Annotated in this window: 206 protein-coding genes, 2 tRNA genes and 2 riboswitches (1 of these 210 cut by a window edge); of the genes, 109 read left to right on the forward strand and 99 right to left on the reverse strand. The window is 67.9% G+C overall.

Going from position 1 to position 227,890, the window contains the following annotated elements:
* Positions 1-82 precede the first annotated feature (82 nt).
* The gene (locus P5G52_RS14660; RefSeq protein WP_301228857.1) at positions 83-970 is read right to left on the reverse strand and encodes a class I SAM-dependent methyltransferase; all 888 of its coding nucleotides are present in this window, start codon (positions 968-970) and stop codon (positions 83-85) included.
* A 67-nt stretch (positions 971-1,037) separates the two neighbouring features.
* Here P5G52_RS14660 and P5G52_RS14665 point away from each other — a divergent pair, with 67 nt between their 5' ends.
* From P5G52_RS14665 to P5G52_RS14675, 3 genes are all read left to right on the forward strand, one after another.
* The gene (locus tag P5G52_RS14665) at positions 1,038-1,508 is read left to right on the forward strand and encodes an SRPBCC family protein (protein WP_301228859.1); all 471 of its coding nucleotides are present in this window, start codon (positions 1,038-1,040) and stop codon (positions 1,506-1,508) included.
* Entirely contained in the window at positions 1,505-2,875 is a 1,371-nt protein-coding gene (locus P5G52_RS14670) for an FAD-binding oxidoreductase (RefSeq protein ID WP_301228861.1), read from the forward strand. Before P5G52_RS14665 ends, P5G52_RS14670 begins: the two co-directional genes overlap by 4 nt.
* 100 nt (positions 2,876-2,975) lie before the next feature.
* Entirely contained in the window at positions 2,976-3,506 is a 531-nt protein-coding gene (locus P5G52_RS14675) for a DUF4190 domain-containing protein (protein WP_301228863.1), read from the forward strand.
* A gap of 59 nt (positions 3,507-3,565) precedes the next feature.
* On the opposite strand, the gene P5G52_RS14680 is transcribed toward P5G52_RS14675, so the two are convergent.
* The 4 genes from P5G52_RS14680 to P5G52_RS14695 all read right to left on the reverse strand — a co-directional run bounded on the left by P5G52_RS14680 (position 3,566) and on the right by P5G52_RS14695 (position 8,556).
* Positions 3,566-4,927 (reverse strand): DUF4032 domain-containing protein, encoded by a 1,362-nt coding sequence (locus P5G52_RS14680; protein WP_301228865.1) that lies wholly within the window; start codon positions 4,925-4,927, stop codon positions 3,566-3,568.
* A gap of 139 nt (positions 4,928-5,066) precedes the next feature.
* Positions 5,067-6,155 (reverse strand): ABC transporter ATP-binding protein, encoded by a 1,089-nt coding sequence (locus P5G52_RS14685; RefSeq protein ID WP_301228867.1) that lies wholly within the window; start codon positions 6,153-6,155, stop codon positions 5,067-5,069.
* A gap of 132 nt (positions 6,156-6,287) precedes the next feature.
* Positions 6,288-7,067, reverse strand: a complete 780-nt coding sequence (otsB, locus tag P5G52_RS14690) for a trehalose-phosphatase (RefSeq protein WP_301228869.1) — start codon at positions 7,065-7,067, stop codon at positions 6,288-6,290.
* Positions 7,057-8,556, reverse strand: coding sequence for an alpha,alpha-trehalose-phosphate synthase (UDP-forming) (locus P5G52_RS14695; RefSeq protein WP_301228871.1), 1,500 nt, complete (start codon positions 8,554-8,556; stop codon positions 7,057-7,059). Before P5G52_RS14695 ends, otsB begins: the two co-directional genes overlap by 11 nt.
* 307 nt (positions 8,557-8,863) lie before the next feature.
* On the opposite strand from P5G52_RS14695, the gene P5G52_RS14700 reads away from it, so the two are divergent.
* Both P5G52_RS14700 and P5G52_RS14705 read left to right on the forward strand, forming a co-directional pair.
* Positions 8,864-8,940: transfer RNA gene (locus tag P5G52_RS14700), tRNA-Thr, on the forward strand.
* Positions 8,941-9,288: 348 nt separating this feature from the next.
* Positions 9,289-9,894 carry a hypothetical protein gene (locus P5G52_RS14705; protein WP_301228873.1) on the forward strand — a complete coding sequence of 202 codons (606 nt, stop codon included), beginning with the start codon at positions 9,289-9,291 and terminating at the stop codon, positions 9,892-9,894.
* Positions 9,895-10,158: 264 nt separating this feature from the next.
* Here the strand turns inward: P5G52_RS14705 and rsgA are convergent, their stop codons facing one another.
* From rsgA to P5G52_RS14725, 4 genes are all read right to left on the reverse strand, one after another.
* Positions 10,159-11,268, reverse strand: coding sequence for a ribosome small subunit-dependent GTPase A (rsgA, locus tag P5G52_RS14710; RefSeq protein ID WP_301228875.1), 1,110 nt, complete (start codon positions 11,266-11,268; stop codon positions 10,159-10,161).
* A 223-nt stretch (positions 11,269-11,491) separates the two neighbouring features.
* Positions 11,492-12,232, reverse strand: coding sequence for a hypothetical protein (locus P5G52_RS14715; protein ID WP_301228877.1), 741 nt, complete (start codon positions 12,230-12,232; stop codon positions 11,492-11,494).
* Between the two features lie 126 nt (positions 12,233-12,358).
* The gene (locus tag P5G52_RS14720) at positions 12,359-13,681 is read right to left on the reverse strand and encodes a multidrug effflux MFS transporter (RefSeq protein WP_301228879.1); all 1,323 of its coding nucleotides are present in this window, start codon (positions 13,679-13,681) and stop codon (positions 12,359-12,361) included.
* Positions 13,682-13,775: 94 nt separating this feature from the next.
* Positions 13,776-14,279, reverse strand: coding sequence for a metallophosphoesterase family protein (locus P5G52_RS14725; protein ID WP_301228881.1), 504 nt, complete (start codon positions 14,277-14,279; stop codon positions 13,776-13,778).
* A 104-nt stretch (positions 14,280-14,383) separates the two neighbouring features.
* Here P5G52_RS14725 and P5G52_RS14730 point away from each other — a divergent pair, with 104 nt between their 5' ends.
* The 7 genes from P5G52_RS14730 (at position 14,384) to P5G52_RS14760 (ending at position 18,491) form a co-directional block, all read left to right on the forward strand.
* The gene (locus P5G52_RS14730) at positions 14,384-14,575 is read left to right on the forward strand and encodes a hypothetical protein (RefSeq protein ID WP_087071546.1); all 192 of its coding nucleotides are present in this window, start codon (positions 14,384-14,386) and stop codon (positions 14,573-14,575) included.
* A gap of 42 nt (positions 14,576-14,617) precedes the next feature.
* The gene (locus P5G52_RS14735) at positions 14,618-14,998 is read left to right on the forward strand and encodes a hypothetical protein (protein WP_301228885.1); all 381 of its coding nucleotides are present in this window, start codon (positions 14,618-14,620) and stop codon (positions 14,996-14,998) included.
* A 109-nt stretch (positions 14,999-15,107) separates the two neighbouring features.
* Complete coding sequence (locus tag P5G52_RS14740; protein WP_301228887.1) at positions 15,108-16,013, forward strand: SDR family NAD(P)-dependent oxidoreductase; 906 nt, start codon at positions 15,108-15,110, stop codon at positions 16,011-16,013.
* 124 nt (positions 16,014-16,137) lie between these two features.
* Positions 16,138-16,410 carry a hypothetical protein gene (locus P5G52_RS14745; protein ID WP_301228889.1) on the forward strand — a complete coding sequence of 91 codons (273 nt, stop codon included), beginning with the start codon at positions 16,138-16,140 and terminating at the stop codon, positions 16,408-16,410.
* A 68-nt stretch (positions 16,411-16,478) separates the two neighbouring features.
* On the forward strand, positions 16,479-16,940 hold the full coding sequence (locus tag P5G52_RS14750; protein WP_301228891.1) for a MerR family transcriptional regulator: 462 nt from the start codon (positions 16,479-16,481) through the stop codon (positions 16,938-16,940).
* 67 nt (positions 16,941-17,007) lie between these two features.
* Positions 17,008-17,421 carry a (R)-mandelonitrile lyase gene (locus tag P5G52_RS14755; protein WP_301228893.1) on the forward strand — a complete coding sequence of 138 codons (414 nt, stop codon included), beginning with the start codon at positions 17,008-17,010 and terminating at the stop codon, positions 17,419-17,421.
* 23 nt (positions 17,422-17,444) lie between these two features.
* Positions 17,445-18,491, forward strand: a complete 1,047-nt coding sequence (locus tag P5G52_RS14760; protein WP_301228895.1) for an NAD(P)-dependent alcohol dehydrogenase — start codon at positions 17,445-17,447, stop codon at positions 18,489-18,491.
* Between the two features lie 81 nt (positions 18,492-18,572).
* On the opposite strand, the gene P5G52_RS14765 is transcribed toward P5G52_RS14760, so the two are convergent.
* The 3 genes from P5G52_RS14765 to P5G52_RS14775 all read right to left on the reverse strand — a co-directional run bounded on the left by P5G52_RS14765 (position 18,573) and on the right by P5G52_RS14775 (position 23,334).
* The gene (locus P5G52_RS14765; protein WP_301228897.1) at positions 18,573-20,234 is read right to left on the reverse strand and encodes a catalase; all 1,662 of its coding nucleotides are present in this window, start codon (positions 20,232-20,234) and stop codon (positions 18,573-18,575) included.
* A gap of 152 nt (positions 20,235-20,386) precedes the next feature.
* Positions 20,387-22,180: a thiamine pyrophosphate-requiring protein gene (locus tag P5G52_RS14770; protein ID WP_301228899.1), complete on the reverse strand. Its 1,794-nt coding sequence runs from the start codon at positions 22,178-22,180 to the stop codon at positions 20,387-20,389.
* Complete coding sequence (locus P5G52_RS14775; RefSeq protein ID WP_301228901.1) at positions 22,180-23,334, reverse strand: baeRF2 domain-containing protein; 1,155 nt, start codon at positions 23,332-23,334, stop codon at positions 22,180-22,182. The genes P5G52_RS14770 and P5G52_RS14775 overlap by 1 nt, the downstream gene beginning before the upstream one ends.
* 174 nt (positions 23,335-23,508) lie before the next feature.
* Here P5G52_RS14775 and P5G52_RS14780 point away from each other — a divergent pair, with 174 nt between their 5' ends.
* Positions 23,509-23,718, forward strand: a complete 210-nt coding sequence (locus tag P5G52_RS14780; RefSeq protein ID WP_087071516.1) for a hypothetical protein — start codon at positions 23,509-23,511, stop codon at positions 23,716-23,718.
* 110 nt (positions 23,719-23,828) lie between these two features.
* Here P5G52_RS14780 and P5G52_RS14785 read toward each other — a convergent pair whose 3' ends face one another.
* Entirely contained in the window at positions 23,829-23,978 is a 150-nt protein-coding gene (locus P5G52_RS14785; protein WP_301228904.1) for a hypothetical protein, read from the reverse strand.
* Positions 23,979-24,103: 125 nt separating this feature from the next.
* On the opposite strand from P5G52_RS14785, the gene P5G52_RS14790 reads away from it, so the two are divergent.
* The gene (locus P5G52_RS14790) at positions 24,104-24,613 is read left to right on the forward strand and encodes a hypothetical protein (RefSeq protein ID WP_301228906.1); all 510 of its coding nucleotides are present in this window, start codon (positions 24,104-24,106) and stop codon (positions 24,611-24,613) included.
* A 59-nt stretch (positions 24,614-24,672) separates the two neighbouring features.
* Here the strand turns inward: P5G52_RS14790 and P5G52_RS14795 are convergent, their stop codons facing one another.
* Positions 24,673-25,764 carry an alkene reductase gene (locus tag P5G52_RS14795; RefSeq protein ID WP_301228908.1) on the reverse strand — a complete coding sequence of 364 codons (1,092 nt, stop codon included), beginning with the start codon at positions 25,762-25,764 and terminating at the stop codon, positions 24,673-24,675.
* Between the two features lie 181 nt (positions 25,765-25,945).
* Here P5G52_RS14795 and P5G52_RS14800 point away from each other — a divergent pair, with 181 nt between their 5' ends.
* Positions 25,946-27,439: an MFS transporter gene (locus tag P5G52_RS14800; protein WP_301228910.1), complete on the forward strand. Its 1,494-nt coding sequence runs from the start codon at positions 25,946-25,948 to the stop codon at positions 27,437-27,439.
* Positions 27,440-27,488: 49 nt separating this feature from the next.
* Here P5G52_RS14800 and P5G52_RS14805 read toward each other — a convergent pair whose 3' ends face one another.
* The 3 genes from P5G52_RS14805 to P5G52_RS14815 all read right to left on the reverse strand — a co-directional run bounded on the left by P5G52_RS14805 (position 27,489) and on the right by P5G52_RS14815 (position 29,929).
* Positions 27,489-27,956, reverse strand: coding sequence for a hypothetical protein (locus P5G52_RS14805; RefSeq protein ID WP_301228912.1), 468 nt, complete (start codon positions 27,954-27,956; stop codon positions 27,489-27,491).
* A 105-nt stretch (positions 27,957-28,061) separates the two neighbouring features.
* Positions 28,062-28,925: an NAD-dependent epimerase/dehydratase family protein gene (locus tag P5G52_RS14810; RefSeq protein ID WP_301228914.1), complete on the reverse strand. Its 864-nt coding sequence runs from the start codon at positions 28,923-28,925 to the stop codon at positions 28,062-28,064.
* Entirely contained in the window at positions 28,925-29,929 is a 1,005-nt protein-coding gene (locus P5G52_RS14815) for an aldo/keto reductase family protein (protein WP_301228916.1), read from the reverse strand. The genes P5G52_RS14810 and P5G52_RS14815 overlap by 1 nt, the downstream gene beginning before the upstream one ends.
* 146 nt (positions 29,930-30,075) lie before the next feature.
* Between P5G52_RS14815 and P5G52_RS14820 the strand changes: the two genes are divergently transcribed.
* Complete coding sequence (locus P5G52_RS14820; protein WP_301228918.1) at positions 30,076-31,149, forward strand: lipid II:glycine glycyltransferase FemX; 1,074 nt, start codon at positions 30,076-30,078, stop codon at positions 31,147-31,149.
* Between the two features lie 103 nt (positions 31,150-31,252).
* On the forward strand, positions 31,253-32,887 hold the full coding sequence (locus tag P5G52_RS14825) for a threonine/serine exporter family protein (protein ID WP_301228920.1): 1,635 nt from the start codon (positions 31,253-31,255) through the stop codon (positions 32,885-32,887).
* Positions 32,888-33,046: 159 nt separating this feature from the next.
* Here the strand turns inward: P5G52_RS14825 and P5G52_RS14830 are convergent, their stop codons facing one another.
* On the reverse strand, positions 33,047-33,865 hold the full coding sequence (locus tag P5G52_RS14830) for a uracil-DNA glycosylase (protein ID WP_301228922.1): 819 nt from the start codon (positions 33,863-33,865) through the stop codon (positions 33,047-33,049).
* 110 nt (positions 33,866-33,975) lie between these two features.
* Between P5G52_RS14830 and P5G52_RS14835 the strand changes: the two genes are divergently transcribed.
* The 3 genes from P5G52_RS14835 to groL all read left to right on the forward strand — a co-directional run bounded on the left by P5G52_RS14835 (position 33,976) and on the right by groL (position 36,893).
* On the forward strand, positions 33,976-34,281 hold the full coding sequence (locus P5G52_RS14835) for a DUF3263 domain-containing protein (RefSeq protein WP_087075625.1): 306 nt from the start codon (positions 33,976-33,978) through the stop codon (positions 34,279-34,281).
* A gap of 41 nt (positions 34,282-34,322) precedes the next feature.
* Complete coding sequence (locus P5G52_RS14840) at positions 34,323-34,955, forward strand: LytR C-terminal domain-containing protein (RefSeq protein ID WP_301228924.1); 633 nt, start codon at positions 34,323-34,325, stop codon at positions 34,953-34,955.
* A gap of 303 nt (positions 34,956-35,258) precedes the next feature.
* A complete protein-coding gene (gene groL, locus P5G52_RS14845; RefSeq protein ID WP_301228926.1) occupies positions 35,259-36,893 on the forward strand; it encodes a chaperonin GroEL in 1,635 nt (544 codons plus the stop codon).
* A gap of 112 nt (positions 36,894-37,005) precedes the next feature.
* Here the strand turns inward: groL and P5G52_RS14850 are convergent, their stop codons facing one another.
* The 6 genes from P5G52_RS14850 to P5G52_RS14875 all read right to left on the reverse strand — a co-directional run bounded on the left by P5G52_RS14850 (position 37,006) and on the right by P5G52_RS14875 (position 44,231).
* Positions 37,006-37,296 (reverse strand): WXG100 family type VII secretion target, encoded by a 291-nt coding sequence (locus P5G52_RS14850; protein WP_087075488.1) that lies wholly within the window; start codon positions 37,294-37,296, stop codon positions 37,006-37,008.
* A gap of 63 nt (positions 37,297-37,359) precedes the next feature.
* A complete protein-coding gene (locus P5G52_RS14855) occupies positions 37,360-38,919 on the reverse strand; it encodes a sensor histidine kinase (RefSeq protein ID WP_301228930.1) in 1,560 nt (519 codons plus the stop codon).
* Between the two features lie 10 nt (positions 38,920-38,929).
* Entirely contained in the window at positions 38,930-39,640 is a 711-nt protein-coding gene (locus P5G52_RS14860; protein WP_301228932.1) for a response regulator transcription factor, read from the reverse strand.
* A gap of 56 nt (positions 39,641-39,696) precedes the next feature.
* Positions 39,697-41,355 (reverse strand): DNA repair helicase XPB, encoded by a 1,659-nt coding sequence (locus P5G52_RS14865; RefSeq protein WP_301228933.1) that lies wholly within the window; start codon positions 41,353-41,355, stop codon positions 39,697-39,699.
* Entirely contained in the window at positions 41,348-43,756 is a 2,409-nt protein-coding gene (locus tag P5G52_RS14870) for a helicase-associated domain-containing protein (protein WP_301228935.1), read from the reverse strand. The genes P5G52_RS14865 and P5G52_RS14870 overlap by 8 nt, the downstream gene beginning before the upstream one ends.
* 190 nt (positions 43,757-43,946) lie before the next feature.
* Positions 43,947-44,231: a hypothetical protein gene (locus tag P5G52_RS14875; RefSeq protein WP_301228937.1), complete on the reverse strand. Its 285-nt coding sequence runs from the start codon at positions 44,229-44,231 to the stop codon at positions 43,947-43,949.
* Positions 44,232-44,404: 173 nt separating this feature from the next.
* Here P5G52_RS14875 and P5G52_RS14880 point away from each other — a divergent pair, with 173 nt between their 5' ends.
* From P5G52_RS14880 to P5G52_RS14890, 3 genes are read left to right on the forward strand one after another with little or no spacing between them, the layout of a single operon-like run.
* A complete protein-coding gene (locus P5G52_RS14880) occupies positions 44,405-44,788 on the forward strand; it encodes a cold-shock protein (RefSeq protein ID WP_087075479.1) in 384 nt (127 codons plus the stop codon).
* Between the two features lie 10 nt (positions 44,789-44,798).
* The gene (locus tag P5G52_RS14885) at positions 44,799-45,536 is read left to right on the forward strand and encodes a DUF3027 domain-containing protein (protein ID WP_301228939.1); all 738 of its coding nucleotides are present in this window, start codon (positions 44,799-44,801) and stop codon (positions 45,534-45,536) included.
* Positions 45,537-45,570: 34 nt separating this feature from the next.
* Complete coding sequence (locus P5G52_RS14890; protein ID WP_301228941.1) at positions 45,571-46,848, forward strand: MFS transporter; 1,278 nt, start codon at positions 45,571-45,573, stop codon at positions 46,846-46,848.
* Here the strand turns inward: P5G52_RS14890 and serC are convergent.
* The gene (gene serC / locus P5G52_RS14895; protein WP_301228943.1) at positions 46,845-47,969 is read right to left on the reverse strand and encodes a phosphoserine transaminase; all 1,125 of its coding nucleotides are present in this window, start codon (positions 47,967-47,969) and stop codon (positions 46,845-46,847) included. The genes P5G52_RS14890 and serC overlap by 4 nt on opposite strands.
* A 256-nt stretch (positions 47,970-48,225) precedes the next feature.
* Between serC and P5G52_RS14900 the strand changes: the two genes are divergently transcribed.
* The 7 genes from P5G52_RS14900 to fdhD all read left to right on the forward strand — a co-directional run bounded on the left by P5G52_RS14900 (position 48,226) and on the right by fdhD (position 54,012).
* Positions 48,226-48,924: an iron-dependent transcriptional repressor DtxR gene (locus P5G52_RS14900; protein ID WP_087075470.1), complete on the forward strand. Its 699-nt coding sequence runs from the start codon at positions 48,226-48,228 to the stop codon at positions 48,922-48,924.
* Positions 48,925-49,044: 120 nt separating this feature from the next.
* A riboswitch (cyclic di-AMP (ydaO/yuaA leader) is annotated at positions 49,045-49,213 on the forward strand.
* A 5-nt stretch (positions 49,214-49,218) separates the two neighbouring features.
* Positions 49,219-50,157, forward strand: a complete 939-nt coding sequence (locus P5G52_RS14905; RefSeq protein ID WP_301228945.1) for an NlpC/P60 family protein — start codon at positions 49,219-49,221, stop codon at positions 50,155-50,157.
* A 206-nt stretch (positions 50,158-50,363) separates the two neighbouring features.
* Entirely contained in the window at positions 50,364-50,861 is a 498-nt protein-coding gene (locus P5G52_RS14910; RefSeq protein WP_301228947.1) for an HNH endonuclease, read from the forward strand.
* Positions 50,858-51,463, forward strand: coding sequence for a molybdenum cofactor guanylyltransferase (gene mobA / locus P5G52_RS14915; protein ID WP_301228949.1), 606 nt, complete (start codon positions 50,858-50,860; stop codon positions 51,461-51,463). The genes P5G52_RS14910 and mobA overlap by 4 nt, the downstream gene beginning before the upstream one ends.
* A 17-nt stretch (positions 51,464-51,480) precedes the next feature.
* Positions 51,481-51,765, forward strand: coding sequence for a DUF6457 domain-containing protein (locus P5G52_RS14920; RefSeq protein ID WP_301228951.1), 285 nt, complete (start codon positions 51,481-51,483; stop codon positions 51,763-51,765).
* Positions 51,762-53,015 carry a molybdopterin molybdotransferase MoeA gene (locus P5G52_RS14925; RefSeq protein ID WP_301228953.1) on the forward strand — a complete coding sequence of 418 codons (1,254 nt, stop codon included), beginning with the start codon at positions 51,762-51,764 and terminating at the stop codon, positions 53,013-53,015. Before P5G52_RS14920 ends, P5G52_RS14925 begins: the two co-directional genes overlap by 4 nt.
* Positions 53,016-53,184: 169 nt before the next feature.
* Entirely contained in the window at positions 53,185-54,012 is an 828-nt protein-coding gene (fdhD, locus tag P5G52_RS14930) for a formate dehydrogenase accessory sulfurtransferase FdhD (protein WP_301228954.1), read from the forward strand.
* Between the two features lie 7 nt (positions 54,013-54,019).
* Here the strand turns inward: fdhD and P5G52_RS14935 are convergent, their stop codons facing one another.
* From P5G52_RS14935 to P5G52_RS14945, 3 genes are all read right to left on the reverse strand, one after another.
* Complete coding sequence (locus tag P5G52_RS14935; protein ID WP_301228956.1) at positions 54,020-54,811, reverse strand: amino acid ABC transporter ATP-binding protein; 792 nt, start codon at positions 54,809-54,811, stop codon at positions 54,020-54,022.
* A complete protein-coding gene (locus P5G52_RS14940) occupies positions 54,798-55,457 on the reverse strand; it encodes an amino acid ABC transporter permease (RefSeq protein ID WP_301228959.1) in 660 nt (219 codons plus the stop codon). Before P5G52_RS14940 ends, P5G52_RS14935 begins: the two co-directional genes overlap by 14 nt.
* A 67-nt stretch (positions 55,458-55,524) precedes the next feature.
* The gene (locus P5G52_RS14945) at positions 55,525-56,352 is read right to left on the reverse strand and encodes an amino acid ABC transporter substrate-binding protein (protein WP_301228961.1); all 828 of its coding nucleotides are present in this window, start codon (positions 56,350-56,352) and stop codon (positions 55,525-55,527) included.
* Between the two features lie 219 nt (positions 56,353-56,571).
* Here P5G52_RS14945 and P5G52_RS14950 point away from each other — a divergent pair, with 219 nt between their 5' ends.
* Positions 56,572-58,479: an ABC transporter ATP-binding protein gene (locus P5G52_RS14950; RefSeq protein ID WP_301228963.1), complete on the forward strand. Its 1,908-nt coding sequence runs from the start codon at positions 56,572-56,574 to the stop codon at positions 58,477-58,479.
* A gap of 21 nt (positions 58,480-58,500) precedes the next feature.
* Here the strand turns inward: P5G52_RS14950 and P5G52_RS14955 are convergent, their stop codons facing one another.
* The 3 genes from P5G52_RS14955 to P5G52_RS14965 all read right to left on the reverse strand — a co-directional run bounded on the left by P5G52_RS14955 (position 58,501) and on the right by P5G52_RS14965 (position 59,797).
* Positions 58,501-58,914, reverse strand: a complete 414-nt coding sequence (locus P5G52_RS14955; RefSeq protein WP_301228965.1) for an NUDIX hydrolase — start codon at positions 58,912-58,914, stop codon at positions 58,501-58,503.
* 137 nt (positions 58,915-59,051) lie between these two features.
* A tRNA-Arg gene (locus P5G52_RS14960) sits at positions 59,052-59,125 on the reverse strand.
* A 36-nt stretch (positions 59,126-59,161) separates the two neighbouring features.
* On the reverse strand, positions 59,162-59,797 hold the full coding sequence (locus tag P5G52_RS14965; protein ID WP_301228967.1) for a hypothetical protein: 636 nt from the start codon (positions 59,795-59,797) through the stop codon (positions 59,162-59,164).
* An 82-nt stretch (positions 59,798-59,879) separates the two neighbouring features.
* Between P5G52_RS14965 and pcrA the strand changes: the two genes are divergently transcribed.
* From pcrA to P5G52_RS14990, 5 genes are all read left to right on the forward strand, one after another.
* Positions 59,880-62,345 carry a DNA helicase PcrA gene (gene pcrA, locus P5G52_RS14970; protein ID WP_301228968.1) on the forward strand — a complete coding sequence of 822 codons (2,466 nt, stop codon included), beginning with the start codon at positions 59,880-59,882 and terminating at the stop codon, positions 62,343-62,345.
* A gap of 187 nt (positions 62,346-62,532) precedes the next feature.
* Entirely contained in the window at positions 62,533-63,699 is a 1,167-nt protein-coding gene (sucC, locus tag P5G52_RS14975; protein WP_301228970.1) for an ADP-forming succinate--CoA ligase subunit beta, read from the forward strand.
* A gap of 12 nt (positions 63,700-63,711) precedes the next feature.
* The gene (gene sucD / locus P5G52_RS14980; RefSeq protein WP_301228972.1) at positions 63,712-64,614 is read left to right on the forward strand and encodes a succinate--CoA ligase subunit alpha; all 903 of its coding nucleotides are present in this window, start codon (positions 63,712-63,714) and stop codon (positions 64,612-64,614) included.
* A 221-nt stretch (positions 64,615-64,835) separates the two neighbouring features.
* Positions 64,836-65,891, forward strand: coding sequence for a zinc-dependent alcohol dehydrogenase family protein (locus P5G52_RS14985; protein WP_301228974.1), 1,056 nt, complete (start codon positions 64,836-64,838; stop codon positions 65,889-65,891).
* Positions 65,888-66,361 carry an SRPBCC family protein gene (locus tag P5G52_RS14990; protein WP_301228976.1) on the forward strand — a complete coding sequence of 158 codons (474 nt, stop codon included), beginning with the start codon at positions 65,888-65,890 and terminating at the stop codon, positions 66,359-66,361. The genes P5G52_RS14985 and P5G52_RS14990 overlap by 4 nt, the downstream gene beginning before the upstream one ends.
* Positions 66,362-66,434: 73 nt before the next feature.
* On the opposite strand, the gene P5G52_RS14995 is transcribed toward P5G52_RS14990, so the two are convergent.
* Entirely contained in the window at positions 66,435-67,358 is a 924-nt protein-coding gene (locus P5G52_RS14995; protein ID WP_435868703.1) for a S1C family serine protease, read from the reverse strand.
* 77 nt (positions 67,359-67,435) lie between these two features.
* On the reverse strand, positions 67,436-68,536 hold the full coding sequence (locus P5G52_RS15000) for a VIT1/CCC1 transporter family protein (protein WP_435868704.1): 1,101 nt from the start codon (positions 68,534-68,536) through the stop codon (positions 67,436-67,438).
* 308 nt (positions 68,537-68,844) lie between these two features.
* Between P5G52_RS15000 and P5G52_RS15005 the strand changes: the two genes are divergently transcribed.
* Both P5G52_RS15005 and P5G52_RS15010 read left to right on the forward strand, forming a co-directional pair.
* Positions 68,845-70,575 (forward strand): long-chain-fatty-acid--CoA ligase, encoded by a 1,731-nt coding sequence (locus P5G52_RS15005; RefSeq protein ID WP_301228982.1) that lies wholly within the window; start codon positions 68,845-68,847, stop codon positions 70,573-70,575.
* Positions 70,572-71,936: an AI-2E family transporter gene (locus P5G52_RS15010; RefSeq protein ID WP_363321911.1), complete on the forward strand. Its 1,365-nt coding sequence runs from the start codon at positions 70,572-70,574 to the stop codon at positions 71,934-71,936. The genes P5G52_RS15005 and P5G52_RS15010 overlap by 4 nt, the downstream gene beginning before the upstream one ends.
* 133 nt (positions 71,937-72,069) lie before the next feature.
* Here the strand turns inward: P5G52_RS15010 and P5G52_RS15015 are convergent, their stop codons facing one another.
* Positions 72,070-73,566 carry a sodium:solute symporter family protein gene (locus P5G52_RS15015; RefSeq protein ID WP_301228984.1) on the reverse strand — a complete coding sequence of 499 codons (1,497 nt, stop codon included), beginning with the start codon at positions 73,564-73,566 and terminating at the stop codon, positions 72,070-72,072.
* Between the two features lie 166 nt (positions 73,567-73,732).
* Here P5G52_RS15015 and P5G52_RS15020 point away from each other — a divergent pair, with 166 nt between their 5' ends.
* On the forward strand, positions 73,733-74,311 hold the full coding sequence (locus P5G52_RS15020) for a helix-turn-helix domain-containing protein (protein WP_301228986.1): 579 nt from the start codon (positions 73,733-73,735) through the stop codon (positions 74,309-74,311).
* A gap of 6 nt (positions 74,312-74,317) precedes the next feature.
* Here the strand turns inward: P5G52_RS15020 and P5G52_RS15025 are convergent, their stop codons facing one another.
* Complete coding sequence (locus P5G52_RS15025; RefSeq protein WP_301230143.1) at positions 74,318-76,126, reverse strand: APC family permease; 1,809 nt, start codon at positions 76,124-76,126, stop codon at positions 74,318-74,320.
* A 307-nt stretch (positions 76,127-76,433) separates the two neighbouring features.
* Here P5G52_RS15025 and speB point away from each other — a divergent pair, with 307 nt between their 5' ends.
* The 3 genes from speB to P5G52_RS15040 all read left to right on the forward strand — a co-directional run bounded on the left by speB (position 76,434) and on the right by P5G52_RS15040 (position 79,379).
* A complete protein-coding gene (speB, locus tag P5G52_RS15030; RefSeq protein WP_301230145.1) occupies positions 76,434-77,420 on the forward strand; it encodes an agmatinase in 987 nt (328 codons plus the stop codon).
* The gene (locus P5G52_RS15035) at positions 77,421-79,112 is read left to right on the forward strand and encodes a thiamine pyrophosphate-binding protein (RefSeq protein WP_301228988.1); all 1,692 of its coding nucleotides are present in this window, start codon (positions 77,421-77,423) and stop codon (positions 79,110-79,112) included. It begins immediately after the preceding gene.
* Between the two features lie 63 nt (positions 79,113-79,175).
* Positions 79,176-79,379, forward strand: coding sequence for a hypervirulence associated TUDOR domain-containing protein (locus tag P5G52_RS15040; RefSeq protein ID WP_301228990.1), 204 nt, complete (start codon positions 79,176-79,178; stop codon positions 79,377-79,379).
* A gap of 86 nt (positions 79,380-79,465) precedes the next feature.
* Here the strand turns inward: P5G52_RS15040 and P5G52_RS15045 are convergent, their stop codons facing one another.
* Entirely contained in the window at positions 79,466-79,810 is a 345-nt protein-coding gene (locus tag P5G52_RS15045; protein WP_301228992.1) for a DUF3140 domain-containing protein, read from the reverse strand.
* Between the two features lie 137 nt (positions 79,811-79,947).
* On the opposite strand from P5G52_RS15045, the gene P5G52_RS15050 reads away from it, so the two are divergent.
* Entirely contained in the window at positions 79,948-80,487 is a 540-nt protein-coding gene (locus tag P5G52_RS15050) for a hypothetical protein (RefSeq protein WP_301228994.1), read from the forward strand.
* Between the two features lie 145 nt (positions 80,488-80,632).
* On the opposite strand, the gene P5G52_RS15055 is transcribed toward P5G52_RS15050, so the two are convergent.
* From P5G52_RS15055 to P5G52_RS15065, 3 genes are read right to left on the reverse strand one after another with little or no spacing between them, the layout of a single operon-like run.
* Positions 80,633-81,769, reverse strand: a complete 1,137-nt coding sequence (locus P5G52_RS15055; protein ID WP_301228996.1) for an FAD-dependent oxidoreductase — start codon at positions 81,767-81,769, stop codon at positions 80,633-80,635.
* Complete coding sequence (locus P5G52_RS15060; protein WP_301228997.1) at positions 81,762-82,487, reverse strand: class I SAM-dependent methyltransferase; 726 nt, start codon at positions 82,485-82,487, stop codon at positions 81,762-81,764. Before P5G52_RS15060 ends, P5G52_RS15055 begins: the two co-directional genes overlap by 8 nt.
* Positions 82,484-83,722: a type III polyketide synthase gene (locus P5G52_RS15065; protein WP_301228999.1), complete on the reverse strand. Its 1,239-nt coding sequence runs from the start codon at positions 83,720-83,722 to the stop codon at positions 82,484-82,486. Before P5G52_RS15065 ends, P5G52_RS15060 begins: the two co-directional genes overlap by 4 nt.
* Before the next feature lie 81 nt (positions 83,723-83,803).
* Between P5G52_RS15065 and P5G52_RS15070 the strand changes: the two genes are divergently transcribed.
* Positions 83,804-84,703, forward strand: a complete 900-nt coding sequence (locus P5G52_RS15070; RefSeq protein ID WP_301229001.1) for an SDR family oxidoreductase — start codon at positions 83,804-83,806, stop codon at positions 84,701-84,703.
* A 123-nt stretch (positions 84,704-84,826) separates the two neighbouring features.
* On the forward strand, positions 84,827-85,504 hold the full coding sequence (locus tag P5G52_RS15075; RefSeq protein WP_301229003.1) for a hypothetical protein: 678 nt from the start codon (positions 84,827-84,829) through the stop codon (positions 85,502-85,504).
* A gap of 140 nt (positions 85,505-85,644) precedes the next feature.
* On the opposite strand, the gene P5G52_RS15080 is transcribed toward P5G52_RS15075, so the two are convergent.
* Entirely contained in the window at positions 85,645-86,382 is a 738-nt protein-coding gene (locus tag P5G52_RS15080) for a transglycosylase family protein (RefSeq protein ID WP_301229005.1), read from the reverse strand.
* A 487-nt stretch (positions 86,383-86,869) separates the two neighbouring features.
* Positions 86,870-88,087 carry a formaldehyde dehydrogenase, glutathione-independent gene (fdhA, locus tag P5G52_RS15085; protein WP_301229007.1) on the reverse strand — a complete coding sequence of 406 codons (1,218 nt, stop codon included), beginning with the start codon at positions 88,085-88,087 and terminating at the stop codon, positions 86,870-86,872.
* Positions 88,088-88,270: 183 nt separating this feature from the next.
* On the opposite strand from fdhA, the gene P5G52_RS15090 reads away from it, so the two are divergent.
* Positions 88,271-89,077: an SDR family NAD(P)-dependent oxidoreductase gene (locus tag P5G52_RS15090; protein WP_301229009.1), complete on the forward strand. Its 807-nt coding sequence runs from the start codon at positions 88,271-88,273 to the stop codon at positions 89,075-89,077.
* Between the two features lie 9 nt (positions 89,078-89,086).
* Here the strand turns inward: P5G52_RS15090 and P5G52_RS15095 are convergent, their stop codons facing one another.
* The gene (locus P5G52_RS15095; protein WP_301229011.1) at positions 89,087-89,503 is read right to left on the reverse strand and encodes a hypothetical protein; all 417 of its coding nucleotides are present in this window, start codon (positions 89,501-89,503) and stop codon (positions 89,087-89,089) included.
* 200 nt (positions 89,504-89,703) lie between these two features.
* Here P5G52_RS15095 and P5G52_RS15100 point away from each other — a divergent pair, with 200 nt between their 5' ends.
* The 8 genes from P5G52_RS15100 (at position 89,704) to P5G52_RS15135 (ending at position 99,172) form a co-directional block, all read left to right on the forward strand.
* Positions 89,704-89,967, forward strand: a complete 264-nt coding sequence (locus tag P5G52_RS15100) for a YegP family protein (protein WP_301229013.1) — start codon at positions 89,704-89,706, stop codon at positions 89,965-89,967.
* A 123-nt stretch (positions 89,968-90,090) separates the two neighbouring features.
* Positions 90,091-92,934 (forward strand): aconitate hydratase, encoded by a 2,844-nt coding sequence (gene acnA / locus P5G52_RS15105; RefSeq protein WP_301229015.1) that lies wholly within the window; start codon positions 90,091-90,093, stop codon positions 92,932-92,934.
* A 98-nt stretch (positions 92,935-93,032) separates the two neighbouring features.
* The gene (locus P5G52_RS15110) at positions 93,033-93,698 is read left to right on the forward strand and encodes a GntR family transcriptional regulator (RefSeq protein WP_301229016.1); all 666 of its coding nucleotides are present in this window, start codon (positions 93,033-93,035) and stop codon (positions 93,696-93,698) included.
* A 2-nt stretch (positions 93,699-93,700) separates the two neighbouring features.
* Positions 93,701-94,735: a nucleoside hydrolase gene (locus P5G52_RS15115; RefSeq protein ID WP_301229018.1), complete on the forward strand. Its 1,035-nt coding sequence runs from the start codon at positions 93,701-93,703 to the stop codon at positions 94,733-94,735.
* A gap of 238 nt (positions 94,736-94,973) precedes the next feature.
* Positions 94,974-95,813: an ECF transporter S component gene (locus tag P5G52_RS15120; protein WP_363321912.1), complete on the forward strand. Its 840-nt coding sequence runs from the start codon at positions 94,974-94,976 to the stop codon at positions 95,811-95,813.
* A gap of 17 nt (positions 95,814-95,830) precedes the next feature.
* Positions 95,831-96,586, forward strand: coding sequence for an energy-coupling factor transporter transmembrane component T (locus P5G52_RS15125; RefSeq protein WP_301229020.1), 756 nt, complete (start codon positions 95,831-95,833; stop codon positions 96,584-96,586).
* Positions 96,583-98,190 (forward strand): ABC transporter ATP-binding protein, encoded by a 1,608-nt coding sequence (locus P5G52_RS15130; protein ID WP_301229022.1) that lies wholly within the window; start codon positions 96,583-96,585, stop codon positions 98,188-98,190. Before P5G52_RS15125 ends, P5G52_RS15130 begins: the two co-directional genes overlap by 4 nt.
* A gap of 124 nt (positions 98,191-98,314) precedes the next feature.
* Complete coding sequence (locus tag P5G52_RS15135) at positions 98,315-99,172, forward strand: alpha/beta fold hydrolase (protein WP_301229024.1); 858 nt, start codon at positions 98,315-98,317, stop codon at positions 99,170-99,172.
* A gap of 18 nt (positions 99,173-99,190) precedes the next feature.
* Here the strand turns inward: P5G52_RS15135 and P5G52_RS15140 are convergent, their stop codons facing one another.
* Positions 99,191-102,487, reverse strand: a complete 3,297-nt coding sequence (locus tag P5G52_RS15140) for a DEAD/DEAH box helicase (RefSeq protein WP_301229026.1) — start codon at positions 102,485-102,487, stop codon at positions 99,191-99,193.
* 258 nt (positions 102,488-102,745) lie between these two features.
* Between P5G52_RS15140 and P5G52_RS15145 the strand changes: the two genes are divergently transcribed.
* Positions 102,746-104,047, forward strand: a complete 1,302-nt coding sequence (locus tag P5G52_RS15145) for a cation:proton antiporter (protein WP_301229028.1) — start codon at positions 102,746-102,748, stop codon at positions 104,045-104,047.
* A gap of 10 nt (positions 104,048-104,057) precedes the next feature.
* Here the strand turns inward: P5G52_RS15145 and P5G52_RS15150 are convergent, their stop codons facing one another.
* Positions 104,058-105,248, reverse strand: a complete 1,191-nt coding sequence (locus P5G52_RS15150) for a benzoate/H(+) symporter BenE family transporter (protein ID WP_301229030.1) — start codon at positions 105,246-105,248, stop codon at positions 104,058-104,060.
* Positions 105,249-105,328: 80 nt separating this feature from the next.
* On the opposite strand from P5G52_RS15150, the gene P5G52_RS15155 reads away from it, so the two are divergent.
* Positions 105,329-105,880 (forward strand): helix-turn-helix domain-containing protein, encoded by a 552-nt coding sequence (locus P5G52_RS15155; RefSeq protein ID WP_301229032.1) that lies wholly within the window; start codon positions 105,329-105,331, stop codon positions 105,878-105,880.
* Between the two features lie 39 nt (positions 105,881-105,919).
* Here P5G52_RS15155 and P5G52_RS15160 read toward each other — a convergent pair whose 3' ends face one another.
* Entirely contained in the window at positions 105,920-106,081 is a 162-nt protein-coding gene (locus P5G52_RS15160; protein WP_301229035.1) for a hypothetical protein, read from the reverse strand.
* Positions 106,082-106,234: 153 nt separating this feature from the next.
* On the opposite strand from P5G52_RS15160, the gene P5G52_RS15165 reads away from it, so the two are divergent.
* Both P5G52_RS15165 and P5G52_RS15170 read left to right on the forward strand, forming a co-directional pair.
* Entirely contained in the window at positions 106,235-107,224 is a 990-nt protein-coding gene (locus tag P5G52_RS15165; RefSeq protein WP_301229037.1) for an LLM class flavin-dependent oxidoreductase, read from the forward strand.
* 210 nt (positions 107,225-107,434) lie between these two features.
* Positions 107,435-107,638 (forward strand): cold-shock protein, encoded by a 204-nt coding sequence (locus P5G52_RS15170; RefSeq protein WP_026533290.1) that lies wholly within the window; start codon positions 107,435-107,437, stop codon positions 107,636-107,638.
* A 101-nt stretch (positions 107,639-107,739) separates the two neighbouring features.
* Here P5G52_RS15170 and P5G52_RS15175 read toward each other — a convergent pair whose 3' ends face one another.
* On the reverse strand, positions 107,740-111,282 hold the full coding sequence (locus tag P5G52_RS15175; protein WP_301229039.1) for a TM0106 family RecB-like putative nuclease: 3,543 nt from the start codon (positions 111,280-111,282) through the stop codon (positions 107,740-107,742).
* 159 nt (positions 111,283-111,441) lie between these two features.
* Between P5G52_RS15175 and P5G52_RS15180 the strand changes: the two genes are divergently transcribed.
* Together P5G52_RS15180 and P5G52_RS15185 are read left to right on the forward strand one after the other, a co-directional pair.
* Positions 111,442-111,900 carry a DUF3817 domain-containing protein gene (locus P5G52_RS15180; protein WP_301229041.1) on the forward strand — a complete coding sequence of 153 codons (459 nt, stop codon included), beginning with the start codon at positions 111,442-111,444 and terminating at the stop codon, positions 111,898-111,900.
* Between the two features lie 10 nt (positions 111,901-111,910).
* Positions 111,911-112,483, forward strand: a complete 573-nt coding sequence (locus tag P5G52_RS15185; protein WP_301229043.1) for a DUF3253 domain-containing protein — start codon at positions 111,911-111,913, stop codon at positions 112,481-112,483.
* 50 nt (positions 112,484-112,533) lie between these two features.
* Here the strand turns inward: P5G52_RS15185 and P5G52_RS15190 are convergent, their stop codons facing one another.
* Genes P5G52_RS15190 through P5G52_RS15200 form a run of 3 tightly spaced genes read right to left on the reverse strand, consistent with a single transcriptional unit; the run spans position 112,534 to position 114,732 of the window.
* Complete coding sequence (locus P5G52_RS15190) at positions 112,534-113,562, reverse strand: isopenicillin N synthase family dioxygenase (protein WP_301229045.1); 1,029 nt, start codon at positions 113,560-113,562, stop codon at positions 112,534-112,536.
* A 44-nt stretch (positions 113,563-113,606) separates the two neighbouring features.
* Positions 113,607-114,050 (reverse strand): YkvA family protein, encoded by a 444-nt coding sequence (locus P5G52_RS15195; protein WP_301229047.1) that lies wholly within the window; start codon positions 114,048-114,050, stop codon positions 113,607-113,609.
* Between the two features lie 40 nt (positions 114,051-114,090).
* Entirely contained in the window at positions 114,091-114,732 is a 642-nt protein-coding gene (locus P5G52_RS15200; protein ID WP_301229049.1) for a TetR/AcrR family transcriptional regulator, read from the reverse strand.
* 66 nt (positions 114,733-114,798) lie between these two features.
* Here P5G52_RS15200 and P5G52_RS15205 point away from each other — a divergent pair, with 66 nt between their 5' ends.
* The 3 genes from P5G52_RS15205 to P5G52_RS15215 all read left to right on the forward strand — a co-directional run bounded on the left by P5G52_RS15205 (position 114,799) and on the right by P5G52_RS15215 (position 118,401).
* A complete protein-coding gene (locus P5G52_RS15205; protein WP_301229051.1) occupies positions 114,799-115,641 on the forward strand; it encodes an ATP-binding cassette domain-containing protein in 843 nt (280 codons plus the stop codon).
* A 3-nt stretch (positions 115,642-115,644) separates the two neighbouring features.
* Positions 115,645-117,987, forward strand: a complete 2,343-nt coding sequence (locus P5G52_RS15210; protein ID WP_301229053.1) for a YhgE/Pip domain-containing protein — start codon at positions 115,645-115,647, stop codon at positions 117,985-117,987.
* Positions 117,988-118,080: 93 nt separating this feature from the next.
* A complete protein-coding gene (locus tag P5G52_RS15215) occupies positions 118,081-118,401 on the forward strand; it encodes a putative quinol monooxygenase (RefSeq protein WP_301229054.1) in 321 nt (106 codons plus the stop codon).
* Positions 118,402-118,504: 103 nt separating this feature from the next.
* Here P5G52_RS15215 and P5G52_RS15220 read toward each other — a convergent pair whose 3' ends face one another.
* The 9 genes from P5G52_RS15220 to P5G52_RS15260 form a co-directional block, all read right to left on the reverse strand.
* Positions 118,505-119,611, reverse strand: a complete 1,107-nt coding sequence (locus P5G52_RS15220; RefSeq protein WP_301229056.1) for an aminopeptidase — start codon at positions 119,609-119,611, stop codon at positions 118,505-118,507.
* Positions 119,601-121,118: an FGGY-family carbohydrate kinase gene (locus P5G52_RS15225; RefSeq protein ID WP_301229058.1), complete on the reverse strand. Its 1,518-nt coding sequence runs from the start codon at positions 121,116-121,118 to the stop codon at positions 119,601-119,603. Before P5G52_RS15225 ends, P5G52_RS15220 begins: the two co-directional genes overlap by 11 nt.
* A 5-nt stretch (positions 121,119-121,123) precedes the next feature.
* Complete coding sequence (locus P5G52_RS15230; RefSeq protein WP_301229060.1) at positions 121,124-121,936, reverse strand: BtpA/SgcQ family protein; 813 nt, start codon at positions 121,934-121,936, stop codon at positions 121,124-121,126.
* Between the two features lie 57 nt (positions 121,937-121,993).
* Complete coding sequence (locus P5G52_RS15235) at positions 121,994-122,614, reverse strand: DAK2 domain-containing protein (protein ID WP_301229062.1); 621 nt, start codon at positions 122,612-122,614, stop codon at positions 121,994-121,996.
* A complete protein-coding gene (locus P5G52_RS15240; RefSeq protein ID WP_301229064.1) occupies positions 122,611-123,612 on the reverse strand; it encodes a dihydroxyacetone kinase subunit DhaK in 1,002 nt (333 codons plus the stop codon). Before P5G52_RS15240 ends, P5G52_RS15235 begins: the two co-directional genes overlap by 4 nt.
* Before the next feature lie 14 nt (positions 123,613-123,626).
* Positions 123,627-124,712, reverse strand: a complete 1,086-nt coding sequence (locus tag P5G52_RS15245; protein WP_301229066.1) for an ABC transporter permease — start codon at positions 124,710-124,712, stop codon at positions 123,627-123,629.
* Between the two features lie 2 nt (positions 124,713-124,714).
* The gene (locus tag P5G52_RS15250; protein WP_301229068.1) at positions 124,715-125,758 is read right to left on the reverse strand and encodes an ABC transporter permease; all 1,044 of its coding nucleotides are present in this window, start codon (positions 125,756-125,758) and stop codon (positions 124,715-124,717) included.
* Positions 125,755-127,272, reverse strand: a complete 1,518-nt coding sequence (locus P5G52_RS15255; protein ID WP_301229069.1) for a sugar ABC transporter ATP-binding protein — start codon at positions 127,270-127,272, stop codon at positions 125,755-125,757. Before P5G52_RS15255 ends, P5G52_RS15250 begins: the two co-directional genes overlap by 4 nt.
* 77 nt (positions 127,273-127,349) lie before the next feature.
* Positions 127,350-128,396: an autoinducer 2 ABC transporter substrate-binding protein gene (locus P5G52_RS15260; RefSeq protein ID WP_301229071.1), complete on the reverse strand. Its 1,047-nt coding sequence runs from the start codon at positions 128,394-128,396 to the stop codon at positions 127,350-127,352.
* Between the two features lie 219 nt (positions 128,397-128,615).
* On the opposite strand from P5G52_RS15260, the gene P5G52_RS15265 reads away from it, so the two are divergent.
* Positions 128,616-129,371: a DeoR/GlpR family DNA-binding transcription regulator gene (locus P5G52_RS15265; RefSeq protein ID WP_301229073.1), complete on the forward strand. Its 756-nt coding sequence runs from the start codon at positions 128,616-128,618 to the stop codon at positions 129,369-129,371.
* 32 nt (positions 129,372-129,403) lie between these two features.
* Here the strand turns inward: P5G52_RS15265 and P5G52_RS15270 are convergent, their stop codons facing one another.
* Together P5G52_RS15270 and P5G52_RS15275 are read right to left on the reverse strand one after the other, a co-directional pair.
* Positions 129,404-129,958, reverse strand: coding sequence for a GNAT family N-acetyltransferase (locus P5G52_RS15270; protein ID WP_301229075.1), 555 nt, complete (start codon positions 129,956-129,958; stop codon positions 129,404-129,406).
* Between the two features lie 26 nt (positions 129,959-129,984).
* Positions 129,985-131,787: a bifunctional metallophosphatase/5'-nucleotidase gene (locus tag P5G52_RS15275; RefSeq protein WP_301229077.1), complete on the reverse strand. Its 1,803-nt coding sequence runs from the start codon at positions 131,785-131,787 to the stop codon at positions 129,985-129,987.
* A 158-nt stretch (positions 131,788-131,945) separates the two neighbouring features.
* Here P5G52_RS15275 and P5G52_RS15280 point away from each other — a divergent pair, with 158 nt between their 5' ends.
* Complete coding sequence (locus P5G52_RS15280; protein ID WP_301229079.1) at positions 131,946-132,935, forward strand: alpha/beta hydrolase; 990 nt, start codon at positions 131,946-131,948, stop codon at positions 132,933-132,935.
* Here P5G52_RS15280 and P5G52_RS15285 read toward each other — a convergent pair.
* The 4 genes from P5G52_RS15285 to P5G52_RS15300 form a co-directional block, all read right to left on the reverse strand.
* Entirely contained in the window at positions 132,905-133,471 is a 567-nt protein-coding gene (locus tag P5G52_RS15285) for a dihydrofolate reductase family protein (protein ID WP_301229081.1), read from the reverse strand. The two genes, P5G52_RS15280 and P5G52_RS15285, sit on opposite strands and share 31 nt — an antisense overlap.
* A 221-nt stretch (positions 133,472-133,692) precedes the next feature.
* Complete coding sequence (locus tag P5G52_RS15290; RefSeq protein WP_301229082.1) at positions 133,693-134,367, reverse strand: SDR family NAD(P)-dependent oxidoreductase; 675 nt, start codon at positions 134,365-134,367, stop codon at positions 133,693-133,695.
* 308 nt (positions 134,368-134,675) lie between these two features.
* Complete coding sequence (locus P5G52_RS15295; RefSeq protein ID WP_301229083.1) at positions 134,676-135,653, reverse strand: aldo/keto reductase; 978 nt, start codon at positions 135,651-135,653, stop codon at positions 134,676-134,678.
* Between the two features lie 297 nt (positions 135,654-135,950).
* Positions 135,951-136,655: a FadR/GntR family transcriptional regulator gene (locus tag P5G52_RS15300; protein WP_301229085.1), complete on the reverse strand. Its 705-nt coding sequence runs from the start codon at positions 136,653-136,655 to the stop codon at positions 135,951-135,953.
* A gap of 554 nt (positions 136,656-137,209) precedes the next feature.
* On the opposite strand from P5G52_RS15300, the gene P5G52_RS15305 reads away from it, so the two are divergent.
* The 7 genes from P5G52_RS15305 to P5G52_RS15335 all read left to right on the forward strand — a co-directional run bounded on the left by P5G52_RS15305 (position 137,210) and on the right by P5G52_RS15335 (position 145,625).
* Positions 137,210-137,887: an aspartate/glutamate racemase family protein gene (locus tag P5G52_RS15305; protein ID WP_301229087.1), complete on the forward strand. Its 678-nt coding sequence runs from the start codon at positions 137,210-137,212 to the stop codon at positions 137,885-137,887.
* Positions 137,888-138,180: 293 nt separating this feature from the next.
* Positions 138,181-139,167 (forward strand): sugar-binding protein, encoded by a 987-nt coding sequence (locus P5G52_RS15310; RefSeq protein WP_301229089.1) that lies wholly within the window; start codon positions 138,181-138,183, stop codon positions 139,165-139,167.
* Between the two features lie 96 nt (positions 139,168-139,263).
* The gene (locus P5G52_RS15315; protein ID WP_301229091.1) at positions 139,264-140,781 is read left to right on the forward strand and encodes a sugar ABC transporter ATP-binding protein; all 1,518 of its coding nucleotides are present in this window, start codon (positions 139,264-139,266) and stop codon (positions 140,779-140,781) included.
* Positions 140,778-141,812 (forward strand): ABC transporter permease, encoded by a 1,035-nt coding sequence (locus tag P5G52_RS15320; protein WP_301229093.1) that lies wholly within the window; start codon positions 140,778-140,780, stop codon positions 141,810-141,812. Before P5G52_RS15315 ends, P5G52_RS15320 begins: the two co-directional genes overlap by 4 nt.
* Positions 141,813-141,892: 80 nt before the next feature.
* Positions 141,893-142,777: an NAD-dependent epimerase/dehydratase family protein gene (locus P5G52_RS15325; RefSeq protein WP_301229095.1), complete on the forward strand. Its 885-nt coding sequence runs from the start codon at positions 141,893-141,895 to the stop codon at positions 142,775-142,777.
* A gap of 458 nt (positions 142,778-143,235) precedes the next feature.
* Positions 143,236-144,720: a four-carbon acid sugar kinase family protein gene (locus P5G52_RS15330; RefSeq protein ID WP_435868705.1), complete on the forward strand. Its 1,485-nt coding sequence runs from the start codon at positions 143,236-143,238 to the stop codon at positions 144,718-144,720.
* Positions 144,717-145,625, forward strand: coding sequence for an NAD(P)-dependent oxidoreductase (locus P5G52_RS15335; RefSeq protein ID WP_301229100.1), 909 nt, complete (start codon positions 144,717-144,719; stop codon positions 145,623-145,625). Before P5G52_RS15330 ends, P5G52_RS15335 begins: the two co-directional genes overlap by 4 nt.
* A gap of 337 nt (positions 145,626-145,962) precedes the next feature.
* On the opposite strand, the gene P5G52_RS15340 is transcribed toward P5G52_RS15335, so the two are convergent.
* From P5G52_RS15340 to P5G52_RS15350, 3 genes are read right to left on the reverse strand one after another with little or no spacing between them, the layout of a single operon-like run.
* The gene (locus P5G52_RS15340) at positions 145,963-146,898 is read right to left on the reverse strand and encodes an alpha/beta fold hydrolase (protein WP_301229102.1); all 936 of its coding nucleotides are present in this window, start codon (positions 146,896-146,898) and stop codon (positions 145,963-145,965) included.
* Positions 146,895-147,746, reverse strand: coding sequence for an SDR family NAD(P)-dependent oxidoreductase (locus P5G52_RS15345; protein WP_301229104.1), 852 nt, complete (start codon positions 147,744-147,746; stop codon positions 146,895-146,897). Before P5G52_RS15345 ends, P5G52_RS15340 begins: the two co-directional genes overlap by 4 nt.
* Positions 147,743-149,254, reverse strand: coding sequence for a flavin-containing monooxygenase (locus P5G52_RS15350; protein WP_301229106.1), 1,512 nt, complete (start codon positions 149,252-149,254; stop codon positions 147,743-147,745). The genes P5G52_RS15345 and P5G52_RS15350 overlap by 4 nt, the downstream gene beginning before the upstream one ends.
* Before the next feature lie 70 nt (positions 149,255-149,324).
* Here P5G52_RS15350 and P5G52_RS15355 point away from each other — a divergent pair, with 70 nt between their 5' ends.
* Positions 149,325-150,437, forward strand: coding sequence for an AraC family transcriptional regulator (locus tag P5G52_RS15355; RefSeq protein WP_301229108.1), 1,113 nt, complete (start codon positions 149,325-149,327; stop codon positions 150,435-150,437).
* Positions 150,418-151,398 (forward strand): LacI family DNA-binding transcriptional regulator, encoded by a 981-nt coding sequence (locus tag P5G52_RS15360; RefSeq protein WP_301229110.1) that lies wholly within the window; start codon positions 150,418-150,420, stop codon positions 151,396-151,398. The genes P5G52_RS15355 and P5G52_RS15360 overlap by 20 nt, the downstream gene beginning before the upstream one ends.
* Before the next feature lie 224 nt (positions 151,399-151,622).
* Here P5G52_RS15360 and P5G52_RS15365 read toward each other — a convergent pair whose 3' ends face one another.
* Positions 151,623-153,518 (reverse strand): adenylyl cyclase, encoded by a 1,896-nt coding sequence (locus P5G52_RS15365; RefSeq protein WP_301229112.1) that lies wholly within the window; start codon positions 153,516-153,518, stop codon positions 151,623-151,625.
* 217 nt (positions 153,519-153,735) lie between these two features.
* Here P5G52_RS15365 and P5G52_RS15370 point away from each other — a divergent pair, with 217 nt between their 5' ends.
* Positions 153,736-154,050: a DUF6457 domain-containing protein gene (locus tag P5G52_RS15370; protein WP_301229114.1), complete on the forward strand. Its 315-nt coding sequence runs from the start codon at positions 153,736-153,738 to the stop codon at positions 154,048-154,050.
* Between the two features lie 6 nt (positions 154,051-154,056).
* Here the strand turns inward: P5G52_RS15370 and P5G52_RS15375 are convergent, their stop codons facing one another.
* Positions 154,057-155,361: an MFS transporter gene (locus P5G52_RS15375; RefSeq protein WP_301229116.1), complete on the reverse strand. Its 1,305-nt coding sequence runs from the start codon at positions 155,359-155,361 to the stop codon at positions 154,057-154,059.
* Positions 155,362-155,479: 118 nt separating this feature from the next.
* On the reverse strand, positions 155,480-157,897 hold the full coding sequence (locus tag P5G52_RS15380; RefSeq protein WP_301229118.1) for an FdhF/YdeP family oxidoreductase: 2,418 nt from the start codon (positions 157,895-157,897) through the stop codon (positions 155,480-155,482).
* Positions 157,898-158,232: 335 nt separating this feature from the next.
* Here P5G52_RS15380 and P5G52_RS15385 point away from each other — a divergent pair, with 335 nt between their 5' ends.
* The 9 genes from P5G52_RS15385 (at position 158,233) to P5G52_RS15425 (ending at position 167,265) form a co-directional block, all read left to right on the forward strand.
* The gene (locus P5G52_RS15385; protein WP_301229120.1) at positions 158,233-158,796 is read left to right on the forward strand and encodes a MarR family winged helix-turn-helix transcriptional regulator; all 564 of its coding nucleotides are present in this window, start codon (positions 158,233-158,235) and stop codon (positions 158,794-158,796) included.
* An 80-nt stretch (positions 158,797-158,876) separates the two neighbouring features.
* Entirely contained in the window at positions 158,877-160,682 is a 1,806-nt protein-coding gene (locus P5G52_RS15390; protein ID WP_363321921.1) for an MFS transporter, read from the forward strand.
* A gap of 259 nt (positions 160,683-160,941) precedes the next feature.
* Entirely contained in the window at positions 160,942-162,153 is a 1,212-nt protein-coding gene (locus tag P5G52_RS15395) for an alcohol dehydrogenase catalytic domain-containing protein (protein ID WP_301229124.1), read from the forward strand.
* Positions 162,154-162,218: 65 nt separating this feature from the next.
* Positions 162,219-162,953 carry a glutamine amidotransferase gene (locus P5G52_RS15400; RefSeq protein WP_301229126.1) on the forward strand — a complete coding sequence of 245 codons (735 nt, stop codon included), beginning with the start codon at positions 162,219-162,221 and terminating at the stop codon, positions 162,951-162,953.
* Positions 162,954-163,213: 260 nt separating this feature from the next.
* Positions 163,214-164,395: an NAD(P)/FAD-dependent oxidoreductase gene (locus P5G52_RS15405; protein WP_301229128.1), complete on the forward strand. Its 1,182-nt coding sequence runs from the start codon at positions 163,214-163,216 to the stop codon at positions 164,393-164,395.
* A 121-nt stretch (positions 164,396-164,516) separates the two neighbouring features.
* Entirely contained in the window at positions 164,517-164,858 is a 342-nt protein-coding gene (locus P5G52_RS15410; protein WP_301229130.1) for an ArsR/SmtB family transcription factor, read from the forward strand.
* Positions 164,855-165,343 (forward strand): SRPBCC family protein, encoded by a 489-nt coding sequence (locus P5G52_RS15415; protein WP_301229132.1) that lies wholly within the window; start codon positions 164,855-164,857, stop codon positions 165,341-165,343. The genes P5G52_RS15410 and P5G52_RS15415 overlap by 4 nt, the downstream gene beginning before the upstream one ends.
* A gap of 65 nt (positions 165,344-165,408) precedes the next feature.
* Positions 165,409-166,410, forward strand: a complete 1,002-nt coding sequence (locus tag P5G52_RS15420; RefSeq protein WP_301229134.1) for an acetamidase/formamidase family protein — start codon at positions 165,409-165,411, stop codon at positions 166,408-166,410.
* 93 nt (positions 166,411-166,503) lie between these two features.
* Positions 166,504-167,265 carry an SDR family NAD(P)-dependent oxidoreductase gene (locus tag P5G52_RS15425; RefSeq protein ID WP_301229136.1) on the forward strand — a complete coding sequence of 254 codons (762 nt, stop codon included), beginning with the start codon at positions 166,504-166,506 and terminating at the stop codon, positions 167,263-167,265.
* Positions 167,266-167,443: 178 nt separating this feature from the next.
* On the opposite strand, the gene P5G52_RS15430 is transcribed toward P5G52_RS15425, so the two are convergent.
* A complete protein-coding gene (locus P5G52_RS15430; RefSeq protein WP_301229138.1) occupies positions 167,444-167,737 on the reverse strand; it encodes a GNAT family N-acetyltransferase in 294 nt (97 codons plus the stop codon).
* 59 nt (positions 167,738-167,796) lie between these two features.
* Positions 167,797-168,174, reverse strand: coding sequence for a SpoIIAA family protein (locus tag P5G52_RS15435; RefSeq protein ID WP_301229140.1), 378 nt, complete (start codon positions 168,172-168,174; stop codon positions 167,797-167,799).
* 140 nt (positions 168,175-168,314) lie between these two features.
* On the opposite strand from P5G52_RS15435, the gene P5G52_RS15440 reads away from it, so the two are divergent.
* The 6 genes from P5G52_RS15440 to P5G52_RS15465 all read left to right on the forward strand — a co-directional run bounded on the left by P5G52_RS15440 (position 168,315) and on the right by P5G52_RS15465 (position 174,378).
* Positions 168,315-169,073, forward strand: coding sequence for an SDR family NAD(P)-dependent oxidoreductase (locus P5G52_RS15440; protein WP_301229142.1), 759 nt, complete (start codon positions 168,315-168,317; stop codon positions 169,071-169,073).
* A 93-nt stretch (positions 169,074-169,166) separates the two neighbouring features.
* Positions 169,167-169,280: riboswitch (SAM riboswitch) on the forward strand.
* A gap of 37 nt (positions 169,281-169,317) precedes the next feature.
* On the forward strand, positions 169,318-170,706 hold the full coding sequence (locus tag P5G52_RS15445) for an LLM class flavin-dependent oxidoreductase (protein ID WP_301229144.1): 1,389 nt from the start codon (positions 169,318-169,320) through the stop codon (positions 170,704-170,706).
* A 122-nt stretch (positions 170,707-170,828) separates the two neighbouring features.
* Positions 170,829-171,869: a methionine ABC transporter ATP-binding protein gene (locus P5G52_RS15450; protein ID WP_301229146.1), complete on the forward strand. Its 1,041-nt coding sequence runs from the start codon at positions 170,829-170,831 to the stop codon at positions 171,867-171,869.
* A complete protein-coding gene (locus P5G52_RS15455) occupies positions 171,866-172,570 on the forward strand; it encodes a methionine ABC transporter permease (protein WP_301229148.1) in 705 nt (234 codons plus the stop codon). Before P5G52_RS15450 ends, P5G52_RS15455 begins: the two co-directional genes overlap by 4 nt.
* A gap of 90 nt (positions 172,571-172,660) precedes the next feature.
* Positions 172,661-173,593 carry a MetQ/NlpA family ABC transporter substrate-binding protein gene (locus P5G52_RS15460; protein ID WP_301229150.1) on the forward strand — a complete coding sequence of 311 codons (933 nt, stop codon included), beginning with the start codon at positions 172,661-172,663 and terminating at the stop codon, positions 173,591-173,593.
* Between the two features lie 125 nt (positions 173,594-173,718).
* Positions 173,719-174,378, forward strand: a complete 660-nt coding sequence (locus P5G52_RS15465) for an SDR family oxidoreductase (RefSeq protein ID WP_301229152.1) — start codon at positions 173,719-173,721, stop codon at positions 174,376-174,378.
* A gap of 169 nt (positions 174,379-174,547) precedes the next feature.
* Here the strand turns inward: P5G52_RS15465 and P5G52_RS15470 are convergent, their stop codons facing one another.
* Entirely contained in the window at positions 174,548-174,898 is a 351-nt protein-coding gene (locus P5G52_RS15470; protein WP_301229154.1) for a glycoside hydrolase family 3 C-terminal domain-containing protein, read from the reverse strand.
* Between the two features lie 278 nt (positions 174,899-175,176).
* Between P5G52_RS15470 and P5G52_RS15475 the strand changes: the two genes are divergently transcribed.
* From P5G52_RS15475 to P5G52_RS15495, 5 genes are all read left to right on the forward strand, one after another.
* Positions 175,177-176,190 (forward strand): LacI family DNA-binding transcriptional regulator, encoded by a 1,014-nt coding sequence (locus P5G52_RS15475; protein ID WP_301229156.1) that lies wholly within the window; start codon positions 175,177-175,179, stop codon positions 176,188-176,190.
* Positions 176,191-176,271: 81 nt separating this feature from the next.
* On the forward strand, positions 176,272-177,672 hold the full coding sequence (uxaC, locus tag P5G52_RS15480; RefSeq protein ID WP_301229158.1) for a glucuronate isomerase: 1,401 nt from the start codon (positions 176,272-176,274) through the stop codon (positions 177,670-177,672).
* Entirely contained in the window at positions 177,669-179,102 is a 1,434-nt protein-coding gene (locus P5G52_RS15485; RefSeq protein ID WP_435868706.1) for a mannitol dehydrogenase family protein, read from the forward strand. The genes uxaC and P5G52_RS15485 overlap by 4 nt, the downstream gene beginning before the upstream one ends.
* Before the next feature lie 56 nt (positions 179,103-179,158).
* Positions 179,159-180,388: a D-mannonate dehydratase ManD gene (gene manD / locus P5G52_RS15490; RefSeq protein ID WP_301229160.1), complete on the forward strand. Its 1,230-nt coding sequence runs from the start codon at positions 179,159-179,161 to the stop codon at positions 180,386-180,388.
* 5 nt (positions 180,389-180,393) lie between these two features.
* Positions 180,394-180,897 (forward strand): gluconokinase, encoded by a 504-nt coding sequence (locus P5G52_RS15495; protein WP_301229162.1) that lies wholly within the window; start codon positions 180,394-180,396, stop codon positions 180,895-180,897.
* 82 nt (positions 180,898-180,979) lie between these two features.
* Here P5G52_RS15495 and P5G52_RS15500 read toward each other — a convergent pair whose 3' ends face one another.
* Positions 180,980-181,723: a FadR/GntR family transcriptional regulator gene (locus tag P5G52_RS15500; protein WP_301229164.1), complete on the reverse strand. Its 744-nt coding sequence runs from the start codon at positions 181,721-181,723 to the stop codon at positions 180,980-180,982.
* A gap of 87 nt (positions 181,724-181,810) precedes the next feature.
* Between P5G52_RS15500 and P5G52_RS15505 the strand changes: the two genes are divergently transcribed.
* Genes P5G52_RS15505 through P5G52_RS15515 form a run of 3 tightly spaced genes read left to right on the forward strand, consistent with a single transcriptional unit; the run spans position 181,811 to position 184,829 of the window.
* Positions 181,811-182,695: a carbon-nitrogen hydrolase family protein gene (locus tag P5G52_RS15505; protein ID WP_301229166.1), complete on the forward strand. Its 885-nt coding sequence runs from the start codon at positions 181,811-181,813 to the stop codon at positions 182,693-182,695.
* Positions 182,696-182,697: 2 nt separating this feature from the next.
* Positions 182,698-184,044: an APC family permease gene (locus P5G52_RS15510; RefSeq protein WP_301229168.1), complete on the forward strand. Its 1,347-nt coding sequence runs from the start codon at positions 182,698-182,700 to the stop codon at positions 184,042-184,044.
* Between the two features lie 5 nt (positions 184,045-184,049).
* On the forward strand, positions 184,050-184,829 hold the full coding sequence (locus P5G52_RS15515) for a carbon-nitrogen hydrolase family protein (protein WP_301229170.1): 780 nt from the start codon (positions 184,050-184,052) through the stop codon (positions 184,827-184,829).
* A 42-nt stretch (positions 184,830-184,871) separates the two neighbouring features.
* On the opposite strand, the gene P5G52_RS15520 is transcribed toward P5G52_RS15515, so the two are convergent.
* The 9 genes from P5G52_RS15520 to P5G52_RS15560 form a co-directional block, all read right to left on the reverse strand.
* The gene (locus P5G52_RS15520) at positions 184,872-185,417 is read right to left on the reverse strand and encodes a heme-degrading domain-containing protein (RefSeq protein WP_301229172.1); all 546 of its coding nucleotides are present in this window, start codon (positions 185,415-185,417) and stop codon (positions 184,872-184,874) included.
* A gap of 103 nt (positions 185,418-185,520) precedes the next feature.
* On the reverse strand, positions 185,521-186,240 hold the full coding sequence (locus tag P5G52_RS15525; RefSeq protein ID WP_301229173.1) for a mycothiol-dependent nitroreductase Rv2466c family protein: 720 nt from the start codon (positions 186,238-186,240) through the stop codon (positions 185,521-185,523).
* Between the two features lie 40 nt (positions 186,241-186,280).
* Positions 186,281-187,243 carry a matrixin family metalloprotease gene (locus P5G52_RS15530; protein WP_301229174.1) on the reverse strand — a complete coding sequence of 321 codons (963 nt, stop codon included), beginning with the start codon at positions 187,241-187,243 and terminating at the stop codon, positions 186,281-186,283.
* 556 nt (positions 187,244-187,799) lie between these two features.
* Entirely contained in the window at positions 187,800-188,147 is a 348-nt protein-coding gene (locus P5G52_RS15535) for a hypothetical protein (RefSeq protein ID WP_301229176.1), read from the reverse strand.
* Between the two features lie 19 nt (positions 188,148-188,166).
* Positions 188,167-188,892 carry an SDR family NAD(P)-dependent oxidoreductase gene (locus P5G52_RS15540; RefSeq protein ID WP_301229178.1) on the reverse strand — a complete coding sequence of 242 codons (726 nt, stop codon included), beginning with the start codon at positions 188,890-188,892 and terminating at the stop codon, positions 188,167-188,169.
* Positions 188,889-189,653, reverse strand: coding sequence for an SDR family NAD(P)-dependent oxidoreductase (locus P5G52_RS15545; RefSeq protein ID WP_301229180.1), 765 nt, complete (start codon positions 189,651-189,653; stop codon positions 188,889-188,891). The genes P5G52_RS15540 and P5G52_RS15545 overlap by 4 nt, the downstream gene beginning before the upstream one ends.
* Entirely contained in the window at positions 189,640-191,025 is a 1,386-nt protein-coding gene (locus P5G52_RS15550) for an MFS transporter (RefSeq protein WP_301229182.1), read from the reverse strand. Before P5G52_RS15550 ends, P5G52_RS15545 begins: the two co-directional genes overlap by 14 nt.
* Positions 191,025-191,912, reverse strand: a complete 888-nt coding sequence (locus P5G52_RS15555) for a polysaccharide deacetylase family protein (protein ID WP_301229184.1) — start codon at positions 191,910-191,912, stop codon at positions 191,025-191,027. The genes P5G52_RS15550 and P5G52_RS15555 overlap by 1 nt, the downstream gene beginning before the upstream one ends.
* A gap of 51 nt (positions 191,913-191,963) precedes the next feature.
* The gene (locus P5G52_RS15560) at positions 191,964-192,965 is read right to left on the reverse strand and encodes an asparaginase (protein WP_301229186.1); all 1,002 of its coding nucleotides are present in this window, start codon (positions 192,963-192,965) and stop codon (positions 191,964-191,966) included.
* Between the two features lie 223 nt (positions 192,966-193,188).
* On the opposite strand from P5G52_RS15560, the gene P5G52_RS15565 reads away from it, so the two are divergent.
* The gene (locus tag P5G52_RS15565) at positions 193,189-194,289 is read left to right on the forward strand and encodes a LacI family DNA-binding transcriptional regulator (RefSeq protein WP_301229188.1); all 1,101 of its coding nucleotides are present in this window, start codon (positions 193,189-193,191) and stop codon (positions 194,287-194,289) included.
* Between the two features lie 68 nt (positions 194,290-194,357).
* On the opposite strand, the gene P5G52_RS15570 is transcribed toward P5G52_RS15565, so the two are convergent.
* The 8 genes from P5G52_RS15570 to P5G52_RS15605 all read right to left on the reverse strand — a co-directional run bounded on the left by P5G52_RS15570 (position 194,358) and on the right by P5G52_RS15605 (position 202,311).
* Positions 194,358-195,365, reverse strand: a complete 1,008-nt coding sequence (locus P5G52_RS15570; protein WP_301229190.1) for an alpha/beta fold hydrolase — start codon at positions 195,363-195,365, stop codon at positions 194,358-194,360.
* Between the two features lie 120 nt (positions 195,366-195,485).
* Positions 195,486-196,451: a 5-oxoprolinase subunit C family protein gene (locus P5G52_RS15575; RefSeq protein ID WP_301229192.1), complete on the reverse strand. Its 966-nt coding sequence runs from the start codon at positions 196,449-196,451 to the stop codon at positions 195,486-195,488.
* Positions 196,441-197,343 (reverse strand): 5-oxoprolinase subunit B family protein, encoded by a 903-nt coding sequence (locus tag P5G52_RS15580; protein ID WP_301229194.1) that lies wholly within the window; start codon positions 197,341-197,343, stop codon positions 196,441-196,443. Before P5G52_RS15580 ends, P5G52_RS15575 begins: the two co-directional genes overlap by 11 nt.
* Positions 197,340-198,695 carry an acetyl-CoA carboxylase biotin carboxylase subunit gene (locus P5G52_RS15585; RefSeq protein WP_301229196.1) on the reverse strand — a complete coding sequence of 452 codons (1,356 nt, stop codon included), beginning with the start codon at positions 198,693-198,695 and terminating at the stop codon, positions 197,340-197,342. Before P5G52_RS15585 ends, P5G52_RS15580 begins: the two co-directional genes overlap by 4 nt.
* Before the next feature lie 2 nt (positions 198,696-198,697).
* Positions 198,698-198,937, reverse strand: a complete 240-nt coding sequence (locus tag P5G52_RS15590) for an acetyl-CoA carboxylase (RefSeq protein ID WP_301229198.1) — start codon at positions 198,935-198,937, stop codon at positions 198,698-198,700.
* A 42-nt stretch (positions 198,938-198,979) separates the two neighbouring features.
* Entirely contained in the window at positions 198,980-199,723 is a 744-nt protein-coding gene (pxpA, locus tag P5G52_RS15595; protein WP_301229200.1) for a 5-oxoprolinase subunit PxpA, read from the reverse strand.
* A gap of 149 nt (positions 199,724-199,872) precedes the next feature.
* Positions 199,873-200,802, reverse strand: coding sequence for a pullulanase X25 domain-containing protein (locus P5G52_RS15600; protein WP_301229202.1), 930 nt, complete (start codon positions 200,800-200,802; stop codon positions 199,873-199,875).
* Between the two features lie 402 nt (positions 200,803-201,204).
* Complete coding sequence (locus P5G52_RS15605) at positions 201,205-202,311, reverse strand: SDR family oxidoreductase (RefSeq protein ID WP_301229204.1); 1,107 nt, start codon at positions 202,309-202,311, stop codon at positions 201,205-201,207.
* A 241-nt stretch (positions 202,312-202,552) separates the two neighbouring features.
* Here P5G52_RS15605 and P5G52_RS15610 point away from each other — a divergent pair, with 241 nt between their 5' ends.
* Entirely contained in the window at positions 202,553-202,963 is a 411-nt protein-coding gene (locus P5G52_RS15610) for a DoxX family protein (protein ID WP_301229206.1), read from the forward strand.
* Positions 202,964-202,997: 34 nt separating this feature from the next.
* Here the strand turns inward: P5G52_RS15610 and P5G52_RS15615 are convergent, their stop codons facing one another.
* Positions 202,998-203,321 carry an NIPSNAP family protein gene (locus P5G52_RS15615; RefSeq protein WP_301229208.1) on the reverse strand — a complete coding sequence of 108 codons (324 nt, stop codon included), beginning with the start codon at positions 203,319-203,321 and terminating at the stop codon, positions 202,998-203,000.
* A gap of 244 nt (positions 203,322-203,565) precedes the next feature.
* On the opposite strand from P5G52_RS15615, the gene P5G52_RS15620 reads away from it, so the two are divergent.
* The 3 genes from P5G52_RS15620 to P5G52_RS15630 all read left to right on the forward strand — a co-directional run bounded on the left by P5G52_RS15620 (position 203,566) and on the right by P5G52_RS15630 (position 207,951).
* Positions 203,566-204,978 carry a sensor histidine kinase gene (locus P5G52_RS15620; RefSeq protein ID WP_301229210.1) on the forward strand — a complete coding sequence of 471 codons (1,413 nt, stop codon included), beginning with the start codon at positions 203,566-203,568 and terminating at the stop codon, positions 204,976-204,978.
* A 23-nt stretch (positions 204,979-205,001) separates the two neighbouring features.
* The gene (locus P5G52_RS15625) at positions 205,002-205,616 is read left to right on the forward strand and encodes a response regulator (protein ID WP_301229212.1); all 615 of its coding nucleotides are present in this window, start codon (positions 205,002-205,004) and stop codon (positions 205,614-205,616) included.
* 313 nt (positions 205,617-205,929) lie between these two features.
* The gene (locus P5G52_RS15630) at positions 205,930-207,951 is read left to right on the forward strand and encodes a coiled-coil domain-containing protein (protein WP_301229214.1); all 2,022 of its coding nucleotides are present in this window, start codon (positions 205,930-205,932) and stop codon (positions 207,949-207,951) included.
* Positions 207,952-208,802: 851 nt separating this feature from the next.
* Here the strand turns inward: P5G52_RS15630 and P5G52_RS15635 are convergent.
* Positions 208,803-210,305 carry an amidase gene (locus tag P5G52_RS15635; protein ID WP_301229216.1) on the reverse strand — a complete coding sequence of 501 codons (1,503 nt, stop codon included), beginning with the start codon at positions 210,303-210,305 and terminating at the stop codon, positions 208,803-208,805.
* Between the two features lie 248 nt (positions 210,306-210,553).
* On the opposite strand from P5G52_RS15635, the gene P5G52_RS15640 reads away from it, so the two are divergent.
* On the forward strand, positions 210,554-211,477 hold the full coding sequence (locus P5G52_RS15640) for a trypsin-like serine protease (RefSeq protein WP_301229218.1): 924 nt from the start codon (positions 210,554-210,556) through the stop codon (positions 211,475-211,477).
* A gap of 59 nt (positions 211,478-211,536) precedes the next feature.
* A complete protein-coding gene (locus tag P5G52_RS15645) occupies positions 211,537-212,208 on the forward strand; it encodes a zinc-binding dehydrogenase (protein WP_301229220.1) in 672 nt (223 codons plus the stop codon).
* A 202-nt stretch (positions 212,209-212,410) separates the two neighbouring features.
* Here P5G52_RS15645 and P5G52_RS15650 read toward each other — a convergent pair whose 3' ends face one another.
* Positions 212,411-213,202, reverse strand: coding sequence for an AfsR/SARP family transcriptional regulator (locus P5G52_RS15650; RefSeq protein ID WP_301229222.1), 792 nt, complete (start codon positions 213,200-213,202; stop codon positions 212,411-212,413).
* A 485-nt stretch (positions 213,203-213,687) separates the two neighbouring features.
* Between P5G52_RS15650 and P5G52_RS15655 the strand changes: the two genes are divergently transcribed.
* Entirely contained in the window at positions 213,688-215,799 is a 2,112-nt protein-coding gene (locus P5G52_RS15655; protein ID WP_301229224.1) for a M1 family metallopeptidase, read from the forward strand.
* Positions 215,800-216,018: 219 nt separating this feature from the next.
* On the opposite strand, the gene P5G52_RS15660 is transcribed toward P5G52_RS15655, so the two are convergent.
* The 5 genes from P5G52_RS15660 to P5G52_RS15680 form a co-directional block, all read right to left on the reverse strand.
* The gene (locus P5G52_RS15660; RefSeq protein ID WP_301229226.1) at positions 216,019-216,906 is read right to left on the reverse strand and encodes a GntR family transcriptional regulator; all 888 of its coding nucleotides are present in this window, start codon (positions 216,904-216,906) and stop codon (positions 216,019-216,021) included.
* A 180-nt stretch (positions 216,907-217,086) separates the two neighbouring features.
* Entirely contained in the window at positions 217,087-217,221 is a 135-nt protein-coding gene (locus P5G52_RS15665; protein ID WP_301229228.1) for a hypothetical protein, read from the reverse strand.
* A 77-nt stretch (positions 217,222-217,298) separates the two neighbouring features.
* Entirely contained in the window at positions 217,299-218,324 is a 1,026-nt protein-coding gene (gene pdxA / locus P5G52_RS15670; protein ID WP_301229230.1) for a 4-hydroxythreonine-4-phosphate dehydrogenase PdxA, read from the reverse strand.
* Positions 218,321-219,619: a four-carbon acid sugar kinase family protein gene (locus P5G52_RS15675; RefSeq protein ID WP_301229232.1), complete on the reverse strand. Its 1,299-nt coding sequence runs from the start codon at positions 219,617-219,619 to the stop codon at positions 218,321-218,323. Before P5G52_RS15675 ends, pdxA begins: the two co-directional genes overlap by 4 nt.
* Positions 219,616-220,701, reverse strand: a complete 1,086-nt coding sequence (locus P5G52_RS15680) for a 2-keto-3-deoxygluconate permease (protein WP_301229234.1) — start codon at positions 220,699-220,701, stop codon at positions 219,616-219,618. Before P5G52_RS15680 ends, P5G52_RS15675 begins: the two co-directional genes overlap by 4 nt.
* Positions 220,702-221,114: 413 nt before the next feature.
* On the opposite strand from P5G52_RS15680, the gene P5G52_RS15685 reads away from it, so the two are divergent.
* The 3 genes from P5G52_RS15685 to pglW all read left to right on the forward strand — a co-directional run.
* Positions 221,115-222,926, forward strand: coding sequence for an alpha/beta hydrolase family protein (locus P5G52_RS15685; RefSeq protein ID WP_301229236.1), 1,812 nt, complete (start codon positions 221,115-221,117; stop codon positions 222,924-222,926).
* 635 nt (positions 222,927-223,561) lie between these two features.
* Positions 223,562-223,858, forward strand: a complete 297-nt coding sequence (locus tag P5G52_RS15690; RefSeq protein WP_301229238.1) for a hypothetical protein — start codon at positions 223,562-223,564, stop codon at positions 223,856-223,858.
* Positions 223,859-224,423: 565 nt separating this feature from the next.
* A protein-coding gene (gene pglW, locus P5G52_RS15695) for a BREX system serine/threonine kinase PglW (protein ID WP_301230151.1) crosses the window boundary here: on the forward strand, positions 224,424-227,890 show its 5' portion. The gene runs 781 nt beyond the window's last position; the window shows 3,467 of its 4,248 coding nt (coding positions 1-3,467); the start codon lies at positions 224,424-224,426; its stop codon lies beyond the right edge, outside the window.

Genomic DNA, 227,890 nt, shown 5'->3' on the forward strand with positions numbered 1-227,890 from the left:
ACACCCACCCACCGGGCCCGCGCTGGCAACGCCCGCACCCGCGTTCTGGCCTTCGAGGGTTCGACTATTGGATCGCTGAGGATCAGGCGCGCTCCGGCTGCGTCGAGTCGCCGGGTTCGCGACGCGCCCCGTCCTCCCTCGCCTTCGACAGCGTGAATATCCCGTAACGCATCGCACCGGTGCGGTACGCCAGGATCAGGCGAGGGAAGATCAGGACGGAGATGCGATTGCGTGAGCCGAAGGCGAGGCGACGGATTTCGCGATCGACGAGCAGGGCCTTCACAAGTCGACGGCCACAGATTGTCCAGGTGCGCGCGACGCGGTGGCTGACATCCTCGTAGTCAGCGATCGCAAAGCCCGCAGCCAGCGCCATCGCCTCGTACTCCTCGCGGGTGCCCATCGAGGGCAGGCGCCCTTCGCGGCAGATCGGCTCGAGCAGGTGGCGAATCTTCCAACGGCCGGCATCGGTCTCGGCAAGCCACGCGCAGACGACCAAGCGTCCGCCGGGCGACAACACGCGATGCGCTTCGGTGAAGAACGTCGGCTTATCGACCATGTGCTCGCTCGATTCGATCGCCCATGCGGCATCGACCGAGGCATCGGGCAGCCCATTGGAGAGCCAGTCGCGGAGATGGATGTCCACGTCGGGTACGGGATGGGCGGCGGCATACTGGGCCTGCTCCGTGGAGAGCGTCATGCCGGTAACGCCGACCGCGCGTGTCGCCGCGAGCTGTCTTGCGGTGGAGCCATAGCCGCAGCCGATGTCGGCGCACGCCTCACCGGGCTTGAGGTGTAGCCGATCGCCGACCGTGTCGACCAGCGCTTCGACGGCGTCGGCAGGAGTCTCGCGGCCCGTCGCCCAAAGCCCGTGATGGACGTGCTCGCCCCACACTCGACGATAGACCGGATCCAGGTCGTCGTAGTGATCCGCGACCGCCACGGCGTTCTGGGAGACATCCGGGACGATCACGCCATCACACTACAACGCTGGTCCAGGCGATCGGAAGGTGTCGGCTCGGCAGCGGTAGTGTCGGATCATGACTGGATTGTTCTCGCATCCTTCCGCCGCACCTGACCTCCCCGGCGAGAGGCCTGACCTACGGGCGGCGGTGTCCGTGCCCACCCCGGCTGATCATGCCTGGGCGGGCCTGACGGAACACCTCCACCTATGGTGGCCCGCCGGGGAGTTGAGCCGTTGGGGAGACGACAGTTTCTTCGACCTGGAGGACAACGCCCTGGTCGAGACCTCCGCGCAGGACGACGAGAACGTATGGGGCGAGGTGATCGGCGGCGACCCGGGGGAGTGGCTCGAACTGAGGTGGAAGCATGCAGGGTCGACTTCGACAACGGTGGTGCGGCTGGAGGTAATGGGCGGGCAGAACGGCACCACGCTGAGACTGACCCATACCGGGTGGACCACGGCCGACCCGCAGGCCACCTACGACTTCTACCAGGAGTTCTGGCCCGAGGCCCTTGCCCGTTATCAGCGCTTCATGGGGGGATCATGATCAGTAACGCAGCTATCGATGAACTGGCAGCAAGCCTGCCGGGACGGGTGTCGACGTCACCGGTCGACCTGACCGACTACTCGCGCGATCAGGGCCCCGTTGTGCAGACGATCCTTCCGAGCGCGGTGATCCGGGCGCAGTCCGTCGAGGACGTACAGGCACTCCTCGGATGGGCAACACGTCATGGCGTGCCCGTCGTCAGCCGAGGTGCTGGGTCCGGTCTTTCGGGCGGCGCTCATGCGACCACGGGCAGCGTGATCCTGTCGTTGGAACTCATGAACAGGATCGTGGAGATCAACCCCGTCGACGAGACCGCCGTCGTCGAACCCGGTGTCATCAACGCCGACCTCAACGCTGCTGTCGCGGAGCACGGACTGATGTACGCCCCGGACCCCGCGAGCTACCGCTGGTCCACGATCGGCGGAAACGTCGCGACGAACGCCGGTGGCCTTCGCTGCGCGAAGTACGGCGTGACGCGTGACTCGGTCCTCGCACTCGACGTCGTGCTCGCGGACGGGACCCTCGTGTCCACCGGGCACCGGACGTTCAAAGGCGTGGCCGGCTACGACCTGACCGCACTGATGACCGGGTCCGAGGGGACGCTCGGCGTCATCGTCGGCATCACGGTGCGCCTTCGCTACCTGCCGCGCGCCGTGCGAACCCTGGCGGCGTTCTTCGACAGTTTCCCGGCGGCCGCCGCGGGTGTGCTCGCCATCGGTCGTGCCCGGGTGCAACCCGCCATCCTCGAGCTGCTCGACGGCAGGACGCTCGAGGCGCTGGACGGAGCCCACGGGTCCGACCTCCGCCAGCGCGGCGGCTCGCTCCTCCTCATCCGGACCGACGGATTCGGAGCTGCGGCCGAAGCGGAAGCGATCCGCGCCGCACTCGTCGGGTTGGGGGCGAGCGTCAGCGACGAGGGATCCGAGGAAGCCGACCGGCTCGTCGATTTGAGGCGGCACAGCCGCGGCGATGAGGTCGACGATCTTTACAGGGTGGGGGAGGACGTCGCCGTACCGAAATCGCAGCTGGTGCGTTATGTCGCGGAGTTGGAGGCCATGGCTTCCCGGCACGACGTCCGCCTGAAAGTCGTCGCGCATGCCGGGGACGGCAATCTCCATCCCACGTTCTGGGTCGACCGCAGTGAAGGCGAGCGGGCACAGGAGCGGCTGGAGGAAGCGCTGGATGAATCGGTCCGGTGTGCACTCGACCTCGGCGGGACGATCACGGGAGAGCATGGCGTGGGCCAGTACAAGCGCCGGTGGCTCCCATGGGAGCAGTCGCCTGAGATCCTGGAGCTGCAGGCGCGCGTCAAGCAGGCCTTCGACCCCCTCGGCATCCTCAATCCCGGCAAGGCGATCGTCTCCTGATTGTTGCCCTCCAGCTCCGGGTAGGTGCACCAGCCCAGTGATAATGTTCAGGAAATTGCCGGAATTCCGTCACTTTTCCACTTCTTCCCTTGGGGGCGCCATGTCTGACAACAATCCGGGATCGCAGGGCAACTCGCCCTACGGTCAGAATCCGCCTCAGTACGGCCAGAATCCGCCTCAGTACGGGCAGAACCAGCCTCAGTACGGTCAGAATCCGCCCCAGTACGGGCAGAACCAGCCCCAGTACGGGCAGAGCCCCTCGCCGTACGGCCAGCAGCCGTACGGCTCAGGCGCGGGGAACTACCCCGGCCAGCAGGGCTATCCGGGCCGGCCCGCGGAGAATCCAGGCAGGACGCTGGGTATCATCGGATTCATCCTGGCCATCCTGATCGCCCCGGTGGGCCTGGTCATCAGCATCGTCGCACTCGTCAAATCCCGGCGGGCCAGGATGGGCAACGGGTTCGCGCTGGCGGGTATCATCATCGGCGCGCTGTTCACGATCGGCCTCATCCTGCTCTTCGCACTCTTCGCTGCAGCCGCCCCGCTCATCCAGGAAGTCGCCACTGCCTGCCAGGGTGTCGAGCCCGGCACGACGGTCACAGTACAGGGCCAGACAGTAACCTGCCCCTAGTCAGGAACACCTGGAAAAGGACCGGCAGCCTCACGGCTGCCGGTCCTTTCCTTTCTGCCCTAGTTGTCGCCGTACTCCGAGTCCTCGTCGATCCCGATGGTCCTGGCGTCGGCCGTCAGCATGATTGCAGCCTCGTCGCGGCGGTGCCGCAGTTCGTCGTCGAGATAGGACTGCACCGCTTCCGCCATGGGCACGTTCCGGTCCTCGCGCTCCGACATGTACCAGCGGTGCTCCAGCACCTCGTGCACGACCTCCGCAGGCTCGAGTTTTCCGCCGAGTTCGCGCGGGACGGCGCGGACGATGGGTTCGAAGACCTCGTTCACCCAGAGGTGGGCACTGAACTCCTCATCGAGGGTGGGGTTGTTGTCCGCGCGGTAGGCGTCCATGTCGTTCAGGAGGCGCCGCGCCTGGTTCTCCTGTGCGTCCAGTCCGGTCAGGCGGAGGAGCCGGCGACTGTGGTGTCCGGCGTCGACGACCTTGGGCTGCAGCTGGATCTGAGTGCCGTTCGCCGCCGTCTTGATCGCGTACTCCTCGACGTCGAATCCGAGCTCGTTGAGCCGGCGGATGCGTGCGCCGACACGCCACCGTTCGCCGAGTTCGAACGACTCCTTCTCGGTGAGTTCAGTCCAGAGCCGGCGGTAGCTGTCCATGATCAGCTCGCTCGTCGCGAGCGGATCGACCTTCTCCTCGATGAGTCCGCCCTCGGCGAGGTCCATCAGCTCGCCGGCGATGTTCACGCGGGCGATCTCGAGGTCGTATTCCCGCTGCCCGGTCGACAGCTCCGGGTACAGCTCGCCGGTCTCGGCATCGACGAGATAGGCGGCGAAGGACCCTGCGTCACGGCGGAACAGGGTGTTCGACAGGGAGACATCGCCCCAGTAGAAGCCGATGAGGTGGAGGCGGACAAGGAGCAGTGCCTGGGCGTCGATGAGCCGGGTCAGGGTGTCGCGCCGGAGCGTCTGCGAGAACAGGGCCCGGTAGGGAAGCGAGAACTTGAGGTGCCGCGTGACCAGGACAGGATCGAGCTCCTCGCCTTCGGGAGTAGTGCGGCCGGAGATCACGGCGACGGGCTCGACGCAGGGCACGTCCAGCCGCTGGAGTTTCCGGAGCATGTGGTACTCGTGGCGGGCGATATGCTCGCTGGTCTCCTTGACCGCGATGACGGATCCGCCGAGGTGGGCGAAGCGCACGATGTGCCGGGAGATGCCGCGGGGAAGTGCCGCGAGGGCGCTGGCGGGCCACTGCTCGAGCGCGATGTGCCAGGGGAGATCGAGCAGCTCGGGGTCGGTCGCCGCCGCGGTGATGTTCAGGGACCCGAGACTCGGGGCCTCCGAGGAAGCGGGCCGCAGTCTCGGCAGCTTGCCCGTCTGGTCGTAGTCGGTGGGCTCGTCATGCCACTGGGCGTTCGAGGTCTCTGTCATGGTGCTGCCTTCGTATCAGGGCGAAAAATGGATCCTGGATCAAGCGTAGTTGCCGTTAAACGAAGCGGTGGCGTCCGCCGGACACCCAAGGGATGTCCGGCGGAGCCACCGCCGTCGTCGTACGTGGTCTGCGGAAAAGCTAGACCGTCTCCGCCAAACGGAGGCCGCTCGTGGTGTCGAACAGGTGCACGTGGCCCTGCTCGGGACGGACGTAGACGCTGTCGCCCTTCATCGGCGGGCGGCGGCCGTCGACACGGACCACCATGTCGTGGTTCTTGCCGTCGAGCGTGGTGTGTCCGTAGATGTAGGCGTCGGCACCGAGTTCCTCGACGACATCGACCTCGACCTGCAGGCCTTCGCCGCTGCTGCTGAGGACGAGGTCCTCGGGCCGGACGCCCAGGGTGACCGTGTTGCCGGCGGCCGCATCCAGCACGTTGCGCGGAACCGGGTAGATGATGCCGCCGAAGAGGACGCCGCCGTCGGTGACGGGCAGTTCCAGGAGGTTCATCGCGGGGGAGCCGATGAAGCCTGCGACGAAGACGTTCTTCGGGCGCTCGTAGAGGTTGCGCGGAGTGTCGACCTGCTGCAGGATGCCGTCCTTCAGGACTGCGACGCGATCACCCATGGTCATGGCCTCGACCTGGTCGTGCGTCACGTAGACCGTGGTGACGCCGAGGCGCCGGGTCAGCGAGGCGATCTGGGTGCGGGTCTGCACACGGAGCTTGGCATCCAGGTTCGAGAGAGGCTCATCCATGAGGAAGACCTGCGGGTTACGCACGATCGCGCGGCCCATTGCGACGCGCTGGCGCTGGCCACCGGAGAGGGCCTTCGGCTTGCGGTCCAGGTAGTCCTCGAGGTCGAGGAGCTTCGCAGCCTCGCGGACGCGCTCGGCACGCTCTTCCTTGGAGACGCCGGCGATCTTGAGCGCGAAGCCCATGTTGTCGGCGACCGACATGTGCGGGTAGAGCGCGTAGTTCTGGAAGACCATCGCGATGTCGCGATCCTTCGGGGGGACATCCGTGACGTCACGGTCGCCGATGAGGATGCGTCCTGAGTTGACGTCTTCGAGGCCTGCGAGCATCCGCAGGGAGGTGGACTTTCCGCAACCGGAGGGTCCAACGAGGACGAGGAATTCGCCGTCGGCGATGTCGATGTTCAGCTTGTCGACAGCGGGCTTCTCGGTGCCCGGGTACAGGCGCGTGGCCTGGTCAAACGTTACCGTTGCCATGGTTTTGGTTCCTTTTCACGGGCAGGTACGTGCCCGACGATCCGTAGTGAATGGAAGAGTATTCAGTTGTGTAGCGTGCCCAGCCAGCAGTACCGGTGGCCTTGGTCACGCCCCCGTAGTATGACACGTTCCCTAGCTGCGCGCACCTGATGACCGTAACGCCACGAGTTCCTGGAGGACCTCCGTTAAGTCTTCCGGTGTCGCGACGGTGAAGGAGGCAGCAGTGTCACCGGGGCCGATCCGGATGCCGACGTCGTCCGGACCGAGTGTCCGCTGGGCGTGTTCGTCCGTGACGTCGTCGCCTGCGAAGAGGACCGCCGTCGCCCCCGCTGCCTCCCTGAGCAGCGCGAGCCCCTGTCCCTTGTCCGCCGTGATCACCGAGATCTCCAGGACGCGTTTGCCGTCGGTCACGCTGAGACCCTCAAACCGCGCGAGTTCCGCCCGGGCTGCGGAGACGGCGGAGTCTGCGACGTCGTCGGCCGCTGTCCTCGTGTGGAGGACGACGCCCGCCGGCTTGAACTCGATGCGTGTCCCCTCGTGAGCGGCGACAACCTGTTCGATGACGTCGACCGCCCGAGCCAGGAGGTCCTCCTGCTCCGGTGTCAGCGCGAGGGGCGCGCCGTCGGGCCCGGTCCAGGTCTCGGCACCATGGCTCCCGATCAGCATGGTGTCCGCCGGCGGCTCCGCGACGGTCCGCAGGCTGGCGAGGGCGCGTCCGGAGATCAGCGCCGTCGTCGTATCGGGAAGACCGGCCAGGGCACGGACGGCCTCTGCGGACGCCGGAAGTGCCCGCGCATCCTCGGCCCGCGGTACCAGCGGGGCGAGCGTTCCGTCGAAATCGAGCGCGACCAGCAGGCGCGGTGTCGCGGCAAGGGTGCGCAGGGCCTCGTGGAGGTCCGCCTCAAGCACCATGGCCGGGGCCTCCGGAGTGGAGGGCGTCGAGGAATGCCTGCGACCAGCGCTCGACGTCGTTGTGGACGACCTGGCGGCGCATGAGCCGCATCCGCCGCATGGCCTCCGTCTTCGGCATGGTGATCGCCGAGACGATCGCGCTCTTCAGGCCGTCGATGTCGTGCGGGTTGACGAGGATCGCCTGGCGAAGGGTGTCCGCCGCGCCCGCGAACTCGCTGAGGACGAGCATGCCCGTATTGCCGATACGGGCCGCCACGTATTCCTTGGCGACGAGGTTCATGCCGTCGCGCAGCGCCGTGACGAGCATGACGTCGGCGGCCAGGTACAGCGCCACCATCTCCTCGACCGGGTAGCTGTGGTGCAGGTAGCGGATGGCCGTGTTCTTCATGGTGTCGTGCGTGCCGTTGATGCGGCCGACCGCACCCTCGATGTCCTCGCGCAGGATCCGGTACTGCTCCACGCGCTCGCGGCTCGGGCTGGCGACTTGGATGAGGGCGGCGTCCTCCACGGTGATGGCGCCGTCCTCGAGCAGTTCACCGTAGGCCTTGAGCCGATGGCCGATGCCCTTCGTGTAGTCGAGGCGGTCCACGCCGAGCAGGATGTGCTGGGGGTCGCCCAGCTCGCGCCGGATCTCCTTCGATCGCTCGATGACGTCCGGTCGCTGCGCCAGCTCCGTGATCGATGCCGTGTCGATGGAGATGGGGAACGCCTCGGCGCGTGAGACGTAGGCGGGAGTGCCGTCGTCGTCCTCGGGGATCTGCACCTGCTGGGCCTTGATGGTGTAGCCCTTGAAGCGGCGCACGCAGCGGAGGAAGTTGCTGGCGTCACTCGGGCGCTGGAACCCGATGAGGTCGGCGCCGAGGAGTCCCTCGATGACCTGCCGGCGCCACGGGAGTTGTGCGTAGATCTCCAACGGCGGGAACGGGATGTGGTTGAAGAACCCGATCTTCAGGTCGGGGCGGGCCTGCCGCAGCATCCGGGGCACGAGTTGCAGCTGGTAGTCCTGCACCCAGACCGTGGCGCCCTCTGCAGCCACGGACGCCGTAGCCTCCGCGAAGCGCTCGTTGACCTTCCGATAGGAGTCCCACCAGGTGCGGTGGAACTCCGGTGATGCGATCACGTCGTGGTAGAGCGGCCACAGCGTGGCGTTGGAGAAGCCCTCGTAGTACAGCTCCACCTCCTCCTCGCTGAGCGGCACGGGGACCAGGCGCATGTTCGCCTCGTCGAAGGGCTCGAGCGTCTCGTCGGGGGCGCCATGCCAGCCGACCCAGGCGCCGTCGGCCTTCGCCATGACCGGCGCGAGTGCGGTGACGAGGCCGCCGGGCGATCGCCGCCAGGAGCTTGCGCCGTGTTCGTCGACGACACGGTCCACAGCGAGCCGGTTGGAGACGACGATGAAGTCGAAATCCCCGAACTGGCCGTCCGCCGGGAAGGTGGGTTTGACGCCGGTTGTGGTCGAAGGTTGTGCTGCGCTCAAAACGGGCTCCATGGCAGTAGGTGGTCTCTGACCTGACTCTATCGGTTCGCGCCTCCGCGGGTCCGGCGTTCCTGCACTCGGAGGCAGGGCTCCATCCCCATCGCGTCCGGGCGGACACGGTGGCCCGGAGCCTGCACGTGGGTGGAGGACGGGGGCGCCCGACGCGGGATCGGACTCCCGGTTGCCGGCCGTACGGGAGACGGCGTGCCTGATTTCCCGCGCTGCCGGGGCTGGGCTACCCTTATTGAGCGTTCAGCGTCGATTCCTGCTGCCTTCTGGGGCGGCGGGGGACGACGGCGCCCGCTGGCCCGGCCAGCACGCCTCCTTAGCTCAGTTGGCCAGAGCACCGCTCTTGTAAAGCGGGGGTCGTCGGTTCGAATCCGACAGGGGGCTCCACGAACCCCTCCCGACCGGTGAATACCTGTCAGGAGGGGTTTTTCATGTCCCCCAGTCCTCGCTTTCTGCAGCGCGCTGACGGCGGGAGTCTGCGGGGATTCGGAGACTGAGGTTGCTCCTGGTCCCGTCCGGAACCGGAACCCACAGATACCCTTTATCCGATCGGGTAGTGCACGTGCGGTCAGAATCATTGACAGCCCGAAACCTGCGGACGTAGGTTGCGCGTTGTACGCCCGGACTGAACGGTTATCCCGTTCCCTCATCAGGCCCGTCGCCGCCACGGCATCCACCGCATACTCGAGCAGGACGTGCGCCATCCGCCCTCCTGCCACGCTCAGGAGCCCCGTCATGAGTATTACGAAAGCACTGTCCCTCCCGATGCTGGTCGCCTTCTCCCTCGCTGCGGGAGCCGTACCAGCCAGCGCGGCGCCGGAGGACTCGGAACCCTCCCGCGGTGGCACCCACGGGTTCGTTCCGGTCCCCGAGGAGTTTTACGAGCCCGAGTCCTACGATGTGGAGGCCTGCGGAAGTACCGTCACCATCGCCTCCGGAGATGTCCGGGAGGTCCAGTACAGGGTACGGGTGAACAAGGACGGCTCGACGGTGGTGCGCTTCCGCGGCGAGTCGACGGTCGATCTGACCCGCAAATCGGACGGCGCCTTCATCGACGAGCTCGATGTCTCCGGCCCCTTCACCCAGCGCTCTTCGGCCGACGGGCAGAATGCTGAGCTCACTTTCAGGGGCGCCTCGATCATCGATCCGACGGACCCGACAAGTGCCGCGGGCTTTGCCGCAGCAGGTCTGCCGTACCTCTTCTTCTTCGAACACGGCAAGCTGACCGTTCAGGTGGAATTCTCCGATGATCCGACCGTCATGGAACCGGACTCGGTCGAGGTGGTGCACTCGCCCCGACACGTGGTCGACGTGTGCGACATGCTCGATGAGGCCCGGTAGTTGAAGCGTCCGGACTCGGGCACTCCCAGCAGAAGCTCGAGCTGGATCGGTGAGGCGTCGGTCAGGAGCTCTGCATCGTCTTCGTCTCGCCTGACCGCCACGACGACGACGGTTTAATCGGTGTTCCGGAAGGCTTTCTTCACCTTCTGCGCCCCCATGCGGCACCCGCGACCTCTCGGTCCTTAAGGAGCGCCTGGGGGCGAAGTACACCGAGGTGAACCAGCCCCGATCGCTCGGCGCGACGAGCAGGCGGAAGCCCGGTTCTCAGTCGTCTTCTCCGTACAGGCGCCGGTAGCCCTTTGCCGGAGCCGAATCCCGGATCGGCCGGACGGATCTGGTGGAGTGTCGTCGGTTCGCCGCTTCCTGCCGGCGGTGGAGGCCCGCGAGTTCGCGCTCCATCGTGCGGTAACTCTGCCAGCGCCGCTCCGTCAGGGCTCCGGTCTCGATGGCCGACCGGACCGCGCAGCCGGGCTCGCGGTCATGGGCGCAGTTCCTGAAACGGCAGCCGGGGAAGAGCTCCTCGATGTCCGTGAAGACGTCCGTCAGTCCGTCCTCGGCGTCCCACAGCGCGAAGCCACGCAACCCTGGTGTGTCCATGACGACGGCGCCGTCTCCCAGCGGGACCAGTTCGCGGGCCGTCGTCGTATGCCGGCCCTTTCCGTCACCCGCCCGGACCGCGCCCGTTCCCTGGCGGGAACTGCCGGTGAGGGCGTTGATCAGGCTCGACTTGCCCGCGCCCGAGGGCCCGAGCAGCGCCATCGTCTGCCCGGGGCCGATTCGCCCCCGGAGTTCGTCGAGCCCGTCGGACGCTTCGGCGGAGGTGGTGACCACCTCGACGCCTCGAGCCCGGTCGATCGTCTCGGCGACGACGTCATCGAAGCGCGTACTCAGGTCGGCCTTCGTCAGGATCACGACCGGAAGGGCGCCCGAGTCATGGGCCGCCACGAGGGTGCGTTCGAGTCGATTGGTGGACAGGGGCCGGTCCAGGGGCACGACGACGCCCACGAGGTCCAGGTTGGCGCCGAGCAGCTGCGCCTCGGACAGCGGGTCGTGCGCCCGCTTGCGCCTGAGCAGGGAGAAGCGGGGCAGGAGACCGAGGACGGTGTCACCGCCGGTGGCCGGGTTTCCGCCCGTGATGGCGACCCAGTCGCCCGTCACGAGCGCGCTGCCACTGTCGAGGCGGTCACTGTCGAGGCGGTCACTGTCGAGGCGGTCACTGTCGAGGTGGAACAGGCCGTCCTGCGATGCGAGCAGGACGCGTCCGCGGTCCGTGCGGATCACCCGCGCAGGCCGCGCACCCGACGGGGGCGGGAAGTGGGCGGTGAAGAGAGCGTCGATGGTGTCGGTGAAGCCGTACTGCGTGAGGGTGTTCACTGGGGATCCTCTGCGGAAGCCTCCCGCAGGGCACGGCTAACGCGTGGATGCAGGGGAGGCGGGATTCATGGGGGCGTGTGCGGCGCAGAGCGCGGCGACGATGACCTTCTTCATGACTCCACCTCCTCGTGAACCTTCCGTCCGGCCCGACCGGCCGGTGGACTCCCATGGTACCCACGGCGCAGGCGGTGCGAACAGCCTCCTGCGCAAAGATGCCTGGCCCCTAGTGCCTCCCCTGGGGGAGGACGATGGCCTTCCTCGGGAGCCCGATGACCTGCACGAGTCCGGCGATGCAGCCGATGATGACGACGGAGAGCAGGGCGAGCAGCGGGAAGTTCGGTCCCCTGCGCGTCTCGGTGCGTTCGAGGGCCACGGCCTCCGGGCTGGCTGATGCTGACGCTGCCGCTGACGCGGGGGCGTGCGTTGTCGCCGCAGCCGACGGCGTCGGCGATGGGGTCGGAGTCCTCGCAGTCTTCGGGGCCTCGGTAGGTTCTTCGATCGGCGCCTCCACGATCTCCGGCAGGACCTCCGGAACCGGCGGCAGGAGGACTTCCGGTACGGCCTGCTCCACGGGCTGTACCGGCACGGGCTGTACCGGCACGGGAACAGGGGCCGGGAGGATCTGCACCGGTGCGGGGGAGGGCTCCGGGGCGGGGGGTGGAACCGGAACGGGGGCCAGGGTGGGCTCCTCCGTCGGTGCAGGTGCAGGTGCAGGTGTCGTGGCGGGCGGGGAAGCGGGGGCCGTCGTCGGGGCCACCGCGGATGGCACGGGTGCCGGGGTGACACCCGGAGTCGTGGGCTTCGGACTCTGCGTGGTCGTCGTCGTGGCGACCTCGTTCTGGCACTTCTTCGCACCGTCGCCGATGGTGCAGTCCTCGGCCTGGGCGGGCAGCGCGCCGAAGGTGAGGCCGCCGAGCAGAACGATGGCGGCAGCGGACACGGTCCGGTTCAGATGCTTGCTCAAGGGACTCCCGGGGTCTTCGGCAGGCCCTCTGCCTGCGTCGGCCAGTGTACCGCCCGGAACCGCGCAGGCCAGTGGACGAGCGGCAGGCGGGACGATCATGTGCCAGACCTGCGCTGTCCCTGCGCGTCAGCTGCGCTGGTCGGGGCCCTGCGCCTCCACCTGTTCGGCCTGGCGCTGCTCGGTGTCCGCGTCCGACGTCGTCGCCCCGGGTTCCATGCTGTCGAGTTCGCGCCACCCGCCCTTGCGGTACGTCGGTGTTCCCACTGCCAGGACCAGCAGGGTGAGGAACACCGCTGCGAGCATCACGCATACCATGGCCACCGAATCGCCCCCGAGGAGGCCGACGAACGGGCTGACGAGTCCGGCTACGCCCGACTGCAGGGACCCGATGACCGCCGCTGCGGTACCGGCCATGTGCCCGTAGTTGTGCAACGCGAGTACCGAGGCGTTCGCGGCGGTCAGCCCCTGCATCCCGAGGACGAGCCAGAGCCCCACCATGAGCCCCGCGATGCCTCCGAGCCCGGTGAGCACGATCGCGAGGAGGGCGAGCGCGCAGCCCATCTGCACCAGGACCGCGACCCGCAGCACCCGGATGGGTGCCGCGCGACGCACCAGGGCCGCGTTCAGTTGCGCCGAGCCGACGAGGGCGACGCCGTTGAGCGCGAACACCACGGCGAACTGGCCCTGGCTCAGGCCGTACTCGTTCTGGAAGACGAAGGGTGAACCGACGACGTAGCTCATGATGACGGCGAGCCCGAGACCCGGTACCACCGCGAGCGCCATGAAGCGCCGGTCGCGGAGCAGGGACAGGTAGCCGCGCGCGACCTCCCGGGGATTACCGGGGCGGCGCTGTGCCGGTGGAAGCGATTCCGGCATGAAGCGCCAGACGATCAGGACGAGGGCCAGGCCGATGAGCGCGAGAGCGTAGAACACCGCTCTCCACTGCCAGGCCCCGGCGATGGCCTGCCCGACCGTCGGTGCGAAGAGCGGAGCCACCCCGATGACGAGCATCAACCGGGACAGCAGTCTCGCGGCGTCCGACCCCACGAAGCGGTCCCGGATGACGGCGATCGCCACGACCGACGCGGCCGCGTTGAAGAAGCCCTGGCAGACCCGGAGCCAGATCAGCGTGCCGATGTCCGGGGTGAGGGAGCAGAGGATCGAGGTCACGACGTGGAGCGAGATACCGATGAGGAGCGGCAGTCGTCGCCCGAACCGGTCGGAGAACGGACCGATGACCAACTGGCCGACGCCCGCGCCGAGCAGCATTCCGGACATGGTGAACTGCACGGCCGCCTGCGTCGCGTCGAGATCTGCGGCGACAGTCGGCAACGATGGCAGGTACATGTCGGTGGTGACGGCCGGCAGCGCAGCGAGCGCACCGAGCATCAGGATGTACTCGATGCTCGATCGCCGGGCGGTCCTGCCGGCTGTCTTCGCGGTACTCACCCTGAAACCCTAGGCGAATAGTTGACCTAACGAACATATGTGAAGCGCAATGATGCCGTTCCGCGGTAGTGCTGGACAGGGAGACGATCCGCAGTTACCGGGGAGGTAGCCGGTGCAGTTCGGCCTGGAGCGCGCTTCCGTCAATGACCGCCGTCATGTAGGTGCAGAAAGGCTGGCGGCGCCGGTCCGTGGGGGACCCCGGGTTCAGCAGGCGCAGTCCTGTGCCCGTGTCGGTATCCCACGGTATGTGGCTGTGCCCGAACACCAGGACGTCGACGTCGGGATAAAGCGCGGCCATGCGGGCTTCCCTGCCCTGCTTCTGCCCCGTCTCGTGCACCACGGCGAGGCGCACGCCGTCGAACTCGGCCCGGGCGACGAGGGGAAGGCGCGCTCGCAGATCGGCGCCGTCGTTGTTCCCGTAACACGCAAGAAGGTTGTCGGCGCGGGCTTCCAGCTCGTCCAGCAGGGAGACGTCGGTCCAGTCCCCTGCGTGTACGACGACGTCGGACGACTCGACAGCGGCCCACACCTCGGCGGGGAGTTCCTTCGCGCGCTTGGGCAGATGCGTGTCGGCCAGGAGCGTCAGGGTGAGGGGCATGGGGCCATTGTCCGGTGTCCCGGGGTACCCGTGACAAGTCGGGGGGCCTATGCCATGCTGCCATAAGCACGCTTACTAATGGCGTGGTTCCAGGAGGAGGCAGCATGCAGATTGACAAGTCGCAGATCATCGACCTGCTGAAGAGCCAGGGCAAGGACGGCGACGCCGACCAGGCGCAGTCCGAGCTCCCCGACCAGGTGGATCCGGAGCAGCACTCGGACCTCCTTGCCAAGTTCGGCATCAACCCGAAGGACCTGCTGGGCAAGATCCCCGGCCTGGGTGGCTTCGGCGGCTAGGCGGATCCGGCGCGGAAGCGCCGATGAGTGAAGGAGTCAGCAATGGATACGAGTCAAGTGGTGTGGATCGTCGTCGGGATCATCGTCCTCCTGGCGATCATCGCGGTGGTGGCATTCCTGGCCCGGAAGCGGGGCGACGCGCAGCGCAGCCGACAGCAGGAACAGGACCGGCAACGTGCGGCGGAGATGCGCGAGAAGGCCAAGAGCACGGAACTCGAGGCGCGCGAGCGCGAAGCGAAGGCCGCGATGGCCGACGCCGAGGCGCAGCGGGCCGAGGTCGAGGCCGAGCGGCTCCGCCAGCAGGCCCAGGAGCGGCAGACCGACGCGCAGGGACTGCGTGAGAAGGTGACGCACCACGTCCAGGCCGCGGACGAGCTGGACCCCGATGTCACTCCGGACAGGGATCAGCGCGGAGGCCAGTGACCGGGTGTCGTCCGGAACGTGCGAAGGGAGCTCTCCTCGTGGGGGCTCCCTTCGTGCGCGGAGACCGAGGATGAGGCCGGGGCGGCCAGGTCGAGGAGAGGCGGGCAGGATGCATGCAGCAGAGACCGTGGTCATCACGGGTGCGTCGAGTGGAATCGGGCGGGCGACGGCGCGCCTGTTCGCGCAGGACGGTGCGAGGCTCGTCCTCGCCGGCCGGGACGCCGACACGCTCGAGGCCGTTGCGGCGGAATGCCGGGACAGGGGCGCGGCGGTACTGGCCGTGCCCACGGACGTCGGGTCCGAGGACGACGTCGACCGGCTCGCGGACGCGGCCGTCCAGCATTTCGGCAGCATCGATGTCTGGGTCGGCAATGCCTCCCTGTACAGCTTCGGTACCTTCGAGCAGACGCCGTCGGAGGTGTTCGACCGCATCATCGAGGTCAACCTGCTGGGCCAGGTGTACGGAGCGCGTGCTGCCCTGCGGGTCTTCCGGCGGCAGGGCAGGGGAGTGCTGGTGTCCGTGGCCTCGGTGTACTCCCGCATCACCTCGCCCCTGGTGAGTCCCTATGTCACCAGCAAGTTCGGGCTCCTCGGGTTCCTCGAAGTACTCCGCATGGAGACGCGGAATGCGCCGGACATCCATGTCTGCGCGGTCCTTCCGGCGACGATCGACACCCCCATCCACCAGCACGCCGCGAACTACACAGGGCGTCCCGTCCGTCCTCTGCCGCCGGTCGTGGATCCGGTCAGGGTGGCCCGGGCGATCGTCCGGGTCTCTCGGCGGCCCCGCCGACTCGTCCAGGTGGGCCGGGTCCAGTCGATGTTCGTGTACGCGCGGGCATTGGCGCCTGCCGCGTACGAACCGGCGGTGGCCGTCGCCTACCGCGCACTGGCACTGAAGAAGGGATCGTTGCCGCCCGCGCCCGGCAACCTGTTCGAGGCGGACCGGAAAGCCACCGGTGTCACCGGTGGCTGGCGGATCCTGCCCTGGCTACGGCGCACCCCTGGGCGCTGACGGGAAATATCAGAAGGAACACCAGTATCTTCTGCCTCATGCATGTACTCCCGCCACTGTCAATGTGAGCGACACGATAGAACGCGCTGGCGCCACTGTGCAGGGGTCCCTCCATAGTGGAGGTATGGATCAATGGCAGGGCCTCCTGGCACAGTGCGCCCGGGGCATGGGGTTCGACCGCGGTCGGAAGCGGGCAGCGTATGCGCTCGCGGGAGTAGGGATCTTCTGGGCCGTCGGTCTGCTCGGCGGGCTGCGCATCCTGCACACCGCCGCCTCGCCGATGACCATCCTCGTGCTGCTCTACGTCATGCTCGCCATCGTGGCGCTCTCCCTCGTGATCGCGGCCGCCGCCGTCGCCGAGCTGGGGCGGCAGACCGCTGAAAGGCGCCGACGCTAGGACGTCGATCCCAGCGGTCCGCAGGGGCCGTTTGTCTTCAAGTACTTGAAGTTCCTATCGTTGATGGTGTGAGCGCACCGAGCATCCGGAAAACGTACACGATCAAGGAAGCGGCAGCCCTGACGGGACTGCCGGCCAGCACGTTGCGCTATTACGAATCGATCGGCGTGATCACACCGATCCGTCGCGGCGCGAGCAGCAAGCATCGGGTCTACACGACGGAGGACCTGGATCTGTTGACCTGGGTTTCCTGCCTGAGTGCGACGGGAATGTCCGTGAGTGACATGCGCCGCTACATCGGGAACGGGGCACTGGGGGAAGCCGCTGCCCCGGAGCAGATCGAACTACTGAAGGCCCAGCAGGAACAGTTGGCCATCGAAGCGCGGTCGATCGCCCTGCGGAGGCGCTACGTCGCACTGAAGATCGACTATTGGCGGGCCGTCCAGGCAGGCGACGACGCCAGGGCCGCACAGCTGTCGCACGAAGCGCGCTCCCTGGTCGACGACCTCAAGAAGACCAAGAAGCAGTAGACGACACGCGCCCCCGGACCCGACGGTCCGCAGGTCGGGCGCGCCCTCACGAAGGAAGGCACGAACGATGAAATACACCCCGAGCGGCGGCCAGAGCACGGTGGGGCCCGAGGCCTGGTTCACGGGCACCGTCCACATCGATGGCGTGCGCACCCCCGACGAGCAGTCGGCAGTGGGCTGCGCCCACGTGCCGTTCAGCCCGGGCGCCCGCACTGCCTGGCACACCCACCCCAAGGGCCAGACGCTCTACGTCACCGACGGCATCGGCTACGTCGCCCGCCGCGGCGGCGCGGTGCAGGAAATACGCCCGGGCGACGTCGTCTACATCGAACCCCATGAAGAGCACTGGCACGGCGCCACCGCCGGCCGCTTCATGGCTCACATCGCCATCCAGGAAGCGGACGGCCAGGGCCAGGTCGTGACGTGGGGAGAGCATGTCACCGACCGCGAATACGGCCAGCCGGCCGCACCCACCAACTGAACGCCCCTCGAAGGAGAAAACACATGACCACCACCGTTCACGCCTACGCCTCACCTTCCGCCGACAAGGACCTCGTCCCCACCACCATCGAACGCCGCGACGTCGGTCCCCACGACGTCCTGATCGAGATCAAGTACGCCGGCATCTGCCACTCCGACATCCACACCGTGCGCGGGGACTGGGGGCCGCAGCCCTACCCCCTGGTGCCCGGCCACGAGATCGCGGGCATCGTTGCCGAAGTCGGCTCCGAAGTGACCCGGCACGCCGTCGGCGATCGGGTCGGCGTCGGTTGCATGGTCAACTCCTGCGGGCAGTGCAAGAACTGCGCGGCGGGCGACGAGCAGTACTGCGTCAACGGGATGGTGGGCACCTACGGCGCCACCGACCGCGACGGGACCGTCACCCAGGGCGGCTACTCCACCCACGTCGTCGTCACCGAGGACTTCGTCCTGAGGATCCCCGAGGGCATCGAACTCGATGCCGCCGCACCCCTGCTCTGCGCCGGCATCACCACCTACTCACCCCTGCATCGCTGGGGTGCCGGCCCCGGCAAGAAGGTCGCCATCGTGGGCCTCGGCGGCCTCGGCCACATGGCCGTCAAGATCGCGCACGCCATGGGCGCCGAAGTCACCGTCCTCTCGCAATCCCTCAAGAAGCAGGAGGACGGCCTCCGGCTGGGAGCGGACCACTACTACGCCACCAGCGACGAAACCACGTTCACCGACCTGGCCGGCTCCTTCGACCTCATCATCAACACCGTCAGCGCCAGTATCGACATCAGCGCCTTCCTGGGACTCCTGACGGTCGACGGCGCCCTCGTCAACGTCGGCGCACCCGCCGAGCCGCTGCCCGTGAACGCCATGGCGCTCATCGGCGGCCGCCGCTCGTTCGCCGGCTCCATGATCGGCGGCATCGCCGAAACCCAGGACATGCTCGACTTCTGCGCCCGGAACGGCATCGGCGCCGAGATCGAGGTCATCCCGGCCGAGAAGATCAACGACGCCTACGAGCGCGTCCTCGCCTCGGACGTCCGCTACCGCTTCGTCATCGACGCCGCCACCTTCGCCTAGCGGAGACACCGGACCGGGGCGGGAGGCTGAGCCTCTCCGCCCCGGGCCGGCACTCCCACCCGCGCGACGCGGTCGTCCGGCCTATCGGCTCACGACCACGTGCTCGTTCGGTACGCAGTGGGTCATGGTCAGGCCCTCGACGTTGCGGGGGCCGTTGCTGCCCAGGTTCTTCAGGCGGGCCAGTTCGTCCTCGGAGAGGGTCTGGCTGGCGAGCGGCGGCAGGTCCTTGATGTCCGCGAGGCCGATGTCGAGTCCTTCCCCGACGCGGGCTCCGAGTTCGTCGTCGACCAGGTAGAAGTGCCACACCATGCGTTCCTGCACGGAGCGGGCCGCCTGCCCGATCAGGGTCACGAAGTTGGCGACGAGGTCATCCTTCTCCCACTGCTCGAGCAACTGGTACCGCTGGCCCGCCTGCAGGTAGTCGTTGGTGAGCGGGATGCGCTTGCGTGTCAGGCGCCCGGAGATCTCCGGCCCCTGCTCGTCGTGCGTCGGGTACTGCCCCTCGCGGAGCCCGCCCGTGATGGAGGGCTCGTAGTTGACGTGCGGGTTCTGCCCGGGCGCGAGGTCCGTCCCGAAGGACATCTGCCCGCCGCGCTGGTTGGTGTGCACGGGGGCGTTCTTCGCGGAGTTCACCGGCAGCTGCAGGTAGTTCGGACCCACCCGGTAGCGCTGGGCGTCGCTGTAGCTGAAGGTGCGGCCCACGAGCATCTTGTCGTCCGAGAAGTCGAGCCCGTCGACGAGGACACCCGTACCGAAGGAGATCTGCTCGTTCTCGTTGTGGTGGTCCGTGACGTTCCGGTTGAGCGTCATGGTGCCCACGAGCTTCGGTTCGAAGTCCTGTTCCGGCCAGGTCTTGGTGTCATCGAGCGGATCGAAGTCGAGCTCGGGGTGGTCGCCGTCGTCCATCAGCTGCACGTACAGGTCCCACTTCGGGTAATCGCCGCGCTCAATGGCCTCGTAGAGGTCCCTGGAGGCATGCCCGAGGTCGGTCGCCTGGATGTTGGCGGCGTCCTCCTCGGTCAGGCTTTTGACGCCCTGGTGCGGCTGCCAGGTGTACTTCACCAGTTTCGAGTCGCCGTCGGCGTTGACCCACTTGTAGGTGTTCACCCCGAAGCCCTGCATGTGCCGGTAGTCCGCCGGGATACCGCGGGGGCTGAAGAGGTTCACCAGCATGTGCATCGACTCCGGCGTCTGCGACATGAAGTCGAAGATGCGCGCCGGGTCCTGCCGGAACGTGATCGGGTCCGGCTTGAGGGAGTGGATGACGTCGGGGAACTTGATGGCGTCGCGGATGAAGAACACCGCGAGGTTGTTGCCCACCAGGTCCCAGTTGCCGTCCTCCGTGTAGAACTTCACCGCGAAGCCGCGCGGGTCACGGGCTGCCTCGGAGGAGTCGCGCCCGCCGATGACGGTGGAGAAGCGGATGGCGACGTCGGTCTTCTTCCCCGGCTCGGAGAACAGCTTCGCGCGGGTGTAGGCGTTGATGGGCTCCTCGCCCCACATCCCGGTCGCTTCGAACTCGCCGTAGGCGACGAAACCGCGGGCGTGCACGACGCGCTCCGGGATCCGCTCCCGGTCGAAGTGGCTGATCTTCTCGAGGAACTGGTAGTTCTCCAGTGTGGCGGGGCCGCGGGCGCCGACGGTCCGGGAATTCTGGTTGTCGTAGACCTGGTGGCCCTGCCGGTTGGTCAGGACGGCGCGGTCATCACCTTCGGCGGGCGGCTGGCTGGCGACATCGGTCATGCGGATCTCCTCATAAACTCTGGTCTTCTCGAGCGGCGCGGGGTGGGCCCACGCCCGATTTCGACGCTACCCAAGGGCCACATGGGCAGCAACCGAAGTAATCCGGTGGCCGATCGGTGGAAAAGTGAGGCGGCGGAGGGCACGAGCAGCTCCTAGGACGGTCCCGTGCCCTCCTCGATGTCCGCATAGCGCTGCACGAGGCCCGCGGCGCCGCCCGCCGGTTCCGCCTCCAGTGCTCCGCGGATGGAATCGAGTTTCGCCGCCCCTGCCGGGAACGGGGGCAGCAGCGGTACGTCCGGGTCCGTGACGACGTCGAGGACGAACGGCCGGTCCGCCGAGAAGGCCCGCTGCCAGGCGTCGGCGAGGTCTTCCGGGTCCGTCACGCGGACGCCGTCGAGGCCGAGCAGGCGCGCATAGGCGGCGCAATCGACGTCGGGCAGGGCCTGGCTGGCCTCGAACCGGGGCTCGCCCTCCATCTCCCGCTGCTCCCAGGAGACCTCCGCGAGGTCCCGGTTGGAGAAGACGCACACCACGAAGCGGGGATCGGCCCAGTCGCGCCACAGCTTGCCGACGGTCACGAGTTCTGCGAGCCCCGCCATCTGCATTGCACCGTCCCCCGCGAGTACGACGACGGGACGGCTGGGGCGGGCGAGCTTCGCGGCGATGCCGTAGGGGACGCCCGCGCCCATGCACCCGAGCGTGCTCGACAGGTGGGCAGGAACGCCGCGGGGCAACCGGAGCTGTCGCGCGTACCAGTACACGCAGCTTCCGACATCGACGGCGACCTGTGCATCCCCCGGCAGGATGGCGTTGAGTTCATGGACGACGCGCTCGGGATTCACGGGCTCGGCCGGAGTCATGGCACGGGCGGTGGACACCCGGTCCCATCGGCGCACCTGCTCCTCGACCTCCTCCCGCCACGAGTGGTCCTGCTGGCTGTGCAGCAGGACCAGCAGCGAGGAGAGAGTCTCCGCAGCGTCGCCATGCAGTGCCACCTCCACCGGGTATCGGTTGCCGATGGCCTTGGGATCGATATCGATCTGGACGGCTCGGGCCTGCCCCGGTGCCGGGTAGTACTCGGTCCACGGGTCGTTCGAGCCGATGATCAGCAGGGTGTCGCAGTTGTCCATGAGGTGGGCACTCGCCGTCGTGCCGAGGTGACCCATGGTGCCGGTCACGAAGGGACGCGACTCGTCGACATGCGGCTTGCCGAGCAGGCTCGTGGTGATGCCGGCTCCCAGCCGGTCCGCGACAGCGAGCACTTCATGCTGGGCGTGGGCGGCACCCTGCCCGACGAGCAACGCGATCTTCCGTCCCGCGTTCAGGACGGCGGCGGCGTCGTGCAGGTCGGCCTCCCGGGGAGAGACGCACCCCATCGACCACACGGGCGACGACGGCACCACGCCGTGCTCGTGCGGCATCTCGGGGGCGGGTGCCTGCTGGACGTCGTGCGGGAGGATGACCACGGCGGGCGACCGCGTGGCAAGAGCGGCCTTGAAGGCCCGGTCGAGGACCATGGGCAGCTGCTCCGGACTGGCCACCTGCTGGCGGAACTCCGACGCCACATCCTTGAACAGGCTGAGGAGATCGATCTCCTGCTGATAGGCGGAGCCGAGCACGGTCTGGCTCTGCTGCCCGATGACGGCGACGACGGGCACGCTGTCCATGCGCGCGTCGTACAGGCCGTTGAGCAGGTGGACCGCTCCGGGGCCCTGGGTGGCCGTGACAACGCCCACTGCGCCGGTGTACTTGGCGTGCGCCACGGCCATGAAGGCCGCGGCCTCCTCATGGCGCGCCTGGATGAAAGCCGGCGCCCCTGCCCGGCGCAGCGCACCGAGCAGGGGATTGATGCCGTCTCCGCTGTAGCCGAAGATCCGGTCCACGCGCCACGCGGTGAGGTGGCGGACGACGAAATCGGCTACGGTGTCGGCCGTGTCCTCCGGCACTAGACCGCTGCCGGCACTTCGGGGCCCGTCGGCCAGCGCAGGAGGGCGGCAATGGGCTTTTTCTCCAGTGCCCCCGACGGATACATGGAGACCTGGGCATCGGTGAGGGCCGCAGCCCGCAGCAGGGCAGCAACGGCCGGTACGTGGCCGAGCACGCCGGCACCCGCGGTCTCCGCTTCCGATGTCGCCACCCACGGCGCCGCGTCGAGCGCCAGGAGCGTCTCGTCGTCCCACGCCGTGGTCTCGAGGAGCAGGGATTCGACCTGCGCCTGCTGCAGTGCGGTGATGACCGCACCGCGACCGATGGCGGACGTGCGGGTGCCCTGGCCCTCCTTCTCGGCCAGGCGCTCCAGCAGGGCGTGCTGGCGATCGGCCATGGTGCGGGCCACGAGCTGCTGGACCTGCTCGAGGAAGGTCTCCTCGTCCGCCCCGTCCGCACGCGTATTGGACTCGATGATGGCGAGCTTGGCGCGCGACTCCTGCGACACCTCGTCGTGGACCATCTGGCGGGCACGGATGTCTCCGGCGACGACGATGAGCTGCGCATCGTGCTCCGCGGAGATACGGTCGATCTCCGACGCGACCTCGCGGGAGTTCATCTTCCACACCTTCTCGGCATGCTGCTGCATGCGCTTGTGCGCCCAGCCCCCGCTGCCGAGCTTCCGGGTGTGGTCGGTGTCCCCCTCGACCACGGAATCGGGGTCACCCGACGTGATGTGGGCCTCGTCCCCGTTGGCATACCGCAGGTACACCTCACCGCCGTGGTGTCCCACCTCGGCGACGATGTACGCGAAGTCCTCGGGCGTGTGCCGGACGAGAGGCGTGAGGTCGGGGATGGGCCCCGTCGCCGTCACGGTGAGCCCGACCAGGTTGCCGGGCAGGAACTCGTTGATGACCGCCTGGCCGTTGTTCACGAGGAGGTAGCGGGTCACGGGATCGGGCAGTCCCTTGGCGGTCGTGCCGAGGGCGGCGACGGCGGCCTCGACGTCCTGCTCCGGGGCGCCGGCGTCCTTCATCTCCTGGGCGACGCTGCGCGGAAGGATCTCGTCGTTCGCCAGGCCGTCCACCGTGCCGGTGCTGCCCTCGACATAGATGGTGGTCCATGGGCCGGGCAGTTCGAACAGATGGGCGTGGTCTTTGAGTAGGTGCGTCACGAAGATCCCCTGTCATGTCAGTGGTGGTGACCTCCGGTGAGGACGACCCACCGGAGATACTAAGGACACTTATGGTCTATCACCCTCGACCCGCGGCTGAGAAGGATTCCCGGGTGCGCTGCCGGGCTTGAAAATCACTCGGCAGGCGTGGGTGGCGGCAGGTAGCGTGGGGTCATGCTCACAGTTCCCGAGAATTTCCCGCCCCGTTACATCAGCTTCCTCGAGGCCCAGGACGAAGGCTTCGCCGAGACGGTGCTGATGGTGATGAAGCAGTCCATGGCCGAGGGCAAGTACGGCATCCTGGTCAGCAGCCACGCCCTGGACCGGCAGGCCGAACTGTCCCAGGAGGTCCCGTTCGGGGAGGTCGTGGAAGGAACCCGCTGACCCGGGCCTCCCGCAGAAGAACTGCGAGGCGCGGGGAATCCCGAGAATCCCGAGAAGACGACGGAAGCGCCGGCCCGGCGGGCCGGCGCTTCCGTTCTGCGTGATGCCTGCTACTTCCCTGAGCCGTACTGGTCCTCGGAATCCGCGCCTTCGGCGGGGTCCTGCGGGTGCACCCTGATGTCCTCGGGGTTGGCGTCCGTGTCGCCTTCCGCGGGCGCCTCGTTGTGGACACGGTCATCGTCGCTGCGGTTCTCTGACATGCACTCATCCTCTCGGTTCCAGGGGAACTAAGCTCCCTTATGGTCAGTCTACGGATCCGGAGCCGCCGGCATAACCCGTGCGGCCCGGTGCGTCGGGTGGTGGTCAGCATGCTTACTCTTGGGTCATGGAAGATCGACAGGACGCCGCATCCACGCCCGGCGGTCGTCCCACGATGGGGGTCCGGTCGGCAGGAGCAGGCCTCCTGGGGCTGGGGCTCGGGCTTGCGGCGCACACCCTCTCCGGCGGAGCGCCCCCGAGCACGCCCATTCTCTGCGGTCTCGCCGCGCTCGCCGTCCTGGCCTCCACTCTCGTGGCGCAGGCCCGGTTGCCCGTGTGGGCGGTCATGCTGCTGTCGGGTCTGGCACAGCAGGTCCTGCACTGGCTTCTCGGGGGCCTCGGTGGGGCAGCGACGTCCTCCCTGTCCGGGACGGAGGTGCACCACGGCGGTGCCGTGCCTGTGGGATCCGGCGCCGGCGAGGGGCACTCACCGGAGGTCATGCTGATGCTCCACGCCCACCTGGCTGCCGCGCTCCTGGTTGGTTGGGTCGCGGTGCGGTACCCCCGGGTCGCCGAATGGGTGGCGCGCAGGCGGGGACTGCGGCTGCAGGAGCGACAAGGCGCCCCCATCGAGTGATGAAGGCGCCTTGTCGGCCGTGCTGGTCGATCCGGGCGATCAGGAAGTGCTGATCGGCCCTAGTTGCTGCTGCCCGAGCTGTCGTAGAACGGGTAGTCCGTGTAGCCCTCAGGTCCGGTGGAGTAGAACGTGGCCGGATTCGGTTCGTTCTCCGGAAGGTTCTCGCGCCAGCGGCGGGCGAGGTCGGGGTTCGCGATGGCCGGGCGGCCGACGACGACGGCGTCTCCCACGCCGTCCTCGAGGATGGCGATGGCCTCCTCGCGGTTGGTGATGAGTCCGAAGCCGCTGTTGATCAGGAAGGGTCCGCCGAAGCGCTTCCGGAGGTCCTGGATGAGGGCCCCGGTCGGCTCGGCGTGCAGGACGCTGAGGTACGCGAGCTTCAGCGGTGCGAGGGCGTCGACGAGCGTTCCGTACGTCGCCAGGACGTCGGCGGCGTCGGTCTCCAGGGCGTCCTGGATGTTGTGGGCGGGCGAGATGCGGAGGCCGACCTTCTCGGCTCCGACTTCAGCTGCCACCGCGGTCACGAGTTCGATGACGAACTGCGCGCGCTTTTCGGGCGATCCTCCGTAGGCGTCCTCACGCTGGTTGGACTCGGGGGAGAGGAATTCGTGCAGCAGGTAGCCGTTCGCTCCGTGCAGTTCGACGCCGTCGAATCCGGCGATGTCGATCGCCTTGCGCGAGGCCGTCACGAACTCCTCGATGATGCCCGGCAGTTCCTCCGCGGTGAGGGCATGCGGCACCGGATAGGGCTGTTTGCCCGTGCTGGTCCGCGTGGTCCCCTCGATGGCGACGGCGCTCGGGGCCACGACCTCGTAGCCGCCGTTGGTGTCGGGGTGCGTCACGCGGCCCGCGTGCATGACCTGCGCGACGATGCGGCCGCCGTCCGCGTGCACGGCGTCCGTGACGCGCTTCCAGCCTGCGAGCTGCTCGTCCTCGACCAGTCCCGGCTGCCCGGGGAAGCCCTGCCCGGCATGGCTGGGGTAGGTTCCCTCGCTGACGATGAGCCCGAGGGAGGCCCGCTGGCGGTAGTGCTCGACGACGATGTCGCCGGGGATGCCCGCGTCGCCCGAGCGGACGCGCGTGAGCGGCGCCATCACAACGCGGTTGGGGAGTTCGAGCGTGCCGAGGGTCAGGGGGGAGAACAGCTTCATGCGTTCCTACTTTCCGGGTCGGTGTCCTACTGGTCGGTAACCGGCACCGACCGGGTGCTATTCCGGATGTGTCCCGTGTCACCCGCCCGACAGGGGGGTGTGCGGACTGGATGATGGGCGACGGCGGTGCCACACTGTGCGTGCGCCCGCGGCACCGCGGGGCGTGGACGGATGGTGGGCCATGAGTGGAATCCGGATGGGAACGGCCTCCGGGCGATGGATCCTGGTCGCGACAGTCCTGGGTTCGGGTATCGCCGGCATCGATGCCACCGTCGTCAACGTGGCCCTGCCGACGATCGGGCGGGACCTCGGCACGAATTTCTCGGCCATGCAGTGGATGGTCACCGGCTACACCCTGACGCTCGCCTCCTTCATCCTGCTCGGCGGGGCGCTGGGGGACCGGTTCGGGCGGCGGCGCGTCTTCGTGGTCGGTGTCATCTGGTTCGCCGTCGCCTCCCTGCTGTGCGGGTTGGCTCCGGACGCCGGCCTGCTCATCGCGGCGCGTGCCCTCCAGGGCGTCGGAGGGGCCCTGCTCACGCCGGGCAGCCTCGCGATCCTCCAGGCCGCCTTCTCGGGTGAGGACCGCGCGCGGGCCATCGGAGCGTGGTCCGGCCTGGGGGGCGTGGCCACCGCCATCGGGCCCTTCCTCGGGGGATGGCTCGTCGAAAGCGTCTCCTGGCGCTGGGTCTTCCTCATCAATGTCCCCGTCGCGGCCGTCGTCGTCTGGATCGCCGTGCGGCATGTTCCCGAGACCCGCGACCCGGGCGCGACGGGCGGGCTCGACCTCGCCGGGGCGGCCCTCGGGGCGCTCGCGCTCGCCGGCACGACCTACGCGCTGATCGAAGCGCCCGACCAGGGCATGGGTTCGGCCGGAGTCCTCGCGTCCGGGCTCCTGGGACTCGCCGCGGCCGCAGCCTTCCTCGCGGTGGAGCGGCGCACCGAGAATCCGATGCTGCCCCTGGGCATCTTCGGCAATCGACAGTTCCGTGCGGCGAACGCCGTCACGTTCCTCATCTACGCGGTGTTCGGCGGCATCTTCTTCCTGCTCGTCGTCCACCTGCAGGTCGTGGCGGGTTTCAGCCCGGTGGCGTCCGGCACCGCGATGCTCCCGATCACGGCGCTGATGCTCGCCCTGTCGCCGCGCGCAGGAGCGCTCAGTTCCAGGATCGGCCCCCGCATCCCGATGGCGGTCGGTCCGCTCATCTGCGCCGTGTCGCTGGTCCTCATGCTGCGGATCGGCGCGGAGGCGTCCTATCTCCGCGACGTGCTTCCGCCGGTGATCGTGCTCGGCCTCGGGCTGTCGCTGCTCGTCGCACCCCTGACGTCGACGGCGCTGTCCTCGGTGCCGGAACGCCAAGCGGGGCTCGCCTCCGGTGTCAACAACGCGGTCGCGCGGGCGGCGGGCCTCATCGCGATCGCCGTCCTGCCGGCTGCCGCAGGTCTGACAGGAGACGCCTACGACAACCCGAGGACCTTCGAGGCCGGATTCGCTACCGCATGCCTTCTCGGCGCCGGAGTACTGGCGGTGGGTGGACTCCTGGCCGCCGTCAGTATCCGGAACCCCGGGGTGCCGGAGGCCGACCACCCCAGGCACTGCGCCGTCGGCGGCACCCCGGCGGCTCCCGGCGCCCTCCGCGAGGCGCGCGGCGGCCAGGGCGGGCACCCTCGGACATGACGAAGCCCCGGGGGGTTCCCGGGGCTTCGCAGTGTTCCGTTCGGGGGTGTTACTTGATGTCCTGCTCGTCCATCGCGCTCAGCGGTGACCCGCCACGGTTCGCGGGGTCGTCGCTCGCGTCGACCTCGTCGTCCTCCATCATGCCGAAGTCCACGTCCGCGGAGGCTTCACCGAGCATCGGCTCCTCCGGCGGGTACTGCTCGTCCCCGTGCCGGTAGCGGGCCTCGGCCGTCTCCTCGCGGAGGGTCTGGTCGCTCAGGTAACCTTCCTCGCCGATCGCGCTGACGCCGTTCTCGTCGAAGTCGTTCTCGTCGTCGCCGCTCTCGATCGCGCTGGGCTCGTCCTGCAGGAGGGGGTCGTCCTGCCACCGGTCCGGATTGTTCTCCGCGGCGTCGGGGTAGTCGTCGGGCTGGCCCTCGAGGACCGGATCAAAGGCCTCGGGAGCAAGCGAGTCGTTCGGCACGTCGGGCTCTTCGCCCACGATGGTCAGTTCCTCATCGGGAAGGTTCTCGGTCATCATCTCTGCCTTTCGTCGGTGCTGTGCTTCCTTCGATCATCAGCCTACTGATGAATCGGCCCGGATGACAGTTCCCCACCGCCGCCCTGATCGGTCTGGGTCCTGCTAGTCGCGGTCGCGCCAGCTGTGCCGGGGTTCGTACCCGAGGATCCGCCGGGCCTTGTCGATGGAGAGGAGCGTTTCGTGCTCACCTACCTCCCGGACCACCTCCACGCCGGGGAACACCTCCGCGGCGAGGTCCGCACTCGCACGGCTCATCACGGTGTCAGCGGCAGCGATGAGGAAGCGGTCGAAGCCGGGCGCCGCGTTCTGCAGGGCCTTCTCCACGGCCTGGGCGCCGTCGCGGCCGTCGATGTAGCCCCACAGGTTCCACTTGCGTGCAGTCGCGTCGGCATCGAAGGAGGGGAACTCGGCGTAGTCCTCGGGGTCCATGACGTTCGAGAACCGCAGGGCGGTGATGCTCAGTTCCGGGTCCCAGCGCGCCAGCTCGATGGCGAGCTGCTCCTCGAGGTGCTTGACCAGGGAGTACGTGCTCTCGGGCCGGGCCGGGTACTCCTCGTCCACGGGGATGTACGGAGGAGGGGTGTCGAACGGGAGTCCGAGCACCGTCTCGCTGGAGGCGTAGACGATCCGCTTGATGCCGGCCCGCCGGCACGCCTGGAACACGTTGTACGTGGCCGTCATGTTGTTGTGGAACGTCGCGGCATCGGCCTGCAGCCCGGGCGCAGGGATGGCACCGAGATGCACCACGGCATCCAGGGCCTCGTACTTGTCGTCCACGCCCTGGAACGCGTCGGCCACCTGACCGTAGTCGCGCAGGTCGATCCGGAGGAAGGACGGGCTGCGCTCCCCGTGCTGGTCCAGTTCGACGACGGTGTGGCCGGCCTCGCGGAGGCCGCGCACCACGCTGCGTCCGAGCTTGCCGTTGGAGCCGGTGACCGCGACGTTGAGCGTTGCAGGGCCCGCCATCAGGCCGGCCGCGTCTCGGGGGACACCGTCTTTGCGACGTCGGTCTCCGCGAGGTCGCCGATCGCGTCATCGATCGCCTTCAGGACATCGTCCTCCAGCGTCACGCCGGCAGCGGCGGCATTCGACTCCACCTGCTCGGGGCGCGAGGCCCCGATGATCGCCGAGGCGACGTTCTTGTTCTGCAGCACCCAGGCGATCGCGAGCTGCGCCATCGTGAGCCCTACGCCGTCGGCGATGGGCGCGAGCTTCTGGACACCGGTGAGGACGTCGTCGCTCATCCAGCGCTTGATCATGTCGGCGCCGCCCTTGTCGTCGGAGGCACGGGTGCCCTGCTCGGGCTGCTGCCCGGGACGGTACTTGCCGGTCAGGACGCCCTGCGCCACGGGGGACCAGACGATCTGGGACAGTCCGAGTTCCTCGGAGGTGGGGACGACCTCGCCCTCGATCACGCGCCACAGCATCGAGTACTGGGGCTGGTTGGAGATGAGCTGGAAACCGAGGTCCTTCGCAAGGGCGGCGCCGTCGCGGATCTGCTGGGCCGTCCACTCGCTGACGCCGATGTAAAGGGCCTTGCCCTGGCGCACGACGTCGGCGAAGGCCTGCATCGTCTCCTCGAGCGGCGTCTCGTGGTCGTACCGGTGCGCCTGGTAGAGGTCCACGTAGTCGGTCTGGAGTCGCTGCAGCGAGCCGTCGATCGATTCCAGAATGTGCTTGCGGGAGAGCCCCACGTCGTTGTGGCCCTTGGGGCCCGTGGGTCCCCAGACCTTCGTGAAGATCTCCAGGGACTGCCGGCGCTCGCCCTTCAGCGCCTCGCCGAGCACGGTCTCCGCCGCCGTGTTCGCGTACACGTCCGCGGTGTCGAACGTGGTGATGCCCACGTCGAGCGCCGCGCGCACGCACTGCGTCGCGACGTCGTTCTCCACCTGCGATCCATGCGTGAGCCAGTTTCCGTAGGTGATTTCCGAGATCTTGAAGCCGCTGTTGCCGAGGTATCTGAAGTCCATGCTTCTGATGCTAACCACCCTTAGGAAGCGAGTACAGGACGGACAGTTCCCCCAGGCAACATTGACGCCGGATCCACGGGAGGCAGGTGCGCAGCCGCTAGACTTGTGGGCGTCCTTCGCTCGCCGCCCACAGTAAATGAGGAATCTTGGCCGACTTCAGCGCCCGTTTCGCCACCACGACGGAGCAGCAGGACTGGGATGCGCTGGTGACGTCCAATCCGGGCGGCGGCAACGTGCTCCAGTCCGCGGCGTTTGCGGAGGTCAAGTCGCACCACGGGTGGCGGCCCCGGTTCCTGGTCCTCGAGGGTCCGGACTCGACGAGCTACAACCTCATCCTCGAGAAGAGGGTGCCCCTGCTCGGGTCCCTCTGGTACCTCATCAAGGGACCGGCGGTCACCGAGGCGGGCCACGTCCCAGCGGCCGTGCGGGCCGTGGCCGACCTCGCCCGGCGCGAGGGGCACCGCGTCTTCGCCATCAAGGTGGAACCCGACCTCGTGGACGGTCCCGAGGTGCGCGAGCTCTTCCGCGCCGCGGGCCTCGTCAAGACGTTCAACCTGCAGCCGAACGACAGCACGGCCATCCTGGACACCACCCCGGACTCCAACCAGTTGCTGCGGAACCTGCACTCGCGGGGCCGCAACGCCGTCCGCCGGGCCATGCGCGAGGGCGTCGAGGTCCGGCGCATGGAGCCGACCCAGGAGACCTTCCGGGCGATGTACTCCCTGATGTCGCACATCGAGGACCGTTCCGCGGCCCGCATGCGCTCCTTCGAGTACTACAGCCGTTTCTGGCAGAACTTCGTGGACGCCGGACAGGGCCGTTTCTACTTCGTGCACGAGGACGGCGAACCGTCGGTGGGGGCGTTCGTCATCAACTACGGGTCGAAGGGGACCTACAAGGACGGCGGCTCCCGGCCCGGGCGGACACAGTACGGCGATTCGCACCTCGTGCAATGGAGGGCGATCAACGACCTCAAGGACGAGTTCGGGATCGTCGAGTACGACTTCTGTGGAACTCCGCCGAGCGACCGGCTCAAGGACACCGACCACCCGCACCACGGCCTGGGGCTCTTCAAGACGAGCTTCACCAAGACCGTCACGGACTTCGTCGGCTGCTACGACTTCGTGGTCAGCGGCTGGAAGTATCGTGTGTGGAACACGATTGCGGAGCGTGTGGCGCGCCAGGTGTACTGGCGCCGCACGCACCAACCGTTCTACTGAGGAAAAGCCCGCGGACTCCGCGGCGCGTGAAGCATGAAAGGCCGCTGTGACAGACGGTTCCACCCCGGAGGATGGCCGATCGCCTTCCACCAATCCTTCGCCTGTGGCGGAGGCACTCCCCGTCATCCAGCGGCCCTTCGATCCGAGTGAGGACGAGAAGAAGAAGCTCGCCGCCGGCCGAGGGAGCGGCCGGAAGGCGCGAGGAGCTGCCGCTCCACCGAAGAAGCGTCCGGCGACGGAGCCGAGGACCCCTCGGCAGGGCCGCCAGCGCCCGTCGGCTCCGCGGCCCGCGGACGCCCTGCCCACCACGCCCGAGCGCGTACCGTCGTCGAGCCGTCCCAACGCCGCTGCCCGCAGCATGCTCCGTCGCCTGGTGCAGGGGGAGTCCCCGCCCACCCAGGCCATGAGCATCGTCGAGCGGCTGGCGGGCAGCCCCTACGCGAATCCGATGGTCCAGGTCGCCGGGCCCGACGCAAGCGCCCGCAAAGCCCTGGACTTCGCGCTCAGCCTGGCGGAGACCATGTTCCGGTACGGGGCGGGAGCGCTGGAGGTCGAGACGAGCATCATCGCCGTGACGGCGGCTTTCGGCCTGGACAACATCGAGGTGGACATCACCAACCAGTCGGTGGTGCTCAACTACTCGGCCAAGGACCAGACGCCGACGACGGTGCTGCGGGTGGTCCGGTCCTGGACGAACAACTACGCGGGCCTCACGGCGATCCACCGCCTCGTCTCCGACATCGCGGACGGCGGCGTCTCCCGCACCGAAGCGGTGCAGCGGCTCGACGAGATCACGCACCGGCCCAAGCCCTTCCCGCGCTGGATGGTCACGGCCGCATTCGGTATCTTCGCGGCCGCCATCGTCGCGTTCACCGGCGGCACGGTGCTGGCATCCCTCATCGGCTTCGTCAGCTGCATCCTCGTGGATCTGGTGAGCCGGAAGCTCGGAGAGTGGCGCGTACCCGAATTCTTCTCCGTCGCGACCTCGTCCGCGCTCGTCACCCTGATCGCCATGCTGTTCTGGTGGCTGCAGGTGCCGATCGCGCCGGCCCTCGTCGTGGTGGGCGGCATCCTCCTGCTCCTGCCGACCGGCAGGCTGGTCTCCGCGACGCAGGACGCCATCAACGGCTTCCCGGTCACGGCCGCCGGGCGGTTCCTCTCGGCGATCCTCATCTTCGCGGCGCTGGTCGCCGGCATCGCCGTCGCGCTCGTCGCCGGAACGGCGCTCGGCATACCCGAACTCGAGGTCCTCGACTCATCGGGCAGCCAGTACCCGTGGCCCGTGGTGGCGGTGCTGGTCTTCATCTCCGTCTCGATGATCTGCATCGCCGAGCAGACAGACGTGAAGCTTGTGATCCCCACGTCGCTCGTCGCGGTGGCCGGGTACCTCTTCCTGATCACCGTGATGACCGCGGGCGTCGGCTACCGACTAGCACCAGCCCTGGCCGCGATCCTGATCGGAGCGCTGTCACGCGTCGTCGCCCTCCGGCTCGGTGCACCCCAGCTCGTCGTGGCCGTTCCCGCGGTCCTCTTCCTCTACCCCGGGCTGACCATCTTCCGTTCGATGTACATGCTCACCCTCGATTCGGCCTTGGTGTCCGACGGCGCCCTCGGCCTCTTCAATGCCCTGACCGTGGTGCTGGCCATCGCCGCCGGAGTGGTCCTCGGCGACAACCTGGCGAGACCGTTCACGCGCAAGCTCAGCTCGAACGAGCGGCAGCGCAACCGGCGGCGATAGCCGGTCGTGGCCAGCACTGCGGCCCTGCCCAGCGCTGCGAGCAGTGGTCGGCACTGCGTGCGTTGGTGGCCCTGGCCGCGTTGGCCGCGTTGGCCGCGTTGGCCGCGTTGGCCGCGTTGACCCGCGCTGCCCGACGCCCGCTAGCCGCTGGGGCCCTGGCTAGCCTGCCCTGCCGACGGCCGTGGTCCGCGACCAGTCGATGGGCTCCGCGCCCTGCTGCGCCAGCAGGTCGTTGACACGGCTGAAGGGCCGGGAGCCGAAGAATCCGCGGGAGGCCGAAAGGGGACTGGGATGCGCGGACTCCACGGTCGGCGTCGCGCCGAGCAGGGGTTTCAGGCGGAGTGCGTCCTTGCCCCACAGGATGGCGACGAGCGGACCGCCCCGGGCCACGAGAGCGCGGATGGCGGCGTCGGTCACGAGCTCCCAGCCCAGGCCGCGATGCGAGGCGGGATCGCCGGCGCGGACCGTCAGCACCCGGTTGAGCAGCAGGACCCCCTGCTCCGTCCATCCGGACAGGTCACCCGTGGCGGGTGGAGCCGCCCCCGTGTCCGCGGCCAGCTCCCGGTAGATGTTCGCGAGGCTGCGGGGAAGCGGCCGGGTCGCGGGATCGACGGCGAAGCTGAGTCCGACGGCGTGCCCCACGGTCGGGTACGGGTCCTGCCCCACGATGACCACGCGCACCCTGTCCAGCGGGGTGGTGAAGGCCCGCAGGATATGCGGCGCATCCGGAAGGATCCGCAGCCCGTTGTCCAGGTCCGCCGCGAGCGATGCTGCGAGCTGGTGCAGTACCGGTTCGACGGGCTTGAGCGCGGCTGCCCAATCCTCGGGGACCAGCTCCTCGATGCCCGCGGGAGCAGCGAACGGGAAGACCGACTCGTTGGGCGAGGGCGGGGTGGAGGTCCGCGGCCTCCCGGTCTTTCGTGCCGCACCCGTCGTCGAGGAGGCAGGGAGGTCGAAGAGGGCGCCGTCGTCGGTCATGGCACTATTCTTCCGCGCCGCCGGGGCGCCGTCCGTTCGAATGACATGCCTGTAATTCCCCACTACCATTGAGTAGTAGTTGTGCCCATTGGAGGAAGGCGGTAATGGAGATGGCTGAGCCGATGCGGCAGCCTGCCGACACGCCCTCCGGACAGGACGCGAAGCTGGCCCTGGGTGACCGCGAGCAGCGCATGCTCGCGCTCGAACGCGAGTGGTGGAAGTACTCCGGTGCGAAGGAGCAGGCCATCCGGGACCTTTTCAACATGTCCGCCACGCACTACTACCAGGTGCTCAACGCGCTGATCGATACCGAGGCGGCGCTCGCGCACGATCCCATGCTCGTGAAGCGGCTGAGGCGGCTGAGGTCCACCCGCCAGAAGGCACGCTCCGCTCGCCGTCTCGGCGCGGACATCTAGAACTGTCCGCTACCCCGACGAGCGAAGGACCACCCTCACCCATGACCGAGCACCCGCGGGACGAGTTCGACAGGGTCCCGGAGGCTTCAGTGCGCCAGGGCGTCCACCGGGAGCGGGTCATCCCTGCCGGATCAAGCGGCCTCGGCCTCAAGATCACCGTGGGGGTCCTCGCGCTCCTGATCGGCCTGGGCTCCTACTTCCTCCTTCCCCGGCTGGGCCTCGCGGGAGGTGGTGGTGCCGCGGCGTCGGCCACCGGGCAGTCCACAGCCTCCGGTCCGGCCTCGGACCCGTCGTCGACGGCGAACGGCGACGCGAGCACGGATGCGACGGAGGAACCGTCCTCGGACGGCACTGCTTCGGACGAGGACGCGGACGAGGACGCGGACGAGGTGGACGATTCCGACCGAGCCCAGACGGTGAACGTCCTCAACGGCACCGGCGCCCCCGGCTTGGCCTCCGTGGCAGCCGGCCGGCTGGCATCCGCGGGGTGGACCTCGGCGCTTCCCGGGAACTGGGCCGGCGCTCCCGTGGACGCCTCCGTGGTCTTCTACAACGGCGAGGCACAGCGGGCCGGGGCCGAGGCGGTGGCTGAGGACCTGGGCATCACGAACCTCGTCGACAGCGCGGATGTCTCGCCGGATATCTCCGTCGTGCTCGGACCCGAGTTCCAGTGATCCGCAGTTCGAGGGGCGGCCGGAACAGCGTCGCGGAGTGACCGTGCGACCGGACGGCAAGGATGCTTCGACGCGCTCAATCGGCTTGCACTCACGGGGTGGGAGTGCTAATTATTGAGTTAGCACTCGCGCGCGCAGACTGCTAAGAAGCGCGTGACGGGTGAAGCAGGCAAACCTCTGTGGTGAGGGTGGAGCAGGAACGTGAAAGAGATCGTTCCGGCATCGCCCGGCCGTCGCGGGCACCACACGCAGGCAAGCATTGATGTGCTGAAATGCAACCGTCCCGAAAGGACCTAAGCCGTTATGGCCAAGATCATTTCTTTTGATGAAGAGGCCCGACGCGGCCTCGAGCGAGGCCTCAACATCCTCGCTGACGCCGTCAAGGTAACGCTCGGCCCCCGTGGTCGCAACGTCGTACTCGAGAAGAAGTGGGGCGCCCCCACCATCACGAACGACGGCGTGTCCATCGCCAAGGAGATCGAGCTCGACGACCCGTTCGAGAAGATCGGCGCAGAACTCGTCAAGGAAGTTGCCAAGAAGACGGACGACGTCGCCGGCGACGGAACCACCACCGCCACCGTGCTTGCCCAGGCACTCGTCAAGGAAGGCCTGCGCAACGTCGCAGCCGGAGCTGACCCCCTGAGCCTGAAGCGCGGCATCGAGAAGGCCGTCAAGGCCGTCACCGACGAGCTGCTCGCCTCCGCGAAGGAGATCGAGACCAAGGAGGAGATCGCGGCCACGGCCTCCATCTCCGCGGGTGACACGCAGATCGGTGACCTGATCGCCGAAGCCCTCGACAAGGTGGGCAAGGAAGGCGTCATCACCGTCGAGGAGTCGAACACCTTCGGCCTCGAGCTCGAACTCACCGAGGGCATGCGCTTCGACAAGGGCTACATCTCGGGCTACTTCGTCACCGACGCCGAGCGCCAGGAGACGGTCCTCGAGGATCCCTACATCCTGATCGTCAACTCGAAGATCAGCAACGTGAAGGACCTCGTCGCTGTCCTCGAGAAGGTCATGCAGTCCGGCAAGCCGCTGCTGATCATCGCGGAGGACATCGAAGGCGAAGCCCTCGCCACCCTCGTGGTCAACAAGATCCGCGGCACCTTCAAGTCCGTCGCCGTCAAGGCCCCGGGCTTCGGTGACCGCCGCAAGGCGCAGCTCGCGGACATCGCGATCCTCACCGGTGGCCAGGTCATCGCCGAGGAAGTCGGCCTCAAGCTCGAGACCGCCACCCTCGACCTGCTCGGCACCGCCCGCAAGGTCGTCGTGACCAAGGATGAGACCACCATCGTCGAGGGAGCCGGCGACGCCGACGCCATCGCCGGTCGCGTGGCCCAGATCCGCGCCGAGATCGAGAACTCCGACTCCGACTACGACCGCGAGAAGCTGCAGGAACGCCTGGCCAAGCTGGCCGGCGGCGTTGCAGTCATCAAGGCCGGTGCCGCTACCGAGGTCGAACTCAAGGAGCGCAAGCACCGCATCGAGGACGCAGTCCGCAACGCCAAGGCTGCCGTCGAAGAGGGAATCGTCGCCGGTGGCGGCGTCGCCCTCATCCAGGCCGGCGCCAAGGCGTTCGCCAACCTGCAGCTCGAGGGTGACGAGGCAACGGGTGCGAACATCGTCCGCGTTGCCATCGACGCACCGCTCAAGCAGATCGCCTTCAACGCCGGCCTCGAGCCGGGCGTCGTCGTCGACAAGGTCCGCGGTCTCCCCGCCGGTCACGGCCTGAACGCCGCTACCGGTGTCTACGAGGACCTGCTGGCTGCCGGCGTCAACGACCCCGTGAAGGTCACCCGTTCGGCGCTGCAGAACGCCGCGTCCATCGCGGGCCTGTTCCTCACCACCGAGGCCGTCGTGGCCGACAAGCCGGAGAAGGCAGCTCCTGCCGGCGGCGGCGACGACATGGGCGGCATGGGCGGCATGGGCGGCTTCTAGTCCCCACTGCTGGTCGCGCCACCCGCGCACAGTACGACAAGGGCGGCACTCCCGAGAGGGGGTGCCGCCCTTTCGTTGTCTGCAGCAGGACAGCCCCTCCGGGTCCGGTGGATCAGCTCAGGAACATGCGGGCGTTGCTCTGCTCCGCGTCGGCGTACTGCTGGGTGGCGACGTTGAGGGCGGCATTGATGCCGGTGAGGGATTCCTCGACCTGCTGCTGGGTGGCCCGCCACTGCAGGATCAGCTGCTGGAAATTGGTGGCCGCCTGCCCGGTCCACAGACCCTCCAGTTCACGAAGGCCGGCCTGCATGGAGTTCACCTCCGCCTGCAGCCTCGTGATGGTGCCCTGCACCTGGCTGCTCTTGGCCGCCAGGCTGTCGGTGTCAACGTTGAAGAATGCCATGCTGTGCTCCCGGGTGCTCGCGCTTCCTTGATGCATCCGACGCTAGGGCACGGTGGCGAGGGGTCAGCTGTCGTCGCGGCCCTTGTGGATAACCGGCTTCGTCGACGGTGCCTGCGGCGGGGTGATCCCGCTCGAGTACACGGGGTCGGAGCCGGGGCCCGCAGCGTCCTCGTCGGCAGCCTCGTCGTCCTGCTCGTCCGCCGGCACGTGGGGGAGCCGAATGGACAGGGTGGCCCCACCCCCGGGAGTCTCCTCCAGCCGCACGGTGCCGTCGTGCTGCGCGACGAGTGCGGCCACGATCGCGAGTCCGAGTCCCGTGCCGCCCGTCTCGCGATGGCGGGACGTGTCCGCCCGGTAGAAGCGCTCGAAGACCTTGGCGGCGTCGTCCTCGGAGATGCCCGGACCGTGGTCCCGGACCTCGAGGACGGAGTCGCTGGTGCCGTGCAGTACCGGCGCGACGCCGACGGCGATCTCGATGGGAGAGCCCTCAGGGGTGTAGCGGAGCGCGTTGGTCATCAGGTTGGCGACCACCTGGCGGAGGCGGGCCTCGTCTCCGCGTGTGGGAGCGGAGCGCGCATGTCCGCCGTCGAGGCCGATGACGGTGATGGACCGGTCCGGCGCCGTGGCACGAGCGTCGAAGGCGGCGTCGTGGCCGAGCACCATGAGGTCCAGGGGCTTCACCTCCGGGGGCCGCTGCTCATCGATCCTGGCGAGCGTGAGCAGGTCCTCGACGAGCTGGCCCATGCGGATCGCCTCGCTCTCGATCCTGCCCATCGCCGCGGCGATGTCCTCGTCCTTCTGCAGGGCCCCGTGCCGGTAGAGCTCCGAGTAGCCCCGAATGGTGACGAGCGGCGTCCTGAGTTCGTGGGAGGCGTCCGCGACGAAGCGGCGCATCTTCGTCTCGGAGGCGGTCCTGGCGGCGAACGCACGCTCGATGTGCGCGAGCATCGCATTGAGGGACCTCGACAACCGCCCGATCTCGGTGTTGGGGCGCTCGACGGCGACGCGGCGTGAGAGGTCCCCGGTGGCGATGGCGGCGGCGGTCCGCTCCACCCGGGCGAGCGGGGCGAACTGCCGCGTCACGGCGAGAAAGGCGATGATCGAGGCGAGCGCGGTCGTGACGAGGCCCGAGGTGAAGATGATCTCCGTCGACTCCTGCACCGACTCGTTGACGGTGTTCAGGCGGGAGGCGATGGCGAGGTACCCCTCGCCGTTGGCGAACGGGAAGACACGCACCCGCCAGCCCTGGCCCGACGGGGCCGTCCCCGGGACGTCGAAGCCGGAACTCTCGAGGTCCGTGATCCGGTCCGGGGTGAGGCCGTCCAGCTCCGGCACGTCCGCGGCGTCCGAGGACTGGTTCTCGGCGACGATGGAGGCGCCCCGGTCGAGGATCGCCGCGTAGTAGCGGAGGACCGTCCCGTCATCGGCGGGGACCTCGGAATAGATGGTCTCCGAGACCACTTTCGCGTTGGTGAGGATATCGGCGTCGAGCCTGTCCACGAGTCCCTGCCGCAGCAGGGACACGGTGGCCAGGCCCGTGATGCCGACGGTCACGATCATGAGGAGCATGATGATCGCGACCAGCTGCGAGCGGAGGGACGCCGCGTTCCAACGCTTGATCAAGGGACGGGCGCTACCGCTTGTCGGCGGAGCGGAGCAGGTACCCCACGCCGCGCTTCGTCTGGATCAGGGCGACGGCGTCGGAGTTCCGGTCGATCTTCCGGCGCAGGTACGAGATGTAGGACTCCACGATGGACGCATCCCCGTTGAAGTCGTATTCCCAGACGTGGTCGAGGATCTGTGCCTTCGAGAGGACGCGGTTGGGGTTCATCATGAGGTAGCGCAGGAGCTTGAACTCGGTGGGGGAGAGGTCGATCGTCTCCCCTCCGCGCCGGACCTCGTGGGCGTCGTCGTCGAGTTCGAGGTCGTCGACGCGGATCACGGCGTCGTCGTCCTCGAGCGGGTGCGTGCGCCGCAGGACCGCACGGATGCGGGCCACCACCTCGTCGAGGCTGAACGGCTTGGTGACGTAGTCGTCGCCGCCGACCGTCAGGCCGGTGACCTTGTCCTCGGTGTCGTCCCGCGCCGTCAGGAAGACGACGGGGAAATGGCGGCCGGCGGCCCGCAGGCGCCGGGTGACGGTGAATCCGTCCATGTCGGGGAGCATGACGTCGAGCACGGCGAGATCCGGGTTGTGCGTCTCGGCGGCCGCGAGGGCGTCGCGTCCGTTCGCGGCGGCGACGACGTCGAAGCCGGCGAACCGCAGCGAGGTCGAGAGGAGCTCGCGGATGTTCGGTTCGTCGTCGACGACCAGCAGTTTCGCTTCGGGGACTGTTTTCTTCACGGCACCAGTATCCGCACGTTGTCTGTGAATTGGCTGAGCCGTTCCTGCAGACTTGCTCAGGAGTCCCTGGGCTCCTTGTCGCCGATCGCGGCTGCGTCGAGGATGCGGTAGGCGTACCCCTGCTCGGCGAGGAACCGCTGGCGCTTGGCGGCGAAGTCCTGGTCGAGGGTGTCGCGCGCGACGACGGTATAGAAGCGCGCCGCCCTGCCGTCGCTCTTCGGCCGGAGGAGCCGGCCGAGGCGCTGGGCCTCTTCCTGCCGCGACCCGAAGGACCCGGAGACCTGGATCGCGACCGATGCCTCGGGGAGGTCGATCGAGAAGTTGGCGACCTTGGAGACCACGAGCACGTGGATCTCACCCGCCCGGAAGGCGTCGAAGAGCCGCTGGCGTTCCCGCACCGTCGTCTCGCCCTTGATGACGGGGGCCGCGAGCCGTGCGGCGAGGTCGTCCAGTTGGTCGATGTACTGACCGATCACGAGCAGCTGCTCGCCCCGGTGGGCAGCGACGAGCTTCTCCACCACGTCCGACTTCGTGTCCGACGTCGCGCAGAGGCGGTACTTGTCGGCGTCGTCGGCCATGGCGTACGCGACGCGCTCGTCACGGGGCAGGTCCACCCGGACCTCCACGCAGTCCGCGGGTGCGATGTAGCCCTGGGCCTCGATGTCCTTCCACGGCGCGTCGTACCGTTTCGGCCCGATGAGCGAGAACACCTCCCCCTCACGGCCGTCCTCGCGGACGAGGGTCGCCGTGAGCCCGAGCCTGCGGCGTGCCTGGAGGTCGGCGGTCATCTTGAAGATCGGTGCCGGGAGGAGATGGACCTCGTCGTACACGATCAGGCCCCAGTCGTTCGCGTCCAGCAGCTCGAGGTGCGGGTACAGCCCGCCGCGCTTCGTGGTGAGGACCTGGTAGGTGGCGATCGTCACCGGCCGCACCTCCTTCACGGCTCCCGAGTACTCCCCGATCTCGTCCTCGGTCAGCGAGGTGCGCTTGAGCAGCTCGTCCTTCCACTGCCGGGCCGACACCGTGTTGGTGACGAGGATGAGCGTCGTGGTCTGGCTCGTGGCCATGGCCGCGGCGCCCACGAGGGTCTTCCCCGCTCCGCACGGCAGGACGACGACGCCGGAGCCGCCGGACCAGAAGTTCTCGACGGCGAGCTGCTGGTACGGGCGCAGCGTCCAGCCGTCCTCGTCCAGCGCGATGGGATGCGGTGTCCCGTCGACGTAGCCCGCGAAGTCCTCGGCGGGCCATCCGAGCTTGAGCAGCAGCTGCTTCAGCTGTCCGCGCTGGGACGAGTGCACGACGACGGTCTCGCCGTCGATCCTCGGCCCGAGCAGGGGCTGGATCTTCTTGGCGTGCAGGACCTCCTCGAGCACCGGATAGTCGGAGGTCCGCAGCACGAGGCCGTGCTGTGCGTCCTTCTCGAGGCGGAGCCTGCCGTAGCGCGACATCGTGTCCTCGATGTCGATGAGGAGGGCGTGCGGCACGGGGAAGCGCGAGTACTTCAGGAGCGTGTCGAGGACCCGCTCGGCGTCCAGTCCGGCGGCCCGTGCGTTCCACAGCCCGAGCGGCGTGAGCCGGTAGCTGTGCACGTGCTCGGGGGCTCGCTCCAGCTCGGCGAACGCGGCGATCGCATGGCGCGCCTCGGTGGCCTGCTCGTGGTCCACCTCGAGCAGGATGGTCTTGTCGCTCTGGACGATCAGCGGCCCGTCAGCCATCTGCGGGGCTCCCTTCGAGGATTTCCACGTCCATGACGCGGTGCACGGACACGACTTTCTCCACCTGCTTCTCGGGATCGAACACCCGCAGGCGGCCTCCCGATACCGAGAGTGGAACAAGGACCTGGCGCACGTGATTCCCTTCGCTGTCGGCGGTGCCGAGGCGGATGCGGCTGCGCGACCGGATGGCCGCCCGCAGGGTCTCCAGGCCCAGGAGGATCTCGCTGTCGGAACCGGACGCGGAGTCGGCGGGTCCCGGCCGCGCCGAGCGCAGCACGGCGACCTGTGCCGCGATCTCCTCCTCGGCGACCGACCAGGGGTTGAGCCGCGATCGGAGCTGTTCCGGCGAGACCCGGGCGGCCGGCGCCGGCTCGGCGGGCGCCTTCGCGACGGCAGCCACGGCGTCCGCTGCCGGCGTGAACCCGAGGTCCCGCAGGAGCGCGGTCAGTTCCTGGGGGGAGGCGGCCGACACCAGGACGGTCGGTGCCACCTGCAGGATCCCGAGCGCCGCGGCACGCGGGTCCGCCAGGACGGCCGCGGGAACCGCGTCGTCGTCCGTGCGCAGGTAGCTCCCGGCGCGCCCGACCCGGAGGCTGCCGTACCGCGACGCGGTGTCCTCGACGAGGTATGTCAGGGCCTGGGGGATCTCCGTGGCGGAGGAGGTGCGCAAAAAGGCGAGGATCGACTCCGCGTCCTCGCCCGCGTCGAGCGCCGAGCGGATGGAGTCGGCGGAGAAACGGTAGGTGGTGGCCGGTCCCTGTCCTTCCGGTGTGGACATGCGCAGCAGCCCCCGTGCCACCTCGGGCTGCAGGTACCCGGGAGCGACGGCGGTGAGGTCGGCCTGCAGGACGACGTGGGACACCGGGGCCGGCAGGGCCCGGCGGATGCCGTCGGCGGCCTCCTCGAAGCGTCCCTCGGCCACGAGGCGCCCCGCGTCGGTGAGCGCACCGCTCCCCGTCAGGCCGAGCGACGCCGCCTCGGTCAGCATGCCCGGCAGCAGGCGGGCGAAGCGCCGGTGCAGCCGCGGCTGGTGCCAGGTGGCGAGCGAGATGACGGACTGCTCGGTGAGGACCGGCACAGCAGCCGGGCCGGCCACAGGCCCGCCGTCGCCCTCAGGGTCGGCACCGGAGAGGTCGGTGGCCACGGCCAGGAACCGCTGGCGCACCATCGGTGCATCAGGACGGGAGGCCTCGGCGGCGAGGGCGTTGACGGCCGTCCCGTCGGGCAGCCGGGAACCGACCAGGGCCGGTGCGCGGTCCACGGCCAGCCATCCCTCGACCAGGAGGAGCCACTGGGCCTCGCGGTCCAGCGCTTCCCAGGCGTCGAGGCGCGAGGTCTTCCAGCGCGAATCGTCGGGGTCGAGGGTCAGGAGCCCGACAGCGGCCGCGAGTTCCAGCAGCCAGGCGGCCTCGCCGTCGTCGCTGCGCAGCGCCTCGCGGACGCGTCGCAGCTCCCGCACGCCGACTCCTCCGGAGCGGAGCGTGGAGACCGGGGTGGCGGCGACAGCTCCGAGGAGGGCGGTCACCAGGCGCAGCGTCTCCGCGATCGCGCCGAAGGCGGCGTTGTCCCGCAGGCTCGCGCGCGTGGTCCGTTCCGCCCCGACGGGAGGGGTGGTCTCGAGGGTCGCGAAGACCACGTGGCCGCGGAGCGCCATGCCCACTCCCCGCGGGAGTTCGACGTGGAGGGCGTCCAGCGGTGCCAGCAGGCAGCGGTCCAGCAGCCAGCGCACGGCGGGCGAGGCTTCACCCCCGCCTCCCGTCGCCGTCGAGCCGACCGGGGCATCGCGCAGGCGGTACAGCAGCGGTTCCGCGCCCTCGGGAGCCTCGGCCAGGACGCCGCGCCATGCAGTCGGATCCGCCACCACGCCGTCGAGCACCTGCGCGGCGGACGCGCCCGTCATCGCGTCGGTGGCGGCCCCGGCGTCGACGAGGGCCACGGCATGGACCAGCGCCGGTCCATAGCGCGGGATCGATCGGGCAAGCGTGCGGAAGGGCCGCCCGAGACCTGCGGGGTAGGGCCCCAGCGCATCGGCCAGCGCTCCGACCGGCAGGAAGCCCTCCTCCGCGGAACCGACGACGAGGGCCCTCTGCCCGAGGTCGGCGAGGATCGCATCGAGGGCTTCGGCCTCCGCCGTCGTGAAGGCTGACGCCAGGCGCGCCCGGGTCACGGCAGCGCCGTCGTCCTCGCTGAGGACCACGATCGCCTCGAGGACCTGAAGCTGGGGTCGCGACACGTTGTCGAGGGCGCGCTGCAGGCTGACCCGGGTGGACGCCCTTGCCGCGAGCGCGGCGAAGTCAGGCACCGGGGGGAGGATGAGGTCGGGCCGGACGGCAAGCAGGCTCCGCAGTTCGTCATCGCTCCGGAGGGCCAGCTGTTCGGCCAGTGCTCGGATCGCGGACATCCCTTCAAGGTTACCCGGCGGCTCCGACAGGGCGGAGACTCCCTGCTCCGTCAGGATCCTGCCGGTGAAGCCCAGCTACTGCCGACGACGCCGGGTTGCCGCCGGTTTGCCGCCGGCGAAGCCTAGATGCCGCCGCAGCCGAGATGCTGCCGGCGAAGTCGGGTTCCTGCCGACGGAGCCACGGGAACGGTCAGGACCTCCGGCGGGAGATGGCCGACGAGACGACGGCCGCGGCCATCAGCAGGAAGGCGATCGGCAGGCAGAAGTAGGTGGCGAGCACGAAGCCGGGCCACACCGACCCCTGGAGGAAAGCGGTGAGAAGGATCGCGGCGAGCGACACCAGGCCGATCGCGGCGAACACGACCGCGAGGACCATCAGCGCGCGGCGCAGGCGGGAGGACTGCCCGGACCCACCGCCGGTGCCCTGCTGGAGGTGCTCGGAGGAGGGGCGCGGTGCCGGTTCGTTCGGGATCATAGCCGTCCCAGACTACAAGAACCACGGCAGGGGGGCCGCCGGAAAAGCTATATCCTAGGAGACACAGACTTCCCCGGCGGTGGCAGTGCGCCTGGGCACCAGGCGGTGTCCCCGCACCCGGGACCGGAACCGCAGGCGCATCCCGCCCGGTACAGCTAAGAAGAGGTAACGACGTGCCCATCGGCAAAGTGAAGTGGTTCGACGCGGACAAGGGATTCGGATTCCTTGCCACGGATGACGGCAAGGAGGTGTTCCTGCACGCCTCCGCGCTCCCCGCGGGCGTGAGCGAGGTCAAGGTGGGCACCAAACTGGAGTTCGGTGTGGCGGACGGCCGCCGCGGACCCTCCGCCCTGTCGGCGCGCATCCTCGAGCAGGCACCGTCCGTGGTCAAGGCGACCAGGAAGAGTGCGGATGACATGGCCGTCATCACGGAAGACCTCATCAAACTCCTCGACGGCGTGTCCAACGGACTCCGCAAGGGGCGCTACCCCGAGAAGTCCCACGCTTCGAAGGTCGCCGCCGTCCTGAGGGCGGTTGCCGACGACCTCGACGCGTAGGCTTTCCACCATGACCTCGAGCAACCTGGAGACCGCCGGCGGCGCCGCTCCGACTGACGCCGGATCCGCACCCGCTGACGCCACCCCCACGGAGGCGCCGCGGAAAGTGTCGCGCCGCATCCCGAAGTCCGACGCCGTGCTCGAAGCGGCCGTGGACCGGGCTCGCCGCGGAGTGCTCGAGGTCGCTCCCGAAGCGCAGGTGGGCCGTCACGTGTCCGCCACGATCGAAGGCGAGCGCCTCGTCACGCACCGGTTCGAGGCCTTTGTGCCCGGCTACGGCGGCTGGCAGTGGTACGCGAGCGTCGCCCGCGTCGCCCGCAGCAAGGACGTGACGGTCTGCGAGGTGGGACTGCTGCCCTCCGCGGCTTCCCTGCTGGCGCCCGAGTGGCTGCCGTGGTCGGAGCGGGTCCGCCCCGAGGACTCGGAGCCGGACGAGACGCCATCGGACGAGACGCCGTCGGACGAGACGCCGTCGGACTCGGAGCCGGACGAGACGCCGTCGGACGAAGCGCCGTCGGATAAGGCGTCGTCGGACGAGGTTCCTGCCGATCTCGGCCAGGACCAGGACAAGGACCAGGCGCCGGACGGCGCATCCGCCGTCGTGGAGAAAGCCGGACCGGACGCCGGGTCTCCCGAGGAAGCAGGCGACAGCGACGTCGACCCGCTGGAGGGTGCCGCAGGGACCTCCGCGGACCGCACCGATGACGTGACGAGCCGCGACGCCGAAGGACAGCCCGACGCCGGGTGATGCAGCAGTGGCGCCGGAACCGAAGAGGAGGGGTTTGAGCACCTTCCGATCGCTCGGGATCCACAATTACAGGCTCTGGTTCATCGGAGCACTGATCTCCAACATCGGTACCTGGATGCAGCGCACTGCCCAGGACTGGCTCGTCTACGACATCCTCACACCGCAGAACGCGTCCGCCCTGGGGATCGTGATGGCGCTCCAGCTCGGGCCGCAGCTCGTCATCGCCCCCTGGGCCGGCCTGATCGCGGATACGGTCGACCGACGACGCCTCCTCGCCACCACGCAGGTCGCCATGGCCCTGCTCGGAGTGGGCCTCGGCCTGATGGTCCTCCTCGATGCCGCCGTGCTGTGGCACGTCTATGCCTTCGCCCTGGCGCTCGGGATCGTGTCGGCCTTCGACGCTCCGGCCCGCCAGGCGTTCGTCTCCGAGTTGGTGCGCGACGACTACCTCCCCAATGCCGTCGCACTGAACAGCGCCTCGTTCAACGGGGCCCGCCTGGTGGGGCCCGCCATCGCCGGGCTGCTCACGGCCGGCGTGGGCCCGGGATGGGTGTTCCTCATCAATGCGCTGACCTTCGGCGCGATGGTCTACGTGCTGCTCGCCATGCGCAGTTCGGAACTGAACACGCAGCCGCGGTCCGCCCCGGGGAAGGGCCGGATCCGGGAGGGGTTCCGCTACGTACGGCAGCGGCCGGACCTTCTGATGGTCCTGCTCGCGATCTTCATCGTCGGCACCTTCGGGCTCAACTTCGCCGTCTTCATCGCCGCCATGGCGCGCACGGAGTTCGGCCAGGACGCAGGCGTCTTCGGCGTCCTGTCCTCGGTGATGGCCGTCGGCTCGGTCGCCGGCGCCCTGCTGTCCGCACGGCGGGAACGGCCCCGCCTGCGCTTCGTCTTCGGTGCTGCGGCGGCGTTCGGGGTCGCCTGCCTGCTGGCCGCCCTGGCACCCAGCCTGGAGCTCTTCGGGCTGGCCCTGGTCCCGGTCGGCCTGTTCGCGCTGACGCTGATGACCAGCGCCAACGCCTATGTGCAGACGACCACCGACCCGGTGATGCGTGGCCGTGTCATGGCCCTCTACTTCGCCATCTTCCTCGGCGGGACTCCGCTGGGGGCGCCCGTCGTGGGCTGGGTCTCCGACGCCTTCGGTCCGAGGTGGAGCCTCGGGGTGGCCGCCGCCTCGGGGCTCATCGCCGCCGCGGCGGGCATCTTCTGGGCGTGGCGCTACCACGACGTGCGGCTGCGCTACGACCGTTCCGCTCCTCGCCGCCTCCGGCTGGACCACGAGGCCGGCGCGACGGAGGAACCCTCCTAGAGGAGGTTGTCGACCACGTGGTCGATGCAGGCGAGGAGCGCCGAGACGTCCTCGGGCTCGATGGCCACGAAGGTGGCGATACGCAGCTGGTTGCGGCCGAGCTTGCGGTACGGCTCGACGTCGACGACGCCGTTCGCGCGCAGGATCGCGGCGATGCGTGCCGCGTCCACCGCGTCGTCGAAGTCCACCGTCACGATCACGTTGGAGCGGTCCTCGGTACGGGCCACGTAGGGGCTCGCCACCGGCGAGGCCTCCGCCCACGAGTAGATGCGCCCGGCGGAGTCCGCGGTCCGGGCCGCGGCGAACGGCAGGCCGCCCTGGGCGTTCAGCCATTCGACCTGCGCGTCGAGCGTGACCAGGGTGGACAGCGACGGGGTGTTGTACGTCTGGTTCAGGCGGGAGTTGTCGATCGCCGTCTGGAGGTTGAGGAAGTCCGGGATCCACCGGTCACCGGCGTTGATCCGCGCGGCACGCTCCAGCGCGGCGGGGGAGAAGAGCCCGAGCCACAGGCCGCCGTCGGAGGCGAAGTTCTTCTGCGGAGCGAAGTAGTAGACGTCGGCCTGCGACACGTCGACGTCGAGGCCGCCGGCCGCGGACGTAGCGTCGACGAGGACCAGGGCGCCGTCGTCTGCCCCCTCGACCCTCCGCACAGGAGCCGCGACCCCCGTCGAGGTCTCGTTCTGCGGCCAGGCGTAGGTGTCGACGCCGGCCTCCGCGACGGGGTCGGGGCGGGTGCCGGGCTCGGCGGTGATGATGCTCGATGCGCCGAGGAACGGCGCCTTGTCGGTCGCGGAGGCGAACTTCGAACCGAATTCGCCGAAGGAGAGGTGCTGCGCCTTCCGGTCGACGAGCCCGAACGCCGCCACGTCCCAGAACGCGGTCGACCCGCCGACGCCGAGGACCACCTCGTACCCTTCGGGGGCGCCGAAGAAGGTGCTGAGCCCCTCACGCACGCGGCCCACCAGGTTGCGGACGGGAGCCTGGCGGTGGGAGGTCCCCAGCAGCGACGGCCCGGCGGACACCAGTGCGTCGATCTGCCCGCTCCGGACCTTGGACGGACCCGCGCCGAAACGTCCGTCCGCGGGCAGCAGGTGGTCGGGGATGCGGGGCAGGTCGTTCATGGTCGCTCCAGCTGTGTCGGCGGCGGGTATCGCCCTCATTCTGCCCCAGCGGAGGTCGGCCCTCCATTTGTGAACGCCGGAGCGGGGACGCCTCCTGCACCGGCCGGCGGCGGCGTCGGAGCTGATTGCCGGGCGCGTCGCGCCATGGGTTAACCTTGGGAGGCGTGGGGCGGAGCTGGCTGTGCCGGCCGTGGCACCCCCACCGGCGTGAGGCATTCCAGCCGCGCGACCTCACCGCACCAAGGAGCTGAACCGCATGACGGACCTCATCGACACCACCGAGATGTACCTGCGGACCATCCTTGAGCTCGAGGAAGAGAACATCGTCGCCCTCCGTGCCCGCATCGCCGAGCGGCTTCGCCACTCGGGGCCGACCGTGTCCCAGACCATCGGTCGCATGGAACGCGACGGACTCGTTGTCGTCTCCGGCGACCGGCACCTCGAGCTGACCGAACTGGGTCGACGCAGGGCCACCGGGGTCATGAGGAAGCACCGCCTCGCGGAGCGGCTCCTGAGCGACGTCATCGGGCTCGACTGGGCCTACGTCCACGACGAGGCCTGCCGCTGGGAGCACGTCATGAGTGAGCGCGTGGAGCGCCGGCTCTACGAGCTCCTCGGAAAGCCCTCCGAATCCCCGTACGGCAACCCGATCCCGGGACTCGAGGCCATCGGCGGCGTCCAGTCCGAGCTGTTCACCGACGGCGTCGTCACGCTGCTCTCCGCGATGGGCACGTACTCGCCGGAGAAGCAGGTCACGCTCGTGCGGCTGGCGGAGCCGATCCAGGTGGATCCGGAACTCCTCACGCAGCTCGACGAGGGCGGCCTGCGCCCCGGAGCGCAGCTGAACCTCGAGTCCGTCGGAGGGTACGTCTCCGTGCGCGTGCCCGGCGTCGAGGGTGCGCTGGAGCTACCCCCCGAGGTGGCGTCCCACGTGTTCGTCTCCGTCGCGGCGTGAGTGCCGTCACCAATAACACACCATTCTGTGATCAGAATGTGACATAACCGGCGTTTGTGTTGTACGGTTCATTTCGTGCCAAATTCGCTCTAGATCCGGCACCCTCCTGCAAATCGCCTAGCTCTGCCATTGCTCGAGGTCCGTCCGCACCATCGCATGGCAGAGGCGGGGGAACCAAGTTTCGGGTTTCTTTCGAGAAATCCTTGGGGTGAAGTCGCTGTTACCGCAGCGGCCGGGTGACTCCCATCCGAATCCGACAGCTCACCTCGCAGGCATTGGGAGAGGTAATCCAACGTGTCCACCAGCTCTTCGCTGGGCCGCCACCGCGCGCCCCAGAACGCCAACCCGCTGACCGCTCTTTCCGCCGCAGTAGCGTCGAACGCAGGATCGGTCGGCCGCCAGGCCGCCGTCATCGCCGCCGCTTCCGGCCTCGTACTGACCAGCGGAGTTGCAGCCAACGCCGCCGATCTCCAGCCGCAGCGCGACGTCGCATCCTCCAGCATCACCGTCACCTCGGCCCGTCAGGCCGTCGTCGCGTCGTCCAAGACCGTCGTGTCCTTCAACAGGACCGCGGTGAAGGTCCACGCCAAGCCGGTCGTCGCCAAGAAGGCTCCGGCCGTCAAGGCACCCGCCGCCCCGGCTCCGGTCGTCGAGGCTCCCGCAGCTCCGGCCCCCGCCGCCCCGGCTCCCGTCGTCGAGGCACCCGCCGCTCCGGCTGCTCCGGCTCCCGTCGTGAAGGCACCCGCTGCTCCGGCTCCCGCCGCCCAGACCGTCGCTGCCGTCCAGGCCGTCGCCGCTCCCGCGCCGGCTCCCGTAGCCGCCCCGGCTCCCGCAGCTGCCCCGGCACCTGCTCCTGCACCTGCTCCCGCCCCGGCACCTGCTCCCAAGCCTGCAGCCTCCTCTGGTGTCGCCGCGACCATCGCCGCCGCTGCCAAGGGCCAGCTCGGCGTCATGCAGGACTGCACGCGCCTCGTCAGCAACTCCCTCGCCGCTGCCGGCATCAACTTCCACGGCTGGCCGGCAGGGTACCTGTCCCTGGGCCGCACCGTGAGCGCCGGCGAGGCCATCCCGGGCGACCTCATCTACTACGCCGACGGCGGCATGGGCGCAGCCCACATCGCGGTCTACATCGGTGGCGGCCAGGCCGTCCACGGTGGATTCAACGGCAACACCACGGTGATCGCACCGGCCGAGCTCGGCTCGGGTGGCGTGTACATCCGCGTCGGCGGCTGATCACCGCACGAACGATACGCAAGGGAACCGGCACACTGTGCCGGTTCCCTTGCGTTTAAGCGGTCGCGGGAGCGGCAAGGGCCGCACGTCAACCCCCTCCGGAGTTCGCGGCAGGCAGGTACCCTTGCAGTGTCAATCCGAAGCTCTTCTCCCGTACCCCGGGATGGCAACCGGTGCGGGGAACAGGTCAGCAATGAGGCCAACGCATGCGCACTCTTGTTCTGAATGCTGGGTATGAACCACTTGCGGTCATCACGTTCCGCCGGGCACTGGTGCTCGTGCTCACGGGGAAGGCGAGCGTCATCGCGGAGGACGGCGACCCGGTCGTCGGTCCCACCGAGATACTCGGCAGACCTTCGGTGATCCTGCTCAACCGCTACGTGAAGATCCCGTACCGCCACGACCTGACAGCCACGCGACGGGGGGTGCTGCGTCGCGACAACCACCTGTGTGCCTACTGCGGCAAGACCGCCTCGACCATCGACCACGTCCTGCCGCGGTCCAGGGGCGGAGGGGACACCTGGGAGAACCTCGTGGCCTGCTGCCTGAAGTGCAACAACGCCAAGGGGGACAAGACCCTCGGCAGCCTCGGCTGGAAGCTGCGCATCGTGCCGATGCCTCCGCGGGGACCGCAGTGGCAGATCCGCGAGCTCGAGAAGCCGGCGCCGCAATGGAACGAGTTCCTCAGCGAGACCGCTGCGTGACCCTCGGCGTACCGAGGTTCGACGCCGTCGTCCTCGCGGGTGGCAGGTCCTCCCGGCTCGGCGGCGTGCCGAAGGCCGGACTGGTCCTGGAGGGCGCGACCCTGCTCCAGCGCACCTGCGCAGCCCTCGCCGGCGCAGAACGCCTGACGGTCGTGGGACCGGAGCCCGGCGACGCCGGACGGCTCCCCCCTGCAGCGGTGTTCGTGCGGGAGGAACCCGCTTTCGCGGGACCGGCAGCGGCGGTCGTCGCCGGATTCCGGGCTGGACCAGGAAGCAGGGCGCCGTGGTGCGCCGTCGTCGCCTGCGACATGCCCCGCGTCGCCGTCCTCGTCGAGGTGCTGCTCCGCGAGGCTGCCGCAGGGGCGCCGGCCTCCCTGGTCGCGGTCGATGACGGGCGTGAACAGCCGCTGGCCGCGCTGTACCGGAGCGACGACCTCGCAGCCGCCATCGACGCCGTCCTCGCGCACGGACCCGCCGACAACCTGTCCATGCGCAGCCTCCTTGCTAGTGTGAAGACAAGACCAGTCCCGGTTCCGCCGGGCACAACGCACGACGTCGACACCTGGAACGATGCCCGAGCGCTCGGAGTCGACGTCCCCTAGCAACGCCCGGAGGGCCCATGGACGATCGGAACAAGCTGCTGCACGACTGGACCGAGCAACTGCTCGCCGCCTTCGAGATCGACGGGACCGACGTGGACATCGACGCCGTCCTGGGCCTGGCGGGGAAGGCGGCGCACGGCGTCGTCCGTCCTGCGGCCCCCCTGACCACCTTCGTCGTCGGCTACGCGGCAGGCCTCGCCGTCGGCAGCGGACAGGCCGACGAGCAACTGGCGATGCGGTCGGCGATGGCCGTGGCCGACGCGCTCTGCGCCCGGGCCGCGGCGGAAGGGAGCCCCGAATGAGCGAGAACATCGGTGCCCGCGACGTCGACTGGAGGACAGCCCGCGCACTGGCGCACGGAGCCGGGCGCCCGCTGCCGTTCCAGACGGTGAACCTTGCGGATGCCCTCGGCCAGACGCTCGCCGAGCCGGTCCACGCCCTGCAGGCCATTCCGCACTATGCGTCGTCGGCGATGGACGGCTGGGCGGTCAACGGGGAGCCCCCGTGGAAGCTCGTGAGCCACGCGGAGGACCATGGCCGGGGCAGGCCCGCACCCCACGCCGACTCGGGCGGGGTCTCGCTCGCCCCCGGCGAGGCGACGTTCATCCTCACGGGAGGCGTGGTTCCCCGGAATACCCTTGGCATCCTCCGCACGGAGCACGGATCGATCCGCGGGGACCTGCTGGACCGGAACGAGGCCGCCCGGCCCGGGGAGCCGTCGCTGCACGAGCACGTCCGGCCGGCGGGGGAGGAAGCCGAGGAAGGCTCCATGGCTATTCCTGCCGGCGTCGTCCTCAATCCGGCGCAGATCGCGCTGGCCGCGGTGTGCGGCCACGACACGCTCGCTGTCCTGCGGGCACCGCGCGTGTCCCTGCTCATGACCGGCGACGAGGTCATCGATCACGGCCTGCCGCATCCCGGCCAGGTCCGTGACACCTTCGGGCCGCAGCTCCCGGGCTTCGTCGCGATGCTCGGCGGCCACGTCGACGTCGCCAGCCGGGCGAAGGACGACCTCGACGACGTCGTGGCGGCGATCAGCGCGGAGCCGACCGACGAGTCCTCGCTGGCACGGGCATCGGGTGACGTCCTGATCACGACCGGCGGGACGGGGAGTTCCTCGGCCGACCATATCCGCCGCGCGCTCACCGAACTCGGGGCCGAGCTCCTCATCGACGGTATCGCCATGCGGCCGGGACACCCGACCCTCCTCGCGCGGTTGCCCGACGGCCGCTTCCTGGTGGGACTCCCCGGTAACCCGCTCGCGGCCATGATGGCGATGCTCACCGTCACCGCACCGCTGCTCGCCGGCCTGCGGGGAACCGCCCTCGAGGAACCCGCCGCCATCACCAGTGCCGACGCTTTCGAGCCCCTGCAGGGCAGGAGCCGGCTGGTGCCCTACCGGCTCGAGTCCGGGCGGGCCGTCCCCAGCACCCACCAGCGTTCGGGCATGCTGCGCGGGCTGGCCGGGGCCGACGGCGTGATGGTCGTTCCTGCAGAAGGCTGCGAGCCGGGTGACGACGTCCCGTCGCTCCCGCTGCCCTGGGTCGGCTGACCCGGGCGGCGATGCCGCGGACAGGGGCGCCGGCGCTCCCTTTGCCGGAGGGATTCCTCCGGCGCCCGCCGGTCCCGCGCTGTCCACCTCCTCGTGCGGGGAACGACAGTGCCGGGAGGTGGCTGGAGTCAACTAACCTCGTCCTAGGGCCGAGGGTAAGGAGTGCCGGATGAACCGGGTTACACAGCGACGCCGTATTACGAAATTCCGCATCGGAGCGCAGACCGGGCGTCGGGAGGATGTCCTGGCGGGCGAGGAACCGCTGGAGATCCGGCTCGGCGGCAGCGCCTTCACCGTCACGATGCGGACGCCCGGCGACGATTTCGATCTGGTGGCGGGATTCCTCGTCTCCGAGGGCGTCGTCTGGGAACCGGGCCAGTTGCCGAGCCTGCGCTACTGCGCCGGCGTCGACGAGAACGGGCAGCAGACCTTCAACGTGGTGGAGGCCCAGCTCCGGCCCGGCACCGTCCTGCCGGAGACGGCGATGGAGCGCCACGTCTATACGTCGAGCTCGTGCGGTATCTGCGGGACGGCCTCGATCGACGCGGTCCGGAAGTCCTCGCGCTTCGACCTGCGCACCGACACCTCTTCCGTGGACCTTGGCGTGCTCGCGTCCCTGCCCGACCGGCTGCGCGAGAGCCAGAAGCTCTTCGACCGCACGGGAGGAGTCCACGCCGCGGGCCTCTTCACCGCCGAGGGGGAGCTGCTCTGCCTCCGGGAGGACGTCGGGCGCCACAACGCCGTGGACAAGGTGGTGGGCTGGGCGCTGCGCGAAGGCCTGCTCCCCCTCAGGGGAACGGTGCTGCAGGTCTCCGGCAGGGCGTCCTTCGAGCTGGTGCAGAAGGCGCAGCTCGCCGGAATCCCCGTGCTCGCCGCCGTCAGCGCCCCGTCGTCACTGGCTGCGGATCTCGCGGACGACGCAGGGCTCACACTCGTGGGCTTCAGCCGCGGGACGTCCCTGAACTGCTACTCGCACCCGGACCGCATCGCGGCCTGACCGCCCGCTAGAACGGGTTGAGCAGGCGCTGGACGAAGCGGCGGGTCCGTTCCTCGCGTGGATTGCGCAGCACCTGGTCGGGGTGGCCGCGCTCGACGACGACGCCGCCGTCCATGAAGACCACCTGGTCGGCGACCTCGCGGGCGAAGGCGAGTTCATGGGTGACGATCACCATGGTCCACTTCTCCTCGGCGAGCTCCTTGATGACGGTGAGGACCTCGCCGACCAGTTCCGGATCGAGGGCCGACGTCGGCTCGTCGAAGAGGAGGAGGTCGGGCTGCAGCGCGAGTGCGCGGACGATCCCGACGCGCTGCTGCTGCCCGCCCGAGAGGTTGAACGGGTAGTCGTCCCGCTTCTCCGCCAGCCCGACACGGGCCAGGAGCCGCTCGGCGTCCGCGACGGACTCCTTCCGGGGCCGCTTCTGCACCTGCACCGGACCCTCGATGATGTTCTCGAGGACGGTTCTGTGGGGGAACAGGTTGTAGTTCTGGAAGACCATGGCGCTGCGGTCGCGCAGGGACAGGGCCTCCTTCTTCGTCACCTTGGCGCCGAAGTCCACCGAGGGGCCGCCGCGGAAGGCGACCGTCCCGCCGTCGGGCGTCTCCAGTCCGTTGAGGCACCGCAGCACGGTGGTCTTGCCGGACCCCGACGGACCCACGAGCGCGACGACCTGGCCGCTGTCGATGTTCAGGTCGATGGACTTCAGCACCTGGTTGTCACCGAAGGACTTCTGCAGTGCCGTGGCGGCCAGCAGGGGACCAGAGGTGGCGGGAGGATGCAGCGGATCAGTGGGCGACATAGCGGTCCAACCTCTTCTCGAGTGCGGACTGGCCGCTGGACAGGACAAGGCAGAACACCCAGTAGATCGCGGCGGCCTCGACGTAGAGCAGCATGAACTGCTGCGAGAACGCGGCGATCTGCTGTGCCTCGCGGAACAGCTCCGTGACCAGGATCAGCGACGCCAGGGAGGTGTCCTTGACGAGGCTGATGAAGGTGTTGGACAGCGGGGGCACCGAGACGCGTGCCGCCTGGGGGAGGATGACGCGGCGCAGGGTCAGGGTGCGGGACATCCCGATGGTGTGCCCGGCCTCCCACTGGCCCTTCGGGACGGACAGGATGGCGGCACGCAGGATCTCAGCCGCATACCCTGCCACGTTGAGGGAGAAGGCGATGATCGCGCTGGGCCACGGATCGATGGTCAGTCCGACGGACGGCAGGCCGTAGAAGATCACGAACAGCTGCACGAGCAGCGGGGTCCCGCGGATCACCGATACGTAGAACCGTGCGATGCCCGCGAGGACCGGCTGCCCGCTGATGCGCATCAGCGCGACGACGAGGGCCAGTGCGAGGCCGAGCACGAACGACGTGATCGACAGCGGGATCGTGCCGACCAAGCCGCCGTGGAGCATGGGCCAGAAGGATGTGCGCAGCAGCTCCCAGTCCATCACTCAGCTCCTCCGGCCGGCACGCCCTCCCGCGTTCCGGGGCGCGGTCCGTCCCCCAGCGGCCGCATCACTCGCTGACGTCGGAGCCGAAGTACTTCTCGGAGATCTCTGCGAGAGTACCGTCCGCGCGCAGCTCACCGAGGGCGCTGTTGATGGCGTCCACGAGCTCCGTGCTGCCCTTGGTGACGGCGACGGCGCTCTCGGAGGTCTCGTCGGTGGTGGCCGCGATCTTGATGCCCTCGTTGTTGTTCGTCTTCTGGTAGTCGAGGTACGTCAGTTCGTCATTGATCGTCGCGTCCACGCGGCCCTGCTCGAGGAGGGTGATGGACTGCGCCCAGCCCTCGACCGGTTCGACGTTCGCGCCCGCTTCCTGCGCGAGCTCGTACCAGTTGCTGGTCAGCGACTGGGCCGTGGTCTTGCCGTCGAGGTCCTCGAAGGAGGAGATGTCGTTGTTGTCCGCGGCCGTGACGATCACGCCCGAGCTGACGGTGTACGGGTCGGAGAAGTCGTAGGTCTGCTTGCGCTCGTCGGTGATGGACACCTGGTTGGCGATGACGTCGAATCGGCCCGCTTCCAGGCCCGCGAAGATGGCGTCCCACTGCGTCTCCTGGAACTCGGCCTCGACGCCCATCTTCTCCGCGACGGCGGTGATCACCTCGACGTCGTACCCGGTGAGCTCTCCGCTGCCTTCCTCGTGATAGCTGAAGGGCTTGTAGGTACCCTCCGTGCCCACGGTCAGGACGCCGGAGTCCTGGATCTCCTGCAGAGCCGTCGACGCACCGGACTCCGTGGCCCCGGAGGAGCTACCCTCGTTCGCAGGGGTCGAGGCCCCGCAGCCGGCGAGCGCGAGGGTCAGGGCGGCAGCGGCACCTAGGATGGACAGGCGGTTCGTCATGGTACTTCCTTCGGTTTGGGACGGACGGGCGCGCCGGGTGGGGGAAATAGAAGGGGCCGCCAACGGCTTGGACCCTAGGTACATCCACTCCACCCGGCCGGGACCGGAGTAGAACACTACTGGGGTGAACACCGGGGCATGCACTAATTGTTCCGAAGTATTGCGGTGCGGGTCCACACACCGGGGATCCGAGCCGGGACTGGCACGGGAGGAATCGCTATGAGCATGGAAGGCGCGGCCTGGAGCTCGCTGTACAAGATATCGACGGCGAAGAACGGCACGCACGGGTTCTCCCGCGAATCCGTCCGGAGGATCCTCACGTTCGCCGTGCCCTACCGGGCGAAGCTGGTGCTCTTCATCCTGCTGTCCGTGGTGGGCGCGTTCCTCGCGGTGGCGACGCCGGTGCTCGCCGGCCAGGTCGTGGACGTGATCGTGGCCCGCGGTGAGGTCCGCACGGTGGTGTGGCTCGCCGTCGTCATCGCGCTGGTGGCCGTGGCCGACGCCGCGGTGTCCCTCGTGACGCGGTGGTACTCGGCGCGCATCGGCGAGGGCGTCATCCTCGACCTGCGCACCGCCGTCTTCAACCACGTCCAGAAGATGCCCATCGCCTTCTTCACGCGTACCCGTACGGGCGCCCTGGTGAGCCGCCTCAACAACGACGTGATCGGCGCCCAGCAGGCGTTCAGCGGCACGCTCTCCGGCGTCGTCACCAACACCGTGGCCCTCGTCCTCACCCTGGCCGTCATGCTGAGCACCTCGTGGCTGGTGACGGTGCTCGCCGTCGTCATGCTGCCCATCTTCCTGGTGCCGGCCCGCCGGATGGGGAGCCGCCTCGCCGCCCTCCGCCGCGAGGCCGCCGACCACAACTCGGCGATGAGCACGCAGATGACCGAGCGGTTCTCCGCCCCGGGTGCCACCCTGGTGAAGCTCTTCGGCCGGCCCGACGAGGAAGCCGAGGAGTTCCGGGTCCGCGCCGCACGCGTGCGCGACATCGGCGTCCGCACGGCCATGCTGCAGTTCGTGTTCTTCACGGCCCTGATGCTCGTCTCCGCGCTGGCGCTCGCCCTGGTGTACGGGCTGGGCGGTTTCCTGGCCCTCGGCGGACAGCTCGACACCGGCGAGGTCGTCACGCTCGCGCTCCTCCTCACGCGCCTCTACGCGCCCCTCACGAGCCTGGCCAACGCGCGCGTGGAGATCATGAGCGCGATCGTCAGCTTCGAGCGGGTCTTCGAGATCCTGGACCTCGAACCGCTCATCCAGGAGAAGCCAGGCGCCGTCGCCGTCCCGGCCGGCCCGGTCTCGGTCGAGTTCGACGACGTCCGCTTCGCCTACCCGTCCGCTGACAAGGTCTCGCTCGCCTCGCTCGAGGAGGTCTCCACCTTGGATACGCGCGGCGGTGAGGAGGTGCTCCACGGGGTGTCCTTCCGGATCGAGCCCGGGCAGACGGTGGCCCTGGTGGGCACCTCGGGTGCGGGAAAGTCGACCATCGCCCAGCTCCTCGCGCGCCTGTACGACGTCGACAGCGGGGCTGTGCGGCTCTCCGGCACCGACGTCCGGGACCTGACCTTCGCCTCCATGCGGCACACGCTCGGCATGGTGACCCAGGACGGCCACCTGTTCCACGAGACGATCCTCTCGAACCTCCGGCTCGCCCGACCGGACGCCACCGACGACGAGGTGTGGGACGCCGTCCGGCGCGCCCGGCTGGACCCCCTCGTCCGGTCGCTGCCGGACCAGCTCGACACGATGGTGGGCGAACGTGGCTACCGCCTCTCGGGCGGCGAACGCCAGCGCATGACCATCGCGCGCCTCCTCCTCGCCCAGCCGCGCGTCGTCATCCTCGACGAGGCGACGGCGGCACTGGACTCGACGTCGGAAGCGGCCGTGCAGGCGGCGCTCAGCGAGGCGCTCGAGGGGCGCACCGCGATGGTCATCGCCCACCGCCTCTCAACCATCCGCAGTGCGGACGTGATCCTCGTGGTCGAGGGCGGAACCATCGTCGAACGGGGCTCGCACGACGAGTTGCTGGCCCTCGGCGGGCGGTACGAGGAACTGCACCGCACGCAGTTCGCCGTGCAGAAGAACGTGGCGATGGACGAGGAGCCCGAGGCCCTCAGCGGCGTCTAGGAGAATGCCTGGGGAGGATCCCTAGGGGAGGATTCGACCGCGCAGCGCCGGGAGGACGAAGTCCGTCAGCAGCGGTGCGAGGTCCTGCCGGTGCTGCTCGGAGTCCAGGTCCAGCCAGTCCAGTTCCTCGATCTCGGCGGCCGGCAGGGGCTCCGCGGCCAGCGGGCACAGGAAGACGGTCGCCAGCAGCCGCGTATCGGCCTCGTTGGCCGCCGGGCCTTCCCACGAGCCGACCAGGGTGAGGTCCCCGGGCCCGACGACGAGGCCCAGTTCCTCGAACAGCTCACGCACGCCGGTCTCCGCCGGCGTCTCGCCCTCCTCCGGTTTCCCGCCCGGCTGCATGAACATCGTCGTTCCGCGCTTGCGCACGAGCAGCAGGCGGCGGCCGTCGAGCAGGCACAGCGCGGTGACGGTGATCGTCGGGACGTCGGTCATCGGTCCGGCCTCCTGGCGGTTACTCCTGGCGGTTACTCCTGGCGGTTACTCCTGGCGGTTAAAGGGAAGGAGGATGGGCGCGGGTGCCCATCCTCCTCGTCCCCGGCGACGTCGTTCCCCGTCGTCCGGGATGCCTGTGCCCCTGGCCGGAATCGAACCGACGACCTTCCCTTTAGGAGAGGGACGCTCTATCCTACTGAGCTACAGAGGCGCGGATCCGCTGATACAGCGATCCAGCGGTCCCAGCTTACCCGTTCTTCAGGCTGCTTTCGGCGCCGGTCCGCGGATACCGCACGCGCCGCGGCAGGAACACCGACACGGCGCCGGCTCCCAGGCTCACCGCGAGCAGCACCCACCGCAGGACCGTCAGCGTCGAGGCGAGTGCTACGGCGCCCGCATCGGGGGCCTGAGCGAGCATGGCGTCGATCGCGATGTTCTCCCACAGGTCGACGACGACGAACAGGATCACGGGGGACCACAGCAGCCAGCGCAGCCGGCGGCGTCCCACGTGGAGCTGGACGAGCAGGAGCCAGGCGAACGCGAAGATCAGGGGGAAGAGCGTGCCCGCCGTCTTGTGGAGGTAGCTCAACTGGCCGCGGGCGTCGTCGTCCATCGCCCCGCGCAGGCGCTCCACCGAGCCGATGTCGTACCCGCCGACCCTCATGTCCGGCATGGCGAGGCCGCCGCTCAGCTGCGTCATCTGGCCCAGCGTGAGCAGGTGGAAGTACCAGAAGAGGAACAGGGACGCGACGGCTGCCGCGATGAGGATCAGGCTGCCGTTGTCCTTCCGGTCCGCCCGATCCCCGGCAGGCGGACCGGAGGGTACGGCCGCGGTTGCGCCGGCTGCATGCTTGCGGTTGATCTGCGCCCTCGTCTTCGCCACCCTCCCAGTATGGGCGACGCCGGACCGGCCTCCACGCGGGCCGGGAGGAAGTGTCGGGGGCACCGCCTAGAATTGAGGGACCATGGACATGCTCTTCGATCCCTACGTCTCCCCGCCCACGCCCGACGAGAAGAAGCGTGCACGCGAGGCGGCGATGGCGGCATCGGCCGAGCCCGCGGATCCCGCGGCCGGGCACGTCCCCTCGCGGGTCGGCGTCGACGAGCACCGCGCGCACGAGCTCCTCCTGGGCCTGAACCCCCAGCAGGAGGAGGCGGTGAAGCACGGCGGGACTCCGCTGCTGATCGTCGCCGGTGCGGGCTCCGGCAAGACGCGCGTGCTGAGCCACCGGATCGCCTACCTCCTGGCGACCGGCCGTTCCCACCCCGGGCAGATCCTGGCCATCACCTTCACGAACAAGGCCGCAGCGGAGATGCGGGAGCGCATCGAGGGCCTCATCGGCGACGTCGCCAAGCGCATGTGGATCTCCACGTTCCACTCCTCCTGCGTGCGCATCCTCCGCCGGGAGGCCGCGTCCGTCGGCCTGAACTCGAACTTCTCCATCTACGACTCCGCGGACACACTGCGCCTCATCACGCTGGTCGCCAAGGGCCTGGACCTCGACCCGAAGAAGTTCGCGCCCAAGGCGATCCAGCACAAGATCTCCGCGCTGAAGAACGAGCTGATCGACGAGGAGACCTTCGCGTCCGACGCCGATCCGTCCGATCCCTTCGAGATGGCCGTGGCGGAGGTCTACACGGGCTACGCCCAGCGCATGCGCCAGGCCAACGCCATGGACTTCGACGACCTGATCGCCCAGACGGTCTTCATGTTCCGGGCGTTCCCCGGCGTCGCCGACTACTACCGGCGGCGGTTCCGCCACGTCCTCGTCGACGAGTACCAGGACACGAACCACGCGCAGTATGCGCTGGTCCGCGAGATCGTCGGCGTCCCGGGGGAGTCCTCCGAGGACCCGGCGGAGCTGACCGTCGTCGGCGACTCCGACCAGTCCATCTACGCCTTCCGGGGCGCCGACGTCCGCAACATCGTCGAATTCGAGAACGACTACCCGAGCGCCCGCACCATCCTGCTCGAGCAGAACTACCGCTCCACCCAGAACATCCTCAGCGCGGCCAACGCGGTCATCTCCCGCAACCCCAACCGGCCGGAGAAGCGGCTGTGGACCGCCGAGGGCAGCGGCGAGAAGATCGTCGGCTACGTGGGCGAGAACGAGCACGAGGAGGCCCGCTTCATCGCGGAGGAGATCGACCGGCTGCAGGACGAGGAGAACCTCCGCCCCGGCGACGTCGCCGTGTTCTACCGGACCAACGCCCAGTCGCGGTCCATCGAGGAGATCCTGCTGCGCGTCGGCCTGCCCTACAAGGTGGTCGGCGGCACCCGGTTCTACGAGCGCAAGGAGATCAAGGACGCGCTCGCCTACCTGCGGGTCCTCGTGAACTCCGACGACGTCGTCAACCTGCGCCGCATCCTCAACGAGCCCAAGCGCGGCATCGGCGACCGCGCCGAGTACGCCATCGCGGCGCTCAGTGAGCGCGAGCGGATCAGCTTCATGGAGGCCCTCCGGCGCGCGGACCAGGCCCCCGGCATGGCCACGCGCTCGGTCAACTCCGTGGCAGGCTTCGTGAAGCTGATCGACGACCTCGCGGAGGTCGCCAGCGGATCGGGCGCCTCGGCCGCCCTCGAGGCCGTCCTCGAGCAGACCGGCTACCTCGAACAACTGCGGACCAGCAACGATCCCCAGGACGAATCCCGGGTGGAGAACCTGGCCGAGCTCGTCGCCGTCGTGCGCGAATTCGAGCGGGACAACCCGGAGGGGACGCTGGGCGACTTCCTCGAGCAGGTGTCCCTCGTGGCCGACGCCGACTCCATCCCCGACGCCCCCGACGGTTCCGCGGCCGACGTGCAGCGTGCCGTCGAGGAGGCCCGCAGGCAGGGGGTCGTGACGCTCATGACGCTGCACACCGCCAAGGGCCTGGAGTTCCCCGTGGTGTTCCTGACGGGCATGGAGCAGGGGATCTTCCCGCACCAGCGCTCCGCGACCGATCCGAAGGAGCTCGCGGAGGAACGCCGCCTGGCGTACGTGGGCCTGACCCGGGCCCGCCAGCGCCTTTACATCACCCGGTCCGAGGTGCGCAGCATGTGGGGCCAGAGCCAGTACAACCCGGCCAGCCAGTTCGTCAGCGAGATCCCCGAGGAGCTCATCTCCTGGAAGCGCGAGGGCTCGGTGAAGCCGGCCTGGACGTCCGGCGCGAGCATCAGCGGGCCGCGGTTCAGCGGGTCCTACTGGGGCGCCAGTGGTGGTGGCTTCAACGGCGGCGCCCCGGCTCCCTCCAAGAGCGTGGGACGTGTGCAGCCCCAGAAGGAGGTCGTCTCGGTCGCAGTGGGGGACCGGGTCAACCACGCCAGTTTCGGGAACGGCACCGTCCTGTCCGTCGAGGGGGCCGGCGACAAGACCGTGGCGAAGGTGCGGTTCGACGTCGGGGAGAAGCGGCTGCTGCTGCGCTACGCCCCGCTGACCAAGGTCGCCTGACGCGGGTTCCGGAGCCGCCCCCGGCACGGGTTCCGGGGGTAGAAAACCCGGTAATTCCGGGCATTTCTTCTACAAAAGATAGAAGTGTGGCCTTACTCACTAAACCGGTACTCTGGGGAAGGCCTCAGGGCCGAGGGGCTAAAGTTCCCTCTTGTAAACCTACTTCGACGTAGAAGGACTCTAGCCCGTGGACCTGTTTGAATATCAGGCGCGCGATCTCTTTGAGGCACACGGAGTTCCCGTGCTCGCCGGCATCGTGGCGCACACCCCAGAAGAAGCAAAGGCAGCAGCCGAGAAGATCGGCGGCGTCGTCGTCGTCAAGGCACAGGTCAAGGTGGGCGGTCGCGGCAAGGCCGGCGGCGTCAAGGTCGCCAAGACCCCCGACGAGGCCTATTCCTATGCTTCGGACATCCTCGGGATGGACATCAAGGGGCACACGGTCCACACGGTGATGATCGCGCAGGGCGCGGACATCGCCGAGGAATACTACTTCTCCGTCCTGCTCGACCGGTCCAACCGCAACTACCTGGCCATGTGCTCGGTCGAGGGCGGCATGGAGATCGAGCAGCTCGCAGTCGAGCGTCCCGAGGCACTCGCCCGGATCGCCGTGGACGCGGGGACCGGCATCGACCAGGCCAAGGCCGAGGAGATCGTCGACGCCGCAGGCTTCGCACCCGAGTTGCGTGAGGGCGTCGTGAACACGATCCTCAAGCTGTGGGACGTCTTCGTGAAGGAGGACGCCACGCTCGTCGAGGTCAACCCGCTCGTCAAGACCGGCAGCGGCGACATCCTCGCACTGGACGGCAAGGTCACCATCGACGAGAACGCCGGGTTCCGCCACGCGGACCACGCCGCCCTCGAGGACAAGGACGCCGCGGACCCCCTCGAGGCCAAGGCCAAGGAGAACGACCTCAACTACGTCAAGCTCGACGGTGAGGTCGGCATCATCGGCAACGGCGCCGGGCTGGTCATGTCCACCCTCGACGTCGTCGCCTACGCCGGCGAGGCCCACGGCAACGTGAAGCCCGCCAACTTCCTGGACATCGGAGGTGGAGCGTCCGCCGAGGTCATGGCCGCCGGTCTGGACGTCATCCTCAACGACAGCCAGGTCAAGAGCGTCTTCGTGAACGTCTTCGGCGGCATCACCGCATGCGACGCCGTCGCCAACGGCATCGTCAGCGCCCTCGAGATCCTCGGCGACGAGGCCAACAAGCCCCTCGTGGTGCGCCTGGACGGCAACAACGTCGAAGAGGGCCGCCGCATCCTCGCCGAGGCCAACCACCCGCTGGTGACCATCGCCGACACCATGGACGAAGGCGCCGACAAGGCCGCCGCGCTGGCCTACGGAAAGTAAAGGGTTCCCCACATGTCTATCTACCTCAACAAGGACTCGAAGGTCATCGTCCAGGGCATCACCGGCGGCGAGGGCACCAAGCACACCGCCCTCATGCTGAAGGCCGGAACCCAGGTCGTCGGCGGCGTCAACGCCCGCAAGGCCGGCACCACCGTCACCCACGGCGACGTCACCCTCCCCGTCTACGGCACCGTCGAGGAAGCAATCCGTGAGACCGGCGCCGACGTGTCGATCGTCTTCGTGCCGCCGGCCTTCACCAAGGACGCCGTCGTCGAGGCCATCGAGGCCGGTATCGGCCTCGTCGTCGTCATCACCGAAGGCGTTCCCGTGCAGGACTCGGCCGAGTTCTGGGCCCTCGCCCAGTCGAAGGTCGACGCCGATGGCAAGCAGGTCACGCGGATCATCGGCCCCAACTGCCCGGGCATCATCACGCCCGGCGAGTCCCTCGTGGGCATCACCCCCGCGAACATCACCGGCAAGGGCGGCGTGGGCCTCGTCTCGAAGTCGGGCACGCTGACCTACCAGATGATGTTCGAACTGCGCGACCTCGGTTTCTCCACGGCCATCGGCATCGGTGGCGACCCGGTCATCGGGACCACCCACATCGACGCCCTGGCGGCCTTCGAGGCGGATCCCGAGACCAAGGCGATCGTGATGATCGGTGAGATCGGCGGAGACGCCGAGGAGCGTGCCGCCGAGTTCATCAAGGCTAACGTCACCAAGCCGGTCGTCGGCTACGTGGCGGGCTTCACGGCTCCCGAGGGCAAGACCATGGGCCACGCCGGTGCCATCGTCTCCGGCTCGGCAGGAACCGCGCAGGCCAAGAAGGAGGCCCTCGAAGCCGCCGGCGTCAAGGTGGGCAAGACCCCCTCCGAGACCGCGAAGCTCCTTCGCGAGGTCTACGCGACGCTCTGATCCACGTGCCACCCCGACAGCCTCCCCCGCATCCGTGCGGGGGAGGCTGCCGCGTTTAATGCCCCGATCAGGCGCGCCGGCTCCGGGCGGGAATACCCTCCCGGAGCGCCGGTGCAAGGAAACGGCGGACGACCCCGGGCGGTAGGGCGGCACCCTCGCTGCTTGTAAGGTGGCGACAGGGGAACCATCGATTGCGTCAGGCAAGCTTCTAGGAGATTTTCATGCGCGCCACCATCATCCACGGGCCCGGCGACATCCGCGTCGAGGACCGCGACTATCCCACAATCATCCGTCCCACGGACGCGGTCGTACGAGTCACGGCCTCGTGCGTCTGCGGATCGGACCTCTGGCCCTACCGCGGCGTCCGTCCCACGAAGGAGCCCAAGGCAATCGGCCACGAGTTCGTCGGCGTCGTGGAATCCGTGGGCGACGACGTCCGGGACCTCGCGGTCGGCGACTTCGTGATCGCCCCCTTCGTCGACAGCTGCGGCAAGTGCCCGCAGTGCCTGAACGGCGTCACCGTCGCCTGCGACCACCTCGCGGGCTGGGGCAGCACCGACGAGCACGGCGATTTCCTGCAGGGCGGCCAGGGCGAGGCCGTGCGCGTCCCCCAGGCGGACGGCACGCTCCGCAGGGTCGATGGCGTGACCGAGCCCGACGCCGCCCTCACCGCCAGCCTCCTGACCCTCTCCGACGTCATGTCGACCGGCCACCACGCCGCCGTGTCGGCGAACGTGGGCCCGGGCAGCACCGTCGTCGTCGTCGGCGACGGGGCGGTCGGCCTGTGCGGGGTCCTCGCCGCCAAGCGCCTCGGCGCGGAGCGCATCATCGCGATGTCCCGCCACGAGGACCGCCAGGCCCTCGCCCGCGAGTTCGGGGCCACCGACATCGTCGCGGAGCGCGGCGGCGAGGGCGTGGCGAAGGTGCGCGAACTGCTCGGGGGAGTGCTCGCGGACTCGGTCCTCGAGTGCGTGGGCACCAAGGAGTCCATGGACCAGGCGCTGCGCAGCACGCGTCCGGGTGGGCACCTCGGCTTCGTCGGGGTCCCCGCGGGTGGGCCCGAGCTGCCGGTCAGCCTCCTCTTCGCGAAGAACATCACCGTGGGCGGCGGCATGGCCCCGGCCCACACGTACATCCCCGAACTGCTGAAGGACGTCCTGGACGGGACGATCAACCCGGGCCGGGTGTTCGACGTCGAGATGCCGCTCGAGGAGGTCGCCGAGGCGTACCGGGCGATGGACGAGCGGCGCGCCATCAAGGTGCTGCTCAAGCCATGACCCGGCGCACCCCCGGCCCGGACTCCGCCTACCTCATCTCCCGTGAGCGGCTCATTGACGCACCGGCGGCCCGCATCTTCGAGGTCCTCGCGACGCCGGCCCTGCACAGCGTGATCGACGGATCGGGAACCGTGCGGGGCGAGCAGCCCAACGGTCCGTCCCGCCTGTCGCCGGGTGCGAAGTTCGGCATGGACATGAAGCTGGGGAGCCGGTACAGGATCCTCAACCACGTGGTCGAGTTCGAGGAGGGCCGCCGCATCGCGTGGCGGCACTTCTCGGCGCACGTCTGGCGCTACACGCTCGAGCCCCGCGGCGATGGCACGCTGGTGCGTGAGGAGTGGGACGGCAGGGCGGTGCCCTGGAGATTCGTCTTCCGGCTCACCGGCTTCACGCGCCGCCATCCGGCCAGCATCGAGGCGACGCTCGCCAAGCTCGAGGACTACGTGCTGCGGGAGCCGGACGCCGCGTAGGTGCAGCCCGTCGCTCAGGACGGGACGCCGGGTGGGACCCGCTCAGGATGGAACGCCGGCATGCCGCCGCGGCTCATGGGACGCGCAGCTCTTCGGGCTGCACGACGATGTCCACCAGGGCGCCGTTGCGCCACACCGTCATCTCCATCCGGCGGCCGATCGCGGTGTCGACCATCAGCTTCTGGATGCCCGTGGCACTGCGAACGGGTATGTGATCGAGCGAGATGACCACGTCCCCGGCGCGCGCTCCGGCGCCGGCGGCGGGACTGCCGGCGACGACGGAAGCCACCTGCATCCCCGTGGGCGAACCGACACGGGCCGCGATCTCCGGGATGAGCGGGATCTGGGCCCCGACGACGCCCAGCCACGCACGGCGCACGCGGCCCCTGGTGGTGAGCGCGTCGATGATCTCCCGCGTCGTCGTGTTGATGGGGACGGCCAGGCCGAGCCCGATACCGGCGACGGCCGTGTTGACGCCCACCATGCGTCCTGCGCTGTCGGCGAGCACGCCCCCGCTGCTGCCCGGATTCAGGGTCGCGTCGGTCTGGATGACCTCATCCACCACGCGTCCGGACACCGTGGGGAGGGACCGGCCGAGTGCGGACACGATTCCCGCGGTGACGCTGCCTGCCATGCCGAGCGGGTTGCCGAGTGCCACCACGAGCTGCCCGACCCGGAGCCGGGAGGCGTCGCCCCAGGGCACGGGCGGGGGAGTGCGGCCGTCCGCCGCGAGGACGGCGAGGTCCGAGAGCGGGTCCTTGCCGACCACGTGGGCGGGCAGTACCGATCCGTCGCCGAACGCGACCTCGATACGCTGCGCGCCGGCGACGACGTGCGCGCTCGTCAGCAGGTGCCCATCGGTCGAGATCACGGATGCGCTGCCTGCGCCGGAGCCGCGGGCGGTGTGCACCGACACCGCCGCCACCGAGGGCAGTGTGGATTCGGCGATGCGCACGATCGCCGCCGAGTACGCGTCGAGCGCCTCCTGCTCGTCCATGCGCACCATTCCAGCACTCCGGCGGTCGCCGGGTAACGCCGTTCGCGCAGGGCGCACGGCGTTCCTCAGGTGCCGGATCAGGCCACGGACGTGCCGAAGAGCAGGCCGAGCAGGTAGGTCACCGCGGCCGCACCGAGCCCGATCGCCAGCTGCCGGAGCGCCAGCCGCAGCGGCGAGGCGCCCGACAGCAGGGCGACGACAGCACCCGTGGCCAGCAGTGCCAGTCCCACCAGGACGCACGCGACGACGACGGCCGTGACGCCGCTGAGGCCCACGAGGTACGGGAGCACCGGAATGATGGCACCCGAGGCGAAGAAGCAGAAGCTCGAGGCCGCGGCGCCGAGGCCGGTGCCGACCGCCTCGTGCTCGTCGACGGCGTCGTCCTCCTCGGGCTGGAGGGAGAAGCTCGGGTCGCAGTCGCAGCTGTACAGGCCGAGGCGCTCCGCCGCGCGGTGCTCGGCAGCCGCTGGCGTCATCCCCCTCGCGCGGTAGACGAGCACCAGCTCGTTCGCCGCGATGTCGAGTTCCTTCGCCGCCGTGAGGGTGATCTGCGTGGGGCGCGTCGCCGACAGCAGCTCGCGCTGGGACCGGACGGACACGTATTCACCGGCGCCCATCGACAGGGCACCGGCCAGCAGTCCGGCCAGCCCGCTGAACAGGATGAACGAGGTCGAGACGCCGGTGGCACCGATTCCCATGACCAGCGCGAGGTTGCTGACGAGCCCGTCGTTCGCGCCGAAGACCGCGGCCCGGAAGTTCCCGGACAGCCGGTTGCGGCCGCGGGTCGCCAGACCACGCACCACTTCCTCGTGGATCTGCTCATCGGCGACCATGGCGCTCGTGGCGGAGGGGTCGGTCGCGTACGGGGACCGTCCTTCGGCACGCTGCGCGAGGGCCAGGACGAAGACCGATCCGAAGCGCCGTGCGAGCACGCCGAGGATCCGGTTGCGGACGGAGGGCCTCAGGGGGCGTCCGACGTCGTTGCCGAGCAGTTCGAGCCAGTGCGCCTCGTGGCGGCCTTCCGCCTCGGCCAGGCCGAGGAGGATCTCACGCTCCTCGCCCGTCCTGCGGCGGGCGAGGTCGCGGTAGGTGGCGGCCTCGCCCCGCTCGTCGGCGAGGTACTGGCGCCAGCGCTTGATGTCGTTCCGGGAGGGGGACTGCTGCTCAGGGGATGTCACGGGGATGCTCCGGTGGTCGGGGTGCCCGTGCGTGCCGCGGCCGAAGCGGGGTGCTCCGGCCGGGGAACGCAGGTGCGCTGATTCGGCCGAAGGTCTCGCTCGCCGGGTGGATCCGGTGGACTGCCGGGCACCCATGGCGCCAGTATGTCGACAGGCCGCGCGTCCTCGGGACGCGGAGCTACTCCCCTTCGACCATCCATCCTACCGGACCGCCCCGGACCTCCGGGTCGCAGGTTCCGTCCCGGCGGGTCAGGTGTCGGAAGCCGGAGACCCGCGCTACAGTCGAACGGATAACAGGAAGCAGGCTTATGGATTTGGCAGCCCGGCCCTGGGTGGAGAGCTACGCACCCGGCGTCCCCCGGTCCTTCGACGTGCCCGACGGCACGCTCTCCGACCTGCTCGATTCCTCGGTCCGCACCTACGGCGCAGCGACGGCGCTGGAATTCTTCGGTGCTTGCACGACGTACCGCGCCCTGGGCGACGCCGTCGCGCGCGGGGCGGCAGGCCTGCGCTCGCTCGGCGTAACCGCCGGTGACCGCGTGGCCCTCGTGCTGCCGAACTGTCCCCAGCACATCATCGCCTTCTACGCCGTCCTCCGCCTCGGGGCGATCGTCGTCGAGCACAACCCGCTCTACACCGACCGCGAGCTGAGGCACCAGTTCGAGGACCACGGAGCGAAGGTGGCGATCGTCTGGGACCGGGTGGCCCCGCGGGTCCAGCGGCTACCCGGGGACATCCCGGTCACCGCGATCGTGACGGTCGACCTCATCCGGGCGATGCCCGCATCGCGCCGCCTCGCCCTGAGACTGCCGGTCCGCCGGGCCCGCGATGCGAGGGCCGCGCTCACGACGACGGAGAAACCGGCCGGTCCCCGGGCCGTACTGCCGTGGCGGGACCTGCTCCGCCACCGGCCCCTGCCGCACCGGCATCCCCGCCCGGCACCGCAGGACACGGCCGTCCTGCAGTACACCAGCGGCACCACCGGCGCGCCCAAGGGCGCGGTCCTCACGCATCGGAACCTGCTGGCCAACGCCGCCCAGGGCCGCGCCTGGGTGCCCGGCCTCGAGGCGGGGCGTGAGACCGTCTACGCCGTCCTGCCGATGTTCCACGCCTACGGCCTCACGCTGTGCCTGACGTTCGCGATGAGCATCGGTGCCCGCCTCGTCCTCTTCCCCCGGTTCGACGTCGGACTGGTGCTCGACGCCGCCCGGAAGAGCCCACCCACCTTCCTGCCCGCCGTACCGCCCATCTACGACAGGCTCGCAGCGGGCGCTGCGGAACGCGGAGCGGACCTCCGCAGCATCCGGTTCGCGATCTCCGGCGCCATGAACCTCCCCCAGTCCACGGTGCAGACCTGGGAGGCGGCAACCGGTGGCTACCTGATCGAGGGCTACGGACTGACGGAGACCTCGCCCGTGGCGGCGGGCAACCCGATCGGTCCCACCCGGCGTCCGGGCACCGTCGGGGTGCCGTTCCCCGGCACCGACGTGCGGATCGTCGACCCGGAGGACACCACCCGGGACCGCGGGCCGGGCGAGGCAGGGGAGCTGCTCATCCGCGGGCCCCAGGTGTTCGGGGGCTACTGGCGCAAACCGGACGAGACCCACGCGGCACTGCTCGACGAAGGCTGGTTCCGTACCGGCGACATCGTCCGCATGGACGAGGACTGCTTCATCTCGATCGTCGACCGCATCAAGGAACTGATCATCACCGGCGGGTTCAACGTGGCGCCCTCCGAGGTGGAGGACGCGCTCCGGACCCATCCCGACGTGACGGATGCGGCCGTCGTCGGACTCCCGCGGGCCGGCGGGGGTGAGGACGTGGCCGCCGTCGTCGTCCTCGCCCCCGGTGCAAGCCTCGATGCCGAGGCACTCCGGTCCTTCTGCCGCACGGCGCTCGCAGCCTACAAGGTCCCACGCATCATCGTGCAGGCCGAGGACCTGCCCCGGTCCCTGATCGGCAAGGTCCTCCGGCGCGAGGTGCGCACCCAATTGCTCGACGATGGCCCTCGGGCCGAAGGAAAAGGTGACAATCGATGACTCCATACGCGCGGGCGGAAACGTCCGCCCCACAGAGCCCCTGGCACGACACCCTGGGGCGCGCCAGCATCCGTGTGGCGCAGGTGCTCCTGCTCCTGGTGCTCGCCGTGGTGGCCGTGTACGCCCTGATCCAGGTCCGGCTCGTGGTGATCCCGATGCTGCTGGCACTGATCCTCGCGGCCGCGATCGGCCCGTTCGTGAACTGGCTACGGCGCAAGGGCTGGGGAGCGTCGTTGGCCACCGGCGTGTCCTTCCTGCTGCTCCTGCTGGTGTTCGGTGGCCTCATCACGGGCATCGTGTTCGCCGTCGTGGGTCAGGCCGGCGAGTTGGCGTCCAGCGCGACGGAGGGCTTCGACCAGCTCTACGCCTACGCACAGAACGGTCCCATCCCGATCGACGACGCCCAGATCCAGCAGGCGCGCGACGCGGCTGTGGACTTCGCGACGAGCAGCACGGCTGGCGCGGGTGCCATCTCGGGCCTCAGCGCGGCCGGCAACTTCATCGCCGGTGCCCTGCTCATGGTGGTCATCCTCTTCTTCTTCCTCAAGGACGGCGAGAAGATCTGGGCCTTCATGCTCCGCGCGTTCAAGGGCAAGCGCCTGGTCAAGGCCCGCCGGGTGGGTTACAGCAGCATGGCCGTCCTCGGCGGCTACGTGCGCGGCACCGCGATCGTGGCCCTCGTCGATTCCGTGTTCATCGGACTCGCGCTCTTCTTCCTCGGCGTCCCGCTGGCACTCCCGCTGGCCGCCATCGTCTTCATCGGCGCCTTCATCCCGCTGGTCGGCGCGACGCTGGCCGGCGTGCTCGCGGCCCTGATCGCCCTCGTGGCCAACGGGCCCTTCGTGGCGCTCATGGTCGTCATCGCGGTCATCGTAGTGAACCAGCTCGAGGGCAACTTCCTGCAGCCCGTGGTCATGGGCCGTACGCTGCAGGTCCACGCCCTCGTCATCCTGCTGGCCCTGACCGCCGGCACCATCCTCGCCGGGATCATCGGCGCGATCCTCTCCGTCCCCGTGGCCGCCGTCGGCTGGGCCGCGATCAAGGCGTGGAACCAGGAGAAGGACGACGAGATCACGGAGGCCGAGGTCGACAAGGCCGAGGTGCTGACGGCGCTCGACGAGACCGGGCACGGCCTGAGCTCCACGCCCAAGGAGGAGCAGGCCGCCAGGGTCGCCCAGGCGCTCCCCGCGACGGACGAGGCGGACGACCGCCCGGGCACGCAAAACCGCAGGGTCCAGGGGCACGACGACGACGGCGACGACCGCGCGGACACTGCCGGCACCTTCGAGGGCGCCCGCGCCCTCGACGATTCGCGCACCCGCGGCACCACCGGCCGTCACGGAGGGTCGTCACCCGCCTGACGGCGACCGCATCGTGGTCCGCTGCGCTCGAGCGTCACCGGCCGCGATCGTCCCGGAACGCAGGAGGGCTCCCGGCGCATGCCGGGAGCCCTCCTGCGTTTCTGCGTTTCCGTCGCGTCCGGCCTGCCCGCGGTCAGCGGGCGGCGTCGACCGGCACGTCGTCGGGCACCTGCCCGGCAACCCGGCGGTCCCAAGCCTCCATCACCTCCGGAGCGGTGGGGCGGGTGAGGAACGAGACGAGGACATACACGAGCGCCGACACCGCGAGCCCGTAGTAGATCGGCTCGTTGGCGTAGATGCCGTCGTACTGGTTGTCCGCGGTGATCTCGAGATAGGCCATGACGCCGAGGGTGACGAGCGTGCCCGCCGCCATCGATGCTCCCGCTCCGAGGCCGTTGCCCCGGCGCCAGACCAGGCCACCGAGGATGGCCACCAGGAGCCCGCCGACGAGGATGTCGTACGCGATGGTCAGGGCGGCCACCACGTCCTGCACGATCACGGCGAGGGCGATCGTGACGATGCCGAGGCCGAGGACCCACCAGCGGCTGGACCGGACGTCGTGGTCCGACGTCGCGCGTTCCCCGGTGTCCCTGCCGAACCAGCCGGCCACGAAGGGGACGACGTCGGTCCGTGCGACGGTGGCGGCGGCGATCAGTGCACCGGACGCCGTCGACATCATGGCGGCCACGGCCGCGGCGAGGACGAGCCCGCCGATGCCGATCGGCAGGACGTTCAGGGCGATGTCCGCGTAGACGTCGTCCCGCGACTCGATGGCGGGCAGGATGACGCTGGCACTCATGCCGATGACGGCGCCCGCGATGCCGTAGAGGATGCAGTAGATGCCGGCGGCCGAACCGCCCCAGCGGGCGATCTCCGGCGTGCGCGACGTGAACACGCGCTGCCAGATGTCCTGGCCGATCAGCAGCCCGAGCGTGTAGACCACGAAGTAGGTGATGATGCTCTGCGCGCCGATCCCCGTGATGCTGAAGAACTCGTTCCCGGCACGTTCGGCGATCCCTGAGAAACCCCCGGCCGCGGCCAGCGAGAAGGGGAGCATCAGGGCGAAGACGCCAACGGTCTTGATGACGAACTGTGCCATGTCCGCCAGGGTGATGGACCACATGCCGCCAACCGTGGAGTAGATCAGGACGATCACGCCGCCGACGGCGATGGACACCGCGCGGTCCCAGCCGAAGAGCACCACGAAGATCGTGGCATAGGCGCCGGTGGACGTGGCGCAGAGCATCAGAGTGTAGGCGAGCATCACGATGCCGGAGACCCGGGTGGCCCGGTGCCCGTAGCGCAGCGTGAGCATCTGGGAGACCGTGTAGATCTTCAGTCTCTGGATGGTGGGAGCGAACAGGAGGCTGAGCAGCAGGACGCCGGTGCCGATGGCCACGACGAGCCACATCCCGGAGATGCCGTACTGGTAGCCGAGGCCCACGCCCCCGACCGTGGATGCCCCGCCGAGGACGACCGCGGCCATGGTCCCGGTGTAGAGGAAGGGACCGAGACGCCGTCCTGCCACGAGGTAGTCGCTGGCGTTCCGGGTGCGGGACTTGCCCCACCACCCGAAGCCGAGCATGGCGACGAGGTACGCCACCACGATGCCGATGTTGAGTGCTTGCATGGAGAGGTCCTTTGGCTGCTGGTCCTGATGCCTTGGAGGCAACTATTGTTGACCGATAAGCTACTCGTGACGCGAGTCACGCGTCAATCATGACAGGCTCGTGTGTCAGGCGGATGTCCGTCGGGGAACGGGTAAGCTTCCGGGATTGCCGTAGGAGAGGACAAGCATGAAGGCCCTGCCCGTCGAGCCGACGAACACGCCGGTCGCCATCGGCTCGCGCATCAGGGCCGCACGCCAGGCCCAGCGCATGACCATCGAGCAGGTCGCCGACTCCACGGGCCTGACCAAGGGTTTCCTCAGCAGGGTCGAGCGGGACCTCACGTCGCCGTCCGTCGCCTCGCTCGTGACGCTGTGCCAGGTGCTGTCGATCTCCATCGGCGACCTGTTCCTCGTGCCGGAGACACACCTGACGCGCCTCGCCGAAGCGCCGCGCATCAGCCTCGGTGGGGAGGGCATCAACGAGCGCCTGATGACCGCGCGCTCGGAGCGACGGCTGCAGATGATCCGCGCCGTCGTCGAGCCGCACGGCCGGGGAGAGGACGAGCTCTACTCCGTGGACTGCGAGGTGGAGACCCTGCACGTGGTCGAGGGGCGGTTCGTGCTGATCTTCTCCAACGACCGGTACGAACTGGACGCCGGGGACACCGTGACCTTCCCCGGCCGCGAACCGCACACCTGGCTGAACCCGGAGGGGCGCACGGCCGTCGTGCTGTGGACGCTGGTGCCCGCGGCGTCGGGGAAATAGCCGGTCTCAGCCGACGTGCACCCACGGACGCTTGGTCACGTCGGGCTCCGCGGCGCGCAGGACCTCGCGCGTCACCGGGGCGATCTCGCCCTCACCCGTGAACAGGAACTTGAACAGGTTGGCCACCGGGTCGCCTTCGGTCCACCGGAAGTAGACGTGGGGCATGAGCCCGGTGATGTCGCGGATGTGCAGCATCACCGCGGCGATGGTGTTCGGCACGTTGGAGCTGTGGACCTCCAGGATGTGGAAGCCGTGGCGCACCACGCCGCGCACCTGCAGTTCGGTCTCGAACTCCGAGGAATCGTCGACTGTCACCTCGATGAAGAGGGGCATGGCGGCGTTCGGGAAGTGGGAGACCGCGCAGGCGTGCTGCAGCTTGTGGCGGTAGGCGGAGCTGCTCAGCCGCTTGGGCTCATGGGCGATCAGCAGGATCTCGCCGTCGTCCTGGGAGCTGACGAAGGACAGTGCCGTCTCGTCGAGGCGGATGCTCGTGGCCCGCAGCTCGAAGGCGCGGCGTGAGCGGGAGATGAACGAGATCACGATGATGCCGAGGATGAAGCAGGTGGCGATCTTGAGCCCGTCGGGGCGCTCGAACATGTTGACCGCCGTCGTGAGCACGAAGACCGCGGCGGCAACGCCGAACCCGATGGTCCGCCCCCGCTGGTGCTTGCGGTGGGCCGAGAGGGTGACGGCGACGGAGGCCGAGGTGATGAGGGCGAGGACGCCCGTGGCGTACGCGCCGCCCTGGGCTTCGACGTCGGCGCGGAAGAAGAACGTGACGACGATGGCGATCAGCGTGATGACCAGCACCAGCGGGCGGACGGCCTTGGCCCACGCCGGGGCCATGCCGTAGCGGGGCAGGTAGCGCGGCACGAGGTTGAGCAGGCCGGTCATGGCGGACGCTCCGGCGAACCAGAGGATCCCGATCGTCGAGATGTCGTATGCGGTGCCGAAGCCGTCCCCGAGGTACAGGTGCGCGAGGTAGGCGAGTGCCCGGCCGTTGGCGGGCCCGCCCTCCGCGAAGGCCTCGGCGGGGATGAGCAGGGTGGTGACGAAGCTCGAGGCGATGAGGAAGCCGCTCATGATGAGCGCTGCGGACGTGAGGAGCTTGTGGGCGCCGGCGATGCGGCCCGCGGGGTCCTCCTCCGTGTCGCCGGGCCTGCCGTCGATCTGGGGCATCACGACGACGCCGGTCTCGAAGCCCGAGAGGCCGAGTGCGAGGCGCGGGAAGATCAGGACGGCGAGTCCCACCATGACGAGCGGATTGCCGTGCTGGGTGGTGAGCGCGGTCCACCAGTTCCCCACCAGCCCGCCCTGCTCGAGGATCTGTACGGCGGCGACGACGACGACACACAGGTTCAGCAGCAGGAAGATCGCGACGAGCGCGACCGCGATGCCGATGGCCTCACGGAAGCCCCGGAGGAAGACGGCGGACAGCAGGCCGAGGAACACCACGGTGAGAAGGATCTCCTGGCCCTGCAGCCAGGACGGGGCGAAGGGGTTCTCGATGAGGTGCGCGCTGGCGTCCGCGGCGGACAGGGTCATGGTGATGAGGAAGCTGGTCGCGGCGAACCCGAGCAGGACCAGGACGAAGACCTTGCCGCGCCACTTGGGCAGCAGCTTCTCCAGCATCGCGATGGAGCCCTCGCCGCGCGGGCTCTCCGCTGCCACGCGCTTGTACACGGGGAGCGCGGCGAACAGTGTCACGGCCACTAGGATGAGGGTGGCGAGGGGGGAGAGGACCCCGGCGGCGGCAGCGGCGATGGCCGGCTGGTAGCCGAGGGTCGAGAAGTAGTCGACGCCGGTCAGGCACATGACCTTCCACCAGGGCTGCGTCCGCTCCGGTTCGGGCTGGTGTGCGGTGGGCTGGCTGGACTCGTTGAGCAGCCAGCGCTCGAGGCGCTTGCTCGACGGCGCCGGCAGGGTGCGTACCGATGTTGAACTCACACCTTCACAGTAGGACCGGGACGGCTCCTCTTCGGGCGTCTTAACACTTCCTTAACGGGTTTTCGAGGCAACCAGTCTCCGTCCCGATCCTTGACCCCGGTCCGACAGAAGAATAGCCTTATGCAAAACGTTTGATGCATATTGGGCAACTTTTAGCCCGGATCGGATGGAAGCTGTGGAAGAACTGCGCGTCACCGGAGGCGGCCACCTCGGCCCCATCGACTCCTCCCGTATTCCCCGCTACGCAGGTGCGGCGACCTTCGCGCGCCTGCCCCGCCTGGACCAGGTGGACCGCGCCGACGTCGCCGTCGTCGGCGTGCCCTTCGACTCCGGGGTGTCCTACCGGCCCGGAGCACGCTTCGGCGGCAACCACATCCGCGAGGCGTCGCGCCTCCTGCGCCCGTACAACCCGGCGCTCGACGTCTCGCCGTTCGAGCGCGTGCAGGTGGCCGATGCCGGCGACATGGCTGTCAACCCGTTCAACATCCTCGAGGCCATCGAGACGGTTCAGCAGAACGCCCTGGACCTGACGGCGGACGGAACGCGCCTCGTGACCCTCGGCGGCGACCACACCATTGCCCTGCCGCTGCTCCGCGCAGCCGCGGAGCGGGCCGGAAGCCCGGTCGCGATGCTGCACTTCGATGCCCACCTCGACACCTGGGACACCTACTTCGGTGCCGAGTACACCCACGGCACCCCCTTCCGGCGGGCCGTGGAGGAGGGCATCCTCGACACCGAGGCCATCTCCCACGTCGGCACGCGCGGCCCCCTCTACGGCGTGCGGGACCTCGAGGACGACCGCCGCTTCGGCTTCGGCATCGTGACGTCCTCCGATGTCTACCGGCAGGGCGTGGACGAGGTCGTCGACAAACTGAGGGCGCGCATCGGCAACCGCCCCCTCTACGTGTCGGTGGACATCGACGTGCTCGATCCGGCCCATGCGCCCGGTACCGGAACACCCGAAGCGGGCGGCATCACGAGTCGGGAACTGCTCGAGATCCTGCGCGGGCTGCGCGGACTGAACCTCGTCGGCGCCGACGTCGTCGAGGTCGCTCCCGCCTACGACCACGCCGAACTCACCGGCGTCGCGGCCTCCCACGTCGCCTACGACCTCGTGACGCTGATGGCCGACACGCTGACGCCCGCCTCCGAGGACAAGTAGATGGACATCACCGGCGGCGCAGCCTCCGCGCCCCCCACTCCCGTCAGCGGGCAGCGGAACGGCGGTGACCTCGTCGTCGAGACGCTGTCCGCCCTGGGGGCCACGACGGTGTTCGGCATCCCCGGCCAGCACGCGCTCGGCCTCTTCGATGCCCTGTCCCGTTCCGACCTCCGCTTCGTGTCGTCGCGCGTCGAGAACAACTCGGCGTTCGCCGCCGACGGCTTCTCCCGAGCCACCGGCGACGTCGGCGTCCTGTTCCTCTCCACCGGGCCCGGCGCGCTGACCTCGCTCGCGGGACTGCAGGAGGCGTACGCGACCGGAGTGCCCATGGTCGTCGTCGCGAGCCAGATCCCCCTCGAGGGCCTCGGGGCGCGACGCAAGGGCATGCTGCACCAGCTCGATGACCAGAAGGCGTCGGCGGCGAACGTCACGAAGAGCCAGCGCCTGATCCAGCACGCCTCCGGTATCCCCTCGGCCATCCAGGACGCCTGGACCGAGGCCGTCTCGTCCCCGCAGGGCCCCGTGTGGGTGGAGGTGCCGCAGAACGTCCTGCTGGATCCCGTGATGGTCCCGGAGGTGGAGGATGCGCTCGCGGAACCGTTCGACAACCCGCCGAGGATCGAACTGGTACGGGAAGCCGTCGCGTGGCTCAAGGACTCCCGGCGGCCGGCGATCGTCGCCGGCGGCGGCACCCGGCGGGGCAGGGCCGAGAAATGGCTCCTGTCCATCGCCGAGAAGCTCGGCGCTCCCGTGGTGTGCTCGCCGGGCGGCAACGGAGCCTTTCCCTGGACGCACGAGCTGTCCCTGCAGTCGTGGGTCGAGGACCGGCACGTCACCGAGGTCCTCGAGGACGCCGACGTCCTGCTCGTCGTCGGCTCGTCGCTCGGCGAGGTCACGTCCAACTACTTCACCCTGGAACCGCGCGGCCGCATCATCCAGATCGACGCCGAACCGCGCGTCCTCGAGTCCAACCGGCCGGCACTCGGTATCCGGGCCGACGCCGGGCAGGCACTCGCCGCCCTCGACGCCGCGCTCGAGCCGCTGGACCGGGACCGCGAACCCGGCTACGACGCCGCTGCACTCGTGGGCGGGACCCTCGCGAAGGTGCGCTCGAGGCTCGACGCACAGGACCTCGCCAAGGAGCGGGCGTTCCTGCAGGACATCCGCGACGCCGTTCCCTCGGGTATGCAGACCTTCTGGGACATGACGATCTCGGCGTACTGGGCGTGGAGCTGCTGGGACGCCCGCGAGGGCCAGTTCCACTCCGCGCAGGGTGCCGGCGGCCTGGGCTTCGGTTTCCCCGGTGCCATCGGCGGCTCCGTCGGCCTGGAGTCCCGCGGGCTTCCCGCGAGGGTCCTCGCGGTGTCCGGCGACGGATCGGCGATGTACTCGATCGCCGAACTGGCGACCGCCCGGCAGCACGACATCCCCGTCACCTGGCTGATCGTCGACGACGGCGGCTACGGCATCCTCCGCGAGTACATGGAGGGTGCCTTCGGCAAGGCCACGGCGACCGAACTCGCGCGCCCCGATTTCGTGGCCCTCGCCGAATCCTTCGGGGTGCCGGCCCGCCGCGTGGCACCCGAGGACATCGGTACGGCCCTCCGCGAGAGCCTCGAAGCCGAGGGTCCCAACGTCGTCGTCGTGGAGACGCTCGTGCGGCTCTTCGCGCCCACGCACCTCGACCAGTAGGCTTCCGTTTCTTCCCGTCGGGTGAGAGTGTCGGAAGCACAACCACCTCGGGGAAGGAACGCGATGTCATTTCGCAAGGGCGACACGGTCACCTGGAATACGTCCCAGGGCACGACCGAGGGCAAGGTCGTGGAGAAGCACGACAAGGAGTTCACGTTCGACGACCAGAAGTTCAACGCGTCGAAGGACGAGCCGTACTACACCGTCGAGAGCTCGAAGTCCGGCAAGAAGGCTGCGCACAAGGAAAGCGCGCTGTCGAAGAAGTAGCTGTCGAAGAAGTACCGACCACCGCAACGGAGGGCGTCCCGCACCAGCGGGGCGCCCTCCGCTACTTTCGGGAGGCCGTTCTGCTGTTATTTCAGGGGATCGTGTCCCCAGTTCATGAGCGAGTAGCGCCACTTCGAGGATTCGATGTCCTCCTTGGTGGGCCGCTGGGCGAGATGGCGGTGGACGTAGCCCACGACCTTGTGCATGTGCTCGACGTCGTCGTCCGTGAGGTCGTCGCGCTTCGTGTTGAGGATCTCGATGATGTGCCTGCCCGATTCATGGCCCACCGACTCCGCGGACCTCGATTCCTTCTGGCCCACCGACCGGGATTCCTCCGTGTCGAGCCACTTTTCGAGCTGGGACGCGCTCATGTTGACCGCTTCCTTCCACTCGGGCCACACCTGGTCGAGATCGTTCGTATCGTCCGTCATGCGCTTCGGCCTTTCGTAGCAGTTTCACGGAAAGGAGCCCACCCGGTCTTTCCGTCCGGGTTTCCCGTAGCTTAATCCTAAGCATGCTGATAAATGTAGAGGCGTAGGTCGAACCAACGTCTAAGGAGCTCTACATCATGGCAGGAAACCTTTTGGCACGATCAGCCCACGACCTCGGTGCCGCAGCATGGTTTGGCGGCACCCTGATGGGTGCTGTTGGACTCAACGGTGCAACCGGTAAGGCGAAGGACCCCAAGGAGCGCACGCGCCTCTCGTCCCTCGGCTGGGCCAAGTGGACGCCGGTCCAGATCGCCGCGTTCGCCGTGCACGCCGTCGGCGGCATCGGCCTGATCCTCGGTAACAAGGGTCGCTTGGCGTCGCAGGACACCGTCGGTTCGAACACCGTCTGGAAGTCCGTGGTCACCGTCCTGGGCATGGCCCTCTCGCTGTACTCCGGCATGCTCGGCAAGAAGGTCGGCCAGCTCGCCGAGCAGGGTGGCGAGGGTGCGACCGAGCCCCGTCCCGGTGCCAGCGATGAACTGGCGAAGGCACAGTCCCAGCTCAAGGCCACCCAGTGGCTTCTGCCCCTCATCAGTGGCATCGTCGTGGTGATGGGTGCGAAGCAGGGCGAGATGCAGCGCCCGACCAATGTCAAGAAGGGCCTGTTCAAGAAGTAGGCCCTCCGGTTCTAGAGGCCGGCCGACCCCCGCAGTGCCCTGCCGCTCTGCACCCTCCGGTGTAGGCGGCGGTACGCTGCGGGGGTTTCTGCGTCAACGGGTCAGTGCGCGGTGAAGGCGCGGTCTCCTACTGCATGGTGAACTCCTACTGCATGGTGAAGGCGCGCGCGATGCCCCCGGCGATCGCGTCGTTCCGGATGAGCGACCCGAAGACCGTATTGCGGACGCGCATCAGCGGTGCCGGCAGCGGACGTCCCAGCGCCATGTTGATGGCGGCCTTCCGACGCGCCACCGCGGCCTCGGCGCGGCGTTCCTTCTCGTACAGCGCGAGGTCACCGGCGACGTCCTGCCCGTCGCGCACCGACGCCGTGATGATCGGTACCAGCCGGACGGCGTCGAGCCAGCCCAGGTTCATGCCCTGTCCGCCGATGGGGGACACCTCGTGGGCCGCATCGCCCACCAGCACGGTGCGCCCCGAGACGAAACGGTCGGCGAGCCGCGACTGGACCTCGAAGGCGCTGAGCATCGAGTTGGTGCCCGGATCGACGCCGACGCCTGTCCGTTCCAGGATGAGCTGCGTGAGGTCCTCCGCCGTCGGGCGTTCCACGGGGCAGCCGACGCGGACCACCCAGCGGCGGATGCCGCCGGGGAGGGGAAAGGACTCGACGATGCCACCGGTCTCGAGGTAGAGGACGGCGTCGTCCCCATCCTGGGTACTGTCCCGGAAATCCCCCATGACGTAGCAGTCCGGGTAGCGCCGCACCGGTGCGCGGATTCCCGCGGCGTCCCTGAGCGGACTCCGGGCTCCGTCCGCGGCGACGACGAGCCTCGCTTCGAGGACGCCGTCCTCCCGCACGGTCCTTGTAGCGGCCAGGACGGAACCGCCGGCGTCCCGCGTCCCGACGACGGCGACGCCGCGCCGCAGCGTGCCGGGGAAGGCCTCCTCGAGCCGGCGTTCGAGGACCTCCTCGGTGACGGCCTGCGGCACGGCGAGCACGTATTTCTCGTCGCCGGGCAGGGTGCCGAAGGACAGGGTGCCCACAGGCCGTCCCGCGCTCCGGGCGACTCCTTCGCGGATGAGGACCCCGCGGCCGCGCAGCTCGTCGGCGATGCCTCCCGATGCGAGGGCCCGCAGCGCCGGTGGGTGGATCCCGATGGCCCGCGAGTGGCGGCTGCGTTCCGTACGGCGTTCGAGCACGACGGCATCGAGGCCCGCCCGGCGCAGGAGCAGTGCGGTGTAGAGCCCCACCGGACCGGCGCCGACGACGATCACGTCATGCACTGCGCGGTGCCCGGCGAGACGGATCCAGTACCAGCAGGTTGATGAAGGGCACGGCCGTGCGTACCCGCCAGCCCTCGCGGTCCGTGATCGAGGAGCGCAGCTCGCCCGGCGTGTAGCTCCGGCGGATGGAGGTCAGGCCGTCCTGGCGGATGTAGGACCCGGGGAGCGGCAGCGTACCGGCCGAGAACAGGGCGTACGCGAGCAGGTGCCGGGCGATGTCGCTGTGGACCGCGACGCGCCGTGCCAGCTGCTCCGTGTCGTCGAGGAAGCCGGTGAAACCGGCGGGGTCGAGGTGATGCAGGACGTGGTTGGAGGCTACGGCGTCGAACACCGCGCCCTCGGCGACGAGCTCGGCACTCAGGGCGCGCCGGAAGGACAGCCCCGGCAGGGGCGGGCGCGACGACGCGTAGGCGTGGGCGCGCTCGTCGGGATCGATCGCCGTCACCTCGAGCCGGAAGCCGTCACGGCGGGCCCAGCGCGCGATCGCCCGCGGGACGTCACCGCCGCCCGAACCGATGTCCAGCAGCGTGTTCGTGCGGTCCCGCGAGAAGGCCGGCCGGAGCAGCGAGGCGTACGTGCGCCGCCAGCCCGACACCACGGCGTTGACGACCCCGAACTGGGCGTAGGTCCGCTCGAGCTTCCGGGGGTCGCAGTCGGGCCGGTCCATCTCCTCGATGGCCTCCGGGTCCCGCTGTGCGAGGAACCCGAGTCGGCTCATGCGCCGGCTTCTGCGAGAACGGGCTTGAGGTCCTCCGCGACGGGCGCGTCGCCGACCGTCACGCCCGCTGCCGTCGTGCCCGCTGCCGCGGCGTCGGAGGAGGAGCGGGCGCCGATCCTGGTGAGCAGCGCGGTCTCGACCGTGAGGCCGGGGCCGAACGCCATCGAGCAGATCCGGTTGTTCCCGTCGGTCGCCGGCGTGTCGAGGATGTTCCGAAGCACGAACATCACGGTTGCGCTGCTCATGTTCCCGTAGTCGCGCAGGGTCTCGCGTGCCGGGACGAGCTGTTGCTCGGTCAGGCCTAGTTTCGCCTCCACCTTGTCGAGGATGCTGCGCCCGCCGGGATGGATGGCCCAGTGCTCGATGTCCGAGTAGTCGAGGCCCTGCAGCGACGCGTCCCGGGCCAGGAGCGGTTCGAGGGCGCCCACGATGTGGTCGTCGATGATGTGGGGGACGTACGTGCCGAGGACCATCTCGAAACCCTCATCGCCGATGTTCCAGGCCATGGACTCCTCCCCGACGGGCGTCAGGACCGTCTCGAAGTGGTCCAGACTGAGGGCGGGCCCCTCCAGGGGGATGTCCCGCGCGGAGACGATGGCCGCCGCCGCGCCGTCGGCGAACAGGGAGGACCCCACGATGGTGTCGGGGTTGTTCGACGAGCGGACGTGCAGGGAGCACAGCTCCGCGGAGATCACGAGGACGACGGCGTCCGGGTCCGCCTCGCAGAAGGCCTTGGCGGACCGCAGCGCGGGGAGGGCCGCATAGCAGCCCATGAAGCCGAGGTGGTAGCGCTGCACCGACGGGTTGAGATCCAGGGCGCGCACCACCTTGTAGTCGGGGCCCGGCGCGAAGAAGCCGGTGCAGGAGACGGTGACGACGTGCGTGACGTCCGACGCCTCGATGCCCGTAGCCGCTTCGAGTGCTTTCCGACCGGCTTCGATGAAGAGTTTTGCGCCTTCCTCGGCGTAGACCTCGTTGCGGGTCTTGGTGCTGGGGGAGAGGACCAGCATCTCCTCCCGGTCGAAGAAGACGGGGGCGTCGAAGGCTCTATCGAGGGTGAGTTCCTCGATGACGGTGTACCGTGTCTCGATCCCCGAGGAGTCGAACGCCGCCCCGACCAGGCGCTGTCCCAGCCGTGTGAGGCCCGGCTGTGCCGCGAAAGCGTCCCGGACCTGGGACTGCACCAGGACCGTGTCGGGTACAGCCGTTTCAAGGGACCTCAGGATCACTGTCATAGGTCAATTACTAGAGGACTAACGCGACAAACACAATGACAGTAGGCTTAGTATTCCCCGTTCGCCACCACTAGGAGCACCATGGGTAACGATCCGTCAGGCACGCTGGACCAGAACGACCCGCGGGGGCCCGCCGTCGATGCGTCCCCGGAACTGCAGGAATATCCTGGCTTCACGGAGCGCATGGACCCGCGCCCGGACCACGGCGAGGACAGCTACACGGGCCACGGCCGGCTGCAGGGCCGGCGGGCGTTCATCACCGGCGGTGATTCCGGCATCGGCCGGGCAGTGGCCCTCGCCTTCGCCCGCGAAGGTGCCGACGTCGCGATCGGGTACCTTCCCGCAGAAGAGGAGGACGGCGCCAGCTGCCTCGAACTGATCCGTGCCGAGGGGCGGACGGCGCTCGGGGTGCCGGGAGACCTGCGCGACGAGGCCTATGCGTCCTCGGCTGTCCGCCAGGTGGTGGACGGGCTCGGAGGGCTCGACATCCTCGTGAACAACGCAGGCTTCCACATCGCCCAGCCCAAGGGCCTTCCCGATATCGACGCGGACCAGCTGCGCCGCACCTTCGAGACGAACGTCTACGGCACCATCTGGCTGACGCAGGCCGCCCTGCCCCACCTCACCGAGGGCTCCTCGATCATCAACACCACCTCGGTGCAGGGCTACCATCCATCAACGAGCCTCATGGACTACGCCGCCACGAAGGCAGCGCTGAACAACCTGACCTTCAGCCTGGCCCAGCTCCTGGGGGAGCGTGGAATCCGCGTGAATGCGGTGGCCCCGGGGCCCATCTGGACTCCGCTGCAGCCGGCGACGACCACCAGCGAGAAACTCGAGTCGTTCGGGGAGGGGACACCCCTCGGCCGGATGGGGCAACCGGCGGAACTGGCGGGCGCCTATGTCTTCCTCGCCTCCAACGACGCCCGGTACGTCTCGGGAGAGATCCTGGGCGTCACAGGCGGCAAGCCCCTCGCCTGACGGAGCTTCCTCCGGACGGTTCCGGAGCGGGACCAAGCCGGGCCCGGCGGTGCGACGAATGGAAGGTACCAGCGCCGGAGCCTCGCACTCCGGCGGCCAGCTGACAGGATTGGTCGATCGATCGTGAACCTCGGAACTGCACCGCCGCCCGGACGTCGGATCGCCCTCTTCGCCGTCGCGCTGTCGGCTTCGCTGGCACTCGGAGGCTGCGGTACCGCCGAGGAGAATCCGCTGGGTGTCAACACCTCGGGCCGGGAGCAGGCCGGATCGGGAGCCGTGAGCACTCTGCAGGACGGCAGCCAGGCTGTGCCCGTGGGGGACCTCGGGGACGACCCGCTCGGCGTGGGCATCGACGGCGCGCAGCTGTGCGGTGTGCAGCCCGATGACAGCCGTCTGCGCTACACGGTCATGCTGCACAATCCGACCCTGGAGACCTTCACCTTCGGTGAGATGGCGCTGGGCGATCCCGAGGGCCTGGTCGTCCTCTCGTCCATGGTGCAGACCGCGAATCGCGAGGGGCACCACCACCCGGGCGCCGAATCGACTCCGGGCGCCCACGAGGAACACTCCGCCGCGCCGACCCCGAGCAAACCGCCGGAACCGATCGGCCCGCCCGTCCCCGCGGAGGGTTACGAGTTCGAGCCCGACGCGCACGTGAACATCATCATCACGGTCGAACTGGCGGAGGGCGTCACCCATGGGAGCGCGGACAACATCCTCGTCGCCTACTCCACTCCCGACCGCGAGTATTCGGTACCCCACGACCTCGCGATCGACGTCGACGCCACGTCCTGCGGCTAGGCATGTACTCCCGGCATGGGGCCGTCCGTCGACATGGTCGATGACGAAGCGAGCCCCCGTCTCGAGGAGACGGGGGCTCGCTTCAGATCAAGCTCGGGTCGATGCCGCGGTCGGCGTGGCCCGGGAGCTGTTCTTCCGGACTAGGCCGGGAGCTGCAGGACGGAACCGGTGAAGATCAGGTCTGCGTGGATCACGGTGTCGGTGTTGGCGGCGAACAGTGCCTGCCAGCCACCCTCGATGCCGAGCTTCTCGGCGATCGTGCTGAGGGTGTCGCCGGACTGGATCGTGTAGGTCTCGCCGCTCAGTGCAACGGGGGCCTGGACCGGAGCCTGGACGGGAGCCTCGACGACGACCGGAGCCGCTACGGGGGCCTGGACCTGGACGGGAGCCTGGGCGACGGCCGGAGCCTGGACGGGGGCCTGGGCGACGACCGGAGCCTGGACGGGAGCCTGGGCGACGACCGGAGCCTGGACGGGAGCCTGGACGACAACCGGAGCCTGGGCCTGCTGGAACTGGACCGGAGCCGGAGCGGCTGCGCTGCCGAGGCCGAGCTTGGCCGAGCATGCGGGCCATGCTCCCCAGCCCTGACCGGCGAGGACGTTCTCGGCGACAGCGATCTGCTGCTCGCGGGATGCGCTCTGGGGGGAGCCCTGGCCGCCGAAGGCTGCCCAGGTCGAGGGGGTGAACTGCAGTCCACCGGAGAAGCCGTTGCCGGTGTTGATGCCCCAGTTTCCGCCGCTCTCGCACTGTGCCAGTGCATCCCAGTCGCTGGCGGGGGCAGCGTTGGCTGCGCCAGCCGCTGCGCCGAGGCCGAGGCCGGTGAGTGCTACTGCTGCGAGTCCGCGACGTGCGCTGGTGCTGAAGGTGAGTTTATTCATGGGGTTACGATGCTCCGAAAGGCCACCCGCACTAGGTCCGTCCCCGGACTTCTTCGCGCCGCTGCTCACCTTGACGATATAGAGGTCATGGTTCGGCAGCCGCCTGTTGAGCAACGAGCGGTGGAGGGCGGCGCCGGGCATTCATCGCTGCCCGATTTTCGGCAGCTTTTTCGCTTCCCCGAACGGGGAACTGCCTCTACCGTAGAGTAATTTTCATTCGTTGCCAAACCGGTACAGTGCGGTGCTTGACATTGATGAAAAACAAGGGAAGAAAAAGTGGATCATTTGAGGATCCTCTGGCACACTTGCGTCCTGCAGTCGTGAAAGGGCGCAGGAAGGGCCCGGACACCTCGTGCCCAGGCCCCCCTCGCCGCTCCATGAAGATGGCGTCGCTACCGCGTCAGCAGGGCTTCACCACCACGTCATCACGGCGTCGACTAGGCTTTCCTGCCGCCTCGATCCGCCGTCCTCGGGGCGCCTCGTCCGGTCAGGCTGCCACGTAGCCGTGCGGATCGAGCACGTACTTCGTCGCAGCTCCGGCGTCGAACTCCTCGTAGCCGCGCGGTGCTTCCTCGAGTCCGATCGACTTCGCGTTGACGGCCTTCGCGATCGATACCTTGTCGTGCAGGATGGCCATCATGAGGCTCCGGTTGTACTTCATGACCGGACACTGGCCGGTGGTGAAGGACAGTGACTTTGCCCACCCCGTGCCGAGGCTGAGGGACAGGGAGCCCACCTTCGAGGCGTCGTCGCCCGCTCCCGGGTCGCTGGTGACGTAGAGCCCGGGGATGCCCAGGGCCCCGCCCGCAGCGGTGATGCCCATGAGCGAGTTCAGCACTGTGGCAGGGGCTTCGCTCGACGACTCCTTCCCGTGTCCGCGTGCCTCGAATCCGACGGCGTCCACGCCGCAGTCGACCTCGGGAACGCCGAGCAGTTGCTCGATCTGGTCGCGGGGATCGCCCTTGGACACGTCCACCGTCTCGCAGCCGAAGCTCCGTGCCTGCGCCAGCCGGCCCTCGTTGAGGTCGCCGACGATCACGACGGCGGCGCCCAGCAGTTGCGCCGACACGGCGGCGGCGAGACCGACCGGACCGGCACCGGCGATGTAGACCGTGGAGCCGACCCCCACTCCGGCTGACACGACGCCGTGGTAGCCCGTGGGGAAGATGTCCGAGAGCATCGTCAGGTCGAGGATCTTCTCGAGCGCCTGGTCGCGGTCCGGGAACTTCAGCAGGTTCCAGTCGGCGTAGGGGACCAGGACGTACTCGGCCTGGCCACCGACCCAACCGCCCATGTCCACGTAGCCGTAGGCGCTGCCTGGCCGGTCGGGGTTCACGTTGAGGCAGATGCCGGTCTTGCGTTCCTTGCAGTTGCGGCATCGGCCGCAGGCGATGTTGAAGGGGACGGAGCAGATGTCGCCCTTCTTGATGAATTCGACGTCGCGTCCCACTTCGACGACCTCGCCGGTGATCTCGTGGCCCAGCACGAGATCGGCCGGAGCCGAGGTGCGGCCGCGGACCATGTGCTGGTCCGACCCGCAGATGTTGGTGGTGACGGTCTTGAGGATCACACCGTGGTGGACGGCCCGGCCCACATTGGCCGGGTTCACCCCCGGTCCGTCCTTGAGTTCGAAGGTCGGGTAGTCGATGTCGATGACCTCGACCTTCCCTGGTCCCTTGTACGCAACAGCTCTGTTACCGCTCATGGAACTTCCTCTCGTGCCTGCACTTGGCGCGTCCGGCGTGCCCGGGCGCTGCACCCGGCGTACGACGGGCAGGAATGCCCGGTGACGCCGATAGCGCGACCGTACAACCCGGAGGGTCGCATCGACGTTGCATCGTCAGCAGGCTGTCTTGCGCAGGTGGCCGGCGCGGGGGAGGGTGGCTGCATGACTGAGACTGTGCTTGTCACGGGTGCCACCTCCGGCATCGGAGCCGAGTTCGCGCGGCAGTTCGCCGCCCGCGGCTGCAACCTGGTCCTGGTGGCCCGGGCTCCCGGTCCGCTCGAGGAGGCGGCGACGATCCTGCGGAAGAAGTGGGGCGTCGACGTGGAGACTCTCGCCGCCGATCTGCTCGACGACGACGGCCTGACGCGGGTGCTCGGCAGGATCCGTGCTGCGGGGGAGCTCGATGCGGGGGAGCCTGCTGCGGGGGGACCGGGCGCAGCGCGGCCTGCCGTCACGGTGCTGGTGAACAACGCCGGGTACGGGCTGGTCAAGCCGTTCGCGGACAATACGCTCGAGGACGAGGTCCGGCATCTCCGGATCCACGTGGAGGTGCCCCTGGCGCTCGCCCATGCGGCCCTGCAGTCGATGCGCCCGCGGAGGGGCGGAACCATCATCAACGTGGCGAGCGTCGCCGGATTCACCCCGAGGGGTACCTACGGCGCGGCCAAGGCGGCCATGATCAGTTTCAGCCGCTGGGCGAACCTCACCTACGGGCCGGAGGGTATCCGGGTGACGGCGGTCTGCCCGGGTTTCGTCCACACCCAGTTCCACCAGCGGATGGGAGCCGATAAGGCGAGCGTCCCTGCAGCCCTCTGGCTCGATGCCGGGCTCGTGGTCCGCGAAGCGCTGAGGGATACGGCTGCGGGCAAGGCAGTCTCCATCCCGAGCCTCCGCTACAAGGCGCTCACGGCACTGGCGCGGGTCGCGCCGTCGTCGGTCGTGGCGCGGCTCGCCCGGCGGGGCCGCTGACTCCTCGCGTCAGTCCTGCTCCGTGTCGCTGTCCCAGGAATCGTGCTCCAGGACCGCGTCCTCGGGGTGGCGGTTCCCGTCCGGATGCTCCGGCGTGCCTGCGCCGACATACGCGGCGGGCACCACGCCTGCTTCATGCGTGTGCTGCTCGTCCCGGATGGAGGTTCCGTGGTGGCCGCCGGATCCCGCCGAGGGGTCGAGGGCGTTCTCGCGCCGATCCCGGCGGGGGCGACCCCCGTCGCCGTGCTCGGAGGTGACGCCATGCCCTGCGGAGCCGGAATCCGGGCGATCGGTAGGGGTGGTGTAGCCCTCCCGGCTGCGCCGGGTTTCCTTCTCGAGCGGGGGAACGGGTGCTGCCGGCCCGAGGGGGTGATCAGCGGGAAGGGCTGCTCCGGCAGGGTCCCCGGCGCTGCTTGACTCTGTCATCGTGCTCCTTCTGGTCGATGCGCTGTCGTCGACACCGCTTGGTCGGAACGGAGGTGGCACCGGGAACACTACTCGACGCCTCCGCTCCCATGTGCTGTCCCCCGGAAACAGGTACCGGGTCCTGCATAACAGGTCGGTAAGTATGCTTATCATATGGGACCGCAGGTTCGTGGGAATGCCCCTTACAAGGAGGTAGGACGATGGCAGGATACTTCAAACTGGTGGATGCACATGACGACGGTTTCCGGGTGAAACTGACCGCTCCGGATGGAACGCTCGTCGCAGTCTCTACGTACTACGCCTCGAAGGCAGAGGCGATCGCGGGGATCGAACTCATCCGGGAGATAGCCGGTACGGGCCCCGTGGTGGACCACAGCCGGATCGGATCCCCGGACCAGGAGGACGTCTTCGCCGGGCCGCAGGGCACCGTCGGGCGGGATGGCGCGTTGCATCGCGACGCCTGATCGCGACGCCTTGGAGTCCCTTCCAGCCGCTGTCGGCTGTGTTGGTGTACGACTGTATACAGTGACGCTGGACGTGGAATAGGATGAAGGTATTCCACAATCTCTCTGAAGGGAGCCAACGTCATGTCGACCGCGGACTCATTCGGCGCGAAGGGCGTACTCGATGTCGCCGGCGCTGAATACGAAATTTTCAGGCTAAGCGCGGTCGAGGGCGCCGAGAACCTTCCGTTCAGCCTCAAGGTCCTGCTGGAGAACCTGTTGCGCACCGAAGACGGTGCGAACATCACGGCCGACCACGTGCGCGCACTCGCACAGTGGGACGCCGCAGCGGAGCCCGATACCGAGATCCAGTTCACCCCTGCGCGCGTCATCATGCAGGACTTCACCGGCGTTCCCTGCGTCGTCGACCTCGCAACGATGCGTGAGGCCGTCGCGGACCTCGGCGGAGACCCCAAGCGCGTCAACCCGCTCGCGCCCGCCGAGATGGTCATCGACCACTCGGTGCAGATCGACGCCTTCGGCAATGCCGGAGCCCTCGAGCGCAACATGGAGATCGAGTACCAGCGCAACGGGGAGCGCTACCAGTTCCTCCGCTGGGGACAGACCGCGTTCGACGACTTCAAGGTCGTTCCGCCGGGCATGGGCATCGTCCACCAGGTCAACCTGGAGTACCTGGCCCGCACCGTCATGACCCGCGAGGTCGACGGCGTCCTCCGCGCCTACCCCGACACCTGCGTCGGTACCGATTCGCACACCACGATGGTCAACGGACTCGGTGTCCTCGGCTGGGGCGTCGGTGGCATCGAGGCCGAGGCTGCCATGCTCGGCCAGCCCGTTTCGATGCTCATCCCGCGCGTCGTCGGCTTCAAGCTCACCGGTGACATCCCCGCCGGCGCCACTGCGACCGACGTCGTTCTCACGATCACCCAGATGCTGCGCAAGCACGGCGTCGTCGGGAAGTTCGTGGAGTTCTACGGCGAGGGCGTCGCCTCCGTGCCGCTCGCCAACCGCGCGACCATCGGCAACATGAGCCCCGAGTTCGGTTCGACCGCCGCCATGTTCCCGATCGACGACGTCACGCTCGATTACCTGCGCCTCACGGGCCGCCCGGCCGAGAACGTGGCGCTGGTCGAGTCGTACGCGAAGGAGCAGGGCCTCTGGCACGACCCGTCCCGCGAGATCCGTTTCTCCGAGTACCTCGAACTGGACCTGTCGACCGTGGTCCCGTCCATCGCGGGCCCGAAGCGCCCGCAGGACCGCGTGGAGCTCAGCAAGTCCAAGAGCCAGTTCCGCGAGGACCTGCGCAACTACTCGAACGACCCCGAACTCTCCTTCGCGCCCGGCGGCACCGTCGACGAGTCCTCGCAGGAGAGCTTCCCCGCGTCCGACTCCCCGAGCTTCACCCCCGGCACGACGTCGTCGGTCACCGACGAGAACTCCGAACCCCGCGAGACGGTCTCAGCGGGAGCGGGCGACTCCACGCGTCCCTCGAACAAGGTCAGCGTGAGCATGAAGGACGGCCGTGAGTTCGAGCTCGACCACGGTGCCGTCAGCATCGCGTCGATCACGTCCTGCACCAACACGTCCAACCCGTCGGTCATGCTCGCCGCCGCCGTGCTGGCCCGCAACGCCGTCGAGAAGGGCCTCGTGTCCAAGCCGTGGGTCAAGACGTCCGTGGCACCGGGATCCAAGGTCGTCACCGACTACTACGAGAAGTCGGGCCTGATCCCGTACCTGGAGAAGCTCGGCTTCTTCACCGTGGGCTACGGCTGCGCCACCTGCATCGGCAACTCCGGCCCGTTGGAGGACGAGATCTCGCAGGCCATCCAGGACAACGACCTCGCCGTCACCGCCGTCCTGTCCGGCAACCGCAACTTCGAAGGCCGCATCAACCCGGACGTGAAGATGAACTACCTGGCCTCGCCGCCTCTGGTGGTCGCGTACGCACTGGCCGGCACGATGGACTTCGACTTCGACACCGAGCCCCTCGGCCAGGACGAGGCCGGCACCGATGTCTTCCTGAAGGACATCTGGCCCAACCCGGTCGAGGTCCAGCAGGTCATCGACAGCTCCATCGACGAGGACATGTTCACCTCGAGCTATCGGACGATCTTCGAGGGCGACGAGCGCTGGCAGTCCCTGCCGACGCCCGACGGCGACACCTTCGCCTGGGATCCGGAGTCCACCTACGTGCGGAAGCCACCGTACTTCGAGGGCATGCAGCGCGAGGCGAGCCCGGTCGAGGACATCGACGGCGCGCGCGTCCTGCTCAAGCTCGGCGACTCGGTGACGACGGACCACATCTCGCCCGCGGGATCCTTCAAGTCGGACACCCCGGCCGGCCGGTACCTGACCGAGAAGGGCGTCCAGCGCAAGGACTTCAACTCCTACGGCTCGCGCCGTGGCAACCACGAGGTCATGATCCGCGGCACCTTCGCGAACATCCGTATCAAGAACCAGCTGCTCGACGGCGTCGAGGGCGGGTTCACGAAGGACTTCTCGCAGCCGGACGCACCGCAGGCCGCCGTCTACGACGCCGCCGAGAACTACCGTGCAGCGGGCACCCCGCTGGTGGTCCTCGCCGGCAAGGAGTACGGCTCCGGATCGTCGCGTGACTGGGCCGCCAAGGGCACCGCGCTGCTCGGCGTCAAGGCCGTCATCGCCGAGAGCTACGAGCGCATCCACCGCTCGAACCTCATCGGCATGGGCGTCCTGCCGCTGCAGTACCCGTCCGGCCAGAACGCGCAGTCCCTCGGCCTCACCGGCACGGAGACCTTCGCGGTCAGCGGTGTGACGGAACTCAACGAGGGCCGGACCCCCCGCACGGTCAAGGTCACCGCGACCCCGGCCGACGGCAGCTCGCCGGTCGAGTTCGACGCCGTGCTGCGCATCGATACGCCGGGTGAAGCGGACTACTACCGCAACGGCGGCATCCTGCAGTACGTGCTGCGCCAGCTCGCCAGCTAGCGTCCACGCGGTCCGGACCGGGAGTTCCACCTCCCGGTCCGGACCGTCCGCAGGGCACCCGTCCTGCGACCCGATCCGCGACATTCCGAGGGGGCGCCATGGCCGAGTCCACAGAACTGTCGGCGCGCGTGGACGGCGACACCATCTTCCGTGTCCTCCGCAGCGAGATCCTCGCCGGTGTCCATCCGCCGGGCACGGCACTGCGGGAAGTCGTCATCTCGGAGCGCTTCGGGGTCTCACGCACTCCCGTCCGGGAGGCCCTCAGCCGGCTCCAGCACGAACGGCTCCTCGAGAGGGCGGCCCGCGGCCTCCAGGTGCCCCAGATCGATGCCCAGGAAGTCATCCAGATCTACGACCTCCGGGTCATGCTCGAGGAGGAGGCCGCCGGCCAGGCGGCCCTCAACCGTGGAGCGGCGGACATCATGCGGCTCGAGGCGCTGCTGGAACGCGACCGCGCCGTCGTCGACCCCGATGACACCACCAAGGTGACCAACAACCTCGAATTCCATACCTCCCTCTGGGCCTCCGCGCGCAACCCCATCCTCATGGACCTCCTGCAGCGGCTCTCGACCCACCTCATCCACACGCCGCGCTCGACGCTGTCCGTGGGCAACCGCTGGCAGGAAGTGCTCCTCGAACACGAATCGCTGATCAGCGCCATCGCGGAACGTCGCAGCGACGATGCCCGCGCCATCGCGCGCACGCACATGGAGACGGCCCGCACGCTCCGGCTGCAGCTGCTCCGCACCACCGCGGCGGACTGACGGTGGCAGATACCCGGCAGCGCCTCCTGCTCGACGTCGATACCGGCATCGACGACGCCGTCGCCCTCCTGTACCTGCTCGCGACGCCCGGCGTGAGCGTCGAGGCCATCACCTGCACGGCCGGCAATGTCGGTGCCCGCCAGGTGGCCATCAACAACCTGGCCCTGCTCGAACTGTGCGGACATGCCGGCGTCGAGGTGGCCATCGGCAGCGAGGTCCCGCTCGAGGTCCCGCTCGTCACCACCGAGGAGACGCACGGCGACCAGGGCATCGGGTACGCCGTCCTGCCGCCGCCGCGGGGTTCCATCTCGGGGCGCCACGCCGTCGACGTGTGGCTCGAAGCCGTCCGCTGCCATCCGGGGCAGATCACCGCACTCGTCACCGGACCGCTCACCAACCTCGCCCTGGCCCTCCGTGCCGAACCGGAACTGCCGATGCTCCTGAAGGGGCTCGTGATCATGGGCGGGGCGTTCAACTACCCGGGGAACACGACGCCGGTGGCCGAGTGGAACATCCATGTGGACCCCCACGCGGCCAAGGAGGTCTTCGCGGCCTACGAGGGCCTGCCGCGGGAGAAGCTGCCCGTGGTGTGCGCGCTCGAGACCACCGAGCGCATCGAGTGCACGCCGGCCCACATCGACGCCGTCGCGCGCGCGGCCGGTGCCGGGCCCGAGGTGCTCGACCCGGACGAACCGGAGGGGACCCGCAGCGGCAGCGACAACGCCGTCGTCGCCTGCGTGTCCGACGCCCTGCGCTTCTACATGGAGTTCCACCGCCTGTACGACCAGGGCTACATCGCGCACCTGCACGACCTGTTCGCGGCGATGGTGGCGACGGGGGAGGCGGGCTTCGAGGAGCGGCTGGCAACCGTCGATGTCGAGACGGACTCGCCGCTGACCATCGGGCAGACGGTCGCGGATGTAGCGGGGATGTGGAAGCGGGCGCCGAACGCGCGGATCGTCACGGGCAACGATCCTGCCGCGGTGTTCGAGCTCCTGGTCCGCCGGCTGTCGAGCCTCGCGAGGATGCACGGCTGAGGACTGCTGTCCGGGCGGGCACCGGTGTCGAGCGGGCACCCGGCGTTGAGCGGGGACCCGGCGTCGGGCATGCACCCGGCGCGGCGGTGCAGACCCGTGGGGGCGTTCCCCCGGCTCTGGGCACCCGGCGCGGCGGCGCAACGCCCCGGTACACTGGTAGCTGCCCGCAGTGCTGCGCGGCCGGCGCCGAGGTGACATGAGGTGCGTCCTCCTCCCTCCATCGCGCCCAAGGAATATCGTGAGTTCATCCCTGACCCTCGCCGCCGAGCCCACCGCGCAGCGCCCGCGGCGGCTGCTCATCGCCCTGGGCGGAGCGCTCATCGCCGCCACCTACCTGTTCCTCGTGATCGTCCAGCCGGCGGAGATCGCCGGCGGGATGGGCAGCACAGCGTCGCTCGTCTCCCTGTTCGGGTTCCTCGGAGGCGGAGCGCTGCTGGTCGGCGGCATCCTGCCGATGCTGACCACGAGTTCCCTGGTCGTCATGCCGCTCGGCATCGCCCTGAACATCGCCATCGGGCAGATCGCGGGCTCCTTGGGAATGCAGATCTACCTCGACGCCATCGGGACCGTCCTCGTGGCCGTCCTCGCCGGCCCGGCCGCCGGTGCCGCGACCGGAGCGATCAGCAACGCGATCTGGGGGCTCTTCAACCCGTTCGCCCTGCCCTTCGCGGCGGGCGCCGCACTCATCGGGCTGCTCGCGGGGCTGGCCGCCCGGTACGGTGCGTTCCGGCGCGTGTACCTCGCGCCCCTGGCGGGCGTCGTCGTCGGCGCGATCGGCGGGCTCGTGGCAGCCCCGGTCGCCGTGTTCATGTTCGGCGCGGCCGGGACCTTCGGCACCAACGCCATCATCGCGGCGTTCCGCTCGATGGGCGACAAGCTGTTGGTCGCCGCCACCAAGCAGGGACTGCTGTCGGACTCGCTGGACAAGATCGTGGTCTTCGTCCTGGTGGCCCTGATCGTGTATGCCCTGCCGCAGCGCGCCGTCCGGCAGTTCCCCTTCGCACGGACCTACCGGGTCCTCGGGACGCGGACCGGCATCCGCGCCGGCGACGCTGCTGTGCAGCCCGCGGGGAAATAGCACCCGCAGCCTCAGCCATGCCCCGCCGACGGATCTACAACCCCCTGACCGAACTGCTCGCCGCGGTCCTGCTGGTGGTGCTCGTCCTCGTGGTGAACCGCTGGGCGTTCTCCCTGGCGGTCCTGGTGTTCGGGGTGCTCCCCGCGGTCCTGCTGTCCGGCAGGGCGCGGCAGATCGGCCTCGCGATCGTGCTGGTGGCCGGCCCGTTGCTCCTCTCGTCGCTCCTGCTCCACGGCCTGTTCTTCCCGGAGGGCAGCACGGTCCTGGTCGACCTCGACATCGCCCGGGTCACGACGGAGGGCCTCATCTTCGCGGCCGGAATGGGCCTGCGCATGACCGTCTTCACCGGAGTGCTGCTGACGGCGGCGATGACGCTGGACATCCCCGAACTCCTGGCCACCATGACGCATCGCGGCTGGAACCGGAAGCTCGTGTTCATCGTGGGATCCGCCGTCGGGCTCCTTCCCCACGTCGCCCTGCGGGCCCAGCAGGTCACGCGTGCCCAGCAGGCCCGGGGACTGGTCGTCGGTCGCGGCTCGCTCTCGCGCTTCCGGGCCCTGGTGGCCGTCACGACGCCGCTCGTCATCGGGCTCCTCGTGGACGCCTCGGAACGCAACTCCATGCTCGAGGCCCGGGGCTTCTCGTCCCCCGGGGCACGCACGAGCTACCTGCCGGACACGGACACCCCGCACCAGCGCCGGGCACGCCGCGCGATGGTCGGCGTCGTCGGCGCGTTCTCGGTGGCCTGGCTCGTGGTCGCGGCGATCGCGTGATCAGCCTCGACAGCGAGAGATTCGCCTACGACGACGGCGTGCCGCTTCTGGCGGGCTTGACCCTCACGGTACGGGCGGGGGAGTACGTCGTCATCGCCGGAGCCTCGGGGTCCGGCAAGACGACCTTGGCCCGGCTGCTCGCCGGGATGACAGGCGGCGGTGCCGGGTCCGTCTTCCGCGGATCAATAGCACTCGACGGCGAGACGATCCGTTTCACGGGCACCCCCACGGACCCGCGGATCGACCCCGCCGCCTGGAGCAGCAGGGTCGCCTACGTGGCGCAGGGAGCGTGGGGACAGCTGTCCATGATGTCCGCCACGGTCGGGGAGGAGATAGCCTTCGGCCCCTCCAACCGCGGCGTCCCCACGGAGCGGCTGCGCCGGCTCGTCGCGGAGGTCGCATCGTCCCTGAAGCTGACACCCCTGCTCGACCGCGACCCCCGCCGGCTCTCCGGCGGCCAGCTGCAGCGGACCATCATCGCCGCCGCCGTGGTCCAGCGGCCCCGGATCCTCGTCCTCGACGAGCCGTTCCAGGGGCTCGATGACGACGCGGTGCAGGACGTCGCGGCAGCCCTGGAGGCCCTTCGCCGGGACGGCACCGCCGTAGTGGTCTGCGAGCCGATGCTCCCGCGGTCCGCACCCTCCGGCGCCCGCGTCGTCGCGCTGGCCGACGGGCATCCCGTCTTCGACGGTGCGCTGGAGGAAGGGCTCCGGGCAGGGCTTCGGCGCTACGGGATCGGCACGGCAGGGGAGCGTCCCCGCGTCGACACCGCGGCCGCAGCTGCCCCGGTCCGCCCCGGTCCCGTCCCCGGATCCGTTCCCGGCCCTGGTCCTGTCCCCGGGTCCACTCCCGGACCTGGTCCCGTCAGCGGACTCGATTGTGAACCCGACCGTGAACCCGACCCTCCGCTCGTCGCACTGCGTGATGTCACCTTCCGCTACCCTGCCGCCGGTGGCCCTCGCCCGTCGACGGGCCTGACGGACGTGAACCTGTCGATCTCGGCGGGTGAGATCGTCGCGGTGAGGGGACCCAACGGCTCGGGGAAGTCGACGCTCCTCCAGCACCTCGACGGCCTGTACCGGGCGGACAGCGGCTCCGTCACGGTGGGCGGCATCCTCATCCGTCGCCAGCCGACGGGCACCCTCGCCACCACGGTCGGCTACCTGTTCCAGGACACGGACCAGCAACTCTTCGAGCGCACCGTGCTCCGCGAGGTCTCCTACGGTCCGCTGGCCACCGGGTCGCGCAGGGCGGACAGCGTCCGGAAGGCCAGCGAGGCCCTCGATCGCGTGGGGCTGGGCGCGCTGAAGGAGGCCCATCCCTACGAACTGAGCTTCGTCCAGCGGCGCCTCGTCGCCCTTGCCTCCCTCATGGCCACGGGCCCGCTGGTCTGGGCGCTCGACGAGCCGACCGCGGGCCTCGACGAGCCCACCCGTTCGATGCTCGCCACCCTGTTGACCCGCCATGCCGAGGGTGGGGGCGCCGTCCTCCTGGCGACGCACGATGCCGCCTTCGCCGACGCCGTCGCACACAGGTCCATCTGGCTCGAGGACGGCAGGATCCGCGGCACCGGCACCGGCACCGGCTCGGCGCCCGGCTCCTGACTCGGCGCGGCTCCTGATGCGGCGCCCGCCTCCTGATACGGGATCGATTCCGGCTCCTGATGCGGCGTCGATTTCGGCACCGTTCGGCGCCCGTCCACGCGGATGAGCACCTAGGGTGGGACGCATGGACGTGTTGCGCGAAAGGCATCGGACGATCCGCACTCAGGGCGCGGACCTCGCGGTGTTCGAGTACGGGCGAGACCCTCACCCCGACGTTCCGACGATGGTCTTCCTGCACGGATACCCCGACGATCACCGGGTGTTCCACCCGGTCCTGCGGGAGCTCGCGCCTACGCACCATCTCGTCGCGTTCGACACGCGGAACGCCGGCCGGTCACGCCCCCGCGAAGGGGCCGGTTTCACGCTGGCGGAACTGGTCGACGACATCTTCGCCGTCCTCGACGGGATCGACGCCCCCGGCGGGGTACGGCTCGTGGGCCACGACTGGGGTTCAATCCAGGGCTGGGCCGCCGTGCAGGACGCGCGCGCGGACGGGAGGATCACCGACTACACGAGCATCTCCGGTCCTGACCTGCGCCATTTCTCCCGCTGGCTGCGCGGCCGCTTCCGGGACCCTCGGCTGGTCCCCCAGGGGATCGGACAGGTGCTGCGCAGCTGGTATGTCGCGGCCTTCCAGCTGCCGGTCCTGCCCGAGCTGGCCTGGAAATACGTCCTGACCCGTCGCTACGAGCTGACGGCACGGCGCAACGTCGGTGCGGATCCTCTCCGCGGCCTCGCCCTGTACCGGACGAACATGTCCCGAGCTGCTGCAAAGCCTCCGGGGCGCCGCCCGGTTACGTTTCCCGTGCACGTCATCGTCCCCCGGAAGGATCCGTTCCTGTCCCCGCACCTCGCCGACGGGCTGGAGGAGTGGGTGGAGGACCTCACCGTCACCACCGTCCCCGGTGGTCACTGGTGGATCGCCTCGCGACCCCGGGAGTTCGCGGAACTGCTCGACCCCTCGCTGCGGGACAGCGACTGATCAAGGTTCCGGGCGGCGCTACGCCTCCAGCAGGCCCCGGATGTCCTCGGCGGTGAGCGCGGAGCTGAAGATGGCGTCGTCGTCCATGACCGAGGTGAACAGCTTGGCCTTCTGCTCCTTGAGCTTCATGACCTTCTCCTCGATGGTCCCTGTGGACACCATGCGGTAGACCATGACGTTCTTCGTCTGCCCGATGCGGTGCGTGCGGTCCACGGCCTGCGCCTCGGAGGCCGGGTTCCACCAGGGGTCGAGGAGGAAGCAGTAGTCCGCCTCGGTGAGGTTGAGGCCGAAACCGCCGGCCTTGAGGCTGATGAGGAACACGGGGGCCTTGCCGTCCTTGAAGGAGTCGATGACCTCGCCCCGGCTGCGGGTGGAGCCGTCGAGGTACGCGTACTCGATGCCCCGGGCGTCCAGCTGCTCGGCGGCCTTCTTGAGGTAGGACGTGAACTGGCTGAAGACGAGCGCGCGGTGTCCCTCGGCGAGGACGTCCTCGAGGTTCTCGAACAGGACCTCGAGCTTGGCGGACGGGACGCCCTCGTGCTCGGGGTCGACGAGCGAGGCATCGAGGCTGAGCATGCGCAGCAGGGTCAGGGACCGGAAGACGATCATCCGGTTGCGGTTCATGTCCTCGATCAGGCCGAGGAGCTTCTGCCGCTCGCGCTGCAGGTATGTCTCGTAGATGCGCCTGTGCTCGGGATGGAGCTCCACCTCGAGGACCTGTTCCTGCTTCGGCGGGAGGTCGGACGCGACGGCTTCCTTGGTGCGGCGCATCATCAGCGGACGGATGCGCTTGCGCAGCCGCACCAGCGGCCGGTTGTCGCCGATCTTCTCGATCGGTGTCCGGTAGTCCTCCGTGAACTTCCGGGCGGAGGGGAACAGCCCCGGTGCCACGATGTTGAACAGGGACCACAGCTCCATGAGGTTGTTCTCCATGGGCGTTCCGGTGATGGCGAGCTTGAAGGGCGCGTCGAAGTCCTTCGCCGCCTGGTGCACCTTGGACGCACGGTTCTTGACGAACTGCGCCTCGTCGAGTATGAGCCCGGACCACGAGAGGTCCTGGTAGGCGGAGAAGTCGAGCCGGAACAGGGTGTAGGAGGTGATGACGATGTCGGCGTCGCCCACCTGCTCGCGGATCGGGACGCCGGAGGCACCCTGCGTGTCGCTGATCGCCGCGACCTTGAGGCCGGGTGCGAAGCGGTGCGCCTCCTTGGACCAGTTGGGCACCACGGAGGTGGGTGCGACGACGAGGAACGGAGCGTCGAGTGCAGTGCTCTCCTTCGCGTAGGCCATGAGCGCGAGGGCCTGCAGGGTCTTGCCGAGGCCCATGTCGTCGGCGAGCACGCCGCCGAGCTGGTGCCGCCACAGGAAGGCGAGCCAGCTGAAGCCCTCCGCCTGGTAGGGCCGCATCTCCGCGACAAGGCCTGCGGGTGCAGGGGTGGCCTCGACGTCCTTGAGTTCGAGCAGGCCGCTCACGGCGTCGCGCCAGGACTGCGCCTGCTCGGTCTCCTCGGCGAGGTCCTCGAAGTCCGCCCACAACCCCGCCTGGTAGCGGCTGATCTGCAGGCCGGACTCGGGGTCCCACTCGCTCAGCGCGCGGGCCTCCTCGATGAGTTCACGGAGCTGGTCGAAGACGGGCTGCTCGAGGGACAGGTAGCTGTTGTCGACGAGCTTCAGCTTCGTCCGGCCCTGCGCCAGTGCCCGGAAGATCGAGTCGAAGGGGATGGTGCGCCCGCTCACCGTCACCATCACGCCGAGGTCGAACCAGTCGCGGTTGTCCGTCTCGACGGTGCTGATGCGCAGCGTGGGCGTCTCCGTCAGCTCCCGGTAGTCCGGCTTCTCGCCGACGACGTCCACGCTCACGCCGTCGAGCTCCAGGAGTCTCGGCAGCACGTCCTCGGCGAACTCCACGGCCTGCATGTCCTCGAGCTTCTGGGACTTCAGGGGCAGGGCGCCGAGGACCTGGCGAACAGCAGCGGCGAGCGCGTCCTCGGCATCGGTGTCGCGGTATCCGTCGTCGCTGCCCGGACCGCCCCGACGGAACGGCCTGCGCTGCACGGCGTCACCCAGCGGGTAGTCGAAGTGCCAGTCGAGGGCCACGGACCCGTCGGCACCGTAGGCCGTCGTCAGGACGAGGACCGGGGGCTGGATCTCAGGCAGCTCGACCGTGCCGTCGCTGCTCTCCACCTGGATGGACTGCCGCAGCTTGGGGTAGTACTCCTGCAGGAAGAGGGACTTCTCCTCCTCGGGCACGACGACGGCGCGGCCGCGCTGCAGGAGCTCGATGTCCTTGGGAGTCAGCCTTCGGGAGGTCGGCGCGAGCGTGATGGTGTCATCGGGGGCGACGGTGTAGATGCCGTGGGTGCTGATGACGTGGGCGGTCTCCGATGGGTGGGGCCGGCCGTCGACGTCGAGGGCCGGGCAGAGCTGGAGTGAGCCGTCCTCCGTCTCCGTCGCGTCGAGTTTCAGGGTGGCGCGGTCGGCCAGCTCGATCGTCACCGATTTCTTGGACCCCACGAAGGCGATCCCGAGGCGCTGCGCCTCGTCCAGCAGCTGCCACAGGAGTGGGTTGCTGAAGTCGTCGAGGTACAGCCAGGAGTCGTTGTTGCCGAAGTAGTTGACGCCCGTCCCGCGGTGCAGCGCCGGGAACTGGGAGAACCAGCGGTGCTGGTCGGGGTCGAGCTTCAACCCGTACGTCTGGTAGCTGATGCTGCCCCAGGACAGGTTGTTCTTGATCCACTTGCCCTTGCCGTTCTGGCTGACCGGCCGCACGCCGAGACGCGTATTGAGTGTCCGCTGCCCCTGGCGCTGGGCGGCCGACCCCCACCGCTGGACGGCCACTTCGGGGGTCCGCAGCTCGAACTGGAGCCCGAGCGGTGTCAGCGCTGCTGCCGGGCTCTCGTCGGAGCCGTCGGCTTCGAGGAGGTCGAGGAGGGACGCCTGCCAGCCGTCCGGCGCCGACGGGCGCGGCGCCGGCCGTGCGCCGAGTTCACGCTCGTGCTGTGCGAGGAGGTTCTCGGTGTTGCTCTGCAGGGCGGTGGCAGCGACGTGCTTGCAGTCCGCGCCGACGGGGCAGCTGCAGAAGTTCTCCAGCGGGCGGAAGCGGCCGTCGCCCTTCACCCCGAGGCGGAGTTTGGTCCGGTAGTCGGAGGGTGCGGTGCCTCGGACCTTTCCGGTCAGGATCTTGGACTCCGCATCCCACGCGAGGGAGCTGACGGCGCCGTCCTTGGCGTAGGTCTGTCCGCGCTGGAACGCAGCCCCGCCCACGATCCGGATGATGTCGGTGACATCGACCATGGGGTGGCTGGAATTGGGCATAATTCCATGCTCTCACGCGACGGTGACGCCCCCGGCCACAGGAGCCCCGCTCTCGCTCGCGGCGGCTGCCGCCGCGAGCCGGGAGGACCCGCCCGGCTGCCGCCGCCGTGCGCGCGGATGACGCGCCCGCATGCCGTCGCCGCGCGTCCGGATGGGGCGCCCTGCTGGTGCGCCCGGATGATGGGTCGAGATGCCTGCCCTACTGTTGGTAAGGGGGCTGACAAACGCCGGGGTCGGCGGAAACGGAAGAGGTCGTGCGTGTTCGAGGTACCCAGCATCATCTATGCGGCGGCGGGGCTCGCCGTGTTCGCCGCCGCGCTCCTGCCCCGGCTGCTCGTCCGCGCGCCGGTCTCGATGCCCATGGTGTTCTTCGCCGCGGGCATCCTGGTCTTCGGTTTGGCGCGCGACCTGCCCGACCCCGACCCCCTGAAGTACAGCGACGTCGCTATCCACCTCAGTGAGGTGTGCGTGATCATCTCGCTCATGGGAGCCGGCCTCGCCCTGGACCGTAGGGTGGGCTGGCGCAGCTGGTCCACCACCTGGCGGCTCCTCGGCATCGCGATGCCGCTGTGCATCCTCCTCGTGACCCTGATGGGGCTGTGGTTGCTCGGGCTCGGCCTGGCCTCCGCCCTGCTGGTGGCCGCGGCTCTGGCGCCGACCGACCCCGTCCTCGCCTCCGAGGTGCAGGTCGGCGAGCCGTCGGAATCGGAGGAGGACCTCGGCGCCGAGGACGAGGTGCGCTTCGGGCTGACGTCCGAGGCCGGCCTCAACGACGGGCTGGCCTTCCCCTTCGTCTACCTCGCCATCCTGATCAGCACTGTGGGGCTGGCGCCGTCCGCCTGGTTCCCCGAATGGATCCTGCTCGACGTGCTGTGGCGCATGATCATCGGCTGCGCCTTCGGATTCGGCATCGGCAGGCTGCTGGGCCGCATCTTCTTCCGGACGCCGCTCAAGAGCGTCCGCCTCGCGAACTACTCCGAGGGTTTCGTGGCGCTGGCCGCGACGTTCCTGACCTACGGACTGACCGAAGCCGTGGAGGGCTACGGTTTCATCGCGGTCTTCGTCTGCGCCGTCACCATCCGGGCCGGCGAGCAGACCCACGGCTACCACGGGGTGCTGCACAGCTACATCGAGCAGCTGGAGCGGCTCCTGACCGTCGTCGTGCTGGTCCTGCTCGGCGGCGCCGTCGCCCGGGGGCTGTTCGAGGGCCTGCGCCCCCTGGAGATGGTGGTCGCGGTCGTGTTCATCCTGCTGGTCCGCCCGCTCACCGCCTGGCTGAGCCTCGCGCGTGGCAAGACCGGCCCCAGGGAACGCACCGTGCTCGCCTTCTTCGGGGTGCGCGGGATCGGCTCCATCTACTACCTCAGCTACGCGCTGTCGAAGGGCGAGTTCACGGCGGACGAGACGGCACTGTGGCGGGTCGGCGGACTCGTCATCGTCCTGTCGATCGTGGTCCACGGCATCACGGCCGCGCCCGTCATCAACGCCCTGGACCGCGCCCGCCAGCGCAAGGCGCGCGCACAGGGCGACGAGGCGCAGGCGCCGAACACGCCCGTCTAGCCGTACCCGCTCAGGCGCGCGGAGCCTTCCGCTCCAGGACCGCCCGGACCAGCAGCCCGCCGACGAGTGCCCAGAACGCTCCTCCGATCCCGAGGACGGACAGGCCCGACGCCGCCAGGAGGAACGTCACGGCTCCGCTCATCCGACCCCGCGCATCGCTGAAGGATGCCGTCACCGCCGTCGCCATGGTGCCGATGAGTGCGAGGCCGGCCACGGCCTCCACGAGCCCGGCCGGGGCGGCACCCACGACGACGACGAGGGCACCCGAGACTCCCGCGAGCACCAGGTAGGAGACCCCGGCCGTGAGGGCCGCGATCCAGCGGCGGTCCCGGTCCTCGCCCGCGCCCTCGCCGGCGGACAGCGCCGCGGACAGGGCCGCGAGGTTGACTGCGTGCCCGCCGAAGGGCGCGACGACGGCGGTGCCGAGTCCCGTCACGGCGAGCGCGGGCCGCCAGGGTGCCCGGTAGCCGAAGGACGCGAGGACGGCGACGCCGGGAAGGTTCTGCGAAGCCATGGTGACCACGTAGAGGGGCAGGGCTATGCCGACGACGGCGGCCGGATCGAGGGTCGGCAGGGTGACGGTGAGCGTGGGTGCGAGGGAGGACGGGTCGATGACCGTCCCATGCAGGGCGAACTGGAAGCCGATCACCGCCAGGGCGGCGGCGAGGGCGAGCGGGACAGCCCACTTCGGCACGAGCGCGGAGGCAGCGAGCCAGACGGCGATCACCGGCAGCACCAGCAGGGGGATGGAGCCCAGGGACTGGAACGGGGCCAGGCAGAGGGGCAGGAGCACGCCGGCGAGCATGGCCTGGGCGAGGTGCTGCGGGATCCGGGCGACGAGGCGGCCGAGCCACGGCACCGCCCCGGTCAGGGCGATCAGGACGCCCGTGACGAGGAACGCACCCACCGCTGCCGGCCAGCCTCCCGCCGGGATGCTCGCACCGGCCAGGAGGGCGGCGCCGGGCGTGGACCAGGACAGGGTGATCGGGAGGCGGTACCGCAGCGACAGCAGGACGATCCCGACGCCCACCACGGCCGTCAGGGCGAGCAGCCCCGACGCGGCCTGCTCCGGCGTGGCGCCGGTGACCCGCAGTCCCGCGAGGACGACGGCGAAGGACGACGTGAAGCCGACGAGGGCCGTGACGACCCCGGCGAGGACGGGTTCGTGCAGGCCGGGCCGGACGGCGGTACTCGTGTGCACCGGGGTCTCCTGTCCGGAACGCCGGGCGCCCCGTCGATCGAAGTGTTCTGTATATGGAACGGCAAGCGTAGGATGCGGGGATGCCCGAGGACAAGCCCGACCGGACCGGATCGCTCCGAATCGCCGTTGCCCGGCGCATTACGGCGCTGCGCCGGGAGAAGGGTCTCTCGCTCAGCGGCCTAGCCGCCCGGGCAGGGATCGGTAAGGGCACGCTGTCCGAACTCGAGGCCGGCACCCGCAACGCGACCCTCGAGACCCTTTACGCGCTGGCGGGCGCGCTGGGAGTTCCGCTGACCGGCCTCGTGGGGGACGAGACGGGCCGCAGCGTGTCCGACGGCGTGGTGGACGCCCGGCTCCTGATGGTCCGCCTGCACGACGACGGCGGGACCTCGGAAGTTTTCTGGCTCACCATCGCCGCCGGCGGCACGAGGATCTCACCACCGCATGTCCCGGGTACCACCGAGCATCTGCGGCTGGTACGGGGGAGTGCGCGGGTGGGGCCTCAGGGCGCCGAGCGGGCGGTCGATGCCGGCGGGTCGCGGTCGTGGTCCGGCGACACGGTGCACTGCTACGGGTCGACGGAGGGAGCCGAGGGAGTCCTCGTCATCGAGACTCCAAGGGGGCCAGCCTGAGCAGGTTCAGGTTGAGCCGGTCGGACGCTCTGCATCCCGTCAGGCGTTGCGGACCTGCTCCAGGCGCCGCTGTACGGCTTCCAGTTCGTCGCTGAGGGACTGCAAACGGGCTGTGTTCTGTTCCACGGCGAGGGCGCGGACGAGGGAGTCCTGGCGCTCGCGGAGCGCCGTTTCGGAGGTCGGCAGGTCGGTGTTCGGCATGCTCCCAGTCTTCCAGAGCGCAGCCTGCCGCGGCGTGATCTCGACCACTGCCCCGCATGGCCCGGCCCTGCAGGAAATAGATGCGCCGAGGCAACCGTTCCCTCAACAGGCCCACGACCGCCGTCGTGGTTCTGGAAATCGAGAGGTGCATCCATGACTGTCCCCCTGTCCATCCTGGATCTGGCGCAGGTCGCCGAGGGTTCCACCCCGGCAGAGACGTTCGCGTCCAGTGTGTCGCTCGCGCAGCACGCGGAGACGTGGGGCTATCGCCGTATCTGGTACGCCGAGCACCACAACATGGGCAGCATCGCATCCTCGGCCACGAGCGTCCTGATCGCCCACATCGCCGCCCATACCTCGAGCATCCGGCTCGGTTCCGGCGGCGTCATGCTGCCCAACCACTCACCGCTGACGATCGCGGAGCAGTTCGGCACCCTCGAGAGCCTGCACCCCGGACGCATCGACCTCGGGCTCGGCCGCGCCCCGGGCAGCGACCAGGTCACTGCCCGTGCGCTACGGCGTGATCCCGCCTCCGCCGACAGTTTCCCGCAGGACGTCCTCGAACTGCAGGGCTACCTCACGGGCGAGACGCGGGTTCCCGGCGTCCAGGCCACCCCCGGCAAGGGCACCAACGTCCCGCTGTACATCCTCGGGTCCTCGCTCTTCGGCGCACGGCTGGCCGCTGCCCTCGGCCTGCCCTTCGCCTTCGCATCCCACTTCGCACCGCAGGCCCTGCAGGACGCCGCGGCGATCTACCGCCGGGAGTTCACGCCCTCGGAGCAGACCGACAGGCCGCACTTCATCGCCGGGGTCAACGTCATCGCGGCGGACAGCGCGAACGATGCACACCACGAGTTCCACGAGGCGATGCTGCGTCGCGTGAGCCTCCTCCTCGGGCGCGGCCAGACCTTCACGCGCGAGGAGTCCGAGGCCATCCTCGCGTCTCCGGGCGGCCAGCAGATGGCCGACATGGCCCGGTACAGCGCGGTGGGAACGGCTGACGTCGTGCAGGACTACCTGGAGCGTTTCGCGGCTCAGACCGGGGCGGACGAGCTCATTCTCGCGACGCAGGCGGGCAGCACAGAGGCCTGGCTGCGCTCCTTCGAGCTGGTGGCAGGGGCCATGCTTCGCGTGGGCGCCTGAGGGGCTTGAAAAAAGAACCTTGCACTTCTGCTTGCCATCACCCTCCAACGTTTGGTTAAGTAGGACCTAGTTGTAGTGTTGCGCATTTGAATTTCGCGCGGTTTAGCCCTCGCGGGATAGGCCGCGTCTCTGAAAAAGCGGACAAGCACGCCGCGACTGGGGCGTTCCGAAAGTCGGAGCGCGTCTGAATTTCAGAAGGAATGAATAAAAATGGCAACAGGTACCGTGAAGTGGTTCAACGCTGAAAAGGGCTTTGGATTCATTGCTCCCGACGACGGAAGCGCAGACGTGTTCGCACACTTCTCCGCGATCAACGCGAGTGGCTACCGCTCGCTCGACGAGAACCAGAAGGTCAGCTTCGACACCGAGCAGGGCCCCAAGGGTCCCCAGGCGTCGAACATCCAGCCCCTCTAAGGCTCGGATCTTCAACTAGATCTTTTCGAAGAAGCAGGATGGACTACGGTCCGTCCTGCTTCTTCTTTTAACCTGCCGGCATCCGACAGCTCTCCTGCCCGTCAGGAGGCGCCGGCGCAGAGTCCGATGAAGGCGCCGAGCTCCTCGAGGGCTGCCGGCGTCGACGGCAGGTGATGGGTCAGCCGGGGCGAGCGGATGAGGACGGCCCGCCATTGGCCGCGCGAGACGGCCACATTGACGCGGTTGCGGTTGAGCAGGAACCCGATGCCCCTCGGTGCCTCCGCAGCTGAGGATGCCGCCATCGTGACGATCACGACGGCGGACTGCTGGCCCTGGAACCGGTCCACCGTTCCCACCCGGACGTCCCCGCACCCCGCGGCGGCCAGTGCCTTCCGCACGAGCTGCACCTGCGCGTTGTAGGCGGCCACCACGAGGATGTCGGTCTGCGCGAGGGGGCGGGGCGTGGCGCGCGCGTCCGGGGTCCAGGGAAGACCGAGGTGCCGCCGCACCTGGGCGACCACCTCCTCGGTTTCCTCCGGTGACGAGGTGGCATTGCCGGAATGCTCGACGGACACGCACTCGATGCCGGGTCCGGGCCCCTCCAGGTGGCGGCCCCGGGCAGCCGGAGCAGTGGTGAGGCGTCCTTCATAGGCGAAGGCGGACACGGCCCGGCAGAGGTCCGGGTGCATCCGCCAGGTGTCCGCCAGGAAGTAGCCGAACTCCGCCGGAAGGGTCGCGTGGCCGGCGGAGAGCCAGCCGAGCGCCGATGCATCGACCGGTTCGGGGTGGGTCCCCTGGGTCACCTGCGGAAGCTGCTGGGGATCCCCGAGGAGCAGGAGCCGGCGGGCGGCCTGCGCCACGGCCATCGTGTTGGCGAGTGAGAACTGACCCGCTTCGTCGATGACCAGCAGGTCGAGCGAGCCCGCCGGGACCTTGCTGCCGGTCATCGTCCAGGCCGTGCCGCCGATGAGGCAACCGCCCTCCGTACCGAGAAGGCGGGCGACGTCGTCGTCGGACCGCTGGCTCCAGGGCGTGTCGGGGTCCTCGGTCCGTTTGGCCACCAGGCGTGCGGGAACCCCCGCCTCCATCGCGCGGCACAGCAGATTCTCGACAACGGCGTGGGACTGGGCGACGACGCCGACCTTCCAGCCGCCCCGCACCAGCCGTTCGACGACGTCGGCGCCGACGTGCGTCTTGCCCGTGCCGGGCGGCCCCTGCACCGCGAGGTACGAGTCCGAGAGCAGCCGCAGCGCCGCGGTGATGGCCTCCGCGTAGCCGTTACTCCCCGGCGGGACGGCGGGCAGGGCACCGCTCGAGAGGCGTGGCGGAACCCGCCGCAGCAGGTCGAGTGCGGGACCCGTGGGAATCCCGGGCAGTGCCCGGCCGACACGGTCGGCGAGTGCCACCAGCGCCTCCTGCAGGGACTTCGTCAGGAGGGGCTGGTCCGGGGCGAGGGCCACGGGCACGTCGGGACGAGCCTCTGCGCCGCGCTTCAGCTTCTCCCGGAGGACCGCTGTGACGCCGTCGTCGTCCTCCGACAGCTCCGTCACCTCGATCCCGAACCACCCGCCGCGCCCGGTGCCGCTGCTGTCTGCGACGTCGGCACCGGCGGGCACGGGGGAGTCGTAGAGAGCGAAGTAGGAGGAGCCCTCGCGGAAATCCGCACCGGGCTGCAGCCGGGCCGTGACCTTCAGCGTCCGCACGGGGTTGGACCGGGATGTCGGCCGGGCCCAGTCCTCGACGACCTCCAGCGTCCGGAAGACCATCACATCGCGGGACTCCTCCCACTCGGACGCGGGAGCCGCCAGGCGGTCGAAGTGCGACCACCAGAACTGTTTCCTCTCCCGTCGGTGGTAGCCCACCGCCGCCGCGACGAGGGCGACGGCCTGCTGGTCGGGGTGCTTCACCTCCTCCGGCGACAGCCGCGCGAGGTGGTCCAGCAGCCGCGCCTCCTCCGGGGCGGGCCCGTAGGCGGGCCGCTCCTCGGCGGCCGGAGCATCCCGGTCCACCTGATCAGGCCCCGCGTGGCGTACCCGGAGACCGAGCAGCCAGTCCCGGAGCCGCAGCGTCGAGATGCAGTCGTAACGGTTGTAGTCGCTGATCCCGGCCAGGATCTCCGCGGCAGCAGCCTGCTCGCCGGCGTCACGAGCGGTGCAGTAGGCGGCATAGGCGACGACGGAGGCGCCGGCGTCCGTGACATCACCCGAGCGGAGGTCGCCCTCCATGTAGAGGGGCTCGAGCTTCTTGAGGCTGTAGGAGCGTTCGGAGATCCGGAGGCTGGAGCGCACGGTCTCGTAGAGGTCCACGAGCACGCCGTCCCGCAGCAGCGTGTCCACGGCGTCCTCGCCGATGACGTGGACGAGGGACAGGCGGCGCAGCGCGCTCTTCTCGTAGGCGGCGTAGTGGTAGACGTGCAGGTCCGGATACTGCCGGCGGCGCTGCGCGACATAGTCCAGGAAGCGGGCGAAGGCACTGCGCTCCTCGGCCCTGCTGTGCGCCCAGAACGGACGGAAGGGCGGCTCCTCCCCGTTGTCGGCCGGCTGTTCGACGACGCCGAACAGGTACTCGATGCCCCAGCTCCCATCGGCGGGGTCCTGCCACAGCGGATCGCCCTCGAAGTCGAAGAAGATGTCTCCCTCGCTCGGGGCGGGGAGCGACGCCAGGGTGTGGCTGGGGAGGACGCGGTAGGAGACGGTGCGCTCCTGGCCTCCGGCGTCGCGGTAGGTGACGCCGCCGTCGACCTCCGCGGTGCCGAGCTGCAGGCGCGCCTGCTCCTGCAGCCGGGTGAGGGGTGCATCCTCCAGGCGCGGCGTCATGGCGGCGAGGTGCTCGATCGTCGAGATGCCCTCCCGGCGGAGCCTCGCCCTGCGCTCCCCGGTCATCGAGGCGACGAGCAGCAGGTCGCGGGTCGCCTCGACCTGCTCCCTGCAGTAGTCACAGCGACCACAGGCGGCGAGGTCCGCCGTCTCCCAGGCAACGGGGTCCGGCTGGTTCCGGTGGCTGTGCACGAGGTCGAGGAACCGTGCGCGGCGTTCGCGGAACACCGGCAGGAGGTCGGACAGGCTGTGGACGCTGCGCGTACGGTCACCGAGCACGAGCGTCACGTCGGTCGAGGTCGGGATGCCGGCCGCCTGCAGCTGATCGCCGTAGGCAGCGAGCTGGAGCAGGGCGCCGACCTTCGCGTGGCGCGCGAGCTTCGTGTCCCAGACGGCATAGGAGCCGTCCCCCTGCCGGACGAGGAAGTCGGAGCGGCCGTGGAACGTGCCGTCGAAGAAGGCCGCCTGGAACACCACGGATGCTCCCGAGCGGAGCGCGCGGATCGACTCCTCGTGCTTGTCCGCCAGGACGCCGCGGTCCATGGCGGCGGCCGGTTCGACGTCGTACACACCCGTCGGGTTGCCCGGCGACCAGAGCCCGTGCTCGGCCACCAGCCCGTCCAGCACCCGGCGCTCGTGCAGGTCGCCGAGGGCGGCTGCACGCTGCAGCATCGCGTCCGCTGCGAACTCGGCACGCTCGGCCCGTCCCAGCTTCTCGTCGAGGACGCGCAGGAGCCGGTATCCGCATTCAGAGGCCAGAACGAGGTCGGTCGCGGAGAACACGAGATCGGGGCCGGAAGCCTCGGGACCGCCGTCGAGCAGGAACATGTGCTGCGGAACCTTCCGTCGTGCTGCCGGGATTCTTACAGTCCATCATCTCCCACCGACGATCGTGTGAGCCGTCCCACAGCAGGCCGGGACGGGCCCGTGCCGACCCGGGGGGATGGAAGAATTGGCAGCATCGACGACCGACCAGGAGCAACCGCCATGAACCCCCGCACGCTATTCCGCACCGTCGCCGTCGCGGAGGCGGTGACCTGGGCCTTCCTGCTGCTCGGCATGTTCTTCAAGTACGTCACCCGCACCACCGAGGCGCTCGTACCGCCGGCCGGAGCGGTGCATGGATTCGTGTTCCTGTGCTTCGTAGTCACGACGGTGTTCGTCTGGATCAACCAGCGCTGGTCCGTGGCGACGGGCCTGCTGGGGCTCGCCTCGGCGGTTCTCCCCTTCGCCACGGTCCCCTACGAACGATGGCTCGAACGCCACGGGCGGCTCGCGCGTGCCTGGCGCCTCGCCCCCGGCGCCGAGGCGCCCCGGAACCCCCTCGAGAACCTTCAGGCCTGGGTGCTGCGGAGCCCGCTCGCCGCACTTCTGGTCGCCATCGCCGGGATCTCGGTCGTCTTCACCGTGCTGCTGATCGTCGGGCCTCCCGGATCCTCGAGCTGACGGGCGCACCATGACCGAGCCATGCAGCACCACCGACGACGAGCGGTACTTCCTCTCCGGCGGACGCCGCTGGCGCAGGACCGATCCGTCACTGCCCGAGGACATCAAGGCACGGCTGATGTCCCACCTCGGTCGCGGACGATCGGGTGTCCGTAACAGCGCCAGGGGCGACGACGGCGGAGCGCTTCCCCGTGCACGGCGTACCGTCCAGTTGGCCAAGGAAGGGCTCGGCGAACGGGGGACTCCCTGGTGGGAGCAGTCCGAGGTCGAGAGGACGGCCCGCTGGACCGCAGCGCTGAAGGAACTCGACGCGCTGCACCCGAAGCGGCCCGACCAGCATCCGACGGACGGGATGCTGCGGGCGGAGATCCTGCGGATCGCCGAGCAGCGGGGGAGTGGAAAGACATTGTGCCCCTCGGACGCGGCCCGCAGCATCGGTGGGGACACCTGGCGGAACCTGATGCCCGCGGCTCGACGGATCGCCTTCGAACTGGCTGGCGAGGGGCGCGTGGACGTCACGCAGCACGGCGAGCCCGTGGAAGCCGACGCACGAGGGCCCATCCGCATCCGCTGGGTGCACTGACGGTACGACAACGGCGGCACCCGATGGGTGCCGCCGTCCGTCGTGCCCGCCTACTTCCTGGCGAGCTCGGGGTGGTGGAGCTCCGTGACGTCGGGGTGGGCGCGTACGCGGCCCTTCAGGACGTTCGACCCGTAGGTGGACAGCATCGGGTTCTCCGGATCGTCCGTGATGCCGCGGGCCGCGGACTTCAGGTCGTCCGTGAGCGGCACCGGAGCGATCACGGCGTCGAGACGCGGTGACCAGAAGAACGGGACGGCGTAGCGGTCCACGCCCGCCGGGGGAGCGGTGACGCGGTGGATGGTGGCGGCGAGGTAGCCCTCGGTGGCCACCTCGAGCATCTCGCCGAGGTTCACGACGAGCGCCCCGGGGATCGGCGTGACCGGCACCCACTCGCTCGCACTGTGGGGGAGGACCTCGAGGCCGCCCACCTCGTCCTGCAGCAGGAGGGTCACGAAGCCGTAGTCGGCGTGGGCGCCCACGCCCTGGGATCCGGCTCCCTCCACGACGCCGCCGACGTAGTGGACGAGCTTCGCCATCCAGGCGGGCGTCCTCTCGAAAGGCTCGGCGAAGTAGTCCTCGGGAAGGTGGAGGGCGACGGCGATGGCCGAGAGCAGTTCGGCACCGACCCGGGACATCAGCCCGGCCCAGGCCATCGCCTGCTCCTCGAGTTCGGGGAGGGTCTCCCGCGGCCACAGGTTGGGCCCCTGGAGCAGCCAGTACGGCTCGTCCGCGGGGTAGTCGCTGAGCGGTGCACGCTCGGGGGAGAAATCGATCTGCTCGCGGGCGTCGGGCCTGCCGCGCGTGATCTCGGTGCCCAGTCCCGCATAGCCGCGGAAGTGGGGCGACGTGCGGTTGTGGATCTTCAACCGCTCCTCGAGCGGGAGGTCGAAGAAGCGGCGCGTGACATCGAAGAGGTCGTCCACCTGCGTGGGCGCGGCGCCGTAGTTGACGACGTGGAAGAAGCCGACGGTGTGCGCGGCATTGCGCAGTTCCTCGATGAAGCCGGGGTTGAAGGAACCATCGGCGGAACGTGCGGTACTGAGGTCAAGGGTGGGGATCGATCCCGTGGAATGCTCCATGCGGAGGAGATTACGCCCGTTCAAAGACGCTTCATGACTTTTCGTTACGCAGTATTGCGGCCGGACCCGCCGGTATCCGGACCGCTGACGCCCGCCAGCCCGCGCACGAGGCGGAGGCCGCCGTCGGATCCCGGCCAGTGCCGCTCCAGCGCTTCCGGTCCGGCGCTCCGGACGACGGCGCGCAGGACGACGGCGACCAGCACGATGTCGTCCGCGTAGCCGATGACGGGCAGGAAATCCGGGACGAGGTCGATCGGCAGCAGAAGATACACCACGAGCGCGCCGAGCAGGAACCGGGCACGTCCCGGCACCGCCCGGTCCGCGGCGAGGCGGCGGATGAGCCGCAGGAGGTCCGGTCCGAGACGCAGCACGTCGGTCAGCGACAGGATCTCGGGGTGCCGCCTGGCGTAGAGGCCCAGGAAGAGGAGGAAGAGCCCGTAGGCGGCGAGGATCGCCACGCCGGCCTCCAGCAGCACGTGCCAATCCATTGCGTACCCCTTCCCGCCATCGTCCGTGGACACCGTACTGCTAGGCGGCGAGGGCGGCGCGCAGGACGGCCGCGATGCTCTCGGTCACCTGCTCCTCGGTGACGGCGCCGGGATCGGCGGCGCACTCGATGGCCATGCCGTTCACCGTCGCCAGCAGGATGGTGGCGAAGACGGTGTAGTGCTCCGGGTCCGACGGCGCGCCGAAGGTCGCCGCCCGCTCGGCCAGCGTCGTGGCCAGCAGCGAGCGCCGGGTGCGCCGGTGCTCGCGGAACACGGCACCCACCTCGGGGTCCCGGCCCGCCTGGAGGGCGAATTCGACGACGAGCGCATGCCAGCGCTGGTCGCGCAGGACACCCCGGGCGAGGTAGCGCGCGGTGTGCAGGACGGTCTCGTCGAGCGAGGTCAGGTGGTCCACCTGGCTGAGGACGTCCGCGGCGGTGTCGGCGAGCCGTTCGCCCAGCAGGGTGGCGAAGAGTTCCTGCTTGGAGCCGAAGTTCGAGTAGACGGCGCCCTTCGTGTAGCCCGCCCTCTCGGCGATCGTGTCGAGCCGGGCGGCGACGTAGCCGATCTCCTCGAAGACCTCGAGCGCCGCGGCCAGCAGCCCCGCGCGGACGTCCTCGCGTCGTGGGCGGCGGCGCGGCCTTCCCGCCGTCGTGCTGTCGGTTGTCGTGCGTGCTGTCATGTCGTCCTCCCGCAGTTACGATACCATTGGTACTGAATACTCCGAGTATCGAAATTGAGGATCGCCATGGTCAGCTCCCTGTTCCCGAACCCCGATGCCCGGGCGGGCGGTGCTCCTGCCATCGTCGTCGAGGACCTGACACTGCGGGCGGGCGGGAGGACGATCTTCGAGGACGTCAGCTTCGAGGTCCCGGCCGGGTCACTCACCGTGCTCGCCGGAGCGTCAGGGGCCGGCAGGACGGCCCTGGCCCTGGCGCTCGCCGGACGGCTCTCCGTCACGGCGGGGCGGTCGTCGGTCCTCGGCCTCGCCCTGCCACGGCACGCCGGTGAGGTGCGCCGCCGGGTGGGTTTCACGGGCAACGCCACCGTGGTGCCGCTCGACGAGACCCTCACCGTGCGGCACCACGTGGCCGAAGCGCTCCAGCTGGCGGGCCCGTGGTGGAGGCGGTCGGCCACCCGCGATCGGGTGGACCGCACCATCACCGCCGCCAACGACCTGCTCGCCGCCCTGGAGGACGTGGTCGGCGAGAACGCACCGTCGGGGCCACTGGCGCAGGCACGTTTGCGCCGGGGCGAACTGGTGCGTGATGCCTCACCCGTGGCGCGCTTCACGCTCAGCCTCGTCCTCGCCCTCGTGTCGGGTCCCGACGTCCTCGTGGTGGACGACGTCGACCAGCTCCGCACGGCCGACGAGCGCCGCGCTGCCTGGGCCGCACTGCTCACCCTCGAGCGCACCCGGCGTGACGACGGCGGTCCGCTGACCGTCGTCGCCACCTGCCAGGACTGGCAGGAGCTCGACGACGTCCTCGACCCGGGACACCGTCTCGGCGCCCTGCCGCTGCGCCCCGTCACCGTCCACACCCTGGGCGCCCCCGTGTCCGTCCCGACCCCAGACCCAGAAACCAGGTAAACCGTGTTCTCCCTGCTCCGCATGGAACTCTCCCGCTTCCGCATCTCCCTCCTGTCCAGGGCCGCGCTGGTGGTGATCGCCATCATCCCCGCGCTGTACGGCGGTCTCTACCTCGCGGCCAACTGGAACCCGACGGGCAATCTCGACCACCTGACGGCCGCCGTCGTGAACGAGGACCAGCCTGCGACGGCTGCGGGCCCCGACGGTACCGATACCACCATCTCGGCGGGTGCGGACCTCACCGGTACGCTCACCTCCTCGGACGGCGCCGGGTTCACCTGGGTCGAGGCCAGCAGGGAGGACGCGCAGGAGGGCCTCGATGACGGGACCTACGCCGCCACGCTCGAGATCCCGTCCGGGTTCTCGGCCAAGCTCGCCTCCGTCGGCGGCGACACTCCGGCGCAGGCGATGCTCGACATCACCACGAACGACGCCGACAGTTACATCGTCGGTCAGGTCGGCAACACCGTGGCCGCCACCCTCCAGCGCCAGGTGCAGTCCGGTGCCACCGAGGACTACCTCGACAGCATCTACCTGGGCTTTTCCTCCCTGCACGGCGAGCTCACCGAGGCCGGCGAGGGTGCCGGCAGGATCGCCGACGGCGCACAGAGTGCCGATGAAGGGTCGGGTTCCCTCGTCGTCGGGCTCGGTAGCCTCGTGGACGGCAGCGTCCAGCTGTCCTCCGGCAGCGCGCAGGTCGCCGGCGGAGCGGCGGACCTCTCGGGAGGAGCCTCCGACCTCGCCGCCGGGCTGGCGCAGCTCGAGGCGGCGACGACGGAGCTTGTCCCGCAATCGCAGCAGCTCGCGGAGGGTGCCGCATCGGCAGCCACGGGAGGAGCAGCGGTGCGCGACGGAGCTGCGCAGGCCTCGGCGGGAACGCGGTCGGTCGCCGACGGCGCGACCTCCCTGTCCGGTTCGGCGACGGCCCTCGCGGACGGCACGCGCAGCGTCGCCGACGGCGTCGCCCAGGTCGGGGACGGGGCGGGGGCCCTCTCCGCGGGAGCGACGCAGCTCTCGGCCGTTGCAGGGCAGGCAGCCACCGGCGCGCGTGCCGTCTCGGATGGCCTCGCACAGCTCACGGCGAACTACGGTGCACTGACCGACACCGAACGGCTCGCCGCACTCCAGCAGCTCGCGTCCGGTGCGGACGCCGCGGCTGCGGGGAGCGAGCAGGTGGCCGCCGGCACGGGGACCCTCACCGCCTCCGCCACGGACCTCGCCTCCGGTGCCGGAACCGCAGCCGCCGGAGCGGGCACCGCGGCCGACGGCGCGGGCCGCCTCGCCACGGGCGCCTCCGAGCTCGCCACGGGCGCGGAGGATGCCGCGGCGGGCGCCGGGCAGGTGGCACAGGGCGCGGCGGGCCTCGCCGACGGGCTCGAGCAGCTCCGGTCCGGGACCGGTACCCTCGCAGCAAGCGCCCCGGCGCTGCATGACGGCATCGTCTCCGCCTCGGACGGCGCCGACCGGCTCGCCGCAGGAGCGTCCACGCTCAGCAGCGGCGCGGAGCAGGTGGCCGGGGGAGCGGCAGCCCTCGCCGACGGTTCCGGACAGGCGTACGACGGCGCCACCCGGCTCGAGGACGGCCTCGGGACCCTGTCCAGCGGCTCGCAGGACCTTGCACAGCAGCTCGAGCAGGGCGCAGGGCAGGTGCCGGACTACTCCGACGCCCAGCGCACGGAGCTGAGCGGCGTGGGGGCGTCACCGGTCGCCGTCGAGCGGACGCACGCCAATGCCGTCGACGCGTACGGCGAGGGCATGGCGCCCTACTTCATCCCGCTGGCCCTCTGGGTCGGCGGCATCGTGACCTACATCGTGCTCCGGGCGCTGTCGCCGCGCGCACTCGCCTCGACGGCCGCATCCTGGCGGGTGTCGGCTGCCGGCTATCTGCAGGGCGCGCTGTTCGCGGTGCTGCAGGCGCTGGTGCTCCTCGGGGTCCTGGTGGCAGGCGTCGGGCTGACCACGCCCCACCCGGTGGGCCTGCTGGCCTTCACGATCCTCACGGCGCTGGTCTTCACCGCCATCCACCAGGCACTCGTCGCCCTGCTCGGCGGCGTCGGCAGGCTGGTCGCGCTGGTGTTGCTGATGCTGCAGCTCACGTCCGCGGGAGGTACCTACCCGGTGGCGACGTCGCCCGGCTTCTTCCAGTTCCTGAGCCCGCTGCTGCCCATGACGCACGCCGTCGTGGGACTGCGCCACCTCATCGCGGGCGGGGACCTCGGCGTCGTCTGGCTCTCGGCAGCGCAGTTGCTGGTCTTCTTCGTGCTCGCGGCGGGCCTGTCCGTCGTCGCGGCGCACCGGCACCGCTCGTGGTCCCTCGGGAAGCTGCACCCCAGCCTCGCGCTGTGACAACTCCCCGCAGAGGGGAAGCGCGCATGCGCAGGAACTTATAGGTTGGAACGGTACCCAAGCACAGTACGTCCACCAGGAAGGCACCATCCCATGATCTTCATCGTCGTCAAGTTCAACGTGAAGCCCGAGTGGAGCGACCGCTGGATCGACCTGACGCGGGACTTCACGGAGGCCACCCGCCGGGAACCGGGGAACCTGTGGTTCGACTGGTCCCGCAGCGTCGAGGACCCCAACCGGTTCGTGCTCGTCGAGGCGTTCCAGGACGACGCCGCGGAAGCCCATGTCAACAGCGACTACTTCTCCCAGGCCATGGAGGACATGCCGCAGGCACTCGTGGAGACGCCGGAGATCATCAGCGAGCGCATCGGCGCCGAGGGCTGGGGCCGCATGGGGGAGCTGACGGTCAACTAGGGCGCAGCCTCCGCAACGCCGGCGTTCCGGCCGATACCCCGGCGCCGACCGGAAAAGGGCCGCACCTGTTCCGACAGGTGCGGTCCTTTGCGTTTCGGACGACTCAGGGCAGGGTTGCCGGACGGGTGTGCTCCGCGAGCAGACCCGTCACCTCCCCGTCCGCGATCAGCGCGTGATCCCCCGCGGACAGGAAGGACCCGGGCTTCCGCAGGTCCTTGACGATGTCCCAGTGCAGCGACGACTGGTTGATGCCCCCGCAGTCCGGATAGGCCCGTCCTAGCGCCAGGTGCATGGTGCCCAGGATCTTCTCGTCGATCAGCAGGTCGCCCGTGGCGGTCGTCATGCCGGGGTTGGTCCCGATCCCCAGTTCCCCCACGCGTCGCGAACCCGCATCGGTGTCGAGCAGCTCGCGGACGAACCCCTCGCCCCGGGCGGCGGACGCTTCCACGACGGTGCCGCCCTCGAACCGTAGCTCCAGCTCGGTGATGGGAGAACCGGCGAACCAGAAGGTGCCGGGGAAGCGGATATGCCCGTCGACCCCGTCGTCGAGGGGAGCCGTGGCGATCTCCCCGTCGGGCAGGTTGGCCTCGCCCGCGAAGCTGATCCAGGTCCGTCCACGGGTTCGAAAGGTGAGGTCGGTGTCTCCGGCGACGACGCGGACGGTGTCCTCCTGCCCGAGGGCAGCACACAGCATGTCCCAGCGCGCGCGGAGTTCGGACCAGGGCGCCAGGCAGCCGGCGAAGAACTCATCCAGCAGGCCGACGTAGCCGACGCCGATGAGCTCGGCCCACTCGGGCGTCGGGACCCGCACCAGGGACCACGCGGTCTCCTCCCACCGGGCGGTGGAGACGAGGCCCTTCCCCCGGCGCTGGGCGGCGAGCCGCACCTCGTCGACGTCGTCGCCCGTCGGAGCGACCATGCCCCGGAAGGACACGTGGACGTCCGCCCAGTGCATCGACGCCAGCTCCAGGGGAGCCGGTGCGGACAGCATGTCCACCGGGGCGTGCGCGACGGCGATCCGGTCGAATCGTTCGTCGGTCGCCAGGACCTGCGGACAGGCACCCAGGCGGTAGCACTCCTCGACGAAGGCTTCCACCGCGGGCATGACCTGCGGATCCGTCATGAAGACCGACACCCTGCTGCCGTGCCTCACGCCTGTGCCGCCGGCAACCTGCGCTGCGAGCAGGGCCCACCGATGATCAGCGGTCATGACGTCTCTCCATCCTCCGGGCGTTCAGGGCCGACAGGGAACGGTACAACTCCAGGTAGTCGGCGTGGTCGCTGCGGAGGACCGCGGCACCGGAGGTGTCGACGTCGATCCTCTCACCGAGCCGGCCCCAGTCCTTGATGCTGTCCCGATCCGGAAGCCTGCCGACGGCGAAGGCAGCGATCGCCGCATCGCCGAGCGCTGCGCCGTCCGTCAGCGCAATGGTCTGCGGGGAGCCCGTGATGTCCGTGACGGACTGGGTGAAGATCCGGTTCTTCGTCCCGCCGCCGACCGCGAGGATCCGCTCAGGGGTCTCCCCGACGTCGTCGTAGGCGGAGAGGGCGTGCGCGACGGAGTGGGCGACCCCCTCCAGGACTGCCCGCGCGATATCCGCGCGGCCGTGCTCGAGCGACAGGCCGACCAGGGCTCCACGGCTCGTCGGATCATGGACGGGGGTGCGTTCCCCGCTGAAGTGCGGAAGCAGCAGCAGGCCGTGCGCTCCCGGAGGTGACTGCTCTGCGAGCGCCAGCAGTCCGCCGAAGAGCTCGTCGTCGCTGACGGACAGGTCCAGTCCCAGGACATCCGCCACCCACCGGGTCAGGGTCCCCGCCGTGGACGTGCCGGCGGCCAGGACGAACGTCCCGGGGAAGACGTACGGGGCGGACCAGAGCACCTTCCCGCGCAGGGGTGCCTCGGTCACCTTGATCATGTAGGTCGAGGAGCCGTACATCAGCATGAGATCACCCGGATTCACCACCGTCGCGCTCACCGCTTCCGCGGGAGCGTCGACGGCGCCGAAGACGACCGGGACCCCCACCGGCAGGCCGGTGAGCCGGGCCGCCTCATCGGTGACGGTTCCGGCGATGTCGGTGGCCCAGCCCAGCTCCGGCAACTGCTCACGGCGCACTGCATTCTCGCAACCCGTCACGTCCCAGGACTGGCTGTCCAGGTCGTAGAAGGGATGGAAATAGCCGGCGGTTCCGTGATCCATCGTCACCCGGCCGGTCAGCCGGGCCACGAGGTAGCCGTGCGCCGTGACGTACCAGCGCGCGGCCGCTGCGATCTCCGGCTCGTTGTTCCTGACCCAGGCGACCTTCGGTCCGGCCGACTGGCTGGTGAGCGCATTGCCGCTCCGCCGGAAGACCTCCTCTCGACCGAGGTTCTCCTCCAGCTCTCCGATCTCGCGGAAGGCCCTGGTATCGATCCCGTACAGGATCCCCGGACGCAGCGGGCGCAGGCCGGCATCGACCGGCAGCACGCACGGCCCGATCGCGCTGCAGCCGACGGCGGCGATGGTCCCGTCCCGGGCGGCGTCCGACGACATCAGCTCCGAGCTCACCGCGGCGAAGTCCGACCACCACACCAGGTCCGCGTCCTGTTCGACGTGTCCCTGCCGCGGCGTGGAGATCCCGTGCCGGCGTCGGGCGCGCGCCCGCACGACGCCTTCCGCGTCGACGACCACTCCCTTCGTCTCGAAGGTGCCGATGTCGATGCCGACGAACAGCTCCACGGCGGCTACAGCGACCGTCGGAAGTTCTGGACCTCGGACATCAGTTCCTTCACGCGGGCGGTATCGGCGGGGTTCTCGAAGACGCCGTCGGCCTTGAAGTAGGTCCCGACAATGGCCGCGTCGGCGACGCGTAACTGCTCCGCGGCGTTCGCTGCCCTCACGCCGGTGTTGACGATGACCGGAGTGGATCCCGCATTCTCCTTGACCGTCGCCAGGACACTGGTGTCGGTCGGGGCGCCGGCGGTGAGTCCGGAGACGCAGAGCCCGTCGGGCCGGCAGTTGAAGACGGTGCTTCGGGCGATGTCGGCGATGGTCCGTGACCCGAGGTAGGACGCAGCTTCCGGCACGATGTTGTAGAGCAGCCGGACGTTCTCCCCGCAGACCGCGATGCGGTGCCGTGCGGTGGCGCCGACGTTCGTCTCCCACGTGCCGAAGTCCGATGCGTACACGCCGGTGAAGATCTCCCGGACGAACGAGGCGCCCGTCGCGACAGCCAGGTCGATCGAGGCCGTCGCGTCCCAGAGGACGTTCACGCCGAAGGGCACCCGTATCTCCTCCCGCAGCTCGCCGATGATCCTGGCCATGGTGATGGCGGTGATGGGCTCCGTCTTCGTCAGGTAGGGCAGGCTGAATTCGTTGGAGATGAGGATGCCGTCCACGCCGCCGTCCTGCAGCGCCTGCAACTCGCGGCGTGCATGGTCGAGGACTGCTGGGACGCCACCGTCCCGATCGTAGGAGGGGTCGCCCGGGAGTGCCTGCAGATGGCACATCGCGATGACCGGTTTGGGTACGTCGAATACGTCGTCCAGCCACGTCATGGGGGTCCAGCTTTCTGTTCGGGATGCCTGCCGGGCCGGCAGGCAGGGGTGCGGATGCTAGTTGGCGGCTTTCCAGGACTGCAGGAACCGCAGGAACGCGGTGGCCCCCGGGTCCTGCAGGCCGATGCTGCGTTCCTGGAGCCAGGATGCGCGGCCCCGGCGCGACTGCATGCCCACGGTGTCCGTCACGCCGCGCTGTGCTGCGTCGATGGCCTTGTCCAGGGCCGCGTCCGGAGGATCACCGGCAGACAGTGCTTCCGCGGCGGGCATCAGGGCATCGAGGATGGTCTTGTCACCGACCTGCGATTTTCCGCGTTTGCCGATGTTCTCTCCTGCCGCGGTGGCGAAGGCTCCGGCGTCGGCGACGCTGACCGACGCGGCGTCGTCCCAGACCCGGGATCCCGCCAGCAGCGCCCCGGCCACCAGCGCAGCCATGGTCGACGGGTTGGCGTTCGCGAAGGCTTTCGCGCAGGTCTTCGCGATGTCGGCGGGGAGCGCATCGTCCGGGAGTTCCTCGAGGGCAGCGCGGACCGCTTTGGCCCCGAGCGACACGGTGACGCCCAGGTCGCCGTCGCCCAGCGCGGCGTCGAGGTCGCGCAGCTCGTCGGCGTACTGGATCACGTCGGCGAGCGCGTTGCGGATGGCGGTGTTGAGGTCCGGTCCCTGCATGGCACTCATCCCTCCCGGAAGAACGGAGACTCGGCCGGGGCATTGAGCAGCGCGAGCCGTTCCTCGTTCAGCTTGAGGAGCGAGATGGAGGCACCCGCCATTTCGAGGCTCGTCGCGTACTCGCCGATGTAGCGTTTCTCCACCGTCAGGCCGAGCTCCTCGGCGATGTGGTGGACGCGCCGGTAGAGGACGTAGAGCTCCTCCAGGGGAGTGGCTCCCATTCCGTTGACCAGGACGGCCACACGGTCCCCGGCCGTCAGTCCGAGGTCCTCCACCAGCGGGTGGACGAGCCGGGTGGCGATCTGGTCGGCCGTTTCCAGCTGTCCCCGGTGGATGCCCGGCTCGCCGTGGATGCCGATCCCGATCTCCATCTCCCCGTCGGGCAGGTCGAAGCTGGCCTTCGCCGTCGTCGGAAGGATCGTGGGAGAGAGGCCGATGCCCATGGTCGCCGTGTTCTCGATGATGTCCTCGGCGACGGCCGCCACCTCGGCGAGACTGTCGCCCCGTTCCGCGGCAGCACCGGCGGCCTTGTACGCGAAGACGATGCCGGCCACGCCGCGACGGTCCTCGGCGCGTTCCTTCGGCTGGCTCGCGACGTCGTCCCGGCCGAGGACGGTGCGCGTCTCGACGTCCTCGAGTTCGGCCAGGTCGGCCGCCAGGTCGAAGTTGAGGACGTCGCCGCCGTAGTTGCCGTAGAGGTAGAGGACTCCGGCGCCGCCGTTGACGGCCAGGGTCGCCTCGAAGATCTGCTCCGACGACGGCGAGGAGAAGACGTTGCCGATGGCGACGGCGGAGCAGAGGCCCCTGCCGACGTACCCCTTGAAGAGGGGCAGGTGTCCGGACCCGCCACCCGTGACGATGCCTACCCTGTCCGGGAGCGGGGCATCGGCCCGTACCAGGATCCGGGGATCGCTGCCAGGGGTCCGGACGAGATCCGGATGGGCCAGGGTGATCCCTTCGATCATCTCGTCCACGAAGTTCTCCGGGTCGTTGATTATCTTCTTCATGATTCCCTTCATCGTTACGGCAGTACCGGGTTGGTGTCCGGAAGATCCTTCCGGGCTTTCCTCCTCCGGAAGTGGATCTGGTCGAAGACCATCACCGCGATGAGGATGAGGCCCTGGGCGATGGAGTATTCATAGGAGGACAGGCGGATGGCATTGAACCCGCTGGAGACGATCTGCAGTGTCAGGGTGGCCATGACGACACCGGCGACGGTCGCGAAGCCTCCGCTGGGGTTGGTTCCTCCGAGCACGGCGATGACGATGACGAGCAGGACGTAGGACGACCCGTAGTCGGCGCTCGCCGTCGGGTTGCGGGCGAGGAAGACGATACCGGCGAGCCCTCCGAGGAGACCCGACACCAGGTAGGTGCCCATCAGGACCCTCCGGCTGCCGATGCCGGAGTACTTCGCGGCCAGGGGGTTGGCGCCCTGCAGCTGCAGCTTCAGCCCCAGCGGTGTCCTGTTCATCAGGACGGCGATGGCTGCAGCAATCAGCAGGAAGAACAGGAAGAGCGCGGGGATGCCGGCAACGGTCGTCGTCGCGAAGGACGTGAGGGCCTCGGGCGCGCCATAGAGCGTCTGCCCGTTCGTCCAGACCACGGCGATGCCGTTCAGGATCTGCATGGTGCCGAGCGTGGCGAGGATCGGGGTGATCCCCACGACGCCGATGAGGAACCCGTTGAACAGCCCGGCGAGAACGGCCGTCGCGAGCCCGAGCACCAGGATCAGCGGCATCATCGCGGCGGCCTGTGCTGGATTCCCGGCTGCAATCCCCGAGTAGACGGTGGTGATCGTGATGGCCGCGAAGTTCGCGATGGCGACGATCGACAGATCGATCCCGCCGGTCACCATCGCCAGCATCATCGCCACGGCCAGTATGCCGATCTCGGGCGAGGCGATCGCGATGTTCTCGAGGTTGAGCGGATTCAGGAAGATCGCAGGCTTGAGCAGGGCGAAGATCGCGAAGGACAACAGGAGGAGGATCAGCATCCTGGTGATGCCTTTTTCCCTCCGGATGGTCGCGAGGAACGAACCCAGGCCCTGATCGAGCTGCGCATTGAGCCGGCCCAGCGTGGGCCCGGCGTTCTTCTGGTCCAGAGCCACGGTTACGCCCCCGTCTCTTCAGTGACGAATACCTTCTTGGACTGCCGCTTCGCGGAGAGGGCCTGGATCCCGACGCCGACGATCAGCAGGACGCCGACGGCGGCGCGCTGCCACGCGGTAGGAATGCCGACCAGGATCAGGCTGTTGTTGATCAGTTGCACGAGCAGCACGCCGAGCACGGTTCCGAGGACGGAACCCCTGCCGCCGAAGATGGAGGCGCCTCCGAGAACCACGGCGGCGATGATGTCCAGTTCCGTTCCCACCAGCGCCTGCGGATTGGCATTGCGGCCGAGGATCACATGCAGCACACCGGCGAAGGCGGCGAGGACGCCGGCCAGCACATACAGCGCCACCTGGATCCTCGTCACCGCGAACCCGGCACGGCGTGCCGCCTCGGGATCGCCGCCGATCGCATAGATCCCACGACCGAACATCGTCCGCTTGAGCACCCATGCCACCAGGACGCACAGTGCGATCACCGGAACCACGAGCACATGCAGGAAGGCATCATTGTCGCCTGCCCGGATGGTGATGACATTGGCCGTCGATATCGCCGACATGCTTCCCGGCAGGTCCGCGATGTAGCGCGAGCCGATGTAGGCGACCAGGATTCCCCGGAAGATCCCCTGCGTCCCCAGTGTGACGATCAACGTCGAGAGCCGGAAGCGGGCGATGACGGCACCGTTCACCAGCCCGAGTAACGCCCCTATTCCGCAGGCGATGGCGAAGACCCCGATGAGCCCGGGATCGAAACCGCCGGCCTCCGATACCTTCACGGCCGTGTACCCGGCGAAGATCGCGATGGCCGCGAAGGAGACGTCGATTCCGCCGGAGATGATGACGATCAGCACTCCGAGGGCGAACACCATGGGCACGATGGCACCGCGCAGGATCGAGAACAACGTGCCGACCGTGAAGAAGGAGGGGCTGATCAGTGCCATGCCGATGACCAGCACCAGCAGGACGAGTGCGAGCACGCCCTCGTTGTTGGCTCCGCGCAGGTCGGCTAACCGGATCTGCTTCCTTCGGGCGAGCACGTCGCTCATGCCGCCATCCTCTCCTCGATGGCTCCGGGCTGGATCTCCTCGCCGCCGAGTTCATCGACCACGGCGCCCTGCCGCACGACCAGGACCCGGTTGCATACCGCGACGAGCTCCGGGACGTCGTCGGAGATGACGATCACGCCCATGCCGCTGTCGGCCTGTTCCCGCAGGACCGCGAGGATCTCCTCCTTGGAGCCGACGTCCACCCCGACGGTGGGACCGTTGAGGATCAGGATGGCCGGGTGGTTCGCCAGCCACTTCGCGAGGACGACGCGCTGGGCGTTGCCGCCGGAGAGGCTCCGGACCGGAGCTGTTACGTTCGCCGCCTTGATGCGCAGCTGGTCGAAGAGCCGTTTGATCGTCTGCGCGACCTTCCGGGTGTCGACGAACAGCTTGCCCTGCAGATGCTTGTCGACCGAGCCGGCGATGATGTTGTCCGCGATCGACTTCTCGAGGAAGAGTCCCTGGCTGAGCCGGTCTTCGGGGACGTACCCGATGCCCGCGCGGATGGCGTCCTCGATGGAGTTCAGCCTCACCCGCTTCCCGTTCACGTGGACCGACCCGGAGTCGGCGGGCAGCACCCCGAAGAGGCTCTCGGCGATCTCACTGCGGCCGGAGCCGAGCAGCCCCGTGATCCCGAGGATCTCCCCGCGGTGCAGGGTGAAGGAGACGTTGTGGAACGCGCCCTGGAGGGTGAGTGAGTCGACGGTCAGGACGGGATCTTCCTCCAGTCGCGGGGTGGTGACCAGCCGGGTCTCGTTGACGTCGCGTCCGGTCATGTGCCGGATGAGCGACCCCCGGTCGAAGCCGGCGGTGGGTCCTGACACGACGTTCCTGCCGCTGCGCAGGATGGTGAGGTCCTGTGAGACCTCGAGGGCCTCCTCCAGCTTGTGGCTGACGAACACGAGTGCCACGCCGCGCTGCTGCAGGGTGCGGACGACGGCGAAGAGCCTCGCGACTTCGCTGTGGGTGAGCGCCGTCGTCGGTTCGTCCATGATGATGACCCGGGCGTCGTTCACCAGGGCGCGGCAGATCGCGGTGAGCTGCTTGTCGGCCACCGAGAGGCGCTCCACGTCCTGGTCGAGGTCCAGGTGCAGCCTCAGCTCCTTCACGATGCGCTCGGCGGCCGGACGGGATTTCCGTGCGGAGAAGGTCCTGCTGCGCGCGGCGACAGCGGACGTGAGCACGATGTTCTCGGCGACGGTGAGATTGGGGAAGAGGGAGAAGTCCTGGTAGATCACCTGGATGCCTGCCTTGATCGCCTCGGCGGGAGTCATGAAGGCATGAGCCCGGCCATCGATGAAGATCTCGCCCCCGTCGGGATGCTCGGCTCCGCTGATGATCTTGATGAGGGTTGATTTGCCGCAGCCGTTCTCACCGGCAAGGCAGTGGACGTTGCCGCTCACGAGGGAGAGGCTGACGTCCTGGAGGGCTTTCGCGCCGCCGTAGCTCTTGGAGATGTTCCTGACCTCAAGGACCGGAGGTGCGCCGTCGGGCGCGGAGGATGTGCTGGTCATGGGTGCGTCCTCGGTATGCAGCGGGGCGGCCGGCGCGGTGATGTCCGTGCCGACCGCTCCCGGGCTGCGCGTCGCTGCTAGAAGTTGTATTCGCCGACGTTGGAAGCATCGACGACGACTGCCGCATCGCCGACGACCACGTTGTCGAAGCCTTCCAGCTGCTTCAGCGAGTTGTAGCCTTCGATGCCGAGGTCGGTGCCGTCTCCGACCTCTTCACCATCGGCGAGGAGCTGGGCGATCTTCAGCTGCGCTTCACCGGCCAGGGCGGGATCCCAGAAGAAGATCTTGTCGATGGATCCGTCGTCGAGGTACTTGCTGGCCACCGACGGGATGCTGGTGCCCATGACGCAGACGTCGTCCTGCTTGCCTGCTTCCTGGACGGCGCGGGCGATGCCGGCCACGTCCGTACCTGCGGACCCCTGGAAGCCCTTGATGTCGGGGTGCTTCGCGAGGACTTCCTTGGCCCGGTCGTAGGCGACGTTCTCGTCTTCCTTGCTCTCGATCGGATCCTCGACGCGGGTCAGGTCGGGGTATTCGGCTTTCTGCTGATCGAGGGCTCCGCTCACCCAGTCCATGTGGGTCTTCGCGGTGAGGCCACCGACGAAGGAGACGTACTCGCCCTTCCCTCCCATGCATTCGGCGAGGTTGTCCATGATCTGCGCGCCGTAGGCCTTGTTGTCGAACGCCTCGATGTCCATGTCCGCATTCTTGATGCCGCTGGCCTCGTGGGTGACGACGACGATTCCTTGGTCCCGTGCCTGGGTGAGCACGTTCTCGAGTCCCTCCGGCGAGTTCGGTACCACCGTGATCGCTGTCGGCGCCTGGGGGATGAGGTCCTGGATGATCTGGATCTGCTTCTCCGGGCTGGCGTCATCCGCGCCTTCCTGGCGGGCATCGATACCCGTGGTCTCGGCGAAGTTGTTGACGCCTTCCTCCATGCGGTCGAACCAGCCGACACCGCTGATCTTGACGACGGTCACCATCGTCATGTCCTCGGGAGCGGCGCTTGCGCCTCCCTCGCTCTTTTCTGCGGTACCCCCGCCGCCGCCTGTTGTTCCGCACGATGCGAGGAGCATCGCGACGGCGCCCACGGACAGGATTCGGGCAGACTTGCTGTGCTTCATGTTCACTCCCTTGTGAAAATGCGGTGCAGCGACCCGCTGCATCAGAGCAGTTCGAGGATGCTGGATGGAGTTGAACTCTAGGGTCGCGTCTGCGGGAGTGTCAACGAATTTGCCTATGTTCTGCGCGGGTCTCTTCACGACTCGCGCAGTTCTGCGCGATGTCGCGCAAACTGCGCAGTACTATGGGCGAATCGGAGTGCCATCGACGTCAGGACCCCTATGTCGCGCCAAGCGGAGATCATCGAGATCCTTCAGGATGAGGGTTTCCAGTCGGTCGTCGAGTTGGCGCGTCGGCTGGGGGTCAATCCCTCCACCATCCGGCGTGAGTTCGAGAAGCTGGAGCAGCTGGAACTGATCCAGCGGACGCACGGCGGTGCCTACCCAGTCAAGCAGACCGACACCCCGTCGCTGATCAAGGAGTCCCTCCACCACAGGGAGAAGGAAGCCATCGGCCGGGCGATGGCGGACAAGGTCCTGGACGGCCAGACGATCCTCCTCGACAGCGGGTCGACGACCCTCGAGGTGGCGAAGCACCTCGACAACTCGCGGTTGACGGTCGTCACGAACGACCTGCGGATCGGTCTGGAGATCGCGAATCGGCAGTGCGCACATCTGGTCCTGATCGGGGGCGAGCTGCTGCCCAATGTGTACACGCTGTGGGGTCCCTCGTCGGTACAGCAGATCGAGCAGCTGCGCGTGGATGTGGCCATCTTCGGCGCGGACACGGTGGACGAGCAGGGGATCTTCAACACGAGCAGCTACGAGCTGGAGCTGAAGCGCACCATGCGGTCCATCGCGAAGGAAGCCTTCTTCGTCGCCGACAGCTCGAAGTTCGGCAGGGAAGCCCTCTTCAAGGTGTTCGGCCTGGACCAGTTCACGGCCGGCATCACCGATGACCTGTTGGACCCCATCCGGGCGTCCCACTTCCCCGTCCCGATCATCAGCGTCAGCCCGCAGAGACTGGCGAAGAAATAACGGCTCTCCGCTGAGCCTCGGCCTGCTGGAGCTCAGGCGACGCTGTCCGCGCCGGCAGGCAGCGTCTGCTCCAGGATGAAATCGTCCTCGAAGCGGTTCCCGAGTCGGAACCGCTTGGTGCCCACCGTGCGGAAGCCACTCTTCGTGTAGAAGCGGATGGCGCGGGCGTTCTCCTGGTTCACGCCGAGCCAGATGCCCGGCAGCCCGGACGCGGCCGCGCGTTCCAGGGTCGCCGTCATCAGGGCGGCGGCGGACCCGCGGCCGTGATGGCCCGGATGCACGTAGAACTTGCTGAGCTCCACGGCCGGTGAGGCGGTCAGTGCCGCCAGGACGTCCGGATCCGACGGCTGGTCCAGCATGATCATGCTGTACCCGGCGATCTCGTCGCCGGCTCGGATGCACAGGATCGTGTGCCCGGGGGCCGCGATGTTCGCGGCGAACCGCTCCGCGGAGAGCTGCGTCTGGATGTGCCGGCGGATGTCGTCCGGGTCCGCATCGGGTGGGCAGGCCAGCGGGAAGGCGACGGCGGCGCACGCGGCGAGGGCGGCGGCGTCGTCGGGCGTCGCCGTCGAGATGTCGATGGTCATGCTCCCAATCTAGGACGAAGCGGGAGTTACCCGAACACGGGCACGCCGTCGCGGGTCAGCTTCCAGCTCTCCTCGAAGAAGGTCGAGGGGTCGATCGTGCCCTCGGCGATCAGGTAGTCGATCAGCAGCTGGCGGATCTCCGTGGTCTGGTTCACCAGCACCGGAGCCGAGGCGATGTGCGGGAAGTTCCCGCCGCCCGACTGCCGGTAGTTGTTGGTCGCCACGGCGAAGCGCTGGGCGGGGTCGATCGGCGCACCGTTGTAGCTCAGGTCGGTGATGCGCTCACCGACGGGCTTGCTGATGTCGATGTCGTAGGAGACGCCGGACATCATGTCGTAGTTGTAGTCGGGCGTTCCCGCGGCATTGGTCAGCGTCGCAGGGTCCACCGGAGCGCCGGGACCGGTCTGGTTGAAGTACTTCGCCGAGTACTCGAGGTAGTCCTTCACCTGGGCGCCGGTCATCTCCACGCCGAACAGCGTGTTCGGGAAGACGTACAGCCCGGCCATGTCACGGATGGTCACGGGACCTTCGGGGATGACGGCCGCCCGGTTGAAGGGCGCCACGATGGACAGGACGGGCAGGTCGGCGTTCGGCGTCCCCTCCAGTGCCTTGTCGACGGCGCCGGCCTGCACCTCGTTGACGAAGTCCATGACGGCGGTGTCACGGATCCGCGCATCGGCGGCGGACATGGTCTCCGTCGCGGTGCCGATGGGGGTGTTCACGTAGTCGATGACGCGCTGGTGCTGCTCGGCGATGATCGACGAGACCTTCGGATCGGCGGGCACGGTGTTGGCGTTCAGCAGTTCCGACGACGCCGACGTGACGTCCCACTGTCCGCGCACCTTCGTGAGCTCGAAGTCCATCACGGACAGGCGCATGCCCCAGTTCTTCGGTTCGGTCAGCAGCACCTGGTCGCCGGTCTGCTTGTTCGTGACGAAACGCTCCGGGATCTCCTGGTGCGCATGCCCCACGAGGATCGCGTCGATGCCGGGTACCTGCTCGGCGAGCTGCGTCGACGCGTTCTCGAGGGGCAGGTCGCCGCCGTAGGACGAGGTGCCCGAGGTGCCCGAGTGCGAGCTGACGACGACGACGTCCGCGCCGGCGGCCTTCATCTCGGGAACGTACTTCGCGGCCTGCTCGACGATCCCGGGGAAGCGGAGCTTGCCCTCGACGTTGTTCTTGTCCCAGATGGCGATGCCCGGGTTGGTCAGGCCGAGGATGCCGACCCGGATGGGCTTCTGTCCCGCGAGCTTGACCGTCTTGATGACGTAGGGCGTGAAGGCCTCCGCCCCGGTGGCCGAGTCCACGACGTTCGCGCCGAGGAGCGGGAAGTCGAGCTGGTCCTCGTACTTGCGCAGGAGCGGCAGCCCGTAGTTGAACTCGTGGTTGCCCAGCGCCGCGGCGTCGTAGTCCATGGCGTTCATGGCGGCGGCCATCGGGTGGGTCTCGCCGCTCTCCGTGACCGGCTCGACCGTGGCGAAGTAGTCCGTCAGCGAGGTGCCCTGGATGGTGTCCCCTGCGTCGATGAGGAGCGTGGACTCCTTCCCGCGGTCGGCGCGGACCTGGTTGATGAGGCCCGAGACCTTGGCGAGCCCGACGTCGTTGTGGGCGGCGTCGTCGTACTCCGCATTGGTGAAGTAGTCCCAGTTCTCGATGTAGCCGTGGAGATCGCTGGTCCCCAGGACGGTGATGGTGGCCGTCCGGTCCTCGGGACCCTTGCTTCCGCCGGGTGCGGCGGTTGCTGCGGGCGCGAGTGCGAGTGCTGCGACGCAGCTGACGGCGACTGCCGCGATGGCGCGGCGGTGCCCCCTGATGAAACTTTCTGACACGTGGAATCAGCTCCTGTTGTGGTGCGGTGGCGCCAGCTTATCCGTGACCGGTGACACACTGGGAACGGTGGGCTTATTCCCGGATGAACGGGGAGGTCCGCCGTTCGCCACGCGTCCATCCGGGCATTCCGTCCGGATCCAGGTCAGGGAGGACCATCATGACAGCGGAGTCGGAGCACCAGGACGCGTATCGCGAGGACTTCCTCGGTCCCGGCTACGACGTGCGGACGCTGCCGCTGCGGCCCGACGACGAGGGCCAGGTCGTCGCGACGCTGGTCCGCTCTGCCGTCCCGGGCGGCTCACGCCGGGCCGTGCTCTATGTCCACGGCTTCGTGGACTACTTCTTCCAGACCAATCTCGCCGAGGCATGGCGCGAGGCGGGGTTCGACTTCTACGCCCTGGACCTGCGGAAGTACGGGCGCTCCATCGGGGAACACCAGACACCCAACTACGTCACCTCGCTCGAGGACTACGACGAGGAACTCGACGAGGCCGCGCGGATCATCCGCGAGGACGAGGGCCACGAGGTCCTCGTGGTCATGGGTCACTCGACCGGTGGCCTGATCACCTCCCTCTGGGCACACCGGCGGCGCGGCCTCGGCATCGTGGACGCGCTCGTCCTCAACAGCCCCTGGTTCGACCTCAACGCCAGCCTGTTCCAGCGCACCGTGGGCACGGTGGCGGTCCACCGGATCGGGACGCTCAAGCCTCGCACCGTCGTCGGGAAGCTCGGGACCTCCTACGGCCGCTACCTGCACCGGGAGACCGGCGGGGACTGGGACTACAACCTGGCGTGGAAGCCGCACGGAGGATTCCCCGTCGTCGCGGGCTGGCTGCGGACCGTCCGGGCCGGCCATGCGCTCCTCAACCGTGGGCTCGCCATCGACTGCCCCGTGTTCGTCGCGTGTTCGGACGCCACCTCGAATCCCGTGCGGGAGCCGGAGCGGATCTCGTCGACGGATGTGGTCCTCAACGTGGACCACATCGCAGGACGGGCCCCCCGGCTCGGCCGGCACGTCACCCTGGTGCGCATCGAAGGGGGCATCCATGACCTCGCCCTCTCGCCGGAGCCGGCCCGGTCCAGGTTCTTCGACGAACTCGCGCGCTGGCGGGCGGCCTACGTGCCGGAGGTCCGCGCGACGTCGTAGGTGAGGAACGCGAACTGGCCCTGCTGCTCGACGGACCGCAGCGTGAGCCGGTCCGATTCGACCCGCAACGGCAGCAGCGGGGCTCCTCCCGTCAGCGCGACCGGCGCGATGGACACCTGGATCTCATCGAGGAGTCCGGCCGCGAGGAACTGCCCGGCGAGGTCGCCGCCTCCGACCACCCAGATGTCTTTATCGCCCGCTGCCTCGCGGAAGCGCCCGAACACCGCGCGCACGTCGCCCGATACGAGGTGCACGTCCGCGCCGTCCGGGACCGGGAGGTCCCGCGTCGTGAAGACGAAGGTGGGGCGCTCGCCGTACAGCGTGCCCCACTTCCCCGGATCGGCGAGCAGCCCCTCGAAGTCCAGCACCCACTCGTATGTCGTCGAGCCCTCCACCAGGACGCCGACCGTCCCGAGGAAGCGCTCGTAGAGCCCGGGCGGCGGAGGTTCGACGGCGAAGAGCCAGTCCAGCGAATTGTGCTCATCGGCCAGGAATCCGTTGAGGGTGGAGGCCGTGTAGTAGATGACCCGCGTCATGGTTCATTCCACCACCGAAGCGATGCCGGGGTAAGGGGGCCTGGAGCGTGTCTCCTAATGGCGCGGGGTGGCGTACGGGACGATCTTCGCCTGTCCCGTGACGCTGTTCTGACCGCTGCGCAAGTGACGCTGTTCTGACCGCTGCGCAATGGGCTCGAACCATTCAATGCCGCCCTGGTCCTCCGGTCCAGTGAACCGCGCGGGCAACGCCGGTAGTGCCACTACTCCCTGCCGTCCTCGAGCGGGATGAGCATGGTGCGGAACGGACCCGTTGCGGCATGGAGGCCCCAAATACGATCGGCGACGTCGTCGATGCCATTGGCAAGCTGAAGCTTAGGAATGCCCCCGGGGATCACGAGTTGCGCGACACGGACGCCCTCAACCTCGAGTGCGTCGTGGAGCATCTCACCGTAGGCGCTCTCGGCCGGGAACGCGACCGATGTGCCTGCGAAGTCGGCGCGTGCCTTGACCGAGGTTCCGCCGTTGATCAGGATGACGCTGCCGTCTCCTGCCTGACGCATCGCTGGTAACACCGTGCGCACCGCGTGAATAAGCCCGAGAGCCGAGAAGCTCAATGCTTCCAATGCCAGCTCGGGGGTCATGTCGAGCACCGGCTTCAGGTAATCACGCGATGGGAGTGGGCTGTACTGCAACGTGGTGATCGGTCCCAGCTCTGCCGCGGCACGTGTGAGGGCGTCCTCCAGCGCTGCCGGTACCAGCACGTCTGCAGCGTAACCACGCGCGGTCAAGCCGCCGTCCTCGAGCTTCGCGGCCATGACGTCAAGCTTCGACTGGTTCCTCGAGATCAGGGCTATCGAAAAGCCTTCGCGCCCAAACCTTCGCGCAACTGCCGCCCCGAGTCCCGGTCCAGCTCCGATGATAGCGATGACGGGCACGGTGGGTTTCCTTCGCTTGATTAATGTCTTGACATTAGTGCGGTCAGGTTTGTCAGCATCACCGCCGACACACCCGAATCCTTGACTCTAGTTCACGCCTTCGCTTCTCGCGAGCCTCAAGCGAGACCGTATACCTCCGCCGGCGGGCCCTGGTTCACGGGCCGGCCCAGAAAGCACGCCGCGCGCTTGGAGATGTGAGCATGGGGAAATCTTTGGGACCAGCGACGGACAGGTCGAAGTATCCAGCTAGAGCTAGAAGTCGCTTCGCGCGGGCGGCGCGACCGAACGATTGAGATCTCAGCCCGCTGCTAGCGGTTGTAGTTGGGCATGGGTCCGCGCAACCCGGCTCCGACGGTGTCACAGGCTTCCACGATGCCCGGGTCCAATGGGCCCCGTTCGAGTATCTCGAGGTTGAAGGCAAGCTGGACCGGTTTGGAGCCACCGAAGAGGATGGATCCGGTGACGGGCTGCGAGAGAAGCCAGCGAAAGGCTAGTTCCACGAGCGTCATGCCCGCAGACTCCGCGATGCTTGAAAGCTCGGACACTGCATCGAACAATCGCCGATCCCAGTAGCGTTGGCGATACATTTCCGCGAGGCGGGAAGTGCCGAACCGTCCGTCGTCCGGGGTGGAATCAAAGCTGTGGCGACCCGTGAGTAGCCCGCCGCCCAGCGGGTTGTAGACCATGGTGTGAAGGCCGGTCACGTGGGCGAATTCGGCGTACTCTTCCTCGATGCGGCGAGCGATCAGGTTGTAGAGCTGTTGCGCGACGACAGGGCGGGGCGCGCCGGCGTGGTCCGCAGCGATGTTCAGCTCGCTGATCTGCCACGACGCGAAATTCGATACACCGATTGCTCTGATCTTTCCCTCAGCCACCAGTTCGGCTACGGCGCCTAACGTCTCGGACAAGGAAACAGCTCGATCCGGTTGGTGCAGATAGAAGAGGTCGATACTGTCGGTGCCGAGTCGGCTCAAGCTGCCTTCCAGGGAACGTCGCAGTCCGGGGGCTGACAGTGGCGAGTGCTGACCGGCGTCGGGATGAGGCATTCCTGCTTTCGTCGCGAGAAGGACGTCGTCGAACCGGTTGCGCAGCAACCGGCCGAGGATCTCCTCACTGGCGCCACCTGCATATCCGTTCGCAGTATCGATCGTCGTGATGCCCGCATCCAGGGCCGCCTCCAGCATTGCTGCTGACCCGGCTTCGTCCACTGTGTCACCGAAGGTCATGGTGCCGAGCACCGCGACCGACAGGGGTTTTTTCAACCCCTTGAGCGTTGCTGTCTTCATGTAAGCCTTCCTACGTACTCGGATTTGTGGATTCTTGACCGTGAACGTGGCCGCGGTGTGCGACACCGCCTACGATGCCTGCGGGGGTGCGGGAGAGAAGCACCGATCGCGGGAAAAAGGACGACGTCGAAGGTGATCGGGAGAGCACCGCCTCGTATGGCGACTACTCATCCACTGCGTCCCACAGATCGGCACGATGATGTGCAGGGTCGCAGGACAAGGAAGCCGCCGGCTCGGAAGCTACGTCAACGAGCAACCGGTAGGACGGTACTCCCAGTACCCGTTGATCGTTCTCGGTCACTGTCGCTTCAGCACGTATGTTTTGAGGTCGCGCATCGTCTGCGCCATGTGACTGTCCATGGCGAGACGAGCCGACTCGGCACCACCTGATGCGAGCGCCGTGATGATCTCCGCGTGTTCACGGATGGCGTGGGCCTGGATTTCTGGCACACGGGAGGTTTCTTTTCGTCGGGCTGCAATCACCCGGGAGAGGGGCTCGAACATCACTGCGAGAAAGACGTTGCCGGAGGCGTGAAGGATGACGTTGTGAAATGCCAGGTCCGCTTCGACGAACCGGGTCAGATCGGCCGTGTCGTGGGATTCCTGCATGGACGTCAGGTGGTGTCGCAGGCTATCCAGTTCATTCGTGGTGATACGGGTGGCAGCGAGTTCCGCGGCGCCGGTCTCCAGCATTCTGCGCACTTCGATGAGCTGAATGGATGCTTCTGCATTATTGCCGGCCTCCATGGTGGCCCGAAGGACCATGTCCATCGATTCCCACCGGTTGACCGGGTTGACGAAGGTTCCCCGGCCCCGCTCGATGCGGACAACGCTCTGAGCCTCAAGTGTCTTGATGGCTTCGCGGACGGTGAGCCGGCTGACATCGTGATGCGCCGTGAGTTCCAGTTCCCCTGGTAAAGCTGCATCAGGGGGGAAGTCGCCAGCAATAATTCGATCGAAAAGATGGTCTGAGACCATGCTTACAAGGGATTGACGGGCCATGGCAGTGTCCTAACTGTCGAGTAATTGATCACGATCTCGTTTGTTTCAGTGCTGTCGGCCTCGCTCCTCCTTGTGCGTTGACCCAAGTGTATGAGGTCTGACGACCCCAGGGACTGAGTGCAGGCAACCAGGGCGGTCAGCCCACTGCAGTTTCTGTCCCTGGGGAAGTCGAGAGTGCCGTCGATGGCGCTGAGTTCCTCGGCGGGCAGGGTGAAGCCGAAGATTTCCAGGTTCGAGGTCATGCGCTCTGGCGCAACCGGTCTGGGAAGGACGATCATTCTCTGCTGGGTATGCCACCTCAGCGGACTGTACGCGGGACGGCGACACCCGGTGGACGCACCTCGTTCGCACCTGCTCGGGCCCGACCTGGAAGACGCCGAAGCCGGCCTGAGGGATGCTGACACGCCGCCAAGGGTAGTCATGAGGGTAGTCATCACGAATTTTGTCTTCTTCTGGTGAGCCAAAAACGATTTCTGACGCTCTATTGACAGAGTAGGACCGCGGACGAACAATAAGACATCAGATGTCGATCATCTTATGTCAAGGGAGACATGATGTCGCAAAAAATTGCCATCCTCCATACCAGCTTCGTTTTCGTATCGGTCGAACCTGTCATCACCGACCTGATCACCGAACTGATCCCTGACGCGGAAATCCTCCACTTCGTCGATTCCGATGTCCTGGCAACGGTCGTGCGGGAGCAGGGGATTTCCTCGAAGAGTGAAGAGCGGATGACGCACCTTGCTCAGGCGGCTGAAGCCGCCGGTGCCGATCTCATCTTCTCCGCTTGCTCGTCGCTCGGACCCGCTCTTGATGTGGCTGCCCGTGCCGTTGGTGTCCCCGTCATCAAGATCGATGAAGCGATGGCCCTGCGTGCTGCGTCAGAGGGAATCCGCATCGGCGTCCTTGCGACCGTGCCGACGACACTGGGACCCACCTCGGATCTCATCCAGGCCAAGGCGGATGGACTGAACCGTCAGATACAGATCGAGCAACGGCTCTGCGAGGGCGCTTTCGATGTCCTGATGGCAGGAAATCGGGACGAACACGATGCGATGATCACTGCTCAGGCCGTGGACCTCGCAAAGAGGGTGGACATGATCGTGCTCGCTCAGGCTTCGATGTCCCGATTGGCCGAGTCCCTGACCAAGACAACGGGTCTGGTAGTCCTTGCTAGTCCGCGGATGGGTGTCGAATATCTCGCCGAGCGCGCACACATGCTCCCTGCATGAACCGCAGAACGGACGAACTGCTGAGCACGCGCTCAATGCTCGCTGAGTAGGGACTCCCAGCACAACGGATACCTGAGGGCACGGAAGGCAATTCGCCAGTGGTCAACCCTCCGGTGTGGTTGCCGTGTTCGACGACAATCCGACCGACACACAGCCCGTCATGATGTTCCCTTTCCAGCGTTCGCCAGCTGTTCTCGTATCGGAAGAAAGCTTCCAGCTCCCGATCCGTCACCTCATCCTTCCCTCTATCGTTCCAACGCATGTCAATAAGCAGAGATTACAAAGGAGTAGTAATGCGTAAAGTTCCAATGGCGATCGCGTTTTTCGCGACAGCCGCTCTTACCCTTACGGCGTGCGGCAACGGCGGCGATTCTGGCGGCAATGCTGCAGGCGGCGCCGAGAAAGCCTCCGGCGACCAGGGTACGTTCGTATTCCTGCCGAAGTCGCTCAACAACCCGTACTGGGTCGATGCGCGCGAAGGCATGGAGGCCAAGGCTAAGGAGCTCGGTGTTGAAGCCCAGTTCCTTGGACCCGACGCTGACGATGCGGCAGCGCAGGTCGCGATCTTCGACTCGGTCCTTGCGACGAATCCAGCGGGAATTGCAATCTCGCCCAACGATCCAGCAAGCGTGAAGGACAACATCGCCAAGGCAACGGCCGCTGGTATCCCGGTCATCGCCTGGGACGGGCCAGTACCCGACAGTGACGTGCTTGGCTACATCGGCACGGACAACGTCGCAGCCGGTGAACAGGCTGGTGAGGCCCTGGCTCAGGCGATCGCTGAAAAGGGAAAGGTTGCGGTGGTCATCGGGAGCCTTAGTGCGGTGAACCTGAACCAGCGTCTCGAAGGTGTCAAGAAGGCCCTCGAGAACTACCCGGACATCGAAGTGGTCGCCACCGAGGAATCGGGTGAATCAGTGGCCACGGCCCAGACCAGTGCCGAGACGATCCTGCAGGCCAACCCGGACCTTGCCGGCTTCATCGGCATCGGAGGATCGGATCTTCCGGGCATCGCGGGCGCGCTCAAGTCGGGGAACCAGTGTGGTGACGTCAAAGCCGTCGGCTTCGACGTGGTCCCGCAGGGAGTTGAGGGCATGGAGGGCGGCTGCGTGGACGCGCTCATTGCCCAAAAGCCGTTCGGCATGACCGCCCAGGCGCTGGAAATCCTCAAGGCCTTTGACGAGGGAACCTCCGAACTCGAAGACAACTTCACTGTCGACACGGGTGTCGAAACCGTCACGCCGGACACGCTTGAGGAATTCCAGAAAACCGACCATTGACCGGAACCGTCATCGTCGAGGGATAGAAGCGGGTGGGCCCTCATCACCTCGCCGGCCCACCCGCCATCGCGGCGATTCATCCCAGAAGGAGCAGTCATGGCGCAGCACCCGCTCGTCTCGATGCACGGCATTACGAAGAGGTACCCCGGCGTGACCGCTCTCAGCGACGTGACCCTGTCTGTCGATGCGGGCGAGGTTATGGCTCTCGTCGGCGAGAACGGTGCGGGTAAGAGCACTCTGCTGAAGGTACTTGCAGGCGCGGTCCGTGCTGACGACGGGACCATCCGCGTCTCCGGCGAGACCGTCAATATCGTGACCCCCCGGGATTCGCAGAGCCACGGAATCGCGGTCATCTACCAGGAACTCAACCTTGCGAACGACTTGAGTGTCGCAGAAAACATATACGTCGGGCGTGAACCGAAAACCCGTCTCGGCACCATCGACTTCCGTGCCATGGACCGCGGTTCAGCCGAACTTCTAGCCGTTCTCGGCATCGCCAACATCTCGCCACGGACGATTGTCGGAGATCTCAACATCGCCCATCGGCAGATGGTGGAGATTGCCAAAGCCCTACTCATCGAAGCGCGAGTGGTGGTAATGGATGAGCCGACCTCATCGCTCACCGAAGAAGAGGTCGATACCCTCCTCAACCTCGTCCGTCGTCTCCGTGCCCAGGGTGTCAGCGTTATTTACGTATCCCACCGCATGCGGGAGATCTTCGAGATATCCGATCGGATTACCGTGATGCGCGACGGCTCAGTGGTCGGAGTGCTCGACGCGGCCGTATCGGCCCCGGGGGATGTGGTGCGCATGATGGTCGGCAGGGAGCTGGATGACCTCTATGGAGTCCGTTCCACAGCGGTCGATCGGACCACAATTCCCACGCTGGACGTGCGAAGCCTCAGTGCAGGACGTCTGCTTCACGACGTGAGTTTCACAGTGCACCCAGGCGAAATAGTCGCACTCGCTGGATTGATCGGAGCTGGCCGCAGCCATGCAGCCATGACCATCTTCGGTGCCAGACGTCGTTCGGGGGGAGAGATCCTCATCAACGGAAAGCCACTTACTCTCCGCACTCCTGGCGAAGCCATGGCTGCTGGCATCGGCTTCGTACCCGAAGACCGTAAGGCACAAGGTCTCTTCCTCGGTCTTCCGGTTCGCGAGAACATGTCGTCCGCTTCGCTCGGAAGCATCAGCCGTCTGTTCATGGTGTCCAAAGCTAAAGATCGAAGCATGGCGAAGGACTACGCGACAAAGCTAGGACTGCGACAATCTGCCGTCGAAGTCGGGGCGGGCACCCTAAGCGGTGGAAATCAGCAAAAGGTCGTGCTGGCACGTTGGCTGGCTCGCCATCCCCGCCTCCTCATCCTCGATGAACCCACACGTGGTGTCGACGTCGGAGCGAAAGCCGAAATCTACGCACTCATCCGATCCATCGCCCAGGAAGGCGTCGCAGTGCTCGTCGTCTCCTCCGAACTCACCGAGGTCCTCGGCATAGCTGATCGCATCGTCGTCATGCGGGAGGGACACGGAGTCGGCGAACTGAACGTATCCGAAGCAAATGAGAAGAAGGTCATGTCGATGGCCACTGGAGTACAGGAGGACGCGTCATGACTATCAAGGGAGATACCGTGAACACCCAAACCGCCGACGGCGGCGCTGCAGGGCCGACAGGCCCTGCAACATTCGGGGACCATATTCGCCACCATTCGATGAGGGTCATCGGAGCGAGGGAGTTCACCCTCGCGGCCGTCGTGGTTCTACTCATCATCGTTCTTTCGTTCGTGTCTCCGTTCTTCTTCACTCCGGGCAACCTGACCGTCGTCGGCCGGCAAATCGGGTTGGGCCTCATCATCAGCGTCGGAATGACATTCGTCATCCTGATCGGTGGCATCGACCTTTCCGTCGGATCGGTCGTCGCGTTGGTGAGCGTGCTCACTGGCCAGTTCATGGTCACCATCGGCCTCAACCCTGCGGTCTCGGTGCTTCTTGCGCTCCTTGCCGGGGTCGCAGTCGGGTACGTCAACGGAATCATCAACGCTTTCGGTGGACTGCCCTCATTCGTCGTGACCCTTGGAATGCTTGCAGTGGCCCGCGGCTTGGCCCTGGGCATCACCAGTGGCTCAACGATCAGCGGCTTCCCGGAGAGCTTCCTGTTTCTCGGGCAAGGACAGTTGCTTGGCATCCCCATCCCTATTTACGTCGCCGCCGTCGTGGCAATCGCCGCCCATGTGGTCCTTTCACGCACGATGTTCGGCCGTCACGTCTACTTCGTGGGCTCGAATGAGGAAGCTGCGAAGCTCTCAGGAATCCGCGTCCGCCGCATTAAAGTTACCGTCTTCGTCATCGCCTCGACGCTGGCCGCCGTCTCCGGGATCCTCGAAACGTCCCGATTGAGCGTCGGGCAGCCTGCTGCCGGCAGCGGATACGAACTGGTGGCAATCGGCGCTGCGGTGATCGGTGGCGCAAGCCTCTTCGGAGGAGTAGGCAGCATTCTGGGTACCGCGCTCGGAACAACGCTTCTTTTGCTCATCCAGAACGCACTGATCCTGCTCGGCATCTCTCCCTATTGGCAGCAGGTGTTCAGCGGCGTAATCATCGTCGCTGCCGTCGCCCTGAACATGTGGCGAAAGAAGCGCGGGTAGCCCTCAGTGCAGCAACAACCCCATCCCCATCTCTCGTCGTCCAATAACCCCGTCGACGTGTACCAATCCAAGGAGACAATATGAAGGTCCTCATCACCGGCGCCCACGGAAAAGTCGGACGCGCTGCGACACAGGCAATGATCAACGCGGGACACGAAGTACTTACGACTGACCTAACGCGCCCTGGCTTCGAGCGCAAGCCCGCAGGCACACCGAAGTACACCATGGCTGATCTCACCGACGCCGGCGAGGCCTACGCCGTGGTACGAGGAGCGGACGCGGTGGTGCACGTTGCTGCGATCCCCGAACCGACGGGCAACCCGCCCCATGTCGTTTTCCAGACGAACCTCATGGCAACGTTCAATGTCCTCGAAGCGGCCGTACGTTTCGGCGTCAAGCGTTTCGTGTACATCTCGAGCGAAACCGTACCCGGCTTCTTCTTTCCGGAGCGTGACTTCCTTCCCGATTACGCACCGGTCGACGAGGAGCATCCGCTCCGTCCTCAAGATCCCTACGCGCTGTCCAAGCACTTCGGAGAGCAGCTCATGGACGCAGCTGTCAGGCGATCTGATATTCAGTGCATCTCGATCCGGCCCAGTTGGGTGCAGTTCGAAGGTAACTACGAGGTCAACCTCGGGCCACAGATTCGCGACAGCTCAGTACTGAGCCCGAACCTGTGGAGCTACATCGATGCATACGACCTGGCCGACGCCATCGTGCTTGCTACCGAATCCGACCTGCCCGGACACGAAGTGTTCTACATTGCTTCCCCCGATAACGTGGGCGGCCACGACTTCGCCGAGATCCTCTCGAAGCACTACGGCGACCAAATTGAGCTGCGCGAACTGAGCCGGCCGGATGCCTCCGGCATCTCCAGTGCCAGAGCCCAGGAGATGCTCGGCTGGACGCCGAAACGGTCCTGGCGCGACTACTTGGACTCCGAGGGCAAGGCCCTCAACACATAGTCATGGCTGGAAGGGCTGGAGGCACCTCCAGCCCTTCCGTAACGTCTCATCAGCTATTCGCTGAACCCGCTCCCGCCCACCGTGAACTCAGTAATCCTCACGTCAGGAAAGTCTGGTTTGTCAGGTCGACGACGATTCGTCCCTGCCATTCGTATCCACGATTTCAAGACAGCTCAAGGCGTCGTCGCAGGAAGCGAAGCCGGCCGGGAACAAGTGATCCTCCAGGTTCCACCTCAACCCACCGGCAGGAGTGCAGGGCACACGGTTCATTGCCGCGCTTCGGGTACTCGTCGCTCACGCTTGAACCCGTGTATGCGTTCAACCTGATACGCCTCGGATACGGAACCAATGAATGCGCATGGATTGGACGCCGCAGACCGGGGCTGTAGGTGCTTGTTCACTCCGGGTGACTCGCTGTGATCGCCATCTGCCAAGACGTAAGCCCATTTATCAGACATATGACTGTCGAGGAGTACCCGATGCTACTCAGCAAGGCTCTCAAGGCTTTCCCGGACTCCGTAGCTGTAGCTGCCGGGGACGTGCGGAAGCACCTACCGGACGCTGTCTTCGTCGTCCTCGACGACGACCCGACGGGGACCCAGTCCGTTGCCGACCTGCCGGTACTGACGTCCTGGACAGTCGAGGACATCACGTGGGCCCTGGCTCAAGGGCATCCTGCGTTCTACATTCTGACCAACACGCGTAGTTTGCCGGAGGATGACGCTGCCGTCCGCAATCGGGAAATCGCTGCCAACGCCTTCGCCGCTGCCCGGACCTCGGACACAGAACTCATCTTCATGTCGAGAAGCGACTCCACGCTCCGCGGCCACTTCCCCCTCGAGACCGATGTGCTGGCGGCGGCCCTCGCCGAGCGCTCTGGGCAGGCAGTCGACGCCGTCGTGCTGGTACCAGCCTTTCCTGACGCCGGTCGCGTCACCATCGATTCTGAGCACTACATGCTCGAGACTGGGGAGCTGACGCCCGTCTCCGCCACCGAATTCGCCCGCGATGCCACCTTCGGTTTTCCTTCCTCGAATCTCCGCGAGTACGTCAGCACCAAGACGCATGGCCGTATCGGTGCCGATGATGTCCTTGCCCTTACCCTCGACATCATCCGGGGTGGCCCGGAGCAGACCGCGGACCTGCTGTCGAAGGCGACCGGCAACACGCCAGTGGTAGCCGACGCTGTCACGGAGGACGACCTGCGTCTCATCGCTCTCGGTTGCCACCTGGCGCACCGGCGCGGCACAACGGTGCTTTTCCGAGTCGGCCCACCATTCGTCCGGGCAGCGATCGGACAGGAACCACACGCCCCGTTGCTGACGTCGGAAATCTACGCCGGCCGTCAGTCCTGCAGCACCGGCGGACTCATTGTGGTGGGCTCGCATGTCGGTGTGACCAGCCGGCAACTGCACCATCTCACTGACGCCCTCCCGCAGGCCTCAACCGAGGTGATCGAAGTCGACGCCGTCATCAGCGAAGCGACACGCGCGGACCACCTCGGGAAGGTTGTCACGCGGGCCGTCGATGGTCTCGCCCACGGAAACGTCGTGATCCACACCAGTCGGACGCTCGTCAGCGCTGCAAGCGGAGAGGAGAGCCTAGCAATCTCGCGCAAGGTTTCCGCAGCCGTCGTCGAAGTGGTCCGACGGATCCTCGAATCCTCTCCACCGCGCTTCGTCATCGCGAAGGGTGGAATCACCTCCTCCGATGTCGCGGTCCACGGACTCTCGATCCGCCGAGCAATGGTCCGGGGTCCTATGCTGCCGGGCATCGTCTCGCTGTGGGAGCCCATGGACGGACCGGCGCGTGGCATCCCGTATGTGGTCTTCGCTGGCAACGTCGGATCCGACACGGCACTCACTGACGTCGTCCGCACGCTATCCGCCCCGTCCAGCGCCGCTCCTGACCCTGCCGGCCCCCGACCAGAGGAAGCACGATGACCAGCCAGCCCTATTCCGTCGCCGTCCTGGGGCTGGGTGCGATGGGGCTCCCTATGGCGATACGCCTCGCATCCCGACTCGCCGTGCACGGATTCGACATTGCGGCAGAGAGACTCCGTCTCGCCAAAGAGGCGGGGATCCTCACATTCGACACTGCGGCGTCAGCGGTCGACGGCGCCGACGCCGTGCTTCTGGCCGTCCGCAATGCCGAGCAGCTGAGCGCCGTGCTCTTCGGCGCCGATGGCATCGCACCTGCACTGAAGCAGGGAGCTGTCGTCATCATGACTAGTACGGTTGGTGTCGATGCGGTGCTGGATGTTGCGGAGCGACTCGCGGTGCTGGGTGTGGATCTCGTCGATGCGCCCCTCTCCGGTGGCCCGGTAAGGGCGGGTGACGGTGACCTCCTGATCGTCGTTGGCGCGTCCGCAACGGCACAGACGGCGGCGGCCCCCGTCTTGAATCTGTTGGCTTCCACCCTGACCGTCGTGGGTGACAAACCGGGAGACGGACAAGCGCTGAAGACTGTCAACCAGCTGCTGTGCGGCGTGCACATCGCCGCTGCTGCCGAAGCTCTGGCACTTGCGCAGTCGTTGGGCCTCGACCCCGCGAAGACAATAGAGGCTCTCCAGGCCGGTGCAGCAGCATCCTTCATGCTGGGGAACCGCGGACCCCGCATCCTGCAAGCGTGGGACCCCGAGGGTGCCGAGGTACTGAGCCGACTGGACATCTTCGTCAAGGATCTCGGGATCGTGACGTCGGCCGCTCGAGCGGTGTCCCTGCCCACTCCACTGGCCGCAGCGGCCGAACAGCTCTTCCTGCAGGGCCAAGCGCAGGGACACGGCGCCCAGGATGATTCCGCTGTCATCACCGTCATCGCGCCGACGAAGCCCGTTTTCCACTCCTAACCTGCGTCCTGCACCGCATCCGTCTGGGTCATCTCCTCCTTCGTCGCGGTGTAGGAACTCCCTACCAGAGCCAACACGAAGGCCTTGGGGCGGGCTGAGTTCGAAGACCCATCACCTCGCCGACGGGCGAGGCCCGCCCCTGGTGATCCTCGTCGGTCCGGACCGGACCGGACCGGACCGGGCAGGGCTGGGCTGGGCAGGCAGGGCACGCGCCGATCTTCCCGATCCTGAGGAAGCACCTGCGCCCCTCCGGGCTGGGCATGGGTGCTACGACAAACTCGCCCTCATCTACTGCGGCGGTGCCGTCCTCAGATCAAGCACACTCTGGCTTCAAGCATCAGGAGACACACCCTGGTCCTTGCGACTCGACCCCGCTGACGAACTGCCGCACCAGTGCGTCGAACTCCTCCTCACGTTCGATCTGCGGCATGTGCCCGCACTTCTCGAACAGGTGGAACTCCGCATGCGGGAACACCGTGCGGGCGTGCTCCAGATGTGACGCCGGGAGGACCCGGTCCTCGTCGCCCCACACCACGAGGGTGGGTTTCCGCTGGGCGGCGACCGTGCGGAGGAGTTGGGTCCGCCACCGCCGGCGGACGCCGCGAACGGTGCCGAGGTGCCGGGCGACGGCGAGCAGGACCTCGTCGTATCCGGGGTTCCTGCCCACCTCCTGCGCGTGGTCGAGGCGCTCCTCGGTCACGAACCTCTTGTCGTAGAACAGCGAGCGCTCCGTGCGGTACGCGGCCTTGCGGGACTTGTCCTTCAGGAGCCGCCGGCCGATCGGCCGGATGGCGAGGATCCGTAGTGCGAGCGTCACCTCCTTGCCGAACCCGGCGCTGTTCACGAGCACCATGCTCCGCACGCGCTGGGGCTCGAGGGCGCTGATCTTCATGGCGACGGCGCCACCGAGCGAATTGCCGACGACATGCAGGGGCCGGTGCTCGCCGAGGGTGTCGAGCGCGGCGAGGACGAAGCGGGCCATCGACTCCATCGAGTACCGTCCCTCGGTCCTCTCGGACAGCCCGAAGCCGGGCAGGTCCACGCTGAGGACACGGTGGTCGGGGGCGAGCCGGCCGTACAGTCCCTCCCAGTCCTCGAGGCTGCGGCCGATGCCGTGGAGCAGCAGGACGGGAGGCTTTTCCCGAGCGCCCTCGTCGCGGTAGCGGACGCGGATCCCGCGGACCCGCAGGAAGCCGTCGTCAGGCGCTGCCGCACCGGGTGCGGACGCCTCGGAGCTGGACGAAGGCCCGACGCCGGCACGTGCCCCGCTCACCGGCGCACCTTCCCGGCCAGGCGGAGGAGTGCGGTGGCGCGGCGTTCCAGCGTGCCGAAGGACATGGGCGCGACGCGGGCGACGACGTCGGGCACCTTGGCGCTCAGCCCGATCAGCAGGCGTGGCGTGCGGGCCTTCACCGCCCCGAGGATGAGTTCGGCGGCCTGGTCGGCCGGAAAGGTGAGCAGCTTGTCGAAGTCGTCCTTCGCCTTCCTCACCTCCGCCTCGCTGAGGTTGCCGCCGATGCGTGCATTGCGTGCGATGTCGGTCCGGATGCCGCCGGGATGGACGGACGTGGTGCCGATGCCGCGCGGCAGGAGTTCGTTGCGGAGCGCTTCCGTGAAGCCGCGCAGGGCGAACTTGCTGGACGAGTACGCCGTCTGGCCCTTCGGTCCCACGAGGCCGAAGAGGCTGGAGACGTTCACGATGTGCCCGCCGGGGGAGATCGTCGGCAGCAGGCGGTGGGTGAGCAGCACGGGCGCGGAGAAGTTGATGGCCATCACCCAGTCGAAGTCCTCCATGCTGATCTGGTCGAACTTCCCCGCGAGGGCCACGCCGGCGTTGTTGATCAGCAGGTCCACGGTGTCGGTCGCGGCGAGGAGATCGGTCGCGAGGTGCTCGACGGCGTCGCGGTCCGCGAGGTCCGCGACGAACGTCGTGACCCTGCTGCCGGGATAGGTGGAGCGAATGGAGGACGCGACGGCGTCGAGCCGGGAGGCGTCGCGGTCGACGAGGAGCAGCGTGCTTCCGCGCTCGGCGAGCTTGCGGGCCAGGTGTTCGCCCATGCCTCCGGCGGCTCCGGTGAGGACGGCGGTGGCGCCGGCGAACTGGAAGGGTCGGATGCTCACGCGTGGATCTCCTGGAGGTCGGGTGCAGGGGTGCTCGGAGGTGCGGGGACGTCGAAGACCATGTCCTTCGCGAGGTTGCCGTGCAGTGCGGTCGGCGCGTCCAGCAGGTAGTTCTGGCGCATGATCCACGGCTGGCGGTCACCCTGCTTGGGGAAGGCCGAGACCGCGCGCTGCACGTACCCCGACGTCAGGTCGAGGATGGGATGAGCCTTCATCCCGCCGTCGGCGGCCGGCGCGCCGTAGCGGTGGCCGGTGCGGTCCAGGTACTTGATAAAGCGGCAGACGTAGCGCGAGCTGAGGTCCGCGCGCAGCGTCCACGAGGCATTGGTGTACCCCACGCAGAGGGCGAGGTTCGGCACCCCGCTCACCATGAGTCCCCGGTACACCCAGGAGTCGCCGAGGTTCACGGGCTTCCCATCGACGGTGAAGGTGGCACCGCCGAGGGGCAGCATCGACAGGCCGGTGGCGGTCACGACGACGTCGGCCTCGAGTTCCTTCCCGGACGAGAGGCGGATGCCGTGGGGTGTGAAGGTGTCGATGGTGTCCGTCACCACCGAGGCCTTCCCGGACTTCAGGGCCCGGAAGAAGTCGGCACTCGGTGCGACGCAGAGCCGCTGGTCCCAGGGGTTGTAGGCGGGTGTGAAATTCTCGTTCAGAAGCGTGTCGTCGCCGAGGATCCGCGCCGTCTGGGAGCGGATGAGCTTCTTGGCGAGCTCCGGGCGGCGACGGCACAGCTGGAAGAAGGCCTGCGTGAACAGGACGTTCTTGGCCCGTGCGATGTGGTGGGCGATTCCTGCGGGCAGATGGCGGCGCACGGCGTCGGAGAACTTGTCCCGGCTCGGGACCGCCGTGATGTAAGTGGGGGAGCGCTGCAGCATCGTCACATGCGCTGCGTCCTCCGCCATGGACGGCACGAGGGTCACGGCGGTGGCACCGCTGCCGACGACGACGACGCGCTTGTCCGCGTAGTCCAGGTCCTCGGGCCAGAACTGGGGGCGGACCACCTCGCCCTCGAAGGACCCGAGGCCCGGGAAGGTCGGGTCGTAGCCGTGCTCGTAGTTGTAGTAGCCGCTGCAGAGGTAGAGGAATCCGCACGTGAGACGTCGGCGTTCGGTGGTGCCGTCGTCGTCCGTGACGTCCAGTTCCAGGGTCCACCGGGCGTCGTCGGAGGACCACGCGGCGTCGACCAGCTTCGTGCGGAACCGGATCCGCTTCTGGATCCGCGGATCCTCGGCGGTCTCCCGGATGTACATGAGGATGGACATGCCGTCGGCGATCGCCTTGGGTTCGGTCCACGGGCGGAAGGGGTAGCCGAGGGTGAACATGTCGCTGTCGGAGCGGACGCCCGGATAGCGGAAGAGGTCCCACGTGCCGCCGATGGCACTGCGGGCTTCCAGGACGGCGAAGCTCTTGTCCGGAAGTTCGGTGGAGACGCGGTAGGCGGCACCGATGCCGGAGAGCCCGGCGCCGACGATCACGACGTCGAGGTGTTCGAGGGAGGATTCCATAGGTCCATTATTCTGGGGTCGTCGGTCCTTCTGCTTGACTTCGCGCGACAGCTATTTACCCTTGGACGACATGGGCTCCGTGATCCGATCCGCAGGCATGCGCGGCTTCCGCGACGTCGTCGAACAGTTCGGGGGCGACGCCCAAGCGCTCACGGCGCAGTACCGTGTGCCCGTCGAAGCCCTCGACAGCGACGACGTCCTGGTGTCCGACGTCGCCATGGCCAAGCTCCTCGAGGGTGCGGCGCGCGTCCTGCCCTGCCCGGACCTCGGCCTGCGCATCTCCGAGTACCAGGACATCGGGATCCTCGGCCCGCTCGCCGTCGCCGTGCAGAACTCGCCCACCGTCGGCGCTGCCCTGGAGTGCGCATCCCAGTTCCTCTTCCTCCACAGTCCGGTGCTGCGCTTCACGATCGTGTCCGACCCGGAAGGACGTCCCGGCGATGTCGGCCTCTGCTACGGGTCCTCCGAGGGCACGCCGCCGCGGCAGGCCACGGACGCCATCCTTGCCTTCTCGCATCGGATGATCCGCTTCCTGGTCGACGGACCCTACGCCCTCCATTCGGTGCACCTCTCGCACACGCCGAAAGCTCCTGCCGCCCGGTACGCCGAATTCTTCGGCGCCGAGGTGCGCTTCGATGCCCCCGCGTCCCTGCTGCGCGTGCCCCGCAGCCTCCTCGACCGTCCGCTCGCCGGGGTCGACGACACGCTGCGGGAGATCGCGCTCGACTACCTGCACAGCCACTTCCCGGAGCCGGGTCGGGTGGTCGCTCCGCAGGTCCGGAACGCCATCGACCGTATGCTCGGCACCTCGCCGCCCCGCATCGACTCCGCGGCCCGGCTGCTGGGGATGCACCCGCGGACGCTGCAGCGGCGGCTCGCCGCGGAGGGCACCGCGTTCGAGGCACTGCTCGACGACGTCCGCCGCGACTCCGCGTTCCGGTTGCTCACACGCAGTGACCTGCCCCTGCAGCAGGTCGCGGGACTGGTGGGCCTGTCCGAGCAGTCGGCCCTCACGCGGTGCGTGCGCCGGTGGTTCGGGGCGACGCCCAGCGCGGTCCGTTCCGGAGCCGGCCCGTCGGTCCCGGCCGGGGCGGCGGATGCCGGCGCCTACACTGGCAAGCACCAGCGGGAGACCGGAAGAACGCAGGTCGGAAGGGGGAGCGGTGGGGATCACGAGCGCTGACGTGGCGCGCGAGAGCGGTGTCTCGAGGACCACCGTCAGCTACGTCCTGACCGGCCGTGACGGCGTCCATATCTCGGAGGAGACCCGGCGCCGCGTGCGGGAGACCGCGGTCCGCCTCGGCTACGCGCCCTCGGCTGCCGCCCGTGCCCTGCGCACCGGGCGCAGCGACCTCGTGCTGTGCATCCTTCCTGACTGGCCGGTGGGCCCGGTGATCGAGACCCTGCTGGATGAACTCGCCGACGAACTCTCGGGCCGGGGGCTGTCCGTGCTCGTTCACCACGGGCGGGGACAGCGCTCCCTGACCGACCTGTGGCGTGCCGTGACGCCCCGCGCCGTGATCGGCTTCGCGCCCTTCGCCGAGGAGGACCTTCACGCCATGCGGCAGGCGGGCATCCAGGTGCTCGGAACCCGCGGCGAGGAGCACCAACCCGACCCGGCCCTGCCGTCCGAGACCCAGCTGGAGATCGGCGCGCTGCAGGTCCGGCACCTCGCCGCACGGGGTCGGCGGCGTCTCGGCTACGCGTGGCCTGCCGATCCCCGGCTCGAGGTCTTCGCGCGCGACCGGCTCCTCGGTGTCCGGCGTGCCTGCGCAGCACTGGGCCTTCCGGACCCGGTGGTGCTGCCCGTCGCCCTCGATGCGCCGGCCGCCGCTACCTCGGTCCGCAGGTGGCGAGGGCAGGGGGTCGACGCCGTCGCGGCCTACAACGACGACGTGGCGCTCGCGGTCCTCGCGGGCCTCCGGGCAGAAGGGCTGTCCTGTCCCGAGGACTGCGGTGTGGTGGGTGTCGACGACATTCCGGCGGCGAGGCTTGCCGCGCCGCCGCTCACCACGGTGTCCCAGTCGATCGAACTGCAGGCCCGCTTCCTCGCGGCGCTCGTGCTGGCGGACCTCGACGGTTCGGCGGAGAAGCCCGGGCATCCAGGCCACGGGCTGCACCTGGTGGAGCGGGAGTCCGCCTGACGGTCGGTAGCGTCGCTGGCGTGCATCGACGACTCAACGGGGCGCGGCGGGGGATGCACTCAGCCGGCCAACCCGACCCGGGTGTACCGCCATAGGTTGGGACCCGGTCGCGGCGGTCCCGGCGCGAGGAAGGGCGGGACGCAGGAAGGGCCGGAGCAATGCTCCGGCCCTTCCCATCACTGCGATGTCGTAGCGCCTGACCCAGCGCCCGCCGTAACCCTGCGTTACGGGTAGCGCACCAGGTAGCTCGGCGTCCCCGTGTTCGCGTTGCTCACGGGAGCACCGGCGTCATTCACCACGTGGTCGATCGTGCCCGCACCGAGGTTCACGGTCAGCACGTGGTTGAGGACGACGCCCGGGGTCTCCGGCACCTCGAAGCCGTGCGAGGCATGGATGGTCGGGTCCACGTTGGTGAAGATGTACGAACCGCCGCCCCACAGGGTGTGGTGCTTCACGTCGTCGGCCACCTTGTAACCGGCCCAGCCGAGGACGCCGTCGTGCTGCCAGGCGGCCTGGTTCGGCGGATCGTAGGGGAGCTCGTTCTGGAAGAAGACCGTGCGGCCGTTCTCGCCGTTCCAGATCACGTTGTACTCCTGGTAGTGCTCCACAAAGAGGCCGGTGGCGGTGACGTTGTCGCCGTTCACGATCACACCGTTGCGCCCGGTGCTGACGTCCCAGCCGAAGGAACCCGCGATGCCGTGGTCGGCGCGCCATACCCAGGTGTGGTCGATCAGGACGTTGTCGCTGTTGACCTCGAGGCTGACGTCGGCCTTGCCCACGTGGGGGCCGCCGATCCGGAAGTAGACGTCGCTCAGCGTCGTCGGGTTCTGCGGGTCGCTGTGCGGAGCGCCGTTGTTGCCGTTCCTCGTGCCCACCTGCAGCAGGACGGGCGAGTTGACGGTGCCGCCGTCGATCGTCACACCGGCGATGACGACGCCGGGCACGTCCGCGACGCGCAGCGGGGTGGCGCCGTCCACGGCGGTGAGGGTCGCGTGGCCCAGGCCGAGGACCACGGTGTCCGCCCGCTTGACCGCGATGGTCTGCGCGATGTCGTAGACGCCGGGGGTGAGGAGGAGGTGCTTGCCGCGGGCGAGCGCGGTGTTGATGGCCTGCACGGAGTCACCGGGGCGTGCCACGAAGAACTCGGACAGCGGGATGGTGCGCCCCGCGGTCGTGCCGTCGCCCCAGGAGATGCCGCGCGAGTTCGATTGCGCGGCGGGCACACGGACGCCGTAGGCGCCCGAGGGATCCGCGACCAGGTATGGCTTCTCGCGGCTCACCGGGGTCTGGTTGAGTGTCGTGTACGGCGGGTCGGGGAACGTGCCGTCCGCGGGGGCGCCCTCCGTGCCGGAGAAGACGGCGTTCCAGACACCGTTGGACCAGCTGCCGATCTCACTGTTGCGGGTGAACCACTGCTGCTGGGAGCCGTTGACGATCGTGCCGGCTCTCGAGTCGGCCAGGTAGCCGCCACTCGCGAACTGGGGCCCGGCGGTGCAGTAGTCCATGAGCGAGAGGGTGCCGCCCGTGACGTTGACGCGTCGGAGGGACACAGCCTGGGAGACTGCCCAGAAGTTGGCCGTGGCCCGGCAGCCGTCCTGGCCCGCACCGTTGACCTTCAGCGTCAGGTTGGACAGCGTCCGCCAGAAGTTGTTGAGCGCGATGCAGTTGGTCGTGCCGTTGTCGTCGAGGCAGCGGTTGTAGACCTCGATCTTGCCGTTGATGGTGACGTCCGAAGGCGATGCACCCAGTCCGGCGACCTCGGTGTAGTAGCCCACCCGGAACTGCAGGGGCTGGGCGTCGGTGCCGTAGGTGCCGGGCAGGAACAGGAGGGCCTCCCGTTCGGTGCCCATCTCGTTGTCGATCTGCCGCGCATTGACGGCGTCGACCGTCGCCTGGATCTCGCTCACGGGCATGCTCGGGTCGAAGACGGTCACATTCGGCCCGAAGTCCGGCGTCGGAGCCGGGGTCGGGGGCGCCTTCTGGGCGACCGGCGTCGTGCCTGCGGGGTCCAGGGGTGCTGCGATGGCCGATGCTCCCGTGCCGGCAGCCAGGAGCAGGGTCACTCCGAGCGCCGCTGCCAGGCGTGTGCGCCCGGTCCTGGGAGGGTGGGGGATTGTCATGCGTAACGGTTCCTCTCCGTCGAGGTGGTCCTGCCGTTGGCGGCCCGGAAGTAGTGAATCGTGTCACTAGGGCCGTTCTGGAATTACATCCCCGGTCCGGAGCGAAGTCAAGATGGGCGCCGGCCATTGAAGGGATGCAGCACGGATGCTAAAGCTTGGGGGAGTGTTGCCGGCCCCGGTCGGTAACCGCGGCCCGTACCCGACCCGAGGAGATCCCATGGCAACGCCCGACGACGAAGAGCGCACCCTCAGCGAGTGGAGCCGCACCCTGGCCCAGGCCCTGCAGATCCTCGACCTCGAAGTGGACCACCCGAGGATCGTCGAGCTGGCGGAGCGATCCTCCTCCCTCGTGTCCCCGCACGCCGGGGCGATCAGCGCCTTCCTGGTCGGCTACGCCGCGGGCACCGTGACGACCGATGGCCGGGAGGAGACGAGTGCCGCCGTCGAGAAGGCCGCGAACACCGTGACGACCATCATCGCGAAGGACGAGGAGACGCAGCACGAGAAGGGCTGGACGGGGTCGGCGCAGTAGCTGCCGTCAGGCCGCTGCAGCGGTCCGGGTCCGCACTCCCGCCAGCCGTGTGAGCGTCCACACCAGCACGACGGCGACGGGCACGGCAGCGCCCAGGCTCAGCCCGGAGTAGCCCAGCAGCACCAGGGACGGGCCCGCGAGGGCCCCTCCCAGGGCGCCTGCCAGGTTCATGACGAGGTCCGACGAGCCCTGGACCGGCGCGCGCTCGGCGACGTCGACGGCGCCGGCCAGCAGGGCCGACGCCGAGACGACGCACGCGGACCAGCCGAGTCCGAGCAGGATCAGGCTCGCCGTCACCCACTCCTCCGACCCGGCGCCCCGCCAGGCGGTCAGGAGTGCCGCGAGCAGGAGTAGCTGCCCGCACAGGATGCCCTGCGTCTTCCCGAAGCGGTCCGCGATCCAGCCGAAGACGGGTGAGAGCGCGTACATCCCTGCCACATGCAGGCTGATGGTCAGTCCCACGATCGTCAGTCCCGCCCCGTGGTCGTGCAGGTGCACCGGGGTCATGGACATGACGGACACCATGGCGGCATGGCCCACCGCGATGCTGACGACAGCGAAACGCGCAGCAGGATTGCGGGCGAGGATGGCCAGTCCGCGCCGCCTCTCCGGCCGGCTCCCCGCCGGGCGGTCCGCTGCCTCGCGCTGCAGGGCGGTCAGGAGGGGGTCGGGGCGCAGCCCCAGCGAGTAGACCGCCGCAGCGGCGGCCTGCGCCGCCGCGGAGAACACGAAGCCTCCGCTGAGTGGGGGGATGCCGAGCACCCCCGCCAGGACCTGGCCGGGTTCGAAGAGGTTGGGGCCGAGAACCGCGCCGATGGTGGTGGACCAGACCACGACCGCGAGGCTGCGCCCGCGCGTGGCGTCGTCGGCGAGGTCCGTGGCGGCGAACCGTGCCTGCAGGCTTGTCGCCGACCCGGCGCCGAGAAGAACCAGTGCCACCAGCAGGAGCGGGAACAGCGAGAGCGAGGCTGCCGTGATGGCGAGCAGCGCACCGCAGCCGGCGACGACGGCGCCGGTTGCGAGACCTGTGCGGCGCCCCTTGCGCTGGGCGAGGGACGCGAGCGGAACGGCGGCCGCGGCGGCACCGAGCGTGGACATGGTCGCGGCCATGCCGGACCAGGCGCTCGAGCCCGACGTCTCGGCGGCGAGCAGCGCCCCGAGGGACAGGGTCGCCCCGGCTCCGACGCCGCCCAGGATCTGGGCGACGACGAGGACGCGGATGACCCGGCGCTGCTGGTCCCGCGGGTCGTGCTCCCGGCCCCGCTGCTGGTCCTGCTGCTGGTCCGGCTGATCGTCCTGCCGCCGATTCATCGGCCCGCCCCTCGTGGTTGCTGGAACGGGAGCAGTCTAGCGGCGCGGTGGTGCCGCCGCGCCGGGCGGCCGGTCCGCTCCGGCCGCCGGGGTGCGTGGTGGGGTCGTCCGGGACCGGTTAGGCGTTGGCGGCCTCCGCGTTCTTCACCGGTGTCGCGTCGGCGGCGACGGGGAAGCCGTCCGCCTCGGCGTCGGGCTCCTGTGCGGTCGCTGCGGCGTCGTATTCGGAGGGCGGGGTGTGGGTGCTCGGCTCGAAGCGCACGATGATCTGCTTCGACGTCGGCGTGTTGCTGCCCTGCGCCACCTCGTCGAGGGGCACCAGCACGTTGGCTTCGGGATAGTACGAGGCGGCACACCCCCGCGCCGTCGGGTACGAGACGACGCGGTAGGCGCGGAGGACGCGCTGCACGCCGTCGTCGTACACGCCGTGGATGTCGACGTTCTGGCCGTCCTTCAGGCCCAGTTCGGCGATGTCCTCCGGGTTGATGAACACCACGTGCCGGCCCTTCTTGATGCCCCGGTAGCGGTCGTTGTTGCTGTAGATGGTGGTGTTCCACTGGTCGTGGGCGCGCAGCGACTGCAGGATCAGGGTGCCCTCGGGTCGCTCGAGGTACTCGAGGTCGTTCACGGTGAGGACGGCCTTGCCCGTCGGCGTGTTGAAGGTACGCGAATCGCGCGGCCCGTTCGCCAGGATGAAGCCGCCCTCCTGCCGGATCTTCCGGTTGTAATCCTCGCAGCCCTCGACCACGTGCGAGATGTGTTCGCGGATGAGGTCGTAGTCCTTCTCGAAGCCCTCCCAGTCCGCATCGATCTTCCCGTCGATCGAGGCACGGGCGAGGCGGCTGATGATCGCCGGTTCGGAGAGCAGGTTCTCGGAGACGGGCTCGACGCTGCCCCAGGAGGGGTGCACCGCGCACACGGTGTCCTCGACCGAGACGAACTGGACGCCGGTCTCCTGGCGGTCGATCTCGGTGCGGCCCTTGCACGGCAGGATCAGGGCCTCCTTGCCCGTCACGAGGTGCGAGCGGTTGAGCTTGATCGAGATCTGCACCGTCATGTCCGTGTTCTCGAACGCCTTCTCGGCCACCTGCGTGTCCGAGATGGCCGCGACCAGGTTGCCGCCGAGGGCGACGAGGACCTTGACCTCCCCGTCGCGCATGCGCTTGATGCTCTCGACGGCGTCCGCACCGTGCTCGCGCGGGGGTTCGAAGCCGAACTCCTTGCCGAGGGCGTCCATGAACGTGGGCGGCATCTGCTCCCAGATGCCCATGGTCCGGTCACCCTGGACGTTGCTGTGGCCGCGGATGGGGGAGGCGCCGGCGCCCGGCTTGCCGATGTTGCCGCGCAGGAGCAGGAGGTTGATCATCTCCTTGATCGTCGCGACGCCCTTCTTCTGCTGGGTGATGCCCATCGCCCAGGTGATGATGACCTTGTCGGCGGCGAGGTAGCGGGCGGCGAGTTCGTCGATCTCCTCCATGCGCAGGCCCGTGGCTTCGAGCACCGTGGCGTCATCGAGCTTCAGCAGGTACTCGCGCAGCTCGTCCAGGCCCTCGCAGTGCTCTTCGAGGAAGGCGTGGTCGAGCACTGTGCCGGGGTTCTTCGCCTCGGCCTCGAAGACGCGCTTGGACACCGCCTGCAGGAGCGCCATGTCCCCGCCCAGCCGGATCTGGAGGAACTGGTCCGCGATCTCGGTGCCCTTGCCGATGACGCCCCGGACCAGCTGCGGGTTCTTGTAGCGCTTGAGGGAGGCCTCGGGAAGGGGGTTGACCGCGACGATCTGCCCGCCGTTGCGCTTGCAGGCCTCGAGTTCGGTCAGCATGCGCGGGTGGTTGGTCCCGGGATTCTGGCCCATGACCATGATGAGGTCGGCGTTCTGGTAGTCGTCGAACGTGACGGTTGCCTTGCCGATGCCGATGGTCTGGCCCATGGCCCAGCCGGAGGACTCGTGGCACATGTTGGAGCAGTCGGGCAGGTTGTTGGTGCCGAAGCCGCGCGCGAACAACTGGTAGAGGAACGCTGCCTCGTTCGACGTGCGGCCGCTGGTGTAGAAGGCGGCCTCGTCCGGCGAGTCGAGGCTCTTGAGCTTGTTCCCGACGATCTCGAAGGCCTCGTCCCAACTGACGGGCCGGTAGTGGTCCTCGCCGGCAGGCTTGTACACGGGCTCCACGATGCGCCCCTGCATGCCCAGCCAGTAGTCGGAGTGGGAGCGCAGGTCACTGATCGAGTTCTCGGCCCAGAAGTCGGAGGAGATGACCACAGGAGCGGCTTCCCAGGTCACGGCCTTGGCGCCGTTCTCGCAGAACTCGAACGTCTTGCGCTTGTGGGGGTCCGGCCACGCGCAGCTGGGGCAGTCGAAGCCGTCCTTGTGGTTCATCTTGAGGACGGTCTTCAGCGTGCGCTCCACCCCCATGTGCTCGAGGGCCGGCTTCATGGAGTAGTACACGCCGGGAAGGCCGGCCGCCCACTCCTTCGGCCGTTTCTCGACCTTGAGGTCCTTCTCGTCGACTTCCTCTACGCGGGGTTCCTTGCGCGTCATGGCGAACGTCCTCTTCCGTGGCCCGGGGGTGGGCACTTCCCGACAGGTGATCCAACTGCCCTTGTGTATCAGGCCTAACAGGGCGGCGCCCGGAACCGCAAGCCTTCCGGGCCGTGTCCCCGCATTCTTGACGCGAAGCGGGACCACGAGGCGCCGGGTGGAGCCCTGATCGGGGCACAGTATGAAGCCGTCGACGGCGTGTCGTCCATGAAAAGGGCAGGCCGCGGCGCCTGTTGAGCCCCCCGGTGCGGACGGTGTTTTATTTAGTTGACCTAACGAAACGGCAGGCGTACAGTTACTTAGAGCAACGAAGTAAATGAGGCCGGGAGTCCTGAATGTCAGTAGAACAGCACACGGCTGCGGAGCTGGTGCACAATATCTTCGACCTGCAGCGCGCCCTGCGCGGAGTCACCACCGCAGGGATGAAGCACTCGGAGCTGGGGCCCGCCCACACCGGTGTCCTCTTCTTCATCGGCGAGGGCGGCCCGATGCGCGCATCGGCCCTCGCGGCGAAGCTCGGCGTCGGGCCGTCGGCGCTGAGCCGGCAGCTCGCGGACCTCGAGCAGTACGGCTTCGTGGTCCGGACACCGGATCCCCTGGACGGCCGGGCCTGCCTCCTCTCCCTGTCGGGGGAGGGGCAGAGCTATCTCGCCGAGACCTACGAGCGCAGGGCCGAGACCCTGCGGGAGATCCTCTCCGACTGGACCGAGGGCGAGGCCGAGGCGGCGTCATCGTCGGTCCAGCACCTCACGGCCGCCCTCCGCTCCGCCGCATCGGGCGCGGCAGGACACGCCGTCCTGGACGCTCCCAGAACACCCCGCACCACAGCACACCACACGGGCAATGACGGCCGTCACCACCTGGACTCCTCGTCCGAGATCATGAAGGAAGCACTCTGATGGCCACCCATTCCACCACGGCGGAAACAGCGCCCGCGCCGCAACCGGCCCGGGCCTCGTATCACGGGGCTGCTGAGCCCATGAACCACAAGCAGATCCTGCAGGCGCTCACGGGCCTGCTGGCCGGCCTGTTCACGGCGATCCTGAGCAGTACGATCGTGGCGAACGCCCTGCCCACGATCATGAGCGACCTCAACGGGTCGCAGACGGACTTCGCCTGGGTCATCACGGCCGCGCTGCTCGCCAACGCGGCGACCACCCCGATCTGGGGCAAGTTCTCCGACCTGTTCGACAAGAAGATCCTGGTGCAGGTCAGCATCGTGATCTTCGTGGCGGGCTCGGTTCTCGCGGGCCTCGCGCAGACCATCCCGCTGCTGCTCACTGCGCGCGTCATCCAGGGTGTCGCCATGGGCGGCCTGACCGCACTGGCGCAGGCCATCATCGGCACCATCATCGCCCCGCGTGAGCGCGGCCGGTACTCCGGCTACATGGGCGGCGTCATGGCCGTCGCCACCGCCGGCGGGCCCCTCCTCGGCGGCTTCATCGTCGACTCGCCCCTCGGCTGGCGCTGGACGTTCTTCGTCTGCGTGCCGCTCGCGATCATCGCCCTGATCCTGCTGCAGGTCACCCTCAAGCTCCCCGACACGCGCCGCAAGGCTCGGATCGACTGGCTCGGTTCCATCCTGCTGACCGCAGGCGTCAGCCTCCTGCTCATCTGGGTCTCCTTCGCCGGCAAGGAGGGGTACTACGAGTGGTTCTCCCGCGAGAGCGCCCTCATGGTCGGTGGCAGTGGAATCCTGCTGGCGCTCCTGCTCGTCGTCGAGGCTCGGGTGGCCGAGCCGATCATCCCGCTGAAGATCATCTCCGAGCGCACCACCGCCCTGGCCATCATCGCCTCGATCGCCGTCGGCATCGCGCTGTTCGCCTCCTCGAGCTACCTGGGCCAGTACTACCAGGTGGCACGCGGCGCCACGCCCACCGAGGCCGGCCTGCTGACGCTGCCCATGATCGCCGGAAACCTGCTCGGATCCATCGGTGCCGGTCAGCTCGTCACGAAGTTCGGCAAGTGGAAGAGGTACCTCATCGCGGGCGGCCTGTTCCTCATCGCGGGCCTCGGACTCGCCGGCACGATCGACCACCTCACGGAACTCTGGGTGGTCGGCATCTACACCTTCGTCTTCGGCATGGGCCTCGGTCTGATGCTGCAGAACCTCGTCCTCGCGGTCCAGAACACCGTGGCGGTCAAGGACATCGGCTCGGCAAGTGCCTCGGTGGCGTTCTTCCGCTCGCTCGGTGGGGCTGCCGGCGTCGCCGTCCTGGGTGCCGTCCTCGGAAACCAGGTCGCGGACAAGACCACCGAGGGCCTCGCCGCGGCAGGCATCCCCACCAGCGGTGGTGCGGCCGGCGGCTCACTCGACCTCGTCGACCTCCCCGCGCCGATCGCCGACATCGTGCGGGCCGCCTATGGCGACAGCACGGCCCTGATCTTCCTGATCACGGCGGTCATCGCGGTCCTCGGGCTCGTCTGCGTGCTGTTCATCAAGGAGACCCCGCTGCGGCGTACGGTCGACTTCGCCCAGGCCGCACCCGCCGGCCCCGCCGCATCGATGTCACCAGCGGCGACGGGCACCACGCCCGCCGTTGCCGGAGCGCAGGCTACCGCACCGTCCGCAGTGGCACCAGCGGCTGCACACTCCGCACGCAAGGACCGCGCCGCGCATGCAGCGGACGGGGCGGGGGAGTCCGACGTCGTCGCACTGAAGCCCTCCCGCGGCCGTCACAGTGCCGGACCGGTGGCCATCTCCAAGGCCGACCTGGAGCGGGTGGCGCAGGAGCTGTCTGAACTGGATGCCGAGCTGTCCGACCGCGCGGGAGTCAACCGCTAGGTCCTCCCCGCAGATCGACGGGCCGCCGGGAATCTCCCGGTGGCCCGTCGGCGTCAGGGCACTCAAGGTGCCCCGGAGATGCTTCGTGCATGACGGGGGGGCGGACGGCCCGTCGTAGGCCCCGGTGTGCATCTGCGCAAGCTCCACCCGCCTCGGGTCCGGAGATTGGCGGCTCCAGCCACGACTTCTAGCGTGGACACGGATCGACCATCCGACGTCCCTCTGACCCCGGGTCGTGAACAGCGAAGGAGTACATCCCGTGAAAGCACTCGTATGGCACGGTGAAGGCGATATCCGCCTCGACACCGTCGACGACCCCACGATCCTCGACCCGAACGACGCGATCGTCCGGATCACCCGCAGCGCCATCTGCGGGACCGACCTGCACTTCATCCGCGGCACGATGGCAGGGATGAAGGAAGGCACGATCCTCGGTCACGAGGCGGTCGGTGAGGTGACCCAGACGGGTTCGGCCGTCCGGCGCTTCGCTCCCGGGGATCGGGTCGTCGTCTCCTCCACGATGTCCTGCGGCGTCTGCTGGCAGTGCCGTGCAGGGCACACCGCGCAGTGCGACACCGCCAATCCGAATGGCCCGCAGGCGGGGACGTGCTTCTTCGGGGGGCCCGCGACCACGGGGCCCGTCGACGGGCTGCAGGCCGAGTACGCGCGCATCCCGTGGGCATCGAACACCTTGACGGCACTGCCGGACAACGTCAGCGATGAGCAGGCCATCCTGCTCTCGGACATCTTCCCGACCGCATGGTTCGGCGCACAGCTGGCCGGCGTGCAGCGGGGCGACACCGTGGCGGTGTACGGCGCCGGCGTCGTCGGGCAGTTCGCCATCGCCTCTGCATACCGCCAGGGAGCCTCACGTGTCTTCGCGATCGACGGAATCGACACCCGGCTAGTCCAGGCGCTCGACCAGAACGCAGAGGTCATCAACTTCAACCAGGAGGACCCGGTCCAGGCCATCATGGATGCCACGCTCGGGATCGGCGTCGACGCCGTCATCGATGCGGTGGGCGTCGATGCGCAGCGGCCCACGTCCGGTCCGGCGGCGGCGAACAGCGAGCAGCAGGCGGAGAAGTTCGCGCAGGAGGTCGCGGAGGTCGCCCCGACGACGAACATCCAGGGCGAGAACTGGGTGCCGGGCAACGCCCCGTCGCAGGTATCGCAGTGGAGCGTGGAGACGGTGAGGAAGTACGGACGCATCGGCATCATCGGCGTCTACAGCCCGTCCATGATGTCCTACCCGATCGGACAGGCGATGAACAAGAACCTGACGATCCGTATGGGCAACTGCGACCACCGTTCGGTGACGCCGCCCCTCCTCGATCTGGTCGCCTCGGGAGTCTTCGATCCGACGCGCTTCATCACGCAGCACGAGCCCCTCACCGACGTCGTGGACGCGTACCTGACGTTCGACCGCCGCGAGGAAGGATGGCTCAAGACCGTCCTGACGACGGCGTGACGGTGGTCTGAGGAGGCGCGGTCCGACGGCGGCACCGTGGAGCTGGGGGCCAGTAGCATCGAGGGGTGAAACCATTCCTCCTCCTGGGCACGCGTGCCGAGAATTACGCTGCCGACGCCGAATACCGGAGTTTCCTGCGCTTCGGTGGCCTGGCCGAGGGAGACCTGCGGCGCGTCCGGCTGGAGGCGGAGCCGCTGCCCGAGCTGGACCTCGCCGATTACTCCGGGATCTTCCTCGGCGGCAGCCCCTTCAATTCCTCGGACCCGGAGGAGGAGAAGAGTGACGTCCAGGTCCGTGTGGAGCGTGAGCTCGGCGGGCTGCTGGACCGTGTCGTCGAGGAGGACTACCCCTTCTTCGGCGCGTGCTACGGCGTCGGGACCCTCGGGCGCCACCAGGGAGCCGTCATCGACTCCACCTACGCCGAGCCGGTCGGCGCCGTCGAGGTCACGCTGACCGGGGACGGCGCCGCCGATCCGCTGCTAGCAGGGTTGCCGTCGTCGTTCGCCGCCTACGTGGGGCACAAGGAGGCGTGTGCGGCGCTGCCGGGATCGGCGGTGCTGCTGGCGTCGTCGGCCACCTGCCCCGTGCAGATGTTCCGTGTGGGGGCGAACGTGTACGCGACGCAGTTCCACCCGGAACTCGACGTCGAGGCCCTCGTGGGGCGTATCCGTACCTACCGGCACGCCGGCTATTTCCCGCCGGAGGAAGCCGACGCCTACATCGAACGGGCCCGGGCCCTGGTGGTGGACCGGCCCGCGACGATCCTGCGCACCTTCGTGACGAGGTACGCGCGCGGCTGACCTCTGTCGGCGCCCTGTCCGTCGTCCGGTCCGGCCTGGCGGGCGCGGTTGCCGGGGTGCCGGTCCGGTGCGTCCTGGCCCTGGCCTTACACGGGTTCCCGGGCGCCCTGTCCTGCGTCGGTGCTGGGCGGTACTGTCGGGGGACAGGCCGCGCAGGGCGATCAGAAGAGGTAGCTGCCATCGGATCCAGCACGAGCACTCCACGGGCGGGCCGCACGGTTCCCGTCATCCCCGCTCCGGGCGAGAAGCGCCACCACCAGGTGCTCATCATCGGCGGAGGCAACGCCGGCGTGTCACTCGCCGGGCGTCTGAAGCGATATCGGCTGAAGGACATCGCCGTCATCGAGCCCCGGAGCCGGCACCTCTACCAGCCACTCTTCTCGCACATCGCGGGTGGCACGGCGGACGCGTTCGAGGCGGTGCGTCTGCAGTCGGCCGTGATGCCTCGGGGGATCACCTGGATCCAGGACAAGGCCACCGATGTCAGCACCGAGTCCAACACGGTGCTGCTCGAGTCCGGATCAGCCGTCACCTACGACCACCTCGTCGTATGCCCGGGGATCCAGAATGACTGGACGTCTATTCCGGGTCTCAAGGAGGCCATGGAGGGGCCGTACGGGGGCTCGAACTACGAGTACGAACTCGCTCCCAAGGCCTGGAAGCTCTTCCGGGACCTGACAAGTGGCACGGTGGTCTTCACGCAGCCGCCCGGGCCGGCCTCGTGCGACGGTGCCGCGCAGAAACCCATGTACCTCGCGTGCGACTACTGGCGGCGCCAGGGCGTCCTGAAGGACATCCGGGTGGTCCTCGCCGTCTCCACGCCCACGATCTTCGGCATGGAGATCATCGACGAGGAACTCAACCGGAAGATCGACGAGTACGGGATCGAGGTGCACTACAGCACCCAGCTCGAGTCCGTGGATCCGGAGGCCTGCACGGTGGTGCTTCGGCGTACCACCGATGACACCACGGAGACCATCGGCTATGACGTCCTCCATGCCGTGCCGCCGCAGTCCGCGCCGGAGTGGCTGAAGAGTACTGACCTTCCGGCGCCCGGGAACCGCGGAGGCTTCGTCGAGGTGGACCCCGTCATGCTGCGGCATACGCGGTTCCCCGCCATCTGGTCCCTGGGGGATGCCGCCTCGACGCTCAACTCCAAATCGGGAGCGGCGCTGCGCATGCAGACGAAGGTGCTCGCCAAGAACCTCAAGGCCGTTCTCAAGGGGAAGAAACCCACCTCGAAGTACAACCATTATTCGGCGTGCCCCTTCGTGGTCAGCCGGAAGACGGTCGTGTTCTCCGAGTTCGACGACAAGTACTCGCCGATGCCCACCGTACCGGGCTGGAAGAACCTGGCCCGCGAGCGCAGGTCGACGTTCATCGTGGAGCGCATCGTGCTGCCGAAGGTGTACTGGAACCTCATCCTGAAGGGCCGGGCCTGAGTAAAGCGTCCCGACAAGGGGCCTGAGCAGGAGGCGGGGGTTCCTTTCTCCTTGTACCTACGCGCCTGCAGGCCTATGATTGCATTATCAATCAATTGGTTGATCAATGAGGAGGTGGATCATGCGGGACGATGATCTCGATGCCGCTTTCTCGGCGCTCGCTGACCCCGCACGCAGGGCCATCATCGCGCGGCTCTCGCGTAGCTCGGCCACCGTCAACGAACTGGCGGAACCCTTCGCCATGACCAAGCAGGCAGTCTCCAAGCACATCCAGGTGCTCGAGCAGGCCGGCCTGATCACCCGCACGCGGGACGGCCAGCGCCGTCCCTGCCACCTCGATCCCGCCGCGCTCGAAGCTCTGACGGGCTGGATCGACACCTACCGCCTGGAAGCCGAACGGCAATTCCGCAGGCTCGACGGCGTGCTCGCAACCCTGCAGGACCAGTCCAAGGAACAGTCATGAAAAATCCCACCATCATCACGGCGGAACCAGGCCAGCCCTTCCTCGACATCATCCGTGAGCTCGACGCCCCGCGGGACGTCGTCTTCCGGGCGCTCACGGAGCCGGACCTCGTGCGCCAGTGGCTCGGTCCGCGCCGTATGGTCATGGAGATCCTCGAATTCGACGCGGTGACGGGAGGTGCGTACTCCTATATCCATCGCGACGGCGAGGGCAACGCCTACGGTTTCCGTGGGATCTTCCATACCGTTCTCGCGCCGGAGCGAGTCATCCAGACATTCGAGTTCGACGGCGCGCCACACTCTGTCAGCATCGAGAGCATGGTCCTCGAGGAACTCGACGGCGGTAGGACCCGTTGCTCGGCCCGATCAGCATTCCTTACCGTCGAGGCCAGGGACGCGATGATCGTCGACGGCATGGAGAAGGGCGTGAACGAAGGGTACGAGCGCCTCGACGATGTGCTCTCCTCGCTGTCCCTGGCCGGTTGACACTCCGCGATCCGGGGCGGACTGCGGCCCTTGTCCAGGCCGGAGCCGCCCCGTAGCATCCGGTCATGGAGATCATCGAGTACCACCCGCGGCGGGACCAGCTCGTGTACACCTTCGGGGGCAGCGCTCCCGTGATGACGGTCCAGCCGGGTACAGCGCTGAAGCTCTGGACGGAGGATGCCTTCAACAACGCGCTGACCTCCGTCGATGACGTGTCCGGCGAGAAGGTGGACATGAACTTCATCAATCCCCAGACCGGCCCGTTCTATGTGGAGGGCGCAGAACCGGGGGACACTCTCGCCCTGCACATCGTGGACCTCGCACCGGCCCGCTCCTACGGGTCGTCCGCCACCATCCCGTTCTTCGGGGGCCTGACCAGCACGGAGCGCACTGCGACCCTGCAGGAGCCGCTGCCGGACATCACCTGGATCTACCATGTCGACACCGAGCGGCGGACGGTCGGCTTCCAGTCTCGGCTGGGCGACTTCGAGGTCGCACTACCGCTCGAGCCGATGCTCGGCACCGTGGGGGTCGCTCCGCCCGGCGGCGAGGTGCGATCCTCCCTGGTGCCGGAACGGTTCGGCGGCAACATGGATGCGCCCGACGTGAAACCGGGCACCACCGTCTACCTCGGCGTCAACGTGGAGGGCGCCCTGTTCTCCGTCGGGGACGGGCACTACCGTCAGGGCGAGGGTGAGGCGTGCGGCACCGCTGTCGAAGGTGCCATGCACTCGACGATCATCGTCGAGCTCATCAAGGGTGGCGCTCCCGCCTGGCCGCGGCTCGAGACCGACTACCACTGGATGGCGGTCGGGTCCTCACGCCCCATGGAGGACTCGTGGCGCATCGGCCAGCTGGAGATGGTGCGGTGGTTCGGCGATCTCTTCGGGCTCCACCAGCTCGACGCCTACCAGCTCCTGACCCAGACAGCCCTCGCGCCGATTGCCAACGCCGTCGACGTCAACTACAGCGTGGTGGTCAAGGCGCCCAAGGCCCTCTTTCCTGCAGTCGATGCCTATGGCGGACTCCATGCCCACCTCCGCCGGCAGGGCGCCGAGCTTCGCTGATCTCACCCGGGGCTCCGCCGGCAGGGCGCCGAGCTTCCCCCGACCACAGGCTTGGCCACCGGCCCGACCACCGACCCTTACCGAAGGACATCCATGGACCTGCACCTCGACGGCACCACCGCCCTCGTGACCGGCGGCACGAAGGGTATCGGCCGCGCCATCGTCGAGTCGTTCGCGCGGGAAGGGGTGAATGTGGCCTTCTGCGCGCGGAATGCCGCAGAGGTGGCGGCGACCGAAGCAGCCTTCGCCTCGTCCCCAGTGCGGGTCGCGGGGTACGTCCTCGACGTCGGCGACGGTCTTGCTGTCGCGGCTTGGGTGCAGACCGTGGCGATGGAGTTCGGTGGCATCGACGCTGTGGTCAGTAACGTCAGCGCCCTGGCCATGGAGGACACCGAGGAGAACTGGGAGGCGAGCCTGCGCGTGGACCTGATGGGGACGGTGCGCCTCGTGAAGGCGTCGCTCCCGCACCTCGCTCGGAGTTCGACGCCGTCCATCACCGCGATCTCCAGCGTCTCCGGGCGCGAGGTGGACTTCGCCTCGGGCCCCTACGGGACCGTGAAGTCGGCGCTTATCGCCTACATGGCGGGGCTGGCCTTCCAACTCGCGGAGCAGGGTATCCGGGCCAACACCGTCTCGCCGGGCAATACCTACCACGAGGGCGGAGTCTGGGAGGGCATCGAGGGCGGGAACCCGGAGCTGTTCTCCACGGCGATGGGCCTCAACCCGACCGGCCGCATGGGCACACCGCAGGAGGTAGCGGACGCCGTCGTCTTCCTTGCCAGCCCGCGGTCCAGCCGCACCACGGGAGCCAACCTCCTGATCGACGGCGGCCTCACCCGCGGTATCCAGTTCTAGGAGCGACGTCCAGCGACGTCCCGCCACGTCCGGCGACCGCAGGGGCGCCGTCGTACCTCGCGGAAGGCGCGCAGACGACGGCGGCTATCGCCGGGACCCCGGAAGCTGCAGGGCAGGCGCGCCGGGCGGCCGAGGTGCTCATCGACGCGGCGCTGGGTGAAGGGGCCCTACGCGCGAGCTAGCCCACCAGGTCCTGGTACTCGGGGTGATCCTCGATGAAGGCCGCCACGAACTCGCACTGCGGCACCACGGTGAGGTGCTGCGCGCGTGCGTCGTCGAGGGCGAACCGGATCAGGGTGCTGCCGATGCCATGGCCCTCGACCTCTTCGTCGACCACCGTGTGCGTGAAGACGATGGTGTCACCGGACCGTTCGTACGCCGCCATGCCTGCAGGGTCGCCGTCGAGGTTCGCGATGTAGCGGCTCTTCGCCTCGTTGTTCGTGACCTGGATCCCGCTGTTCTCGGAGCTCATGCTGTCACCTTCGCATTGACCATGAGAACGGGTCAACGAGCCGTCCCCGCGGTCCGGTGCTAGTCGCGCGAAGCCGGTCGCGTAGCGTGCCCGGCTGTGCTGCCGTCGAGCAGCCAGGCGAGCGCTTCGGTCTCGGAGCAGAAATAGCGCGTGACGGTGGGGGAGCGGTGGGAGAACGCCGACATCACCTCGTCGACGGCGTCCTCACCCACGACGGCGACTCTCGAGAACCCGCGGTAGGCAGCCATTCCCACGCGTGCTTCAGGGGTGATCCCGGTGATGCCATGCATGTGGACCAGGAGCGGCAGTGCGGTGGGACCGTGGAATTCTGCCAGGGCGCGGGCGGCGGCAACGGCATGCGCATGGGTGATCTCGACGCCGCGCTTCCACCGAAGCCTCAGGATTCCCCTGTCGAGGTGCGCACTGAATGGGTCCATCGAGGTCCTTTACCGAGGGTAGAAGCAGTAGCTTGACAGCGTAGCAAGGTGGACTGGCTGGTTCAGCCTCCTTGTCGGTTTTCCGACTCCACCTGAGCGCTTCGGGCTCCCAGGGCGATGCGGGCTGTAGCGTCTGATCCATGACACTGAGCATTCTGGTGACCGGCGCGAGCCGCGGGATCGGCGCCGCCATCGCCCATGAGCTAGCCGGACGGGGACATCGCATCGCCGTGCATGCGGGACGCGATGCGGCGGCGGCCCTGGTGGTTCGTGACGCACTGCCCGGTACCGGTCACGCCGTCGTAGTCGGCGATGTCGCCGATCCGGAGGAGTGCGTACGGATCGTCGATGAAACCGTGCGGGAACTCGGCGGGGTCGACGTCCTCGTGAACAATGCAGGGATTTTTGAGGCGCATCCTGTTGTCCGGGCATCCTTCGACGACTGGCAGCATGCCTGGCGCCGCACTCTCGCCGTCAACCTGCTGGGGCCGGCGAACCTGGCCTGGCTCGTGGCGCGCCACCTCCTGGATCGGCCAGCCGGTCCCGAGGGCGGTCGGTTGATCAGTGTGGGCTCCCGCGGCGCCTACCGAGGCGAACCCCTGACCCCTGCCTACGGGGCGAGTAAGGCTGCGCTCCATTCGATGACCCAGTCGCTGGCCGTTGCGCTCGCGCCCTCCGGCATTCTCTCTGCGGCGGTCGCACCGGGTTTCGTCGAGACGGACATGGGACGGTCGGTGCTCGACAGCCCGGAGGGTGACGCGGTCCGGGCACAGAGTCCGTTCAACCGCGTGGCGACGCCGGAGGAGGTGGCGCAGACCGTGGCATGGCTTGCCACGGATGCTCCGCTCTGGGTCAGCGGCACCGTGGTCGACGTGAACGGTGCGTCCTACCTCCGCTGACGGATTGCTGATCGTGAGGCATGGCTGATCGTGACGCACTGTGACGGGTGCTTGTGGACGCCGGCGAGGGCGGGCACCTAGGCTCATCACCAGAATCAAGAGCTCCAACGTCAAACCCTGGTTTGTTGGACGGCAACCCTCTCGCTGTAGCGGGGTGCCCCAGGTGAGGATTCGGCCCGGCATGCATCATGCGGGCAAGTATGGCGCTTCCTCCACGGCAGTGCCCTGACATGAGGATTTTTTCATGCCCGCATCACCGCGCCATATCCGCTTCAATGCCTTCGACATGAACTGCGTGGGCCACCAGTCGCCTGGCCTGTGGCGGCACCCGGACGATCAGTCGTGGCGCTACAAGGACCTGCGCTACTGGGCCGACCTCGCGAAGACGCTGGAGAAGGGACTGTTCGACGGCATCTTCATCGCCGACGTCCTCGGCACCTACGACGTCTACGGCGGTTCCAACGAGGCCACGCTGCGCCAGGGGACGCAGACCCCGGTCAACGATCCGTTCCTGCTCGTCTCCGCCATGGCCCTTGTCACGGAGCACCTCGGCTTCGGTGTCACGGCGGGCACGGCCTACGAGCACCCCTACCCGTTCGCACGCCGGCTCTCCACGCTCGACCACCTCACCAATGGCAGGGTCGGCTGGAACGTGGTCACGGGTTACCTGCCCTCCGCCGCGCGGAATATGGGCAACGAGGACCAGCTCGAGCACGACGAACGCTACAACCACGCGGACGAGTACCTCGAGGTGCTTTACAAGCTGCTCGAGGGGTCCTGGGAGGACGACGCGGTGATCCGGGACCGCGAGACCGGGGTCTTCACCGACCCGGCCAAGGTCCACGACATCAACCATGACGGCACGTACTTCACAGTTCCGGGGATCCACCTCAGCGAGCCCTCGCTGCAGCGCACGCCCGTGATCTACCAGGCCGGTGCCTCATCACGCGGGATCGCCTTTGCTGCGGGGAACGCCGAGGCGGTCTTCGTCGGTGCACCCACCAAAGCGATCCTCAAGGACGCCGTGAAGAAGATCCGCGACGCGGTCGAGGCCGAAGGACGCGACCGCTACTCCGTGCGGATCTACACCATGCTCACTGTCATCACGGACGAGACGGAGGAGAAGGCCCAGGCCAAGCACGCCGAGTACCAGCAGTACGTCAGCTACGAAGGAGCCCTCGTGCTGCTGTCGGGCTGGCTGGGCATCGATCTCAGCGTCTACGACCCCGACGAGCCCATCGGCAATGTGAAATCGAACGCCATTCAGTCCGCCGTCGCGAACTTCCAGAAGGTGAACGACGACGGCGAACCCTGGACCGTGCGCGACATCGCCGAGTGGGCAGGTATCGGGGGGCTTGGTCCGCGCATCATCGGGTCCGGGGCGCAGGTCGCCGACGAGCTCCAGGCCTGGGTCGAGGAGACCGACGTCGACGGCTTCAACCTGGCGTACGCCATCACACCTGGATCCTTCGAGGACGTCATCCAGTACGTGGTTCCCGAGCTCCAGAAGCGCGGTGCCTATCCGACGGAATACGTCGAGGGAACCCTGCGCAACAAGCTGTTCGGCAAGGGTGACCGCCTGCCCGAGGAGCACCGCGGAGCGCGATTCCGGCTCGAGTCCGTCCGCCCCTGACGCCCCACTGACCTGACGCGGACCGCCGGGGTTCCCGGCGGCCGAACCCGCAGCACCGTCCATCCCTTCCCTGCTGCCCACCCATTCGACGCTTCCCACCCGCATCCTGCCCAAGGAATCCCATGATCTCGCTTCGACAACTGACCAAGACCTACGGTCGCGGGCACGCTGCCGTCACCGTACTCGACCACCTCGATTTCGAGGTGCCCACCGGCCGCATCGCCGCTGTCGTCGGTCCGAGCGGTGCAGGCAAGAGCACCCTCGCCCAGTGCATCAACCTGCTTGAACGTCCGACGTCGGGCGCCGTCGTCGTCAATGGAGAGGAACTCTCGGGCCTGCCGGAGAAGCGTCTGCGCGAGGCGCGCCGCCGCATCGGCACGGTGTTCCAGTCCTCGAGCCTGCTCAGCCGCAGGACCGCCGCGGAGAACATCGCCTTGCCCCTCGAGTACCTCGGCGTCACTCCTGGCGAGGCACGGGCTCGTGTTGCCGAGTTGCTGGACCGGGTGGGGCTGTCGGACAAGGCCGGCCACTACCCGTTCCAGCTCTCTGGCGGCCAGGCGCAGCGCGTGGGGATTGCTCGGGCGCTCGCGCTGCGGCCGTCCATCCTCCTGGCGGACGAGGCGACCTCAGGGCTCGATCCGGAGACCACCCGGTCCGTCGTCGGTCTCATCCGCCAACTGCGCAACGACCTCGACCTCACCGTCGTCTTCATCACGCACGAGATGGACACCGTGCGGCAGGTCGCCGACACGGTGGCGCGGCTGGACCACGGTCGCATCGTCGAGCAGGGCGACCTCGTGGAACTCCTGACCTCGCACACTTCGCTGCTCGGGCGGTCGCTGCAGCCCCGGCGCGGCCACGCCGGGCCGGAGGCTGGAACCCGTACCTGGTACGTCACCTATGACTCGACCGATGTGCCCGGCGACTGGATCCAGCGGCTCACCGGGGACCTCGGTGCCGTCGTGCATCTTCTGGGTGCCTCCGTCGAGACGGTCCACGGTGTCAACACCGGGAGCGCGACGCTCGGCATCGGGACCGACGACGACGCGCGGGTCCATGGTGCGCTCGCACGCTACGGACTCAGCGGAACGCCCGACGGCGGTGGAGGCAGTCGGTCGCACCAGTTCCTCACGGCCGAGGCCGTGCTGGAGGACGTGGCATGAGCGCCCTCATTCTTCCCCGCGCCGACGTTCCCCTCAACGACCTGCCGGCGCTGCTGCTGCCCGCCTATGGCGAGACCTTGACGATGGTCGGCATCGTCATGGCGGTCGTCCTCGTCATCGGCACTCCACTCGGTGTCCTTCTCCACAACGTCGCGCCCGGTGGCCTCTACGAACGCCCCGCACTCCACGCGGCACTGAGCTGGATCATCAGCATTGGACGGTCCCTTCCGTTCCTGATCCTCATGGCGGCCATCGTTCCGTTCACCCGGTTCATCACCGGCACGAACATCGGCATCGCGGCCGCCGTCGTCCCCATGTCCCTCGCCGGTATCGCATTCTTCACGCGTATCGTCGAGAACTCGCTGCGGTCCGTGCCGCCGTCCACGGTCCAGGTGGCCCGGGCCGCCGGTGGGTCCAACCTGCAGATCATGCGCACGGCACAGTTCAGCGAAGCTGTCCCGGCAGTCATCGGCGGGCTCACCATCCAGGTGATCGCGATGATCGAGTACTCGGCGATCGCGGGCACCATCGGTGCCGGCGGCATCGGGTACGTGGCCGTCACCTACGGTTACCAGCGCTTCGACAACACCGTCATGCTCGCGACGATCGTGGTCCTGGTGGTGACGGTCGCTCTCGTCCAGATCGTCGGAGACCGCCTCGTACGCTTCACGACGCCGCAGAAGCGACTGCAGCGCGCCTGACGTTCCCGCGCTTCACCCCCGCGCATCCTCTCCCGTTCATTCATGCTCATCCCACCCCTGCGCCTCGAGCGCGCCCAGAAAGGCATTGTCATGTCCGAAAACACCACTCCCGAGCCGACTTCGACGACTTCCTCACCGGCCGGTGCGGACCATGGATTTACCCTCCGAAAGCGGCGCAAGGCACCCTGGATCGCAGGCGGAGCCGTCGCCGTCCTGGCCGCCGGCACCTTCATCGCCGTGCCACTGCTCAACCCGTCCGAGTCTGCGGCAGAAACGGAAGGCGCAACCCTCCTCGTTGCAACTGCCGAGGGGAACCACGCGGAGCAGGCGCTCATCGAATTCATCGACAGGGATGTAGCGCCGAAGTACGGCATCGACATCGAGTTCAAGGGATTGAGCGATAGCAACACCATCAACCGGGCCGTCAGCGAGGGCGAGGTCGCCGCGACGGTGTACCAGCACGAGCTGTGGCTCGGACAGGTGCTGGAGGCCAACCCGGACTTCCGTGAGACGGCAGTGGCGCCCGTCTTCCGCTGGGGATTCGGCATCTGGTCCGACAAGTACACGAGCGTGGACCAGATTCCCGATGGCGGCACCGTCTCCCTCTACTCGGACCCGGCAAACGAGGCCCAGGGTCTCTGGCTGCTGGAGCGGGCAGGGCTGATCACGCTCAAGGGGGGCACCGACAAGTGGGAGGCGACGCAGGATGACATCGCGTCGAATCCGAAGAACCTGAAGTTCACGCTCCTCGACTTCGGCGCCCAGTCCCGGGCACTGCCGGACCTGGACGCTGCCGTCGGTTACACCGAGTACTACACCGCGGCCAAGGTTCCGCTCGAGAAGCAGATCTTCGCGCCCCCGGCACCCGATGAGTTCGCCGCACAACTCACGGTCGGCACCGATTACATCGATACGGACAACATCAAGAAGCTCACCGAGGCGTTCGCCGACCCCGCCGTGCAGGAGTTCCTGCGCACGGATCCCTCGGTGAAGGACCTGCTGCTGCCCATTGAAGCCCCCTGAACACAGCGGGGCGGAACCGGGAATAGCCCTGCGCCGGGGGCTGAACCCCCGTCAGCGGGTGGCCAGCCCTCGGGCAAGGGGACTAGCGTCGAAAGCAAGACATCCGACGACCTGAAGGAGTTCCCATGTCACGCGTAGCCATCATCGGTGGACACGGAAAAGTAGCCCTGCACCTGACGAAGATCCTCACGAGTCAGGGCCACCAGGTGAGTTCGATCTTCCGCAACCAGGACCACGCTGCCGACGTCGAGCAGGCGGGCGGTACGCCTGTCGTGGCCGACGTCGCGGAGCTGTCGGTGGAGCAGATGGCCGATCTCTTCCGCGGGCATGACGCCGTCGTGTGGTCTGCGGGTGCGGGCGGCAGCAGCCCGGAGGCCACCTACGCGGTCGATCGGGACGCAGCCATCCGGTCTATGGATGCAGCGACGGAAGCTTCGATCGGCCGCTACGTCATGGTCTCCTACCTCGGAGCCAGCAAGGACCACGGGGTGCCGAAGGACAACGGATTCTTCCACTATGCGGAGGCGAAGGCAGCGGCGGATGAGCACCTGCGGAAGTCGGAACTCGCATGGACCATTCTCGGTCCTGGCTCCCTGACAACTGACCCTGGCACCGGCAAGATCGAGGTGTCGGACAAGCCGCAGCGGGACTCCGTTCCCCGCGAGGATGTCGCCCATGTGGCCGCAGTCGTGCTGGGTGATCTCGGAACGGTGGACAAGACTATCCAGTTCAACAGCGGCGAGACGCCGATCGCGGAGGCAATCGAGGGGGCCTTGCAGCCATAAGAACTACGAAAGGCGGCGCTCGCTGAGCGCTGCCTTTCGTGTGTCCACTGGGTCAGCGCGGTGTCGCTTCGGATAACTATGTTGCCCATCAACGTGAATCCGGATATGCGACGACGGCGCCCGGGCAAGCCCGGGCGCCGTCGTCGTGCCGTGTCGGTAGCTATAGGTGTCAGTAGCTGAGGCCGAAACCGAACGGGTACAGCTCGCCGTCGGTCGTCTCCTTGTAGCGGGGCAGGTCGCTGTACTGCTCGCGGATGGCCAGGCTGGTGCCTGCGAGGGCGAACGGCAGCCTGCCCTGCGGGCTCACCTTGCCGGAGAGGATGTCGAACAGGGCGGTGTCGCCCATGCCGAACCCGGCGATGATGCCGCCGGCGTCTCGGAGCCCGCTTGCCTCGTCGAGCACGTAGGGCTGGCGGAAGTACACGTGCAGGATCCCCTTGCTGGGGTCATCCACTTCCGACATGACCTCCTGGATCGTCTCGAGGGACGGGGCGACCTTCCACGACTGCGACTTCGCCATGCCCGTGAAATCCAAGACGCTGGGCTCCAGGGGAGCGAGCCGCCGAAGCGCAGGCCGTCGTCCGTGCAGGCGGGCGCACCTAAGGTGACGCACGCGTCCGCGGCACCGTAGGGGCTCTTTCCGTCGAGTCCCGCCACGCCGTCGAGGGTGAGGGGTTGATGTAGTCGGGCCATTTGTTGTCACCGCTGGCTGCGTTCCGAGGAGACCTGCAGTTGCCACGAGTTGCCATCGCTGGGCCTAGGATTGGCGCGGAGGTGGAGATGGCTGGAGCGCGGGCTGTGCCCTCTATCTATGATGTCGCACGCGTGGCCGGGGTCTCGGCGTCGACCGTGTCGCGGGCTTTCGCACGCCCCGGCCGCGTCAGCCACCAGACCGCCCAGCGGGTCTTCGCCGCCGCCGAAGAGGTGGGCTACCGGTCCACGCATGTCACCGGCAGCCCACGGCCCGGTACCGCCCGCACGTCCATGATCGCCCTGGTCATCGCCGACATCCGGAACCCGGTGTACGCGGACATGGTGCGGGGCGCGGAGGCCGCGGCAGCCGAGGCGGGCTACACGATGCTGCTCGCCCATACCCAGGAGTCCGACCGCAAGGAACGCCAGGCACTGGAGCGCGCCATGCCCAGCGTGGACGGGATCGTGCTCTCCAGTTCCCGCATGTCCGACTCCGCGATCCGGATGCTGGCCAAGCAGAAGCCCATGATCGTGATGAACCGGGCGGTGACCGACGTCGCGAGCGTCGTACCGGACAACCCGCGGGGCATCCGACGGGCGGCGGAGCACCTCGGAGAGCTGGGCCACCGCACCATCACCTACCTCGCGGGCCCGGAGGCGTCGTGGGCGGACGGGATGCGCTGGCGGTCCCTGCGGGAGGCCGGGATGGAACTCGAGCTTACGATCCGCCGCAGTACCTCCCACCTGCCGACCATCCAGGGCGGTGAGGAAGCCGCCGCAGAATGGCTGCACCAGCCAACACCGGCGGTCATCGCCTACAACGATCAGATGGCGATCGGCTTCGTCCGCGCGCTGCGCCGCCAGGGGGTCAGCGTGCCGGGGGATGTCAGCGTCGTCGGTTTCGACAACAGCTACGGTGCCGCGCTCGTCACGCCGGCCCTCACGACGGTCGAGGCACCGCTGTACTCGCTCGGCGCCACCGCGGTGAACAACCTGCTGGCATTCTCGGCCGGCGCCGTCTCCCAGTCGAACAAGCTCGTGGTCCTGCCCACGCGGCTCGTGGTCCGCGATTCCACCGCCCCGGCGACGGAGAAGGGCACGACGACGAAGCGTCGGTGACGCCTGCAACACCGTTCGTGTTTTCTGCCAACAAATGGCAACTCCTTGGTCGCACGACGGGTGCATCGACACGATGAAGCCATGCCTATCTCGATCGCAACCGAACCAGACCGGCTCCTTCCAGCGGATCCCGGCACCCGCCGGATCGCGCGTGGACTGCTCGACCTCGTCGAGCAGCTCCCCATCATCTCGCCCCATGGCCACGTCGATGCCGCCGTGTTCGCCGACGACCTGCCGTTCCGGGACCCGGCGACGCTGCTGGTCACACCCGACCACTACGTCACCCGCCTGATCCACTCCAGCGGCGTCCCGCTCGAGCGCCTGCGGATCCATGAGAACTCCTCGGCCCGCGACGTCTGGCGGGAGTTCTGCGCGGCGTGGCCGCTCTTCGAGGGCACCGCCTCCGGGTACTGGTTGAGGTCCGAGTTCTCCCACGTCTTCGGCCTCGAGGATGAGCTCTCCGCCGACACCTCCGACGCGTCGTTCGACACCATCCGTGCGCGCCTCGCCGAGCCGGGGTTCCGTCCCCGGACGCTCTTCACGCAGTTCAACATCGAGGTCCTCGCGACCACGGACGATCCGCTGGACGACCTCGCGCACCATGCCGCGCTCGCGGCGGACGAGTCCTTTCCCGGCCGCGTCCTGCCGACGTTCCGGCCGGACGCCTACACCAACCTCGCCCACCCTGCCTGGATCGAGAACGTGGACCGGCTCATCAGCACGGCGGGCGACGGCGCCACCGGTTACGCCGGTTACCTCGCCGCACTGGAGAACCGCCGGCAGTACTTCATCGACCACGGAGCGGTCTCGGCCGACCACGGTGTGCACACCCCGCGCACGCTCAAGCTGGAGTGCTCGGAAGCCGAGGAGATTTTGACCCGGGCGCGCCGTGGCGAGCGGAGGGACGGTGACCGAGAGCGCTTCGAGGCGCACATGCTGTACGAGATGGCCCGGATGTCCGTGCAGGACGGACTGGTGATGACCATCCACCCGGGGTCGTTCCGCAACCACCACCTGCCCACGTTCGAGAAATTCGGGGCCGACACCGGCCACGACATCCCCATACCCGTGAGCTACACCGAAGCCATCCGGCCGGTCCTCCAGGATTTCGGCACCGCCAAGAACTTCCACCTGATCCTGTTCACGCTCGACGAGACCGTGTTCTCCCGGGAACTCGCGCCGCTGGCCGGCTTCTACCCGGCCGTGCACATCGGCGCCCCGTGGTGGTTCCTGGACGCACCGGACGCGATGCTGCGCTTCCGCTCGGCCGTCACCGAGACGGCCGGTTTCTCGCGCTCGTCGGGCTTCATCGACGACACGCGCGCCTTCTGCTCCATCCCGGCACGCCATGACGCGTCCCGTCGCATCGAAGCCTCGTTCCTGGCCCGCCTCGTCGCCGAGCACCGCGTCTCCGAGTCCCGGGCCGCCGAACTGATCGTCGACGTCGTGGACCGCGCACCGCGCAGGGCGTTCAAGCTGTGAGGAGCCTGACGAACCTCCCGGACCTCACGCGCACGACGACGGATGCCGGCGCTCCGGCACCCGTCCGCATGGTGCACCTCGGGCTCGGCGCCTTCCACCGATCCCACCAGGCCTGGTACACGGCCGCAGCGGATCCCGACCACGAGTGGGGCATCGCCGCCTTCACGGGGCGGAGCCCCGACGCCGCCGAGGTCCTCGCCGCCCAGGACGGGCTCTACACGCTCGTCGAACGTGATGACGCGGGGGACCGGTTCGAGGTGGTCGGCAGCATCAGCGCGGCGCACCACGGCGGCGACGTCGGCGAGCTCGCCCGGCTGATCGCCTCACCGGGAACCGCCGTCGTGACCCTGACCATCACCGAGCCCGCATACCACCTCGGTTCGGACGGGCTGCTCGATTCCGCCTCGTCCGTGGTGGCGCAGGACCTCGAGGTCCTCCGGTCATGGCAGCAGGCACGGACCGGCGCCGCGTCCGGGACTCCGCTCGATCCGCCGGGGCAACTGGCAACGGCCGGCGCACGCCTGGTGGTGGGCTTCGACGCCCGACGCCACGCCGGTGGCGGTCCGCTCGCCGTCGTGTCCTGCGACAACCTGAGTTCCAACGGCACAGCCGCCGCGGAAACCATCCTCGGTTTCGCCCGCCCGATCTCCGAGGAGCTCGCCGTGTGGATCACCGACAACGTCTCCTTCGTCGATTCGTCGATCGACAGGATCACCCCGCGCACCACGGAGGCCGACGTCGACCTCGTCGCCGAGGCGACCGGTTTCCGCGACCTGGCCCCGGTGGTCACCGAACCGTTCCACAACTGGATCCTCTCCGGAGCGTTCCCGGCCGGCCGCCCCGCATGGGAGCGTGCGGGTGCGGTCTTCACGGAGCGGATCGAGCCCTTCGAGCAGCGGAAGCTGTGGCTGCTCAACGGAGCCCATTCGCTGCTGGCCTATGCCGGCCAGCTGCGCGGGCACGAGACCGTGGCGGACGCCGTCGCGGACACCCGCTGCGCGGCCTGGCTCGAGGACTTCTGGGACGAAGCCTCGCACCACCTCACCGAACCGGGGCTCGACGTGCCCGGCTACCGTGCGGCCCTGCAGGAGAGGTTTTCCAACAGTCGGATCCGGCACCAGCTGTCCCAGATCGCGGCCGAGGGCTCGAGCAAGCTGCGCATGAGGGCCGTCCCCGTCCTGCTCGCCGAACGGAAGGCCGGCCGCACGGGACGTGCCTCGGCCCGGATCATCGCCGCCTGGATCGATCAGCTGCTCGCGGACGGGGCGGCACGCAAGCCCGTCGCCGACGCTGCTGCCGGCACCATCGAACGCATCCTGGCGGGTGACCCTGACGACGTGACGGCAGGGCTGGTGCGGTTCCTCGACGACCGGCTGGACGACGACGTCGTCGCCCTGGTGCACAGCCTCCGCACTTCCTGGCGGGCCTGATGGGCCCGCATCCAACCGACCAGGCACGCCGTGCCAATGCATTCGAAGGGAACATCGTGAAAATCATCGCCGCCGAGGTCATCGTGACCAGTCCGAGCCGGAACTTCGTGACACTGAAGATCACCACCGACGAGGGAATCACGGGTCTCGGGGACGCCACCCTGAACGGCCGGGAACTGGCCGTTGCGTCCTACCTGAACGACCACGTGACCCAGCTGCTGATCAACCGGGATCCGCACCGCATCGAGGACACCTGGCAGTTCCTCTACCGCAGCGCCTACTGGCGTCGCGGCCCGGTGACCATGGCCGCGATCGCCGCCGTGGACATGGCGCTCTGGGACATCAAGGGCAAGGCCGCCGGTATGCCGGTCTACCAGCTGCTCGGAGGTGCCTCGCGGACGGCGCTGCGGACCTACGGGCACGCTTCCGGCCGGGACATCCCCGAACTGTTCGACTCGATCCGGCAGCACCTCGAGGAGGGCTACAAGTCCATCCGCGTGCAGTCCTCGGTGCCGGGCATCACGGCCCTGTACGGGGTGGCGGCGCAGGCCCAGGCCACCGGGGAGCGCTACGACTTCGAGCCCGCCGGCCGCGGCGCCCAGCCCACCGAGGAGGACTGGGACACCCGGGCCTACCTGCGGCACGTGCCGACCGTGTTCGAGGCCGTCCGCAACGAGTTCGGCCCCGAGCTGCCCCTGCTGCACGACGGCCACCACCGCATGACGCCGATCCAGGCCGCAAAGCTCGGCAAGTCGCTGGAACCCTACGACCTGTTCTGGTTGGAGGACGTGACTCCGGCCGAGAACCAGGAGGCGTTCCGGCTGATCCGCCAGCACACCACCACCCCGCTGGCCGTGGGGGAGATCTTCAACACCGTCTTCGACTTCCAGACGCTCATCAAGGAACAGCTGATCGATTACGTGCGGGCCGCGTCCACGCACTTCGGCGGGATCTCGCCGCTGAAGAAGGTCATGGACTACGCCGCGCAGTACCAGATCAAGTCCGGGTTCCACGGGCCCACCGACGTCTCACCCGTGGGCCTCGCCGCGCAGTCCCACGTGGGACTGGCGATCCACAACTTCGGCATCCAGGAGTACATGGAGCACAGCGCGAAGACCAACACCGTGTTCGAGCAGTCCATGACCTTCACCGACGGCTACCTGCACCCCGGCGACAAGCCGGGCCTCGGCGTCGAACTCAACGAGGAAGCAGCCGCATCCTTCCCCTACCAGCAGGCCTACCTGCCCTACAACCGTCTCAGCGACGGCACCGTCCACGACTGGTGAAGGCTATGAAGATCGTGGTGATGGGCGTCTCCGGCTGCGGCAAGAGCACCGTGGGCGCGCTGCTCGCCGATCACCACGGTGCGCCGTTCCTCGACGGCGACTCGCTGCACCCGCAGCGCAACGTGGACAAGATGGCTGCGGGAACCCCGCTCGACGACGCCGACCGGCAGCCCTGGCTCGAGGAGATCGGGCGGCGGTTCGCAGCTGCCGGTCCGGAGCCGCTCGTCATTGCGTGCAGTGCGCTGAAGAGGGCGTACCGCACCACCATCCGCGGAGGCGCGCCAGATGTGCGGTTCGTCCACCTGCACGGCACGGTGGACCTGCTGGCGGAGCGCCTGGCAGCCCGGCCGGGACACTTCATGCCGGCCTCGCTCCTGCGGTCCCAGCTGCAGACGCTCGAACCCCTCGGGCCGGACGAGACCGGGATAGTGCTGGACATCTCGGCGACACCCGCAGTCCTCGCGCGTCGGGCGGCTGCATGGCTGGAGGCGGGTGTGAGCGCAGCCTGAGCGGTGCTCCCTCGTGACCGTGAGCGTCGCAGCCATGGCCGGATCGATGATCCCCTGACGGCGCCGGACCGACGGCCGGCAGCTAGGCGCGATGCGCGAGTTCCATGAACATCGTCGAGTGCAGGCTGTCCACGTGCGCGTGGGCGATCGCGACTGCTCGAACGACGTCGCGCCTCCGCAGCGCAGCCACCAGTGCGACGTGGTCCCCGTTGGCGCGGTGAAGCGCATCGATGGGGTACGGGACGAAGTGCTCGTACAGCTCGCCCAGGGCTGCGGAATGCATGGCGGTAGCCGCACCGAGGTGTGACGCGGCGGCGACGGACCGATGGAATTCATCATCGGCCTGGTGGTATTCGGACCAGTTGGTGGCCGTCGCCATGCGCTGCGTGAGTGCCTCCAGCGCCTCGAGTTCGTCCTCCGTCGCGTTGACGGCGGCGAAGTGGGTGACAGCACATTCGGCGAGGAGGCGCCGGTCCACGAGGTCATGGACGGCCGCGGCATCCGGCAATCCAAGGGACAATCTCTCGATGGCAGCTGCGGGAGGATCAGCCGCGACGAAGGTTCCGCCGTCACGCCCCCGACGCCGGACCACGATTCCCTCCTCTGCGAGGCTGGCCATTGCGCGCCGGGCCGTCATCGGGCTCACCGAGAGCCCCAGCGCGATGTCGTTCTGGTCCGGCAGTCGTTCGCCCGGCTGTAGAAGACCGAGCGAGATGGAGGCGGCGATGCGGGCGCGGACGGCGTCGATCGCACTGCGCCGCCCGTGCGCAGGCGGCACGTGGGACGGCGGTGCCGCGCCCACCGGTTCCCGCAATCCATCGGTCATGTTCTTCCCCTTCCGACGCTCCGTCTTGATAATAGTTCAAAGTGAGCTAATATTGCGTGAGCCCCGTCACTGCAAGCCAAGGCCGCCATGTCACAGCCCCTTCCGATCCTCGCAGTCCAGTCCGAACCGATCGCGATCGGTGAGCCGCTCTCGGTCTTCGCCACTCAGGCTTCCGACGCCGTCGCGGCGCATCCCGGAACCCGACTCCTCGTCTACCCCGAACTACACCTGTTCGGTGACGGCTACCCCGACCAGGCGCGCACGGAAGCGCTCCAGGAATCGGCGCAGCCTCTCGATGGGCCCCTCGTGCAGGAGCTCGCACAGCTCGCCGGCGACCTCGGTGTGTGGCTGGTGCCCGGAAGCATCTGCGAGCGCGGGCCCGAGGGGCAGCTGTTCAATACCGCGCTCGTGTTCTCCCCGCAGGGCGAGCTCGAGGCGAGCTACCGGAAGATCTTCCCCTGGCGTCCCTACGAGCCGTACGACCCCGGAGACTCCTTCGTCACCGTCGACCTCGAGGGCTACGGCCGCGCCGGACTGTCCATCTGCTACGACGCATGGTTCCCCGAAGTGACCCGCCAGCTCGCATGGCTCGGCGCGGACGTGATCCTCAACGTCGTCAAGACCACCACCGAGGACCGCGAGCATGAGCTGGTTCTCGCCCGGGCCAACGCCATCGTTAACCAGGTGTTCATCGTCAGCGTCAACTGCGCCGGCCCCACCGGGCGCGGTCAGAGCCTCATCGTCGACCCGGAGGGCGCGATCCTCGAGTCCATCGACCACGACGGTACCGGGATGATGGCGGCTACTCTCGACCTGTCGCGCATCGACTACGTGCGCACACATGGCACCGCCGGGCTGAACCGCATGTGGTCCCAGTTCCGCGCCCACGAAACCCCGATCGAGCTCCCGATGTACTCCGGCCGCATCGATCCCGCCACCTGGACCCCCGCGTCCACTGCTCGTCAGGACTAGCCATGCAGACCTCGTCCCAGCTCACCCGCACCCTCCGGCTGCCCTCGCTCGTCCTGTTCGGGCTCGCCTACCTCACACCCCTGATCGTCCTGGCGATCTTCGGCGTCATCGCCGAGGCAACCGGCGGTGCATCCCCGTCGGCCTACCTCCTCGCGCTCCTCGCGATGCTCTTCACTGCCCACAGTTACGGACGCATGGCCGTTGCGTTCCCCGTTGCGGGTTCCGCCTATACGTACGTGCGGCGGACCATCGACGCCCGCGTCGGGTTCCTTGTCGGGTGGGCCATCCTGCTCGACTATCTCTTCCTGCCGATGGTCATCTGGCTCATCGGCGGGTCCTACCTCACCGCGCAGTTCCCCGGCACGCCGATCTGGGTGTGGATCCTGGCCTTCGTGCTCGTGACCACCGTGCTCAACGTCATCGGGATCCGGGTCGCCGAGAAGGCGAACTACCTCCTGATGGCGTTCCAGCTGCTCGTCATCGGCATCTTCGTGGCGCTGACCATCGGGACCCTCGTGAGCACGTCGGGCGCCGGCGCGCTGGTGAGCTCCGAACCCTTCATCAACCCGACGGCGAACCTCGGTACAATCGCTGCCGGTGCGGCTATCGCCGCCTATTCCTTCCTGGGGTTCGACGCTGTCACGACCCTCACCGAGGAGACCGTGGAGCCGAAGAAGACCATGCCGCGCGCCATCATGCTCATCGCGCTGATCGGCGGCGCCATCTTCGTGTCCGTCTCCTACGTGACCCAGCTGATCCGCCCCGGTGGCACGTTCGAGGATTCGGCCTCACTCGCCTCCGACATCGCCCTGCAGATCGGCGGCCAGCTCTTCGGCGCGATCTTCCTTGCGGGCCTCGTCGTCGCGCAGTTCGCCTCAGGTCTCGCCGCCCAGGCCAGCGCATCCCGACTGCTCTACGCGATGGGCCGCGACGCCGTGCTGCCGCGGAAGGTGTTCGGCTACCTTCACGACCGCTTCCGCACGCCGGTGGTCAACCTCGTCATCACGGGCATCGTGGGACTCGTGGCGGTCTTCCTCGATGTCGCCACGTCCACCTCGTTCATCAACTTCGGTGCCTTCACCGCGTTCACCCTTGTCAACGTCTCCGTCATCGCCTACTACCTGCGCGAGAAGCGGACCGGGCGCAGCCTGAACCCCTTCTCCTATCTGGTGATCCCCGCCGTCGGCGCCGTGGTCGACGCCTTCCTGCTCACCCAGCTCGACCCCACGGCGATCACGCTCGGGCTCGTCTGGCTCGCGATCGGCATCCTCGTGCTCGCCGTCATCACACGCGGCTTCCGCTCCGCACCACCCGAACTGGCGTCGGTGGAGAAGGAAGTCGTTTCATAGGAGGTATGCGCATCACCCTCGGGCAGCTCGCGTCCGGCCCGGACACCGCAGCGAACCTCGCCCGGATGGAGGAGGTCGCTGCCGCGGCGGCCGACGCGGGCTCCACCCTCGCGGTCTTCCCCGAGTACGCGAGCTACGAGAAGAGCCGGGTGGACAGTTCGTTCGTCGCGGCCGCGGAACCGCTCGACGGCGACGTGGTCCGGGCGCTCGCGGCAATGGCGCGTCGGCACCGGATCACGGTGGTGGCAGGGGTGATCGAGACCTCCGAGGAACACGAGCGTGCCTACAACACCATCGTCGCGCTGGACCCCACCGGGTCCCTGGTCGCGGCCTACCGCAAGATCCACCTCTTCGACAGCCAGGGCTTCCATGAGTCCCGGCACATCAGACCGGCGCCCGACGTCGGACCCGTGACCTTTCCCCTGGACGGCACCGTCGTCGGACTGCTCACCTGCTACGACCTGCGGTTCCCGGGAGTGGCCCGGGCGCTGGCGGACGCGGGAGCGCAGGTGGTCCTGGCGCCGTCGTCGTGGGTGCCGGGACCGGGCAAGACGGACCAGTGGGATGTGCTGCTCCGTGCGCGTGCGCTCGACAACGGCGTATTCGTCGCGGGTGTGTCCCAGGCCGAGCCGGTGTCGATCGGCCGGAGCATCGTGGCCGGGCCACTCGGAGGGGTATTGGGCTCGTGCGGCCCGGCGGAGGACGTCCTGACCGTGGACCTGCACCTCGGGGCTGTCACGGACGCCCGCCGGCAGTTCCCCCTGGCGGAGCAGCGCCGGGTGTAGCGGTGATCCTGACGCCGCGTATATGCGGGTGCAGGTGCCCTGTCAGAGGCCGTCGGCCGCGTGGAAAGTGCGCAGGGCCTCGACCACGAGTTTGTGGTCCTCGAGCTGCGGCAGTCCGGACACCGTCACGGTGGCCACGGGTCCCACGCCCCGGACGTACAGCGGGAACGAGCCCCCATGGGCGGCATGCGTCGAGGTGTCGAACATCGGGTTGTCCTCGGCGTGGCCACCGTTGCGGCGTGCGCGGAGGCCGACGAGCAGCGACGGCACGAAGTAGCGCGCTGCCGTGCGGCTCTTCGCATCGAGCCAGTAATCGTTATCGGGGGTGGCGCCGTCGAGCGCGGCCCGGAAGAGGATGTGGTTCGGCTTGCAGATGCTGATCGCGATTGGCAGGTCGCGGCTGACGCCCAGCTGGACGAGGAGCTGTCCGAGCGCCACGGCGTCGTCGTTGGTGAAGCGGGTGAACTGGAGCTCCGCGACTTCCGCCTCGACCGTCGAGATGAGCGACTCGAGCGCTGCGGCAGGCTGGTCGTCCCCGCCGTCAGGATCGAACGGGGCGAGGATTGCTGCAGAAGCTTCATTGCTCATTCGCCTAATGTACGTCGTTGATATCCCTCGGTGGAATCTACTTCGGTCGTATAGCGAAGTGGCCGTAACAGGTACCATTCCGCGCGGCACTCCGCCGGGAGGGCTACTTCTTGGTCCGGCGGCTCCCGCCGTGCCAGTCCTCCTGCAGCCCGGCCTCATCCTCCTCTACGCCGAAGCTGCGCAGCTGAGGGCGCTCCCGCAGGCTCCTCTTGAGCTCGGCAAAACCGGGGAAACGCGCCAGGCCCAGCACGTGGTCCCAGAGTTCGACCGCCTGGTCGGGATCGGGCAGGCGGCTGATCACGGGACCGAAGAAGGCCACGCCCTCCGGTGGCTCGAAATGGATGATCGGCGTCCCAACGTCCTTGCCCGTCAGGGTCAGGGCCTCGTCCGTCTCCGCCTGGATGGCGGCGTCGAGCGAGGAGTCCTCCAGGGCGTCGGCGAGGTGTTCGGGCAGTCCGGACTCGGCGAGGACCGGCACCAGGAAGTCCACAGTCCCGCGGTGGCCGCCGTCGGAATCGTCCTTGTGCATGTCGAAGATCCGGGTGCCCAGTCGCTCGTAGAGCCGCCCGACGGCCTCGGGTCCGTGTTCCTCCCGGGTGCGTGCGGCGACGCGCAACAGGCGTAGGCCCGCGGTGTGCCCGGCTTCGTAGCCGACGGGAAAGTGGGCGTCGTAGTCGACGGATGCGTTGAGCAGGCGGAGTGAGATGAAGCGCCATTCGACTGCGTAGTCGCGCTGCTCCGACACCATGCGCACCCACTTGCTGGTCATCCAGGCGAAGGGGCAGACGGGGTCGAAATAGAACCGGATATCGGGGGAGGTCATGACTTCACGCTAGGGATGCTGCACGCCGGGGGTCAAGGACTCAGAGTCCCGGCACGCACGGGCCGGTGCCGAGCAGTGCGAGGCCGGCGCGGTCTCCGTCGCCGAAGGAGATCTGCCCGATGTTGTCCGCGTACATGAGCTCATGAGGGTCATCGACGTGATCGAGCCCGACGACGTGCCCGAGCTCGTGCATGATGGTCGCTTTCAGGTACGCGCGGCCGTCCGGGTACTGCAGGGTCTCGGCGGCGTCCGGGGCGTCGAGCTGCACCTGCCCGCCCACGTACACCAGAGGGTGTCCCAGTGTCTGGGCGTAGTCGCTGCCGCCGAGCCCGGCCACGTCACCCTCGAGTCCCGGGATCTCGGTGGGGTCCGTCCACGTGATGAGTACCGGGACCCACCTCTTGCCGTACAGCTCCGGCTGGTACAGGTCGCGGTCCTCGGTGGGCGCCTCCATGGTCGTGCCGTCGTCCACGAACTGCAGTCCTGTCGCCGCCGAGACCTCCGCGACGGCTTCCTGGACGAGGCCCTCGGACCCCGCCGGCGCGTTGTCCGGCCGCACGACGTAGTGCACGGGGCGGCAGGGGTCGTACGCCACCCACTCCTGGTCCTCGACCGGCGACTCCATCAACTTGTACGCGTTCGACGCCGGTGCGGGTGGCGGAACCCCGAGCGGGACGTCGCCGGCCTCGACGCCGCGGGGCGGCACCTCGGCGCCGGGCAGGTACGGCAGGGCGGCGGGCAGCACATAGCGGTCGAACAGTGTCGGCGTCAGGTACAGGAAGACGAGGAGCGCGAGTGCTCCTACGGTCCCGAGCCGCAGCTTCATCCTCGCCCGGCGGCGCTTCTTCTGTGCCGGACCGGGGCGCCACGGCGGGGGAGCAGACGCCTGGCGGAGGGCGTCGTCGAGCGACCATTCCGGGATCCTGCCCGACGGCGACCGGCGCACGCCGTTCATCCGGGCGTCGCGGCCCTCGTGGAACCACTCGCGGTCCATTGCGCCCATTGCCCGAGCCTTCCCTTTGGATGATCCTCGTTCATCCTGCTGCACGTGCCGGGACGGTTTGCCCGATTCGGGGCGACCTTGGGCAAAGCTGCGTGAAGGCTGATGCGGGTGCGGCGCCGGCCGGCTGGCTCGGGTGGCTCGGGTGGTTCGGTTCGGAGCCTGGTGTGCCGAGCGCGCTGTCTCATCGGTTGGGTCCGCCGTCCTGCCCGTGCCGGCAGGCTGAGTTCGCCGTGATGCCCCATCTCGGCGGCCTAGCGTGCCCTCGACCAGGCTTTGGTGGGCCTGGTGCGGCGTCGTGCACGCGTTGCATCGACAGAATGACTATGACGTGCACGAAGCCGCACGGACCCGCCGTTGTTCCGGGCTTTTGCCTGCGCCCATCCCACGGACCGGCGTGTCTCGCCACAACACGCGATTGGGCACCAAAACCAAGGAACGACGGCGACCCAGCCCGCCCGCAAGCCCCGCGGCCCACCAACGACGACGGCCCCGCCCACTGCAAAGGCAGCGGGCGGGGCGGAATCGGCAGCACCGATGGCGTTTTGGAAAGTAGCCGTCAGCGGGCTCCGGCCAAGAGTCCTTCCCGCAGCACGCGGTCGGCGAGCGGAGATGCCGCCGGCAGTCCACGGGCGATCTGCTGGGCAAGGCGCAACGCCCCGTCGGACGTCCGCCCGCAGCCGTCCAGGAGCACAGTCCACAGCTGCTCGACGGTGTCGCACCTGGTGCTGGTGCCCGTGCGTCCCGCGAGGATCCAGGCGTCGCCACTCACCCGCACGACGGGCCCGCCAGGCAGCCCGGCGGTGATCGAGTTCATCACCTGAGCCACGACCAGCAGGTCCCGCGTCGTCCGTACCGGTCCGAGCGCCGGATCGGCGACGACCGTACGGCCGCATGCTCCACACATCAGCAGTCCGGTATCCGGGTCATGGCATCACATCCCCGGAGTTCGGTCCGAGGGTCTGGCCGACGAACAGGTTGCCGCCGGGATCGCTCGCGAGGAGCAGTGCGGTCGGAGCGACCTCGGCCGGCACGCCGAACCGCCGCAGTGGCAACTCCGCACGCTTCGCGACCTTCCAGTCCTCGGAGATGCCGTCGACGAGCGGCGTCTCGATCGGACCCGGCGCGATGCAGTTGGCCAGGACGTTGTCGGCCGAGACCTCGAGGGCGAGGGCCTTCGTCATCCCGATCACCCCGGCCTTCGCTGCGCTGTAGTGGCCGAGTCCCGTGCCGCCCTTGATGCCCAGCTGGGAGGAGATGTTGATGATCCGCCCCCATCGCTGGCGACGCATGGGGCCGACGACCTCACGGCAGCAGAGGAACACCCCGGTGAGGTCCACCGAGATGGTCTCCGTCCACATCGCAAGCGTCATGTTCTCGATCGGGGACTCGGTGAGGAGCCCGGCGCTGTTGACCAGGATGTCGATGGTCCCGACTCTGTCGCGGGCGGCAGCGAAGGCACTCCGGACGCTGTCCTCGCGCGCGACGTCGACCTCGATGACCCCCGGGCCGGGGGCACGGTCCAGCACCACCACCGTGTCCCCCTGCGCCGTGAACCCGTCCGCGATTGCCGCCCCGATCCCGCTGGCGCCTCCGGTCACGACGACGGTGCGGGGACTGCCGGCACCCCGTGGCTCACCGCCCGCCGTCATGCGCGCATCTTGATGGTCAGGCCGCCGTCCACGATGAGCGACTGTCCGGTGATGTACCGGGAAGCGTCCGAGGTCAGGAATCCGATCACGTCGGCGACCTCCTCCGGCCGGCCCACGCGACCCCATGGAATATCCTTGCCGGCCCGCTCGAGCCCCTCGGGGCCCAGCGAGTTCACCGGGTCGAGGGACTGCGGTGTCTCGATCAGGCCGGGAATCACCGCGTTGGCGCGGATCTGCCGTGGCCCCAGTTCCGACGCGATGCTTCGGATGAGCCCGAGGACACCGGCCTTGGCCGAGGCGTAGTGCGCGTGTTCCTCCCACCCGTACACGCCACCGGCGATGGAGGACACGGCGACGAGCGCGCCGGGTCCGTCCATCCGCTGTGACGCCGACCGCAGCGTACGGAGCACGCCGGTCAGGTCGACGTCGAGCATCGCGGTCCACAGGTCGTCCGTCAGCTCGTTGAGCGGAGCATTGCGGAGGATGCCCGCGTTGGCGATCGCGTAGTCCAGGCGTCCGTACTCATCCAGGGCGCGCTGAGCGAAGGCATCCACCGAAGGAGTGGACCGCACGTCGACCTCGTGGATGACGCCCTCCCCACCGGCGGCCCGCACGCCGGAGAGGGTCTCCTCCGGGTCGTGCGGGTCGCCGGGGAAGGTGCCGATGATGGTCCGGACGTTCCGGCCCGCGTAGTGGACGGCGAGCGCGCGGCCGATACCGCTGGCGGCGCCCGTGACGATGGCTACCTCAGACTGCTGCATGCGGCTCCTCAAGGGCGACGGCCGCGACGGGTCGTGCGGCGATCATCAGGACGCCGGAGAGCAGGGTCCCGACGGCGCCGACCCACAGGGCGGCTGCTCCGGTGCCGGCCGCGGTGGCGACGATGGTGAAGAGTGCACCGCCGATGATCGTCCCCGGCTGACTCATGGCTCCGATGAAGGCGAGCCCGGTGGCACGGCAACTGACGGGGTAGCACTCCGCCATGAAGTACTGGATGGCGGCGTAGGGGCCCACCAGGAAGAACAGGCCAGTGCCGTAGGTGAGGATGATCAGGAACGGGCTCGACACCAGCGGGCTCAGCATCACGGCGAAGGACAGGCCCGAGATGATCCACCCCACGATGATGGTCCTCTTCCGGCCCACCTTGTCACCGACCCAGCCGTGGAAGACATAGCCGAAGTAGGCGAGCATGTTGATGACGATCAGCAGCAGGAAGGCGTCGGTCAGCTCGACGCCCTTGGCGTTGGCCAGCACCGAGGTGCCGAGGACGCTGAAGATCGCGATGCCGAAGAAGTTGAGGATCCAGGCGAGCGAGAAGACGATCGTGTTCCGGCGGTACTCGCCTTCCCAGATGCGCTTGAGCGGCGACGTCGAGGAGTGCTCGACGCCGTAGGCGGCTGCGAGCGCGTGGGCTTCGTCGCTCTTGCCGCCCTTCTCCAATTCGGTGAGGCGCTGGTGCAGCTCGAACTGCGGCGTCTCCTTCAGCTTGCGGGCGATGAGCAGGACGATGATGATCGCGGGGAGCGTGGCCATGAGGTAGAGCGCGCGCCAGCCGAGGAGGGGCAGGAACGCGAGCCCGAGGGCGCTCGCGAGGAGGAAGCCCAGCGGCCAGCCGCCCTGGATGAAGGAGTAGTGGAACCCGGGACGCTTGCGCTTCCGCTCGTCCTCGGTGACCTGGTAGACCTCGTTCATGTAGGTCGCGTTCACGGCCTGCTCGGAAAAGCCCAGACCGCCGAAGGACCGGACCAGGACCAGCAGCGCATTGCTGGCGAAGCCGAGGGTGGCAGGGATCAGGGCGGTGACGCCGGAGATGACAGCGGTGCCGCCGACGGTCAGCATCATCCCTTTCTTGCGGCCGAGACGGTCGATCACCGGTCCGATGCCGAAGCAGACGATCGCCGTTCCGACGGCGATCCAGGTATTGACGGCGTACGCTTCCGGCGCCGTCCAGCCGAATTCCTCCTGCATGGCCGGCAGGAGGGTGCCGAACAGGCCGTAGTCGAAGACCGCCACGGTCCAGGCGCAGAGGGCGAGAACGGTCGCCGTGCTGGTCTTCTTCTTCGAGAACACCGGGAAATTGCGTTGCTCGTTACGTGTCGGCGTCGAAAGGTCGACACCCTCTTGAATGGACATCAGTTCGATTCCTTTCGGGGATTGCGTGCCAGGAACGAGTCGGCGATCTGGTCGAAGGTGTGCCAGGTGACGCCCTCGTGGGAGTTGAAGTGCTGGATGAGGCGCTCGAGCATGAGCAGTACCTGCGGCCTGCCGGAGACGTCCGGGTGGATCGTCATGGTGTAGACGGCGGAGTCCATCTCGGCGTAGACCCAGTCGAACTGGTCCCGCCACATCTGCTCGATGTCCCGCGGGTTGACGAAGCCGTGCGAGTTCGGGGAGGCCTTGATGAACATCATGGGAGGGAGGTCGTCGAGGTACCAGTTCGCCGGGATCTCCACGAGGTCGGTCTCGGAACCGCGGACGAGGGGCTTCATCCATGCCTCCGCGGGCTTGGTGTAGTCGATCTTCGTCCAGCTGTCCCCGACCCTCACGTAGTAGGGCTCGAAGTCGTTGTGCATGAGCGAGTGGTCGTACTTGATGCCCCGCTCGAGCAGGATCTCGTTGGTGATGGGCGAGAACTCCCACCAGGGAGCCACATAACCGGTGGGCCGACGGCCCGAGACCTTCTCGATGAGGTCTATCGACTTGTCGAGGATTGCCGTCTCCTGCTCACGGGTCATGGCGATCGGGTTCTCGTGCGAATAGCCGTGGACGCCGATCTCATGGCCGGCATCCACGATCATCCGGGTGAGGTCGGGGAAGGTCTCGATCGAGTGTCCCGGAACGAACCAGGTGGAGGGCAGGGAGTACTTCTCGAAGAGGCGCAGGATCCGCGGCCCGCCGACCTCCCCGCTGAAGAGCCCGCGGGAGATGTCGCAGGGGGAATCCTCGCCGCCGTAGGAGCCGAGCATTCCGGCAACTGCGTCGACGTCTACGCCGAAGGCGATCTGTATATCTTTCGTCATGGGGTAGGCCTTTCCTGGTGGGGGTGGGGGACGGTGGTCGGTTCTGGGGGATCAGGGTCTGCCGCGCTCGCGGACGTGGCGGGCGACGTCGTCGGGAGGCAGTCCGAGCGCGAGCAGGGCGTGCAGGAGCGTGCGTGCCTGGGACGGACGGAGCAGCCCCGACGGAACGGCGCCGGCGTCCTCGAGCGTCTTGCCGCCGCCGGCGCCGTACACGCCGTACACCGGTCCCGCATGGACGCGCGTGCTGGTGACGACGACGACGCCGTCGCGCACCGCCGCGCGCACCGCATCGCAGAGCTCTGCGTTCGCATTCCCCAGCCCGGTGGCCTCCAGGACGATCCCGCGAGCACCGGCGTCGAGCGCGGCAGCGAAGAGGGTTGCGTCCGCGCCGGGATAGGAGGGGACGATGTCAACCCGCACGGAAGACCCTGACGGGGGAGGGGGGAGGGGAGACGGGCGCTCAGGGGCCGGTCCCAGCTCGACGACGCCGGTACTCGAGACGGATCCCGCGGATCCCCGGTCCGGGTTGCCGAAGGCATGGAGCCGGCTCGTCTCCGTCTTCCGGGTGCCGGGAAGGGCGAAGACCTCCCCGTCGAACACGATCAGGGCACCCCTGCCGCGCGCCTCGGGTGACGCCGCGAGGGTGATGGCGCCCCGCAGGTTCGCCGGTCCGTCCGGTTCCTGGCTGTCTGCAGCCCGCTGGGCGCCCGTGAACACGACGGGCCGCGAATCGTCGTGGAGGAGGTCGGCGAGGTAACCCGTCTCCTCCATCGTGTCGGTGCCGTGGGTGACGACCACGCCGAGCGTCTCGGGGGACTCCAGCGCGGTGCGGATGCCCGTGCAGACCGAGAGCATGTCGTCGAAGGTGAGGAGGTAGGAGCCCTTCTGCATGAGGTCCACGACCTCCACAGCGGGGACGTTCTGCCCGGCCGCCGCCAGCACGGTGCTGCCCGCATCGGCGGCGAGGGTCGCGCCGGCCGAGGAGTCGTTGCGGGACGCGATCGTGCCGCCCGTCGCCAGCAGCACGACCTGCCCGGTAGTGGTTGATCCCATCGGTGCCCACTCCTTACCCAATCGTTTGGGTTACCCCCCTGGAAAAATTTCGGACGAAAAAAGACCAGGGGTTTCTGCGGGGATCCTAGAATGGTTCCCTCACCAACCCAATCGTTTGGGTTGATTGAAAAGAACCCTAGGATGTGGTCTGGGTCTCGTCAATGGAGTCTTCGAGATTTCATGCGTCTGAAACAATCCCAGGAGGAGAAAGAAGGGGGCACGCGTGAAGGCACCAGGCAAGAGGCGTCCGGCGGTCACCCTGAAGGACCTCGCCGCCGAGCTGGGGATCCACGTCTCCACGGTGTCGCGGGTGCTGCACTCCGACACGGAGGTGGCACGTGGGGCAGCCTCGAAGGAGACCGCCCAGAAGGTGCGTGACCTGGCGAAGTCGAGGGGATACTCACCCGATCCGCAGGCCACCAGCCTGCGCACCCGCCGGACGAGAGCCATCGGCGTGATCGTGCCCCGGCTCTCCGACATCGTCCTCGCGACGATGTACGAGGGCGTGGAGGAAGCCGCCGCCGAGAGCAACCATTCGACCTTCGTGATGAACTCCCACGACAGCCTGGACGAGCAGCGCCGCAAGGCCGAGATCATGCTCGCGCGGCGCGTGGACGGGCTGATCCTGGGGGACGTCCATGCCGGCAGCAGCCTGGTCGACGACCTCACCGCCCGCCATGTGCCCTTCGTCCTGATGAACCGCCGCTACCCGGGATTCCCCTCCTCGACCTGCGACGACACGGCGGGAGGACGACTGGTCGCGGACCACCTGTGGAGCGTCGGGCACCGCTCCGTCGCGATCCTCGCGGGTGAGCCGTACGCCAGTACGGGAGTGGACCGGACGGCCGGGTTCGTCGAGCGCTGGCACGAACTGGGCGGCGAGGTGCCGGCAGACCGCATCCTGCCGTCCCGCTTCGACACCGAGGGCGGACGCCAGGCGGGCGAGGAGCTGCTGAGCCTCCGCGGCGAGGTGCCGACCGCCGTGTTCGCCGTCAACGACTTCGCAGCCATCGGCGCCATGGGAGCGTTCCGGGCCGCCGGTCTCGTCGTCGGCCAGGACATCGCCGTCGTCGGGTTCAACGACACGTCCCTGGCCGCGCAGCTCCCCATTCCACTGACCTCGGTCCGTTCACCCATGGTCGAGATCGGGCGGGCCGCCGTCGGGATGCTGCGGCGGGTGATGAACGGGGAGGAAGTCGCGTCGGTGCGCCATCCGCCGGAGCTGTTCGTGCGGGAGAGCAGCGCGTCGGCCGGCGCCGCACCGAGGGGAGCTGCCGTTGTGCTCGCGGGCAGCTCCGGGACTGGCGGCCTGCAAGCACCATGATGGCTCGACGGAACGAGCCTGCGTAGCAATTGGATTCGTCGTCAAGTCGTCGCTTCCAGCGGCTCCCTTCAGTCGGCGAGCAGTTCCATGATGCCCTGATCGATGAACGCCTGATCGACGGGATTGAAGGGAGCCATGTGGCCCCAGATCGTCGGGATGGGCCTGGCGACAGCTCCCGGTATGCGGGCGGCTTCATACTCACTGTCGATGGGCGGGAAATACCGATCCGTCTCGGCGTTCATGATGATCGTCTTCGCACGGATCGCTCCCAGCGCCGCGTCGAAGTCGCCACCGAAGGTGGGATGGTCACCGAGGTCGTTGTGCATCCAGGTCTGGATCTGGGCGAGGAGGTCGTTGGCATCGCATTTGAGGTAGAAGGGGTCCCAGAAGATTTCGATGAACTCCTCCGCGCTACCCGCTCCGAATCCGCGGTACAGCTCCTCACGGTAGAACGCCTCCGAGAAGCCCCATCCGGCGTAGATGGATGCGAAGGTCCGCAGGCCACGCACCGGGGGCTTGTCGCCGTAGAAGCCGTCATTCCAGTCGGTGTCGGCCGTGATCGCACGGATGAGGGCGTGCAGGAACACCTTGTTGTAATGGGCTGTGCGGGCGGAACCGGAGATCGGCGCGATGGCCTGCACCATCTCCGGGTGCAGCGCCGCCCAAGCGTAGGTTTGGGAGGCGCCCATGGACCAGCTTGTCACCAGCCGAACTTTCTCGATGCCGAATTCCTCGGTCACCAATCGGTATTGCGCGTTGATGTTGTCGTAGGCCGTGACTCGTGGAAACGTGCCTTTGCCGAAGGGGGGAGGTGTGTTGCTCGGCGAGGAGGAGACGGCCGCCCCGAAGTGGTTGGGCACGATGATGAAGTATTTGCTCGGCTTCAAGGCGCGGTTCTCGCCGGTCATCCATGTCGCCGTGTCGGTGGGAGTAGCAGTGAACCAGGTCGGACAGATGACGACGTTGTCCTTCGCTTCATTCAGCTCACCCAGCGTCGTGTAGCCGAGTTGGGCGGAGGGAAGGACGGAGCCCTTCTGGAGGCTGAAATCCCCCAGGTCGAAAAGTTTATGCTCCATCGCATTGCTCCCTTCGCCGACGCTCCCTCGTTGGAGCTCAGGCCGATCGTACAGAAACAGCCCACCCCGGTACAGGCTCGACGTCGGGCACGACGTCGCCCAGGACGTACCGGACGGCCCTCACTCCCAGACGGCGCGCCGGCTTCTGGCTGCGTCGGCCCGGGCAGTGAGGGCTTGCTCCATCGTCACGGGCTCGAAGTGCGTCACCGTCCCCGGTGCGCTACGGGCGACGACGTCCATGTCCGCGCTGATGACCGTCGCGACCATCGCGTACCCACCGCCGGAGACCGCATCGCGGTGCAGGACGATCGGCTCCTTGCCGCCCGGGATCTGGATGGACCCGACCGCGTAGCCCGCGTCCACGATGTTGGACGGATCCGAGCCGGCCCCGAAGGGCTGCGTGCGCGGCTTCCAGGCGATGTCGGGTCCGGAGTAGCGCAGGCCCGTCCGGTCGGCCACGGGAGTCAGTTTCCACGAAGCGCTCACGAGGGTCTCCATGCCCTCGGCGGTCAGCCGGTGGTCGTACAGGCCCGGCAGGATGCGGACGGTGACCTCCTTCGCATAGACCGGCCTCAGGTCCTCGGGGATCGAGTCCCGAACGGATCGGGCCGACGGCGCGACGGCGCCCACGGGGAGCGTGTCGCCGGCCTTGAGGGCGCGGCCCTGCCAGCCGCCAAGGGCGCCGAGCGCATAGGTGCTGCGGCTCCCGAGGACCAGGGGCACATCGATGCCGCCCTGCACCGCGATGTAGTAGCGCGTTCCGCCCGAGAGCATCCCGAAGGACACCTCGTCCCCCGCAGCGAGCGGGAGCCGGGTCCACTGCTCCACCGGCGCTCCGTTGACCTTGACCTGGACGGGCGCGCCGGTGACGGCGAGAACGGCGTCGGCGTCGGTGGTGAATTTCGGGCCGAGGTAGGCGCACTCGAGTACGGCGTCCGTTTCGGCATTGCCCACCAGGGCATTGGCCATCGATGCGGACAGCTGGTCCATGGCACCGCCCTGCGGGATGCCGACGTTGTAGTAGCCGAGGCGGCCCAGGTCCTGGACCGAGGTGGCGAGGCCGGGTTCGAGGATGTCAAAGGCCATGGAGCTTCTCCAGAATGTCCCGGTTGTGGGCGGTGGGGTCGGCCAGGGCCTTCTGCAGGTCGAAGGTCACCGGGGCCTGGCGGTAGGTGAAGGTCCCGGCGTCGACCTCGGCCTGGATGGTGCGGTATTCGTCCTCGCCGACGGGTCGAAACTTCACGATGTCGCCGGGCCGGAAGAAGATCATGAAGTCCGAGAAATCGTCGAGTTTCTGCGCCGGGTCGAAGATGGGTGCCGCCGCGATACCGAACATCTGGTAACCGCCGGCGCCCCGGACCGAGTAGATGCAGGCGAAGCAGCCTCCGTGGCCGACGGTCAGCGGCGGGGTGTCCGTGCGCGGGCTCAGGTACTTCGGGACCTCGAGCTGCTCCTCCTGCGGAACGATCTGGAACATGAAGGGAAGTCCCGCGACGAATCCCACCATGGACACCAGCCATGGGGACTCGTGGTGCTTGCGGATGAACTCCTGCGGGGAGGAGAGGCCGTTCTCCTCGGCCGCGAAGTCCAGGTCGGTGCCGTCCGGCCGCTGGTGGCCCTTGCGGAAGCGGGCGCCGGTCTCGCGCGTGTACGGGTCGTCGTACCAGACGGGGATTTCGATGATGCGGGTCTCCAGCGTCTGCTCGCTGAGCTGGGCGACCTCCTCCTCCACCTCCCGCACGAGCGATTCCAGCCGGTCCGGCGGGACGACGTCGGGATCGAAGCGCAGCAGGAGGGAGGCGTTCGCCGGGCAGATGTCCACGACGCCGTCGACGGCCCGCGCCGACAGCCGTGTCGCCATGGCATTCGCCTTGAAGTTGGCGGCGAGGCTCATGCTCTCGGCGATCTCGACGAAGAGGAACTCGTCGCCGCCCCACGTGTAGCGCGCGGCGTCCAGCTGCTGGGATACCTGGCTCATGGTTGGACTCCGAGGAGGTCGGGGGTGGACTCGAGGAACTTGGAGTGGTGGGTCACGTCCCGTACCTCGGGCCTCTGGAGGACGGTCGACAGGAGCGGGAGCGTCGTCTTGACGCCCTCGATCCGTATCTCGCCCAGTGCACGCACGGACCGCTGGATGGCTTCGGCGCGGCTCGCGTCCCACACCACCACCTTGGCGAGCAGCGAGTCGTAGTACGGTGCGACGGCGGATCCGGCGACGACGCCGGAATCGACCCGCACGCCGGGGCCGCCCGGCCAGTCCAGGCGCTGCAGCGTGCCGGGGCTCGGCATGAAGTTCTGTGTCGGGTCCTCGGCGTTGATCCGGAACTCGAAGGCGTGGCCCCGGAAGGTGACGTCCTCCTGGCGGAGCCGCAGCTTGCCGGTGGACGCCACGAGCAGTTGCTCCCGGATGAGGTCGATGCCGGTCACCATCTCCGTGACCGGATGCTCCACCTGGAGTCGGGTATTCATCTCGATGAAGGCCGCCTGCTCCTGGTCTGAGTCGTAGAGGAACTCGATCGTCCCGAGACCGGAGTAGTTGCACTGGCGCCCGAGTTCGATCGACGAGGCGAGGATCGTCTCGCGGACGCCGTCGGGCAGGAGGGGCGCAGGGGCTTCCTCGATGATCTTCTGCTGGCGGCGCTGCAGCGAGCAGTCCCGGTCGCCCAGGTGGATGACGCGTTCGCCGTCGCCGAGGATCTGCACCTCGACGTGCCGTGCGCGCTGGACGAAATGCTCGAGGTACACGGCGGGATCACCGAACGCCGCCTGCGCCTCCGCGCGGGCGACGTCGACGGTTCCGACGAGGTCCTCCTCCCGGGTGACCAGGCGGATGCCCCGTCCTCCACCGCCCGACGATGCCTTGACGACCAGCGGATAGCCGACGGCCCGCGCGATGGGGAGGGGGTCGACGTCGGGGTCCAGGGCGCCGTCACTCCCCGGCAGCGTCGGCACTCCGGCATCCTCCGCGGCCTGTCGCGCACGCGACTTGTTGCCCATCAGTTCGATGGCGTCGGCCGAAGGCCCCACCCAGGTGATGCCGGCACCGGTGACCGCGCGGGCGAATCCCGCGTTCTCGGACAGGAAACCGTACCCGGGGTGGACGGCGTCAGCCCCGGACGCCTCCACGGCGGCGAGCACCGCGGCGGTGTCGAGGTAGCTCTTCGCTGCCGACGCCGGGCCGATCACCTGGACGTCGTCCGCGAGGGACGCCGCGTAGGAGTCGCGGTCCGGTTCGCTCGCCGCGAGGACCGTCTGCAGCCCGAGTTCCCGGGCCGCGCGGATGATCCGTACCGCGATCTCCCCGCGGTTGGCGATCAGGACGCGTTCCATCGCTAGCCCTCCGACACCGTGGCGATGACGTCCCCGGGATTCACGGTCCCGGAGTCCTCGACCGCGAAGCTCTCCAGCGTGCCGGCGACATCGCTGCGGATCTCGGAGAACTGCTTCATGATCTCCACGACGCCGATGGTCTGGCCCGCCTCGATGGAGTCCCCCTCGTTCGCGAAGGGTTCCTTGTCCGGTCCGGGCTTGCGGTAGAAGATGCCTGGCAGTGGGGAGACGATGTCGGCCACGGGAGTCCTTTCGGGAGGTTGGGTCAGAATCGGGAAGTTGGGTCAGTGGCTGTCGATGGCGGAGCGGACGGCTGCCGCCACCGCGGGCGAGTTGGGTGCGTCCGAGTGGACGCAGACGCTGTCGAACGGGATGGTGAGCAGGGTGCCGTCCGACGCCTCGACCTGGCCGTCCCCGAGTGCCCGGGTCACGCGGCGTGCGGCTGCTTCCGGATCGGTCGGTTCCGGCCGCCGCTGGATCAGCAGTTCGCCGGCAGGGCCGTAGTTGAGGTCCACATAGAGTTCGGCGACGAAGGGCACGCCGAGTTCCTCGCAGACGGACTGGTGCGCCGTGCCGGCAATGCCGTAGACGGGGACGTCGAAGAGTCGGGCCACGCGGGCCGCGCTCCTCATCAACTCCGGATCCCGGGCCAGCATGCCGTAGAGGGAGCCGTGGGGCTTGATGTGGTTGAGGGGAGCGCCCTCACGTCGCAGGAAGGCGGTCAGGGCACCGACCTGGTAGAGGATGAGGGACTCCACCTCGGAGGGGGAGAGCTTCATCTCGCGGCGGCCGAAGCCGACGAGGTCCGGGAGCCCGGGGTGCGCGCCGATCAGCACGCCCTTCTCGTGCGCTGCCGTCACGGTCTCCGCCATCGTGTCCGGGTCCCCCGAGTGGAACCCGCAGGCCACGTTGATGGCGTCCACGGAGTCCAGAAGTGCGCGGTCGTTGCCGAAGGAGTGCAGGCCGAGGGACTCGCCCATGTCCGAGTTGATCATCGGCGTCGTGCGCCGCTCTGGAACGTCCACCATGCGTACACCCTAGTGAGCATGCAGCGGGCGGGATAGAGCGCCGTCGACTTTCGCTGGACCTCGCGTCCCGTGCCTACAGTCCGCGAACGACGACGGCCCCGCCCGCTGCCGGACGAGGCAGCGGACGGGGCCGAGGATCGGGACCGGACCTAGGAGGTCTCGATGTCCTTCGTTGAGTAGTCGAACCGGAAGGTCACCGACGTGTCGTGGAGCAGGTGCAGTTCGTGGTTGTCGCCGTCACGCACGCCGAACCGGCCGTAGTTCTCGTCCCAGGAACCGTTGACAAGGATCTTGAACTGGTAGCCCCCGGCGGGCAGCTGGAGGGTCCGCTTCCAGGCGTTCTCCGTCGGCTCCCAGTCGAACTGCAGCTCGCGGAGGTCAGTGCTCCAGTGGCCGGCCTCGCCGAACAGCGGGTCGAAGTTCCCGGAGAGGGCGACCGACTGCGGCTGGTCCTGCCACGCTTCATCGGCGGGCGTGTCGGTCGGCGCGTGCTCGGGCGCGGTGTCCGACACCTCGAGGGTCGCCGGAACCTCCGGGGGAGTGGGATCCTCGGCCCCCTCCGACGAGGAGGCGGGGCCGGACGGCGCCAGGTCCGCCATCGTCTCCGAGACCTCGGATGTCTCGGCCGTCTCGGGTGCGGGCACGGCCTGCACTGCCTGTGCCTCTTCACCCAGGGATTCGGGTGCCTGCGGCGCATGCGCCGGAGCGTCGGCCTGCTCGGGCACCGGTGCGCCGCTGATCATGGCGTTCACGAACTGGTCCGGGTCGGCGAAGGCGTGAACGGCCCGGGCGCCCTCGTCCGTCGCGGTCCAGCCGCTGCGGCCCTTGACGAGCCAGCCGGCCTTCACGAGCTTCGCCGTCGCCGTCGTCAGGGCCTTGTAGCCGCGGGGGACACCGCCGCCGAGGAGCTCGGATTCCTTCTCGTCGAAGGGGACCTTCGCCACGGCCTGGGACAACAGCTCGCTGGGCGCGAGGCCGGTTCCGGACGACTGGTGGTCGGCCAGCAGGGCGAGAGTGGTGCGCAGTCGTTCATTGGTGCGGTTGGCGGGGGCGATGGCGGTCTCCTTCGTGGGCTTCATACGGCGGTCTGCCGTCCATCATCACCGAATCAGCGCGCGCCCGGTAGTTGTTTCCGCGAACGGATGCCTGTCCGGGCAGGCCTTCGGTGCTGGCGCTATGGACGGCAGCACCCTGATTTTATCGGAGGCTGGGAATTCCCGGTGCTTGTGACGAAAGTCGGTAATTCATGATTCTCCCCCTGTCGGAACGACGGCCACTCGATGCACCGTCCTGCCGTGATGACGGCTGTTTGCAACAGTAGGAGAGGCCGGCGCGGGACAAGGTGCGGCCGAATACCCGATTCCCCGCAGGAGCTACCTATTCGGCGCTGAAAGGGCCGGAACCGCCCGGTGCCCGCGTGCGCCGGACGACGTCGGCATACCTCCCTGCCCCTGAGTCGGACCGGACCGAACCGGGTCGGATCAGGCCAGTGGCGGGATGACCCTGGCGGTGGCCAGTTCCTCGAAAAGCTCGAGGAATCGATCCTCTGTGTCGAGGCAGTCGGCGAACCCGTGCTGCCGGGCCTTGATGGTGGAAGTGACGTTGTCAAAGCCGGAGCGGAAAAGGAAGTCGCCGAAGGACCAGCCTGCGAGGTCTTCGTACGGCGTGGGTACGAGGTCGTACTTCGTCACCATCTGCTGCCAGAGGTCCTGGTGCTGCGGCATTGCCTCGGAGAGCAGGACGGGCTGCGGTTCGGCGTAGTCCATCTGGAAGTGGCGGGCGAAGATCGGCCACAGGTGGCGCCACCGGATCTGGTCCCCGTTGGTGATGTTGTAGACCTCGCCAGCGGCTCGGGGTTCTGAACCTGCCCAGACAGTGGCGCGAGCCAGCAGCGACGCGTCGGTCACCTGGTAGAGGGCGTCGTAGGCGGCGTGGGTGCCGGGGAACCGCAGGGGCTGGCCCAGCTCCCGGCAGATGCTCGCGTAGACGGCGATGACCATGAGGATGTTCATCGGGTTGCCGACGGCGTACCCGACCACACCTTCCGGGCGCAGCATGGTGGCGTCGAAGCCGCGTCGAGCTGCGGCAGCGCGCAGGATGTCCTCCTGCTCGTAGTAGAAGTTGGGCTGGATCAGCCGCGGATCACGTTCCTTCGCGGGGGTGTTGAAGTAGCCCAAGTGGGCCCCGTACGCCTTCCCGCCCTGGTACAGGGTGACGTGCCGTAGCGGTGCGCCTCCGTCCTCAAGGCCCTGCAGGGCATTGACAAGGAGGGCACTGTTGACCTCGATCTGCTCCCTGGTCGTGGGGCGTTCGATGTAGGCGCCGAAAACCAGATGGGTCGTATCCCGGGCGCTGCCCAGTCCGGTCCGTGCTGCATCCCGGTCAAGCAGGTCCACCGCCAGGTGCTTCCACCGGGCGCCGGCGACTGGTCGGCGGCTCAGACCCCGGACCGCTGTTCCGCGGCTGAGGTACTCGTCCGCAACATGCCGACCGATGACCCCGCCGGCGCCAGCGACCAGCACGACCTGTGACTCATCTGCATCGCTTGGAGGCGTGGCCGTCGTCGGGTTGGTGGCGGCATCGGTCATAGCAGGAAGCTCCTTCAACGTCGGGGATCAGCACCGGTGGCGGCTGCAGAATTCCTGCTCTTCCGTTCGACGTCAACGATAGCCAGATGACGTGCTCGTCTGGCGGTGTGCAGCCGGGATGCTCCCTGCCCGCCTGATGGTGTATCAAGGAGGCCGAAGTAGACACCCCGTGGTCCAGGTCGCCCTGTGCTCGCCCGTAAGCTGGCAACTCGGTGTTAGGCTCCGCCGGGTGAGGTCTCCAGTGCGCACCTCCTTGGTCCGAACCCTCGGGTGCATCACCCTCGGAGTCTTCCTTCTCGTCGCCGGAACCGCGCACCTGACCGTGGCGCGGTCCGAGTTCACCGCCCAAGTCCCAGCTTGGTTGCCGCTCGATGCCGACGTCGTGGTGGTCGTGTCCGGCGTCGTCGAACTGGTGCTCGGGGTGGGCCTGGTGTTCTTCGGTCGGCACCGTGTGTTGGTCGGCTGGGTCGTCGCGGCCTTCTTCATCGCTATCTTTCCCGGCAACATCGCTCAGTACGTCGACGGCGTGAGCGCCTTCGGACTGGACACCGACCGCGCCCGCCTCATCCGCCTGTTCTTCCAGCCCGTGCTGGTGCTCTGGGCATTGTGGTCCACGGCCGCCTGGCGGGACCGACGGTTGCTCCGGCGCTGACGCCTTCGCTTCCGGCGCGGGCAGCTGACGGGGATTAGCGGGCGACGGCAATCGGGTAGAGGTCCGTGGCTTCAAGCATGACGGACTCGATCTTCGCCGCCAGTGCGCCGTCGACCTCGGAGGCCGACTTTGCATCGATCCAACGCTGGTCCGCCTGGAAGGCCGCCCAGTTCGCCTTCGGGTCACCGTCGTGCTCGAGGATGTAGACGAGGACGTCGTCGGTTCCTACGGGGGTCCAGTATCCGAGGCTCTTCATCTTGTGTTCGGTGAAGAGGTTGATGGTGTTGTCCCGGAAGCGTGACATCAGGGCATCCATCTTGCCCGGGTTGGCGGTGTAGGTACGGAGTTCGTAGGTCATGCAGTTGCTCCCTCTGAGGACGACGATGTAACGGCCGCGGCGGCAACCACGGCCCTGCCCAGCATAGGCACGGCGGTGTGGCGACGCGCGGAAGGTTCCTCGGTCAGGTGCTGAGCTGAAAAATATCTGGGGTCTAAGTGCCTGCAGGCCTATACCATGTGTCTCACGGCTGGGTAAGAACGGGCTGAAGTAAGTCCGAAAAGTAGGTTCTTCGTCTTTCAGTGTGGTGAGGAGACCGAAGCCGATGGACGACCGCATCGATGCGGGGAGTCTTAGAGGTGCTGTCTGGCTGACGCTGGCCGGATGGGCGGTCGGGCTCGTTGTGACCGGACTTGTTCTGTGGAGTCCCGCCGTGCTTTTCGGGTACCGCAGTCCTTCCCTGCACCTCGTGGTGGACTCGGTTGATTCCTGTGTGGCCTTGCTGGTGGCATATCTCTTGTCCGGTCGCTTCGTGCGACGCGGCAGGCTGCAGGACCTGTTGCTAGCTCAGAGCCTCGTGGTCCTGGCTGTCGCTGGGGCTGGCTTGTCCTGGATGAGTGAGTCCTTGGGCGAAGATCGCGACGGAACCTTCGATGTCTGGTTGCCACTGACGCTTAGGCTGATCGGCGCGATCCTCATCGCGTCCGCTGCGCTGGTAAGTCGGTCCCGCCAAGTGTCTTTCAAATCGGCGTGGTGGGTGCTGGCCGTACCCATGGTGGTCGTCGTCGTGACGTCCTCGGTCATGTGGCAAGGGCGGTTCCTGCTGCCCCTGGCTCTCGGTCAGCCTGTGGACGAGGCCAATCAACCTATGCTGCTTGCAGTTCATCCTTTGTTCCTGACCGCCCAAGGGGCGGCGGCGGTGTGCTTCATGGTGGCGTCGATTGTCTTCACCAAGCGCGCGGTTGAGCACCCGGACCCGCTGCTGTCTTGGGTAGGACCGGCATGCGCCCTGGGTGCCTTCGCCCGCGTCAACTACGCTCTCTTCCCCTCGCTGTATACAGACTGGTTCTACATCGGTGACTTGTTGCGAACCGGCTTCTACCTGCTGCTCTTGATAGGGGCCAGCCGTGAGATCAAGCAGTACTGGGACGCCTACTCCCAGGTGGCCGTATTCGAGGATCGGCGGCGGCTCGCGCGAGAGCTGCACGATGGGGTCATTCAGGAACTTGCGCTGCTGCGAATGGAAGGTTTTTCCCTTCCGCCCGGCCTACAGGCGAGGGACAGGATTCTCACAGGCTGCGATCGGGCGCTGGATGAGGCTCGTGCCGCAATTCATGCTTTTGGTCATGGCGGGGACGAAGCCCTGGGACTTGTCCTGCACCGGACCGCGCGGGAGTTGTCCCAGAGGTATCGAGTCCGCTTGGAGGTTGATGTCGATGACTCCATCGAAGTCAGCGCAGAGCAGCAGCACGCGCTGGTCCGCATCACTCGCGAAGCGGTGGCCAACGCCGTTCGCCATGGTCGGGCTGAGCATCTGCGCATTCGCCTGAGCGCGGACAGTGACCAGCGATGCCTGGCCATTCAGGACGATGGAACGGGTTTCGACGTCTCCGGTGCCACGGGCCTCGGCGCGGGCTATGGTTTGATCAGCATGCAGGAGCGGGCACGAGCCTTGCCCGGGTCCCTCGACATAACATCGCGGCCGGGAGAGGGAAGCGTGGTGACGGTGACATGGTAGATGAGCACCGGCTACGGGTTGTGATGGCCGATGACCATGCCCGGATCCGCGCAAAAGTTCGCCAGACGCTGGAAGCGGATGGCTGGGAAGTGTGCGGGGAGGGAGCATCCGCCGAGGAAGCAATCCAACTCGCCATGGAGCATCGTCCCGACGTGGTGCTGCTCGACATCCACATGCCCGGCAACGGAATCTACGCCGCCCAGCAAATCAGCAGGACGTTGTCCGAAGCCGCCGTAGTGATGCTCACCCAGTCTGCTGACGACGAGGATCTCTTCGACTCCCTGCGGGCGGGAGCCTCTGGGTACCTGCTCAAGAGTACGGATCCCGCAACCCTCGCCGAGGTGCTGCGTGGGGTACTCTCCGGCGAGGCGCCGATGTCCCCCGCGCTCGTCACTCGCATCCTGCAGGAGTTCAGAGCGCCCGGTCGGAGCATCCTGCCCCGCAAATCGGCGGCCGCCGCCAAATTGAGCCCGCGCGAGCGGGAGGTCATGGAACTCCTCGCCCAGGAGTTGTCTACCGAGGATGTCGCCCACAAGCTCTTCGTCTCCCCAACCACGGTCCGCGTCCATGTCTCGACGGTCCTACGAAAACTTCGCGTCAAGGACAGGAAGAGCGCTTTCCACCTGCTGAAGGGGTAGCGGGGGTCCGTCGCTGGAAGGTCACCCAGCGTCGTGAAGTTCTTTACTCCTGACCGCAATCAGCGTTTAGGCATTTGAACGCAGGCAAACGGTTCTACCGCCCCGTTTCGCCGTAGCCTTAATTTCATTACGAGGGGTCGGCTGCCACACCAAGGGGCTGGAGCCCAGACCGCTGATACACCGTAGAAATGCTTCCGCCACTGCTGATCCGCGTGAACGGCAGGGTTACTCGCGTTGAATGAACGCCGTTGCGCGACCTTTCCAATCATTCACTCAAAACTGCACGCCCAACGGGCCTGAACGAGGGAACACCATGAGCAAGAACATTCGGACTAGCGTCGCAGCCGGGTCCACCGCGAAATCCGTCCTTGTCCGCCGCGTCGCAAGCGCTGTCATCCTGCCGGGGATCCTGACCAGCATGCTGGTTCTCGCCCCGCAGGCGTCGGCCGCGACCACCGCCCCTGTGTCGGGCATCTGCAACGGGGTGGTCAACCAGCAGGCACATCGCGGCAACGTCCAGCCGAACCTGCTCAAGGCCGCGGCGCGTCAGAACGCGGAGCAGATCGCGACGCTGACCGCTGAGCGGGCCGCGCTGGTCACCACGCAGAACACCCTGACCACGCAGATCAAGGCAGCCGAGGCTGAGATCGCGGCGCTCGACGCTGAGCACGCCACGCTGGTCGGGAAGGTCGACTTGGTGACGATGTCGCTGACCAAGCTCGAGGCCGATCAGGCGACGCTGACCGCAGCGATCGCCACCGCGAATACCGAGTTGACCACCCTCCAGGGCCAAAAAACGACGCTTGTGAACCAGATCACGCCGCTGGAGACGCAGCTGACCGCCGCACAGACCGAGCTCGCCGGCCTGAACACAAAGAAGACCCAGGCGCTGGCCGACAAGGCAACCAAGGAGGGCGAGCTCGCTGCCGCCAATACCCGCCTGCAGACCCTGACCGGCGCAGCGACGGCGGCGCAGAACACCGTCAACGCCCAGCTGGCCCTCATCACAACCGCGACGGACGAGCTGGCCGGTCTCACCGCCCAGGGTGACGCGGCGCAGGGGCTCGTGGACGCGGCGGAGAAGAAGCTGGCCGATGCCCGTGCGGCGCTGCCGGCGCTGGAGACCGCGGCTAAGACCGCTGACACCAATGCCGCCGCAGCGACCGCCGCCATGGTCAAGGCCGAGGAGAACCTGCGCCTGGCCGAGCAGAGCGTCACGACCTTCACCCAGCGGATCGGCACCATCGAGGCCAGGCTCCCGGTACTGCAGACCGAGATCGCGGGTGTGCAGGGTGACATCAGCACGAAGAACGCCGAGATCGCCGCGAAGCAGAAGGAGATTGCCGCTGCTACCGCGACGCCGGTCGCCGACGCCGCCGCGCTGAAGACGCAGCTCGCCGCCCTGGAGGCTGAGCTCGCAGCGGTCAAGGGCAACTCGGACAAGAAGAAGCAGGAGCTGAACGCTGCGATCACCGCCAAGAAGGCGGAGATCGCCGCTGCAGAGCTCGCGGCCGCGAACAAGACGGCGGTGATCAACGCCCTGAACGGTGACCTGACCAAGCTGCAGGGTCAGCTCGCGACGCTGAACTCCCAGCTGTCGGCCAAGCAGCAGGAGAGCAGCAACCTGCAGCAGCAGCTCCCGGGCCTGCAGACCAGCCTCGCCGGGGCCAACGCGCAGGTCACCAGCGCCACCGGGACGCTGGCCGACGCCAAGACCACCCAGACCGCCGCGAACACCGCCCTGACCGGCGCCAACGCCGCCGTGGCCGCGAAGAAGGCGGAGATCGCCGCACTGGAGGCGGCGCTTCCGGGCCTGACCGGTGACCTGACCGCGGCCAAGGCCGAGATCACCAGGAAGCAGGGTGAGCTCACGGCCCTGCAGGACGCTCTCCCCGGGCTGCAGGCCACCCTGACCGCTGCTAACGCCGCGGTGACCACCGAGACGGCGGAGGTCACCCGTCTCGACGGTGAGGTCGCCAAGCTCGTCGGGACCCTGGGCACGCTGAACACCTCGATCACTGCCGCGGAGAACGCCATCCTCTCACTGCAGAACCAGCTCACCCCGCTGCAGACCTCGCTGAACACGCTCAACACGCAGATCAGCGAGAAGGAGGCGGCCCTGACCACCGCCAAGGCGGACCTGTCGAAGATCGACGCGCAGATCGTCACCCAGGCCGCCACCCTGCGGACCCTGGAGAGCGCCAAGAAGCCCAACCGCGACGCGGTCGCCGCGCAGAAGGCCGTCGTGGCCGGGCTGCAGGCCCAGTACGCCGCGGTCCTGGACAGGATCGCCGTTATCGACGGCACGATCGCCCTAGGCGGTTGCCTCGCCTGATCGACCGTAATACCCCGAAGCGCCCCAAGAGCCGATTCTCCTGGGGCGCTTCGCTGTCTGCCTGCGATGCAGCACGGACCAGGCGCGCTCACGCTTCATGAGCTTGTGCACGACCTGCCCGAGGAACCGCAGCGCCAGCCCTGGCCCCTCGTGCGCCTGATAGCGCCTTCGTACCGTTCGGCGACCTCTCGAAGGCCGCAGGGTGCCGTCCCGAACTGCCGGGTTCGGCGCGGAAATCCACCGGACGTGGATCTTGATGGTCGCCTTGGGACGAGCACGGTTGAACCAGGTCTCGGTGGGGTTTATGAGCGCGATCTATACGAGAAATCGTTCAATGGTTTTCTTCTTACGCCGCTGCACCCGGTGCGGCTAACCTAGCGGCGCAGCTTACAAAAACTTCTAGTAGCTCTCATATTCTGAGATGCCAGGCCGCCCGCTTAATCTCTGGATATGACGACAAAACAGAACGGGCTCAGCCCTGTTGAGCGGTGTCCCCGATGCAGGTCCGAAGCCTGGCCGATTGCCTATGGCATGGTCCTGCCCTCCCTGCAGGAGGAGAACCCGCGCGTGGTCTACGCGGGCTGCGCGATGACTGTGGAATGGCGTCCTGACCCTGCCACCGGTGAGCCTCGTGGCGGAACGCCCGAATGGGAGTGCCAGGCAGGCGAGTGCCGCTACCGCTGGTGGTAGGAAGCCCACGCGCCCGAAGCACTCCAGCCGCGCCACCGTCTACTGCTACCTGAGCATCGGCAGCAATGAACCGATGTAATCGGAGTCTGCAGCAACATGTCCCGGATGCCTGCTCGCGCAGCGTGAGGACTTGACCGCCCTATGTCTTGGGCCTTAGGCGGTCACAAGCTTACTGGTGCGCTCTGGGGGTGAGATCGGTGCCCGATGACCTGTTCGAAGCCGTAACCGACGGCGAACATCGTGGGCTCGTCATAGGGACGTGCCAGTATCTCCATGCCGACGGGCAGGCCGGAGTCGGTCAGGCCGGCCGGTACCGTCATGGACGGCATCCAGGTCTGCGAACCGATGACCGTGTTTGTGGGGAAGTTCAAGGTGTTCCACAGCCCGGAATCAGTGTCTTCGTGGGTGGGCGGGGCGACCTGGCAGGTTGGATAGACCAACGTATCGAGGTTATTGGCCTCCATGAGATTGACGACCGTTTTCATGAACGCTTCGCGCGCGGTGTAGGCGGTGTAGTAGCTCACGTCGTTCAGCGGGTCATCAGGTCCGGCTGCCAACGCCTCGAGGAGGTCGAGTTTCCTATGGTACCGGCCGGAGTCGATGATCTCGGCGACGGTGCGGGCCGGCGGGTTGGGTTTGGATGAGAGCCAGTTGTTGATGTCGTGCTTGGACTTGATCGTGTACATGGACGTTCGACCGATCCACCCGGACAGGTCATCGATCGTGACATCGACCAGCGTGGCGCCGCCTGCCCTCAGCTCATCGAGGGCGCTGACCATCACCTGATTGACGGGGGCAGCGTTGGGGTCGGTGTCAGCACCGAATGCGCTACGCAGTACTCCGATACGTCGTCCCTGCAGGGCGTTGGGGACCAGGCAATCCACGTAGGACGCCGGAGCGCGTGCCACGGAGTAAGCGTAGGTGAGTGGGTCGCTCTGGTCGAAGCCGGCCATCACGGTGAATACGCGGGCGGCGTCTTCGACGGATCGGGCCATCGGGCCGATCGTGTCCTGGACGCTGACCAGAGGGTTGCATCCTGTTCGACTGATCAAACCGGGGGTGGAGCGAACCCCCACCAGGTTGCAGAATGAGGCCGGTAACCGCACTGATCCTCCGCAGTCCGTGCCGAGTCCCACGGTTGCGTACCCTGCCGCGATGGCGGCGCCGGTTCCGCTGCTTGATCCTCCTGGATCGCGGTCAAGGTCGTAGGGGTTCTTCGTCACCCCGGTACGGGAGGAGTAGCTGAACCATGACGTGGCCCAGTCAGGGAGTGTTGTTTTCGCCAGGATGATGGCACCCGCGCCCCGCAGTTTGGCGACCACTGTTGCATCTTCCTCCGCCCGGAAGTCAGCGAAGATTTCCGATCCGAACGAGGTCGGCATATCAGCCGTTTCCAGACAGTCCTTGATGACCATGGGGATGCCATGCAAAGGCCCGACCGGTTGCCCTGTTTGCAGGTAAGCATCATCCAGCGCATCGGCTTGTTCCCTGGCGGCCTGATTGATTGTGACCACTGCGTTCAGCTCAGGGCCGGCATGGTCAAAGGCCTCAATCCGGTCGAGGTAAGCGTCGACCAACTGCCGGACAGTAACCCGACCGGTAAACAATGCGGCCTGGATTCCCGCGATGTCAGCATTCTCGAGCGACGTACCGTTGAGATCCATGAAGCTTCTCCCATGAGAGGGTCAGATAATCTTCTGCCCTGACGCTAGGACCAGCAAGAAGCAAGGTCAACCCTTCAGTGAGGGGTATCAGCCTCCCAGCAGAACTGCCGCCCTGCTGGAACTGGGCTGGAGGTTTGGGACAGTGCTTCCCTAGTTAGTTTGCTAGCTGGTTGTCTCCGCATGGAGCCTTGACCCTCCCACAGGGCCGGCGGATGATTGGCGCACCCGGTGTGACATCTTGTCCAGCTGTGGAGGCATTCCGGCGTGACGCAACCGGTCACCAAATGAATCGATTCGGCATGCCCCTCCACAAACCAAAGGACATGATCATGAAGCCCATCCTCAGGAGAATGACGCTCCTCATAGCGGCAACTCTCTCCCTCATCGTTGCAGGAGCTTTACCGGCGCCAGCCATTACCGGCGGCGAACCGGACGGCAACCGCCATCCCAATGTCGCCCTTATCGCCTTCTACCTCGACGGCAATGGCCCCTACACCTGCTCCGCCACACTGATCTCGCCCACGGTCCTGCTTACCGCAGGGCACTGCACGGTAGGGACCTCGGGTGTCACCCTGGTCACCTTCGACCCAGTCATCGCCGAGGAGCCACCGTTCCCGCTGCCCTTCGCAGCAGATCCCACTGTCGGCTATACGGCGGAGGAGCTCGAAGCGGCGGACCAGCTGTGGGGGACGCCGACTGCGCACACCGAGGTGAACTTCATGGATCGGTCCCGCTTGAATGACGTGGGCATCATCGTGCTTCACGACCGGGTCACCACCATCACACCTGCGACGCTCGCTCCTGTCGGATACCTTGATCAATTTAAGTCTCCCCGCCTGAGCAAGACCCTCTTCGAGCTCGTCGGATACGGGACGGAAGTGCGGAAGGCAGAGACCGGACCGCAGAAGCCGCAACCGATGGCCTACCCGCTGATTCGCCGCACCACGACCTCACCAGGCCAGAAGCTCACGCCGTATATCCTTCAGCTTCAGGGCAACCCGAACGATAACCGCGGTGGTGGCGGGACCTGCTTCGGAGACTCCGGCGGGCCAGTCTTCCTCAACGGTTACCTCGTCGCAGTGACGAGCTATGGGTTCAACGGAATCTGCCGGTACATCGACGGCTACCAGCGTGTAGACACTGCCCTGGTGCAGAACTGGTTGATTCCCTGACCATAGGTAACAGTCGAGAAGCACCTCGAGCCATCGCTGTTTTTGTAGCTCTCATGCTGATGCTGAGTAAGGTAGGAGCCGCGGACGTCCCGTTCGACGTCGCGGACCTGATCGCGTGTTCCGTCGTGACGGATTTGGGGGCGGTGGTGAACGACGCCGGCGTGGAGGCGGGCACGTCCGCCGTCGTGGTCGGAACGGGCGGCGTGGGACTCTCGATTATCATGGCGCTGCGGCTCGTCGGCGCGAACCCGATCATCGCCGTCGATCTCAGCGAGGAGAAGCTCGCTGCTGCCAGGGAGTTCGGTGCCACCAATACGCTGCAGCCCTCCGACGGCCTCGCCGAGGAGGTCCGCACGCTGACGGGCGGGGGAGCGGCGTACGCCTTCGAGGCGATCGGCGGGTCCAGACCATCGAATCCCTCCCATCCCTCATCGCGGCGGGCGGCAAGGCCGTCATCGTGGGACTGCCACCCGAGGACAGCCCCGTGTCGATCGACGCGCTCGCGGAGAGCGGCAAGTCGCTCATCGGCTCCAACTACCGTTCGACCGTGCCGGGGCGGGGACTTCCCGCGCCTGGCGGCGCTGTACCTCGCGGGGCGGCTGCCCGTCGACCGGCTCATCTCACACCGCATCGGTCTTGATGAGGTGAACGAAGCCTTCGACGCGATACGCCGAGGAGAGCGCGCCCGGAGCGTGATCGTGTTTGGTCAGTCCCTGGCTCGCCGATCCTGACGTCCAGCCTGCGCTGCACCGCACCTTTGCGCGGGCTTCCCTCGACGGGTCGCTCAGACGTCGGGTTCGAGGTAGGCGTTAGCGCACCTCGGGGCGCTGGGTTCCTGACCAGCGCCCCGAATGCTGCTACAGGCGGTGCTGTTGTGGACCTCTTCCTCGAATCGAGCCGAGGGCCGGAGTCGCTTCAGACCCAGCAGGAATGCTACGTGTGGTTGAACACCGGCTTCTCGCGTACCCGAAACTCGTTGGTAGGAACCAAGGGTTCCTTCCTGGTGCGCGCTTGACCGTCGAGAACACGAGCTACAAGTCTGGTGAGTGAATCAGAAGGCTGCAGTCCCATGTCCTCCTCCAGTTTTTTCTGATACCGCTGGTAGTTCCGGAGCGCAGCGGCCGGATTGCCGTGCTTCAATTCACCTTCGATGAGTATTTGGATTGCTGCCTCATACAGCGGTTCGATCTCCAGAGCCGCCTCTGCGGCAGCGCCTGCAGTTTCGCAATGACCCTGATCAAGAGATTGTCTGGCGATGATGGTGAACGCGCGAAGGCGGTCCTGTTGCAATCGGCTCTGTTCGGAGACGACCCAGTCGTCATACCAACCGGGTAGTAGCCGTGCATCACGCAGATCAGCCAACAGTGCTGCTGCCTCCACCTCAGATGCCACCCTCCTGAAGTCTCGGAGACGGGCTTGGACAGTGTGCAGGTCCACATCGGCCCGCTCGCATAGAGAAAGCATCGGGCCATTGTTGACTATGAGGCCCGGAACCTGGCGAGAAACCAGGTGCATGCTGACCCTTAGGCTCTCCAGAGCCTTCGCATCGGGGTACTCCGGCCACAGCAGGCCGACAAGGTGATTTCGGAGACTTGGGCCCTTGACGGCAAGCGCGGCAACGAGGCGCTGCTGGCGTGGTGCAACATGAATGCTCACTCCGTGCCGGTGAAGCATCCAGGTCCCCAGAAGGTGGAGTCCAAATTCTCCGTCGTTGGAGTAGCCCATGGGAACCTGATCTCGGTTCGTCAGAACGGGTGGAGTGTGCAAAAACTAGGATCCTCACCCGGATGGACAGTGTCAATGAACCGTCCCACTTTTCCATCGCACACATCCGCTGAAGGTTGCTCAACCGTGGAGAGCCTTACGGTGCGAGCCGGACAGGGCCTCCCTGAGGGAAGGCTGTTGGCAGAGCTCGTCCTGAAAAAGGGGGGAGTAACGGCCCAGTAACGCCTCGGTAACGGCGTAGTAACGCCACCGGCAGTGCAATGGAACCCGGCGCCGCGCCCGCGGTCGTCTGGGCCGGTGTAGGGGTAGTTGCGAAACGCAGGTGCTTCACGTTGTGGACGGCAGCATCCTTCCCGGATTAGTCAGGAAAGTAGGACTCGCCGATGTCGTCGTTCCAACCTCCGGCCCCCGGGACCGGTCCTCATGCCTCCGGCCGACGCCGGCGCACTTCTGCGCTGGCGGCACTGCTGCTGTGCGCTGCCGCGTTGCCCGTTTCTTCCGCCACGGCCGCAGAAACCACCTCGGAATCCACACAGGAAGAAGCCCTCTCGGGTGGAGCCGATTACCAGCCCGGGGCACCCGGGCTGGGTGATCCCTACTTCCCGCTGGACGGTAACGGCGGCTACGATGTCGACCAGTATGTATTGGATCTCAGCTACGATCCGCTGACCGACACCCTGAGTGGGACAGCGACAATTATCGCCAAGGCCACGCAGGACCTCTCGGCCTTCAACCTGGACCTGGAGGGTCTGACGGTCCGCGAGGTGATGGTCAAAGGACGTCCGGCTCAATTCACGCGCGACGGTGGCGAACTGACCGTTACTCCGCAGCGGGGTATTCGGGACGGTCGCCGATTCACCACGGAGGTGCGCTACGACGGCGTTCCGGAAACCACCACCAACCCGTTCGGGCAGTCCGGGTTCTTCCACACCGACGACGGCTCCCTGGTCATCGGTGAGCCACATGTGGCGGCGACCTGGTTCCCGGTCAACGACCATCCGCTGGACAAGGCCTCCTACACCTTCCACATAACGGTTCCTGAAGGTCTCGAAGTCGTGGCCAACGGTCGCTTGCTCGACGACCGGACGCGGGACGGCCTGACCACCTGGACGTGGGAGGCGCGCGAACCGATGGCGTCCTATCTTGCAACTGCCAGTGTGGGGCAGTGGGATTTCAGCCAGTACAAGGTCGGGCGGATCCACTACCTGGATGCGCTGGACCCTGACCTCTTCGACCCGGTGGCGGAACCGCGGACCGGCACCAATTTCGCTTGGTCCCAGACAGCGGAAGGTTCCTATAAGAGGCTCACCCGGACAATCAAGGTCCCGGACAGCGGGGCGGAGTTGTCCTTTTGGCTGACCCGCGACACCGAACCCGACTGGGATTTCGCCTTCGTGGAGGCCCGCACCGTCGGTGCCGAAGACTGGACAACCCTGCCCGATGCCAACGGGCATACTTCCGGGGAGACAGGCGTGGTCTGCCCGGTGTGGCACGGTTTGCATCCGTTCCTGACGCACTATCAGACGGACGATGCCGCGGGCGGCTGCACAGCATCGGGCAGCTCCGGCGCGTGGTGGGCGGCAAGTGGCGCCAGCGAAGGCTGGGAACAGTGGTCGGTCGACCTGGCCGACTTCGCCGGCAGTGAGGTCGAAGTGTCCATCAGCTACGTCAGTATCACTCAGCGCCCCGGCGTATTCGTCGACGATGTGGTGGTCTCCACGGGCGAGGGCAGCACTTCCTTTGAGGACGACGGCGACACCTTGGACGGCTGGGCGGTAACCGGGCCGCCGGCGGGCAGCCCAGGCAATGAGAACGACTGGGTAGTAACAGCCGACCCTCCCCCAAGCGCCGGGGAAAACGCGCAGGCTTCCCTCGCCAGGCAACCGGAGATCATCGGATTCCTCGAAGGCTACTTCGGTCGGTATCCCTTCCGGGACGCCGGCGGAACCGTCGACGACCTCCGGGGGGTGGGCTTCGCCCTGGAGAACCAGACACGGCCCATCTACTCCAGGGATTTCTTCACCGACCGTGTACAGGGCGATTCAGTAGTGGTGCACGAGTTGGCGCACCAGTGGATCGGGGACAGTGTTTCCGTGGAGGCCTGGCAGCACATCTGGCTCAACGAGGGGTTTGCCACCTATGCCGAATGGCTGTGGAGTGAACGCGAGGACCTGGAAACCGTCCAGGAGATCTTCGATTCCATTGCCTCGATCCCGGCTGACAACCCGTTCTGGAGCGTCAGGATCGGCGATCCTGGGCCCGACGCGCTCTTCGACTCTGCGGTCTACGCTCGGGGTGCCATGACCCTGCACGCGCTGCGGCAAGCCGTCGGCGACGAGGACTTCTTCCGCATCCTGCGCGAGTGGGCGCAACTCCACGCCGACGGCAACGTCTCCACGGACGATTTCATCACCCTCGCAGAGAAGATTTCGGGCGAGGAACTGAATCCGCTCTTCGACGAATGGTTGTTTACTGCCGAGAAGCCGGCCAGTCTGGAGGTTGCTGCGGGAGCTCAGAGCACGGCACCGGGTACCAACGATGTGCCGCCGGCCATCGGAAACCTGGAACGCAGGCTCGGAGACGGCAAGAAGCGATGATCCAGTAACCTGCTCCAGAACGCAGATAACGCCCTTCCCGGTTGGCGGAGGGGCGTTATTTGCTGTCCTTCATCTGTGGCTCCACGGAGCTGCAGCAACTTCCTGAGTTATAGCGTGACGCCGGCGACGTTGAGGTGCGTCGTACTACTGTCTCTGGAGGTTGGACGCGGGAAGTTCGTGTCCAGGGCAAACGAAGCCGAGGGCGACGACGACGTCGAGTCAGCGGCCCGGGTCGGAAATCTGGTCAGCTAAGCGGAGCAGGTCGGCGCCGAGTTGGCGGGCCCGGTCCGCAACCAAATCGGGGGAGTCGGCGGGTAGCGACGAAGACGCTGAGGGCACGTCTAAAATCGACGGCTCCCGCTGGATGTCGATGTCGAACACCACGTGGTCCGGATGGTGCCAGGTTGAGAAGACCTCCACCGGCCGCCCGTCCTGGTCGAAGCTCGTGCCCTCCAGCAGGAGCACGGGCGACGACGCCTCCAGCTGCAGCAATCGCAGCAGGTCCTGGTCTCCGGGGACGGCCCGGATCTGGCGTTTGCCGGAGGTGACCTGCACGCCGAACTTCTCCCCGAGCACCGCGTGCAGGGACGCGTCCCGCAGGTCCTCGGCGGTCAGACCCGAGAACGCCGGCGCCGGAAGCGAGGTGTGGATGACGGCGATAGGAACACCGTCGGCCGTGCGCAGCCGCTCGAGCGAGAGAACCTGCGGAGTCCCGAGGACCGCCGTCGACGCATCGGCGTCCTGCACGGTCAGAGACAGCACCTCGGTGCCGACGCTCGCCCCCGTGCTCCCGAGCTGCGCCGAGAGCCCCGACGTTTGGTGCACCAATCGGTGGTGCTCCCGCCGGGGCGCCACAGTGCTGCCGCGCCCGCGTCCACGCTCGATCAGCCCTTCATCAGCCAGCGCACCCAGGGCCTGCCGCACCACGGACCGTGATACCCCGTACCGCACCTGCAACTGCGCCTCACTGGGCAGCGAGGTGCCCGGCGGCAGCGAGTGGTTCAGGATCTGAGCCCGCAGGTGCCCGCGGAGCTGAAGGTGCAGCGGATCGTTGCTTCCGGAGTCCAGCGGACGTGCCGGGGCATCAGGGGTTTCTGTTCCAGCCATGAGGTCTGCTCCGGTTCAGGATGATGGTCGAGGGCGTCGGTGTAAGGGAGGGTTAGAAGGGAGCGCACAGCACTACGTCAGCTGCTGGGCTCGGTTCGTGTCGGCACGACGACGGCACCGCCGGGTGTCAGGGGGCGTTCGCTAAGCCTGAACCCGGAGTCCGGCCCCGCAGAGAAGGAGCTATTTGTCTGGGCCGTCCGCTGGTGACGAGTCCTCGTCGTGCTCCTCGGTGACCTGACCGTCGTGGACCCGCTTCAGCGTGATGCCCTCGAGGTAGCTGGGCACGGGAGGGTCCAGGTCTTCGTCGCTTGCCATGATCTCGATCCTAAATGCGGACCATCAGCAATGCAGACCTAATCACTGCAGCCGCGCCCAGCTACTCGTCGAAGCTCTTACTTCTTCTGCGCGGTCCGCCACACGTGGTCCCAGCCCGGTGCCAGGGCAGCGGCCCGCCGCATGGACAGCACCAGGCTCGCCTCGCGCGCGATGCCCTGGCCGGCGATATCGAACGCCGTCCCGTGGTCCACCGACACGCGGACGACGGGCAGACCGACGGTGATGTTCACGCCGTCGTCGCCGTAGACCGCCTTGAAGGGTGCGTGGCCCTGGTCGTGGTAGCAGGCGATGACCATGTTCCACTTGCCCTTCACCGCGGCGGGGATGAGCGCGTCCGCGGGGATGGGCCCGTGCACGTTGATGCCCTTCTCGCGTGCGGCGGCGACGGCGGGGGCGAGGATGTCCGCGTCCTCGTTCCCGAACAGGCGGTTCTCGCCGGCGTGCGGGTTGAGTCCGGCGAGGCCGATCGGCTCGTCCGGGTTGCCGAGGGCCTTGGTGAACGCGCTGACCAGCTCGATGACGTTGCCGGTGCGCTCGGGCGTGACGTCCTCGATGGCCTGCCGCAGGGAGACGTGGGTGGTGAGGTGGAAGAAGTACAGGTCGCCCGCGGAGAGGACGAGGCTGAAGTTCTCCACGCCGAACTCGTGCGCGAGCAGCTCCGTGTGGCCGGGCCACTTGTGCCCGCCGGCGTGCATCGCAGCCTTGTTGAGCGGCGCGGTGACGATGCCCTGGACCTGACCTTCGCCGGCCAGGCGGCAGGCCTCGACGACGAAGCGGTAGGAACCGTCGCCCGCCGCAGGGCTGAGCTCGCCGAGCTTCACGTCCGCCAGCGACGGGCCTGTCTGCAGGAGCTCGATGATGCCTGGCTCGTTCGTCGCGTCCTCGATCGAGGACAGCACGCGGACCGTGTCCGGGTCGCCGCCCACGTTGGACACGCCCTGGCGCATGGCGGCCTCGTCCCCGATGACGACGGGCCTGCACTCCTGCCGGACGTCGTCGTGCCCGAGGAGGGACTTCGCAGTGATCTCCGGTCCGATACCGGCGACGTCGCCGAGGGTGACGGCAAGGGTGGGGATGCTCATGAGGATGCCTCCGTGGAGTGGGCGAGGGTGTGTGTGAGGGTTCGGGTGAGTTCGGTGACGGTGTCGAGCAGGGCGGGGACGGCCCCGAAGCCGCCGGCTTTCGTTACGACGATCTTCCCAGCCGCGGTGCCGCCTTCGACGACGCCGACCGGGATGCCTTCCTGGATGGCGCCGGTGATGCGCAGCGCCTGGGCGCGGGTGGCGTCGAGGACGGCGCGGGCTCCGTCGCCGCCGACGAGCACGAGGGCGCCGACGGATGCGCGGGACAGGGTCTGCTGCACCACGGACGCGAGGCTGCGGGCGATGGCTGCACCGCTGAGGGTCGCGGAGCCGCCGACCGCCTCGGGGGAGATGATGACCACTACCCGCGGGAGGGACTCCGGGAGCTCGAGCTCTCCGGCGGCCCATTGCGCGAGCCGGTTCGGCTGGTCGAGCAGCGACTCGTCGGGCTGCACGATGCGCAGGTCGACCGACTCCAGCTGGGAGCGCAGGTGGTCGGTCTGTGCGCGGGCGACGTCGTGCAGCGAACTGACGACGACGACGATCCGCTGCCCCAGCGCGGCCGGGGCCGGTTCCGGGGAAGTGCGCACGGCTCCCGACTCCGCCCAGGCTGTTGCCAGCGCAGCGGCGAGGCCGGCGGACCCGGCGGGGATCGCCGCCGGACCGACGACGACGAGTGCTGCCGCAAGGGCGCGGAGGTCGTCGTCGGACGCGGCATTGACGACCACGACGCCGTCACCCGCCGCGTTCCGGAGCGCCTGCGCATCCCGCTCGGCGGAGCCGCTGAGGCTGATCGTCGTCGTGCCGGGCAGGAGCTGCGAGAACTCGCTCGTCGGAACCGGCGTGACCGGATCGCGGCCCGCGGGGGAGTCCTCGACCGGTCCGCCGTGGACGCGCAGCAGACCGTCCTCGACGGTGCGCCCCATCGCCGGGTAGGCCGGGCAGACGACGGCGAAGCAGCCGGGGTGCTGTTCCTGCCACGCGTCGAGGGCACCGGCGACCTGCGCCGGGACGCTGCCGCGCATGGTGGAGTCGATCTTCAGGTACAGGTGGTCCGCCCCGGCGCTGACCAGGTTCCTGATGGCGCTCGCCGTGGCCCGCCGGGCGGTGGCGGCGTCCATGGCGCGGGCGTCGGTGTTCACGGCCAGGGCGCTACCCGGTGCCACCGAATCCGGGAGCAGTTCCCCCAACAGCAGCCGGGAGGACCAGCCGCTGCGGGAAAACTGGACCACGGAGTCGGTGGCGCCGGTGACGTCGTCGGCCGCGATGCCGACGATGGGTGCGGAAGATGTCACGGTCGGTCGTCGTCCTGCGTCCGGCGGGGGCGGTCGGTTGGTGCGGACGGATCACCTGAAGGCGGGAGCTCGGAGGCGGAGGTGGGGAGGACCCCGACGGCATCGTCCGTGTCCAGGCCCCCCTGGCGCTTGAGCACCCAGGTGGCGAGGAGTGGGGCGAAGATCGCGGTGACCAGGACGGCCGAGGCGACCTGCGCCGTCGCGACCTCGACGAACGGGGCGAACGATGGGTCGGCTGCGGCGACGATCGCCGGGGTGGCGATCGAGTTGCCGGCCGTGGTCGCCGCGGCGATGCCGATGCCGGACTTCCCGCCGCGGCGGAGGACGAACCGGTAGCCGATGTAGACCAGGGTGCCGGTGATGAGGGTGGCGGCGATGCCGACGAAGATGCCGCCGATGCCGCCGGTGATGACGTTCCTCAGGTCGATGCCGGTGCCGAGGGCGAAGGCGAAGAACGGGATGACGATGTTCGGCACGGGCCGCATGATCTCGGTCCACTTGGCGTCGAGGTTGCCGACGATGAACCCGAGGATCAGGGGGATGGCGGCGGCGAGGAGGGTCAGGAACGGGATGTTGCCAAGGCCCGAGATGCCGAGGAAGAGGAGCGTGAAGAAGGGGCCGTCGTTGATGGCGGAGGCCATGTAGGCGCCGCGGTCGCGGTAGTCGCCGTAGCGGCCGGTGAAGGCGAGCCAGAGGCCGCCGTTGCTGTTGTCGAAGCTGGCGAGGAGGGCGAGGATCGAGATTCCGAGGATGCCCTCGACGCCGACGAGCAGGCCGAGGCCTGCGACGAGGGCTGCGGGGATGATCGTCTTGAACAGCAGGACGACGCCGGTGGTCGCGAGCACGGGGCCCGAGGCCTTGGCGGTGATCTGCATGCCGGTTGCGAAGATCAGGACGGCGATGAGGGGGAGGGCCGAGTCGGCGAACAGGGCGGTGGTGAAACTGCCGAGTTCGAGGAAGCCGGGGGCGAACGTCCCGACGATCGAGCCGAGGATCAGGGGGATCAGCATGAGGCCGCCGGGGATGCGGTTCATGCCGTCGAACAGGGGGACGCGGGACTTCGGAAGCGATTCGGCTGCCATGGCGAATCTTCTCTCTTTGCGGGAGGTCTGTGCGAATGGAGGAGGGCGTACACGCAGTACGGACAAGTAGTACCAAGGGTACGGCGAGTGCGTTGCGTCATACAAGGAGGAACCGCGAGGTTGACCTACCGCGGCGAGGGCTGCCCCGCATCGATTCGCGCCGTGATTAGGTGCGTCCGCATGAAGGCCTCGGCGCGTTCGCCACGACGAAATTACGGTGCGGCCACGAATTCGTTCAGTGCTGCATCAATCGGGAGTGCGTTCACCGTTTGGTCGGGCGTCTGAAGAACACTGTTAGGTACCACCGGAAACCGTGCGTCGGTCCGTCACCGGTCTGTGAGGGGCTGAACGAACGGGGAGCTAATGTTACAGAGCGGTCATGGTGCCCCTCGAACATAGAGGAGCGAGAAGAGATGGAGTCAGCTTTGTCGGAGAAACCTATCCTGCTGTTTCTGCATGGTGTCGGTAACGGCGATCCGGATAACGTATGGCAAGAGCACCTGACGAAGGCTTTTGATCGCCTAGGGTATCCGGCGCTGGATCCGGGGCAGGTGATCGTGCCGAAGTACGCGCATGCGCTGAAGGGATTGGACGAGAAGGTCCCCTTGCCGAAGGTGACCATCAAAGAGCCTTCTCGTGACGCCGCGAGGAAAAACCGGAGGGACTTCGAGCGCCGTATCGGTGCCATCGAGTTCAGGCTGGGACGTCATAACGGGGGCAAAGGTTGGGCGGGCACCGATGCCGTCGTTGACGTTGCTTTTGCGCTTCCGTGGTTCATCCAGGCGCGCAACTACGTGAACAACATCGATATCCGAGCTCAAGTGCTCACCCGCATTCTGGCCCAGCTCCCGACATCCGGACGACTGGTGATCGTCGGGCACAGCCTCGGCTCGGTGATTGCCGCGGATCTGCTGCGTCGGCTGCCGATCGGATTGAATGTCGTCGGCATGGTGACCATCGGGAGTCCGCTTGCGAACGGTAACTTCGACGTCGAGAAGATCAGTGAAGCGCTTAGAGAGCCTCCGACGAACCTTGGATGGTGGGTGAATTTCTGGAACGACACCGACCCTGTTGCTGCTCATCGAGGTGTCTCCTCCGTGTTCCCATGGTTGGTCGACTTCCGTATTCACACGCCGTTGAGCCCGCATGTGCACGCTGCAAATGAGTACGTGGGTCACGAGTCAGTCGCCACAGCAATCGGGTTTGCGCTGTTCGGCTCCAAATCAACGGAGCTCGCTCGAGTGGAGAATGGAATTGACATCCCATTGGACGAATCGGAAACCGTTGCCCTTCTGGCTTTGAGGTATGCCTACCTGTTGCAGCGACGGCTGAAGGGCGAAGAGCAGGACAAGTTCTCCGGAGCACTTCGTCAGGTACAGGCGGCGGCCGTGGAAGGCATTAGGACACGCAACGCCGAGAAGCATAGGCCCCTGCCGGCTGAGGTGGCTCGTCTCGACTTCGACTTGGCTGATCCTGATGCGCCCGTTCCTACACCGCTGCCTGGAAGATACGTCTCGAAGGATGACGCGGTCATCTGGCTGACGGTCCTTGCAGCCGAGAACGTCATCCGACCTTTCGAGATCGGCATCTCGAGAGACGAATGGCAGGAAGCAATGAAGGATCTGACAGCCGAGCTGGGCCTCGGCGGTCAGTATGGCACGGATGTCTTCACAGCGGCGAAGGAAGCTCAAGCCGTGCTCAGCGGTGGCCGCGGTCGCAACTGGGTCAAATGGGGAGCCTTGGGTGCTGGAGCGGCGGCGATCGTTGTCGCAACGGGAGGGCTGGCGCTTGCGGCCGGCGCGGGCTTGACCGGGGCTGCGGTAATCACCAGCGCTTTAGCCAGCTTCGGGCCCGGCGGGATGATCGGGGGCTTGCTGACCGCAGGGTCCCTCGTCACCGCGGGTGGTGGCGGTATTGCCTATGGCCTTGCAAGTCCCGGGACCACGGCGGAAACGCTTGAAGCAGTTGTCCAACGCTGGCTTGCCGCCGCGATTCTGCGGCAGCGACAACACCTCGACCCCGATGCGACACTCTGGGGGACCCTCGTGAAGATCGAGATGGAAGTACGGCGCGAATTTGAGCGACTGGACGAGTTCTCCGATGCAACATCCCCGGCACTAGCTGAGCTGAAGCGGAAGATAGACGCGATCGCGCGAGCGTTGGCTTACCTCCGCAAGAACGGCCTAGAACCAGGCCTCCCGTTTGATGCCAATGAACAGAATTGAAGGTTTCCCTGGTTGGAGCCGGAGATTTGTGAGTGCAGCGACGCAGGATCCGATCCCGAGTGGCGGTGACGAGGCGCTGCCGGTTCATCTGTCAGTCGACTGACAGATGAACCGTTAAAGCTGTGTGCAGGGCGATGACACACTCCAACTCCGACTGCCTGACCTAAAAGCTCGAAGTCTTCTTACTGACAGCTACATGCGGGAGTGTCGAACTGCCGATAAAATGTCATGGCCAAAGGGCTGGAACTCGTCATCCGTCGCTCACCTTCGGTTTCGCCGCTGGACTGAGTTGCGCCATCGCGTACGACGGTCAGCCCATCAGCCGACTCACCATCACGAACGACGGACCGAAAATCAGGGAGGCGGTTGTCGGAATGGGAATGGGGGGAGCGTTGGAAGGAAGCACACACTTTCTGACCGGGAATCCCATTTGAACGACCACTAGCTCGTGTCGGCATACCAACTTTCCGTGGCTGGTCTCTAGGTGGTATCAGTAGTCAATGCCAGCAGTAAGAAAGCTTCCGCCCGCTCACATCCTTCGACAGTTGCGACTTCAGGGGAAGACCCTGAAGGAGATTGGCGAAGCCTACCAAGTGACGGAGTCGTCCGTATGGCGAGCGATGGATCGAGCAAACATGCTCGAAACGCGCAGGACTGTGAGTGACATCTTGCCTTGGGATGTCGCCGCTCACCACAAGACGACCGCTGTGATGGAACGCTTCCGCACAATCTCCAAACAACAGAATGGGTTGGATACGTCGCCCGTCGAGGAGCGGTTGCTCGAAGCCTGGCTCCAAGGTCTTGCCGACAATGACGTAGTCGTGAACTATCACCCGGACGCGCCGCCGAATGATGCCTCCAGCAGGGGTGGCTTTTACTACGTACCCCGGCAGCCCCGTGACAAGTGGATCCTCCGTGCTCCGGTCACCTAATCGCCCAGGCAGTAGGAGCTAAGCAGCAACCGTTAGCGCGACGTCGTTTCGGTGTCCGGCGGCGTCCAATCCAGCACTCGAAAACCCGGTTTACGAGGCACGCGACGGGGAGGATTCGCCGCTGAAGGTCTTCCTCGAGACGGTGTACTCGTCGTCCTTTCCAGAACTTCGCGCAAGGGACGAGCATGCTCAATGCAGAGGTCGCTGCTGACAGTGGCTTCTGGCCCGATAAGAGTCCATGAAGTGACTCCTACCGTTCCGCACACTCCGCATGACCGAGCCGTACTGATCTTCATGGCAACCAAGAATAGTCGAATACGATCGTGCGATTGAGCCGGGCTTAAAGCTGGTTTGGTGACATCAGCTGAGCGCTGCTCAACACTGGCTTCGAGTGGCCACTTGGCGAGTATGTATTTCGACAATGACACTACGGAGCGACACGACCCGTCCTTGACGGCGGCAAGTGCCGATCACGTCACAACAGCCACTAGTATCGAAAGGTTAGGTCTCGCGCGCGTACTGCTCCGGAACCTGCTTGGCACCACCACCTAGGGGGCAGAACGTGATGGAGGAACGCTGGGTTGAAGTCAGCCCGTCGCAGTTTTCCCATGAGATCGAGGGCCTGCGGTACCTCAGATCGAAGCTCCCTGACTCGACGCCCTTCCGTGCATGGACCAACTTCGAGTTTCTGGACAGCCAAGGCCGATGGCACGAAGTCGATGCACTGGTTCTTGCCCGCGGTCGACTTCACCTAATCGAGTTGAAGTACTACTCGGGGCGGCTGAAGGGAAACGATACCCAGTGGCTTCGTGACGGTCGTCGCGCGGAGGAATCCCCCCTCCTCCTGGCCCGTCGCAAAGCGCAGCGCTTCAGCTCGAAGCTGAAGGACGAGCTCCGTGCCTGGGCCAAGGAAAAGAACGTCACTATCGAGGACGAGCGCAAGATCGTTCCCTTCGTTCAGGAGTCAGTCTTTCTCCACCACCCGGGACTAGTAAGTGATCTCCAAGGTGCCACAGCGCTGAACCTCTACGGACTGGACGAGCGCGCAGGCGAATCAAACCTGCCTGGCATCAGTGAGCTGATCTTGGAGGAGCCACGTTCTGATCGAGTGATCGGGCAGAACCAGGAAATCATCCTTGCTGACCTTATGACCCGGATCGGGCTTGTCCAACGCCGCGAACGCACGGCCGGCTCCTGGATCATTGAGGACGGCGCACTCGATGAAGGCGACGGCTGGCAGGACTGGCGAGCGTACCACCAGGTTGTTAAGCAGGACACCGCGCGCATCCGTTTCCAGGTAACGGATCCAGGTGCCGGCAGCACTGAGAAGACCCGGGCTCGAAAAATAGCAGAACACGAGTACCGCGTAATGAACCGCCTGTCACACGACGGCCTACTTAAGCCCCGGGACATGGTCGAATCAGACCTCGGCGTCGGCCTCGTCTATCCCTTCAACGAATCAATGCAGCGCCTCGACCTGTGGGTCGCCGAACAGGCGAACGGCGTCAGGCTGGCAGACCAGCTTTCCATCATCCGGCAAGTAGCGGATGCCATCAACTACGCCCACCGCAACGCTGTCGTCCACCGCGGACTGTCCCCAAAGGTTGTGTGGGTAGGGGCCGCCAAGGACCGACTCCGGGTACAGGTGAGCGATTGGCAGACGGCGGGAGTGGCCGCCGAAGCGGCCACCGGGTTGCCCGGCGACGACGGCGTCACGAGGCTTTTCGGCTCCGACGTCACTTCCGCGTCCCATAGGACCGATGACGGATGGCTCACCGATGCCTTCCGTGCACCGGAGGGCAGGTGGAGTGCGGCCACCACAGACAGGGTGGCGTTGGACATCTTCGGTCTCGGGGCTCTGACCTACTATCTGGTGACTAGAGATCGCCCAGCCGCGAACGCGGTCGCTCTGGCCGAACGACTGCGGGAACAAGGCGGTCTGGATATCGCCCCGGTCCTCCCACAGGTTGGCAAAGCGCTGCGCGCCGCCGTCTTAGAGGCAACAAGGCCCGTCCCGAGGGAGCGCCTGCGCACGGTTCAGGATTTCTTGAACGTTCTGGACAGCGCTCCTCTCGCCGCAGTGTCAGAGCCCGACATTGACCCACTCGATGCCGTCCCTGGTGCGCTGCTCGGCGGTGGCAGGTTTACCGTCCTCAGGCGGCTGGGTAAAGGGTCCACCGCCCTCGGACTGTTGGTCAAGGACAGCGAAGGCCCGGATGGGCTGGAGGTTGAGCGTGTCCTCAAGCTTGCGCTCAATGACAAAGCGGCCGCTCGTCTCGCCGCGGAAGCGGAAGTAATCTCTCTCCTCAAGGGTGCACGCTTTGCCGCACTTGTTGAGGGTCCAATCAGTCTTGGAGGTCGCACCGCGCTGCTGTTAGAAAGCGCAGGCTCGCAAACCCTGGACGAGCTGATCCGGGACCGCGGCGGACGACTCTCCATCGACCTCCTGGAACGATTCGGCACTGACCTCTTGGACACCATTGCGGCGCTCGATAAGGCGGGGGTCGACCATCGCGACATCAAGCCCAGCAACCTGGGCGTACGTGAGGACAGTCGCAAAGCCAAGCACCTGGTTCTCTTCGATTTCTCGCTTTCGCGCGCACCGGCAACGGCTCTCGACGCCGGCACACCCCCGTATTTGGACCCCTTCCTAGGCGGAGTCCGTCCCCGTTTTGACACGGCTGCTGAACGGTACGCTGCGGCCGTTGTGCTTTATGAGATGGCCACAGGGCACCGCCCATACTATGGCGATCCATTGGCCAATCCCGCGGCGGTTCCGGACGAGGCTGCGGTAGAACCTCGGCTCTTCGATCCCGCGGTTGCTCCATCTCTCGTAGAGTTCTTCCGAAAGTCGCTTGCTCGGGACGCCACCCAGCGGCACCACACTGCGTCTGAGATGCTGGCGTCGTGGCGAAGTGTCTTCACGCGTGGCACTACAACGGCACCTGACGATGCCGACGAGCTCGCCGCAAAGGCCACACCCGAAACGGACCTCGAAGAAGCCGGGTTGTCCGCCCGAGCACTGTCCGCACTGGAGCCATTCGGACTCAAGACTGTGGGTGACCTCGTAGCCGTCGACGCAGTTCGCCTGAACCGCCTGTCCGGCGTGGCCGAACCGACCCGCCGTGAGGTGAAAAGCCGGGCAAAGCAGTGGCGGGACCGATTCGGGGCCGGAGCGCAGGCACACGAAACGGGCAGCCTCCCTGCCCTGCAGGACATCGCCGCCGCACTCACGGCCAGCGTTGCCTCCAAGCGCTCACCGAGCCGAGAGCAGATGGTCTCGCTGATTCTTGGGCGGGAAGGACACACGGAAGCATTCGCCACTCAGGCCCAGCTTGCGGGTGCCCTGCCAGTCCCCGTCACTCCGGGTAGGGCTAATCAGCTCTTGGACGCGCTGCACAAGACGTGGGCCGAAAATTCGGCTTCTCTGGAAATTCTGCGGACTCTTGAATCCGTCCTGGACGACCGTCTCACCCGTTTGGGTGGCGTAGCAGCTGGCAAAGAACTGACCACTGCTCTCCTGCGCCAGAGCGCGAGCAACGACCTCCGATCGGATGTCGCCCGGCGACTAGCGGAGGGACTGCTACGGATCGTTGTCGATCGGAGGCGTGCTCAGATCCGTGCTGGGGAGGCGCTGGGCGCTCTGGAACTCCGGCGCCACGATGCGTCCGTTCCCGTGATCGCACGTGAGCCCATGCTGCTGGACCTCGCCGATTCCCTTGGCCGCGAAGCAGACGCAATCCTAGACAGAAGTACGCCGGGTGAAGATGTCGTCCCTTCGGACAGAGTGCATGCTTCGTTCCGGCGCATCGCAGAAGCTGCAGGCGTCGAAAACCCACTGCTCTTGGATGGCTTGCGCCTTGTCAGACTTGCTGCAGAGTCTTCCCGTACCGCCGCATCGACCGGCGCCGGCGAACTCCACCGGCGCGATCTTGACCAGTCGAAAGCTCTCGCGCTCACCCTGCGAGGTATCAGCGCTGGAGAGCGACTCAGCGCCAAGGAGATTCAGGACCGAGTCCGTGCACGTTTCCC

It is taken from the genome of Arthrobacter burdickii (assembly GCF_030433645.1).
Taxonomy (GTDB): domain Bacteria; phylum Actinomycetota; class Actinomycetes; order Actinomycetales; family Micrococcaceae; genus Arthrobacter_D; species Arthrobacter_D burdickii.

Coding starts and splice junctions, on each gene's coding strand:
- P5G52_RS14665 (WP_301228859.1), top strand. CDS start 1,038: ATGACTGGATTGTTCTCGCATCCTTCCGCCGCACCTGACCTCCCCGGC.
- P5G52_RS14670 (WP_301228861.1), top strand. CDS start 1,505: ATGATCAGTAACGCAGCTATCGATGAACTGGCAGCAAGCCTGCCGGGA.
- P5G52_RS14675 (WP_301228863.1), top strand. CDS start 2,976: ATGTCTGACAACAATCCGGGATCGCAGGGCAACTCGCCCTACGGTCAG.
- P5G52_RS14680 (WP_301228865.1), bottom strand. CDS start 4,927: ATGACAGAGACCTCGAACGCCCAGTGGCATGACGAGCCCACCGACTAC.
- P5G52_RS14685 (WP_301228867.1), bottom strand. CDS start 6,155: ATGGCAACGGTAACGTTTGACCAGGCCACGCGCCTGTACCCGGGCACC.
- otsB (WP_301228869.1), bottom strand. CDS start 7,067: ATGGTGCTTGAGGCGGACCTCCACGAGGCCCTGCGCACCCTTGCCGCG.
- P5G52_RS14695 (WP_301228871.1), bottom strand. CDS start 8,556: ATGGAGCCCGTTTTGAGCGCAGCACAACCTTCGACCACAACCGGCGTC.
- P5G52_RS14705 (WP_301228873.1), top strand. CDS start 9,289: ATGAGTATTACGAAAGCACTGTCCCTCCCGATGCTGGTCGCCTTCTCC.
- P5G52_RS14725 (WP_301228881.1), bottom strand. CDS start 14,279: ATGCCCCTCACCCTGACGCTCCTGGCCGACACGCATCTGCCCAAGCGC.
- P5G52_RS14730 (WP_087071546.1), top strand. CDS start 14,384: ATGCAGATTGACAAGTCGCAGATCATCGACCTGCTGAAGAGCCAGGGC.
- P5G52_RS14735 (WP_301228885.1), top strand. CDS start 14,618: ATGGATACGAGTCAAGTGGTGTGGATCGTCGTCGGGATCATCGTCCTC.
- P5G52_RS14740 (WP_301228887.1), top strand. CDS start 15,108: ATGCATGCAGCAGAGACCGTGGTCATCACGGGTGCGTCGAGTGGAATC.
- P5G52_RS14745 (WP_301228889.1), top strand. CDS start 16,138: ATGGATCAATGGCAGGGCCTCCTGGCACAGTGCGCCCGGGGCATGGGG.
- P5G52_RS14755 (WP_301228893.1), top strand. CDS start 17,008: ATGAAATACACCCCGAGCGGCGGCCAGAGCACGGTGGGGCCCGAGGCC.
- P5G52_RS14760 (WP_301228895.1), top strand. CDS start 17,445: ATGACCACCACCGTTCACGCCTACGCCTCACCTTCCGCCGACAAGGAC.
- P5G52_RS14765 (WP_301228897.1), bottom strand. CDS start 20,234: ATGACCGATGTCGCCAGCCAGCCGCCCGCCGAAGGTGATGACCGCGCC.
- P5G52_RS14780 (WP_087071516.1), top strand. CDS start 23,509: ATGCTCACAGTTCCCGAGAATTTCCCGCCCCGTTACATCAGCTTCCTC.
- P5G52_RS14785 (WP_301228904.1), bottom strand. CDS start 23,978: ATGTCAGAGAACCGCAGCGACGATGACCGTGTCCACAACGAGGCGCCC.
- P5G52_RS14790 (WP_301228906.1), top strand. CDS start 24,104: ATGGAAGATCGACAGGACGCCGCATCCACGCCCGGCGGTCGTCCCACG.
- P5G52_RS14795 (WP_301228908.1), bottom strand. CDS start 25,764: ATGAAGCTGTTCTCCCCCCTGACCCTCGGCACGCTCGAACTCCCCAAC.
- P5G52_RS14800 (WP_301228910.1), top strand. CDS start 25,946: ATGAGTGGAATCCGGATGGGAACGGCCTCCGGGCGATGGATCCTGGTC.
- P5G52_RS14805 (WP_301228912.1), bottom strand. CDS start 27,956: ATGACCGAGAACCTTCCCGATGAGGAACTGACCATCGTGGGCGAAGAG.
- P5G52_RS14810 (WP_301228914.1), bottom strand. CDS start 28,925: ATGGCGGGCCCTGCAACGCTCAACGTCGCGGTCACCGGCTCCAACGGC.
- P5G52_RS14815 (WP_301228916.1), bottom strand. CDS start 29,929: ATGGACTTCAGATACCTCGGCAACAGCGGCTTCAAGATCTCGGAAATC.
- P5G52_RS14830 (WP_301228922.1), bottom strand. CDS start 33,865: ATGACCGACGACGGCGCCCTCTTCGACCTCCCTGCCTCCTCGACGACG.
- P5G52_RS14835 (WP_087075625.1), top strand. CDS start 33,976: ATGGCTGAGCCGATGCGGCAGCCTGCCGACACGCCCTCCGGACAGGAC.
- P5G52_RS14840 (WP_301228924.1), top strand. CDS start 34,323: ATGACCGAGCACCCGCGGGACGAGTTCGACAGGGTCCCGGAGGCTTCA.
- groL (WP_301228926.1), top strand. CDS start 35,259: ATGGCCAAGATCATTTCTTTTGATGAAGAGGCCCGACGCGGCCTCGAG.
- P5G52_RS14850 (WP_087075488.1), bottom strand. CDS start 37,296: ATGGCATTCTTCAACGTTGACACCGACAGCCTGGCGGCCAAGAGCAGC.
- P5G52_RS14865 (WP_301228933.1), bottom strand. CDS start 41,355: ATGGCTGACGGGCCGCTGATCGTCCAGAGCGACAAGACCATCCTGCTC.
- P5G52_RS14870 (WP_301228935.1), bottom strand. CDS start 43,756: ATGTCCGCGATCCGAGCACTGGCCGAACAGCTGGCCCTCCGGAGCGAT.
- P5G52_RS14875 (WP_301228937.1), bottom strand. CDS start 44,231: ATGATCCCGAACGAACCGGCACCGCGCCCCTCCTCCGAGCACCTCCAG.
- P5G52_RS14885 (WP_301228939.1), top strand. CDS start 44,799: ATGACCTCGAGCAACCTGGAGACCGCCGGCGGCGCCGCTCCGACTGAC.
- serC (WP_301228943.1), bottom strand. CDS start 47,969: ATGAACGACCTGCCCCGCATCCCCGACCACCTGCTGCCCGCGGACGGA.
- P5G52_RS14900 (WP_087075470.1), top strand. CDS start 48,226: ATGACGGACCTCATCGACACCACCGAGATGTACCTGCGGACCATCCTT.
- P5G52_RS14910 (WP_301228947.1), top strand. CDS start 50,364: ATGCGCACTCTTGTTCTGAATGCTGGGTATGAACCACTTGCGGTCATC.
- P5G52_RS14920 (WP_301228951.1), top strand. CDS start 51,481: ATGGACGATCGGAACAAGCTGCTGCACGACTGGACCGAGCAACTGCTC.
- P5G52_RS14925 (WP_301228953.1), top strand. CDS start 51,762: ATGAGCGAGAACATCGGTGCCCGCGACGTCGACTGGAGGACAGCCCGC.
- fdhD (WP_301228954.1), top strand. CDS start 53,185: ATGAACCGGGTTACACAGCGACGCCGTATTACGAAATTCCGCATCGGA.
- P5G52_RS14935 (WP_301228956.1), bottom strand. CDS start 54,811: ATGTCGCCCACTGATCCGCTGCATCCTCCCGCCACCTCTGGTCCCCTG.
- P5G52_RS14940 (WP_301228959.1), bottom strand. CDS start 55,457: ATGGACTGGGAGCTGCTGCGCACATCCTTCTGGCCCATGCTCCACGGC.
- P5G52_RS14945 (WP_301228961.1), bottom strand. CDS start 56,352: ATGACGAACCGCCTGTCCATCCTAGGTGCCGCTGCCGCCCTGACCCTC.
- P5G52_RS14950 (WP_301228963.1), top strand. CDS start 56,572: ATGAGCATGGAAGGCGCGGCCTGGAGCTCGCTGTACAAGATATCGACG.
- P5G52_RS14955 (WP_301228965.1), bottom strand. CDS start 58,914: ATGACCGACGTCCCGACGATCACCGTCACCGCGCTGTGCCTGCTCGAC.
- pcrA (WP_301228968.1), top strand. CDS start 59,880: ATGGACATGCTCTTCGATCCCTACGTCTCCCCGCCCACGCCCGACGAG.
- sucD (WP_301228972.1), top strand. CDS start 63,712: ATGTCTATCTACCTCAACAAGGACTCGAAGGTCATCGTCCAGGGCATC.
- P5G52_RS14985 (WP_301228974.1), top strand. CDS start 64,836: ATGCGCGCCACCATCATCCACGGGCCCGGCGACATCCGCGTCGAGGAC.
- P5G52_RS14990 (WP_301228976.1), top strand. CDS start 65,888: ATGACCCGGCGCACCCCCGGCCCGGACTCCGCCTACCTCATCTCCCGT.
- P5G52_RS14995 (WP_435868703.1), bottom strand. CDS start 67,358: ATGGACGAGCAGGAGGCGCTCGACGCGTACTCGGCGGCGATCGTGCGC.
- P5G52_RS15005 (WP_301228982.1), top strand. CDS start 68,845: ATGGATTTGGCAGCCCGGCCCTGGGTGGAGAGCTACGCACCCGGCGTC.
- P5G52_RS15010 (WP_363321911.1), top strand. CDS start 70,572: ATGACTCCATACGCGCGGGCGGAAACGTCCGCCCCACAGAGCCCCTGG.
- P5G52_RS15015 (WP_301228984.1), bottom strand. CDS start 73,566: ATGCAAGCACTCAACATCGGCATCGTGGTGGCGTACCTCGTCGCCATG.
- P5G52_RS15020 (WP_301228986.1), top strand. CDS start 73,733: ATGAAGGCCCTGCCCGTCGAGCCGACGAACACGCCGGTCGCCATCGGC.
- P5G52_RS15025 (WP_301230143.1), bottom strand. CDS start 76,126: ATGTGCCTGACCGGCGTCGACTACTTCTCGACCCTCGGCTACCAGCCG.
- P5G52_RS15035 (WP_301228988.1), top strand. CDS start 77,421: ATGGACATCACCGGCGGCGCAGCCTCCGCGCCCCCCACTCCCGTCAGC.
- P5G52_RS15040 (WP_301228990.1), top strand. CDS start 79,176: ATGTCATTTCGCAAGGGCGACACGGTCACCTGGAATACGTCCCAGGGC.
- P5G52_RS15045 (WP_301228992.1), bottom strand. CDS start 79,810: ATGACGGACGATACGAACGATCTCGACCAGGTGTGGCCCGAGTGGAAG.
- P5G52_RS15050 (WP_301228994.1), top strand. CDS start 79,948: ATGGCAGGAAACCTTTTGGCACGATCAGCCCACGACCTCGGTGCCGCA.
- P5G52_RS15060 (WP_301228997.1), bottom strand. CDS start 82,487: ATGAGCCGACTCGGGTTCCTCGCACAGCGGGACCCGGAGGCCATCGAG.
- P5G52_RS15065 (WP_301228999.1), bottom strand. CDS start 83,722: ATGACAGTGATCCTGAGGTCCCTTGAAACGGCTGTACCCGACACGGTC.
- P5G52_RS15070 (WP_301229001.1), top strand. CDS start 83,804: ATGGGTAACGATCCGTCAGGCACGCTGGACCAGAACGACCCGCGGGGG.
- P5G52_RS15080 (WP_301229005.1), bottom strand. CDS start 86,382: ATGAATAAACTCACCTTCAGCACCAGCGCACGTCGCGGACTCGCAGCA.
- fdhA (WP_301229007.1), bottom strand. CDS start 88,087: ATGAGCGGTAACAGAGCTGTTGCGTACAAGGGACCAGGGAAGGTCGAG.
- P5G52_RS15090 (WP_301229009.1), top strand. CDS start 88,271: ATGACTGAGACTGTGCTTGTCACGGGTGCCACCTCCGGCATCGGAGCC.
- P5G52_RS15095 (WP_301229011.1), bottom strand. CDS start 89,503: ATGACAGAGTCAAGCAGCGCCGGGGACCCTGCCGGAGCAGCCCTTCCC.
- P5G52_RS15100 (WP_301229013.1), top strand. CDS start 89,704: ATGGCAGGATACTTCAAACTGGTGGATGCACATGACGACGGTTTCCGG.
- acnA (WP_301229015.1), top strand. CDS start 90,091: ATGTCGACCGCGGACTCATTCGGCGCGAAGGGCGTACTCGATGTCGCC.
- P5G52_RS15110 (WP_301229016.1), top strand. CDS start 93,033: ATGGCCGAGTCCACAGAACTGTCGGCGCGCGTGGACGGCGACACCATC.
- P5G52_RS15125 (WP_301229020.1), top strand. CDS start 95,831: ATGCCCCGCCGACGGATCTACAACCCCCTGACCGAACTGCTCGCCGCG.
- P5G52_RS15135 (WP_301229024.1), top strand. CDS start 98,315: ATGGACGTGTTGCGCGAAAGGCATCGGACGATCCGCACTCAGGGCGCG.
- P5G52_RS15140 (WP_301229026.1), bottom strand. CDS start 102,487: ATGCCCAATTCCAGCCACCCCATGGTCGATGTCACCGACATCATCCGG.
- P5G52_RS15155 (WP_301229032.1), top strand. CDS start 105,329: ATGCCCGAGGACAAGCCCGACCGGACCGGATCGCTCCGAATCGCCGTT.
- P5G52_RS15160 (WP_301229035.1), bottom strand. CDS start 106,081: ATGCCGAACACCGACCTGCCGACCTCCGAAACGGCGCTCCGCGAGCGC.
- P5G52_RS15165 (WP_301229037.1), top strand. CDS start 106,235: ATGACTGTCCCCCTGTCCATCCTGGATCTGGCGCAGGTCGCCGAGGGT.
- P5G52_RS15170 (WP_026533290.1), top strand. CDS start 107,435: ATGGCAACAGGTACCGTGAAGTGGTTCAACGCTGAAAAGGGCTTTGGA.
- P5G52_RS15175 (WP_301229039.1), bottom strand. CDS start 111,282: ATGTTCCTGCTCGACGGCGGTCCCGAGGCTTCCGGCCCCGATCTCGTG.
- P5G52_RS15180 (WP_301229041.1), top strand. CDS start 111,442: ATGAACCCCCGCACGCTATTCCGCACCGTCGCCGTCGCGGAGGCGGTG.
- P5G52_RS15185 (WP_301229043.1), top strand. CDS start 111,911: ATGACCGAGCCATGCAGCACCACCGACGACGAGCGGTACTTCCTCTCC.
- P5G52_RS15190 (WP_301229045.1), bottom strand. CDS start 113,562: ATGGAGCATTCCACGGGATCGATCCCCACCCTTGACCTCAGTACCGCA.
- P5G52_RS15195 (WP_301229047.1), bottom strand. CDS start 114,050: ATGGATTGGCACGTGCTGCTGGAGGCCGGCGTGGCGATCCTCGCCGCC.
- P5G52_RS15200 (WP_301229049.1), bottom strand. CDS start 114,732: ATGACAGCACGCACGACAACCGACAGCACGACGGCGGGAAGGCCGCGC.
- P5G52_RS15205 (WP_301229051.1), top strand. CDS start 114,799: ATGGTCAGCTCCCTGTTCCCGAACCCCGATGCCCGGGCGGGCGGTGCT.
- P5G52_RS15215 (WP_301229054.1), top strand. CDS start 118,081: ATGATCTTCATCGTCGTCAAGTTCAACGTGAAGCCCGAGTGGAGCGAC.
- P5G52_RS15220 (WP_301229056.1), bottom strand. CDS start 119,611: ATGACCGCTGATCATCGGTGGGCCCTGCTCGCAGCGCAGGTTGCCGGC.
- P5G52_RS15230 (WP_301229060.1), bottom strand. CDS start 121,936: ATGACGTGGCTGGACGACGTATTCGACGTACCCAAACCGGTCATCGCG.
- P5G52_RS15235 (WP_301229062.1), bottom strand. CDS start 122,614: ATGAGTGCCATGCAGGGACCGGACCTCAACACCGCCATCCGCAACGCG.
- P5G52_RS15240 (WP_301229064.1), bottom strand. CDS start 123,612: ATGAAGAAGATAATCAACGACCCGGAGAACTTCGTGGACGAGATGATC.
- P5G52_RS15250 (WP_301229068.1), bottom strand. CDS start 125,758: ATGAGCGACGTGCTCGCCCGAAGGAAGCAGATCCGGTTAGCCGACCTG.
- P5G52_RS15255 (WP_301229069.1), bottom strand. CDS start 127,272: ATGACCAGCACATCCTCCGCGCCCGACGGCGCACCTCCGGTCCTTGAG.
- P5G52_RS15260 (WP_301229071.1), bottom strand. CDS start 128,396: ATGAAGCACAGCAAGTCTGCCCGAATCCTGTCCGTGGGCGCCGTCGCG.
- P5G52_RS15265 (WP_301229073.1), top strand. CDS start 128,616: ATGTCGCGCCAAGCGGAGATCATCGAGATCCTTCAGGATGAGGGTTTC.
- P5G52_RS15270 (WP_301229075.1), bottom strand. CDS start 129,958: ATGACCATCGACATCTCGACGGCGACGCCCGACGACGCCGCCGCCCTC.
- P5G52_RS15280 (WP_301229079.1), top strand. CDS start 131,946: ATGACAGCGGAGTCGGAGCACCAGGACGCGTATCGCGAGGACTTCCTC.
- P5G52_RS15285 (WP_301229081.1), bottom strand. CDS start 133,471: ATGACGCGGGTCATCTACTACACGGCCTCCACCCTCAACGGATTCCTG.
- P5G52_RS15295 (WP_301229083.1), bottom strand. CDS start 135,653: ATGAAGACAGCAACGCTCAAGGGGTTGAAAAAACCCCTGTCGGTCGCG.
- P5G52_RS15300 (WP_301229085.1), bottom strand. CDS start 136,655: ATGGCCCGTCAATCCCTTGTAAGCATGGTCTCAGACCATCTTTTCGAT.
- P5G52_RS15305 (WP_301229087.1), top strand. CDS start 137,210: ATGTCGCAAAAAATTGCCATCCTCCATACCAGCTTCGTTTTCGTATCG.
- P5G52_RS15310 (WP_301229089.1), top strand. CDS start 138,181: ATGCGTAAAGTTCCAATGGCGATCGCGTTTTTCGCGACAGCCGCTCTT.
- P5G52_RS15315 (WP_301229091.1), top strand. CDS start 139,264: ATGGCGCAGCACCCGCTCGTCTCGATGCACGGCATTACGAAGAGGTAC.
- P5G52_RS15320 (WP_301229093.1), top strand. CDS start 140,778: ATGACTATCAAGGGAGATACCGTGAACACCCAAACCGCCGACGGCGGC.
- P5G52_RS15325 (WP_301229095.1), top strand. CDS start 141,893: ATGAAGGTCCTCATCACCGGCGCCCACGGAAAAGTCGGACGCGCTGCG.
- P5G52_RS15330 (WP_435868705.1), top strand. CDS start 143,236: ATGACTGTCGAGGAGTACCCGATGCTACTCAGCAAGGCTCTCAAGGCT.
- P5G52_RS15335 (WP_301229100.1), top strand. CDS start 144,717: ATGACCAGCCAGCCCTATTCCGTCGCCGTCCTGGGGCTGGGTGCGATG.
- P5G52_RS15350 (WP_301229106.1), bottom strand. CDS start 149,254: ATGGAATCCTCCCTCGAACACCTCGACGTCGTGATCGTCGGCGCCGGG.
- P5G52_RS15355 (WP_301229108.1), top strand. CDS start 149,325: ATGGGCTCCGTGATCCGATCCGCAGGCATGCGCGGCTTCCGCGACGTC.
- P5G52_RS15365 (WP_301229112.1), bottom strand. CDS start 153,518: ATGACAATCCCCCACCCTCCCAGGACCGGGCGCACACGCCTGGCAGCG.
- P5G52_RS15370 (WP_301229114.1), top strand. CDS start 153,736: ATGGCAACGCCCGACGACGAAGAGCGCACCCTCAGCGAGTGGAGCCGC.
- P5G52_RS15375 (WP_301229116.1), bottom strand. CDS start 155,361: ATGAATCGGCGGCAGGACGATCAGCCGGACCAGCAGCAGGACCAGCAG.
- P5G52_RS15380 (WP_301229118.1), bottom strand. CDS start 157,897: ATGACGCGCAAGGAACCCCGCGTAGAGGAAGTCGACGAGAAGGACCTC.
- P5G52_RS15385 (WP_301229120.1), top strand. CDS start 158,233: ATGTCAGTAGAACAGCACACGGCTGCGGAGCTGGTGCACAATATCTTC.
- P5G52_RS15390 (WP_363321921.1), top strand. CDS start 158,877: ATGAACCACAAGCAGATCCTGCAGGCGCTCACGGGCCTGCTGGCCGGC.
- P5G52_RS15410 (WP_301229130.1), top strand. CDS start 164,517: ATGCGGGACGATGATCTCGATGCCGCTTTCTCGGCGCTCGCTGACCCC.
- P5G52_RS15415 (WP_301229132.1), top strand. CDS start 164,855: ATGAAAAATCCCACCATCATCACGGCGGAACCAGGCCAGCCCTTCCTC.
- P5G52_RS15420 (WP_301229134.1), top strand. CDS start 165,409: ATGGAGATCATCGAGTACCACCCGCGGCGGGACCAGCTCGTGTACACC.
- P5G52_RS15425 (WP_301229136.1), top strand. CDS start 166,504: ATGGACCTGCACCTCGACGGCACCACCGCCCTCGTGACCGGCGGCACG.
- P5G52_RS15430 (WP_301229138.1), bottom strand. CDS start 167,737: ATGAGCTCCGAGAACAGCGGGATCCAGGTCACGAACAACGAGGCGAAG.
- P5G52_RS15435 (WP_301229140.1), bottom strand. CDS start 168,174: ATGGACCCATTCAGTGCGCACCTCGACAGGGGAATCCTGAGGCTTCGG.
- P5G52_RS15440 (WP_301229142.1), top strand. CDS start 168,315: ATGACACTGAGCATTCTGGTGACCGGCGCGAGCCGCGGGATCGGCGCC.
- P5G52_RS15445 (WP_301229144.1), top strand. CDS start 169,318: ATGCCCGCATCACCGCGCCATATCCGCTTCAATGCCTTCGACATGAAC.
- P5G52_RS15450 (WP_301229146.1), top strand. CDS start 170,829: ATGATCTCGCTTCGACAACTGACCAAGACCTACGGTCGCGGGCACGCT.
- P5G52_RS15455 (WP_301229148.1), top strand. CDS start 171,866: ATGAGCGCCCTCATTCTTCCCCGCGCCGACGTTCCCCTCAACGACCTG.
- P5G52_RS15460 (WP_301229150.1), top strand. CDS start 172,661: ATGTCCGAAAACACCACTCCCGAGCCGACTTCGACGACTTCCTCACCG.
- P5G52_RS15465 (WP_301229152.1), top strand. CDS start 173,719: ATGTCACGCGTAGCCATCATCGGTGGACACGGAAAAGTAGCCCTGCAC.
- P5G52_RS15470 (WP_301229154.1), bottom strand. CDS start 174,898: ATGGCGAAGTCGCAGTCGTGGAAGGTCGCCCCGTCCCTCGAGACGATC.
- uxaC (WP_301229158.1), top strand. CDS start 176,272: ATGCCTATCTCGATCGCAACCGAACCAGACCGGCTCCTTCCAGCGGAT.
- P5G52_RS15495 (WP_301229162.1), top strand. CDS start 180,394: ATGAAGATCGTGGTGATGGGCGTCTCCGGCTGCGGCAAGAGCACCGTG.
- P5G52_RS15500 (WP_301229164.1), bottom strand. CDS start 181,723: ATGACCGATGGATTGCGGGAACCGGTGGGCGCGGCACCGCCGTCCCAC.
- P5G52_RS15505 (WP_301229166.1), top strand. CDS start 181,811: ATGTCACAGCCCCTTCCGATCCTCGCAGTCCAGTCCGAACCGATCGCG.
- P5G52_RS15510 (WP_301229168.1), top strand. CDS start 182,698: ATGCAGACCTCGTCCCAGCTCACCCGCACCCTCCGGCTGCCCTCGCTC.
- P5G52_RS15515 (WP_301229170.1), top strand. CDS start 184,050: ATGCGCATCACCCTCGGGCAGCTCGCGTCCGGCCCGGACACCGCAGCG.
- P5G52_RS15520 (WP_301229172.1), bottom strand. CDS start 185,417: ATGAGCAATGAAGCTTCTGCAGCAATCCTCGCCCCGTTCGATCCTGAC.
- P5G52_RS15525 (WP_301229173.1), bottom strand. CDS start 186,240: ATGACCTCCCCCGATATCCGGTTCTATTTCGACCCCGTCTGCCCCTTC.
- P5G52_RS15530 (WP_301229174.1), bottom strand. CDS start 187,243: ATGGGCGCAATGGACCGCGAGTGGTTCCACGAGGGCCGCGACGCCCGG.
- P5G52_RS15535 (WP_301229176.1), bottom strand. CDS start 188,147: ATGTGTGGAGCATGCGGCCGTACGGTCGTCGCCGATCCGGCGCTCGGA.
- P5G52_RS15540 (WP_301229178.1), bottom strand. CDS start 188,892: ATGACGGCGGGCGGTGAGCCACGGGGTGCCGGCAGTCCCCGCACCGTC.
- P5G52_RS15545 (WP_301229180.1), bottom strand. CDS start 189,653: ATGCAGCAGTCTGAGGTAGCCATCGTCACGGGCGCCGCCAGCGGTATC.
- P5G52_RS15550 (WP_301229182.1), bottom strand. CDS start 191,025: ATGTCCATTCAAGAGGGTGTCGACCTTTCGACGCCGACACGTAACGAG.
- P5G52_RS15555 (WP_301229184.1), bottom strand. CDS start 191,912: ATGACGAAAGATATACAGATCGCCTTCGGCGTAGACGTCGACGCAGTT.
- P5G52_RS15560 (WP_301229186.1), bottom strand. CDS start 192,965: ATGGGATCAACCACTACCGGGCAGGTCGTGCTGCTGGCGACGGGCGGC.
- P5G52_RS15570 (WP_301229190.1), bottom strand. CDS start 195,365: ATGGAGCATAAACTTTTCGACCTGGGGGATTTCAGCCTCCAGAAGGGC.
- P5G52_RS15575 (WP_301229192.1), bottom strand. CDS start 196,451: ATGGCCTTTGACATCCTCGAACCCGGCCTCGCCACCTCGGTCCAGGAC.
- P5G52_RS15580 (WP_301229194.1), bottom strand. CDS start 197,343: ATGAGCCAGGTATCCCAGCAGCTGGACGCCGCGCGCTACACGTGGGGC.
- P5G52_RS15585 (WP_301229196.1), bottom strand. CDS start 198,695: ATGGAACGCGTCCTGATCGCCAACCGCGGGGAGATCGCGGTACGGATC.
- pxpA (WP_301229200.1), bottom strand. CDS start 199,723: ATGGTGGACGTTCCAGAGCGGCGCACGACGCCGATGATCAACTCGGAC.
- P5G52_RS15600 (WP_301229202.1), bottom strand. CDS start 200,802: ATGAAGCCCACGAAGGAGACCGCCATCGCCCCCGCCAACCGCACCAAT.
- P5G52_RS15605 (WP_301229204.1), bottom strand. CDS start 202,311: ATGACCGATGCCGCCACCAACCCGACGACGGCCACGCCTCCAAGCGAT.
- P5G52_RS15615 (WP_301229208.1), bottom strand. CDS start 203,321: ATGACCTACGAACTCCGTACCTACACCGCCAACCCGGGCAAGATGGAT.
- P5G52_RS15620 (WP_301229210.1), top strand. CDS start 203,566: ATGGACGACCGCATCGATGCGGGGAGTCTTAGAGGTGCTGTCTGGCTG.
- P5G52_RS15625 (WP_301229212.1), top strand. CDS start 205,002: ATGGCCGATGACCATGCCCGGATCCGCGCAAAAGTTCGCCAGACGCTG.
- P5G52_RS15630 (WP_301229214.1), top strand. CDS start 205,930: ATGAGCAAGAACATTCGGACTAGCGTCGCAGCCGGGTCCACCGCGAAA.
- P5G52_RS15635 (WP_301229216.1), bottom strand. CDS start 210,305: ATGGATCTCAACGGTACGTCGCTCGAGAATGCTGACATCGCGGGAATC.
- P5G52_RS15645 (WP_301229220.1), top strand. CDS start 211,537: ATGCTGAGTAAGGTAGGAGCCGCGGACGTCCCGTTCGACGTCGCGGAC.
- P5G52_RS15650 (WP_301229222.1), bottom strand. CDS start 213,202: ATGGGCTACTCCAACGACGGAGAATTTGGACTCCACCTTCTGGGGACC.
- P5G52_RS15660 (WP_301229226.1), bottom strand. CDS start 216,906: ATGGCTGGAACAGAAACCCCTGATGCCCCGGCACGTCCGCTGGACTCC.
- P5G52_RS15665 (WP_301229228.1), bottom strand. CDS start 217,221: ATGGCAAGCGACGAAGACCTGGACCCTCCCGTGCCCAGCTACCTCGAG.
- pdxA (WP_301229230.1), bottom strand. CDS start 218,324: ATGAGCATCCCCACCCTTGCCGTCACCCTCGGCGACGTCGCCGGTATC.
- P5G52_RS15680 (WP_301229234.1), bottom strand. CDS start 220,701: ATGGCAGCCGAATCGCTTCCGAAGTCCCGCGTCCCCCTGTTCGACGGC.
- P5G52_RS15685 (WP_301229236.1), top strand. CDS start 221,115: ATGGAGTCAGCTTTGTCGGAGAAACCTATCCTGCTGTTTCTGCATGGT.
- P5G52_RS15690 (WP_301229238.1), top strand. CDS start 223,562: ATGCTCGAAACGCGCAGGACTGTGAGTGACATCTTGCCTTGGGATGTC.